At 62.7% G+C, this 230,686-nt stretch carries 198 protein-coding genes, 12 tRNA genes and 1 pseudogene (2 of these 211 only partly in view); 74 read left to right on the top strand and 137 right to left on the bottom strand.

Features of this window, described 5'->3' with window-relative positions:
- Positions 1-952 carry the 3' portion of an ATP-dependent DNA helicase gene (locus AC3IQ7_RS11485; RefSeq protein WP_489209626.1) on the top strand. The gene continues 1,310 nt to the left of window position 1, outside the view, so the window shows 952 of its 2,262 coding nt (coding positions 1,311-2,262); its start codon lies beyond the left edge, outside the window; its stop codon occupies positions 950-952.
- Here the strand turns inward: AC3IQ7_RS11485 and AC3IQ7_RS11480 are convergent.
- From AC3IQ7_RS11480 to pstS, 14 genes are all read right to left on the bottom strand, one after another.
- Positions 941-1,669, bottom strand: coding sequence for a LytR/AlgR family response regulator transcription factor (locus AC3IQ7_RS11480; RefSeq protein ID WP_099380126.1), 729 nt, complete (start codon positions 1,667-1,669; stop codon positions 941-943). The two genes, AC3IQ7_RS11485 and AC3IQ7_RS11480, sit on opposite strands and share 12 nt — an antisense overlap.
- Positions 1,670-1,680: 11 nt before the next feature.
- On the bottom strand, positions 1,681-2,757 hold the full coding sequence (locus AC3IQ7_RS11475; RefSeq protein WP_489209624.1) for a sensor histidine kinase: 1,077 nt from the start codon (positions 2,755-2,757) through the stop codon (positions 1,681-1,683).
- 6 nt (positions 2,758-2,763) lie between these two features.
- A complete protein-coding gene (locus AC3IQ7_RS11470) occupies positions 2,764-3,579 on the bottom strand; it encodes a LiaI-LiaF-like domain-containing protein (RefSeq protein WP_322428142.1) in 816 nt (271 codons plus the stop codon).
- Positions 3,569-3,952: a LiaF transmembrane domain-containing protein gene (locus AC3IQ7_RS11465; RefSeq protein ID WP_233516315.1), complete on the bottom strand. Its 384-nt coding sequence runs from the start codon at positions 3,950-3,952 to the stop codon at positions 3,569-3,571. Before AC3IQ7_RS11465 ends, AC3IQ7_RS11470 begins: the two co-directional genes overlap by 11 nt.
- 394 nt (positions 3,953-4,346) lie before the next feature.
- Positions 4,347-5,261 (bottom strand): NAD-dependent epimerase/dehydratase family protein, encoded by a 915-nt coding sequence (locus AC3IQ7_RS11460; RefSeq protein WP_489209621.1) that lies wholly within the window; start codon positions 5,259-5,261, stop codon positions 4,347-4,349.
- Between the two features lie 94 nt (positions 5,262-5,355).
- On the bottom strand, positions 5,356-7,302 hold the full coding sequence (locus AC3IQ7_RS11455; protein WP_489209619.1) for a UvrD-helicase domain-containing protein: 1,947 nt from the start codon (positions 7,300-7,302) through the stop codon (positions 5,356-5,358).
- A 33-nt stretch (positions 7,303-7,335) separates the two neighbouring features.
- On the bottom strand, positions 7,336-8,532 hold the full coding sequence (senA, locus tag AC3IQ7_RS11450; protein WP_235211637.1) for a selenoneine synthase SenA: 1,197 nt from the start codon (positions 8,530-8,532) through the stop codon (positions 7,336-7,338).
- A 73-nt stretch (positions 8,533-8,605) separates the two neighbouring features.
- Positions 8,606-9,922, bottom strand: coding sequence for a phosphate regulon sensor histidine kinase PhoR (gene phoR, locus AC3IQ7_RS11445; protein ID WP_035817357.1), 1,317 nt, complete (start codon positions 9,920-9,922; stop codon positions 8,606-8,608).
- Between the two features lie 11 nt (positions 9,923-9,933).
- Entirely contained in the window at positions 9,934-10,623 is a 690-nt protein-coding gene (locus tag AC3IQ7_RS11440; protein WP_034755074.1) for a response regulator, read from the bottom strand.
- A 5-nt stretch (positions 10,624-10,628) separates the two neighbouring features.
- Positions 10,629-11,339, bottom strand: coding sequence for a phosphate signaling complex protein PhoU (gene phoU / locus AC3IQ7_RS11435; RefSeq protein ID WP_034778131.1), 711 nt, complete (start codon positions 11,337-11,339; stop codon positions 10,629-10,631).
- A gap of 47 nt (positions 11,340-11,386) precedes the next feature.
- Positions 11,387-12,169 (bottom strand): phosphate ABC transporter ATP-binding protein PstB, encoded by a 783-nt coding sequence (pstB, locus tag AC3IQ7_RS11430; RefSeq protein WP_373631409.1) that lies wholly within the window; start codon positions 12,167-12,169, stop codon positions 11,387-11,389.
- A gap of 38 nt (positions 12,170-12,207) precedes the next feature.
- On the bottom strand, positions 12,208-13,104 hold the full coding sequence (pstA, locus tag AC3IQ7_RS11425; RefSeq protein WP_099380131.1) for a phosphate ABC transporter permease PstA: 897 nt from the start codon (positions 13,102-13,104) through the stop codon (positions 12,208-12,210).
- Positions 13,101-14,072: a phosphate ABC transporter permease subunit PstC gene (gene pstC, locus AC3IQ7_RS11420; RefSeq protein ID WP_233516317.1), complete on the bottom strand. Its 972-nt coding sequence runs from the start codon at positions 14,070-14,072 to the stop codon at positions 13,101-13,103. Before pstC ends, pstA begins: the two co-directional genes overlap by 4 nt.
- A gap of 293 nt (positions 14,073-14,365) precedes the next feature.
- Positions 14,366-15,400: a phosphate ABC transporter substrate-binding protein PstS gene (pstS, locus tag AC3IQ7_RS11415; protein WP_416208765.1), complete on the bottom strand. Its 1,035-nt coding sequence runs from the start codon at positions 15,398-15,400 to the stop codon at positions 14,366-14,368.
- A 286-nt stretch (positions 15,401-15,686) separates the two neighbouring features.
- Between pstS and ppk1 the strand changes: the two genes are divergently transcribed.
- From ppk1 to AC3IQ7_RS11400, 3 genes are all read left to right on the top strand, one after another.
- Positions 15,687-17,780, top strand: coding sequence for a polyphosphate kinase 1 (gene ppk1, locus AC3IQ7_RS11410; protein WP_099380134.1), 2,094 nt, complete (start codon positions 15,687-15,689; stop codon positions 17,778-17,780).
- A gap of 25 nt (positions 17,781-17,805) precedes the next feature.
- Positions 17,806-18,264, top strand: a complete 459-nt coding sequence (sixA, locus tag AC3IQ7_RS11405) for a phosphohistidine phosphatase SixA (protein WP_489209614.1) — start codon at positions 17,806-17,808, stop codon at positions 18,262-18,264.
- Positions 18,265-18,461: 197 nt separating this feature from the next.
- Complete coding sequence (locus AC3IQ7_RS11400) at positions 18,462-18,587, top strand: hypothetical protein (protein WP_254926692.1); 126 nt, start codon at positions 18,462-18,464, stop codon at positions 18,585-18,587.
- Between the two features lie 70 nt (positions 18,588-18,657).
- On the opposite strand, the gene AC3IQ7_RS11395 is transcribed toward AC3IQ7_RS11400, so the two are convergent.
- From AC3IQ7_RS11395 to AC3IQ7_RS11360, 8 genes are all read right to left on the bottom strand, one after another.
- Positions 18,658-19,779, bottom strand: a complete 1,122-nt coding sequence (locus AC3IQ7_RS11395) for a polyamine ABC transporter substrate-binding protein (protein WP_322428136.1) — start codon at positions 19,777-19,779, stop codon at positions 18,658-18,660.
- A 110-nt stretch (positions 19,780-19,889) separates the two neighbouring features.
- A complete protein-coding gene (gene clpB / locus AC3IQ7_RS11390) occupies positions 19,890-22,496 on the bottom strand; it encodes an ATP-dependent chaperone ClpB (RefSeq protein ID WP_489209612.1) in 2,607 nt (868 codons plus the stop codon).
- Between the two features lie 121 nt (positions 22,497-22,617).
- The gene (gene moaE, locus AC3IQ7_RS11385; protein WP_099380137.1) at positions 22,618-23,091 is read right to left on the bottom strand and encodes a molybdopterin synthase catalytic subunit MoaE; all 474 of its coding nucleotides are present in this window, start codon (positions 23,089-23,091) and stop codon (positions 22,618-22,620) included.
- On the bottom strand, positions 23,088-25,673 hold the full coding sequence (locus tag AC3IQ7_RS11380) for a DUF349 domain-containing protein (protein ID WP_489209609.1): 2,586 nt from the start codon (positions 25,671-25,673) through the stop codon (positions 23,088-23,090). Before AC3IQ7_RS11380 ends, moaE begins: the two co-directional genes overlap by 4 nt.
- Positions 25,674-25,866: 193 nt before the next feature.
- The gene (locus AC3IQ7_RS11375) at positions 25,867-26,535 is read right to left on the bottom strand and encodes a hypothetical protein (protein ID WP_489209608.1); all 669 of its coding nucleotides are present in this window, start codon (positions 26,533-26,535) and stop codon (positions 25,867-25,869) included.
- Positions 26,536-26,650: 115 nt separating this feature from the next.
- Positions 26,651-29,317 carry a bifunctional acetate--CoA ligase family protein/GNAT family N-acetyltransferase gene (locus AC3IQ7_RS11370; RefSeq protein ID WP_199534488.1) on the bottom strand — a complete coding sequence of 889 codons (2,667 nt, stop codon included), beginning with the start codon at positions 29,315-29,317 and terminating at the stop codon, positions 26,651-26,653.
- A gap of 101 nt (positions 29,318-29,418) precedes the next feature.
- The gene (locus AC3IQ7_RS11365) at positions 29,419-30,411 is read right to left on the bottom strand and encodes a DUF2804 domain-containing protein (RefSeq protein WP_099380139.1); all 993 of its coding nucleotides are present in this window, start codon (positions 30,409-30,411) and stop codon (positions 29,419-29,421) included.
- Complete coding sequence (locus tag AC3IQ7_RS11360) at positions 30,408-31,685, bottom strand: winged helix-turn-helix domain-containing protein (RefSeq protein WP_489209606.1); 1,278 nt, start codon at positions 31,683-31,685, stop codon at positions 30,408-30,410. The genes AC3IQ7_RS11365 and AC3IQ7_RS11360 overlap by 4 nt, the downstream gene beginning before the upstream one ends.
- A 406-nt stretch (positions 31,686-32,091) precedes the next feature.
- On the opposite strand from AC3IQ7_RS11360, the gene AC3IQ7_RS11355 reads away from it, so the two are divergent.
- Positions 32,092-35,313: a di-heme oxidoredictase family protein gene (locus AC3IQ7_RS11355; RefSeq protein ID WP_489209604.1), complete on the top strand. Its 3,222-nt coding sequence runs from the start codon at positions 32,092-32,094 to the stop codon at positions 35,311-35,313.
- A gap of 33 nt (positions 35,314-35,346) precedes the next feature.
- Here the strand turns inward: AC3IQ7_RS11355 and AC3IQ7_RS11350 are convergent, their stop codons facing one another.
- On the bottom strand, positions 35,347-36,693 hold the full coding sequence (locus tag AC3IQ7_RS11350) for a sensor histidine kinase (protein ID WP_489209602.1): 1,347 nt from the start codon (positions 36,691-36,693) through the stop codon (positions 35,347-35,349).
- 170 nt (positions 36,694-36,863) lie between these two features.
- Here AC3IQ7_RS11350 and AC3IQ7_RS11345 point away from each other — a divergent pair, with 170 nt between their 5' ends.
- The gene (locus AC3IQ7_RS11345) at positions 36,864-39,017 is read left to right on the top strand and encodes a TonB-dependent receptor domain-containing protein (protein ID WP_489209600.1); all 2,154 of its coding nucleotides are present in this window, start codon (positions 36,864-36,866) and stop codon (positions 39,015-39,017) included.
- A gap of 59 nt (positions 39,018-39,076) precedes the next feature.
- On the opposite strand, the gene AC3IQ7_RS11340 is transcribed toward AC3IQ7_RS11345, so the two are convergent.
- Together AC3IQ7_RS11340 and AC3IQ7_RS11335 are read right to left on the bottom strand one after the other, a co-directional pair.
- Positions 39,077-39,748 (bottom strand): response regulator, encoded by a 672-nt coding sequence (locus AC3IQ7_RS11340; RefSeq protein WP_489209598.1) that lies wholly within the window; start codon positions 39,746-39,748, stop codon positions 39,077-39,079.
- Positions 39,749-39,771: 23 nt separating this feature from the next.
- On the bottom strand, positions 39,772-40,143 hold the full coding sequence (locus tag AC3IQ7_RS11335) for a YajD family HNH nuclease (protein ID WP_099380144.1): 372 nt from the start codon (positions 40,141-40,143) through the stop codon (positions 39,772-39,774).
- A gap of 282 nt (positions 40,144-40,425) precedes the next feature.
- Between AC3IQ7_RS11335 and AC3IQ7_RS11330 the strand changes: the two genes are divergently transcribed.
- The 3 genes from AC3IQ7_RS11330 to AC3IQ7_RS11320 all read left to right on the top strand — a co-directional run bounded on the left by AC3IQ7_RS11330 (position 40,426) and on the right by AC3IQ7_RS11320 (position 48,530).
- The gene (locus AC3IQ7_RS11330; RefSeq protein ID WP_489209595.1) at positions 40,426-43,446 is read left to right on the top strand and encodes a PAS domain-containing protein; all 3,021 of its coding nucleotides are present in this window, start codon (positions 40,426-40,428) and stop codon (positions 43,444-43,446) included.
- A gap of 82 nt (positions 43,447-43,528) precedes the next feature.
- Positions 43,529-44,755: an exonuclease SbcCD subunit D C-terminal domain-containing protein gene (locus tag AC3IQ7_RS11325; RefSeq protein WP_489209593.1), complete on the top strand. Its 1,227-nt coding sequence runs from the start codon at positions 43,529-43,531 to the stop codon at positions 44,753-44,755.
- A gap of 16 nt (positions 44,756-44,771) precedes the next feature.
- On the top strand, positions 44,772-48,530 hold the full coding sequence (locus AC3IQ7_RS11320) for an AAA family ATPase (protein WP_489209591.1): 3,759 nt from the start codon (positions 44,772-44,774) through the stop codon (positions 48,528-48,530).
- Between the two features lie 4 nt (positions 48,531-48,534).
- On the opposite strand, the gene AC3IQ7_RS11315 is transcribed toward AC3IQ7_RS11320, so the two are convergent.
- Positions 48,535-48,702 carry a hypothetical protein gene (locus AC3IQ7_RS11315; RefSeq protein ID WP_168208539.1) on the bottom strand — a complete coding sequence of 56 codons (168 nt, stop codon included), beginning with the start codon at positions 48,700-48,702 and terminating at the stop codon, positions 48,535-48,537.
- A 178-nt stretch (positions 48,703-48,880) separates the two neighbouring features.
- Here AC3IQ7_RS11315 and AC3IQ7_RS11310 point away from each other — a divergent pair, with 178 nt between their 5' ends.
- The 5 genes from AC3IQ7_RS11310 (at position 48,881) to AC3IQ7_RS11290 (ending at position 51,544) form a co-directional block, all read left to right on the top strand.
- Complete coding sequence (locus AC3IQ7_RS11310; protein WP_034755039.1) at positions 48,881-49,090, top strand: hypothetical protein; 210 nt, start codon at positions 48,881-48,883, stop codon at positions 49,088-49,090.
- 61 nt (positions 49,091-49,151) lie between these two features.
- A complete protein-coding gene (locus tag AC3IQ7_RS11305) occupies positions 49,152-49,973 on the top strand; it encodes a hypothetical protein (protein ID WP_489209589.1) in 822 nt (273 codons plus the stop codon).
- Between the two features lie 59 nt (positions 49,974-50,032).
- The gene (locus AC3IQ7_RS11300; RefSeq protein ID WP_322428119.1) at positions 50,033-51,211 is read left to right on the top strand and encodes a class I SAM-dependent methyltransferase; all 1,179 of its coding nucleotides are present in this window, start codon (positions 50,033-50,035) and stop codon (positions 51,209-51,211) included.
- A 46-nt stretch (positions 51,212-51,257) separates the two neighbouring features.
- Positions 51,258-51,334: transfer RNA gene (locus AC3IQ7_RS11295), tRNA-Met, on the top strand.
- A gap of 133 nt (positions 51,335-51,467) precedes the next feature.
- Positions 51,468-51,544, top strand: a tRNA-Met gene (locus tag AC3IQ7_RS11290).
- 64 nt (positions 51,545-51,608) lie between these two features.
- Here the strand turns inward: AC3IQ7_RS11290 and AC3IQ7_RS11285 are convergent.
- The gene (locus tag AC3IQ7_RS11285) at positions 51,609-52,175 is read right to left on the bottom strand and encodes a hypothetical protein (RefSeq protein ID WP_489209586.1); all 567 of its coding nucleotides are present in this window, start codon (positions 52,173-52,175) and stop codon (positions 51,609-51,611) included.
- A 320-nt stretch (positions 52,176-52,495) separates the two neighbouring features.
- On the opposite strand from AC3IQ7_RS11285, the gene AC3IQ7_RS11280 reads away from it, so the two are divergent.
- The 6 genes from AC3IQ7_RS11280 (at position 52,496) to dbpA (ending at position 60,385) form a co-directional block, all read left to right on the top strand.
- The gene (locus AC3IQ7_RS11280) at positions 52,496-53,014 is read left to right on the top strand and encodes a sigma-70 family RNA polymerase sigma factor (RefSeq protein WP_099380151.1); all 519 of its coding nucleotides are present in this window, start codon (positions 52,496-52,498) and stop codon (positions 53,012-53,014) included.
- Position 53,015: 1 nt separating this feature from the next.
- Positions 53,016-54,026, top strand: a complete 1,011-nt coding sequence (locus AC3IQ7_RS11275; RefSeq protein ID WP_489209584.1) for a FecR domain-containing protein — start codon at positions 53,016-53,018, stop codon at positions 54,024-54,026.
- 101 nt (positions 54,027-54,127) lie between these two features.
- A complete protein-coding gene (locus tag AC3IQ7_RS11270; RefSeq protein WP_489209582.1) occupies positions 54,128-56,623 on the top strand; it encodes a TonB-dependent siderophore receptor in 2,496 nt (831 codons plus the stop codon).
- Positions 56,624-56,739: 116 nt separating this feature from the next.
- Positions 56,740-58,404 (top strand): acid phosphatase, encoded by a 1,665-nt coding sequence (locus tag AC3IQ7_RS11265; protein WP_278318414.1) that lies wholly within the window; start codon positions 56,740-56,742, stop codon positions 58,402-58,404.
- Between the two features lie 216 nt (positions 58,405-58,620).
- Positions 58,621-58,857 (top strand): hypothetical protein, encoded by a 237-nt coding sequence (locus tag AC3IQ7_RS11260; RefSeq protein WP_436542263.1) that lies wholly within the window; start codon positions 58,621-58,623, stop codon positions 58,855-58,857.
- Between the two features lie 109 nt (positions 58,858-58,966).
- On the top strand, positions 58,967-60,385 hold the full coding sequence (gene dbpA / locus AC3IQ7_RS11255) for an ATP-dependent RNA helicase DbpA (RefSeq protein ID WP_489209579.1): 1,419 nt from the start codon (positions 58,967-58,969) through the stop codon (positions 60,383-60,385).
- Here dbpA and AC3IQ7_RS11250 read toward each other — a convergent pair.
- The 4 genes from AC3IQ7_RS11250 to AC3IQ7_RS11235 form a co-directional block, all read right to left on the bottom strand.
- The gene (locus AC3IQ7_RS11250; RefSeq protein ID WP_489209577.1) at positions 60,372-60,914 is read right to left on the bottom strand and encodes a hypothetical protein; all 543 of its coding nucleotides are present in this window, start codon (positions 60,912-60,914) and stop codon (positions 60,372-60,374) included. The genes dbpA and AC3IQ7_RS11250 overlap by 14 nt on opposite strands.
- Complete coding sequence (locus tag AC3IQ7_RS11245; RefSeq protein ID WP_158301341.1) at positions 60,907-61,479, bottom strand: hypothetical protein; 573 nt, start codon at positions 61,477-61,479, stop codon at positions 60,907-60,909. Before AC3IQ7_RS11245 ends, AC3IQ7_RS11250 begins: the two co-directional genes overlap by 8 nt.
- A 60-nt stretch (positions 61,480-61,539) precedes the next feature.
- Positions 61,540-62,922, bottom strand: a complete 1,383-nt coding sequence (gene cysS / locus AC3IQ7_RS11240) for a cysteine--tRNA ligase (protein WP_489209574.1) — start codon at positions 62,920-62,922, stop codon at positions 61,540-61,542.
- Positions 62,923-63,160: 238 nt separating this feature from the next.
- Positions 63,161-64,402, bottom strand: coding sequence for an MFS transporter (locus AC3IQ7_RS11235; RefSeq protein ID WP_099380160.1), 1,242 nt, complete (start codon positions 64,400-64,402; stop codon positions 63,161-63,163).
- 127 nt (positions 64,403-64,529) lie between these two features.
- Between AC3IQ7_RS11235 and AC3IQ7_RS11230 the strand changes: the two genes are divergently transcribed.
- Entirely contained in the window at positions 64,530-65,360 is an 831-nt protein-coding gene (locus AC3IQ7_RS11230) for an AraC family transcriptional regulator (protein ID WP_489209572.1), read from the top strand.
- A 42-nt stretch (positions 65,361-65,402) separates the two neighbouring features.
- Here AC3IQ7_RS11230 and aqpZ read toward each other — a convergent pair whose 3' ends face one another.
- From aqpZ to AC3IQ7_RS11180, 10 genes are all read right to left on the bottom strand, one after another.
- Positions 65,403-66,092 (bottom strand): aquaporin Z, encoded by a 690-nt coding sequence (gene aqpZ, locus AC3IQ7_RS11225; protein ID WP_034778070.1) that lies wholly within the window; start codon positions 66,090-66,092, stop codon positions 65,403-65,405.
- Positions 66,093-66,319: 227 nt separating this feature from the next.
- Positions 66,320-66,730 (bottom strand): GNAT family N-acetyltransferase, encoded by a 411-nt coding sequence (locus AC3IQ7_RS11220; RefSeq protein WP_489209570.1) that lies wholly within the window; start codon positions 66,728-66,730, stop codon positions 66,320-66,322.
- Complete coding sequence (locus AC3IQ7_RS11215; protein WP_158301342.1) at positions 66,730-67,188, bottom strand: Ivy family c-type lysozyme inhibitor; 459 nt, start codon at positions 67,186-67,188, stop codon at positions 66,730-66,732. The genes AC3IQ7_RS11220 and AC3IQ7_RS11215 overlap by 1 nt, the downstream gene beginning before the upstream one ends.
- Before the next feature lie 65 nt (positions 67,189-67,253).
- Positions 67,254-67,664 carry a hypothetical protein gene (locus AC3IQ7_RS11210; protein ID WP_489209568.1) on the bottom strand — a complete coding sequence of 137 codons (411 nt, stop codon included), beginning with the start codon at positions 67,662-67,664 and terminating at the stop codon, positions 67,254-67,256.
- Between the two features lie 29 nt (positions 67,665-67,693).
- Positions 67,694-68,830 carry an amidase family protein gene (locus tag AC3IQ7_RS11205; RefSeq protein WP_322428107.1) on the bottom strand — a complete coding sequence of 379 codons (1,137 nt, stop codon included), beginning with the start codon at positions 68,828-68,830 and terminating at the stop codon, positions 67,694-67,696.
- 157 nt (positions 68,831-68,987) lie between these two features.
- Entirely contained in the window at positions 68,988-69,563 is a 576-nt protein-coding gene (locus AC3IQ7_RS11200) for an elongation factor P (RefSeq protein WP_034758247.1), read from the bottom strand.
- 135 nt (positions 69,564-69,698) lie between these two features.
- Positions 69,699-70,868, bottom strand: coding sequence for an elongation factor P maturation arginine rhamnosyltransferase EarP (gene earP / locus AC3IQ7_RS11195; RefSeq protein ID WP_489209565.1), 1,170 nt, complete (start codon positions 70,866-70,868; stop codon positions 69,699-69,701).
- A 95-nt stretch (positions 70,869-70,963) separates the two neighbouring features.
- Positions 70,964-71,039 (bottom strand) — tRNA-Glu (locus AC3IQ7_RS11190).
- Positions 71,040-71,096: 57 nt separating this feature from the next.
- Positions 71,097-71,172: transfer RNA gene (locus tag AC3IQ7_RS11185), tRNA-Glu, on the bottom strand.
- Positions 71,173-71,296: 124 nt separating this feature from the next.
- Positions 71,297-71,372, bottom strand: a tRNA-Glu gene (locus AC3IQ7_RS11180).
- 466 nt (positions 71,373-71,838) lie between these two features.
- On the opposite strand from AC3IQ7_RS11180, the gene AC3IQ7_RS11175 reads away from it, so the two are divergent.
- Positions 71,839-72,435 carry a hypothetical protein gene (locus AC3IQ7_RS11175; RefSeq protein ID WP_489209563.1) on the top strand — a complete coding sequence of 199 codons (597 nt, stop codon included), beginning with the start codon at positions 71,839-71,841 and terminating at the stop codon, positions 72,433-72,435.
- 275 nt (positions 72,436-72,710) lie between these two features.
- Here AC3IQ7_RS11175 and AC3IQ7_RS11170 read toward each other — a convergent pair.
- From AC3IQ7_RS11170 to AC3IQ7_RS11140, 7 genes are all read right to left on the bottom strand, one after another.
- A tRNA-Ala gene (locus AC3IQ7_RS11170) sits at positions 72,711-72,786 on the bottom strand.
- Between the two features lie 47 nt (positions 72,787-72,833).
- Positions 72,834-72,909: transfer RNA gene (locus tag AC3IQ7_RS11165), tRNA-Glu, on the bottom strand.
- A gap of 51 nt (positions 72,910-72,960) precedes the next feature.
- Positions 72,961-73,036, bottom strand: a tRNA-Ala gene (locus AC3IQ7_RS11160).
- 134 nt (positions 73,037-73,170) lie between these two features.
- Positions 73,171-73,246: transfer RNA gene (locus AC3IQ7_RS11155), tRNA-Glu, on the bottom strand.
- Between the two features lie 67 nt (positions 73,247-73,313).
- Positions 73,314-73,389: transfer RNA gene (locus tag AC3IQ7_RS11150), tRNA-Ala, on the bottom strand.
- Between the two features lie 124 nt (positions 73,390-73,513).
- The gene (gene gltX / locus AC3IQ7_RS11145; RefSeq protein ID WP_489209561.1) at positions 73,514-74,920 is read right to left on the bottom strand and encodes a glutamate--tRNA ligase; all 1,407 of its coding nucleotides are present in this window, start codon (positions 74,918-74,920) and stop codon (positions 73,514-73,516) included.
- 70 nt (positions 74,921-74,990) lie between these two features.
- A complete protein-coding gene (locus AC3IQ7_RS11140) occupies positions 74,991-75,902 on the bottom strand; it encodes a LysR family transcriptional regulator (RefSeq protein ID WP_489209559.1) in 912 nt (303 codons plus the stop codon).
- A gap of 101 nt (positions 75,903-76,003) precedes the next feature.
- Here AC3IQ7_RS11140 and lysA point away from each other — a divergent pair, with 101 nt between their 5' ends.
- Both lysA and AC3IQ7_RS11130 read left to right on the top strand, forming a co-directional pair.
- Positions 76,004-77,242, top strand: coding sequence for a diaminopimelate decarboxylase (gene lysA / locus AC3IQ7_RS11135; protein ID WP_489209557.1), 1,239 nt, complete (start codon positions 76,004-76,006; stop codon positions 77,240-77,242).
- Positions 77,243-77,305: 63 nt separating this feature from the next.
- Positions 77,306-78,877, top strand: coding sequence for a phospholipase D family protein (locus tag AC3IQ7_RS11130; RefSeq protein ID WP_489209556.1), 1,572 nt, complete (start codon positions 77,306-77,308; stop codon positions 78,875-78,877).
- 5 nt (positions 78,878-78,882) lie between these two features.
- Here AC3IQ7_RS11130 and AC3IQ7_RS11125 read toward each other — a convergent pair whose 3' ends face one another.
- From AC3IQ7_RS11125 to apbC, 3 genes are all read right to left on the bottom strand, one after another.
- On the bottom strand, positions 78,883-80,568 hold the full coding sequence (locus AC3IQ7_RS11125; protein WP_489209554.1) for an alkaline phosphatase family protein: 1,686 nt from the start codon (positions 80,566-80,568) through the stop codon (positions 78,883-78,885).
- Positions 80,569-80,706: 138 nt separating this feature from the next.
- Complete coding sequence (locus AC3IQ7_RS11120) at positions 80,707-81,114, bottom strand: DUF4399 domain-containing protein (RefSeq protein ID WP_489209552.1); 408 nt, start codon at positions 81,112-81,114, stop codon at positions 80,707-80,709.
- Between the two features lie 114 nt (positions 81,115-81,228).
- Entirely contained in the window at positions 81,229-82,317 is a 1,089-nt protein-coding gene (apbC, locus tag AC3IQ7_RS11115; protein WP_034758315.1) for an iron-sulfur cluster carrier protein ApbC, read from the bottom strand.
- 160 nt (positions 82,318-82,477) lie between these two features.
- On the opposite strand from apbC, the gene metG reads away from it, so the two are divergent.
- The 5 genes from metG to panC all read left to right on the top strand — a co-directional run bounded on the left by metG (position 82,478) and on the right by panC (position 87,294).
- Positions 82,478-84,634, top strand: coding sequence for a methionine--tRNA ligase (gene metG, locus AC3IQ7_RS11110; RefSeq protein WP_489209549.1), 2,157 nt, complete (start codon positions 82,478-82,480; stop codon positions 84,632-84,634).
- Between the two features lie 19 nt (positions 84,635-84,653).
- Positions 84,654-85,133, top strand: coding sequence for a GNAT family N-acetyltransferase (locus AC3IQ7_RS11105; RefSeq protein WP_034778216.1), 480 nt, complete (start codon positions 84,654-84,656; stop codon positions 85,131-85,133).
- A gap of 107 nt (positions 85,134-85,240) precedes the next feature.
- Positions 85,241-85,450, top strand: a complete 210-nt coding sequence (locus AC3IQ7_RS11100) for a DUF3460 family protein (RefSeq protein WP_034778041.1) — start codon at positions 85,241-85,243, stop codon at positions 85,448-85,450.
- A 17-nt stretch (positions 85,451-85,467) separates the two neighbouring features.
- On the top strand, positions 85,468-86,400 hold the full coding sequence (locus tag AC3IQ7_RS11095) for a segregation and condensation protein A (RefSeq protein WP_489209547.1): 933 nt from the start codon (positions 85,468-85,470) through the stop codon (positions 86,398-86,400).
- A 54-nt stretch (positions 86,401-86,454) separates the two neighbouring features.
- Positions 86,455-87,294, top strand: coding sequence for a pantoate--beta-alanine ligase (gene panC / locus AC3IQ7_RS11090; protein WP_099380687.1), 840 nt, complete (start codon positions 86,455-86,457; stop codon positions 87,292-87,294).
- Positions 87,295-87,335: 41 nt separating this feature from the next.
- On the opposite strand, the gene AC3IQ7_RS11085 is transcribed toward panC, so the two are convergent.
- From AC3IQ7_RS11085 to AC3IQ7_RS11075, 3 genes are all read right to left on the bottom strand, one after another.
- Positions 87,336-88,304 (bottom strand): IS1595 family transposase, encoded by a 969-nt coding sequence (locus AC3IQ7_RS11085; protein ID WP_489209545.1) that lies wholly within the window; start codon positions 88,302-88,304, stop codon positions 87,336-87,338.
- A 97-nt stretch (positions 88,305-88,401) separates the two neighbouring features.
- The gene (locus AC3IQ7_RS11080; protein WP_489209543.1) at positions 88,402-88,839 is read right to left on the bottom strand and encodes a hypothetical protein; all 438 of its coding nucleotides are present in this window, start codon (positions 88,837-88,839) and stop codon (positions 88,402-88,404) included.
- A gap of 124 nt (positions 88,840-88,963) precedes the next feature.
- Positions 88,964-89,488 carry a hypothetical protein gene (locus AC3IQ7_RS11075; RefSeq protein WP_322428094.1) on the bottom strand — a complete coding sequence of 175 codons (525 nt, stop codon included), beginning with the start codon at positions 89,486-89,488 and terminating at the stop codon, positions 88,964-88,966.
- Between the two features lie 214 nt (positions 89,489-89,702).
- On the opposite strand from AC3IQ7_RS11075, the gene AC3IQ7_RS11070 reads away from it, so the two are divergent.
- Complete coding sequence (locus AC3IQ7_RS11070; RefSeq protein WP_489209541.1) at positions 89,703-90,455, top strand: SDR family oxidoreductase; 753 nt, start codon at positions 89,703-89,705, stop codon at positions 90,453-90,455.
- 76 nt (positions 90,456-90,531) lie between these two features.
- A complete protein-coding gene (locus tag AC3IQ7_RS11065) occupies positions 90,532-91,425 on the top strand; it encodes an SDR family oxidoreductase (RefSeq protein WP_489209539.1) in 894 nt (297 codons plus the stop codon).
- 71 nt (positions 91,426-91,496) lie between these two features.
- Here the strand turns inward: AC3IQ7_RS11065 and cheY are convergent, their stop codons facing one another.
- From cheY to flhD, 14 genes are all read right to left on the bottom strand, one after another.
- Complete coding sequence (gene cheY / locus AC3IQ7_RS11060) at positions 91,497-91,895, bottom strand: chemotaxis response regulator CheY (RefSeq protein WP_010396677.1); 399 nt, start codon at positions 91,893-91,895, stop codon at positions 91,497-91,499.
- Between the two features lie 147 nt (positions 91,896-92,042).
- Entirely contained in the window at positions 92,043-93,113 is a 1,071-nt protein-coding gene (locus AC3IQ7_RS11055; RefSeq protein WP_034778028.1) for a protein-glutamate methylesterase/protein-glutamine glutaminase, read from the bottom strand.
- A 108-nt stretch (positions 93,114-93,221) separates the two neighbouring features.
- A complete protein-coding gene (gene cheD, locus AC3IQ7_RS11050) occupies positions 93,222-93,830 on the bottom strand; it encodes a chemoreceptor glutamine deamidase CheD (protein WP_034758343.1) in 609 nt (202 codons plus the stop codon).
- Between the two features lie 9 nt (positions 93,831-93,839).
- Positions 93,840-94,712, bottom strand: coding sequence for a CheR family methyltransferase (locus AC3IQ7_RS11045; RefSeq protein WP_034778025.1), 873 nt, complete (start codon positions 94,710-94,712; stop codon positions 93,840-93,842).
- Positions 94,713-94,783: 71 nt separating this feature from the next.
- Positions 94,784-96,505, bottom strand: a complete 1,722-nt coding sequence (locus AC3IQ7_RS11040) for a methyl-accepting chemotaxis protein (RefSeq protein ID WP_489209535.1) — start codon at positions 96,503-96,505, stop codon at positions 94,784-94,786.
- Positions 96,506-96,684: 179 nt separating this feature from the next.
- On the bottom strand, positions 96,685-97,191 hold the full coding sequence (locus AC3IQ7_RS11035; RefSeq protein WP_034758356.1) for a chemotaxis protein CheW: 507 nt from the start codon (positions 97,189-97,191) through the stop codon (positions 96,685-96,687).
- Positions 97,192-97,221: 30 nt separating this feature from the next.
- Positions 97,222-99,423, bottom strand: a complete 2,202-nt coding sequence (gene cheA, locus AC3IQ7_RS11030) for a chemotaxis protein CheA (RefSeq protein WP_099380616.1) — start codon at positions 99,421-99,423, stop codon at positions 97,222-97,224.
- A 43-nt stretch (positions 99,424-99,466) separates the two neighbouring features.
- Positions 99,467-99,832 carry a response regulator gene (locus AC3IQ7_RS11025; protein ID WP_034758362.1) on the bottom strand — a complete coding sequence of 122 codons (366 nt, stop codon included), beginning with the start codon at positions 99,830-99,832 and terminating at the stop codon, positions 99,467-99,469.
- Positions 99,833-99,915: 83 nt separating this feature from the next.
- Entirely contained in the window at positions 99,916-100,464 is a 549-nt protein-coding gene (locus AC3IQ7_RS11020) for a chemotaxis protein (protein ID WP_099380615.1), read from the bottom strand.
- Positions 100,465-100,510: 46 nt separating this feature from the next.
- Entirely contained in the window at positions 100,511-101,488 is a 978-nt protein-coding gene (motB, locus tag AC3IQ7_RS11015; protein ID WP_099380614.1) for a flagellar motor protein MotB, read from the bottom strand.
- A gap of 58 nt (positions 101,489-101,546) precedes the next feature.
- A complete protein-coding gene (gene motA / locus AC3IQ7_RS11010; protein ID WP_077401985.1) occupies positions 101,547-102,407 on the bottom strand; it encodes a flagellar motor stator protein MotA in 861 nt (286 codons plus the stop codon).
- A gap of 219 nt (positions 102,408-102,626) precedes the next feature.
- Complete coding sequence (locus tag AC3IQ7_RS11005) at positions 102,627-103,388, bottom strand: class I SAM-dependent methyltransferase (protein WP_489209530.1); 762 nt, start codon at positions 103,386-103,388, stop codon at positions 102,627-102,629.
- Positions 103,389-103,497: 109 nt separating this feature from the next.
- Entirely contained in the window at positions 103,498-104,061 is a 564-nt protein-coding gene (gene flhC, locus AC3IQ7_RS11000; RefSeq protein WP_077401979.1) for a flagellar transcriptional regulator FlhC, read from the bottom strand.
- Between the two features lie 39 nt (positions 104,062-104,100).
- Positions 104,101-104,418: a flagellar transcriptional regulator FlhD gene (gene flhD / locus AC3IQ7_RS10995; protein WP_034758381.1), complete on the bottom strand. Its 318-nt coding sequence runs from the start codon at positions 104,416-104,418 to the stop codon at positions 104,101-104,103.
- Between the two features lie 608 nt (positions 104,419-105,026).
- Between flhD and kynU the strand changes: the two genes are divergently transcribed.
- From kynU to AC3IQ7_RS10970, 5 genes are all read left to right on the top strand, one after another.
- Positions 105,027-106,277: a kynureninase gene (gene kynU / locus AC3IQ7_RS10990; RefSeq protein ID WP_489209527.1), complete on the top strand. Its 1,251-nt coding sequence runs from the start codon at positions 105,027-105,029 to the stop codon at positions 106,275-106,277.
- 8 nt (positions 106,278-106,285) lie between these two features.
- Positions 106,286-107,173: a tryptophan 2,3-dioxygenase gene (kynA, locus tag AC3IQ7_RS10985; protein ID WP_489209525.1), complete on the top strand. Its 888-nt coding sequence runs from the start codon at positions 106,286-106,288 to the stop codon at positions 107,171-107,173.
- A 15-nt stretch (positions 107,174-107,188) separates the two neighbouring features.
- Positions 107,189-107,734: an RBBP9/YdeN family alpha/beta hydrolase gene (locus AC3IQ7_RS10980; protein WP_099380611.1), complete on the top strand. Its 546-nt coding sequence runs from the start codon at positions 107,189-107,191 to the stop codon at positions 107,732-107,734.
- 107 nt (positions 107,735-107,841) lie between these two features.
- Positions 107,842-109,896, top strand: a complete 2,055-nt coding sequence (locus AC3IQ7_RS10975) for a hypothetical protein (RefSeq protein ID WP_489209522.1) — start codon at positions 107,842-107,844, stop codon at positions 109,894-109,896.
- Positions 109,897-109,898: 2 nt separating this feature from the next.
- Entirely contained in the window at positions 109,899-110,924 is a 1,026-nt protein-coding gene (locus tag AC3IQ7_RS10970) for a leucine-rich repeat domain-containing protein (RefSeq protein WP_489209521.1), read from the top strand.
- A 2-nt stretch (positions 110,925-110,926) separates the two neighbouring features.
- Here AC3IQ7_RS10970 and AC3IQ7_RS10965 read toward each other — a convergent pair whose 3' ends face one another.
- The gene (locus AC3IQ7_RS10965) at positions 110,927-111,964 is read right to left on the bottom strand and encodes a hypothetical protein (RefSeq protein WP_322428087.1); all 1,038 of its coding nucleotides are present in this window, start codon (positions 111,962-111,964) and stop codon (positions 110,927-110,929) included.
- A 134-nt stretch (positions 111,965-112,098) separates the two neighbouring features.
- On the opposite strand from AC3IQ7_RS10965, the gene AC3IQ7_RS10960 reads away from it, so the two are divergent.
- On the top strand, positions 112,099-112,839 hold the full coding sequence (locus AC3IQ7_RS10960; protein WP_489209519.1) for an alpha/beta fold hydrolase: 741 nt from the start codon (positions 112,099-112,101) through the stop codon (positions 112,837-112,839).
- On the opposite strand, the gene AC3IQ7_RS10955 is transcribed toward AC3IQ7_RS10960, so the two are convergent.
- Entirely contained in the window at positions 112,816-113,181 is a 366-nt protein-coding gene (locus tag AC3IQ7_RS10955) for a hypothetical protein (RefSeq protein ID WP_489209517.1), read from the bottom strand. The two genes, AC3IQ7_RS10960 and AC3IQ7_RS10955, sit on opposite strands and share 24 nt — an antisense overlap.
- 166 nt (positions 113,182-113,347) lie before the next feature.
- Between AC3IQ7_RS10955 and AC3IQ7_RS10950 the strand changes: the two are divergent.
- The 5 genes and pseudogenes from AC3IQ7_RS10950 to AC3IQ7_RS10930 form a co-directional block, all read left to right on the top strand.
- Positions 113,348-114,442 (top strand): annotated as a pseudogene (locus tag AC3IQ7_RS10950) (alkene reductase); the annotation flags it as partial.
- A gap of 21 nt (positions 114,443-114,463) precedes the next feature.
- Positions 114,464-115,009 (top strand): OsmC family protein, encoded by a 546-nt coding sequence (locus tag AC3IQ7_RS10945; protein WP_489210427.1) that lies wholly within the window; start codon positions 114,464-114,466, stop codon positions 115,007-115,009.
- Positions 115,010-115,071: 62 nt separating this feature from the next.
- The gene (locus AC3IQ7_RS10940) at positions 115,072-115,404 is read left to right on the top strand and encodes a carboxymuconolactone decarboxylase family protein (protein WP_489209515.1); all 333 of its coding nucleotides are present in this window, start codon (positions 115,072-115,074) and stop codon (positions 115,402-115,404) included.
- Between the two features lie 61 nt (positions 115,405-115,465).
- On the top strand, positions 115,466-116,167 hold the full coding sequence (locus AC3IQ7_RS10935; protein WP_489209513.1) for a DsbA family oxidoreductase: 702 nt from the start codon (positions 115,466-115,468) through the stop codon (positions 116,165-116,167).
- Between the two features lie 199 nt (positions 116,168-116,366).
- Complete coding sequence (locus tag AC3IQ7_RS10930; protein WP_489209511.1) at positions 116,367-116,768, top strand: hypothetical protein; 402 nt, start codon at positions 116,367-116,369, stop codon at positions 116,766-116,768.
- 15 nt (positions 116,769-116,783) lie between these two features.
- Here AC3IQ7_RS10930 and AC3IQ7_RS10925 read toward each other — a convergent pair whose 3' ends face one another.
- The 3 genes from AC3IQ7_RS10925 to AC3IQ7_RS10915 all read right to left on the bottom strand — a co-directional run bounded on the left by AC3IQ7_RS10925 (position 116,784) and on the right by AC3IQ7_RS10915 (position 120,990).
- Positions 116,784-117,347, bottom strand: a complete 564-nt coding sequence (locus AC3IQ7_RS10925) for a TetR/AcrR family transcriptional regulator (RefSeq protein WP_489209509.1) — start codon at positions 117,345-117,347, stop codon at positions 116,784-116,786.
- 201 nt (positions 117,348-117,548) lie between these two features.
- On the bottom strand, positions 117,549-119,468 hold the full coding sequence (gene htpG, locus AC3IQ7_RS10920; protein WP_034758403.1) for a molecular chaperone HtpG: 1,920 nt from the start codon (positions 119,466-119,468) through the stop codon (positions 117,549-117,551).
- Between the two features lie 88 nt (positions 119,469-119,556).
- The gene (locus AC3IQ7_RS10915) at positions 119,557-120,990 is read right to left on the bottom strand and encodes an aminotransferase-like domain-containing protein (protein ID WP_489209507.1); all 1,434 of its coding nucleotides are present in this window, start codon (positions 120,988-120,990) and stop codon (positions 119,557-119,559) included.
- A 136-nt stretch (positions 120,991-121,126) separates the two neighbouring features.
- On the opposite strand from AC3IQ7_RS10915, the gene AC3IQ7_RS10910 reads away from it, so the two are divergent.
- The 3 genes from AC3IQ7_RS10910 (at position 121,127) to AC3IQ7_RS10900 (ending at position 125,056) form a co-directional block, all read left to right on the top strand.
- The gene (locus AC3IQ7_RS10910; protein ID WP_489209505.1) at positions 121,127-122,038 is read left to right on the top strand and encodes a DMT family transporter; all 912 of its coding nucleotides are present in this window, start codon (positions 121,127-121,129) and stop codon (positions 122,036-122,038) included.
- A 176-nt stretch (positions 122,039-122,214) separates the two neighbouring features.
- Positions 122,215-123,408, top strand: a complete 1,194-nt coding sequence (locus AC3IQ7_RS10905) for an aminotransferase-like domain-containing protein (RefSeq protein WP_035826548.1) — start codon at positions 122,215-122,217, stop codon at positions 123,406-123,408.
- A gap of 289 nt (positions 123,409-123,697) precedes the next feature.
- The gene (locus tag AC3IQ7_RS10900; RefSeq protein WP_489209502.1) at positions 123,698-125,056 is read left to right on the top strand and encodes a diguanylate cyclase; all 1,359 of its coding nucleotides are present in this window, start codon (positions 123,698-123,700) and stop codon (positions 125,054-125,056) included.
- A 4-nt stretch (positions 125,057-125,060) separates the two neighbouring features.
- Here the strand turns inward: AC3IQ7_RS10900 and AC3IQ7_RS10895 are convergent, their stop codons facing one another.
- The 4 genes from AC3IQ7_RS10895 to AC3IQ7_RS10880 form a co-directional block, all read right to left on the bottom strand.
- Positions 125,061-126,641, bottom strand: a complete 1,581-nt coding sequence (locus AC3IQ7_RS10895; RefSeq protein WP_489209500.1) for an FGGY-family carbohydrate kinase — start codon at positions 126,639-126,641, stop codon at positions 125,061-125,063.
- A 3-nt stretch (positions 126,642-126,644) separates the two neighbouring features.
- A complete protein-coding gene (locus tag AC3IQ7_RS10890) occupies positions 126,645-126,872 on the bottom strand; it encodes a hypothetical protein (protein WP_489209498.1) in 228 nt (75 codons plus the stop codon).
- Between the two features lie 122 nt (positions 126,873-126,994).
- Positions 126,995-128,563 (bottom strand): glycerol-3-phosphate dehydrogenase/oxidase, encoded by a 1,569-nt coding sequence (locus tag AC3IQ7_RS10885; protein ID WP_489209496.1) that lies wholly within the window; start codon positions 128,561-128,563, stop codon positions 126,995-126,997.
- The gene (locus tag AC3IQ7_RS10880) at positions 128,560-130,170 is read right to left on the bottom strand and encodes an FAD-binding oxidoreductase (protein WP_322428078.1); all 1,611 of its coding nucleotides are present in this window, start codon (positions 130,168-130,170) and stop codon (positions 128,560-128,562) included. Before AC3IQ7_RS10880 ends, AC3IQ7_RS10885 begins: the two co-directional genes overlap by 4 nt.
- A 139-nt stretch (positions 130,171-130,309) precedes the next feature.
- Here AC3IQ7_RS10880 and AC3IQ7_RS10875 point away from each other — a divergent pair, with 139 nt between their 5' ends.
- The 3 genes from AC3IQ7_RS10875 to AC3IQ7_RS10865 all read left to right on the top strand — a co-directional run bounded on the left by AC3IQ7_RS10875 (position 130,310) and on the right by AC3IQ7_RS10865 (position 133,267).
- Positions 130,310-131,371: an AraC family transcriptional regulator gene (locus AC3IQ7_RS10875; RefSeq protein ID WP_489209494.1), complete on the top strand. Its 1,062-nt coding sequence runs from the start codon at positions 130,310-130,312 to the stop codon at positions 131,369-131,371.
- A gap of 92 nt (positions 131,372-131,463) precedes the next feature.
- Entirely contained in the window at positions 131,464-132,246 is a 783-nt protein-coding gene (locus tag AC3IQ7_RS10870) for a 3-hydroxybutyrate dehydrogenase (RefSeq protein WP_489209492.1), read from the top strand.
- A 172-nt stretch (positions 132,247-132,418) separates the two neighbouring features.
- The gene (locus AC3IQ7_RS10865; protein WP_489209490.1) at positions 132,419-133,267 is read left to right on the top strand and encodes a DUF2071 domain-containing protein; all 849 of its coding nucleotides are present in this window, start codon (positions 132,419-132,421) and stop codon (positions 133,265-133,267) included.
- Here the strand turns inward: AC3IQ7_RS10865 and AC3IQ7_RS10860 are convergent.
- From AC3IQ7_RS10860 to AC3IQ7_RS10850, 3 genes are all read right to left on the bottom strand, one after another.
- The gene (locus AC3IQ7_RS10860) at positions 133,239-134,891 is read right to left on the bottom strand and encodes a methyl-accepting chemotaxis protein (protein ID WP_489209488.1); all 1,653 of its coding nucleotides are present in this window, start codon (positions 134,889-134,891) and stop codon (positions 133,239-133,241) included. The two genes, AC3IQ7_RS10865 and AC3IQ7_RS10860, sit on opposite strands and share 29 nt — an antisense overlap.
- 264 nt (positions 134,892-135,155) lie before the next feature.
- Positions 135,156-135,752 (bottom strand): hypothetical protein, encoded by a 597-nt coding sequence (locus tag AC3IQ7_RS10855; protein ID WP_489209487.1) that lies wholly within the window; start codon positions 135,750-135,752, stop codon positions 135,156-135,158.
- Between the two features lie 61 nt (positions 135,753-135,813).
- Positions 135,814-136,179 (bottom strand): winged helix-turn-helix transcriptional regulator, encoded by a 366-nt coding sequence (locus AC3IQ7_RS10850; protein ID WP_489209485.1) that lies wholly within the window; start codon positions 136,177-136,179, stop codon positions 135,814-135,816.
- A gap of 115 nt (positions 136,180-136,294) precedes the next feature.
- Here AC3IQ7_RS10850 and AC3IQ7_RS10845 point away from each other — a divergent pair, with 115 nt between their 5' ends.
- The gene (locus tag AC3IQ7_RS10845; RefSeq protein ID WP_489209483.1) at positions 136,295-137,002 is read left to right on the top strand and encodes a glutathione S-transferase family protein; all 708 of its coding nucleotides are present in this window, start codon (positions 136,295-136,297) and stop codon (positions 137,000-137,002) included.
- Positions 137,003-137,119: 117 nt separating this feature from the next.
- Positions 137,120-139,216, top strand: a complete 2,097-nt coding sequence (locus AC3IQ7_RS10840) for a S9 family peptidase (protein ID WP_489209481.1) — start codon at positions 137,120-137,122, stop codon at positions 139,214-139,216.
- A 66-nt stretch (positions 139,217-139,282) separates the two neighbouring features.
- Here the strand turns inward: AC3IQ7_RS10840 and AC3IQ7_RS10835 are convergent, their stop codons facing one another.
- From AC3IQ7_RS10835 to AC3IQ7_RS10800, 8 genes are all read right to left on the bottom strand, one after another.
- Positions 139,283-141,337 carry an esterase-like activity of phytase family protein gene (locus tag AC3IQ7_RS10835; RefSeq protein ID WP_489209479.1) on the bottom strand — a complete coding sequence of 685 codons (2,055 nt, stop codon included), beginning with the start codon at positions 141,335-141,337 and terminating at the stop codon, positions 139,283-139,285.
- Between the two features lie 73 nt (positions 141,338-141,410).
- On the bottom strand, positions 141,411-142,337 hold the full coding sequence (locus AC3IQ7_RS10830; protein WP_099380587.1) for a helix-turn-helix domain-containing protein: 927 nt from the start codon (positions 142,335-142,337) through the stop codon (positions 141,411-141,413).
- 55 nt (positions 142,338-142,392) lie between these two features.
- The gene (locus AC3IQ7_RS10825; RefSeq protein WP_099380586.1) at positions 142,393-143,310 is read right to left on the bottom strand and encodes a helix-turn-helix domain-containing protein; all 918 of its coding nucleotides are present in this window, start codon (positions 143,308-143,310) and stop codon (positions 142,393-142,395) included.
- A gap of 15 nt (positions 143,311-143,325) precedes the next feature.
- Positions 143,326-144,801, bottom strand: a complete 1,476-nt coding sequence (locus AC3IQ7_RS10820; RefSeq protein ID WP_489209476.1) for a mannitol dehydrogenase family protein — start codon at positions 144,799-144,801, stop codon at positions 143,326-143,328.
- Positions 144,801-145,850, bottom strand: coding sequence for an ABC transporter ATP-binding protein (locus AC3IQ7_RS10815; RefSeq protein WP_099380585.1), 1,050 nt, complete (start codon positions 145,848-145,850; stop codon positions 144,801-144,803). Before AC3IQ7_RS10815 ends, AC3IQ7_RS10820 begins: the two co-directional genes overlap by 1 nt.
- 147 nt (positions 145,851-145,997) lie before the next feature.
- A complete protein-coding gene (locus AC3IQ7_RS10810) occupies positions 145,998-146,816 on the bottom strand; it encodes a carbohydrate ABC transporter permease (protein WP_099380584.1) in 819 nt (272 codons plus the stop codon).
- A 10-nt stretch (positions 146,817-146,826) separates the two neighbouring features.
- Positions 146,827-147,687 (bottom strand): carbohydrate ABC transporter permease, encoded by an 861-nt coding sequence (locus AC3IQ7_RS10805; protein WP_322428069.1) that lies wholly within the window; start codon positions 147,685-147,687, stop codon positions 146,827-146,829.
- 124 nt (positions 147,688-147,811) lie between these two features.
- Positions 147,812-149,122 carry an ABC transporter substrate-binding protein gene (locus tag AC3IQ7_RS10800; RefSeq protein ID WP_489209473.1) on the bottom strand — a complete coding sequence of 437 codons (1,311 nt, stop codon included), beginning with the start codon at positions 149,120-149,122 and terminating at the stop codon, positions 147,812-147,814.
- A 309-nt stretch (positions 149,123-149,431) separates the two neighbouring features.
- Between AC3IQ7_RS10800 and AC3IQ7_RS10795 the strand changes: the two genes are divergently transcribed.
- Positions 149,432-150,700: a maltoporin gene (locus AC3IQ7_RS10795; RefSeq protein ID WP_322428068.1), complete on the top strand. Its 1,269-nt coding sequence runs from the start codon at positions 149,432-149,434 to the stop codon at positions 150,698-150,700.
- A gap of 72 nt (positions 150,701-150,772) precedes the next feature.
- Here AC3IQ7_RS10795 and AC3IQ7_RS10790 read toward each other — a convergent pair whose 3' ends face one another.
- The 11 genes from AC3IQ7_RS10790 to xsc (AC3IQ7_RS10740) form a co-directional block, all read right to left on the bottom strand.
- Positions 150,773-153,166, bottom strand: a complete 2,394-nt coding sequence (locus AC3IQ7_RS10790) for a chitinase C-terminal domain-containing protein (RefSeq protein WP_489209471.1) — start codon at positions 153,164-153,166, stop codon at positions 150,773-150,775.
- 102 nt (positions 153,167-153,268) lie between these two features.
- Complete coding sequence (locus AC3IQ7_RS10785; RefSeq protein ID WP_489209469.1) at positions 153,269-154,708, bottom strand: glycoside hydrolase family 19 protein; 1,440 nt, start codon at positions 154,706-154,708, stop codon at positions 153,269-153,271.
- A gap of 299 nt (positions 154,709-155,007) precedes the next feature.
- The gene (gene sorB / locus AC3IQ7_RS10780) at positions 155,008-155,625 is read right to left on the bottom strand and encodes a SorB family sulfite dehydrogenase c-type cytochrome subunit (protein ID WP_099380814.1); all 618 of its coding nucleotides are present in this window, start codon (positions 155,623-155,625) and stop codon (positions 155,008-155,010) included.
- A 10-nt stretch (positions 155,626-155,635) separates the two neighbouring features.
- A complete protein-coding gene (gene sorA, locus AC3IQ7_RS10775; protein ID WP_322428064.1) occupies positions 155,636-156,856 on the bottom strand; it encodes a SorA family sulfite dehydrogenase catalytic subunit in 1,221 nt (406 codons plus the stop codon).
- The gene (locus tag AC3IQ7_RS10770; protein ID WP_099380816.1) at positions 156,849-158,276 is read right to left on the bottom strand and encodes an amino acid permease; all 1,428 of its coding nucleotides are present in this window, start codon (positions 158,274-158,276) and stop codon (positions 156,849-156,851) included. The genes sorA and AC3IQ7_RS10770 overlap by 8 nt, the downstream gene beginning before the upstream one ends.
- 279 nt (positions 158,277-158,555) lie before the next feature.
- Positions 158,556-159,350 (bottom strand): ABC transporter permease subunit, encoded by a 795-nt coding sequence (locus tag AC3IQ7_RS10765; protein ID WP_051959683.1) that lies wholly within the window; start codon positions 159,348-159,350, stop codon positions 158,556-158,558.
- A gap of 79 nt (positions 159,351-159,429) precedes the next feature.
- Positions 159,430-160,245: a taurine ABC transporter ATP-binding protein gene (locus tag AC3IQ7_RS10760; protein ID WP_034788398.1), complete on the bottom strand. Its 816-nt coding sequence runs from the start codon at positions 160,243-160,245 to the stop codon at positions 159,430-159,432.
- A gap of 84 nt (positions 160,246-160,329) precedes the next feature.
- Positions 160,330-161,379, bottom strand: a complete 1,050-nt coding sequence (gene tauA / locus AC3IQ7_RS10755) for a taurine ABC transporter substrate-binding protein (protein WP_416208761.1) — start codon at positions 161,377-161,379, stop codon at positions 160,330-160,332.
- A 119-nt stretch (positions 161,380-161,498) separates the two neighbouring features.
- Positions 161,499-162,938 (bottom strand): NAD(P)/FAD-dependent oxidoreductase, encoded by a 1,440-nt coding sequence (locus tag AC3IQ7_RS10750; RefSeq protein WP_099380832.1) that lies wholly within the window; start codon positions 162,936-162,938, stop codon positions 161,499-161,501.
- Between the two features lie 25 nt (positions 162,939-162,963).
- Entirely contained in the window at positions 162,964-163,383 is a 420-nt protein-coding gene (locus AC3IQ7_RS10745) for a nuclear transport factor 2 family protein (protein WP_489209465.1), read from the bottom strand.
- 195 nt (positions 163,384-163,578) lie between these two features.
- Positions 163,579-165,387, bottom strand: coding sequence for a sulfoacetaldehyde acetyltransferase (xsc, locus tag AC3IQ7_RS10740; RefSeq protein ID WP_099380833.1), 1,809 nt, complete (start codon positions 165,385-165,387; stop codon positions 163,579-163,581).
- A gap of 223 nt (positions 165,388-165,610) precedes the next feature.
- Here xsc (AC3IQ7_RS10740) and AC3IQ7_RS10735 point away from each other — a divergent pair, with 223 nt between their 5' ends.
- Genes AC3IQ7_RS10735 through AC3IQ7_RS10725 form a run of 3 tightly spaced genes read left to right on the top strand, consistent with a single transcriptional unit; the run spans position 165,611 to position 169,201 of the window.
- Complete coding sequence (locus AC3IQ7_RS10735) at positions 165,611-166,459, top strand: IclR family transcriptional regulator (protein WP_489209463.1); 849 nt, start codon at positions 165,611-165,613, stop codon at positions 166,457-166,459.
- A 40-nt stretch (positions 166,460-166,499) separates the two neighbouring features.
- The gene (locus tag AC3IQ7_RS10730) at positions 166,500-167,474 is read left to right on the top strand and encodes an AAA family ATPase (RefSeq protein ID WP_322428061.1); all 975 of its coding nucleotides are present in this window, start codon (positions 166,500-166,502) and stop codon (positions 167,472-167,474) included.
- A complete protein-coding gene (locus AC3IQ7_RS10725) occupies positions 167,471-169,201 on the top strand; it encodes a cobaltochelatase CobT-related protein (RefSeq protein ID WP_489209461.1) in 1,731 nt (576 codons plus the stop codon). The genes AC3IQ7_RS10730 and AC3IQ7_RS10725 overlap by 4 nt, the downstream gene beginning before the upstream one ends.
- A gap of 3 nt (positions 169,202-169,204) precedes the next feature.
- Here the strand turns inward: AC3IQ7_RS10725 and AC3IQ7_RS10720 are convergent, their stop codons facing one another.
- The 3 genes from AC3IQ7_RS10720 to AC3IQ7_RS10710 form a co-directional block, all read right to left on the bottom strand.
- Positions 169,205-170,092, bottom strand: coding sequence for an NAD(P)H-binding protein (locus AC3IQ7_RS10720; protein WP_489209459.1), 888 nt, complete (start codon positions 170,090-170,092; stop codon positions 169,205-169,207).
- 233 nt (positions 170,093-170,325) lie between these two features.
- Positions 170,326-171,465 carry an AAA family ATPase gene (locus tag AC3IQ7_RS10715; RefSeq protein ID WP_489209457.1) on the bottom strand — a complete coding sequence of 380 codons (1,140 nt, stop codon included), beginning with the start codon at positions 171,463-171,465 and terminating at the stop codon, positions 170,326-170,328.
- Positions 171,462-172,349: an RNA ligase family protein gene (locus AC3IQ7_RS10710; RefSeq protein ID WP_489209455.1), complete on the bottom strand. Its 888-nt coding sequence runs from the start codon at positions 172,347-172,349 to the stop codon at positions 171,462-171,464. The genes AC3IQ7_RS10715 and AC3IQ7_RS10710 overlap by 4 nt, the downstream gene beginning before the upstream one ends.
- 439 nt (positions 172,350-172,788) lie before the next feature.
- Here AC3IQ7_RS10710 and AC3IQ7_RS10705 point away from each other — a divergent pair, with 439 nt between their 5' ends.
- Positions 172,789-174,186 carry an RtcB family protein gene (locus tag AC3IQ7_RS10705; RefSeq protein WP_489209453.1) on the top strand — a complete coding sequence of 466 codons (1,398 nt, stop codon included), beginning with the start codon at positions 172,789-172,791 and terminating at the stop codon, positions 174,184-174,186.
- Here AC3IQ7_RS10705 and AC3IQ7_RS10700 read toward each other — a convergent pair.
- The 10 genes from AC3IQ7_RS10700 to hisC form a co-directional block, all read right to left on the bottom strand.
- Positions 174,183-174,956, bottom strand: coding sequence for a TSUP family transporter (locus AC3IQ7_RS10700; protein WP_489209451.1), 774 nt, complete (start codon positions 174,954-174,956; stop codon positions 174,183-174,185). The genes AC3IQ7_RS10705 and AC3IQ7_RS10700 overlap by 4 nt on opposite strands.
- Entirely contained in the window at positions 174,946-175,947 is a 1,002-nt protein-coding gene (gene pta, locus AC3IQ7_RS10695; protein ID WP_489209449.1) for a phosphate acetyltransferase, read from the bottom strand. The genes AC3IQ7_RS10700 and pta overlap by 11 nt, the downstream gene beginning before the upstream one ends.
- Positions 175,948-176,064: 117 nt before the next feature.
- Positions 176,065-177,879, bottom strand: coding sequence for a sulfoacetaldehyde acetyltransferase (xsc, locus tag AC3IQ7_RS10690; RefSeq protein ID WP_489209447.1), 1,815 nt, complete (start codon positions 177,877-177,879; stop codon positions 176,065-176,067).
- 225 nt (positions 177,880-178,104) lie between these two features.
- Positions 178,105-179,115, bottom strand: a complete 1,011-nt coding sequence (locus AC3IQ7_RS10685; RefSeq protein ID WP_099380826.1) for a porin — start codon at positions 179,113-179,115, stop codon at positions 178,105-178,107.
- A gap of 70 nt (positions 179,116-179,185) precedes the next feature.
- A complete protein-coding gene (locus AC3IQ7_RS10680) occupies positions 179,186-180,001 on the bottom strand; it encodes a thiazole synthase (protein ID WP_099380827.1) in 816 nt (271 codons plus the stop codon).
- Positions 179,998-181,302, bottom strand: coding sequence for a D-amino acid dehydrogenase (locus AC3IQ7_RS10675; protein ID WP_489209444.1), 1,305 nt, complete (start codon positions 181,300-181,302; stop codon positions 179,998-180,000). The genes AC3IQ7_RS10680 and AC3IQ7_RS10675 overlap by 4 nt, the downstream gene beginning before the upstream one ends.
- A gap of 16 nt (positions 181,303-181,318) precedes the next feature.
- Positions 181,319-182,383: a YeiH family protein gene (locus tag AC3IQ7_RS10670; RefSeq protein WP_081922749.1), complete on the bottom strand. Its 1,065-nt coding sequence runs from the start codon at positions 182,381-182,383 to the stop codon at positions 181,319-181,321.
- Between the two features lie 205 nt (positions 182,384-182,588).
- Positions 182,589-183,458, bottom strand: a complete 870-nt coding sequence (locus tag AC3IQ7_RS10665) for an NAD(P)-dependent oxidoreductase (RefSeq protein WP_099380829.1) — start codon at positions 183,456-183,458, stop codon at positions 182,589-182,591.
- 63 nt (positions 183,459-183,521) lie between these two features.
- Entirely contained in the window at positions 183,522-183,959 is a 438-nt protein-coding gene (locus tag AC3IQ7_RS10660) for a GNAT family N-acetyltransferase (protein ID WP_099380830.1), read from the bottom strand.
- A 4-nt stretch (positions 183,960-183,963) separates the two neighbouring features.
- A complete protein-coding gene (hisC, locus tag AC3IQ7_RS10655; protein WP_489209442.1) occupies positions 183,964-185,019 on the bottom strand; it encodes a histidinol-phosphate transaminase in 1,056 nt (351 codons plus the stop codon).
- Between the two features lie 135 nt (positions 185,020-185,154).
- Between hisC and AC3IQ7_RS10650 the strand changes: the two genes are divergently transcribed.
- Positions 185,155-185,682, top strand: coding sequence for a hypothetical protein (locus AC3IQ7_RS10650; RefSeq protein ID WP_489209440.1), 528 nt, complete (start codon positions 185,155-185,157; stop codon positions 185,680-185,682).
- Between the two features lie 165 nt (positions 185,683-185,847).
- On the opposite strand, the gene AC3IQ7_RS10645 is transcribed toward AC3IQ7_RS10650, so the two are convergent.
- The 5 genes from AC3IQ7_RS10645 to AC3IQ7_RS10625 all read right to left on the bottom strand — a co-directional run bounded on the left by AC3IQ7_RS10645 (position 185,848) and on the right by AC3IQ7_RS10625 (position 189,637).
- Positions 185,848-185,937 (bottom strand) — tRNA-Ser (locus AC3IQ7_RS10645).
- Between the two features lie 335 nt (positions 185,938-186,272).
- Positions 186,273-186,362: transfer RNA gene (locus AC3IQ7_RS10640), tRNA-Ser, on the bottom strand.
- A 76-nt stretch (positions 186,363-186,438) separates the two neighbouring features.
- Entirely contained in the window at positions 186,439-187,728 is a 1,290-nt protein-coding gene (serS, locus tag AC3IQ7_RS10635; protein ID WP_099380545.1) for a serine--tRNA ligase, read from the bottom strand.
- Positions 187,729-187,862: 134 nt separating this feature from the next.
- Positions 187,863-188,066: a hypothetical protein gene (locus AC3IQ7_RS10630; protein WP_099380546.1), complete on the bottom strand. Its 204-nt coding sequence runs from the start codon at positions 188,064-188,066 to the stop codon at positions 187,863-187,865.
- A 149-nt stretch (positions 188,067-188,215) separates the two neighbouring features.
- Positions 188,216-189,637, bottom strand: coding sequence for an aminotransferase-like domain-containing protein (locus tag AC3IQ7_RS10625; RefSeq protein WP_489209437.1), 1,422 nt, complete (start codon positions 189,635-189,637; stop codon positions 188,216-188,218).
- A 180-nt stretch (positions 189,638-189,817) separates the two neighbouring features.
- Between AC3IQ7_RS10625 and AC3IQ7_RS10620 the strand changes: the two genes are divergently transcribed.
- Together AC3IQ7_RS10620 and AC3IQ7_RS10615 are read left to right on the top strand one after the other, a co-directional pair.
- Positions 189,818-190,108 carry a DUF2917 domain-containing protein gene (locus tag AC3IQ7_RS10620; protein ID WP_489209435.1) on the top strand — a complete coding sequence of 97 codons (291 nt, stop codon included), beginning with the start codon at positions 189,818-189,820 and terminating at the stop codon, positions 190,106-190,108.
- Positions 190,105-190,842, top strand: coding sequence for an NAD-dependent epimerase/dehydratase family protein (locus AC3IQ7_RS10615; protein WP_489209434.1), 738 nt, complete (start codon positions 190,105-190,107; stop codon positions 190,840-190,842). The genes AC3IQ7_RS10620 and AC3IQ7_RS10615 overlap by 4 nt, the downstream gene beginning before the upstream one ends.
- 2 nt (positions 190,843-190,844) lie before the next feature.
- On the opposite strand, the gene AC3IQ7_RS10610 is transcribed toward AC3IQ7_RS10615, so the two are convergent.
- From AC3IQ7_RS10610 to AC3IQ7_RS10600, 3 genes are all read right to left on the bottom strand, one after another.
- A complete protein-coding gene (locus AC3IQ7_RS10610; RefSeq protein WP_070304040.1) occupies positions 190,845-192,152 on the bottom strand; it encodes a replication-associated recombination protein A in 1,308 nt (435 codons plus the stop codon).
- Between the two features lie 73 nt (positions 192,153-192,225).
- Positions 192,226-192,855, bottom strand: coding sequence for an outer membrane lipoprotein chaperone LolA (gene lolA, locus AC3IQ7_RS10605; protein ID WP_233516360.1), 630 nt, complete (start codon positions 192,853-192,855; stop codon positions 192,226-192,228).
- 30 nt (positions 192,856-192,885) lie between these two features.
- Positions 192,886-195,246, bottom strand: a complete 2,361-nt coding sequence (locus AC3IQ7_RS10600) for a DNA translocase FtsK (protein WP_099380551.1) — start codon at positions 195,244-195,246, stop codon at positions 192,886-192,888.
- 215 nt (positions 195,247-195,461) lie between these two features.
- Between AC3IQ7_RS10600 and trxB the strand changes: the two genes are divergently transcribed.
- The 3 genes from trxB (at position 195,462) to AC3IQ7_RS10585 (ending at position 197,848) form a co-directional block, all read left to right on the top strand.
- Positions 195,462-196,415: a thioredoxin-disulfide reductase gene (gene trxB, locus AC3IQ7_RS10595; protein ID WP_034786153.1), complete on the top strand. Its 954-nt coding sequence runs from the start codon at positions 195,462-195,464 to the stop codon at positions 196,413-196,415.
- Between the two features lie 7 nt (positions 196,416-196,422).
- Positions 196,423-197,097, top strand: a complete 675-nt coding sequence (locus AC3IQ7_RS10590) for a Smr/MutS family protein (RefSeq protein WP_099380552.1) — start codon at positions 196,423-196,425, stop codon at positions 197,095-197,097.
- Between the two features lie 121 nt (positions 197,098-197,218).
- Positions 197,219-197,848 (top strand): trimeric intracellular cation channel family protein, encoded by a 630-nt coding sequence (locus AC3IQ7_RS10585; RefSeq protein WP_034786156.1) that lies wholly within the window; start codon positions 197,219-197,221, stop codon positions 197,846-197,848.
- Positions 197,849-197,873: 25 nt separating this feature from the next.
- Here the strand turns inward: AC3IQ7_RS10585 and AC3IQ7_RS10580 are convergent, their stop codons facing one another.
- Positions 197,874-198,212: a P-II family nitrogen regulator gene (locus tag AC3IQ7_RS10580; protein ID WP_034758685.1), complete on the bottom strand. Its 339-nt coding sequence runs from the start codon at positions 198,210-198,212 to the stop codon at positions 197,874-197,876.
- Positions 198,213-198,253: 41 nt separating this feature from the next.
- On the bottom strand, positions 198,254-199,870 hold the full coding sequence (locus AC3IQ7_RS10575; protein ID WP_099380553.1) for an NAD+ synthase: 1,617 nt from the start codon (positions 199,868-199,870) through the stop codon (positions 198,254-198,256).
- A gap of 91 nt (positions 199,871-199,961) precedes the next feature.
- Here AC3IQ7_RS10575 and AC3IQ7_RS10570 point away from each other — a divergent pair, with 91 nt between their 5' ends.
- The gene (locus AC3IQ7_RS10570; protein WP_489210424.1) at positions 199,962-201,095 is read left to right on the top strand and encodes a GNAT family N-acetyltransferase; all 1,134 of its coding nucleotides are present in this window, start codon (positions 199,962-199,964) and stop codon (positions 201,093-201,095) included.
- 56 nt (positions 201,096-201,151) lie between these two features.
- Here the strand turns inward: AC3IQ7_RS10570 and ppa are convergent, their stop codons facing one another.
- Positions 201,152-201,694, bottom strand: a complete 543-nt coding sequence (ppa, locus tag AC3IQ7_RS10565; protein ID WP_322428042.1) for an inorganic diphosphatase — start codon at positions 201,692-201,694, stop codon at positions 201,152-201,154.
- A gap of 623 nt (positions 201,695-202,317) precedes the next feature.
- On the opposite strand from ppa, the gene AC3IQ7_RS10560 reads away from it, so the two are divergent.
- A complete protein-coding gene (locus AC3IQ7_RS10560; protein ID WP_489209430.1) occupies positions 202,318-204,753 on the top strand; it encodes a membrane-bound PQQ-dependent dehydrogenase, glucose/quinate/shikimate family in 2,436 nt (811 codons plus the stop codon).
- Positions 204,754-204,846: 93 nt separating this feature from the next.
- Here AC3IQ7_RS10560 and AC3IQ7_RS10555 read toward each other — a convergent pair whose 3' ends face one another.
- The 4 genes from AC3IQ7_RS10555 to hemC are packed head-to-tail and all read right to left on the bottom strand — an operon-like array spanning position 204,847 to position 208,984.
- Complete coding sequence (locus tag AC3IQ7_RS10555) at positions 204,847-206,043, bottom strand: heme biosynthesis protein HemY (RefSeq protein ID WP_071653290.1); 1,197 nt, start codon at positions 206,041-206,043, stop codon at positions 204,847-204,849.
- 4 nt (positions 206,044-206,047) lie between these two features.
- A complete protein-coding gene (locus AC3IQ7_RS10550) occupies positions 206,048-207,208 on the bottom strand; it encodes a uroporphyrinogen-III C-methyltransferase (protein ID WP_489209427.1) in 1,161 nt (386 codons plus the stop codon).
- On the bottom strand, positions 207,205-207,987 hold the full coding sequence (locus AC3IQ7_RS10545) for a uroporphyrinogen-III synthase (RefSeq protein WP_489209425.1): 783 nt from the start codon (positions 207,985-207,987) through the stop codon (positions 207,205-207,207). The genes AC3IQ7_RS10550 and AC3IQ7_RS10545 overlap by 4 nt, the downstream gene beginning before the upstream one ends.
- A complete protein-coding gene (gene hemC / locus AC3IQ7_RS10540; protein WP_489209423.1) occupies positions 207,980-208,984 on the bottom strand; it encodes a hydroxymethylbilane synthase in 1,005 nt (334 codons plus the stop codon). The genes AC3IQ7_RS10545 and hemC overlap by 8 nt, the downstream gene beginning before the upstream one ends.
- A 243-nt stretch (positions 208,985-209,227) precedes the next feature.
- Between hemC and ppc the strand changes: the two genes are divergently transcribed.
- Together ppc and AC3IQ7_RS10530 are read left to right on the top strand one after the other, a co-directional pair.
- Entirely contained in the window at positions 209,228-212,068 is a 2,841-nt protein-coding gene (gene ppc / locus AC3IQ7_RS10535) for a phosphoenolpyruvate carboxylase (RefSeq protein ID WP_489209421.1), read from the top strand.
- A gap of 176 nt (positions 212,069-212,244) precedes the next feature.
- Positions 212,245-214,002: a PAS domain-containing sensor histidine kinase gene (locus AC3IQ7_RS10530; RefSeq protein ID WP_158301374.1), complete on the top strand. Its 1,758-nt coding sequence runs from the start codon at positions 212,245-212,247 to the stop codon at positions 214,000-214,002.
- 191 nt (positions 214,003-214,193) lie between these two features.
- On the opposite strand, the gene rpoD is transcribed toward AC3IQ7_RS10530, so the two are convergent.
- Positions 214,194-216,752, bottom strand: coding sequence for an RNA polymerase sigma factor RpoD (gene rpoD, locus AC3IQ7_RS10525; protein WP_099380560.1), 2,559 nt, complete (start codon positions 216,750-216,752; stop codon positions 214,194-214,196).
- Between the two features lie 569 nt (positions 216,753-217,321).
- Between rpoD and AC3IQ7_RS10520 the strand changes: the two genes are divergently transcribed.
- From AC3IQ7_RS10520 to AC3IQ7_RS10510, 3 genes are read left to right on the top strand one after another with little or no spacing between them, the layout of a single operon-like run.
- Positions 217,322-217,831, top strand: coding sequence for a ProQ/FINO family protein (locus AC3IQ7_RS10520; RefSeq protein ID WP_034786166.1), 510 nt, complete (start codon positions 217,322-217,324; stop codon positions 217,829-217,831).
- A 9-nt stretch (positions 217,832-217,840) separates the two neighbouring features.
- Positions 217,841-218,500 carry a 3'-5' exonuclease gene (locus AC3IQ7_RS10515; protein ID WP_099380562.1) on the top strand — a complete coding sequence of 220 codons (660 nt, stop codon included), beginning with the start codon at positions 217,841-217,843 and terminating at the stop codon, positions 218,498-218,500.
- Positions 218,501-218,521: 21 nt separating this feature from the next.
- Positions 218,522-218,947 (top strand): SMI1/KNR4 family protein, encoded by a 426-nt coding sequence (locus AC3IQ7_RS10510; protein ID WP_489209418.1) that lies wholly within the window; start codon positions 218,522-218,524, stop codon positions 218,945-218,947.
- A gap of 21 nt (positions 218,948-218,968) precedes the next feature.
- Here AC3IQ7_RS10510 and AC3IQ7_RS10505 read toward each other — a convergent pair whose 3' ends face one another.
- Both AC3IQ7_RS10505 and AC3IQ7_RS10500 read right to left on the bottom strand, forming a co-directional pair.
- A complete protein-coding gene (locus AC3IQ7_RS10505) occupies positions 218,969-219,316 on the bottom strand; it encodes a DUF4870 domain-containing protein (protein ID WP_034786172.1) in 348 nt (115 codons plus the stop codon).
- Positions 219,317-219,415: 99 nt separating this feature from the next.
- Positions 219,416-220,828 (bottom strand): aminotransferase-like domain-containing protein, encoded by a 1,413-nt coding sequence (locus tag AC3IQ7_RS10500; RefSeq protein WP_099380564.1) that lies wholly within the window; start codon positions 220,826-220,828, stop codon positions 219,416-219,418.
- Positions 220,829-220,981: 153 nt separating this feature from the next.
- On the opposite strand from AC3IQ7_RS10500, the gene AC3IQ7_RS10495 reads away from it, so the two are divergent.
- Together AC3IQ7_RS10495 and AC3IQ7_RS10490 are read left to right on the top strand one after the other, a co-directional pair.
- Positions 220,982-221,707, top strand: a complete 726-nt coding sequence (locus AC3IQ7_RS10495) for a c-type cytochrome (RefSeq protein ID WP_489209415.1) — start codon at positions 220,982-220,984, stop codon at positions 221,705-221,707.
- Positions 221,704-222,978 carry a c-type cytochrome gene (locus tag AC3IQ7_RS10490; RefSeq protein ID WP_489209413.1) on the top strand — a complete coding sequence of 425 codons (1,275 nt, stop codon included), beginning with the start codon at positions 221,704-221,706 and terminating at the stop codon, positions 222,976-222,978. The genes AC3IQ7_RS10495 and AC3IQ7_RS10490 overlap by 4 nt, the downstream gene beginning before the upstream one ends.
- 52 nt (positions 222,979-223,030) lie before the next feature.
- Here AC3IQ7_RS10490 and AC3IQ7_RS10485 read toward each other — a convergent pair whose 3' ends face one another.
- A complete protein-coding gene (locus tag AC3IQ7_RS10485) occupies positions 223,031-223,666 on the bottom strand; it encodes a class I SAM-dependent rRNA methyltransferase (RefSeq protein ID WP_034758744.1) in 636 nt (211 codons plus the stop codon).
- 188 nt (positions 223,667-223,854) lie between these two features.
- On the opposite strand from AC3IQ7_RS10485, the gene AC3IQ7_RS10480 reads away from it, so the two are divergent.
- Entirely contained in the window at positions 223,855-224,640 is a 786-nt protein-coding gene (locus tag AC3IQ7_RS10480; RefSeq protein ID WP_489209410.1) for a head GIN domain-containing protein, read from the top strand.
- A 60-nt stretch (positions 224,641-224,700) separates the two neighbouring features.
- Here AC3IQ7_RS10480 and AC3IQ7_RS10475 read toward each other — a convergent pair whose 3' ends face one another.
- Both AC3IQ7_RS10475 and purU read right to left on the bottom strand, forming a co-directional pair.
- Positions 224,701-225,243, bottom strand: coding sequence for a YaeQ family protein (locus tag AC3IQ7_RS10475; RefSeq protein ID WP_034786185.1), 543 nt, complete (start codon positions 225,241-225,243; stop codon positions 224,701-224,703).
- A gap of 39 nt (positions 225,244-225,282) precedes the next feature.
- Positions 225,283-226,164, bottom strand: coding sequence for a formyltetrahydrofolate deformylase (gene purU / locus AC3IQ7_RS10470; protein WP_099380568.1), 882 nt, complete (start codon positions 226,162-226,164; stop codon positions 225,283-225,285).
- Positions 226,165-226,509: 345 nt separating this feature from the next.
- Between purU and AC3IQ7_RS10465 the strand changes: the two genes are divergently transcribed.
- The 3 genes from AC3IQ7_RS10465 (at position 226,510) to AC3IQ7_RS10455 (ending at position 228,125) form a co-directional block, all read left to right on the top strand.
- Complete coding sequence (locus AC3IQ7_RS10465) at positions 226,510-227,022, top strand: phasin family protein (protein WP_099380569.1); 513 nt, start codon at positions 226,510-226,512, stop codon at positions 227,020-227,022.
- A 48-nt stretch (positions 227,023-227,070) separates the two neighbouring features.
- Positions 227,071-227,454 (top strand): KGG domain-containing protein, encoded by a 384-nt coding sequence (locus AC3IQ7_RS10460; RefSeq protein ID WP_099380570.1) that lies wholly within the window; start codon positions 227,071-227,073, stop codon positions 227,452-227,454.
- Between the two features lie 158 nt (positions 227,455-227,612).
- Entirely contained in the window at positions 227,613-228,125 is a 513-nt protein-coding gene (locus AC3IQ7_RS10455; protein WP_034758768.1) for a YgjP-like metallopeptidase domain-containing protein, read from the top strand.
- A gap of 111 nt (positions 228,126-228,236) precedes the next feature.
- Here the strand turns inward: AC3IQ7_RS10455 and AC3IQ7_RS10450 are convergent, their stop codons facing one another.
- The 4 genes from AC3IQ7_RS10450 to AC3IQ7_RS10435 form a co-directional block, all read right to left on the bottom strand.
- On the bottom strand, positions 228,237-228,839 hold the full coding sequence (locus AC3IQ7_RS10450) for a PEP-CTERM sorting domain-containing protein (RefSeq protein WP_416208760.1): 603 nt from the start codon (positions 228,837-228,839) through the stop codon (positions 228,237-228,239).
- Positions 228,840-229,142: 303 nt separating this feature from the next.
- The gene (locus tag AC3IQ7_RS10445; protein WP_199534519.1) at positions 229,143-229,688 is read right to left on the bottom strand and encodes an LOG family protein; all 546 of its coding nucleotides are present in this window, start codon (positions 229,686-229,688) and stop codon (positions 229,143-229,145) included.
- Between the two features lie 11 nt (positions 229,689-229,699).
- Complete coding sequence (locus tag AC3IQ7_RS10440; protein WP_099380573.1) at positions 229,700-230,473, bottom strand: tetratricopeptide repeat protein; 774 nt, start codon at positions 230,471-230,473, stop codon at positions 229,700-229,702.
- Between the two features lie 41 nt (positions 230,474-230,514).
- Positions 230,515-230,686 carry the end of a TetR/AcrR family transcriptional regulator gene (locus AC3IQ7_RS10435; RefSeq protein ID WP_034758777.1) on the bottom strand. It continues 500 nt past the right edge of the window, so 172 of the gene's 672 nt are visible here — the last part of the coding sequence; its start codon lies off the right edge, out of view; it ends in the stop codon at positions 230,515-230,517.

Here is a 230,686-nt window from a genome sequence, read left to right as displayed (position 1 = left end):
CAAATTCTTTGGCGCCCTGCAAGGGGTGGCCACGGCCATCGGCGACTACATGGCCGAACACGCGACCACGCTCGATGACGACTTGCAGCGCTTCTATTTCGATGTGCTGCTGATCAACCGCCTGGCGGAAAGCTTCGGCGCGCATTCGCTGTTCGACGTCAGCAAAACGGAGACGGGTTCCACCGTCTGCATCCGCAACATCGTCCCGGCACCGTTTCTCAAGGAACGCTTCGCGGCCAGCCACAGCACGGCCCTGTTTTCCGCCACCCTGAGCCCGTGGAATTACTACAGCGACACCCTGGGCATGCCAGCCAACACGGCCTGGGTCGATGTGGAATCGCCGTTCCAGGCGGAACAATTGTCCGTGCGCGTGGCCGACACCATTTCCACGCGCTACCAGCACCGCGCGGCCTCGCTGCTGCCCATCGCCCAGCTGATGGCGAAGCAATACGCGGAAACGCCGGGCAACTACCTGGCCTTCTTCAGCAGCTTCGATTACATGGAAAAGACGGCCCACTTGTTTGCCCAGCATTACCCTGACGTGCCCATCTGGCAGCAGCCGCGCCGCATGGACGACACTGCCCGCGCGCAATTTTTGGGCCGCTTCGGCCTGGACACGCGCGGCATCGGCTTTGCCGTGCTCGGTGGCGCCTTCGGCGAAGGCATCGACTTGCCCGGCGCGCGCCTGATCGGCGCCTTCATCGCCACCCTCGGTTTGCCACAGATCAACCCCGTCAACGAGCAGATCCGCCAGCGCATGGGCGATATCTTCGGCGCCGGCTACGACTACACCTATTTATATCCGGGCATGCAAAAGGTGGTGCAGGCGGCCGGCAGGGTCATCCGCACGCAGTCGGACAAGGGTGTCGTCTACCTGATCGACGACCGCTTTTCGCGCCCTGAAATCCGTCAGCTGCTACCCACGTGGTGGGATGTGCAGCTAGCCAACTAATATCTTAAGCTTCTGGTAGCCCGCCTTGCTGACGGGTATCCTCGTGTCATCGCGCAGGATGGCCACGTGGCTGTCTTTCGTCGCCGCCTCGATGCGGCGGATACCGTCGATATTGAGCAGATACGACCTGTGCACGCGCAGGAACTTGGCGGGGTCGAGCTGGGTCTCCAGTTCCGCCAAGGTCTGGCTTTTCAGGTAGGACTTGCCCTCGGAACGGATGCTGATGTAGTCATCTTGCGCCTCGATGTAGTCGATGCGCGCGCTGGCGATCACGTGGACCTTGGCGCCGTCGCGTATCAGCACGCGGTCCAGCGGCGCGCTGCGCGTGGCCGCCTCGCGTGCCAGCGTCAGCACAGTCTCGGGCAAGCTGCGGTGGGCGCGCGCATGGGCCAACGCCTGGTCGAAGCGCTGTTCGCTGAACGGTTTCAGCAGATAGTCCAGGGCATGGCATTCGAACGCCTTCAAGGCGTACTGGTCGTAGGCCGTGACAAAGATCAAACGCGTCTTGGCGCCGATCAGCTCCGCCACTTCAAAACCATCGAGGCGCGGCATCTGGATGTCGAGAAACACCAGTTCCGGTTCCATATCCGCGATGGCCTTGACGGCTTCGAAGCCGTTGGCGCACTCGGCCACGATGTCGATATCGTCATGGCGCGCCAGGTATTCGCGCAACACGCTGCGCGCCAGCAATTCGTCATCGACGATGGCGACCCGCATTCTTGCCTGCATCATGCATCCTCCGTGTCGCCGGTCTGCGCCGGCATGGAAATCATCACTTCGAAATGGCCGTCGCGCTGGCCCCAGTGCACGCTGGCCTCGTGGCCATACGCGCCGGCCAGGCGCTGGCGCACGTTCTCCAGGCCGACGCCATTGCCGCGCTGTGGCCCTTGATCCGCATCAACCGGGTTGCGCACGGCGATCTGCAGCAGGCTGCCCACGCGCCGGGCCTCGATGGCGATCAGGCCGCCCTCCGTCAAACCGCAGATACCATGCTTGACGGCATTTTCCACCAGCGGCTGTATCAGCATGGGTGGCAGCAGACACGCCAGCGCGGCGGCGTCGATGGCTTCCGCCACTTGCAGGCGTTCGCCGAAACGCACTTGCTCGATGGCGAGAAAGTGGCGGATCAGCACCAGTTCCTGCTCCACGGTAATGTGCTTGTGCGCCTCCAGGCTCAGGCTCTGACGAAAGAAGCTGGCCAGCTGCACCGTCATCTGGCGCGCACCCGCCGCATTGATAGACGTCAAGGCGCTGATGGAGTTCAGGCTGTTGAACAGGAAATGCGGATCAATTTGCGTGCGCAGCATGCGCAATTGCGCTTCCTGCGCCGTCAGCTGCGCTTCCAGCCCCCGCTGCTCGGCCATCCTGGCGCGCACGAATTCCAGCAACAGATAATGCACGGCGGCAGCCAGGCAATACAGCAGCGCACCGAGACCGAAGAACAGGGCCAGCAGCGATTGCATCAGGTTCACGCCCAGCCAGCGCAGCTCCAGCAACAGGCTGACGCTGTTCAAAAATTGCAGCAGGGTGGCCCACAGCAAGCCCGCGAACAGGGCCGCCACGCCCATCACGCCGGCGATGGCGAGCGGATGGCGGACGTGCAAGGGGTAGGCGCGGCACAGGTAAAACGCGGAAAAGCCGGAACCGATCGCATACACGAGCGTGGCGGGCACCACCAGCACGACGGCATTGAGCCAGGGTGCGTGCGCCACCCTGGCCAGGATAAAGGCCAGGGCCAGGCCCAGCGCGATGCAGACCAGGAACACCACCACGGCGCTGCGCCGCTTCGACAAGGGCCCCGACATGCGCGCCTAGTTGCGGATTTCCAGGCCGCCCATGATGGCGTAGCCCGTCACGTACAGGCGCTTGGCCTGGTTCGGCGGCACGATGGTCTTTTCCTCGAAGCCGCCGAGGATGGGTGTGCCCTGCAGCACGACGCTCCAGTCGGGCGGAATCTTGATGGTGACGCCGCCGCACAGGGCAAAAACGTTGAGCACGGCTTCGCCTTCGATTGACGCCTGGCGCAAGTCGATTTCGCAGCCGGCCATGATGACATTGATATCGCCGCCCTTGAAGCGCTGCGACGACACGCGCCGCACGTAACCGCCGAGGATGGCCGTCACTTCGATGATGCTGTCATCGTCCGCCCGCCCGCTGGCGCCGGGCGCTGCCGTGGCAGCGGCGGCATCCTTGTCGAGCGACACGGCGCCATTCCTGGCCTGGCCGAACGAGTCAGGCGCTGCCGTGCCATCCTGCTGCGCGCCAAAGCGCCGGCGACGCTGGCGCTGCTGCGCGCCGGGCAGGGATTTCGACACCACGGCCACGCCCAGGCCGATGATCAGCAAGGGCCACAGCAAGTCCCAGTTCATGTAGAAGATGCCCATGTGCTTGAGGGTCCAGGCCACGCCCAGCAGCACCAGCATGCCGCCCAATAAATAACCGTTCGCGCTGCGGCTTTGCGACAGTTTCAGCAGACCGAACACGATCAGCGCCGTGGGCCAGAAGCGGAAGGTATAGCGCACATCGATGAAACCGAGGTTATCGAGCAGGAACAGCAGCCCCAGGCCGATGACGATGACGCCCAGCACGATCTGCGATGGCGAGTGCAGCGGCGGTTTATTTTTCATGCTCGGACTCCCGGTAGGCAATAAAATGTTTGTTCAGCAGCGGTTCCAGCACCAAACCCACGCCCCAGGCGATCAGCAAGGCGGGCCAGCTATTGTAGAAATGCAAGTTCCACAGTTCTTCATACGATACATACCACCAGGCGGCGAAAAAGATCAGCCACAGGCCGCTCAATACCTGCTTGGCGGACACGGGCGTGAGCAGCTTGTTCAGGCCGAAAACGACCAGTATCACCGGCCAATAATGCCATAGTGAATAGTAATCGTGGAGATAGATCACATCGAGCCGGTCCAGCAGGACGATGGCGCCGATGGCGATCAGCAGCACGCCCCACAGCAGCTGGGTACGGCGGCAATAGGCTGGTTCAGGTTTCACGGTCACCCCTTGAAGTTGGTTGATCGTAAAGATACGCGGATTTCGGGAAGGAGAAAACAACGCTTCGGCGAATGGCGGAAAGACAGCGGTGAATGGCGCAGCGGCGGAAATGACGGGCAAAAAACAGGCAAAAAAAAGACCGGCTAGGCCGGCCTTGAAGGGGTTCGCAGTCCACACCGCGACCTGGAGTTGCAGTGCACAGCCGCGTGGCGCAGGGCGCAAACGCGAACATAAATCTGGTGCCGATCCTTGAGGCGACCGGCTGACCTGCTGGAAGATCGAACATGCCGCCAACTTCACGGCAGTGCGTCTCAACCAAGCAAAGCCATCATACTCCCTATCGCCATACAGCACCGTTCGCTAGCGCACACTGATGGGGTTTTGCTGAGCTGCATCAAACGGCGACGGCATGCGGCGGGTTGAGCATGTCATTCTTGATCCAGGTCAGCACGGACGGCCCTTGCGGCTGCCAGCCCAGCAGCTTGCGCGCCCGTTCACCGCGCACGCGGCTGTTGGAGCCAAGGCCATACGACGCCATCTCATAACCCCATTCGGCAATCGCCTCGGGCAGCGGCCAGTCCTGCGCGGGGCCCAGGTCCAGTGCGGTGGCGATGGCGGCCGTCATGTCGCGGAAAGCCGCTTCGCCCGACTCGACAAAGTAAAAGGTGCCGGCCGGCGACTTTTCCAGCGCCAGCAAATACAGGCTGACGACATCGTCGATATGCACATTGGACCAGATATTGCGACCCGGCCCCACGTGGCGCACGATGCCGCTCTTGCGCGCCTGTTTCAGCAGGCGTGGCAACTGCACGCTGTCGCGCGGCAAGACGCCATGACCGTAGATCAGGGTATTGCACAGCACGCTCGCGCGCACGCCCTGGCTTGCGCTGGCCAGGACCAGGTCATCGATGGCCACGCGGGCTGCCTTGTCGGCCGTGGGTGCCGGCAACTTGTCTTCGTAATAGATCTGTTCCGTGCCCTCGCCGCCCGACGCGTCGCCCACGATGGACGAGCCGCTCGTATGCAGGAACGGCTTGTTCGTGCCGGCCAGCGCTTCGATGATGGCTTCGACGGCGCCCCGGTGGTCGCTGCTGGCCGCATTGATGACGGCATCGGCCGCCTTCGCCTGCTCGATGAGCAATTCGCGGTCGTTCAAGGTGCCGACGATACCATGTACGCCGATGGTGGCCAGCTCGGCCACCTGTTCCGGTTTGCGCACGAGGCCCGTCACCTGGTGGCCGGCCCGCACGAGGCCCGCCGCGATGGAACTGCCAATAAATCCTGCTGCGCCCGTCAAGAATACTTTCATGCTTTACTCCCTGTCTGGTTAGATTGCTGTCAATCACACCAACAAAGTATGCCCGCTTTCGTCTTTCGCAAAAAGCAGCTGCGCAGCAAAAGATCTATGACTTCGGCGCAACAGTCTTCTGTTTGAGCTGCAGGGCGGCGATGTAGTGGCTCCGGTAGGCGGGGTCTTGCGGCGTCAGCAAGGTGAGCCTGTCGCGCGCGCGGGTGGCGGCCACATAGAAACGGTTTTCTTCTTCCAGCGGGTCCGTCTTACTGCGAGGGAATTCATCGACGGCCAGGTAGGGCAAGATGACGTGGTTGTATTCAAGGCCCTTGATCTGGTCGATGCAGGCGATGACCAGCCTGGCCTTGCCAGTCGAGACCGTCACGGCTTCCTCCATCTCGCCCAGCCAGCCGGCAAAGCCGCCCAGCGCCACGCCCGCCTCGCGGCACACGGCAATAAAGCCGTGCAGGGAACGGGCAACGACCCGCGCCTGGGCCGGGTCGACATAGATGCGGCGCGCCGTCTGTTCCAGCTGCATCAGGCCAAAGATGTGCTGCAGCGCGTCGCCCGCCGGGGCGTCAGGAGGCAGCGCGCGCAGGTAATCGACGGCGGCCAGGGTCAGCGCCGCCTTGTCCTGGTTGTGCGACTTGGCCAGCTGGTTCGTCAAGAAGCCTTCCAGCAAGTCGGGATAGTTGGCCACGTCGGCCTTGGCTTGCTGCAACTCCGTGCGCGTAAAAGGGATTTCCGCGAACGCCACCAGCGCTTCGAGGATTTCGCCGCGGCGCGGGCCGCTCTTGATCGCATGTAAATCCTTGCGGGCGATGGCGACCATGCCGCGCAGCATCAGCACTTCCAGGCTCAGCAGATAGCTGTTCATGTCCACCAGGCCATACGCGATGCCGCTCTGGAACAGTGCCGTTTCCACGCGGATGGCCTGGTCGCGGTCGCGCAGCAAGATTGCCGTCGTGCCCGCATGCGCATGTTCGAGCGCCGCGATCAGCTGGGCGCTGCATGCCTGCGGTTGCGCATGGTCATACTCCAGCAGCTCGATGTGGGTGGCGCGCGACAGGGCCGACACGCTGGCCTTGTTTTTCAGCACGCCGACAGCCTGCGCCAGCTGCGGACCGTAGCGGTAGGAAGCCGTCAGCGGCAAGCGCTGCAAGGCGGGGAATTCCTGCTCGAAGCGCTGGCGCAGGAAGCGGTGGTCGGCGCCCGACCACGTGTAGATGACTTGATCCTTGTCGCCGGCGCCGCAGAAAAACGCGTTGCCGCGGCGTATCAGCATGGTCAGCAGGCGGAACGACGCTTCGTTCAAATCGTGCAATTCATCGGCGACGATGATCTGGAAGGCTGGCAATTGCTGGCGCAGCGGCTCGTCGCCGTCGAGCATGCGCACCAGGTCGTAAGTGGCGTCGAACGGTGCGCGGAACTGGATGTCGCCCGTGTCGGCGCCGCGCAAGCCTTCATATTCGCGCAGCCACAGATAATGCGTGCGCGACATGCCCAGCATTTCCAGATTGTCGTCCAGGGAATTGCTCTCGAAGTCAGGATTCTGAAAATCCAGGCGCGCCTTGGTGCGCAACTGCAATTTCAAGAATTCGGCAATCGCCCCGTTGGTCGTATTGATTTCCAGCGGGTAACGGTGCGCGTACTTCTCCGATACGACTTCCAGCGCTTCCCAGGCTACCGGGCGCAGCTCTTCATCGCTGCGCATGGATGCCACCTGCATATTTTCCAGCTGCAACAGCACCTTGGCGGCAAAGGCGTCGAAGGTATCGACGGTCAGGCGCTTGACGACACCGAGCGGCACGCCCACTTCCAGCAGGCGCTGGCGCAGGGCCACGCGCGCCGCTTCCGTGAAGACCAGGGCCAACATGCGCTCGGGCGCGCGGCCCCGGTGCAGCGCCTCGGCCAGGCGCAGGGCCAGGGTCGTCGTCTTGGCGGCGCCGGCATTGGCGTCGATCAAGACCACTTTCTTTTGCGCCGTCTGGATGGCGACCTGCTCCGGCGTGGGCGTGATGCGTTTGGGAATGAACTGCGGGGCGTTATCTGTACTCAAGGGTATCCTGAAATAATGTCTGTTCTCGGCGCGCTACCAGGCGCAAGTGCGCAGGCCGGCAAAGATGTCACCCCGTTCGGGCGCATGGAAGGCGCGCATGCGGGCCGAATGCAGGCGCGGCGGCGTGGCGAAGGCGGCGCCGCGCAGCACCTGGTGCTGCATGAAATATGGCGCGGAATATTCACGCCAGGCATCCACCGCAAAGCCCGGATACGGTTCGAACGGCGTCGCCGTCCACTCCCACACCTGGCCCCAGTGAAAGCGCGGATGGCCGGACAGCGCAGCATACTCCCATTCCGCCTCGGTCGCCAGGCGGCGCCCCACCCAGGCGCAGTACGCCTGCGCTTCATACAGGTTGATGTGACGCACGGCTTCGTTCGGCGGCAAGGTCGTGCGCTGGCCGAAACGCATGGTGCGCCACTGTGTTGCTTCGCGCAGCCAGTACAGGGGCGACGAGCGCTCCTGCTGCATCAGCCAGGCGCTGCCTGCCGCGCTCCAGAACTGGCGGTTCTGGTAGCCGCCGTCGGCGACAAAATCGGCAAACTGGGCGTTTGATACGGCGCAAGCATCGATGGAAAACGGCGGCACATAAACGGCATGGGGCGGTGATTCATTGTCGAAGGCAAACCCGGCCCCGCGCGGCGAGCCCAGTTCGATGCTGCCCCCAGGAAAAGCGATCTCGCCCGCGCCTGGCGGCAGGGCCGGGCTGGCTGCCAGGGATTCCGGCGCTTCCAGGCCCAGCCATTGCAAGCCTGCCAGCATTTCTTCGCCACACAAGTCTTCATGTGCCAAGGCCAGCCGGTATGGCGCCAGGGCGCTGTCGACATTGGCTTCGCGCGAGAGTTTATCGAGCACCCGGTCGAGTACTTCGCGGCAATACGTTTTCACGGCGCCCGGACTGGGCAGTTCCAGCTTCCAGCGCGCGCGGTGCTCGACCATGTTGGCGTCGAACAAGTCGTCGCCGCGCGTCAGCAGGGAGTTATAAATGGCGTCGGCCGGATGGCTGGTAGCGGCTTCGCGCAGGATGAACCACTCGGCAAACCAGGCGATCTGCGCGAGTTGCCACAAGGGCGGAACGAGGCGCGGATGGCGGGGCAAGCCGGCCACCACGTCCAGGCCGGCGCTGACATAACAGTCGAACAGGGAAAGCGTATCCTGGCGCGCGGCCTGCAGCGACTGGGCCAGTTGCTGCGCGCCGGCGTGGCGAAAAGAGGCGTTGATTAAAGTCATGGCCTGATTGTAACGACTTATGCCAACCTTGCACTAGTCGCACAGGAAACATTGGGGGGCCAAGCCCCCCAGCCTACTTGACCAGCAGCTCGCCCTGTAGCGGCGTGACGACGGATTTTGGCATGCTGACAATAAAGCTGCTGCCCTTGTCGGCCACGGACTGGATGGCCAGGGTGCCGCCGTGGCGCAGCAGCACGTGCTTGACGATGGCCAGGCCCAGGCCCGTGCCCTGGGTTTCGCGCGAACGGCTCTTGTCGACGCGGTAAAAACGTTCCGTCAGGCGCGAAATATGTTCCTGGCTGATGCCGATGCCCGTATCTTGCGCGATGAATTGCGGTCCGGCCGGGCCATCCTGCCAGCGCAAAGTGATGGTGCCGCCGGCCGGCGTGTAGCGCACGGCGTTCGATGCCAGGTTGCCAAAAGCGCTGTACAGCTCATCGTAGCTGCCCAATACGTCGGGACCGTTGCATTCCATGGTCACTTCATGCTTGCCGGCCGACAGCCCCTTGGCGTCGCGCAAGACTTGCTGCATGAGCTTTTTGGTATCCACGGGCTCGGGGCGCAGCGGGTAGTCGACCGATTCCAGGCGCGACAGGGTCAGCATGTCCTCGATCAGATGCTGCATGCGGTGGCCCTGCTCCGTCATCAGCTTGAGGTGGGCGGCGCGCGTGGCGGCGTCCAGGTCCAGCTCGGCGGAAGCAATTTCCAGGAAGCCGACGATGACCGTCAGCGGCGTGCGCAGTTCGTGCGAAGCGTTGGCGATGAAGTCGCGGCGCATCATTTCGATGCGTTCCGTCTCCGTCACATCGTGCGTGACGAGGATCTGGCGGCGGTTCTCGAACGGGATGATCTGCACGATCAGCTTGCGGTTGCGGAAAGTGATCGTCAGCGGCTGGTCGTAGCGGCCCAGGATGATGTAATCCATGAACTCGGGGCTGCGGATCAGGTTGGTCACGCGCATGCCCTTGTCGCGCTCGTGCGTGAGGCCCAGGTGTTTCTCGGCGGCCGGGTTGCACCATTCGAGGAACAGCACATCGTCCATGATGACGACGCCGTCCGGCAACAGGTGCATGGCCTGGCGGAATCGCGCCAGCCATTCAGTCAGCTCGGCCTGGTTTTTCTCGTCATCGCGGCGCATGCGGTACAGGCGCGCGAAAATGCTGGTCCAGGCCCCCCAGCCGTCGGGCAGCTTGGCGCTTTGCGGATTGTCCAGCCAATTACTCAGCTGGAACAGATACGACAGCTGCACGAACACCATCATGGCCATCAGCACGAAAGCGATGCCCAGCGCATACGTAGCGCCAAACAGATACCAGACGACGGCCACGCCCAGCAGCGCCAGCACCATGCGCAAGGCGGCCGGTACCCAGAACAGCAATTTCGGATTCATAGAGTCAAACTTTACTTTTCAGACAACATGTAGCCGACGCTGCGCACCGTCTTGATCAGGCTTTCCGCCTCTTTCAAGGCTTTGCGCAAGCGCAATACGTGGACATCGACCGTGCGTTCTTCGATCACCACATGGTCGCCCCACACCTTGTCGAGCAGCTGGCTGCGCGAAAATACGCGTTCCGGATGGGCCAGCAGGAATTTCAGCAGCTTGTATTCGGCGTGGCCGATATCGATCTTCTGTTCATCCATCATCACCGTGCAGCTGACGGGATCCAGGGCCACGTTGCCGGCGCGCATGGGTGCCTGCGCGTGTTCCGGGCTCTTGCGTCGCAGCAAGGCTTTGGCGCGGGCCAGCAGCTCGCGCGGCGAGAACGGCTTGGTGACGTAATCGTCGGCCCCGCTGTTCAGGCCGGCCAGCTTGTCTTCTTCCATGCTCTTGGCGGTGAGCATGATGACGGGGATGGCGGCGAAATTGCGGTCGGCGCGGATGCGCGACAGCAGGCGCAGGCCCGTCTGGTCCGGCAGCATCCAGTCCAGCAGGATCAGATGCGGCGTGCGGTGCTGGATGAACTCCCAGGCATCGGCAACGTTTTGTACGGAACAGCAATTCCAGCCGGATTCGCGCAACGAATAGGTGACCAGTTCAACGATGGCCGGCTCATCTTCAACAATCAATACCGTGGTTTTATCAGATGCCATAAAGCTTACTCAGGGAGCTCCTCGGAAATGGCGGGAGCAGCCACCTTGGTGTGGCGGATGTCCTTGCCTTCAACCACGTAAATCACGTATTCGGCGATGTTCTTCGCATGGTCGCCGATCCGTTCAATGGCCTTGGCCACCCACAGGGTATCGAGCGCCGCCGAAATCGTGCGCGGGTCTTCCATCATAAAGGTTATCAAGTTGCGCATGATAGACCGAAACTCATGGTCGATGATGGCATCTTGTGCAATTAATTGTAAGGCCTGCTTGCCATCGTTGCGCGCGAATGCGTCAAGCGCGTCGTGCAGCATGTCGGTGGCCGTGTTGGCAATGCCGCGCACCATCTCGTAATGGTTGACCACGCCGTTGCCGCGCTTGTGCAGATTCTTCGCCACGCGGGCGATTTTCGTCGCCTCGTCGCCTACGCGCTCGAGGTCGGTAATCACCTTGATGGTGGCCATGATGGTGCGCAAGTCGTTGGCGGCCGGCTGGCGGCGCACGATCAGATGGCTGCACGCGTCGTCCAGCGACACTTCGAGCTGGTTGACGACGTCGTCTTCGCGCATCACGCGGTCGGCGCGTTCCGGGTTGCCGATGCGAAAGCACGTCATCGCATCGAGGAACTGGGTTTCAACGATGCCGCCCATCAGGAGCACTTTCGAGCGGATCGCTTCGAGTTCGTTGTCGTATTGCTTGGATGAATGTTCGCCTATCATGCTGTCTCTCCGTATTCAGTTGTCTTGTAGTCGCTATGCGGGATGGATCAGCCGAAGCGGCCCGTGATGTAATCCTGCGTTTCCTTGCGGGCCGGATTCATGAATATCTGGTCCGTTTCGCCGAATTCCACCAGCTCGCCCAGGTACATATAGGCCGTGTAGTCGGAGCAGCGCGCCGCCTGTTGCATATTGTGCGTCACGATGGCGATCGTGTAATCCTGTTTCAGTTCGCTGATCAGCTCTTCCACTTTCGAGGTGGAGATCGGGTCCAGCGCCGAGGTCGGCTCATCGAGCAGCAAGACATCCGGTTTCACGGCCACGCCGCGCGCGATGCACAAACGCTGCTGCTGGCCGCCCGACAGCGACAGGCCGCTCTTGGTCAGCTTGTCCTTGACTTCACCCCACAGCGCAGCCTTTTTCAAGGCCCACTCGACGCGCTCGTCCATCTCGCCTTTCGACAGGTCTTCATACAGGCGCACGCCGAAGGCGATATTGTCGTAGACGGACATGGGGAACGGCGTCGGCTTCTGGAACACCATGCCGACCTTGGCGCGCAGCATGTTGACGTCCTGGTCCGCGTCAAGCACGTTGCGGCCGCGGTACAGGATCGAGCCTTCCGCGCGCTGGCCCGGATACAGGTCATACATGCGGTTCAGGGTGCGCAGCAGGGTTGACTTGCCGCAACCGGACGGGCCGATGAAGGCGGTAACCTTCTTCTCGTGAATGTCCAGGTTGACGTTATGCAAGCTTTGCGTTTTGCCGTAAAAAAAGTTCAGGCCCGAAATCTCGATGGTTTTTTTCTTTGGTGCCAGGTCTTGGGCTGGATTCATTTGCGTATTCATATGGGTTCGCTTCGCTCGGTATCTGTTTAATTAGGGACTTTTTGGCTGAACACGGTGCGCGACAGGATATTCAAGGCCAGCACGCTGAAGGTGATCAGCAGTGCGCCGCCCCAGGCCAGCGAGCGCCAGTTGTCGTACGGGCTCATCGCAAACGATGCGATGACGGACGGCAAGTTGGCCATCGGCGCATTCATGTTGAAGCTTTGGAACTGGTTATTCAGGGCCGTGAACAGCAGCGGTGCCGTTTCGCCGGCGATGCGGGCCAGGGCCAGCAGGACACCCGTGATGACGCCAGCCTTGACGGCACGCAAGCGCACGAGGGTGGCGACCTTCCAGCGTGGCGCGCCGAGAGCAAATGCGGCTTCCAGCAGGCTGTTCGGTACCAAACGCAGCATATTGTCCGTCGTGCGCACCACTACCGGCACGGCGATCAGCGACAGGGCGATGGCGCCCGCATAACCGGAAAAGTGTTTGACGTGCGCCACATACAGCGCATACACGAACAGGCCGATGACGATCGATGGCGCCGACAGCATGATGTCGGTCACAAAACGCGTCACTTGCGCCAGCTTGTTTTCTTCGCCGTATTCGGCGAGGTAGATGCCGGCCAGGATGCCGATCGGGGTGCTGACGACAGTCGCCAGGCCCACCATCAGGGCGCTGCCGACGATCGCATTGATCAAGCCGCCGCCTTCGCTGCCGGGAGCCGGCGTCGTTTGCGTGAACAGGTCGACGGACAAGGCGCCGAAACCCTTGATCACCAGGGTGAACAAAATCCACACGAGCACGGCAAGGCCCAGGGCCATGGCGGCCACCGACAGGGCGATGCCGACGCGGTGCATCAGCAGGCGCTTGCGGTAGACGGGATTCATGGCCGGCTTGGCCGGAGCGTCGTGGGTGCTAACTTGGCTGAGCTGGCTCATTTCGTGCCTTCCTTGCGTGACATGCCAGCCAGCATCAGCTTGGCGGCGGATAAGACGATAAAGGTGATGACAAACAGGATCAGTGCCAGCGAGAACAGCGACGCCACGTGCAACTCGGACTGCGCTTCGCCGAATTCATTGGCCAGCAAGGAAGTGATGCTGTTACCGGCGGCAAACAGCGACCACGACAGTTTATTCGCGTTGCCGATGACGAAGGTGACGGCCATGGTCTCGCCCAGCGCACGGCCCAGGCCCAGCATGACGCCGCCGACGACGCCGGTCTTGGTGTACGGCAAGACGATCTTGCGCACCACTTCCCAGCGCGTGCAGCCCAGGCCGTATGCGGATTCCTTCAGCACGGCAGGGACGATCTCGAACACGTCGCGCATCACGGAAGCGATGAAGGGGATGATCATGATGGCCAGCACCAGGCCGGCCGTCAGCAAGCCGATGCCCATCATGGGGCCGCTGAACAGCTGGCCGATGACGGGTACGTTACCCAGGGTGGCTTTCAGCAGGGGCTGGACATGGTCGGCAAACAGGGGCGCAAACACGAACAGGCCCCAGATGCCGTAGATGATCGATGGCACGCCGGCCAGCAGCTCGACAGCCGTGCCCAGCGGGCGGCGCAGCCAGGCCGGGCAGATTTCCGTGAGGAACAGGGCGATGCCGAAGCTGACGGGAAAGGCGATCAGCAAGGCGATAACGGAGGTCACCAGGGTGCCGATGATGGGGATCAGGGCGCCGTACTGGTCATTGACGGGATCCCATTCCGCGGACACGATGAAATGCAGGCCGAAGGTCTTGAAGGCCGGTATCGATTCCATGATCAGCGAAATGATGATGCCGACCAGGACGATCAGCACCGACAGGGCAAACAGCATCGTCACCTTGTGGAACATGAAATCCTGGAAGCGCTGCTTGCGCATGGTGGAAAGCATTTGCGCGTGACTGATGGAATCGGTCATGGTGCCGCCTGGCATGGGGATCGTGGAGGAGGTAGATTGTGCGCTCATAGTGTGCCATATGGGTGGTACTGCAGGTACTGCTATTTTTATCGTGCTCTTTTAGCCGGGAACGCCTGCAAGGGCTTGCGGGCGGTCCTGGCTAACTCCCTCCCCCGCCGTGCTGCTGGTGGGGACAAGGACATTCTTGCTTGAATAAACCGTAGCGAGCGGCAACTAGTTGTGGCTGAGAAGCGGAGCTGTGCTTTAGCACAGTGAGCATCGCAGGCCGCAAATAGCGCCGCGCAGTAGGTTTATTAGTAGATCGACTTGCCCGATGCATCTTTCAGGTTGGCTTTCCACGATTCTTGCACCAGTTTGATGACCGATGCCGGCATCGGCACGTAGTCCAGTTCAACGGCAGCGGCGCCACCGTTCTTGTAGGCCCAGTCGAAGAATTTCAGGACTTCTTTGGCCTTGGCTGCGTCAGCCTGGACTTTGTGCATCAGGATGAACGACACGCCGGTGATCGGCCAGCTGTTCTTGCCAGCCTGGTCGGTCAGGACCACGCCGAAGCCTGGGGTTTGCGTCCAAGGTGCCGAAGCGGCTGCTGCCTTGAAGTTTTCGTCGTCAGGTTGCAGGAAGTTGCCGTCCTTGTTTTGCAGCTGGGTGTGCGACATCTTGTTTTTCTTGGCGTAAGCCCACTCGACGTAGCCGATCGAACCCTTGATACGCTGAACGTTGGCGGCGACGCCTTCGTTACCCTTGCCACCCACGCCCACGGCCCATTTCACAGCCGAGCCAGCACCGATTTTCGATTTGAATTCCGGGTTGGTTTTCGACAGGAAGTCGGTGAACAGGAACGACGTGCCCGAACCGTCGGCACGGTGCACCACGGTGATTTCCGTATCCGGCAGCTTGACGCCACTGTTCAGTGCGGCGATTTCAGGCGCGCTCCACTTGGTGATCTTGCCCAGGTAGATGTCGCCAACGACTTTACCCGTCATTTTCAGCTGGCCTGGGGTTACGCCGTCCAGGTTGACGATGGTGACCACGCCGCCCATGATGGCCGGAAACTGCATCAGGCCCGCTTCTTCCAGCTCTTCTGCCTTCAAAGGCATGTCCGAGGCGCCGAATTCAACAGTCTTGGCCTTGATTTGCTTGATGCCAGCGCCGGAACCGACGGACTGGTAGTTCAGGCCGTTGCCGGTGTTGGCTTTGTACGTCTCAGCCCATTTGGCGTAGATCGGGTACGGGAAAGTTGCGCCAGCACCTGTCATATCTGCCGCCATGACGGAAGCGGAAGAAAATGCCATCGCTGCCGAAGCACCCACGACGATAAATTTGAACATTTGCTTCATTTGCATATCAAGTCCTCAGGGTTGTTAGGGCTCAAAGTCCCGGTTGAATGCTGCGCAGTCTAGCAAGCGAATATGACAGCTTTATGACATGGGTAAAAAATCTTGAAATAATTGGCTACGCCCCGAGGATGGCCATTTTCGGCGTGAAAAATGACAGGGCCGGCGACGCTTTATGACAGCTTATGTCACGCTTACGTCATATTTCATGATTACACTCACAACGCGTCATACATGATGAAATACGGCTAGAATTAACTATCTGCAAAGACAAAAGAATATGAAACCTGAACTGCACACGGAAGTGACCAAATCGGGCATCCTGCTTGACCGCGAGCTGTCGCAACTGACTTTCAACCGGCGCGTGATGGCCCAGGCGGAAGACCCGAACATTCCGCTGCTCGAGCGCCTGCGCTACCTGTGCATCGTCAGCAGTAACATGGATGAGTTTTTCGAGGTGCGCGTGGCCAGCCTCCTGGCGGCCGGCAGCATCGGCGGTTCGCTGGCGGGCCACCCTGCCCTGGCGGCCAACCTGGAGCGCATCGGCAAGGAGTGCCATGCGCTGGTGGAACGCCAGTACGAGATATTAAATAACGACGTCTTGCCGGCCCTGCGCGAAGCGGGCGTGCATTTGCTGCGCGACAGCGACCGCAACGAGGCGCAGCGCGCGTGGGTCAAGCAATACTTCGACCGCGAAGTGCGGCCCCTGCTGACGCCGATCGGCCTCGACCCGGCCCACCCGTTCCCGCAAGTGGTGAATAAAAGTCTCAATTTCATCGTCTCGCTGAGCGGCAAGGATGCGTTTGGCCGCGGCACGGCGATCGCCATCGTCAAGGCGCCCCGCGTCTTGCCGCGGGTTATCAAGCTGCCGGACGAGATTTCCGGCGACGGCGTGTCCTTCTGTTTATTGTCGTCCGTTATCCATGCGCACATTTCCGACCTGTTCGCCGGGCGCGAAGTCATCGCCTATTCGCAATTCCGGGTCACGCGCGACAGCGACCTGTGGGTGGACGAGGACGAAGTCAAGAATCTGCGCCAGGCCCTGAAGGGCGAGCTGGTCGGTCGCCAGTTCGGCACCTCCGTGCGCCTGGAAGTGGCGCGCAATTGCCCGCCAGAATTGTCGCAATTCCTGCTCGACCAGTTCAGCCTGGATCAAAGCCGCTTGTACCGCGTCAACGGCCCCGTCAATCTGGTGCGCCTGTCGGAAATGATCGACCACGTCAAGCAGCCTGAGCTGCGCTTCCCGCCCTTCTTCCCCGGCCTCGCGCATAAAGCCATCGGCAACGACATCTTTGCCGCACTGACCAGGCACGACATCCTGCTGCACCACCCGTATCAGTCGTTCCAGACGGTGATCGACTTCATCCGCAGCGCCGCCTACGATCCGTCCGTCGTGGCCATCAAGCAGACGATCTACCGCACGGGCATGAACTCGGACCTGATGGAGTCGCTGATCACGGCGGCGAAAATGGGCAAGGAAGTGACCGTCATCGTGGAATTGATGGCGCGTTTCGACGAAGAAGCCAATATCAACTGGGCCGACAAGCTGGAGCAAGCGGGCGCGCAAGTCGTGTACGGCGTCGTGGGATTGAAAACCCATGCCAAGGTGGCGCTCGTCATCCGCCGCGAAGAAGGCAGCTTGCGCTTCTACGCCCACTTGGGCACCGGCAATTACCACCCCACGACAACCAAGCTGTACACGGATTTTGGCTTGCTGACGGCCAACCAGGACCTGGCCGTGGAAGTCAATGAAGTCTTCATCCACCTGACCAGCCTGACCAAGCCGCACAACCTGAACCATTTGTGGCTGGCGCCATTCGGCCTGCAAAGCGAAATCATCAAGGCCATCCGCAACGAGGCGAAGATCGCCCGCTCGGGCCGGCGCGGGCGCATCATCGTGAAAGTCAACGCGCTGGTCGACGAATCCGTGATCCGCGCCCTGTATGCGGCCTCGACCGATGGCGTGAAGATCGACTTGATCGTGCGCGGCGCATGCACCCTGAAGCCGGGCGTGCCGGGATTATCGGAAAATATCAAGGTGCGCTCCGTGATCGGCCGTTTCCTCGAACACAGCCGCATCTACTACTTCCGCAACGACCTGGCGCACGATGTCTACCTGGCCAGCGCCGACTGGATGAGCCGCAACCTGTTCCGCCGGGTGGAAGTGGCCTTCCCCGTGCTGGACCGGGCGCTGAAACGGCGCGTGATCGCCGAGGGCCTGAATCCGTATTTGAAGGATAATACCAATGCATGGGAACTGGAGCCGACGGGCCACTACGCGCGCCGCAAGCCGCGCGGCAAGCAAACGCCGTTCAGCGCCCAGCAATATTTGATGCATACACTGGGCACGCCGGGCGCGGAGGTCGGCGAATAGGCAATTCTACACAGAGGAGTACAGCATGGATCTCATCTTGTGGCGACACGCAGAAGCGGAGCCGGGCGTTCCCGACCTCGAACGCGCCCTGACCGTCAAAGGCCAGAAACAGGCGCGCCGCATGGGCGAATGGCTGGCCTCGCAACTACCGGAAAATTGCCGTATCCTCGTCAGCCCCGCCCTGCGCACCCTGCAAACGGCGGAAGCGCTGGGGCGCAAGTTCAAGCTGATGCCGGAACTGGCGCCCGGCGCCGAGGCGGAAGACATCCTCAAGGCGGCCAACTGGCCCGGCGGCAAGGAAACCGTGCTCATCGTCGGCCACCAGCCCACGCTGGGCCAGGCGGCCGCCCTGCTGCTGACGGGAGAGGAGCAGGAATGGGAAATGCGCAAGGCCAGCGCATGGTGGTTTTCCCAACGTGACCCAGGCGACCCGATCAGCGTTTATTTAAAAGCCGTGATGGCGCATGATTTGGTTGTGAAATAAGGGTGGCGAAATCAGGCAGCGCAGCAGGAAATGCGCAAAAAGTGCGCTGGGACAAATACTAGCAGGAATTACAACACGGCAGCCTTGTAAAGCGCTGCCGATCTGCTAGAGTTTAATTGCATCAACTACGTGCTGGAGCGCCGCTCTGGTACATTGAGCAACCCAGCGGACAGCCGTCCAACGGCGGCTGAAAGACCATGTTAACCTTCCTCGTTTTTCTCTTCATCGCCATCTTCGCCGCCATCATCGGCTTCGTCGCCTTTGAACTGATCGAAGAAATGCGCGGCAGTCACCACAAGCTGATGGACCGCTACCACGAGTAGTGTTCACCTCGGCAATATCGAATGGCGCCAGCGACGGCCTACAGGCCCGTCCCTCGCGCCATCCTTGTTTTTACACTCCCGTTTTGAACTTCGTATAGATGCGCGTCATCAAGCGGCGAATATCGGCTGTGGTCGCTTCCGGCGCCGCCATGCGCTGCTTGTCCGCGTCCGACAGGAAGATGGCCTTGTTCTCGCCGATATCCTTGCGCACATATTTGATGCTGGCCGGATTCGGATTCGCATAGAACACCTTGTTGCTCAGGCTGGCATGCACTTGCGGGCGCAAAATGTAGTTGATGAACAGGTGCGCATTGGTCGGGTGCGGCGCGTCGGCCGGGATGGCCATGGTATCGAACATCAGGGCGGCCGTCTTCGGCACCAGCACCTGGATCACATTGCCGTTCTTCGCATCGATGGCGCGCTGGCGCGCGATATTGATGTCGCCCGACCAGCCCAGCGCTACGCAGACGGAACCGTTGGCCATGTCATTGATGTAGCCGGACGAACTGAACAGGGTCACGTAGGGGCGGATCGCCTGCAGCACCTTGCCTGCTTCCTGATAGTCGGCGGCCGCTTTCGAGTAGGCGGGCTTGCCCAGGTATTGCAGGGCGGCCGGCAGCACTTCCGACGGCGAGTCGAGGAAGGACACGCCGCACGATTTCAGCTTCGCCGCGTATTTCGGGTCGAAGATCAGGTCCCACGCATTGTCGGGCATGGCCATGCCGCCCAGCGCGGCCTTGACCTTGTTGACGTTGATGCCCACCGTCGTGTAGCCCCACAGCCAGTCGACCAGGTAATCGTTGTTCGGGTCGATCTTCGACAGCTTGGCCTGCAGGTTCTGGTCCAGGTTGCCCAAATTCGTCAGCTTGCTCTTGTCGAGTTTGCGCAGCAAGCCCGCATCGATCTGCAGGCGCGCCCACTGGGCCGTCGGCACGACGATGTCGTAGCCGGACTTGCCCGCCACCAGTTTCGCATTGAGGATTTCGTTATTGTCGAAAACGTCGTAGCGTACTTTGATGCCCGTTTCCTTCTCAAAATTCTTGATCGTATCGTCGCCGATATAGTCGGACCAGTTATAGATGTTCAGGACTTTCTCTTCCTGAGCCTGAGCTTGCGCAGACAAGGCCAGTGCGGCCGCCGCCAAGGCCAGTCCCACTCCAATGCGCCGCCCTGCTTGCCATGTGTTTGCCATCGTACCGCCTCCGGAATTAGTCAGAAAATAGTGACGATGATAGCAAGAAGGGCGCGATCAGGTCTACCCTGATCGCGCCCTTGCCTATCGCGCAGTATTACCGTGGCAGCTTACACCTTGTCCAGCCCCACCTGCGCGCCCGCAAACACCAGGTTGCCGTTCTGGGCGTCGATGCGGATTTCGTCTTTCGGGCCAAACTTGCCTTCCAGGATCAGCTTCGACAGCGGATTTTCGATCTGCTGCTGGATCGCCCGTTTCAAAGGACGGGCGCCATACACCGGGTCGTAGCCCGCTTCGGCGATTTGCTGCAGTGCCGCGTCCGTCAAGCTCAGCTGCATGTCCATGCGCGCCAGGCGTTCTTCGAGGATCTTCAGCTGGATCTTCGCGATCGCGCCGATGTTCTTCTCGTCGAGGCCGTGGAACACGACGATTTCGTCGATGCGGTTGACGAACTCGGGACGGAAGTGCGAGCGCACCTCGGCCATCACGGCCAGCTTCACGACACCGGGATCATCGCTTTCCATCGCCTGGATCTTGTGCGAACCCAGGTTCGAGGTCATGATGATGACGGTATTCTTGAAGTCCACCGTGCGGCCCTGGCCGTCCGTCATGCGTCCATCGTCGAGCACTTGCAGCAGCACGTTGAAGACGTCGGCATGCGCCTTTTCCACTTCATCGAGCAGGATCACGCTGTACGGCTTGCGGCGCACGGCTTCCGTCAGGTAGCCGCCCTCGTCGTAGCCCACGTAGCCCGGCGGCGCGCCGATCAATCGGGCCACGGAATGCTTCTCCATGAACTCGCTCATGTCGATGCGGATCATCGATTCTTCCGTATCGAACAGGAAGGTCGCCAGCGCCTTGCTCAATTCCGTCTTGCCGACGCCCGTTGGTCCCAGGAACATGAAGGAACCATATGGACGGTTCGGATCGCTCAAGCCGGCGCGCGAGCGGCGGATGGCGTCAGCCACGGCCGTGATCGCTTCATCCTGGCCCACGACGCGCTCATGCAGCTTCTCTTCGATGTGCAGCAGTTTGTCGCGCTCGCCCTGCATCATGCGCGACACGGGAATACCCGTCGCGCGCGACACCACTTCGGCGATCTCCTCGGCGCCCACTTCCGTGCGCAGCAGCTTCGGCTGATCCGGGTCGAGTTTCGGGATGCCGCTGTCAGCCTGCTTGAGCTGGGCTTCCAGCTGCGGCAGCTTGCCGTACTGCAGCTCCGACACCTTCTGCCAGTTACTCTCGCGCGTGGCCTGCTCCATCTGCAGCTTGACTTGCTCGATCTCTTCCTTGATGTGCGTACTGCCTTGCACCACGGCTTTTTCCGCCTTCAGGATTTCCTCGAAGTCATTGTATTCGCGCTGCAGCTTGACGATCTCTTCCTCGATCAAGGCCAGGCGGCGCAACGATGCTTCGTCCTTTTCCTTCTTGACGGCTTCGCGCTCGATTTTCAGCTGGATCAAACGGCGTTCCAGCTTGTCCATCACTTCCGGCTTGGAGTCGATCTCGATCTTGATCTTCGCCGCCGCTTCATCGATCAGGTCGATTGCCTTGTCGGGCAGGAAGCGGTCCGTGATATAGCGGTGCGACAGCTCGGCGGCGGCGATGATGGCCGCGTCCGTGATTTCCACCTTGTGGTGCAGCGCGTACTTGTCCTGCAAGCCGCGCAGGATGGCGATCGTCGCTTCCACGGTCGGCTCGTCGACGAGCACTTTCTGGAAGCGGCGCTCCAGCGCGGCATCCTTCTCGATGTACTTGCGATACTCGTCGAGCGTGGTGGCGCCCACGCAGTGCAGCTCGCCGCGCGCCAGCGCAGGTTTGAGCATATTGCCCGCGTCCATCGCGCCCTCGGCCTTGCCCGCGCCCACCATGGTGTGCATTTCGTCGATGAAGACGATGGTTTGGCCTTCATCCATGGCCAGTTCCTTCAGCACGGATTTCAGACGCTCCTCGAATTCGCCACGGAATTTCGCGCCGGCCAGCAAGGCGGCCATGTCCAACGAGAGTACGCGCTTGCCTTTCAAGGACTCGGGCACTTCGCCATTGACGATGCGCTGCGCCAGGCCTTCGACGATGGCCGTCTTGCCCACGCCCGGTTCGCCGATCAGCACGGGATTGTTCTTGCTGCGGCGCTGCAGGATCTGGATGGTGCGGCGGATTTCATCGTCGCGGCCGATGACAGGGTCGAGCTTGCCCTTGCGCGCCCGCTCCGTCAGGTCCAAGGTGTATTTTTTCAGGGCTTCGCGCTGGCCTTCGGCTTCTTGCGAATCGACCTTGTTGCCACCGCGCACAGCCTCGATGGCCGCTTCCAGGGCCTTGCGGGTCAGGCCGTTTTCGCGCGCCAGCTTGCCGCAATCGGACTTGTCGTCCGTCATGGCCAGCAAGACCATCTCGCTGGACACGAACTGGTCGCCCGCCTTTTGCGATTCCTTGTCGGCCAGGTTCAGCAGGGCCACGAATTCGCGGCTGACCTGCACGTCGCCGCCCGTGCCCGACACTTTCGGCAAGCGTTCGAGGGACGCGCCCAGGGCCTTCGACAGGCCGCCCACATTGACGCCGGCCCGCTGCAAGAGCGAGCGGGCGCCGCCGTCGTCCTGGTTCAACAGGGCCGTCAGCAGGTGGACTGGTTCGATATAGGGGTTGTCGTTGCCCACGGCCAAGCTTTGCGCATCGGCCAGGGCTTCCTGTAATTTGGTAGTGAGTTTGTCTTGTCGCATGAAAAGCGCTCCCGGTTAATTAGTTGTTAACCAAATTGGGGTGAGGCAGTACTTTTCAAGCATACACAAAGCAGAAATCCGCTGCACTTGGGCAAATGCTAGCGTGCGCGGCAACTACACTTCAGACGGGGCCGGCTTTCGACGCCCATTTGTCCAGCGCCGTCTCGTCGCTGTCGCGCGCATCGACCCAGCGCGCGCCTTCCGGCGTGTCTTCCTTCTTCCAGAACGGTGCTTCCGTCTTCAGGTAATCGATGATGAACTCGCAGGCGGCAAAGGCCTCGCCCCGGTGGGCGGACGAGACCGCCACCAGCACGATCTGCTCCTGCGGCAGCAAGGGTCCCACGCGGTGGATCACCAGTGCGCCAGACAGGGGCCAGCGGCCCCGCGCCTGCTCGACGATCGCTTCGATGGACTTTTCCGTCATGCCCGGATAGTGCTCGAGCTCCATGGCGGCCACGTCCAGCCCCTCGTTCATGTCGCGCACCGTGCCGACAAAGCCGACGATGGCGCCCACCTTGGGGTTGCCTGCACGCAATTGTGCGATTTCTTGACTCAAGTCAAAATCAGCTTGCTGGACGCGGACGCTGGTACTCATTTGGCATGCCCTCCGATACGGCGCAGCAAGGTTTCGATGCGGCTGGCCGTGCGCGCATCGGTGGCCGCGGCAATCGCGCACAGCTGCATCAGCTGCGACACTTGCGTAAGCGGCTTCTGGCCCGATTTCAGCGACGATTGCAGCACTTCCACCTGCATTTTCAGGCGGTCGCGGGCAAATTCGGCGCCGCTGTCGACACCGGCGACGATTTCCAGGCGCAAGACTTCCTCGAGCAAGCGTGCCTGGTTACCTTGCAATTGCTGCACGTAGGCGGCAGCGCCCTCGCCCAGCGCGGCCTGGGCGACGGCAAAGCGCTGCTGCAGGCTGCGTTCGTACTGGACGTCGAGCGGCGGCAAGGCGCTCCAGCGTTCGGACCAGGTGACCGCATCGGCGCTGGCGTCGCCCTCGGCCAGTGCGGCTTCCAGCGATTGCACCAGGCGCAGCTTGTCGCGCAGGGCGTTGGCCTGGGCCGCGCCGGCCCGTTCGGCGATGGCATCCGCTTGCGCTTGCACGCCGGCCACGGCCGCCTGGTAGCGCTGCTCGATCTTCGCTTCGCTGGCGCGCGGCACGGGACCGGTGGCGTTCCAGGCGGCGCGCGTGTCGCGCAGCAAGTGGTTGATGAAGGATGTGCGGGTTTTGTCGTCGCCCTCGGGCACGACGGCCGTTTCCAGCGCGGCGCACAGCGCTTCGCGCGCATGCAGGTGTTCGCGGCGCTCGTGGTCTGCCGCGTGGGCCGTTTCCTTGCGCCTGGCGAAGATATCGTCGCAGGCGGCGCGGAAACGCTGCCACAGCGCCTGTTCCGCGCGGCGCTCCAGCGGCAGGGCTTTCGCCAGTTCCTGCCATTTATCCTGCAAGGCTTTCAGCATGTCGACGGTGTTGCGCTCGGACGGCTTGAGCAAGCCCACTTCGACGATCAATTGTTCGCGGCGCGCCGTCTCGATCTGGCGCTGCGTGTCAAGCGGCTTCGACAGGGCGTCCAGCGCGGCGCCGAATTCCGCATCCAGGCGTTTCTTTTCCTTGCGGTCGATGGTGCCCAGGCGCGTCCACGCCTGGCGCAAGCGCTGCGAGCTTGACGCGACGTGTTTCCAGTCGGTGCTCTCTTCGGCCGCCAGGGCCGCCGTTTCCGCGATCAGTTCCTGGGCCTTGGCCGCATTGCCGTGGCGCTCTTCGGCCAATTGCTTGAAATGCTGGGCCGCTGGCGCATACGCCACGCTGCAGGCCGCATCAAAACGTTCCCACAGGGATTTCGGTGCCGGACCGGACAGGGTGTCGAGCGACTTCCAGCGCTCGCGCAGACTGCCCACTTTCTTGGCCAGCTCGGCCATTGGCAATTCTTGCGCCGGCAATTCCTCGCCCGCCTTGACCAGTTCCTCGCGCGACACGTTGCCGCCCCAGCGCGCCCAGTCGGCCAGACGCTTGAATTCTCCGCGCACATGGGCCAGGCGATCCGCTTGCGCAGGCGTCAATCGGCCGTGCTTGCTATCACGCAAGGTCTTGTCATGCTCGGAAGCCACGTGCAACAAGCCATCCTGCAGGGCCGCTTCCATGGCGTCAAGCACCTTGAAGAATTGCTCCGTCGCTTCTTTCGACACGGGCGCGTGCTCCTGGCGCGGCTTGCGCAGTACAGGTACAGGCTCGGCATGGGCCGCTGCGGCATCTGGCGCCGCCGACTGCACGGGCGCCGGCGCGCTGACCAGCAGGGCCGCAAATTGCTGCTGCAGGCTGTCGGACAACGGCGACTCGGGCAGGCGCGGCAGGGCTTGCCATGCGCGTTTCAAGGTATCCGCATCGAGGGTAGCGGCGTCCTGCGCCTGCCATTCCGCCAGCGCGGCCTGGCGCGCGTCGAACACGGCCTGGTGTTGCTGCAGCGCTTGCAGGGCGGACTGTGCCTGCTCGCGCGCCTGCGTAAAATCGCTTTCCAGGTGTTTCGGCAAGGAGCCGCGCTCGGGCGATTGCGCATGCTGCGCATGTTCCGCGTCCAGGCGGGCCAGCGCCTGCGCCAGCTCGCCGGCGGACTGGCCATTGCTGGCCAGCGCGCGCGCTGCGCCGACGGCGTCGATCACGGCGCGCTGCAGCACCACTTGCGCTTCCAGGCGGGCGGCCAGCGCAGCGCGTGCGGCGGCAAACGCCGTTGCCAGCTCGGGCGTGGCCTTGATGACTTGCCATTGGCGGTCCAATTCGGCTACCTGGTTGGGGCTCAGCTTGTCATCGCTCAACAGGCGCTCGGCCGTGGCGATGCTGGACTGGGCGCGTTGCGTCTCGGCAGCCTGGTGGCGGATCAGGTCGATGCGGCCCTGCACCAGCTTGGCAACGCGGCGGTCCGTGTTGCGCATGGCGTGGTGGACTTTTTCCAGCAGGGGCAAGGCATGGACGTGTTCAGCCGCGATCAGGCGGGCATCGGCAAATTCGCTGGACACGATGAATTCAAAGGCGGCGGCTTCGTCACCGGCCACGGCATGGGCACGCGCAACCTGTTCGGCGCGGCGCGATGCGCTCTGCGCCGAGGCGGCGGCCTGTTCTGCCACGACAGGATCGGGTACGGCAGTCTTGCTGGCAGAACGCTTGAAGAGAAATTCGAACATGACGGGTTTCGCGTGGATCAAAACCACCATCATAACAAAGCCCGGGGTATTGCATCGGACAGGGCTGAACAAGTTATCAAATGAATAAAGCCAATCTTTTCCCTATATTTTCCCCCTATGACGGCGCGCCAGTCAGCATCACAAAAACACCCCCGGCAGATACTGCCTGGCGGGGTGTGCGCTCGCTACCCGTTCAAGCCTGCGCGCGCAGCGGCTGCCGCGGCACGGGCGGCGCGGACGCGGCGCCATCCGCTGCCGTTTCAGCGCTGCCGTCGGCTGCCTGCAAGGGCGTTGACAAAGGCGCTGGCAAGGGTGCTGGCAAAACAAAGGGCAGCACTTGCGCCCTGCCACGACGCGCTTCCCGCGCGCGCGCATCGTGGGCGAGGAACTGGTAGGCGATGGCAAACCACGCTTCGCCCACGATGACCTTGCGCGCCAGCGCGAACAGCTCGCGCTCTTCTTTTTCCAGGCGCTGCAGCAAGACCGCGCAAAAGGCGTCGATGGCGGCGCACAGCTGTTCGGCCTGCAATTCGGAATGGTCGATGGCGGCACCGGCGCGCTGCTGCACGACATTGATGCTTTCCAGTGCTGCATGGTTCAAGCCATTGATTTCATTCAACAGACCATCGGCATCGGGCGCGGCCTGGCGGATGGCAGGAATCAGGTACATCTCCAGCTTGCGCCAGTAGCCCCCCTGGTACAGCCGGTTCAGCCAGTCGCCCGCGTACTGCAGTTGCGCCAGGCTGAGCTGGCTCTGGTGGCGCAGCTGCACATGCATGTATTTCTGAAAAGCTAACAAGCTCATGCGGATGCTGGCCTGCTCCACCGACAGGGAAACCAATATATATGTTGCCGTAAGCATGCACTCACTCCCGAAAACGCGCTGGATATGTCATCCTGGAAGTGAAAGTGTAAAGACTACCGACAGGGGGCGGTTTGATCCTGCACAAACCCGCGACGGGACCCCTGCGCTTTTTTCAGGACTCGCGCAGGCCGATATGCAGGTTGACGACGCCAGGCTCTTCCGACGGCGTGACTTCGCCGCCAAAGCTTTTCACCAGCCGCTGCATGCCCTTGTTGCGCGCCATCGCCTCGCCCACCAGCGCTTCCGTGCCGCGGCTACGGAAGTAATCGACCAGCTTCTCGAACAGGATGTGGCCCAGTCCCTTGCCCTTCAGGGCCGAGCGCACGGCGATGGCGAAATCGGCGTGGATATTGTCCGGATCGGCCACGGCGCGCACCACGCCCAGGGTTTCCGGCTTGCCGTCCGGCCCCGTGTGCGTGGCGATGAAGGCCATGGCGCGGTCGTAATCGATCTGCGTCAGGCGCGCCAGCTGCGACACGGGCAACTCGCGCATGGACGTGAAGAAGCGCAGGCGCACGTCGTCCGGGTCCAGCGCGTGAAACAGGTCCATGTGCTGCGGCGCGTCCTCGGGGCGGATGGGGCGCAGCAGGATCGACTGGTCCATCCACGTCACCTGCTCTTCCAGCTCCTGCGGGTACGGGCGGATGGCCAGGCGGTCGCGCTGCTGGCCCGGCTGCAGGCGGATGCGCGCGTCGAGGGCGATCACGCCGTCTGCGTCGGCCACCAGCGGGTTGATGTCGAGTTCGGCCAGTTCGCCGATATCAGCCACCAGTTCGGCCACCTGGATCAGGGTGTAGCAGATGGCGTCGATGTCGGCCGGCGGCTGGTTGCGGTAGCCGGCCAGCAGTTTCGACACGCGCGTGCGCGCCAGCATGTCGCGCGCCAGCACCATGTTCAGCGGCGGCAGGCCGATGGCGTGATCGGCCGTCACTTCCACGGCGATGCCGCCCTGCCCCACCAGGATGACGGGGCCGAAGGCGGCGTCCGTGGTGACGCCGACGATCAATTCATGCGATTGCGGCCGGCGCGCCATCTGCTGCACGGTAAAACCGTCGATCAGCGCGTCGGGACGCATGCGGCGCACGCGCTTGAGCATGGCGGCGGCGGCCGTGCGCAGGATGTCGGGCGTGTCGAGGTCGAGCGCGACGCCGCCCACGTCGGATTTGTGGGCGATGTCGGGCGAATGGATTTTCAGCGCCACCGGGTAGCCGATGTCCGCCGCCACGGCCAGCGCCTCTTCCACGTCGGCCGCCATGCGCGTGGTGGCGACGGGAATGCCGTAGGCGGCCAAAATCTCTTTCGAGCGACATTCGCCGAGCACCGTCTGGCCAGCGGCCAGCGCGGCGGCAACGATTTCGCGCACCCTGGCGCGGCGCGGCGTGGCCGACATGGGCAGCTGCGCCGGCACCTGCATCAGGGTTTCCTGGTTGCGCCGGTATTGCACGATTTGCATGAAGCCATGCACGGCCTTTTCCGGCGTGTCGTAGGTGGGAATCCCGGCCCGGTTGAAGACCTGGCGCGCGGGCGCCACGGTGGTCCCGCCCAAGAGGCACGACAGCACCGTGCGCGAGGTGGCCTTGATCAGCGGCGTGACGGCTTCGGCGATGTCGATCGACGAGACCATGGCCGTGGGCGCGTGCAGCAGCAGCAAGGCGTCCGCCTGCGGCTCGTCGAGCAGCGGCTTGATGGCATCGGCATAGCGCTGTACGGCCGCGTCGCCGGGCAAGCCCACGGGGTTGTCGTGCGACCAGCCCCGTGGCAGCGCCTTTTCCAGCGCAATGACGGTATCGGGCGAGAGTTCGGCCAGTTTGCCGCCGCTGCTCACCAGCGCATCGGTGGCCATCACGCCCAGGCCGCCGCCGTTGCACAGGATCGCCAGGCGCTCGCCGCGCTGCGAACGGATATGCGTGAGGGTTTCCACGGCATCGAACAGCTCCTCGGCCGAATACACGCGCAGCATGCCGGCGCGGCGGATGGCCGCGTCGTACACGGCGTCGGAACCGGCCAGCGCGCCCGTATGCCAGGCCGCCATGGCCGCGCCTTCCGCCTCGCGCCCCGCTTTCAGCACGATGACGGGTTTGCTGCGCGCGGCCGCCCGCGCCGCCGACATGAATTTGCGCGCCGCCTGGATGTCTTCCATGTACAGCAGGATGGCGGCCGTGTCGATGTCGCCGGCCAGGTAATCGAGCAAGTCGCCGAAATCGATATCGTAGCTGGCACCGAGCGAAATGAACTTGGAAAAGCCCACGCCATGCGCGTTGGCCCAATCGAGCACGCCCGACACCAGCGCCCCCGATTGCGAGACGAAGGCGATCTTTCCGCTGGTCGCACCGACATGGGCAAAGCTGGCGTTCAAGCCCAGTTTAGGCACCAGCAACCCCATGCTGTTGGGGCCGAGGATACGCAGCAAATGCGGTTTTGCCGCCTTCAGCATGGCCAGGCGCAGCGACTGCTCACGCACGGGGTCGAGGCCCGACGTCATGACGATGGCCGCGCGCGTGCCCAGCGCGCCCAGTTCGCGGATCATGGCCGCGATGGTGGCCGGCGGCGTGCAGATGATGGCCAGGTCCGGCGCCTTCGGCAAGTGCGCCAGCTTGCGGTAGCATTTCAGGCCCATCAGCTCGTCGTACTTGGGATTGACGGGCCAAATCTCTCCTTGGTAACCGCCGCCCAGCAGGTTGTACAGGGCGATGGCGCCCAGCTTGCGTTCGCGCGCCGTGGCGCCGATCAGGGCCACCGAGGCCGGCTTGAACAGCTTGTCGAGATTACGGATACTCATGTTCTGGCCTCATGGATTGCCGGAGCGGCTACGCGCCAGTGTAAAGGATGCATTGCCAAAAAAACTTGACCTTGTCACGCGTTTCGCAAAAAACAATGCGCCTACCAGCGCGAGCGGTGGCTTTCCGTTACCCCGGCCAGCTGCGCCACGATGCGCTTGGGCGACTCCGCGCTGGTGCGCACCCAGCCGCTGAAAGTGCCGATGGGCTGGATGTAGCGGCTGGCGGCGATCCACAGGTTTTTATCCTCGCGGCGCGCGCCTTCCGGCTTGAAGTGCAGGTCCAGCAGATCGTCGTCCGTCCACACATGCCACGGCGCCAGCGGGTTGTCGGGGTTGAAGTCGAAATGCGCGCGGCCAAGCGGATACAGCTGGCCATCGAGCCACAGCGCGTTTTCATGCGCGCCGAAATAGCCGGCCTGCAGATTGAAACCCAGGTCCAGGCTGTGCGCCGAGGCCCAGCGCCATTCCGTTTCGCGCGCCAGCAAGCCGTTCGAATAATCGAAGCTGGCCACGCCGTCGTCCAGGCTGTAGCCCATGGCGCCGCAGCGCACGGTGCCCCACAAGGGCAAGCCGCCCGACTTTTGCGTCGCATGCACGCTGCCGCCCTCGCCCACAGGACCCACGGCCAGCAAGGTGGGTGCCACGGGCGGGCCGAATTCCGCATCGATGCCGAAATGGCCGCAATCGAGCAGCAAACGGTAGCGCTGCTGGGGCTGGGCTTCGATGCTGATTTTTTGCGAGAAAAACCGGAAATGGCTGCAGCCAGCAGCATGCGGCGCCACGGTAGCGCTCAAGCCCGGCACGCCATCCTGCGAAAAACTGGCCACGATCTTGCCCTTGTGGCGGTCGAAGGCATACGCGAAGGCCGTGCTGGTCCAGCCCAGGTCGACGATGGCCACGCCGCAAAACAGGGTGGGCGTGGACAGGGCCACGTAGTGCCAGCGCTTGTGGTGAAACAGCCGCCAGAAGGCGCCGCGCGCGTGCGGTGGCGCCAGCGCGGCCCAGTCAAAGGCGTTCAATTGCCCCGTGTAGCGGCCAAAACGGGGCTGACCGTCAGCGTCGAGCAGCGCGGGCGGAGCCGGTGGCAGCATCATGCGGCCCGCCTTGCGGCAGCATCGCCGTCGTGCAGGGCCTCGGCCAGCTGCTGGCCAAATAGCGCCGGCTGCGCCTGCGCAATATCAATATCGGGACAGACATGCCAGAGCGCCAGCCGCTGCACGGCGCCTGCCACGTCCTGCACCAGGCGGGCACTGACGCGCACGCCCACTTCCAGCACCAGCGACTTGATCTCGAAACGCCCCTGCGCGCGGTGCGCCTTGGCGTCCAGCCGCCCCACGAGCGCGCCGCGCCGCAGGATCGGCAAGGTGAAATAACCATACCGGCGTTTTTCAGCGGGCGTGTAGCATTCGAGCCGGTAGTCAAAGCCGAACAATTCCAGCGCGCGGCGCCGGTCCCACACGACGGGATCGAACGGCGACAAAATCGTCGTCAGGGTGGGCGCCAGCTTGCCTGCGGCCGCGTCGCGCGCCAATTGCGCATGGTCCGCATGCACGTACACGGCGTCAATCCAGCCATCGACCGTGCAGCGCAGCAGCGCGCCCTCGTCCACCAGCGCCTGCAAGTCGTGCGCCAGGCTGACGCGCGACTGTTTCGTGCGAAAGTAGTCGCTGATCCAGCTGGCCCGCGCCAGCCCCAGCGCCTTCACGCTGGCCAGCAGCAGGCGCCGGCGCACCTGTTCTTCCGGCGGCAGCAAGCCGTCGTGCCAGCCTGGCAGCACCCTTTCGGCCAAGTCGTAATAGCGCTGGAACTGATGGCGCTTGGCGATCATCAGCACGCCCGAGGTAAACAGCACTTCGAGCGAGCGCTTTTCCGGCTTCCAGCTCCACCAGCCGCCCGCCTGGCCATCCGTGCGCTCGAAGTCGGCCGAGCGCACGGCGCCGTTGACGCGGATATGTTCCAGCACCGACGCGACGGCATCACCCTGCTCGGCCATCCATTTGACCGAGTATTTCCAGCCCATGGCGGCCGGGTCCAGCATGCGGTGGCGGTACAAGCCATAGTCTTCGATCGGCACGAAGCACGCTTCATGCGCCCAGTACTCGAACAGCACGCCCTCGGCCAGCAGCTGCTCCAGCCACGGCTGCGGATAGTCGCCCAGGCGGCTCCACAGCACCAGGTACGGGCTGCGCGCCACCACGTGGATGGTGTCGATCTGCAGCACGCCCATCTGCCGCACGGCGGCCAGCACGTCAGCCTTGACGGCCTTCTTGCGGCGCGCCTGCAGCAAGCCCTGCGCGGCCAGGTGCAAGGCGCGCGCGGCGGGCAGCGAAAGCGGCGGGAGTGTCGGTGTGGCGGGCGAAATCGGCAAGGTCAGTTCTTCCTCAAAAAAGGGGACGCGCAGTCGGCAGGCATTTCAGGAAGATACCGCATTCCCGTCGCGCGCCACGCATTTCTTCCTGAATTTTATTCATGCTATCACCCATTCTTATTCATCTTGCGCACCAGCATAGTGCAAAAAACCCGGACTACATGAACAGTTGACGACAAGTCCACGAGACCTCTTGACATGCCTCATGCGCTTCTATAACTTAAGAAAATTATTGCCATACGGCAATTAAAACTGCTCCCCCATCTTTGCCCGCCCTACCCCTCCTTGCCGCCCCTGGCCGCAAGGCGCTGCGGTGACGCTGCAGCATGCGCAACACCATCGGCGGGGATGCGGAGACGGCCAGCCTGACCAATCTTGCATAATCAATAAAAACAAGGAAGATAGCATGCACACATCCCTGCTTCGGCCCCGGCGGCACCAAGCCGGCTTTATCCACTTTTCCATGCGACGCTTGCCGCTGGCCCTGGCCCTGCTGCTGGCCGCATGCGGCGGTGGCGGTGGCGGCGGCGACAACCCGGCCACGCCCGCCATGGCGCAGCGCCTGCTGGCGCAAACGTCGGCGGAAACGGCGCTGACGCCCGTCGCCGCCACGGCCAGTTCGGCGGAACGGGGCGATCTGTCAGCCAGCGCCGCGATCGACCGCAACGACAGCACGCGCTGGGGCAGCGGCTTTAGCGACAACGAATATCTGACCCTCGATTTCGGCACTTCGCAGCGCATCACCCGCGTGCATATCGCCTGGGAAAACGCGCACGCCAGCGCCTACCTGCTGCAGGTATCGGATGACAATACGCACTGGAGCACCATCCAGAACGTCAGCGACAGCAAGGGCGGCATCGAGGACATCACGGGGTTCGACGCGCAAGGCCGCTACCTGCGCATGCAGGGCGTCAAACGCGCGGGCCAGTACGGTTACTCCATCTTTGAAATCCAGGCATTTTCGGGTACGCCCGTCCTGCCGCCCGTGACGCCGCCCGTCACCGAACCGCCTCCGGTCACCATCGATCCGGGCCAGCCCGGCGTGGATATCCGCCCCGTGGCCGCCACTTCCTCGCCCGTGGAAAACAACGGCATGTCGGCCGCCATGGCGATCGACGGCAAGACGGGCACGCGCTGGGCCAGCAAGTTCGAGGACGGCGCCTGGATCCAGTTCGACTTCGGCGCGAAGACGCCCGTCGGCTACATGAAGCTGCTGTGGGAAAACGCATACGGCAAGCAGTACGCGCTGCAAGTGTCCGACGACGGCCAGACATGGTCGCAAGTGCGCTATGTCAGCAATGGCCACGGCGGCACCGAGGAATTCTTCAACCTGGGCGTGAACGCCCGCTACATCCGCCTGCAGGGCGTGGCGCGCGCCACGCAGTATGGCTACTCGCTGCTGGAAGTGAGCTTCAAGACGCCGGGCAGCGACAACAGCCTGCCGTCGACTGCGACGTCGGCCTTGAAATTCCCCGCCAACGGCACCGGCTGGACACCGCTGCCGGCCGCCGCCCAGCCGCTGGAAAGCCTGCAATTCACCCTGGCCGACGGCACCCTGGTGACGCGCTTCGGCGCGCGCGGCCTGGCGCGCCATGGCCGCGAACGGGGCGAGGAGTGGAATGAAATCGGCTACGGCCCGAATGAAACGGTCGATCCCGTCACGGGCCTGCCGCAAGACAAGGGGCCGGGCAACTACCTGACTTTCGTGCCGCAGTACTTCAAGAACCGCACCTGGGGTGTGGAAATCATCGACAACAGCCGTGTACGCGGCGTCACCAAGCCCACCTTGATCGTCAACCAGTACACCACCGTCGACTTCCTGTCCGGCGGCGTGGCCTTCTTCCGCGGCTTCGACCGCCCTGGCGTAACGGGCTACGGCTGGATGTCGCCCGGCGAACTGGTGGACCGCAATGTCCCCGCCTGCAAGCCGATGGCCTACCCGGCCAATGATCGCCTGACGAACGCCAACGGCATCAACGGCGCCTGCACCCTGCTGATCAAGGAATACCCGGGCCATGGCGGCCTCGATGTGGGCGGCATGCCGAATGGCACGGACGTCAAGGCGCGCGCGCTGACGGCGGGCGACATCATCGAAGTGTCGCCATCGATGTTTTCCACCGCCGCCTCGATGGCATCGAAAGGCGATGATGGTGGCATCCGCTACTACTCGTACGAATGGACGTATGTGGTGGGCGCAGGATTGCGGCCGTGGTATGGCGTGCAGCCGCGCCTCAATTCCGTGCCGCTGCCGGAAGAAACGCTGTCGGGCGGCCTCGGTTCCGTGTCATATAACTACTCGGACAACGCCCTGTTCATGTTCCAGCAGCCGCACAACAATATCGGCATGCAGAACATGCAGCGCTTCGTCGAAGGCCGCCGCCTGGTGCACACGAACTTCACCACCGGCGAGCATAACGAAGGCGGCAACGACCGCTACGCGCCCGCCGTCGGCCTGCAGGGACAGCGCTACGGGCAGTCGGCGTGCATCGCCTGCCACGTCAACAATGGCCGCAGCCCCGCGCCGATGGCCCTGAACCAGCGCCTCGACACGATGGCCGTGCGCGTCGCCAGCATCAATGCGGCGGGCCAGCAGGTGCCGCACCCGCAATACGGCACGGCGATCCAGATGAATGCCGTCGCGCCATCCGGCGTGCCGCAAAACTGGGGCAACAGCGTCAGCGTGGGCGGCTTTACGGTACGCAAGACGGCCCTGGCCGATGGCACGCAGGTCGAACTGCGCAAACCAACCTTGGCCTTCGAAGGCCCCGTGCCGCAAGTCGTCTCGCTGCGCGCGGCGCCGCCGATGATCGGCACGGGCTTGCTGGAAGCCGTGCCGGAAGCCGATATCCTGGCGCGCGCCCGCAGCACGCCGGATGCCGACGGCGTCAAGGGCGTGCCCAACTATGTGTATGAACCAGAGACGGGCGCCGTGCGCCTGGGCCGCTTCGGCTGGAAGGCATCGAAAGCCACCTTGCGCCACCAGGCCGCCGACGCGCTGCTGCTGGACATGGCCGTCACTTCTCCCGTGTACCGCAACCGCGCCTGCATGGCCGGACCGGTGGCTTGCGCGGCGGGCGGCGCCCAGCCCGGCATCTCGGAAGCGGACCTGCAGTCGATCACGCAATACCTGGCCCTGGTGGCCGTGCCGGCGCAGCGCAGCATCGCCAGCGGTTTTCCGAAAGGCGTGGCACCGATCGAGGAACTCAAGGTCGACCCGCAGCAGGTTGCCGCCGGCTCGAAGCTGTTCCAGGGCATGCGCTGCGCTGCCTGCCACACGGTGGAAATGAAGACGGGCGCGGGCCACCTGTTTGCAGAGTTACGCAACCAGACCATCCGTCCCTACACCGACCTGCTGCTGCACGACATGGGCCCCGAACTGGCCGACACCTTCACGGAAGGCCAGGCGCAAGGCAGTATGTGGCGCACGGCGCCCCTGTGGGGTATCGGCTACACGGAAAAAGTCATGGGCAATGGCGGCAAGGCTGGCTACCTGCACGACGGCCGCGCGCGCAGCCTGACGGAAGCGATCCTGTGGCACGGCGGCGAAGGAACAAAAGCGCGCCAGCGTTTCGAGAACCTGTCGAAGACGGACCGCGATGCGCTGCTGGCTTTCCTGAAGTCGTTGTAAACTCGGTCTACACGCCTTGCGCTGGCGGGGCCGTCATGGAAACACGACCGTCACCGCCAGCCCCCGGTTTTGCACGCCGGCGCCGAGGATGATGTCGGCACCATGCCGCTCGGCGATGCGGCGCACGATGGACAGGCCCAGGCCGCTGCCAGGCAGCTGCCCGCCGCCCAGGCGCACAAAACGCTCGAACGCGCGCGCGTGCAGTTCCTCGGCGATGCCCGGACCGGAATCGGCCACGCGCAGGTAGCTGCGCCCCGCTTCCACGCCGCAACTGATCACGACACAGCCTGGCGCCGGCGTATAGCGCAGCGCATTGTCGACCAGGTTACGCAACAGCATCTGCAGGCTGTCTGCATGCAGCGCGCACGGCGCCGGCGCCATGATCACGCTCAGCGACAGCTGATACTGCCGGCTCGATTGCTGCCACTGCGCAGCCTGCCCGGCCAGCAGGTCGGCCAGGTCCCCCGCGCACAAGTCGGCCGCCGCGCCCGACTGCGGATCGAGCTGCGCCAGCGCCAGCAACTGGTTGACGAGGCGCGTGGCGCGCTCCACGCTGGCGCCCAGGGCGGCAATGAATTCCTCGCGTTCAGCCTCGCTGCGGGCCCGCTGCAGTACTTGCAGATTGGTCTTGATGGCGGCCAGCGGCGTGCGCAGCTCGTGCGCCGCATCGGCCGTGAAGCGCTGCTCATTGTCGCGGCTTTGCCGCACCCTGCCGAACAGACGGTTTATTTCCAGCAGCAGCGGATGCAGCTCGGTGGGCGCGCCAGCCAGCCTGACGTCGGCCAGTTCATCGGGCGTGCGCGCCGACACTTCCCCGGCGGACGCCTGCAGCACGCGAAACACGCGGTGGATGCTCCACCAGATGGCGATGGTGGCCAGCGCCACCAGCAGCAGGCCGAACACGGCGATGCGGTAAAAGAAGCCGCGGCTGATGTCGTCGCGGTGGCTGGTCGGCTCGGCCACCAGCAGTTGCAGGGTACGCTGCGGGTCCCACAACGAAAACAATCGCCAGCGCTGGCCGCCGATGCTGGTCCACGACAGGCCGTCCGGCGCGCTGCGCGACAGGGCGATGTCGGTCGCCGCGTCATTGCGGTACAGCACGCGCTGCTGCGCGTCGCGCACCTTGAACAGCAAATACTGGTGGGGATTCGGCTGGCCGCGCAGCGGCAGGTCGATGGGTCCCGTCAAGCCGTGTTGGCGCGCATCCTTTTCCACCAGCGACAGCAGCAGATGGCCCGTCTCGATCAGCGACTGGTCGAACAATTCCTGGCTTTCACGGCGCGCTTCCACGTACACGATGGCGGCGCTGCCCACCCACAGGGCCAGGGTCAGTCCCAGCAGCACGGCCAGCAAGGTGCGCCGCAGCGACCAGGTTTTCACGCCGCCGCCAGCCGTTAAGAATCTCTTAAGAACTTCTGCGCAAGATCCGGAGCGAAATATTTTTTGGGTAGCCATGGCCGCAATTGTAAATGATTCTTATTGCGTCAATGATTCCCATTAGCTTGCACCAGCAACATCAACCAATAACTCATCCACCATCAGGAGTTTGCATGTCCAACAGCACCCGCCGCGCGCGCCTGCCGCGTCCCACCACCCTGGCCCTGGCCTTGGCCGCCCTGTCCTGCCTGCCAGCGCACGCCCAGACGGGCACGCCGGCCAGCATGCCCGAAGTGGTGGTGTCCGCCTCCGGTTTCGAGCAGGATATCAAGCAGGCGCCGGCTTCTATCACCGTGCTGACGCGTGAAGAGCTGTCGAAGGAGCGCTTCGGCAACCTGACGCAGGCACTGGAAAGCGTGGAAGGCATCGACGTGGGTGCGGCGGGCGACAAGACGGGCGGCATGAACATCAGCATCCGCGGCATGCCCAGCGACTACACCCTGGTGCTGATCGACGGACGCCGCCAGAACGCGGCCGGCAATGTCACGCCGAACGGCTTCGGCGGCACGCAGACGAGCTTCATGCCGCCGCTGGCCGCCATCGAGCGCATCGAGATCATCCGCGGCCCCATGTCGACCCTGTACGGCTCGGACGCCATGGGCGGCGTGATCAACATCATCACGCGCAAGGTGGGCAAGCAGTGGATGGGCTCTATCTCGGCTGACTACACCGTGCAGGAAGAATCCGATTTCGGCGACGTGAAAAACGGCCGCTTCTACCTGAGCGGTCCCATCGCCACCGACCTGCTGGGCCTGTCCTTGCGCGGCAGCAAGCAGCGCCGCGATGCGGCCAACATCCGCTACAACGACGCGGCCGGTGGGGAAAATGTGCCGAGCATGGGCGCCAACCCCGTGCGCGCGGACATTGAAAACTTTGGCGCGCGCCTGGCCTTCACGCCAAACCGCTACCACACCGTCATCCTCGACGCCGACGCAGGCCGCCAGACCTACGACAATTCGAAGAAGCAGCTGGGCACCCTGGGCTTGCAAGGCGGCTACGGTCCCGAGCAGAAATACAACCGCGACCAGTGGACCCTGTCGCACACGGGCCGCTTCGGCTTCGGCACCCTGGACAGCAGCTACATGGTGAACAAGACGGAAACCCTGGGCCGCACGATTCCGCCAGGCACGCCGGGCGCCGTGGCCGGCAGTGCGCGCACCCTGGAAGTGGAAAGCCAGGTGTTCGACACCAAATTGGTCATGCCATTAGGTAAGCACATGGCGACCGTCGGCGCGCAATGGTGGAAAGCGGAAATGACGGATGGCGTGGCGCCGAAGAAATTCGAATTCACGCAAAAAGCCCTGTTCGTGGAAGACGAATGGCAGGTGCTGGAGAACGTCGCCCTGACCTTCGGCGCCCGTTATGACGATCACAGCATCTTCGGCGGCCAGACCAGCCCCCGCGCCTATGCCGTATGGAACGCGACGCCACGCTGGACCGTCAAGGGCGGCGTCAGCAAGGGCTACAAGACGCCGCGCGTCGAACAACTGTCGCCAGGCATCAACGGTTTCGGCGGCCAGGGCACGATTCCCCTCGTCGGCAGCCCGAACCTGAAGCCGGAAACGAGCACGACCACGGAAATCGGCGCCTACTTCGACAACCTTGCCGGCTGGACGGCCAGCGGTTCCCTGTTCAACAATGAGTTCAAGGACAAGATCACGACGGGCACCGGCCTCGTCAATTGCGACTATCGCCCTTCGCCGAACCGTCCCGGCTGCGTCAGCTTCGGCAACTGGCCCAACGTCGATGCGTTTGGCCAATCCGTCAACGTGGATGAGGCCGTCACACGCGGCGTCGAGCTGAACACGCGCTTCCCACTGGGCAAGACCTTGTCGGCCAGCGCCAACTATACGTACACGGAAAGCGAACAGAAGAGCGGCAGCAACGCCGGCAAGCCGCTGAGCGACACGCCCAAGCACGCCGTCAACGCGCGCCTGAGCTGGGATATTTCGCGCGAATGGAACGGCTGGCTGCGCGCCGAGTACCGCAGCGAGCGCTTCCGCGATCCGGGCACCTCGGCTTCCACGCGCGCCGCCAAGGCCGCGCTGGGCGACTACAAGGGCTACACCATGCTGCACCTGGGCAGCAGCTACCAGTTGAACAAGCGCGTCACCCTGAACGCGGCCGTGTACAACCTGCTCAACAAGGACTTCATCGACTACCAGCCATACCGTGGTTCATCGGCGCCGACCTTGACCTACGCCAACCGCTATGTCAACAGCCTGGACGGCCGCCGCCTGTGGCTGTCGGCGACTGTCGATTTCTGATGATATGACGCATCATTAGCGTTAACATCGAACGGGCTGCCTCAGGGCGGCCCGTTTTTTTATCCAGCCACTTTAGGCTTGTCGATGCAATAACCGATCGCGTGCACGGTGCGTATCAAGTCCCGCCCCAGCTTCTTGCGCAGGTGGTGGATGTGCACTTGCACGGCATTGCTTTCCACTTCGTCACCCCAGCTGTACAGGTTTTTCTCCAGCTGTTCCCGGCTCAGCACCCGGCCGCCGTGTTCCAGCAGCAGTTGCAGGATGCGAAATTCCTTCACCGTCAGCAGCACGGGCAATCCCCCTTGCGTCACCTGCCGGTCCGCAATATCGAGCACCAGGTCGCCGTGCACGAGGTTTTCGCGCAGGCGGCCCGCGGCGCGGCGGCAGGCGCTGCGGATGCGCGCGGCCAGTTCGTCGAGGTCGAACGGTTTCACGATGAAGTCGTCGGCGCCCGCGTCGAGCCCGGCGATGCGCTCGCCCACCTGGTCGCGCGCCGTGACAACCAGCACGGCGCCGCTGTAGCCATTGTCGCGCAGCACGCCAAGCGCCTGCATGCCATCCTGTCCCGGCAAGCCCAGGTCGAGCAAAATGCAGCCATAGTCGTGCAGGCGCACGGCCGTGTGCGCGTGTTCGGCGCTCGTAACCCAGTCGACGGCATAGCCGCCCTGTTCCAGGCCGATCTGCGTGGCGCGGCCCAGCTGCGGGTCGTCTTCGGTCAGCAAGATGCGCATGGGGTGAGAAGCGGACGGACCGCTCAGTCCTTTTTCTTGATCAGGCCAGCCAGCGCGGCGAACGGATTGTGCGTGGCGGGCGCCACCTCGGCCGACAGCAGGCCGGCGCCACGGTCCGCTTCCAGGTAGCGCGAGTGCTCATTGTCGTGGCAATACAGGCACAGCAGTTCCCAGTTGCTGCCATCGGGCGGATTATTGTCGTGGTTGTGGTCGCGGTGATGCACGGTCAGCTGCTGCACGTTGGCGCGCGTAAATTCGCGCATGCAACGACCGCAGATCCACGGGTACATCTTCAGCGAACGCTCGCGGTAGCCGCTCTCGCGCTGGTCGGCGGCGCGGCGTGCTTCGGCCACGATCTTGTCCAGTCTTGCCGCGTCGGGCTTTTTACTCTGCATGACAACTTTCGATATGGGAGGTAGAAGTGCTCATTTTAATGAGGATGGGGGCGCAATTGTACTTTTTCTGCCACGGCGCCAGCCCGTGTCGCCGCCGGCGTGTTTTTTTTAGCGTGCGCGGCACCACAATTACTTGATTTAACGCAGAATAAGCCCAGCGACAGACCGCGAACAGACGATGGGCGTGGCGGCGACGGGCTTATGCGCAAGGCAGCCGATTTCGGCTATCATGCGCGCCACGCCGCCCCTCCCCTTTTCCATGACCCTAGCCTGCAAGCGCCCGTGATAGCGATAACAAGACCTCTGCAACGCCTTGCCCGCCGCCTGTACCGTCTCAGCCTGGTGCCCCTGTTCGCGCTCATTCTGCTGCTGGCGCTGTGGGCGGCCGTCTTTTACCAAGTGGGCCAGGAGCGGACCAGCGCCGTGCGCGACGCCGTGGCCGTCAGCCAGTCGCTGGCGCGGACCCTGGCCGACCATACCAGTTTCACCCTGCGCCAGACGGACCACGCCACGCAATTGTTCAAACTCAAATACGAGGAAACGGACGGCGGCCTGCGCCTGAATGAATTCACGCGCCGCCAGGGCCTGCTCGACAGCGTGCTGCCGTCGAAGCTGGCGTTGCCGATCGCCCTCGTCGACGCGCACGGCAATGTGCTCGACAGCGCCAACGCCTACCTGCCGGAAAACCTGGCAGGCCAGGCGTTTTTCAGGGCGCTGGCCGCGAATGCGTCCGACACGGCCCTGGTCGACACGCCCATGCTCGACGCCGGCAGCAAGCGCTGGACCATCCGTTTGGCGCGCCGCCTGAACGATGCGCAAGGCCGCTTTGCCGGCGCCATCGTCATCCTCGTCGACCCCACGTATTTTGTCGACGACTACGACCGCCTGAACCTCGATGAACAGGGCGCGCTGATGCTGGTGGCGCGCGACAGCGGGCTGACGGTGGGGCGCATCGGCGAGCAATTGATCCTCAGCGACCGCATCGACTTCCGCATGCCGGGAGCGCCGCAGCACGCCGCCGAAGAATTGCTGATCGAGCCGCCCGTCGATGCGACCTCGCGCATCTATAGCTACCACGAGCTGCCGCGCTACCCGCTGCTGGCCGTGGTGGGTGTGAGCCGCACCGTCGCCCTGGCGCGCTTCGAGCACCGCCGCCTCGTGTATGTCGGCGCGCTGCTCGCCGCCAGCGTACTCATTGCCGGCTTTACGGCCCTGCTGATGCGCCAGAGCGCGCGCCTGCGCCGCAGCATCCGCCAGGCCACGGAAACGCAAGCCTTGCTGCGCGCGGCGCACCAGGGCAGCCTCGATGCCGTGCTGCTGCTGAAAGCCTGGCGCCCCGCGCCGGGCAAGCCGGTGGAAGACTTCACCTTTGCCGACATCAACGAGCGGGCCGCCGACATGCTGGGCAAGCCACGCTCCGAGCTGCTGGGCCAGCGCGTGCTGCCGCTGATGCCGCTGCTGCGCGGCGAGCGTTTCTTCAAGCGCTTCGTGCTGGTGATGGAAACGGGCCAGCCGCTGGAAGATGAATTCGAGCTGCCGCTGGCCTCGGGCGGCACGCGCTGGCTGCGCCACCAGGTGGTGCCGATCGCCGACGGCGTAGCCGTCACCTCGCGCGACATCAGCGCGCGCAAGCACGACGAACTGGCGCTGCAGGATAACCGCAGCTTCCTGCAGTCGCTGATCGACCATTTGCCCGTGCTGGTCTACGTGAAAAGCGCGCGCCCGGAAAATTTCGGCCAGATGGAAGTGTGGAACAAGGCGGCCGAGGACATCACCGGCCACCTGGCCGCCGACGTCATCGGCAAGACCGATTGCCTGGCATTCCCGCCCGACTTCGGCCTGCACGATGCCGAGGACGACCGCGCCATCCTGGCCGAGCGCGGCGTCATCGACCATACGGAAAAGCCGCTGCGCCTGTTCGATGGCAGCCTGCGCTACCTGCGCGCCGTCTCCGTGCCCGTATTCGACGAGCGCCAGCAGATCGAACATATCCTGTGCATCGCCGAAGACATCTCGCAGCGCCGCCAGCAGGAGCTGGATCTGCGCCAGAAACAGGCCGAGCTGGCCGCCGTCAACGACGCCTCGCCGCTCGGGCTGGTGCGCCTGGACCGCCAGCGCCGCTGCACCTATGTCAACCGCACCTTTGAATCGATCACGGGCTTGCCGCGCGCGGCCGCCCTGGGCGCCGGCTGGACCAGTGCCCTGCACCCGGACGACTATCCGCTGATGCACGTGGCGCTGGAACAGCTCACGCGCAGCCATGCGCCGTTCCAGTCCACCCTGCGCTGCCTGCAGCGCGACGGCAGGCTGGTGTGGGTTTCCGTCAAAATCGCCCCCATCCTCATCGACGGCCAGATCGAAGGCTACGTGGGAACGCTGGACGACATCACCACCTTGCGCGAATCGGAAGTGGCGCTGCTGGAAAGCGAAGCGCGCCTGCGCACCATCGCCGACACCTTGCCAGCCATGATCGCCTACATCGACGCCGACCAGGTCTACCGCTTCCTGAACATCGCCTACGAACGCGAATTCGGCCTGACGGGCCGGCTGGTGCTGGGCAAGAGCGTGCGCGACACGGTGGGAGAGGCGCGCTACGGCACTGTGGCGCCGTATATCGAGCGCGTGCTGGCCGGCGAAACGTTGAGCTTCGAGGAAGAAGACGACAAGGAAGGCATCGAGCGCTGCATGGAAGTGATCTACATTCCGCAGATCGGCGAAGACAAGCTGCAGGTGGTGGGTTTTCACGTGATGCGCCAGGATATCACCGTGCAAAAGCGCGAAAAACAGCGCCTGCTGAAGCTGGCCCAGGTCGATGCGCTGACAGGCTTGTCGAACCGCGCCGGCTTCCAGCAAAAACTCAGCGACGCCATGCACGCGAGCCGTCAGCAGCAGCACCTGATGGCCGTCATGTACATGGATATCGACCGCTTCAAGCCCGTCAACGACACGCACGGCCACGGCACCGGCGACGCGCTGCTGCGCGCCTTCGCCCAGCGCCTGACGCAGACCATGCGCGCCACCGACATCGTCGCCCGCCTGGGCGGCGACGAATTCACCATCATCATGGAACAGATCACCCGGCCCGACGACGCGGCAGTGCTGGCGGAAAAAATCGTCGCCGCCATGCAGCAGCCGTTCGAACTCGATGGCATCACCGTGCGCATTTCCGCCAGCATCGGCCTGGCCTTCTACCGCGACGAAGACATTTCCCCCGCCGTGCTGCTGCAGCGGGCCGACGTGCTGCTGTACAAGGCCAAGCAGGATGGGCGCAATACATACAGAGCCGGCGCCTTGACGGCTTGATTTAGCCGCTGGCGCCTGGCGCGAGTCTGACCCCTATCATTCCTGCTATATTGGCGCCTGTCTTCCCTACCCTTGGCCCACCATGCGCCTGCTGCACACTTCCGACTGGCATCTGGGCCAGACCCTGCACAATTTTGAAAGGGGCTACGAACACCAGCGCTTCCTCGACTGGCTGCTCGACACGCTCGTCGCCGAACAGGTCGACGTGCTGCTCGTCGCCGGCGACGTGTTCGACAATGCCAATCCTTCCGCCGCCTCGCAAAAGCAGTTGTATGTATTCCTGCAGCAGGCGCGCGCGCGCCTGCCCGCGCTGCAGCTGGTCGTCGTCGCCGGCAACCACGATTCGGCCGGCAGGCTGGAAGCGCCCGGCCCCCTGCTGGCCGCGCATGGCACGCACGTCATCGGCCATGTGCTGCGCAACGACGATGGCCAGATCGACCTGGAGCGCCTGCTGCTTCCGCTCACCGGCAGCGATGGGCAAGTGCAAGCCTGGTGCCTGGCCGTGCCCTTTTTGCGCCCCGGCGACGTGCCGAAACTGCCGGCCGGCGATACGCAGGATGCCTACCTGGGCGGCATCGCCCTGCTGTACCGCCAATTGACGGACCTGGCGCTGGCGCGCCGCCAGCCCGGACAAGCCATCATCGCCTTGGGCCACTGCCACATGGTGGGCGGCGAAATGTCGAACGATTCCGAGCGCCGCATCGTCATCGGCGGCACGGAGATGCTGCCCTCGGGGATTTTCGATACCGCCATCGCGTATGCAGCGCTGGGCCATTTGCACAAGGCGCAGGCCGTGGGCGGCCAGGAGCACATCCGCTACTGCGGCAGCCCGATTCCCCTGTCCTTCGCGGAAGTACACTACCGCCACCAGGTGCTGTGCCTCGATATCGACGGCGACACCTTGCAGTCCGTGCGCGCCATCGAGGTGCCGCGCGCCGTGCCCCTCTTGCGCGTGCCCGCCACGCCGGCGCCGATAGACGAAGTGCTGGCGCAGCTGGTCGCCCTCGACGTCGCCGATTCCCCCGCCGAAGCGCAACCCTTCCTGGAAGTGCGCGTGCGCCTCGATGCGCCGGAACCGGGCCTGCGCACGCGCATCGAAACGGCGCTCGACGGCAAGCCGGTGCGCCTGGCGAAGATCGAAACGTCGAGCGCCGCGCGCAGCAGCGCACCCGAGAACATGACGCTCGACCAATTGGGCCAGCTGCAGCCCGACGATATCTTCCGCCGCCTGTACCTGCAAAAATACGGCAAGGAAGCACCACCCGAACAACTGTCGGCCCTGGCCGAACTGCTGCTGCCCGGCGCGTGAGCGCAACTGAAGAACCATGAAAATCCTGAAAATCAGCGGTAAGAACCTGGCCTCGCTGGCCGGCGAATTTGAAGTCGACTTCCAGCAGGAACCGCTGGCGTCATCCGGCCTGTTCGCCATCAGCGGTCCCACGGGTGCGGGCAAGAGCACCTTGCTCGACGCCCTGTGCCTGGCCCTGTACGACGCTACGCCGCGTTTGCTGAAAGTGCTGGGACGGGGCAGTGCTCTGCCCGACGTGGGCAAGGAAACCGTCAACGCCCAGGATACGCGCACCCTGCTGCGCCGCGGCACGCCGGACGGTTACGCGCAAGTCGACTTCGTCGGCAACGACGGCGCAAGCTACCGCGCGCGCTGGAGCGTGCGCCGTTCGCGCACCAAGGCGGAAGGCGCGCTGCAGGCGACCGCCATGAGCTTGCACCAACTGCCCGCGCTGCAGCCCATCGGCGGCACCAAGACGGAAGTCAAGGAAGAAATCGAAAAGCGCATCGGCCTGTCGTTCGACCAGTTTACGCGCGCCGTGCTGCTGGCGCAGAACGAATTCTCAACATTCCTCAAGACGGAAGACAATGAGCGGGGAGAATTGCTGGAAACCCTGACGGGCAGCAGCATCTATACCGACATTTCCATGCGCGCCTTCGAACGGGCGAAAAAGGAAAAACAGGTTCTCGAACGCCTGGGCGAAAAACTGGCCGACCAGCGCCCCCTGTCGCCGGAAGAACGGGCAGAAACGGCAACCTTGGGCGAGGCGGCCGAAGCGGCCCTGCAACACATCGACTTGCGCAAGGCCGTACTGGAACTGCAGCAGCGCTGGCACCAGGAGACGCACAAGCTGCAAAGCCAGGCAGCGGCGGCGCAAGCGACGCTCGATGGCGCGGATGCCGACCGCGCCGCTGCCGAAGCGCGCCGCGCGGCGCTGGCGCAGTGGGAATTGCTGCAGCCGGCACGGCCCCTGATCGACGACGTAGAGCGCCTGGCCGGCGAGATCGCCAGCACCGGCGCCGCGCTGGAAGCGTCGCGCCTGCAGGCCGCGCAAGCCGTGGCCAGCGAAACGCAACTGGCGCAGGCCGTGCAGCTGGCGTCAGCGGCCTTGCTGGCCAGGGAAGCGGCGCAGCGCGACGCGGCCCCCCTGCTCGACCAGGCAAAGGCGCTCGATGCCGGCATTGCAGCCCACTTGCCGGCGCACCGCCAGGCCAGGGAAGCGGCCCTGACGGCCGACCAGGCCAACGAGGCGGCGCGCACCGCGCTGCACGATCTGCAGCAACGCCAGCAGGCCATGCAAGCGGAGCAGGAAACGGGCGGCCTGTGGCTGGCGTCGTACCAGCACTGGCAAGCGCTGGCCACGTCGTGGCAATTGTCGGACCAGTTGTTCGCCCAGGCCGGGCAAGCGGCCGCGCAAGCAGATGCGGCCGACGCCAGCATGGCAGCATCTGCGCGCCAGGTGCGCCTGGCCCTTGACGCCACCCAGGCGGCCCAGGCGGCGCAGGCCAGCGCCGCGGCCGTCCTGACGCTGCGCGATACCGAGCGACGCGAGGCGCTGGCGGCCATGCAAGCCATCGACGGCCAGGGGCTGCAGGAACAGCGCGGCCAGCTGGAGACGCACGCGCGCATGTTGAGCAGCGCGGAAAAAACCTGGAGCGAACTGGCGCGCCAGCAGCAGGCGCTGGCGCACTGGCAAGCGAGGGCAGCCCAGCTGACGCAGGCCGCGCAAACGGAAAGTACGGCACTGGCGGCGGAAGCGGCGCAAACGGCGCTGCTGGAAGCGCGCCTGGCGCAGGCGGAAAAATCCTTGAAGGGCGCCGAAGCGGCATGCGCGGTCAGCGTCGAGCAGCTGCGGGCCAATTTGCAGGACGAGCAGCCCTGCCCTGTCTGCGGTGCGCTGGAACACCCGTACAGCCACGCCGATCACGCCTTGCAGGCGATGCTGGCCAGCTTGCAGGATGAGGTGCTGGATTGCCGCACGCAGGCGCGCGGCAATCTGGAACGGCTGGCCACGCACAAGGCGGCACTGGCCGCCCATATGCACGAACAGGCGCAGACGGCGGAAGAACTATCTGCACTGCCGTCCATCATCGACAGCCTGAATGCACAGTGGCAGCCGCATGCCGACACCCTGCAACTGCCGCAGGAAGAGCAGCGCGCGGACTGGTTCACACAGCAGCTGGCGGCCAATGCGGCAGGCTTGCAGGCGCTGGCGCGGCAGGAAACGGCGCTGCGCCAGGCCAGTACACTGCGCGAGCAGGCGCAGGCCGCGCATGAACTGGCGTCCAGCGACCACGCGCGCTGCACAAGCACCGTCGCCGAGGCGCAAGCGCGGCTGGCCCACCTTCAGGCGCAGCAAGCGGGCAACGCCGACAAGGGCGAGACGGCGCGCGCCGCGCTCGATGCCTTGCTGGCGCAGCTCGATGCCGCGTTTGCCGATGTGGAAGGCGCCGAAGGGTGGAAAGACAACTGGCGCGCCGGTCCCGCCGCCTTCCGCGCGGCGCGCGAAACGGAAAGCCGGCAATGGCTGAAACAGCAGGCGGACCAGGACCAGCGCAGCCACGCGCTGGCGACCCTGGCCGCGCAGCTGGAAGCGGTGCTGCTGGCCGCCGGCAAAGCGCAACACACGGCGCAGGAGACCCACGCCGCCTTTGCCGCCGCCGACAAGCAGCGCACGGCACTGCAAGCGCAGCGCAACGCGCTATGGCAGGGTCAGGCCGTGGCCGAGGTGGAACGCAGCCTGGCAACGGCCGTCGCGCAGGCCAAAGAACAGCTGGCGCAGCAGCAAACGGCGGCGCAGTCGGCCAGCCAGCAACGCACGCGCCTCGACGAAGCGTGCGCGCAGCTGTCGCAGCGCCTTGCCACCCTGCGTGAACAGGAACACGGCGCCACCGGCGCCCTGCACGACTGGCTGCAGCAGTTCCGGCAGCTTCACTCCGGCCATGCGCCCGCCACGCTCGACGAGCTGCGCGCGCGCCTGGCTATCGCGCCGGAAGCCATGCGCGCCGAGCGCGACGCCCTGCAAGTGATCGCCGATCGCCACACGGCGGCCGTTTCCGTGCTGGCCGAGCGCCGGCAACAGTTGGCGGTGCACGTGCAGCAGCCGCCGCAGGCGCTGGAAATGGACGTGGCAGTCCTGCAGGCCGCACTCGACGCGCTGGTGCAGGAACGCCAGACAGCCAACCAGGAAGCGACGCGCTTGCGCCTGGCCATCGCGCAGGACGATGCGCGGCGCCACAGCGCGCAAGCGATGCTGGCGCAGATCGAGGCGCAAGCCGTCATCGAGCGGCGCTGGGCCAGCCTGAATGAATTGATCGGCTCGGCCGACGGCAAGAAATTCCGCAACTACGCGCAGCAATTCACCTTGGAAGTGCTGCTCGGTTATGCCAACGCGCACCTGAACCACCTGGCGCGCCGCTATCAACTGGAACGCATCGACAACCCGAACAATCCGTCGCTTGGCCTGATGGTGCGGGACCAGGACATGGGCGGCGAACTGCGCTCCGTGCATTCGCTGTCGGGCGGCGAATCGTTCCTCGTCTCGCTGGCCCTGGCGCTGGGCCTGGCCTCGCTGTCCTCGAACCGGGTGCGCGTGGAATCGCTGTTCATCGACGAGGGCTTCGGCAGCCTGGATACGGAAACCCTGCGCGTGGCCATGGATGCGCTCGACGGCTTGCAAGCCATGGGCCGCAAGGTGGGCGTCATCTCGCACGTACAGGAAATGACGGAGCGCATCGCCACCCGCATCCTCGTGCAGCCGGGCTCCGGCGGCAAGAGCGTGGTGACGGTGCGCTGAGTCGCTAGCGGCTGGCCGGCTCCCGGCACAACTTGAGCATATCCCAGCCCAGTTCACGGCGGATCTGCTCGGGGTCGGGCGGAGGCCGGCGTTGTGCCAGCTCGGCTTTCAGCCACTTCCTGACCAGCTCTTTGGCGGGCTGTACAGGCTTTTCCTTGTCATGCTTGTCCATGGTGCTACCTCTTCAATGGCGGTCAGACGACCTCCTATATACGCTCAACGTCACGGCGCGGATTCAGTTGACGCGCGCGTGGCGCAGATGCAACAACGTGTAACGATGGCCGGAGTGCGTTAAAATCGCCGCCTTCGCGTAGAGGAACTCTACGCCCCGCAACAGTTCAAGGAAACCCATGAAAGCCGCCCGCAGCCTCACCTTCAAGTGCGTAAAATGTCACAAATCCATGCAGGTCTACCTGCAAAAAGTCTCCGCCTGCTCGCATATCCAGCCGTACCAGGGCATTTGCGCATGCGGCGAACTCAAGCGCCACGCCACGGGCCAGGCAGATGCCGTCAAATCCTACCTGGAGTCGGCAGACGGTAGCTGGTCGCACCACCACTAATGGTTAAAGAATGGGCGTAGAACGCCGTTAATAACGGTACTTCGCTCATTGAGAAACCGCCATGTCCCAGCTTCCCGCACTTGCCAGCCGTCAACCCGCCTCGAATACGCTGGCTGGCCAGCAGCCGTCCCGCACGGGCAGCAGCGCCACGGGTCTCACCGCTTCGCCCCTGATGCAGCGCACGGCGCAAGACGTGGTGGCGCTGTCGAAGAATGGCCTGGACCTGTCGGCCAGGGGACTGTCGCAACGGACCGATGCGCTGGGCAACGCCACTGTCGACGTGGCGCAGGATTTTCTGAGCAACATGACGCGCCAGCTGTTCGGCGACGGCGCCAGCGTCGCCTTCGATTCGGTCGACCTGCAGGCCGGAGCCAGCTTCAGCAGCGGCAGCGCCAGCGTCTCGGGCGCGGGCGGCAACAGCCGCGCGGCCGCCTTCAGCCTCGATGAAAACGCGCATTTCATCGGCAAGGGCAAGATCACGACGGCCGATGGCCAGACCTTCGACTTCGAAGTGGAAGTGCAATATCAATCGAACATCAGCGCGGGCATGCTTGAGCAAAACCAGGACGTAACGCCGGAAGCCACAGCATCCGATGACGGCGCCCTGCCCGCCAAAGAATTGCCCGACACGCATTTCGCCGGCAATCTGTACGACCTGTTCAAGCTGCTGGGCCAGCAATTGCAAAGCAATCTCTATCAGGGCACGTCCGATGGCGCCAGCGGCAAGGATGGCGACCTGGCGGGCAGCCTGAGCTTGCGTTTGCTCAAGCTAGTGCAGCCGGACGCAGCGGTCGAAGCCCACAAGGAAGAGCAGGCGCGCGCCCGTGCGCTGGCACTCGCCTATGGCACCGACACCGCTAGCAGCACGGCCAGCAACGTATAATGGAAGACGGCCTGCGCAGGCGACCATGCCGCGCGCCCACCTTCTATCGATTGAATCCCATGTCCGACACTTCTTCACCTACCGTTCATCCGCAGATCCACTGGAGCGAAAACGGCGCCGAGCATTCGGCCCGCTGGCGCTCGGAAAGCGGCATGCCGCCGCCCAAGCGCGTCGTCATCGCCGATGACCGCACGACGGCCGACCAGGCTTACCGCCTGGCCTGCGAAGGCACGGCCATGCTGTGGCGCGGCGACTTCCAGAATGCGCGCCAGCTGCTGCAGGCGCTGGCGCGGCGCGCCGACCACAAGAACGACAAACCGAGCAAGAAGGCCAAGGCCGCCAAGCTCGTAAAACCGGAACCGTCCGCCACGGAAGCCTTCCATTTGCACCGCCAGGCGCAGTCGCAGCGCGCCCGTACCCTGGCCATGCTGCTGCTGCCTTTCGATGCCGATTACATGATCCCGTTGCGCCGCGCGCCGGACGTGAAACTGGCGTGCAATGAAGCGTATGGCCGCGGTGAAGAGCCGTTTATCGCATCGCTGCGCGAACTGCTGGGCCTGATCGGCGCGCACGAATGGCGCCGCACGGGCGTGGAACTGCCAGCCCTGGGCCAGCGCATCCACCCGCATTACGGCGTCTTCGCGCCCATCCGCGGCGAATACGTGGGCCTGGTAGCCGATGCGCCGCTGCCTGCGCGCGCCAAGCTGGCCTTCGATATCGGTACGGGCACGGGCGTGCTGGCCGCCGTGCTGGCGCAGCGCGGCATCCAACGCATCGTCGCCACCGACCAGGACCCGCGCGCCCTGTCCTGCGCACGCGAAAACCTGGCGCGCCTCGATTTGATCGACAAGGTCGACGTGGTGCAGGCCGACCTGTTCCCCGCCGGCCGCGCGCCGCTCGTCGTGTGCAATCCGCCATGGCTGCCGGCCCGCCCCAGTTCGCCGATCGAATACGCCGTCTACGATCCGGACAGCCGCATGCTGCGCGGCTTCCTCGCCGGCCTGGCCGACCACCTGGAGCCAGGCGGCGAAGGCTGGCTGATTTTGTCGGACCTGGCCGAGCACCTGGGCCTGCGCCCGCGCGCGCAATTGCTCGAATGGATACAACAGGCGGGCTTGAAGGTCATCGACCGCCTGGACGTGAAACCCACGCACCCGCGCGCGCAGGATGCGACGGACAGCCTGCACGCGGCCCGCTCGCAGGAAATCACGTCGCTGTGGCGCCTGGCGGCAGCGTAATCCAGCCAGCCATTGCGCATTGCAGCAAACCCCGCTATAATTCGCCTGCGGGGTGGAGCAGTCTGGCAGCTCGTCGGGCTCATAACCCGAAGGTCACAGGTTCAAATCCTGTCCCCGCAACCAATATATGAAAGCCGCTGATTCTTGCAAAGGGATCGGCGGCTTTTTCCATTGCGGCGCAGTATGTCCATGCCCCACATGCACACCAAATGCATTGCGCTCTTTCGCAATGCAACAAACTCGGTTATAATTCGCCTGCGGGGTGGAGCAGTCTGGCAGCTCGTCGGGCTCATAACCCGAAGGTCACAGGTTCAAATCCTGTCCCCGCAACCAATACATAAAAACCGCTGACTCCTGCAAAGGAATCAGCGGTTTTTTCATTCCAGGCCTGGTCCGCTCACGCGGTGATGGTAACGCTGGCCCTGATCTGCCTGGCCGCCGCATGCAGGCTGGCCGCCACCCGTTCCAGCTTGTCGGCGCCCGCCGTTTCGGCCAGCGCGGCAAAGGCGCTGATATGAAACGTGGCCACCATCGCCGGCGACACTTCGAGCTCCAGCGCCGTCTTGCTCAATTCCGTCGACGCCTCGAGGTAAGGCTCGCTGCCCGCCTCGAACGCCTGCTTCGTTTCCAGCAATTCCTGGCCGCCCTCCGCCTTGGCCAGACAAGCATCGACCTTTTGCTGGAAGGCCGGCAAGGTGTCGCGCACGGGGCCGGGTTCAGGCGCCGCTTCGGGTTCCGCTGGCGCAGGAGCGGCTGCGGCCGGCTTGTCCGCCACCGGTATGTCGCGCAAGGTCAGCCAGCGCTCGACGGCGAGGAAATCGGCAAACGGCTCGGCCACCTTGGGATTCATCAGCCAGACCTCGCCCGTGCGCCAGTCGATCCGGGCACCGCGCTCATTTCGCGCCAACAGGATATCCTTGCCGCCATCGGCATTCGACACGCGGCCGATGTCGAGCCAGTTCATCAGTTCCGCCTGGCGCGACATCGCGTTGACCCGGTGAAAAAAGGCCAACCATAAGAATCTGGCGACCAGGAGAACCAGGGCACCGCCAACCATCCACATCATTTTTCGCTCCGCACCACATCGACAAGCCGCATTTTCTCACATGAAAGCTTGCGCCAAGGAAACTTTTACATCTGCCGTGCGCGGACGCAAATCCGGCGCCGTGCGCAGCCTGGACACGCAGTCGCATTTCAGCAACGCCGCGTTTTCCTGATTGCCGGGTGCGCGCCGCTAGGCTATTATGAGAACAATTCTCATTTAGATTAAACCAGACTGTACGCATGCTGTCCGCCCCTTCCCCGCCATCCGATTTCCAGGCCCTGTATGCCGAGCACCACTCCTGGCTGCTGCACTGGCTGAAACGCCGCCTGCACGATGCGGGGCTGGCGGGCGACCTGGCGCAGGATACCTTCATCAAGATCTTCGTTGCGCGCAGCAGTGCCGGGATCGCGCAGCCGCGCCCCTTCCTCGCCACCATCGCCAAGCGCCTGCTGGCCAATCACTGCCGGCGCGAAGCGCTCGAACGGGCCTACCTCGACGCCCTGCTGCACCAGCCGCAAGCCTGCACGCCTTCGCCGGAAGCGATGTCCCTCCTGCTCGAATCGCTGCAACTGATCGACCGCGCGCTGGACCAGCTGTCCGCCAGGGCCAGGGCCGCCTTCCTTCTGGCCCACCTGGATGGCATGACCTATGCCGAGATCGCCGCCGAACTGGGCACCAGCACGCATTCCGTCAAAAAATACCTGAGCAAGGCCAACCTGCTGTGCTTTTTTGCCGTGCCCGATTTTGCCTCGCCCTGACATGCGCGGCGCCACCGTCTACGCCCAGGGCCAGCCCATCGACCTGGCCATCGCCATGCAGGCGGCCGAATGGCTGGCCACCCTGATGAGCGGCGCAACAACGCCGGCGGAAAAAGCGGCCTGGCACGAGTGGCGCCAGGCGCACCCCGACCATGAACGGGCATGGCAACACATCGAAAGCGTCAGCGGCGGCTTGCGCGAACTCGATGCGCAGGCCAGCCGCAAGGCGTTGACACAGCGCTCCCGTCCTGCCTCGACCATCTCGCGCCGCCGCAGCCTGCAATTGCTGGCGTGGACAGCCACCATCGGCCTCACGGGCTGGTTCGGCGCGCGCTCGGACTCTGCGCCCGTCCTTGCCCGCGCCGCGCTGGCCGACCTGTCCACGGGCGTGGGCGAACGCCGCGAGCTGGCCCTGCCCGACGGCAGCCGTCTGCACCTGAACAGCGGCAGCGCCGTGAACATCCGTTACACGGGCACGCAGCGCCTGCTGCAACTGGTGCAGGGCGAAGTGTTCATCGCCACGGCTCGCGAAACGGGCCGCCCTTACCGCCCCTTCCTCGTCGACACCGCGCAAGGCCAGGCGCAGGCGCTGGGCACGCGCTACTCGGTGCGCCAGGCGGATGGCAGCACCCTGGTCGCCGTCGAGGAAGGCGCCGTCCGGCTGATGCCGCGCCATGGCAACGCCAGCCCCGTGCTCCGCGCGGGCCAGGGCGGCGGCATGACGGCGCACGATGCCCTGCCCGCGCACGCCGTCTCGCCCGACATCTGGGCCTGGCGCCAGGGTTTGCTGCTGGCCGACGCCATGCCGCTGCGCGACTTCCTGCATGAACTGAGCCGCTACCGCCACGGCTTGCTGGGCTGCGACGACGCCGTCGCCGGCCTGCGCATCTCCGGCGTCTTCCCGCTGGACGACCTGGACGCCGTGCTGCTGTCGCTGCCCGATTCGTTGCCGGTGGACGTGCGCCTGCGCACGCGCTACTGGGTGCAGGTGGAAGCGCGCCCGCAGCGCTGAAAATATATTTTGACGCCGGCGCAAAAAAAAGTACCCGCTTTCGTTTCTCGCGTGACCTGTGTAGGCAACGTTCTTTTTGACGACTACACCACAAGGTAACCATGTCTCTTGCCATTCATTCCAAGCCGCGCATCAAGCGCATGGCGCATGCCATTCAACTCGTCTTCATCGGTTCGGCCCTGCTGCTGAACGCCCAGGCGCCGGCCCTGGCGCAGGAAAGCGCGGCCGCCGCTGCGGCCAGCCTCGACTTCCAGGTGCCGGCCGGCGACCTGGCCACGGCGCTGCGCCAGGTCGCCAGCCAGTCACGTGTCATCCTCAGCTTCACGCCGGAGCAGACGCGCGGCAAGACGTCGGCCGGCTTGAGCGGCCGCCACGACGTGCTGGCCGCTCTGAACGGCGTGCTGCGCGGCACGGGCCTGAAGGCCGAGCGCAGCGCCAACGGCAGCTATGTGCTGCGCCCGGCCGATGCTGCGGCGGGTGGCGAAGCGATGGCGATGATGCCGGAAGTGTCGGTCAAAGCGCAGCAGGATGCGACGGAAGGCTCGGGCGCGTATGTCTCCACCCTGCCGATCACCACGGCCACGCCGCTGGGCCTGTCGATCAGGGAAACGCCGCAGTCGGTCAGCGTCATCACGCAGCAACGCATGCAGGACCAGGGTTTGAACACGATCGCGCAAGTGATGGCGCAGACGCCGGGCATCACCCTGTTCTCGCTGGGCAGCGAACGCACGGGCTTTACTTCGCGCGGCTATTCGATCACCAATTACCAGCTCGATGGCGTCAGCACGCATTCGGAAAACCTGGGCCTCAATGCGATACCGTCGCAAAGCCTGGCCGACATGGCGCTGTACGACCGCATCGAAGTGCTGCGCGGCGCCTCGGGCCTGATGACGGGCGCTGGCGACGCCTCGGGCGCCATCAACATGGTGCGCAAGAAGCCGACGGCGCAGTTCCAGGCCTCGGTCGAGGGCGAGCTGGCTTCCCACGATGAGCGGCGCGCCATGGCCGACGTCTCGGGTCCGCTTAACGAGACTGGCACCGTGCGCGGCCGCCTGGTGACGGTGTACGAAGAAGGCGACAGCATCATCGACGGCTACAGCCGCGACAAGAAAGTGGTCTACGGCGTGGTCGAAGCGGACCTGTCACGCGACACGAAGCTGACGGCCGGCGTCACGCACCAGCGCAAGCGCTCGAACGGATCCTTGTCCTACCTGGGCTTCCCCCTGTTCTACAGCAATGGCGTCATGACGGACCTGCCGCGCTCTTTCAGCCCGGCCGCCAAGTCGAATAGCTTCGACACCAATTCGACCGACCTCTTCGCCACCGTGGAGCACGCGCTGGCCAACGACTGGAAGCTGAAGATCTCGGCCAACCGCGTGCAATCGTCGCAGGAAGAACGCGCCGTCTACCTGAGCGTCAGTGGCGGCTTTCCCGACCAGGCCACGGGCGATGGCCTGCGCTTGAACGCCGACTACCGCGACTACCAGCTTCAGGTCAACAGCGTGGACGTCAATGTGCGCGGGCCGTTCAGCGCGTTTGGCCGCCAGCACGAGCTGGTGCTGGGCATGGACTACAGCGAATTTCAAAGCACGACCGATGGCCGTTTCGACCGGGGGGTCGAAAACACGCCCGTCAACCTGTACCGCTGGAATCGCACGGCAACGCCCGTGTTTGGCGGCACCACCGTCATCTACGACAGCACGCGCCGCCAGGCCAGCGCCTACGCGGCCAGCCGCTTCAACCTCTCCGAACGCCTGAAACTGATCGCCGGCGCCAAGGTGCTGCGCTACAGCGAGAACTACATCTCGGACGCGCCGTCCGTGAATTTTTACAGCGCGTCCCCCGCCTCGGAGAGCCGTGTCTTCACGCCGTATGGCGGCCTCGTATTCGACATCGACGGCACGCACAGCGCTTACGCCAGCTACTCCACCATCTACCAGCCGCAAGCATCGCAAGACCGCTATGGCAAGCTGCTGGCGCCGCGCGAGGGCAAGACCCTGGAAGCGGGCGTCAAGAGCGGCTGGTTCGATGGCCGCCTGAACACCTCTGCCGCGCTGTACCAGATCCGCCAGAGCAATCTGTCCGAATCGGACCCCGGCTACACCGTGCCTGGCACGAACAATCCTGCCAACCGCGCCATCCAGGGCGCCAAGACCCAGGGCGTGGACCTGGAAGCGACGGGCGCCATCACGCCGGACTGGAATATTTCGGCATCGTGGTCGTACAGCCAGACGGAAAACAATGCTGGCAAGGCCATCCTGACCACCTTCCCGCGCCACCTGGTGAAACTGTGGACCACTTACCGCCTGCCCGGCGAGCTGCATCGCCTGACGGTGGGTGGCGGCATGAACTGGCAGAGCCGCGTGTATTCCGACATCGACGCATGGCAGATCAACAGCACCATGCACTGGGAACAGAAGGCATACTCGGTGGCCAGCCTGATGGTGCGCTACGACGTCAACGACAAGCTGTCGGCCACCGTCAACGTGGCCAACCTGTTCGACAAAAAATACACGGCTTCCGTGTCGGACTGGTGGTACTCGGGCATGTATGGCCCGGCGCGCAAGGTGGCGTTGAGCGTGCGCTATCAATTCTAGGCCGGGCTGAATATTTCACATTGGCGCAGGGCCGGTGATACAATTTTCCCGCTTCACGGGCGTTGCCGGCCATTGCCGTCAACGCCCGTGCCCATAGAGACACCCAAGGAGAATGTGTGAAGGACCTCGCCCCCGCCCTGCCAGCCGATCCGGCCGACCAACCCGCCAATCCCTCGCGCCGGCGCATTTTCCAGGCCGCTTCCGCAGTCGGCCTGGCCGCCAGCCTGCCGGCGCTGGCCGACGCCGCGCCAGCCAAAAAGACCATCGCCAAAGGTTCGCTCGACGCGAAACTCAAGGCGCACGTCAAGAACGTGGTCGTGATCTACCTGGAAAACCGCAGCTTCAACAACCTGTTCGCCAACTTCCCCGGCACCAGCGCGCCCCTGTCCGCCGTCACGGCGGAACAGGCGCAGCAACTGGACCGCGATGGCAAGCCGCTGGCCACCCTGCCGAAAATCTGGGGCGGCCTCGTGCCGAACCAGCAAAATATCGGCGGCATCGATTACCTGATCAAGGAAGAGCAGATTTCCGGCCTGCCGAACGCGCCCTACAAATTGAGCGACGCAGCCGGCAAGCCCCTGCCCGAGAGCATCATCACGCGCGACCTCGTGCACCGCTTCTATAACAACCAGATGCAGATCAACGGCGGCAAGAACGACGGCTTTGCCGCGTGGGCCGACAGCGGCGGCCTGGTGATGGGCCATTACGGCGAAACGTCGAAAAACCTGAACCTGTGGCAGATCGCCGAGCAGTACACCCTGTGCGACAACTTCTTCATGGCGGCCTTCGGCGGCTCCTACATGAACCACCAGTTCCTCGTCACGGGCCGCGCCAACGAATACTTCAATGCTTCCGAGACGGCGGCGAAGAAAAAGATCGCCGTGCTGTCCGACGGCCCGCAAGGCGTGCGCCTGGCGATCTCGCCCGACTGCCCCGCCTCGGCACTGGACGGCAAGCCGAAATACGTCAATGATGGCGCCCTCACGCCGGACGGCTATGCCGTCAACACCATGGCGCCGCCATATCAACCGAGCTATATCCGCCCCGCGTTTGACGGCGACCCGCTGCATGCCGATCCGGCCGACGCGAATACCCTGCCGCCGCAAACCTACGACACCATCGGCGACCTGCTGTCGCGCAAGGGCGTCAGCTGGGCGTGGTATGGCGGCGGCTGGCAAGCGGCGCTCGACCACAAGGGCGGCGGCAGCAAACCGAACTTCCAGTTCCACCACCAGCCGCTGAACTACTTCAAGCAGTTCGCGCCCGGCACTGCGGCGCGCGCCGAGCACCTGCGCGATGGCGGCACGGGCGACAGCCCGATCTCGAACAAATTCCTCGCCGCCGCCGTGGCGGGCAAGCTGCCGGCCGTGACCTTCTACAAGCCGCAGGGCAATCTGAACCTGCACGCCGGGTACTCGGATATCGAATCGGGCGACCAGCACGTGGCCAACGTCATCCAGCATCTGAAGGAATCGCCGCAGTGGAAAGACATGATCGTGGTGATCACGTTCGATGAAAACGGCGGCTGGTGGGATCACGTGGCGCCTCCAAAAGGCGACCGCTGGGGTCCGGGTACGCGCATTCCCGCCATCGTCATCTCGCCGTACGCGAAGAAAGGCGCCGTCGACCACAGTTTTTACGACACGACGTCGATCCTGCGCCTGATCACGCGCCTGCACGACCTGCCGCTGCTCGAAGGCCTGAAAGTGCGCAATGACGCCTTCGCGTCCCGTGGCGCGCTGCCGCCGGGCGACTTGACCGGTGCCCTGAGCTTCCGCTGATAGGCAACAGCGCATCCCACAATGCGGCACGCCTGTGATACACTGCGTGCCGCACTTAAATCCGCAGGACAAGTTTTCCTGCAGCTTGTCCCAACAATGAGCCCGACTCCAGTAGCCGGGCTTTTGTTTTGTGGATGAAGTTAAAGCGTATAGACATAGGCAGGCAGCACCTTGCCCGCCCCTTGGCTTTCGCAGGCCAGGGACTGAGGTTAGCAAATGAGAGACAAAAAAGACAACGCCACCATCGACTTGCCCGGCTTCGGCCCGCCGCCAGCGCACGAGGCGCCAGAGCCGGCGCCGGAGCCGCAGCGCCGCGCGCGCGCGCGCAAGGTGGCGCTGAAGCAGGTGCAGCTCGAATTGCTGGAGCCGACCGACGCCACGGGCTTGCCCGTCTGGACGCGCGACGCCGGCCTTGACCTGACCGGTTTGCCCATCTGGGCGCCCGACAATTAGTATCCATGCCGGCGGCCGTTTGCCGCCAGCTTCCACACCACCATCCGCACAAGGGCGTAGAACGCCTGTAGACTGTGCCCATCCACCCGCTTTTTACCGGTTCCCGCCCATGAATGCCACTACCACTTCCTTTTCCAGCCTGCCGCTGACGCCCGCCTTTTTGGCCAACCTCGATTCGCTCGGCTACCACGAGATGACCACCATCCAGGCGCAAAGCCTGCCGGCGGTACTCGATGGCCGCGACCTGATCGCCCAGGCGAAAACGGGCAGCGGCAAGACCGCCGCCTTCGGCATCGGCATCCTGCACAAGCTCAATCCGGCCTGGTTTGCCGTGCAAGGCCTGGTGCTGTGCCCCACGCGCGAACTGGCCGACCAGGTGGCCAATGAGCTGCGCCGCCTGGCCCGCGCGGCTGGCAACATCAAGATACTGACCCTGACGGGCGGCGCGCCGATGCGCCCGCAAATCGCCTCGCTGGAACATGGTGCCCACATCGTCGTCGGCACGCCGGGCCGCATGCGCGACCACCTGGGCCGCGGCACCATCAACCTGAATCACGTGCAAACCCTGGTACTCGATGAAGCCGACCGCATGACGGACATGGGCTTTTACGAGGAAATCGCCGGCATCGTCAGCGCCTGCCCGGCGCGCCGCCAGACCTTGCTGTTCTCGGCCACGTATCCGGAAGACATCCGCCGCGCCACGGCATCGTTCCTCGTCAATCCGCTGGAAGTGACGGTCGAGGCGCAGCACGACAACGAAAAGATCGAACAGCGCTTCTATGAAATCGGCTTCGACGAGCGCAATGGCGCCGTCGGCAAGCTGCTCAAGCACTTCAAGCCGGAATCGACCCTGGCCTTCTGCAACACCAAGGTGCATTGCCGCGAACTGGCCGAAGAACTGCGCCAGCAAGGCTTTTCCGCGCTGGCCCTGTACGGCGAGCTGGAACAGCGCGAGCGCGATGAAATCCTCGTGCTGTTCGCCAACCGCAGCTGCTCCGTGCTGGTGGCCACCGACGTGGCCGCGCGCGGCCTCGATATCTCCGACCTGGGCGCCGTGATCAACGTCGACGTGTCGAAGGACACGGAAGTGCACATCCACCGCATCGGCCGCACGGGCCGCGGCAGCAAGAAGGGCCTGGCCCTGTCGCTGTGTGCGCCGAACGAAAAAAAATGGGTCAAGCTGATCGAGCAATACCAGAACAGCGCCGCCGAATGGCACGACCTGAAGGAACTGGCCGAAGATGACGGCATGGAAGCGCTGCCGGCGCCAATGGTCACCCTGTGCATCATGGGCGGCAAGAAGGACAAGCTGCGTCCAGGCGACTTGCTGGGCGCGCTGACGGGCGACGCCGGTCTCACCAAGGAGCAAGTGGGCAAGATCAACGTGTTCGAGTTCATGACCTACGTGGCGCTGGACCGCAAGGTGGCAGAGGCTGCCTTCAAGCGCCTCAACGCAGGCAATACCCTGGGCCGCGACTTCGGCAACATCAAGGGCCGCAGCTTCAAGATGCGCTTTATCGAAGCGTAAGCACCGGCAAGGCACGCAGGGCCGCCATGGCCCTGCGTCCCGGATAATCTTCCCACACGGGATACTCCCGGCGGTAGTAGCAGTTCCAGTAGCTGATGGCGCGCCGCTCCAGGGTGGCCACATACGCGGGATTTTCCCGCAGGTAGCGCACCAGCGCCTGCGCATTCCAGGCCGGCAGCGCCGACCCGATTCTCTCGACAATCTCCAGCACGTACTCACCGCACAGGTGCACGACGAAGGGCACCGTCCATGCCCGCTCCTGCAGCAACAGCTGTTTTAAGCACGCTTCGCGCACGTGACCATCATGGTGGCGCGTGCCCAGGCACAGGGCGATCACGCCCGCGTCGCCGGGCAGCCGCGTGCAGGCCAGCAACCGCTCGCGGTCGTAATACGTGCGCGTCGGGATCAACAAGGCCTGTCCATCCTGGCGCACGGCAAATGGCGGGTGCGCGTGGCTGCTCCCCAGCGCGGGCAGCAGCTGCGCCACCGTGCCGGCCAATGCGGCCGGAAAGGCATCCGCTTCAGCCATCGCCAGCTTCCTTGCACACCTTGCGCACGCCCAGCGCGGGTTTATCCACCTTTTCAAAGATCACATTCGAATACCATTCGGCAGGATCGCCTTCGGTGGGCTTGCCCAACGAGATATAAAAGCCGCCGTGGGTGAACAGGGCCGTGGTTTCCTTGCCGGGCTTGGCCGCCTGCAGGAAGATCGGCCAGGCCGCCCTGTCGACTGGCGTAAACCGCGCGGCCAGCAGCGCCAGCAGGCGCGCATGCGTGGCCGGCGCATACGGGAACAGGTACAGGTACTCGACCAGTTCACCGCCGTCCGCCAGGCGCGTGACGGCCGATGTCGCCGTATCCACTTCACTGCCAAAACGACAGAGCACCCCGCCGCTGTAGGCGAAATCGATGACGGTCGCCGGCGCGCACGCCTGCCGTTCGCGATCGATGCCGACGGGCGGCAGCGCGCGCACTTGCGCCAGCAGCGCCTCGCCGGAGGTGGCCAGCGCGGGAAAGCCGGGGCAGGCGCTGGCCGCCTGGACGGAGTTCGACAAGGCAAGGCAAAAACTCAATAGCAGCAAACGACGCTTCACGGCATCTCCAGTTTCATCAGGCGGCCATTATGCATGGCCGCCACAGATACGGCCACACGCTCACAGGGGACGCGCCTGCTGCCCCTGCGGCGTATCGTCGATGTCATAGCCGGCCGCGCGCGCCAGTGCGCGCAAGCGGTCGGCCTCGGCCCACTGGCGCTGCGCGCGGGCGAGGGCCCGTTCCGCCATCCACGCCTGCACTGGCTGCGGCACTGCCACCTGCGCCGGCTGCCAGGCCAGCAGATCGAGCCCCAGGGCAGCATCGAAGCGCGCCATGGTGGTCTTTTTGACGGCGTCCGGCAGCTCGCTTTTCAACAGTTCCCAGGCCACGGCCAGCGCGCGCGGGAAGTTCAGGTCATCGTTGATCTGCGCCGCGAAACGCGCCAGCCATGCAGGATCAGGAGCGGCCTCCCCCTGCGCTTCGCCAAGGCCATGTACGCTGACCCGCAGGCGCGCCAGGCCGCTGCTGGCGGCACGCAGGGCGTCGTCCGTGAAATTGAGGCTGCTGCGGTAGTGGGCGCCCAGGCACAGGTAGCGGTAGGCCAGCGGATCGACGCCCTGCTCCACCAGGCTTTGCAAGCGTAAAAAGTCGCCCGAGGATTTCGACATCTTCGCGTCCTGTGTTTTCAGGAAGGCACCGTGCAGCCAGAAGTTGGCCAGGCGCGTGCCGTGGCGCGCTTCCGTTTGCGCGATCTCGTTGCTGTGGTGGACGGCCACGTGGTCTTCGCCGCCGCAATGGATGTCGAAATACGCACCCAGGTGCTTTTCCGCCATGGCCGAGCATTCGATATGCCAGCCCGGAAAACCCAGGCCCCACGGGCTGTCCCATTCCATCTGCCGCTGTCCCGGCACGCCGCTGAACTTCCACAGCGCAAAGTCGCAGATGTCGCGCTTCTCGCCCAGGTCCACGCGCTTGCCCGCCTGCAGGCCGTCGCGGTTCAGGCGCGCCAGTTTTCCGTAACTGTCCTGGCGCGTCGTGTCGAAATAGATGCCGTCGTCCGTGCGGTAAGTGTAGCCCTTCGCTTCCAGGTCGAGAATAAATTCAATCTGCTCCGCGATGTGGTCCGTGGCGCGGCACCAGACGGTGGGCGGCAGAATATTCAGCGCGCGCAGATCGCCCTCGAACGCGCGCGTGAATTCGACGGCGATATCCCAGGCCGACTTGCCGCTGCGGGCGCTGCGTGCCTCGATCTTGTCGTCGCCGCTGTCCGCATCCGATGTCAAATGGCCCACGTCCGTGATGTTCATCACGTGGCGCACCTGCAAGCCGTTGAACTCGAGCGCGCGGCGCAAGCCGTCGACGAACAGATAGGTGCGCAGGTTGCCGATGTGCGCATAGTCGTAGACGGTGGGGCCGCAGGCATACACGCCAGCCTTGCCGGGGGCGATGGTCTCGAAGGGCCGCAGGCTGCGGCTATACGTGTCGTACAAATGAAGTGTCATGCGGGGCTTTCATGCGCGTTGCGGAAAAAGAAAATGGCCACAGGTTTTTCAACACTGTGGCCATCGGAATGAGGAGTAAAAGTTTAACGGCGCCGGGCCGCATCCTCGCGAAGCCAGGTACACGGACACAGCGCAGCAGCGGCGCGGTATGCAAGGACTGGATGGAGGATGGAAGAGCTCATGGGGGAGAATATCGCATGTGTGCCGGCGGGCCGTCAAGCCCTCCCGCGACGCGGGCCTACTTTTTCGCCTGCTCGATATGCGGCAGCAGTACCGTCAGGATGCCCAACAGCGGCAGGTAGGAGCAGATTTTATACACATAGGCGATGCCCGACACGTCGGCCAGGTGGCCCATCGCGGCCGCCGCGATGCCCGAGACGCCGAACATCAGGCCAAAGAATATCCCCGCGATCATGCCCACCTTGCCCGGCACCAGTTCCTGCGCAAAGACGACGATAGCGGAAAAGGCGGACGAAATCACGAAACCGATGATCACCGTCAAGACGGCCGTCCAGAACAGGTCGACGTACGGCAGCAGCAGGGTAAATGGCGCGGCGCCTAGGATGGAAATCCAGATCACGCGCTTGCGGCCGATGCGGTCGCCGATGGGGCCGCCCATAAAGGTGCCGGCCGCCACCGCGGCGAGGAAGAGGAACAGATACAACTGGGCATCGCCGAGCGACAGGTGAAATTTGTCGATCAAATAAAACGTGTAATAGCTCGACAGGCTGGCCATGTAGATGTACTTCGAGAACACCAGCAGGGCCAGCACACCCAGCGCGCCAATCACCTTGTTGCGCGACAAGTTAGGGCCATGGCCGCCCGTCTTCGGCTTGAAGCTGGCCAGGTGGCCGCTATACCAGTGGCTGACCTTGTACAGCACCCCGATGGCCAGCACGGCCAGCAGGCTGAACCAGGCGACATTGCCGTGGCCACGGTTCACAATGACGGCCGCCGCCAGCAGGGGGCCCAGGGCGGAGCCGACATTGCCGCCCACCTGGAACAGCGACTGGGCAAAGCCGTAGCGTCCGCCGGACGCCATGCGCGCCACGCGCGACGCCTCCGGGTGGAAGGTCGACGAACCGACGCCGATCAGGCCAGCGGCGATCAGCAGGGTCGGGAAGGTCGAGACGATGGACAGCATCAGCACGCCGGCCAGGGTAAAGCACATGCCGACCGGCAACAGGAATGGCAGCGGACGGCGGTCCGTGTACAAGCCGATCCACGGCTGCAGCAACGATGCCGTGCACTGGAACGTCAGGGTAATGAGGCCGACCTGGGTAAAACTGAGTGAAAACTCGGCTTTCAGCATCGGATAAATCGACGGCAATAATGCCTGGATCAAGTCATTGAGCAAATGCACGAAGGCGACAGCGCCCAGGATGTGCATGGCCAGACCGGATTGTTGTTGGGAACTTTGAAGCGAGGGAGCCGCCGGCACGGGCGTGGCCAATGCTGGGGCAGGTGTAGTTGTGTGCATGTGTCATCCGCAATAATCGGGCACGGCGGGCGGCCCGGCAAAGAAGCCAGTATAGTATGGTCGCTGAACTGATAACTTCCAATAATCGTCGCCCAAGTGACAACCAAGAGACAAGCCAACGCCCCACATGTACACCCAGCAACCCGCCCAGACCCATCCCGATGGCGTGCCGTTCAGCCGCAGCACCAGCTCGCACGATTACCAGCACGTGCCGCGCCCCGTGACGGCCATGTCCAGGCAATATGCGGCGGGCGACTACACGGCGCCGCACAGCCATGTGCGGGCGCAACTGCTGTATGCGACGGAAGGCGTGATGCGCGTCTCCACCGGGCACGGCGTGTGGATCCTGCCGCCGCGGCGCGCCCTGCTGATCCCCGTGGGCGTCGTGCATGAAGTCCACATCTTGAGCGAACTGAGCATGCGCACCGTGTACATCGATGCGCAGGTGGCGGCCCAATATGGCCACGATTGCAAGGTGCTGGAAGTGAGCCGGCTATTGCGCGAGCTGATCCTGGCCTTGCTGGCCGAACCGATCGAATATGCGCTGGCGGGACGCGGCGACTGGCTGGCGCACCTGATCCTGTCGGAACTGGCGGCGGCCGATACCGTGCCCCTCGCCATCCCCTGGCCGCGCGACCGGCGCCTGGTGGCCGTCTGCTCTGCCATCATGGAAGCGCCCGGCAGCCGGCGCAGCATCGAGGAGTGGGCGCAGGATGCGGGTGCCAGCGCGCGCACCCTGATCCGTCTATTTCCCAAGGAAACGGGCTTGCACTACCGCCAATGGCTGCAGCAAGTCCACCTGGCCGAGGCCTTCTGCCGCCTGGACCGGGGCGAAGGCGTGGCGGCCATCGCCTATGCGCTGGGCTACGCCAGCCCCAGCGCCTTCAGCGCCATGTTCCGCCGCATCCTGGGCCGCACGCCGCAACACTACCTGAGCGAGTGGCGCGCCGCCGATTAAACGGAAAAAGCAGCCCGCAGGCTGCTTTTTACATATTAAAACTTACTCTTTTTCGCCCGCAATCAAGCGGTAGGCCAGCGCGCCCAGCAAGGCACCGATGATCGGTGCCAGCCAGAACAGCCACAACTGGCTCGTGGCCCAGTCGCCCACGTACAGGGCCACGCCCGTGCTTCGGGCCGGGTTGACGGAAGTATTCGTGACGGGAATGCTGATCAGGTGGATCAGGGTCAGCGCCAGGCCGATCGGCAGCGGGGCAAAGCCGGCCGGCGCGCGCTTGTCGGTGGCGCCCAGGATGACGATCAGGAAGAACATCGTCAGCACGATTTCAATGACCAGGGCCGACAGCATCGAATAACCGCCCGGCGAGTGGGCGCCGAAGCCGTTCGAGGCAAAGCCCTTGCTGACATCGAAACCGGCCTGGCCGCTGGCGATCACGTACAGCACGCCGCCGGCCACGATGGCGCCCAGCACTTGCGCGATGATGTATGGCAACAGTTGATTGGCGGGGAAGCGGCCGCCGGCCCACAGGCCGATCGACACAGCTGGGTTCAGGTGGCAGCCCGAGATGTGGCCGATGGCGTAGGCCATGGTCAGCACCGTCAGGCCAAATGCCAGCGCCACGCCGGCAAAGCCGATACCGAGGCCGGGAAAAGCGGCGGCCAGCACGGCGCTGCCGCAACCGCCCAGAACCAGCCAGAACGTGCCGAGAAACTCGGCGCCATATTGTTTCATGATGTATTCCTTTAAATAGTCGAGAAAACGTACCAGGGGACGACCAGTCAGACCGCTCATTGAGCTCGCCCTCACCGCATGGTGATGGCAAGGCAAACACCAGCAAAGTACGGCTACGCAATCGCAGCACAGCGCGCATAATGACATATTGTCATTATCAAGGCAACATTAATCTCATGCAACAATATTAATGGTTTTCTTGGAATCAACTATTATTTTATCAATCATTAAGGCGCAGGGCGGCGCATGTATTTGTGTGGCGCCTCCAATGGCGCAAAACCAAAGCCCGCATACAGGCCATGCGCATCATCGGTCCCCAGCATCCAGGTGACCTCGCGCAAGCGATCATCGCCGAGCACTGCGGCCACCATCTGCTTGCCATAGCCGCGTCCCTGGTATGGCGGCAGGACAAACACGTCGCGCAGGTAGGCAAAATCCGTGTAATCGGTGATGACCCTGGCGAACGCCACTTGCTTGCCATCGACATAGCCGCCGAAACACAGCGCGTTGGCAATCCCCTTGCGCACCGTTTCCAGCGCCACACCGCGCTTCCAGTACGACTGCTCGCTCAGGTAGCGGTGGATCAGGGGCAAGTCCAGCTCGTCGCGCACGCTGGAAATACGCAGTGGCGCGTGCATCAGTTCTTGAACAGCAGGTCGGCTTCGGCGATGCTGGGCTCGCCGAAGTACACGGTGCGCAAGCCGCCCTTGCCATCGCTGCCCATGTACACGCCCGTCATGCTGCGCTCGGCCGGATCGTACAAAATGGTGTAGTGGTGGCCGCAATTGTGCGGCTCGCAGACACTGCTCAGCAGGCGCGCCTTGCCGTCGATCTCGACGGGCTTGAGCGGGCTGGCCACGCCATCGGGCACCCAGCGCTGCCGCTTCAGGCCAGCCTTTTTCAGGCCGATATTGAAAGCCTTGCGAAAGGCATAGTCCGCCTTGTAGACGTCGGGGAAATACGGGCAGGTATGGCCGCCGTCGCAGCTTTGCGCCTGCTCGATCAGCGACAGTTTGGGCGTACGCGCTTGCGCCGGCATGGCGGCCAGCGCCACGGCGGCGCCCAGGAACAGGGGTAAGAGCAAACGTGCGGACATGCAATCTCCTAAAAGCATCCAATAATGGCTGCAGCATAGCAGAATGGCATGCTTGCGCAGCGGCCTCAGGGAGAGCAGCGGATGCCGACTACTCCGTTGACCTTGCCTTCCGGCCATCCCGTCTCGCGCCAGCGGTACACGCCGGGCGCGACGATGATCAATTGCCATTCCACCAGTTTGCCAGCGGCATTGAGGCGGGTTTCATTGTCATAGCGCAAAATCAGGCTACGCTCCGTTTCCGCCACCACGGTCGCGGCAAAGCGGTTGGTTTCACCCAGCTTGCTTTTCCACGTCCGGTCACTGAAGATCGCCAGCCGCTGATGATCGTCAGACAGCTGCATGCGCGTAAAGTGCCGCGCTTCTTCGCAAACACTATTCGTATTCACGCTGTCGGACCAGCTGCCAGACAATTGCGCGGCATCAAAAGGAGTCGGGATGGCGGTCAAGGCCACAGTCAGCAGCAAGGTTGCAAGCATAGTTTATCGAAAGAAAACGAAAAGAATCATCATGGCAGGCGCAGCGCCAGGGTAATGCTCGACGGCAGCGCGGGCGTGCGCCGGTGCAAGGTCGCCTGCTCATAGGCATACGCCATTGCAATAAGTTGCATGTCGCCGTGGGCCGGGCCGATGAAGGACAAGCCGACCGGCAAGCCCCCTGCCACGCCGGCCGGCACCGTGATATGCGGCAAGGCCGACGGCGCCTGCGCCCCGCCATGGCAGGTGGGTCCCACCAGCGCGTCGAGTCCGTGCGAGCCCAGCAACGCTTCGATACCGCCAGGTTCGGGTGCGGGCGGCATCTCGATCAATTCCGCGCCCTGTTCGCGCAACGCCAGCAACGCCTGCCCGATCACGGCGTCGGTGCCGGCGCACAGGCCGAACAGGCTGCGCGCCACGCCGATGCGGCGCCCATGCAAGCCGGCCGTATCGAGCACCACGCCATCGGCCAGGCGCTCGCCGCTCAAGGCTGCGAGCAGCCAGGCCGCCTCGCGCACGCTGGGCGCCATCGGTCCGGCCGTGGCTGGCTCACCGCCCTGCCCCGCGGCAGTCCTGCCCGTGGGCTTGATGGCGACCAGGCCGCAGTTTGAAGCAGGCGCGACGATGGAGCCGTCCGCCGCGCTGTCGACAGCCAGGATGGTCAGCCCGGCCCAGCTGGCACTGGCATGCGGCACGCTGACGGCGGCCCACTGGCGCAAATTGCTTTTGCCGATGATGACGGCGCCGGCCGCGCGCAGGCGCGCCGCCACAAAGGAATCGCAGCTGGCATGCGTGGCCAGCGGCGACTGCGTGCGCGTCTTCATGCGGTCGCCCGTGGCAATATTGTCGCGCAAGACGACGGGAATGCCGTGCAAGGGGCCGCGCACCTTGTGCACCTGGCGCTCGCGGTCCATCTCCAGGGCAATTTTCAACGCATCGGGATTGATTTCAATGCCAGGATAGGCGCGCGCGCCGATGCTGCACAGGGAGCGGATGCGCCCCAGGTACTGCGACGTCAGCGCATGGGAACTGAGTTTGCCTGCCTGCATCATCTGCTGTTGCGGCAAGACGCCCGCATCGAGCAGATGGGCCATGGGGCTGGCGGGCGCCGTGGCACGGGCCAATACGGGACGCGACGCGCCACCGCGTAACATCTGACTGCGCTGCATGGTATCTCCAGGAAACTTCAATGTTTCTGCCGCAATAATGTTCTAGCCATAGCATAGCAGTCCTTGCAACACAATTGTTGTTGAAGGGAATTATTTTTTAAGCAAAAAAAACGCTGCCCGAAGGCAGCGTTTTTTGATGATTCGGCACTGGGGCAAATCAGTTGCGTACGACACGCTTGTATTCGTTGGTACGGGTGTCGATTTCGATGACGTCGTCCTGTGCCACGAACAGCGGCACTTGCACGGTGTGGCGATGTGCGTCGATGGCGTTTTCGATCTTGGCTTCTTTCAGGACGTTGCCCGACGTGTTGCCCTTGACCGCTGGCTCCGAGTACACCACTTGACGGGCGATGGTCGTAGGCAGTTCAACGGAGATAGCTTTGCCGTCGTAGAAAATGGCTTCGCATTCCATGCCATCTTTCAGGTAGTTCAGCGCTTCGCCCAGGTTTTCTTCTTCGATTTCGTACTGGTTGTACTCGGTGTCCATGAACACGAACAGCGGGTCGGCGAAGTACGAGTACGTCACTGGCTTTTTATCCAGAACAACAACGTCGAACTTGTCGTCGCCGCGGAACACGTTTTCCATCGGGGTGTTCGTCAGAAGATTTTTCATCTTCCATTTGTAGGTGAAGCCCGTGCGGCTCGAACCGTTGACATCAGAACGCAACACGATCATTGGCTTGCTGTCGACCATGATGATATTGCCAACACGAATTTCTTTTGCGGGTTTCATAGGAATGTACGTAAAAAGTGGGTTGCATGAAGACCATCTGCCGCCTGTGCGCCATCGGCGCCGCAAGCTTGCGTTTGATCGGTTAAAAATACGTTAGAAATAACCGGGCATTTTACCTTAATTTTTGGCAAGCGCCTATCTCGTCGCGCCAGCGAACGCCAGCAGCTTACTTGCCAGATCGCCATTAGCCTGCATCTGCCGCTGCCAGACCTGCGCGCGCGCCCGGATGCGCGGCAGATCGGCCTGCAATGCGGGCCACAGCTGCGCCCACGGCGAGGCATCCGCGCTGGCGCCATTCCAGGCCAGCGCCGCTTGCACCAGGCTGTCGATGGCACCGTCGGCATCGGCCGCATAGCGCTGCAGGAAGGCGCGCAATTTCACGTGATGCAAGTTTTCATCCTGCACGTAGATATGCCAGAGAAACGGCTGGCCGGCCCATTGCGCGCGCACGAAGGAATCTTCGCCGCGCACGAGATTGACGTCGCAAGCCCACAGCAGACGGTCGTAATCGTCTTGCGGCACGAACGGCAGCACGCGCACGGTGAGCGCGCCGCGCGTGCGCGCCACACCGGCCAGCGCCGCATCATCGCCGATAAACGCCTGAACGGCATCGAACGCGACGCCTTCCGGCACCAGGCACGTCACGGGTTCGCTGCCAGCCTGCCAGGCCGCAAACAGCTCGGCGACGGGAGCGGACGGGTAGCAGAACAGCGAAACTTTCAAGGCGCACATTTCCGCCTCCGTCATGCCGAATCGGCCGAGGAATGCCGCCATGACATCCCCATCAGACTGAAACGCCAGCCTTTGCTCCTCCAGCGCCGCTTCGCGCAGCAGCCCGCCCGTTTTATCCGTAAAGCCAGGGAAGAAGAAATGCTTGATCATGCCGTGGCGCGGCGACGTCAGCGCATGGCAGCCCTCGACCCACTCTTCCGCCGTCAAGCCTTCCAGGTTCAGCCACACGGGATGCGGGGCGCACAGCGCCATGGCGCTGATATAGCCGGGCGGGATGTCGCAGGCGAAAAACTCGATGACGATGTCGGCGATATCGGCGGGCGCAAACACGCCATCCTGGCCGCGCCAATGGCGTACCGTGACGCCGGAGACGTGCTGCGCTTCGACCGCCACGTCGATTTCCGGGCAGATGCGCCGGAAACTCGGCAAATCATCGACCCACAGGGTGACGGCCACGGCATGCTCGCCGCTCAACTGCCGCGCAAGGCGCCAGCAAATGCCGATATCGCCGTAGTTGTCGACGACTTTGCAGAAGATGGCCAGAGATGCTGCACGATCGGTGGGTAATGGCATATGCAAGGGAAAGAGAAAAACGTTGGCATGGCGACCCATAACAAAAAAGCCGCGCTGTTACCAGGCGGCTTTTTTGTTGGCTGATTCAGCCGGTCTGGCGTCCCCAAGGGGATTCGAACCCCTGTACTCACCGTGAAAGGGTGATGTCCTAGGCCTCTAGACGATGGGGACAGAAAATCTGTCCAAGATGCATTATTCCGCACCCCGACCTGTTACTGCTTGCGAATCTGGCGTCCCCAAGGGGATTCGAACCCCTGTACTCACCGTGAAAGGGTGATGTCCTAGGCCTCTAGACGATGGGGACAGAAATCTGTCCTGAATGCACTACTTTGCATCCTGACCCGGTACTGCAGCAATATGGCAGAAACAAAAAAAGCCTGACTTGTCAGGCCCGTTCAGCGCTGCTCTCTTACTTTACAACTAAATCTTGGCGTCCCCAAGGGGATTCGAACCCCTGTACTCACCGTGAAAGGGTGATGTCCTAGGCCTCTAGACGATGGGGACCTGTGCTGGCTTTACTCTCAGCGGACTCTTCGTTGAAGGCTTTGCTTAGCCCCTCAAAAAAGCGTGCGCGAAGTTTAACACGAAGCGATTCACGAAATCAACTGCTGACCTTCTTATTTTCCACCTTATTTCAATCATTGCCACCACGACAAGGGGCAACGACAACAGAACAGAAATACTACCTGCAAAACCCACTCCCAATCAAAGATTCATTGCTTAAATATCAATCCTACCCTCCCTTTTTTACCAGACCAAGACACATATGGAGGACGAAGAGGAAGGGGCACTGCCTGCCGATGCGCCCGAAAAACGTTAAAACAGAATTCATAAGAATCAGAAAGCTCACAAAACTTGCCATCATCGCTGAAACACCATCCAACACAAAAGCTAGTACCATTAGGCACTACATATAAAATTTCAAATAAAGTTTTCTACTACACCGATCAGATAATCAGGAATCAGGGAAATGGCCAACGATCCGCTAAAACACCCTCGCGCGGAACTAGCCACCGCATCAAGAGCAATTGCCGCAATGCAGAACGCAAAGACGATGGATGAGTTCGAGTCGGACTGGCGCGGCTTTCTAAATTGCTTAGAGAAGGCATGGCAAAAGGTGGAGCGAAGCTGTCAACCGATGCGAAATTTGTTCGAACCGTGGCAGGGCACTTACCATGGCTTGCGGAAAAAAGATATGCTCCTCCGCTACCTGAAACAGGCACGCGACGCCGACAATCACTCCATCCAAGATGTCGCAAAAATTCAACCAGGCTCAAGGGGATATAGATTTGCAAACCCTAACGGAGGCTACATCAAGCACATGGAAATTAAGAATGGCCAAGTAGTTCGCTATGAAGGAGATCCGATGATTATTGAGGAAACACCGCCACATCCCGTTGCTATAGCAGTGAAAAATAATGGGGAATGGTTCAATCCACCAACATCCCACCTTGGCCAAGCAATCCCCAATCACCACCCAGTTACGCTAGCCGAATTAGGGCTAAAATTTTACGCAGCCTACATCGATGAGGTGGAGAGCAAATTCTATCGCCCTGCACCAGCCTGAACTAGTTCGCCCAAGTAGAAAAAGCAAACTATCCAAACATGCGAACTTGGTGGCAGTGCAAAATATGCGGTAATGCCCCCCAAAAAAAAGGGGGCACCCTCCCATAGCTCCATACCATTGGAGGCTTACGGGAGCTGAGCGCTACCTCTTGCATTCCATGCAAGCGCGCGAATAGCTTAGTCAAACTCAGCCGAAGGGCGTGTCGATTAATTCGCGGATGCAAAAAAAGCCGCTCGAGGCGACTTTGATTTATTCACTACCTGTTTCTGCGCTGTTGGTGGAGGTAAGCGGGATCGAACCGCTGACCTCTTGCATGCCATGCAAGCGCTCTCCCAGCTGAGCTATACCCCCCGGGCGCAGAAACACTGCTACTTCTTCACTACAACACCAGACTGAACTGGCGTCCCCAAGGGGATTCGAACCCCTGTACTCACCGTGAAAGGGTGATGTCCTAGGCCTCTAGACGATGGGGACCTCGGTACTACATTTTTACCTCTACAGTTTGCCGCTTTATCTCTGCGCTGTTGGTGGAGGTAAGCGGGATCGAACCGCTGACCTCTTGCATGCCATGCAAGCGCTCTCCCAGCTGAGCTATACCCCCCGGGCGCAGAAATAATAAAAGCCGCACTTGGCGACTTTGTTCCACTACTTGCTTTCCATCCAGATTCCGCTTTTTACGGCTCTGAACTTACAACAATCAGTACAAACAACTGCCACTACTATATCACAACTACCTGGCGTCCCCAAGGGGATTCGAACCCCTGTACTCACCGTGAAAGGGTGATGTCCTAGGCCTCTAGACGATGGGGACCGCGGAACTTCCAAACAACATCTGCACCACTTCAACGACTAACAAAACCTGACTGCGATTTTGCTGCTGGTGGAGGTAAGCGGGATCGAACCGCTGACCTCTTGCATGCCATGCAAGCGCTCTCCCAGCTGAGCTATACCCCCGTTGGTGCAGAAACAAGAGTATAGCAAAGAAGTTTCACTCTGCAAATACCCTTTTTCGTCTATGAGCAACTTTTCATAGGGGCGGTTTCCGCACCGTATTTTTACGCGTATTTCATCGCGGCGATTACAGCCACTTTGCCAGGCGCGCCAGCACGGTGTCGCGGCCGAAGATCACCACCACCTGGTCAATGGCCGGGGTCTGCAACTGGCCCGTCAAAATCAAACGCAAAGGCATGGCCAGCAACGGCATCTTGATGGTATTGGCGGCCAGCACTTCCTTGATCATGGCGGCGACGGCTTCCTTGCTCCACTCCACCGTGGCGATACGCTCGGCAAACTGCGCCAGCACGGGCTTGATGGCATCCGTGATGTGCTGCGCTGCCAGTTCCGCTTCCGGCTGCGGCTCGCGGAAGAACAGCATCGAGGCGGCAGCCAGTTCATTGATGGTATTGGCGCGCTCCTTCATCATGCCCAGCACTTGCGCCAGATCCGGCGCGCCTTCGAAGACGGCGCCGGCGGCGACCATTTGCGGACGCGCAAGATCGGCCAGGCGCGTATTGTCTGCCTGCTTGATATAGTGGTTATTCAGCCAGGCCAGTTTTTCATTGTTGAACTGGGCCGCCGATTTCGACAGGTGGTTCAGGTTGAACCATTCGCAGAATTGCTCGGTCGAGAACACTTCATCGTCGCCATGGCTCCAGCCCAGGCGCGCCAGGTAGTTCAGCATCGCTTCCGGCAGGAAGCCTTGCGCCGGGTAATCCATCACGCTGACGGCGCCATGGCGCTTCGACAGCTTCTCGCCATCCGCACCCAAAATCATCGGCAGGTGGCCGTACAGCGGCAGCGGAGCGCCGATGGCGCGCAGGATGTTGATCTGGCGCGGGGTGTTGTTGACATGGTCGTCGCCGCGGATCACGTGGGTGATCTGCATGTCCCAGTCATCGACGGCCACGCAGAAGTTGTACGTCGGCGTGCCATCCGGGCGCGCGATCACCAGGTCGTCCAGCTCGCGATTCGAGATCGTGATCGTGCCCTTGACCACATCGTCCCACGTCACGTCGCCATCGAGCGGGTTCTTGAAGCGCACGACGGGCTTGCGGTCGGCAGGGATGGCTGGCAGGGTCTTGCCCGGCTCCGGGCGCCAGGTACCGTCGTAACGCGGCTTTTCGCCGGCGGCGCGCATGCGCTCGCGCATCGCTTCGACTTCTTCCTGCGACGAGTAGCAGTGATATGCCGTGCCTTCAGCCAGCATCTGCGCCACCACTTCGCGGTAGCGGTCCATGCGCTGCATCTGGTAGAACGGGCCTTCGTCGTGATCCAGGCCCAGCCACTTCATGCCTTCGATGATGGCTTGCACGGCTTCCGGCGTGGAACGCTCCACGTCCGTGTCTTCGATGCGCAGCACGAAGGTGCCACCAAAGTGACGGGCATACGCCCAGCTATATAAAGCGGTGCGGGCGCCGCCCAGGTGCAGATAGCCGGTCGGGCTGGGAGCGAAACGGGTACGGACGGGAGTAGCGGTTGTGGTCATCGAAGTAGTCAGGCTTGAATAAGTAAAGCGCCATTTTACTCTGTTGACCGCCGCCGCTCCACAAGCGTCGTCACAGCTGCAGCAAGCGCCTTTTCACCTCGTCCGCCTGCGCATGCAGCGCCCGCTCAAACAGGGCGACCAGTTGCGACAGGGGCCGGTGCAGGGGCTTGACCAGATTCACCGTGAACGGCAAGGACACGGCAAAACGGCGAATCTGCAAGCCCTGCCCCGCATAATCGAGGGCCGTGAGCGGATTGACGATGGCCAGCCCCACGCCTTCGCGCACCATGGCGCAGACGGAAGCGGCGCTGTGTGTGTCGAGCGCCATGCGCCGCTCCACACTCGCCTGCGCGAAGATGGCGTCGATCTGCTGGCGGTAGGGGTCGACGGCGGCCAGGCTGATGAAAGGCTGGCCTGCGAAGTCCGCCGGCTGCAACACGGCCTTGCCGGCGAGCGCATGGCCATCGGGCAGCACGCACACTTCATCGACAGACATCAAGGTATCAAGCACTGTGCCCGGCGGCGCATTGCCCACTTCCGTCAGGCCGATATCGTGGCGCTGCGCCGACAGCCATTCTTCCAGCAGCGGCGACTCCTGCGGCGTGATGCTGATGCTCACCTTGGGAAAATCGGCGACGAAGCGCTTGCACGCCTGCGGCAACAAGGACTGGGAAAACACGGGCAGGCAGGCGATCGACAGCTGCCCCTGGTCAAACTGGCGCAGGGCCGCCGCCGTGCTGACGATGCGCTCCAGGCCGAAATACGCGCGCTGCACTTCCTCGAACAGCTGCAGCGCCTGGGCCGTCGGGCGCAGCCGCCCCCGCTCGCGCTCGAACAGGGTGAGGCCCGTCAAGTGCTCGAGGCGCGCCAGCTCGCGGCTGACGGTGGGCTGCGATGTGTGCAGCATGGCGGCGGCGGCCGTCACGCTGCCCGTCGTCATGATGGCTCGGAAGACCTCGATATGGCGCAAGGAGATAGTCATGGCCATATCATAAATGAATAAGGTAGCCCTAAATAGATATTTTATAGTCGAAGCACAATCGGCCATCATGCGCTATCTCCTCATTCCACCGAAAGCACACGATGAAGCCCGTCACCGACCAGACCCTTGTCCAACTCGCCCAGCAACACGGCACGCCATTGTGGGTGTATGACGCGGCCACCATCCGCGCGCGCGTGGCGCAGCTGGCGCAGTTCGACACCGTGCGCTTCGCGCAAAAGGCCAATTCGAACATCCACCTGCTCACCCTGATGCGCGAGGCGGGCGTGCACGTGGACGCCGTCTCGCTGGGCGAGATCGAGCGCGCGCTGCAGGCAGGCTTTACGCCGGCGCAAACGAACGGCGCCGCCGGCGTGGTGTTCACCTGCGACCTGTTCGACCGCCCTACCCTGGCGCGCGTGGCGGCAGCAAAGATCGAAGTCAATTGCGGCTCCGTCGACATGCTGCGCCAGCTGGGCCCTGTGTCGCCCGGCCACCGCGTCTGGCTGCGCATCAATCCCGGCTATGGCCATGGCCATAGCAACAAGACCAATACGGGCGGCGAAAACAGCAAGCACGGTATCTGGCATGAAGAGCTGCCAGAGGCGCTGGCCGTCATCCGCGCGCATGGCCTGCACCTGGTCGGCCTGCACATGCACATCGGCTCGGGCGTCGACTACAGCCACCTGGAAACCGTCTGCGGCACCATGGTCGACCTGGTCAAGAACATGGGCCACGACATCGAAGCCATTTCCACCGGCGGCGGCCTGTCCGTGCCTTACCGCGAAGGCGAGCAGCCCGTCGATACGGACCACTACTTCCAGCTGTGGGATGCGGCGCGCAAGCAGATCGAGGCGCACCTGGGCCATCGCGCGCACCTGGAAATCGAACCGGGCCGCTTCCTCGTGGCCGACGCGGGCCTGCTGGTGGCCGAAGTGCGCGCCACCAAGCAAATGGGCGGCAACCACTTCACCCTGCTCGACACGGGCTTCAATGAACTGATGCGCCCCGCCATGTACGGCAGCTACCATGAAATGTCGGTCATCGCGCATGACGGCCGGGCACTGGACACGCGGCACGCCACCGTGGTCGGCGGCCCCCTGTGCGAATCGGGCGACGTGTTTACCCAGCGCGATGGCGGCGTGGTGGAAACCCGTTTACTGCCAGCAGCGCAGGTGGGCGACTACGTCGTCTTCGAAGGCGCGGGCGCGTATGGCGCGTCGATGTCGTCGAACTACAACAGCCGTCCGCATGCGGCGGAATACCTGGTCGATGGGGAACAGTCCCGCTTGATCCGCCGCCGCCAGACGGTGGCCGAGCTGATCGCGCTGGAACAACTCTAAAACCGCGCCCGCGTGCGGGCATGCGCATCTGCTAACATCGGGGCAACTCGATGAAAGCCCGCCATGCCCGCCACCACCCTTGCCCGCCGCAGCGGCGTTTTTCTACTGCCTCTGCTGCCCCTGCTGCTGTCCGCCATCCTTGCCGGCTGCGCCGCCCTGCCCTCGCTGGACGGGCGCAGCCCCTCCAGCGTCATCACCGATACGGCCGACACCCGGCTGGCCACGGCCATTGCGCCCATGGTGGCGCAGCATCCCGGCGTGTCCGGCATTTATCCACTGGTCGACGGACGCGATGCGTTTGCCGCGCGCGCCCTGCTGGCCGCCGCCGCCCAACGCAGCCTCGATGTGCAGTACTACATCTGGCACAAGGACATCACCGGCACCCTGCTGTTTGACGCCCTGCGCCAGGCGGCCGAACGGGGCGTGCGCGTGCGCCTGCTGCTCGACGATAACAACACGGCGGGCCTGGACCAGACCCTGAGCATGCTGGGCAAGCAGGCGAATATCGAAATCCGCCTGTTCAATCCCTTCGTGCCCCGCTCTCCGCGCGCGCTGGCCTTTGCCACGGATTTTTCCCGCCTCAACCGGCGCATGCACAATAAATCGTTCACGGCCGATAACCAGGCCACCATCGTTGGCGGGCGCAACGTGGGCGATGAATATTTTGGCGCGGCCGGCGACGTGCTGTTCGCCGACCTGGACGTGCTGGCCGTCGGCCCCGTCGTCGACGACGTCTCGCAGGATTTCGACCGCTACTGGAACAGCGCCTCTGCCTACCCGGCCAGGCTGCTGCTGACCACCCCTGTCGAGGGTGACGCGACCACCATCGCCGCCGAGGCGGATCGCATCGACGATACCAAGGCGGCCGAGGAATACGTGCAGGCGCTGCGCACCTCGCCCTTCGTCAGGCAAATGATGGAGCGCACCCTGCCCTTCGAATGGGCCCAGACGCGCATGGTCAGCGACGACCCGGCCAAGGTGCTGGACAAGGCCCGACCAGGCACGGGCGTGGCGGACAAGCTGCAAAACCTGCTCGGCGTGCCGGAAAAGGAAGTGGACCTGGTGTCGCCGTATTTCGTCCCCGGCAAGTCGGGCACCCAGGCCTTTGCCGACCTGGCAAGAGAAGGCGTGGGCGTGCGCATCCTGACGAATGCGCTGGAGGCAACCGACGTGGCGGCCGTGCATGCCGGCTATGCGAAGTGGAGAAAGCCGCTGCTGGAAGCGGGCGTGCTGCTGTACGAGTCGCGCCGCTCGTGGGAAGCCGGCGACGCGCGCGAACAGCCGGGCCGCTTCGGCAGCTCCGCATCGAGCCTGCATGCCAAGACCTTTGCCGTCGATGACCGGCGCATCTTTGTCGGCTCGTTCAATTTCGATCCGCGCTCGATCGAATTGAACACGGAAATGGGCCTCGTCATCGACAGCCCCGCGCTGGCCAGCCAGCTGGGTCTAGCCATGCGCACCACGATCCCGCAGCGCGCCTACCAGGTGCTGCTTGGCGACGACGGCGCCCTGTACTGGCTCGCCCGCGACGCCAGCGGCGCCACCACGCGCTACGACACGGAACCGGGCACCAGCGTGTGGAAGCGCATGGGAGTGGCGATTCTGTCCGTGCTGCCGATCGACTGGCTGCTGTAAGCGCCCTAGCGCACCGCTTCCGTCAACACCCGCCCTTCCGACGCCGACGGGTGGCGTATGCGCAGCAAATGGGCCAGCGTAGGTGCGATATCGACCACTTCCGCATACTGGCCATAGGCGCCCGGCTTGATCCAGCGGGGGCCGAAGACCATCAGCGGCACGTTCGTGTCATACGTGTACGGCGTGCCGTGCGAGGTGCCGCCGCTGCCCTTGCCGAAGTACCAGGCCGGTTTTGTCACCAGCATCAGGTCGCCCGACAGCTGGCGGTTCCAGGCGCGGCGCATCAGGGTGTCCATGCGCGTGGCGACGGCCCCCGTTTCCATCTGCGTGCGCGTATAGACTTGCGCCAGGCCGTCCTGCTGCAGCAGGAAGCGGGCCGCCGCATCTTCCAGGGCAGCGCGATGGACGCCGCTCTTTTCAGCCAGCGCGTAATCGAGATAGATATTCGGCAGCGATGACGTCGTCACCAGCTTGTCGATGCCCAAGGTCGTCGCCAGATGCCGGTTCAAGGCATCGACCAGCTTGGCGCCGTCGATGCGCTTGGCCGAGAAACCGCGCGTTTCGGCAAATTCCGGCACGTTGGCAAAACCATGGTCGGCCGTCAGTACCACCAGCACGTTATCCATGCCGACTTTTTTATCGAGGTCGGCAAAGAAACCGGCCAGCATGCGGTCCAGGCGCTGCAGGTGGTCGTGCGACATCTTGCTTTCCGGGCCGTACGCATGGTTCACGTAGTCGTGCGCGGACAAGCTCACGCCGAGGATATCGGGCACGCCGGCCGGGTTGCGGCCCAAGTTTTCGCCATCGATGGCGGCACGGGCGAATTCCAGGGTCAGCTCGTCGAGGAAGGGGCCGGATTTCAGGCGGCTGTAGTACTCGCCATCGAGCTTGCCGCTGTCGCTGTAATAGGCGAACGGGAAGGTGTTGCGCGTGCCCGGCTTGGCCGCCACAAGATCATCGCGGGCGTCCCGCGCATAGGCCGAATCGGCCAGCAGCGGCGTCCAGCTCTTGCCATAGTAACGGTCCTGCGGTTTGGCGGCCTGGTAGCGCTGCACCCATTGCGGATGCTGCTGCATGTAATAGGTGCTGCTGGCGAAATTGCCCGTCTTTTCCATGTACATGTACGCCGTGCCCGTTTTCCCGGCCAGCAGGATGGCGCCCCGGTCCTTGCCCGATACCGTGACGACCTTGGCCTGGTTGCCCGTCGAGTAGCGCAGCTCGTCGCCCAGGGTGCTCACGCGCAGTTTCGTCGGCGCCGTGCCGTCGTCACTCTGCGTCTCTTCGCCGATGTAATGGAAATTGCCATCTTCGGTGCAATACACGGATTTTTTCGTGACGGGGTCGATCCAGTTATTCCCGATCACGCCATGCTGATAAGGATAGGCGCCCGACAGCACGGCCGAATGGCCGATGGCCGTGACCGTGATGCCATGCGCCTGGTGCGCATCGCTGAACCACGCGCCCTGCTCCAGCAGGCGGCGGAAACCGCCCTGGCCGAACTGGTCGCGGTAGCGCGTCACCTGCTCTTGCGGCAAGCCGTCCACCACCAGCACGACTACCAGCTTTGGTTGCGCCACTGCGGTGGAAGCGGCAGCAACGGCCTTGGCCGCATGCGCCTGGCACGCCGCCACGCCAGCCATCAGCAGCAGCGCCTGCGCCAGTTGCCGGGAAAGGGAGAAATGTTTCGTCATATCCGCTCATCAAAAGTTAGGCCACCGGCCAGCATACGCCGACTATATGACACAATAATGACAAGAGGCAACAATATAAAAAAGGCCAGGCTCCATCGCTGGAACCCGGCCTTTGCCGCAACAGACAATATATTTGACTTACTTGACCGTCACCTTGATGCTTTTGCTTAACTCCGGCCCATACGACTGGTGCGCGCCATTGGCGAACTGCATCGTCAAGGTGTACTGGCCAGGCGGCAAGGTGACGTCCGTTTCCGTTTGTCCTTTGCCGAAATGCAAATGCTTGTCATCCATGGGGATCATGTCGCCCGCCTTCATCGGCCCCATATTAATGAGCAAATGATGGTGGCCCGTCTTGACCGTCATGTCGCCGGCCGGCTTGACGTCCATGCCGCTGACGGCAAACTTGACCTTGAACGGGCTCGTCACTGTCGCGCCATCGACGGGCTCGACGAACGAGACGGATTGCGCAAACGCGCTGGCGGCCAGCAAGGTACCGGCAATCAGGACTGCGACCTGGCGCAGGAATACGGTGGTTAATTGCATGATGTCTCCTCTTGTTTAATAACAACACGGACTGCATGAAAGCATATTCCTGGCGACCATGGCGCAGGGGAGCTGCTGGGGTCAGACCCGGCGGGTCTGACCCATGGCCGATCATCAATCGTTCTTGATGACGATCGACGGGAATTTACTTGTCATATCCTTCGCCTTTTCCGCCACCTTGATGGCGATGGTGCGGGCGATCTGCTTGTAGATCACGGCAACGGGGCCTTCCGGCTCGGCCACGACGGTCGGCGTGCCCGAATCCGTCTGCTGGCGAATCGCCATGGTCAGCGGCAAGGCGCCGAGGAATTCCACGCCAAAGTCCGCGCACATCTTCGCGCCGCCGCCGGCGCCGAAGATTTCTTCCGCATGGCCGCAGTTCGAGCAGATGTGCGTGCTCATGTTTTCCACCACGCCCAGAATCGGGATGCCGACTTTCTCGAACATTTTCAAACCCTTGCGCGCGTCCAGCAGGGCGATGTCCTGCGGCGTGGTAACGATGACGGCGCCCGTGACGGGCACCTTCTGCGACAGGGTCAGCTGGATGTCGCCCGTGCCTGGCGGCATGTCGACGATCAGGTAATCGAGGTCGCGCCAGTTGGTCTGGTCCAGCAACTGCTGCAAGGCTTGCGTAACCATCGGGCCGCGCCACACCATCGGCTCGTCCGGATCGATCATGAAGCCGATCGACGACACTTGCAGGCCGTGGTTTTCCATCGGCTCCATGCTCTTGCCATCCAGCGTTTTTGGCTGGCCGCTGATGCCCAGCATCATCGGTTGCGACGGGCCATAGATGTCGGCGTCGAGCATGCCGACGGTGGCGCCTTCAGCCGCCAGGGCCAGGGCCAGGTTGACAGCCGTGGTCGATTTACCAACACCACCCTTGCCGGAAGCGACGGCGATGATGTTTTTCACGTTGCTCATCGGCTTCAAGCCGCGCTGTACCGTGTGCGAAATGATTTTCGACGACACGCCCACGCTGACATTGCCCACGCCCGGCAGCACGCGCAGGGCGGCCAGCACGGATTTGCGGATCAGGTCGATCTGGCTCTTGGCGGGATAACCGAGTTCGATGTCGAGCGAAATGTCATCGCCATCGACTTTCAGATTCTTGACGGTTTTGCTGGAAACGAAATCTTTATGTGTATTTGGATCAATAACCTGGGCCAGCGCGGCCTTGACGTCTTCTACTGTGATGCTCATGTAAATCTCCGTGTGTACTATATATGTGCAATACGCGCAGTCTAGCGCAAATTTGCATGGCGCGATGGCGGCAAAAGCATCACTTGCCGGCGCTGCATCTGCTCATATTGCCTTTCCGCTGTTAAAATGTCCTATTATCCATCCCAAAAGTGCATCAATCATGACTCGCAAGCTGTTCGTCACCACTGCCCTGCCTTACGCAAACGCCGCTTTTCACATTGGCCACATCATGGAATACATCCAGGCTGATATCTGGGTCCGGTTCCAGCGAATGCAACGCGATGGCGCAGCCGGCCGTGAAGTGCACTTTGTGGGCGCCGACGATACGCATGGCACGCCCATCATGATTGCCGCCGAAAAGGAAGGCATCACGCCGCAGCAATTCGTCGCCAACATCGCTGCCGGCCGCGCCCAGTACCTCGATGGCTTCCATATCGCCTTCGACAACTGGTATTCGACGGATTCGCCGGAAAACGTCGACCTGTCGCAATCGATCTACCGCAAGCTGCGTGATACGGGCCTGATCGTCACGAAAACCGTCGACCGCTTCTTCGACCCGGTCAAGGGCATGTTCCTGGCCGACCGCAACATCAAGGGCGAATGCCCGAAATGCGGCGCCAAGAACCAGTACGGCGACAATTGCGAAGTGTGCGGCGCGGCCTACCAGCCGACCGACCTGGTCAATCCGTTCTCCGTGTTTACCAACGCGACGCCCGTGATGAAGCCGTCGGAACAGTATTTCTTCAAGCTGTCCGACCCGCGCTGCTTCGAATTCCTGAAAAGCTGGCTGAACACGCCAGGCCGCTTGCAGCCGGAAATGGTCAACAAGGTCAGCGAATGGCTGGGCGAAACCGGTGAAAAGCTGGCCGACTGGGATATCTCGCGCGATGCGCCCTACTTCGGCATCCCGATTCCCGATGCACCAGGGAAATTCTTCTATGTGTGGATGGATGCGCCCGTCGGTTACCTGGCCAGCCTGAAAAACTATTGCGACAAGAAAGGCCTCGATTTCGACGCCCTGCTGAACGATCCTGCCACGGAACAAATCCACTTCATCGGCAAGGACATCGTCTCCTTCCATTTGCTGTTCTGGCCCGCCATGCTGAAATTTGCCGGCCACCCGGTGATCGACAAACTGAAAGTCAACGTTCACGGCTTCCTGACAGTCAACAACGAAAAGATGTCGAAGTCGCGCGGCACGGGCATTTCGCCGCTGCGCTACCTGGACCTGGGCATGAACCCGGAATGGCTGCGCTACTACATCGCCTTCAAGCTGAACTCGAAGGTGGAAGACCTGGACTTCAACGGCGAAGATTTTGTCGCCCGCGTGAACAGCGACCTGATCGGCAAGTACGTGAACATCGCCAGCCGCTGCGCCGGCTTCATCGCCAAGCGTTTCGACGGCAAGCTGGCGTCGACGCTGTCGGAAGGCGCGCAAAGCTGGATCAACCGCGCACTGACGGTGGACGTGAACGGCGTCATCGTCGAGCGCCAGGCCAGCATCGCTGCGCACTTTGAAAACCGCGAATTCGGCAAGGCCTTGCGCGAAATCATGGAAATCGCCGACATCACCAACCAGTATGTCGATGAAAACAAACCATGGATCCTGGCCAAGGATGCGGACAAGACGGCCGAGCTGCACGACGTGTGCACCACGGCCCTGATCCTGTTCCGCCAGTTGACGATTTTGCTGTCGCCGGTCCTGCCGGGCGTGGCCAAGAACGTTGCCTCGTTCCTCAACGACGCGGAATTTACCTGGGCCGACACGCAAGTGTTCGGCGACGCCGTCTCGAACAGCATGCTGGGCCGTACCATCGGCGCCTACAGCCACTTGATGACGCGCATGGATGCGAAGATGATCGAAGCGCTGTTTGACGCACCGCAAGCCGCCGCCATCGCGGCACCGGCTGCCGATGCCGCCAACGACGCCGCAGCGCCTGCAGCTGCCGCCGCTGCCGCCATCGAGGAACTGGCGCCCGAGATCAAGATCGACGACTTCCTCAAGGTCGACCTGCGCATCGCGAAAATCGTCAACTGCGAACTGGTCGAAGGCTCCGACAAGCTGCTGCGCCTGACGCTGGATGCGGGCGAAGGCCGTTTGCGCAACGTGTTCTCCGGCATCCGCTCGGCTTACCAGCCGGAAGAACTGGTCGGCAAGCTGACGGTGCTGGTGGCCAACCTGGCGCCGCGCAAGATGAAGTTCGGCATTTCGGAAGGCATGGTCATGGCGGCATCGAGCGCAGATGAGAAGGCCAATCCAGGCATCTACATCCTGAACCCGTGGCCGGGCGCCGAACCTGGCATGCGCATCCGTTAAGCCAGCACAAGGACCGATGATGAATATCGTGGTGCGCGAAGCAACGAATGCCGATGCACAACTGATGGCCGAGCTGACCCGCGCCGCGTGGGCCGGCAAGGTGGCAGCCTCGTCCAGTGGACACCACGAGACGGCGCAGCAGGTGGAAGAGCAATTGCGCCATGGTGGCGGTTTTCTGTTGCTGATCGACGACATTCCAGCCGGTTCGCTGCGCTGGATGCCGCTCGACAGCGACCCCGCCATCTGGAAGATTTCACGCATGGGCGTGCTGCCCGCCTACCGGGGCAGCCACGTTTCGCAACATTTGCTGGAAGCCATCATTCATCACGGCCTGTCGTGCCAGGCCGAGGAATTGCGCCTGGCCGTGCGGCGCGACCAGCGCAAGCTGATCGATTTTTATGCGGCCTTCGAATTCGACCTGGCCGAAGAACTGGAATATTCGCACGCCAACCCCGCCGAACCGGCGCCGATGGTGATGCGGCGTTTGCTGCGTTATTGATTTTTAGCAATTTCGCCCCGGACTTGCCGATACAACAACCCGCCAGGCCGCACGGCGCGGTAAAATACGGCCGGCTGACCTTACCCATAAGACACTCAGAAGAGAATATGAAACTGCCTGCAAAACACAACAACTACGTATCCGACCATACCTTGTTCATCGCCGAACTGAAGGCCAAGAATCCTGGCATGGAAGCGGGCCAGCAAGCGGGCCGCGCCCTGCTGTGGGACAAGCCGGCCGTCAGCATCGATGAGCAGGAACGCCAGCTGGCGTCGGCCGTCAAGCAACAGGCTTACGTTTACCAGAACAAGAACTAATATCTGGAACCGGCACGATGTTGCCTGAAGAGTCTGCAGTCACGCCGGAAGCCGATGCTTCCGGTGCCGGCGCAGTCATCGAGTCGCCCGAACCTGTCGCTGAAGGCGACGGCAGCGGCGACCCTGCAGCATCTTCAAGCAAGGTAACGGACGCGGCGCCCGCCGCCGACCCGCTGAGCATCGCCCGCCTGTATGGCGAGCCGATGATGCGCATGCCGACGGATTTGTACATTCCGCCGGACGCGCTGGAAATCTTCCTCGAAGCCTTCGAAGGCCCGCTCGACTTGCTGCTCTACCTGATCCGCAAGCAAAACTTCAACATTCTCGATATTCCGATGGCGCAGGTAACCCTGCAATATCTGAAATATGTCGACCAGATCCGCGTGCGCAACCTGGAACTGGCCGCAGAATACTTGTTGATGGCGGCCATGCTGATCGAGATCAAGTCGCGCATGCTCTTACCTTCGCGCAAGAGCGACGTCGAGGAAGATGGCGGCGACCCCCGTGCCGAACTGGTGCGCCGCCTGCTCGAGTACGAGCAGATCAAGCTGGCCGCCTACGACCTGAACGCCATCCCGCAGTTCGAGCGCGATTTCGTGCGCACGCAGATTTTCATCGAGCAAAGCCTGACGCCCACCTGGCCCGACGTGGAACCGGTGGACTTGCAGCAGGCGTGGCTCGACGTGCTGAAACGCGCCAAACTGACCCAGCATCACCGCATCAGCCGCCAGGAACTGTCCGTGCGCGAGCACATGTCGAGCATCCTGCGCCATTTGCAATCGTCGCGCTTCGTCGAGTTCAGCGAACTGTTCGACATTGCCGGCGGCGTGCCCGTAGTGGTGGTCAACTTCGTGGCCCTGCTGGAACTGGCCAAGGAAACCCTGATCGAAATCACGCAGGCAGAACCGTTTGCACCCATCTACGTCCGGCTGGCCTATTCGCCCGCCTGACCCCTTCCCTTTGTCACTGACCACCGTACAACGGGGTTTTAGCGAAAGCAATCCATGAAAATTATTTCCGACATCGAAGAATTGCGCGACCAGCTCAGCGGACAGCTGCGCACGGCGTTCGTCCCCACCATGGGCAACCTGCACGAAGGCCATCTGTCGCTGATGCGCCTGGCGCGCAAGCATGGCGACCCCGTCGTCGCCTCGATCTTCGTGAACCGCCTGCAATTCGGCCCGAACGAAGACTTCGAAAAATATCCGCGCACCATGGCGGCCGACATCGCCAAGCTGGAAAAGGAAGGCGTGTACGTGCTGTTCGCGCCGACGGAAAAGGAACTGTATCCGGAACCGCAGGAATACCGCGTGCGCCCGCCCGATGACCTGGGCAATACCCTGGAAGGCGAGTTCCGCCCCGGCTTCTTCGAAGGCGTGTGCACGGTCGTCACCAAGCTGTTCTCGTGCGTGGGTCCGCGGGTGGCCGTGTTCGGCAAGAAGGATTACCAGCAACTGATGATCATCCGCAACATGGCGCGCCAGTTCGCGCTGCCGACGGAAATCATTGCCGCGGAAACCTACCGCGCAGACGATGGCCTGGCCTTATCCTCGCGCAATATGTACCTGTCGGAAAGCGAACGCGCGGAAGCGCCGGAACTGTACAAGGGCCTCAACTTCGTCGCGGAGGAAGTGCGCAAGGGCAACCTGGCCGTCGGCGAACTGGAACAGGCGGCCATGCAATTGCTGGACAACCGCGGCTGGAAATCGGACTACATCGCCGTGCGCAAGCGCGCCAACCTGCAAGCGCCAAACGCTGCGGAACTGGCCGCCGGTGAACCGCTGGTGGTGCTGGCCGCCGCCAAGCTGGGGCAAACCAGACTCATCGACAACCTCGAAATATAAGCACTGTCACAACGGGGCCATTCGGCCCCGTTTCTTTTTGGCTATGTCACCATCAAATGTGGGAATGCTCCCAGCGTTGCTTTCAATAACGTTTCTGGTGAACGGATGCGTCCGGCGTCGAGTATCCAGCGCCAGCCCAGGTAATTTGGCAGGTAGCGCGTGGCCACGCCATGAAACGGACCGAGCCATTGTCTCAGGCGGCTGTGATACGCATTGACGTTCTGCACATGCGCGGCGCCCTGCACACGGATGCCGGCGCGCAAGTTGACGGCCTCGTGGCTGATACCCGCTTCCCTGGCAAATGCCCGGTAGGCCGCATGGCCATCCGTTACCAGCAGAACATCCTTGTCGATGACAGGCAACAAACATCGGTGCAGCTGCGCCTTCGTCAACGCGCCTTTGCCCGTGACGAAATCAAGGGTCTGGCCCGTGCGGTCGCGCGCCACCAGGATGCAGACTTGCTCATTCGAGATACCGCGTTTAAAGGCATGGCCGCCCCGGCGGCGAGCCGGCCGCGTCATCTGCCTCGATCCCTTTTCCGATTCCAGCACGTAGAGTTCATCGGCCTCGGCGATGCCATGCAGGCCATGCGGCCGGTCCGTCTTCGCCACGCTGAGAAAGCAGTGGCGCCAGCGAAACGTGGTATTGCGGTGTAATCCCAGCTGCTGAGCGGCCTGGCGCACCGAGGCGGAGTCGAGCAGGCAATCGGCATACGCGATCCATAGCGCTTTGTGACGCAAGCGGGCCAGCGGCGTGCCCGTCAAGGCATTGAAAGTGCGTCCGCAAGGCACACAGCGGTAGCGCTGCAAGCCGTGCGCATGGCCATGCCGGTGCAGGTGAGGCGAGCGGCAGGCGGGACAGGCCAATCGCGGCTGCGCCACGCTTTCCAGCAACGCGACGGTCGCGTCTTGCGGTGCGTTGCCACGCAGCAGGGCGATGCCTGTCTGCCGCTGGCGTCGGTTCAGGTGAGCAAACTGGGCGATAAAACGGATCCATTCGGCTGGCTGCATGATCTGCTCCCTGTGTGGTAACTATGCAGAGTCAGACAGCAATGCCAAGGGAAGATTCCGGCAGTTCCCCTATTTACCGATGACAGAGCCTTCTTTTTTACCTCTCCACCCCTACCAGCTTGAGTTCGGCAAACAGCGGTTTGCTGCTGCCGCGGGCCGCTTGCAACATGTCATAACTGGCCGCATCGAGCACGATTTCTTCTCCCGCCCACAGCTTGCGCTGGTTTGCAGGCAGCCTCAGGCTGCGCAGGATGGCCCGCACCTGGGCCGGATCGGCCGCCAGCAAACGGATGGCGTGCGCATGGCGCTGCGTGCCCGTGAGTATCGGCAAACCGCCCTCGGGGCCATTCTGGTTCAGGCTGACATAGTCATGGCCGCCCACGCGGTGCAGGTAGGCATGCCTGCCATCAGCATCGGCAGGCTCCTGCATCTCGACAGACGCGACAGGCGCAACGGCGGTTTGTTCAAGGCTCACGCCACAGGCCGTCAACAGGGCCGTGCTCAGGGCAAAAAATAATACGGGTGCTCGGCGCATCGTGCGCTCCTTCTTGTCGGGGTCGAGGACAAAGGTGGAATACTGCAGCGATCATGGGCCACTTTAGTTGAAGTGTAAAGTTAACTTATGGAAATATTTCATTCCTCTTCGTAACTAGTTGTAGTTAGTCGATATTGCGCAAAATCCCACCGTAAAACTGCTCGCCCTGGCGCACGTGGGCGCCGAAATCGAAGCCTTGTTCGCGCATGCGGGCAAAGTCACCTGCACTGATGTGCATCACATAACTGTGCTGGTTCACCACCAGCCGCGACGGCAAGGCTGCGCCCTGCACGGCTACGCCGCCATACCATTTGCCGGCCTCGTCATGCAGGGCAGGATAGACCTTGCCGCCCGCTTCCACCTGCCAGCCGCCATCGAGCAAGATCCAGATGGCGCCATCGCCGTCCTTGCTCGCGGCGATGGGCGTTCCCGCCTCGACTTCCCACTCCTGCGCATGGGCGATCACGTCACGCAACTGCGCCGTGTTCAATTGCGTGAAGAAAGGCGTCTTGCGCAGCAGGTGCAGATAGGTGACAGATGCTTGCATGGCAACTGGTGGATGCTTGGCGTTGAAGGAATAGGCGTAGCGGGCCAGCGGCAACAGCAGCGCGCCGGCGGCAAGCAGAACCAGGGACAATCGTTGAAACATAGTGGCCTCCAAGGGAAACCAGCACTGTAGGCGAGTCGGCAAGGCCGATAAAGGGGACATTCCTGCCTGCACTGTGCCATGCAGGCCAACAGTCATTGTTATTTCTGTTTGCACAGTAAAACCATATTAACCATCTTTATCCACAATCAAACAAAGATCACAATGACTGCACTGGCTCGGCATTTCGGGCCTCCCACGCGACAGGAGAAGCACCATGAACACAACACCCCATCCCGACAAAGTTGCCATCGTCACGGGCGCCTCGCGCGGCATTGGCGCCGCCATCGCCCGCCGCCTGGCACGCGATGGCATGCAGGTCGTCGTCAATTACGCCAGCGGCAAGGACGCGGCGGACGAACTGGTGGCGGCCATTCTTGCCGACGGCGGTGCCGCCATCGCGGTCAAGGCCAACGTGGCCGATGCGGACGACGTGCAAGCCCTGTTCGATGCGGCCGAAGCGGCCTTCGGCGGTGTCGACGTGCTGGTCAACAACGCCGGCATCATGCCGCCCGTGCTGCCCGCCCTGGCCGACACGGACAATGCCACCTTCGACAGCCTGTTCGCCATCAATGTCAAGGGCAGCTTCAACACCATGCGCCAGGCGGCGACGCGTTTGCGGCACGGCGGCAGCGTGGTCAATTTCTCCAGCAGCGTGATCGGCCTGGCGCTGCCCGGCTACTCCGTCTACGGCGCCACCAAGGCAGCCATCGAGGCGATGACGAATATCTTCGCCAAGGAATTGCGCGGCAAGAACATCACCGTCAATGCCGTCGCCCCCGGCCCCACGGCCACCGCCCTGTTCTTGAACGGCAAGACGGAGGAAATGATAGAACGCATGAGCAAGATGACACCCCTGCAACGCCTAGGCACGCCGGACGACATCGCCGCCGCTGTGGCCTTCCTGGCTGGCCCGGATGGCCGCTGGGTCAATGGACAGACATTGCGCGCCAATGGCGGCCTGGTATAACACCTGGCTAAACCTGCTGCGCGTCGGTTTTGCCAGGTGTCGTGAATATTCAATCAAATCCTTTACGAGCCATATCATGAAACAAGTCATTTTGATTACCGGCGCCTCGACCGGCATCGGCGCCCTCTCCGCCCGTGCCCTGGCCGCCGCCGGCCACACGGTCTACGCCAGCATGCGCGACACACAGGGCCGCAATGCGCCACGCGTGCAAGAGTTGCGCGATTTCGCCAAGGCCCACGGCACCGACCTGCGCGCACTGGAACTGGATGTGCTATCGCAAGTATCGGCCGATGCGGCCATCGCCACCATCCTGGCCGAACAGGGCCGGCTCGACGTCATCATTCACAATGCGGGCGGTCTCGTCACGGGTCCCATGGAAGCGTTTTCACCACAAGAAATCGAACACGTCTTCGACACCAACGTGATCGGCGCCCAGCGGGTCAACAAGGCCGTCCTGCCCGCCATGCGGGCGCACGGCAGCGGCTTGCTGCTGTGGGTCAGCAGTACCACCACGCGCGGCGGCTTTCCGCCGTTCATGGGGCCATACGCGGCCGCCAAGGCGGCCATGGATTCGATTGCCGTCACCATGTCGTATGAATTGACGCGCTTTGGCATCGAAACGTCCATCGTCACGCCCGGCGCCTTCACGCGCGGCACGGCGCACTTCCCGAACGCGGGCAAGCCGGCCGATCTCGCCACCAGCGCCGCGTACGCGCGCTATGACGGCTTGATGGACCAGGTGGGCGCGCGCCTGTCGGCGCTGACGCCAATCGGTGCCGACCCGCAGGCCGTGGCCGACGAAATCGTGCGCGTGGTGGGCCTGCCCGCCGGCCAGCGCCCATTTCGCACGGTGATCGATTTTATCGGCGACGGCGCGCGCGAAGTATCGGCAATCGCCGAACAGGTGCGCATCGACTTTGCACGGCGCATCGGCATCGACGATTTGCTGTTCATCCACGCCGCAGCCTGAAGCAAGGGGTGAAAAAAAACGCTGCCAGTTCGCACTGGCAGCGTTTTTTCTTGAACCGTCTCAAGCCGTGATCAGGCGCCGGCTTTTTCCAGCTTCTCGAAAATCTTGTTCAGCTTTTCATCGAGAGTCGCGGCCGTGAACGGCTTGACGACATAACCGCTGGCGCCAGCCTGGGCGGCGGCGATGATGTTTTCTTTTTTCGCTTCGGCGGTGACCATCAGCACAGGCAGCTTGGCCAGTGCGGGATCGGCGCGGATATGCTGCAGCATCGTCAGGCCATCCATGTTTGGCATGTTCCAGTCCGACACGACGAAATCATACGATTCCGCGCGCAGCTTGGCCAGGCCCATCACGCCGTCTTCCGCCTCATCGACGTTGGCATAACCCAGTTCCTTCAACAGATTCCGGACAATGCGGCGCATCGTCGAAAAATCGTCAACGACTAAAAATTTCATCTTTGGATCAGCCATGAATAACTCCGTTGTTTCTGTAGCGGTTTGTTAATAATATCGACATGAATGCCGACATTATGGTCGACACTACGGCAGCAAGTTGTAGGATAGCATTTTCGTTGCTTTTAGGCGAACAAACTTGCCTCAGATCATATAAAACGTGGCTTACACGCGCAAAGCACGCATGCCATGCGCGGCCAGGTGTCCCAGCACCATGCCAGGCAACGCCGTCAGAGCGCCAACCTCATGCGTGGCACCGACGGCGATCGCCTCGCGCGGCATGCCGAACACCACGCAACTGGCTTCATCCTGCGCAAAATTATACGCTCCTGCGGCCTTCATCTCCAACATGCCTTGCGCGCCATCCTTGCCCATGCCGGTCAGGATCACGCCGACGGCATTCTTACCGGCCGATTGCGCGGCCGAACGGAACAGCACATCGACGGACGGGCGGTGGCGGTTCACCGGCTCGCCCTGGTCGATCTTGGTCATGTAGTTGGCGCCGCTGCGCGTCAGGGTCAGGTGCGAATGGCCGGGCGCGATGTAGGCGTGACCGGGCAGCACCCGTTCGCCGCCCGCCGCTTCCTGCACCGAGATCTTGCACAGCGAATCGAGGCGTCGCGCGAACGAACGCGTAAAGCCTTCCGGCATGTGCTGCGTGATCAGGATACCGGGGCAATCGGACGGCATCTGCATGAGGAATTCGCGGATCGCTTCCGTGCCGCCCGTCGAGGCGCCCACGATGATCAGCTTTTCGCTCGACGTCAAAGGGCTGCGTAGCGCAGGCAGCGGCGCGGCCACCTTGTCGCTGGCCGACGGCAGGGTGCGCGCGCGGATGCGTGCCTTCGAAGCGGCGCGGATCTTGTCGGCGATCATGTCCGTGTACTCGCGCATGCCGCTCTGGATGGAAATCTTCGGCTTGGTGACGAAATCGACGGCGCCCAGTTCCAGCGCGCGCATGGTGATTTCCGAACCACGCTCGGTCAGCGACGACACCATCAATACCGGCATCGGGCGCAAGCGCATCAGTTTTTCCAGGAAATCGAGGCCATCCATCTTCGGCATCTCGACGTCGAGGGTCAGCACGTCGGGGTTGGTCTGCTTGATCATCTCGCGCGCCACCAGCGGATCGGGCGCCGCGCCCACCACTTCCATGTCGGGCTGGCTGTTCACGATTTCCGTCATGACGCTGCGGATCAACGCCGAGTCATCCACGATCAAAACCTTGATCTTCATATTCTTCCTTCCAGGCCTTGCGGCCCTTATTCTTTATTAAATTAGTACACCGGACAGACCCCCGCAAGCCGCACAGCACGACGCGCAGCAGGTTTGCTCTGGTGCTTATCAGAACAGCTCGACCTCGCCACCCACCGGCGCGACTTTCAAGCGGCTGGCGTAATCGAGTTCGCGGCGCACCAGCGTATCGTTATGCGTCTGCATCAGCTTTTTCACCAGCACCTTGCCGCTGCGGGGGAAGAAATACACTTTGCGCGGGTGGATGTCGTTCAGGTCTTCCGCCACCACGCGCATCTTTTCCGCCTTCAGGTAATTGATGACGAAAGCCGCATTGCGTTCGCCCACGTTGATCGCCGTGAAGCCGCGCAGCACGGCGCCGCCGCCGAACACTTTCGCTTCCATGTTCTCGCGCCGCGCACCCGCCTTCAGCAAATCGTTGATCAGGATTTCCATGGCGTAGGTGCCATAACGCATCGACGCGGAAATCGGGCTATTCGGGTCGCTGCCGCCATCGGGCAGCATGAAGTGGTTCATGCCGCCCAGGCCCGTGACGCGGTCGCGGATGCAGGCCGAGACACAGGAGCCGAGCACGGTGACGATCAGCATGTCCTTGTTGGTAAAGTAGTACTCACCAGGCAAGATCTTGGCGGCGTCACAATTGAACGTCCTGTCGTAATAGACGTTAGTGGCGAATTGCTCTTTGGATTCCAGGCTCATATTTCACTCTCATGTACGATGCGACGATGCCTTGGGCGCGGCGCCCCGAGGCTGATCGAGCTCATAGACTGTTTTACCGCGCAGCTTCAATGAATCCGACACGTACAGAAAATTCTCCGAATGGCCCGCAAACAGCAGGGCATCCGGCTTCATCAAGGGCACAAAGCGCGACAGGATCTTGCGCTGCGTCGCCTTGTCAAAATAAATCATCACGTTACGGCAAAAGATGACGTCGAACTGGCCCGTCAATGGCCAGCTGTCGGCCAGCAGGTTGAGCGGCTTGAAAGTGATCATCTGGCGCAGCTCCGGGCGCACCCGCACCTGTCCTTCGCGATCGCCCTTGCCGCGCAAGAAAAAGCGCCGCGCACGGTCGGCCGGCATCTTGTCGAGCCGGTCCAGGTTGTAGACGCCATTGGCGGCCGTGGCCAGCACGTTCGTGTCGATGTCCGTGGCAATGATGGTGACCGGCGGCGTGAGCGTATTGAACGCCTCGCACACCGTCATGGCGATCGAATACGGCTCCTCGCCGGTGGAACTGGCCGAACACCAGATGGTGATCGGCCCGCTCAGTTTTTTCACATGCTCGGCCAGCAGCGGGAAATGATGCGCCTCGCGGAAGAACGACGTCAGGTTGGTCGTCAGCGCATTCGTGAACGCTTCCCACTCGTCGCCCATGCGGCCCGCTTCCAGGTCGTCCAGGTAGCGGACGAACGAGGAGATGCCGGTCGCGCGCAGGCGCCGCGCCAGGCGGCTGTAGACCATCTCCTGCTTGCTGTCGGCCAGCGCGATGCCGGCCCGCTTGTAAATCATGGCGCGGACCCTTTCGAAGTCCTTGCCAGTGAAATCAAATTCCTTGACCGAATCCGTTTTAGTTTGCGGCATTTTGTTTTTACCTCTCTATGACAACTCTGACCAATGCCTTTGCAAGTATAACTAGCGGGACCGGGTTGGCGTCAGAACTCTTCCCAATCGTCGCCGCCGGCCGCCGCCAGCTTTTTCGCGGGCGGTGGCGTGCCGGCTTGCGCCGTCTTTACCAACCGCCGTGTAGTTGCCGCCACACTCGGCGCCGGCCGTGCCGCCGCCTTGACTACTGGCGCGGGTACGGGCATGGCCGCCGGCGCCGCGCTCTCGCCATCGAGCTTGAAGATGCTGACGGCATCGGCCAGTTTCTGCGCCTGGTCCTGCATGCTTTCGGCCGCCGCTGCCGCTTCCTCGACCAGCGCCGCGTTCTGCTGCGTCATCTGGTCCATCTGCGCGATGGCCTGGTTCACTTCCTCGATGCCATGGCTCTGTTCCTGCGTTGCCGCCGTGATTTCGCCCATGATGTCGGCCACCTGCCGGATCGACGTGACGATCAGGCCCATGGTCTGCCCCGCCTCATCCACCAGGCGGCTGCCGGCATCGACCTTGTCGACCGAGTCGCCGATCAGGCCCTTGATCTCTTTCGCTGCGCCAGCGGAGCGTTGCGCCAGATTGCGCACTTCCGACGCCACCACCGCAAAACCGCGTCCCTGCTCACCTGCGCGCGCCGCCTCGACGGCCGCATTCAAGGCCAGGATATTCGTCTGGAACGCGATGCCGTCGATGACGCCGATAATATCGACGATCTTGCGCGAACTGTCCTTGATGGAGCCCATGGTATCGACCACTTGCGCCACCACCTTGCCGCCCTGCTCCGCCACCGAGGACGCCGACACGGCCAACTGGTTGGCCTGACGCGCGTTGTCCGCGTTCTGCTTCACGGTCGACGTCAGTTCTTCCATCGACGATGCCGTCTCTTCGAGCGAACTGGCCTGCGTTTCCGTGCGCGCCGACAGGTCCGCATTGCCGCTGGCGATCTCGCGCGACGCCACGGTAATCGTGTCCGTCCCATTGCGCACGTCGCTGACCGTCTGCACCAGGCTCTCGTTCATGTCCTTGAGCGCCTGCTGCAAGGCGCTCGTTTCATCCTTGCCTTCGACTACCACGCGCGACGTCAGCTCGCCGGCCGCCACTTTCTGCGCCACGGCCAGGGCGCCCGACAGCGGCACCGTGATCGAGCGCGTGATGAAGATGGCGCACCAGGCGCCGATCGCCACCGCCGCGCCGCCCAGGATGAACAATACCGTCATCAGGCGCGCATCGGCCGCCAGCGAGTCGTCCATGAAGCTTTGCTGCGCCACATGCTGCAAGTCGAGCAGCTTGTTGATATCGGCCAGGGTCTTCTTGTTCAAGGGGTCGATGCGGGTGGCAATCACCTTCGCCGCACCCTCGCTGTTAAACGCCAGCACCTGCCCCATCGCTTCCTTGAAGGCCGCATCGACATCGCCGTCGACCTTGGCGATATTGGCCAGCAGCGCCTTCTCGCCCTCGGACAGGCCCAGGCTGGCCAGCTTGCCGCGCGCGCCGTCGTACAGCTTGCGCTGCTCGCGCACCTTGCCCTCCTCCACCTGCATCAGGCCCACATCGCCCTGCAGGCCGATATTGCGCATGGCGATACCGGTTTCCAGCATCGCGCTTTTCATCAGCGACGCCTGCGTATTCTTTTCGCTTGCCAGTTCCAGGCCCGTGAGCAACTGGGCCTTGTTACGGTAATTCAGTGCATTCGCCGAAACGATCACTACCACCAGGATGGCGAGGATGCTGCCAAAACCTATCCCCAGCCGGGTGCCTATCTTGAAATCGCGCAAACTCATTACAGTCTCCAATATTTATGTGAACGGCGCCCGTTCAACCGGACGGCGCCGTGTTGTGGCCTGGTCTCTGACGGACCTTGCAGCCTGCCGGCGCGCCTCTGCCCGCGCCGGTACATGCATATCTGTAGTGATTCTTGCGTGCCAAAACGGCGGCGCCCCGGGCGCCGCCTTGCTGCCGCTTACGCCGCCAGCTTGTCGATCAGGCCCATCTCGCTGCTCGACATCAGCTTGTCGATGTCGACCAGGATCAGCATGCGCTCGTCGATGGTGCCCAGGCCGATCATGTAGTCGGTCGAGAAGGCGGTGCCCATTTCCGGCGCCGGCTTGACCTGCTCCGGCGTCAGGGTGGTGACGTCGGAAACGCTGTCGACCACCATGCCGACGATGCGGCCGCCGATGTTCAGGATGATCACCACCGTGAACTGGTCGTACACGGGCGTGCCCAGGTTGAACTTGATGCGCATGTCGACCACGGGGATGATGATGCCGCGCAGGTTGATCACGCCCTTGATGAATTCAGGCGCATTGGCGATGCGGGTAACCGCTTCGTAACCGCGGATTTCCTGGACCTTCAGGATATCGATGCCGTACTCTTCGGAGCCCAGGGTGAAGGCCAGGAATTCACGGCCGGCGATGTCCTTGCCGTCGCCCGCATTGCTTCCGGATGTTTGTTGAGTATCTGACATGGTGCGTTTTCCTATCTTTATCTATCGGTATTACGAAAAAATGGACTCGTCGGCCAGCTGGCGAGAGGAACGGATCAGGGCGGCGACATCGAGAATCAGCGACACGCCGCCATCGCCCAGGATGGTGGCGCCGGAAATGCCCACCACCTTGCGGTAATTCGATTCGAGGTTTTTCACCACGACTTGCTGCTGTCCCACCAGGTCGTCGACAAACAGGGCCGCCTTGCGCCCTTCCGTCTCGAGGATCACGCAGATGCCTTCCGAGGGACTGGTAAAGCGCGGCGCGATGTCGAACATCTGGTACAGCGGGATCAAAGGCAGGTATTCGCCGCGCACTTTCACCACCTGCCCCTTGCCACTGATGTCCTTGATATCCTCAACGGCTGGCTGCAGGGATTCGATGACAAAGCCCAGCGGTAAAATATACACTTCGTCGCCGACGCGGATCGACATGCCATCGAGGATGGCCAGGGTCAGCGGCAGCGAGATCGAAATCGTCGTGCCGAAGCCCTTGGCCGAACGGATGTCGACGACGCCGCCCATGGCGCTGATATTGCGCTTGACGACATCCATGCCCACGCCGCGGCCCGACACGTCGGTGACCGCTTCGGCGGTGGAAAAACCGGGCGCGAAAATCAGCTGCCACACGTCGGCGTCGCTCATCGTCTCGGACACGTCCAGGCCCTGCTGCGCGGCCTTGGCCAGGATACGCTCGCGGTTCAATCCAGCGCCATCATCGGATACTTCGATGATGATGTTGCCGCCCTGGTGGCTGGCCGAGAGGAACAAGCGGCCAGCTTCGGTCTTGCCGGCGGCCACGCGGGCAGCCGGCATTTCCACGCCATGGTCGATGCTGTTGCGCACCAGGTGCGTAAGCGGATCGACAATGCGCTCGATGAGGCCCTTGTCCAGTTCCGTGGCGGCGCCATTCGTGATGAAGTCGACCTTCTTGCCCAGTTTCGTCGCCAGGTCGCGCACCATGCGCGGGAAGCGCGAAAAGACGAAATCCATCGGCATCATGCGGATCGACATCACCGCTTCCTGCAAGTCGCGCGTGTTGCGCGTCAGATGGCTGACGCTGTCGAGCAGTTTTTCATGCAGCATCGGGTCGAGCGCGCTGGCGCGCTGCTCGATCATCGCCTGCGTGATCACCAGTTCGCCCACCAGGTTGATCAGCTGGTCGACTTTTTCGATCGAGACGCGGATCGACGACGATTCGGCGCCGGCCTTGTCGCCCTCTTTCTTGGCCGGTTTCTTTTCCTGCTCCGCTTCGGCCACGGCGCTGGCCACGGCCGGCGCAGCGGCAGCGCTGGCGTTGCCCGCCCTGGCCGCGTCGGCGCGAATCTGTTCGAGCGGCTGGAAGAAGCCGTAGCCCTGTTCGGTATCGTTCTGCACGCCGGCGGCGGCGCGGATGTCCTCGAGCGGCTGGAAGAAGCCATAGCCGGGATCCGCCGCGCCCTGCGCGCCTGGCGTGCCTGGCAGCGGGTCAAAGAAACCGTAACCTTGCGCTTTTTCCTGCGCCGCGCGGGCCGCTTCGGCTTCGCCTGGCGCCAGTGGCGGCGCCTGCGTGATCACCATGTCGTCCGGATTGAGCACAAACGAGCAGATAGCCAGGATATCGTCCAGGCTTTCATGCGTCGTCACTTCCAGCACCTTGCGCGCGTCGGGCAAGGCGGACACGACGACGTCACCGAGCAAGCCCAGTTCAGCCGCCAGCGCCTCGACTTCGCGCGGCTCCATGGCCGGCAGCTCCAGGCGGATGCGATGGCCGCCGGCATGGCTGACGGCGGCCTTTTCCGCCGTATGGAAGGCTGGCGCGACGGGTGTAAGCGCGGCCACGGGCACGTCCTGCGAGAACGACTGCAGCATCATGCGCACATTGGCCACGGCATCCTGATCGACGGCGCTGCCCAGACGATGGCCGTCGAGCTGCATCTTGAGGATATCCTTGGCCGCCAAAAAGGCGTCGACATGTTCCGCCGTCAGGGCCATCTGGCCCTGGCGGATGCGGTCGAGCAGCGACTCGAGGATGTGCGTCACCTCGCTCATGTCGGAGAGGCCGAACGTCGATGCGCCGCCCTTGATCGAATGGGCGGTGCGGAAAATGGCATTCAGGTCTTCGGCGTCGGGCGCCGCAATATCAACGGCCAGCAGCAGCCGTTCTTTTTCAGCCAGCAGTTCTTCGGCCTCATCGAAAAAGACCTGAAAAAACTGGCTAATATCGATGGTCATAGGGTGACTCCGTCAATTGCATCGTTGTGCTGCGCGGCTGGCATCAGCCGATCACCTTCTTGACCACTTCGATCAGGCGTTGCGGATCGAACGGCTTGACCAGCCAGCCATTGGCGCCGGCGGCACGTCCCTTCGATTTCATCTCGTCCGACGACTCCGTCGTCAGCATCAGGATGGGCACCTTCTGGTAGGTCGGCAGCTCGCGCAGCAGCTTGATCAGCTCCAGGCCATCCATGCGCGGCATGTTCTGGTCCGTCAAGACCAGGTCCACGGTTTGCAGCTTGGCTTTTTCCAGTCCGTCCTGGCCGTCGACGGCCTCCACCACCTGGTAACCGGCGGCTTTCAGGCTGAACGCCACCATCTGGCGCAATGAGCTGGAATCGTCCACTGCAAGTATCGTTTTGGCCATCTTTGCTCCCACTTATTCCGGGCATCCTGCCCGAGTATTTGATTAATCAATCCATGCAACCACAAGCGTTCCACACTGGCATGCTAGAACAGCTCGATGTCGCCACTTTCCAAATGCTGTTGACTGACAGCCTTGCGCAGCACGCTGCGCAACTCCAGGCTTTGAATCGCCAGCGCCATGCTGACCCGCCCCAGCAAGGCGACAATCTCTTCATTGTCGCTCTCCGGCAACATCTCCGCGCCATGCTCGCCCAGGGTCCCGAGGAACTCGCGCAAGCCCGTCACGCGCTTCAAGGTGCGCTCGATCAGCTGGCTGGTCATGTCCTGGAACTGCAGGCTGGTGATGGCGGCATTCACGTAGCCCCCCACCTCCTCCTGCAACGCCAGCAGTTTTTCGCGCTGCTGCTCGGCCGGAATACCGCCGTCGAGCAGCAGGGCGATGGTGTCTTGCTGCGCAGCGACGGCTGCGTGTATCGCCATGAAATTGAAGGACAGCTTCTCGATCGCCTCTTCCAGCAAGATGCCGGTCTGCACCAGGTCGGTTTCCACCTCCGTCAAGTGCTTGCGGCCATGGTCCGACACGCCAGACAGCAGGCGCTTTACATGCGAGCCAAGTATTTTCTTTCTTGTCATAAAGGTCTCATTGTTTCAATACACCACGCGTCGACAGCCTTGCGTGTTATTTTTTCGCCGCTACCGGGCTGGGGGCTGGCGCCGCCGCGGGCGGCGCACCGGCCGCCAGCCCTGAAGCGACTGCGGCGGAAGCGGCATCGGTCACCGGCAGCTCGATCGCCGAACCATCGCGCAGGACATTTTCTTCCGTGCGTTTGTTCATGACGATGATGCTGATGCGCCGGTTGATCGGATTGAAGGGGTCGAGCTTGTCCAGGTGGGCGGCCGAACCCAGTCCCACCACGCGCAATACTTTCTCTTCCTTCATGCCGCCAATCACCAGTTCGCGCCGCGACGCATTCGCGCGGTCGGCCGAGAGTTCCCAGTTGCTGTAGCCGGCATCGCTCATGTAGGGCGTCGAATCCGTATGCCCGGACAGGCCGATGCGGTTCGGCACTTCATTGAGGACCGAGCCGATGGCGTGCAGGATTTCCTTGGTGTACGGTTGCAGATTCGCATTGGCCAGCGCAAACATCGGACGGTTCTGCTCGTCGACGATCTGGATGCGCAAGCCTTCACTGGTGATATCGAGCAGCAACTGGTTCTTGTATTTTTTCAGCAGGGGATTGGCGTCGATGGTCGCTTCGATGCGCGCCTTGAGCGCCTGCAGGCGCTTGCCTTCCTCGCGTTCGAGCGCGGCCTTGGCGGAATTGAGGTCGAACGACTTGCGCTGCTGCTCTTCCTGCGCCTTGCGCACTTGTCCATCCTGGCGCGACAAGTCCTGCCCGCCGCCCTGGATGACGGAATTGCTCTCGCCGCTGCCGGAACCGCCCGCCATCGCCACTTTCAAGGGTGTCTTGAAGAATTCAGAAATGCCGTTCAAGTCGCCCTTCGAGGTGGAACCCAGCAGCCACATCAGCAGGAAGAAGGCCATCATGGCCGTGACAAAGTCGGCGTAGGCGATTTTCCACGCCCCGCCATGGTGTCCGCCAGCCGTCTTCTTGATACGCTTGACGATAATCGGGCGCATGCCTTCATCGGCCATGGCGTCCCCCTTCCGTGTGCTGCAAATGACTCATGGTGTCCAGGCGTATATTCACTGCTTACTTCGTTTTCGATTTCTTGATGTGGTCTTCCAGCTCATTGAACGTCGGGCGCTCGGTCGAGAACAGCACCTTGCGGCCGAACTCCACGGCCAGCGCCGGCGCATAGCCGTTCAGGCTGGCCAGCAGGGTGACTTTCACGCATTGGAACATCTTGCTCGACTCTTCCAGCTTCTGTTCCAGCAGGCTGGCCAGCGGGCCGACGAAACCATACGCCAGCAAGATGCCGAGGAAGGTACCGACCAGCGCGTGCGCGATCAGCATGCCCAGCTCGGCCGGCGGAATGCCCACCGATTCCATCGTGTGCACCACGCCCATGACGGCGGCGACGATACCGAAAGCGGGCAAGCCATCGCCCACCTTGGCGATCACGTGGGCCGGCACGGCGCCTTCGTGATGGTGCGTCTCGATTTCGTTGTCCATCAGGTTTTCGATCTGGAACGCATCCATGTTGCCCGATACCATCAAGCGCAGGTAATCGGTCATGAATTCGACGATGTGGTGGTCGGCCAGCACGGCCGGATACTTGGAAAACAGCGGACTTTCCTCGGGCTTGTCGATATCGCCTTCGATCGACATCAAGCCTTCCTTGCGCACCTTGCTGAGCACTTCGAACAGCAGCGACATCAGTTCCATGTACAGCTCTTTGGTATAGCGCGAACCCTTGAACAGGCTGGGCAAGGCCGCGATCGTCGCCTTGATGGCCTTGTTATTGTTACCAACAAGGAAGGCGCCCAGGGCGGCGCCGCCGATCATCAGCAACTCCAGCGGCTGGAACAGCGCCGCCAGATGGCCGCCGGCCAGCGCGAAGCCGCCAAAGACCGAGGCGCAGACGATGATGTATCCGATTATGACTAACAAGTGCCCTGACTCCCAATAATGGCCGCGGCTGTGTGCCCGGCATGTTCAAACCTGTTCCTGTCTTCTGGCGGCTGCGCCGCCGGCAAAGACAGCGGCAAAAAAAGCAACCGGAAGTTAATTGAAATGCGCTGCTTTTCAATGCAAATCCGAGAAAATGCCGTGTGGAACTACAATAACGTGAGATTGCCCTACGGGCAAGCAAATAACGCAGACAATTGCTTAAAAGCACCATATGTAAAGTAAAGGGCCACCCTCTGTGGCGGCGATGGTCTTATCGGGCGCGCGTGCCGCGATCTGGAATTCGTAACTAAGAAGCATGCTACCGGGCAACATTTCCCTTTCCGCCTTGCGCCACAGGGCCGCCATCGCCGCCGGCGACAGGTAGGCAAAGACGGCATCGTAGCGGCCGAAATCGAGCGCCTCGTAATCGCCACGCAGGAAGCGCGCGCGGCTGCCCGCCAGCCCCGCGCGCACGCGGCTTGCCAGCCACGGCAGCGGCGCCAGCTCGATGCCGGAAAACTGCCCGTCGGGCCGGCGCCGCGCCAGGTCCAGCACCAGGCCGCCCAGGCCGCTGCCGATATCGACCAGCCGCACGCCGGGACGGTCCGCGATGAGCTCGGCCACCGCCTGCCATACCTTCGGCCCCGACGGATAAAACGGCACTTGCGTACGGAACGTCGACCAGTACAAACTCAGCAGGAAAACAAAGGCCGCCAGGAACACGGCCGGCGGCAGATCGAGCAGACTGGCTGCCAGCAAGGCAGGCGCGAACAGCAGGCCGATGGCGCACCACCACCGCGCCAGTCCCGCGCGCCACGTGATGAGCGCCGCCAGCACGCCCTGCACCAGCGCCACGGCCGGCAACGACATGGCCACGCCGGCACGCGCCAGGCCATATACCAATAGCAACATCAAGGGAAAGGCCAGCACCTGGATCAGGATGGCCTTGAGCGCGGGCGCGCGCAGGATTTGTTGCAGCATGGGACAGTCAACGGAAGAAAATGCCAGTGTAAGCGAAAGCACCATGAAAAAACCGGAGTCCGGTCTGGCGACCGCTCCGGTTTTCACTGAGGCTATTATTGGGACAATATCAGGCGGTGACGCTCGGCGGCGCGACAGCGGCCGCTTCATCGCGCGCCTTCTTGGTCTTGCCGGCACGCGAAGGCATGTGGCACAGGCCGCAGACATAATCGGCGTTCAGGTCGAGGCAGTTGACGACAAACTTGCCGCCGCACTTGCCGCAAGGGGCCATGTCCAGCATCTTGCTGCTGAAAAAGCGCACCAGGGTCCAGGCCCGCGTCAGCGACAGCAGGGGCTCTTCACCCGCTTCGGGTGGCATCTGTTCCAGATACAGCTTATACGCCTTCATTACGGCTTCGATGCCCGTGGCGCCGGCGTGGTCAACGAGGAATTTGTGGATATTGATGAACAGCGAGGAATGGATATTCGGTTGCCAGGTGATGAACCAGTCGGTGGAAAACGGCAGCATGCCCTTGGGCGGCGAGACGCCCTTCAATTCCTTGTACAGATTCAGCAGGCGTTCGCGCGACAGCGAGACTTCGGTCTCCAGCAGTTGCAAACGGGCGCCCAGCTGTATCAATTCGATGGCCAACTGGATTTCCTGCGCTTCCGATACGACACTTTTCTTGGCCATGCTGCTTGCTCCGCGACTGACGAGTACTAATTTAAAAGCTTAAGCGATTTCTTCGACGCCTTGGCCGGCCATCAGGATAGCCGCGTGCGATTGTGCCAGCGAGCGGTCTTTATTGTAGTTCGTCAACATGCCCAGGATGGCGCTGTCGTCGAAGCGGAAGCGGGCCAGCATCATGTTGCCGCCAGCCAGTTTCAGGATCTGCGCATTGCTCATGCCTTCGATCAATTCCGCGATTTCGGCGGCAATGCCCAAACGGAAGATGGCCGTTACCTTGTCCGCACGAATCATTTGCTGGGCCAGCATCAGGTAGCTCAGGTTAGCGTCGCGAATCTCAGCCATCATGTCGTTAGCAGTCATTTCCATCTCCTCAATCCGTTGAATTCAGCTGGCGTTGTGTGTTGCCAGTGAGATACATTCTGCAGGAGCAACATTAAACGCAACAGAGGCGTAGCGCTGTATTTTTGGTCGGGGAATAGCTGATGGGATCGTAGGTGTTTGTCTGACAAACACTGCTCGATCATGCTCGCACGCCAGCAATGGCGCGGATGTGGGAGGTTGGCTCTGTGTCGGATTTAGCCGACTTTTGGCCTGTAAAAAATATCACTTTTTTACAACAACTTGATAAGAATCAAGTCTATCTACCTAGATAACGGCTGCCCTGGCAGGAACTTTAGGGCTTTTTTGAAAAATATTTAAAAAGCCCGCATTCTTTTTCCGTCGGTTTGACACCGTTCATGTAATCGTTGACGGCGGCGTCTGGCAAAACTTTAGGGTTATTTGAAAATATTTTAAAAAAATCGTGATCTTTTTCGTTGACGCCCCACAAACGTGCATTTTTTCACTGCCTGCCCATGCCAGGAAACACGTTTTTGCGGCGGGAATTTGCTACACTGCCACTTCCGCGTGATACTTTAAGCCTCAAGCAATATCATGCCACCCAGACAAGTATCAATATGAAAGCCACCATGATTTCTCGACATGACTGCAGCGCGCGCGACCTCGATGACCCGCTGGCGCCCCTGCGCCAGCAATTCGACTTGCCGCAAGGCGTGATTTACCTCGACGGCAATTCCCTGGGCGCGCGGCCGAAAGCGGCGCTGGCCCGCGCGCAGCACGTCATCATGGCCGAATGGGGCACCGACCTGATCCGCAGCTGGAATACGGCGGGCTGGTTCGACCTGCCCAAGCGCCTGGGCGACCGCCTGGCCCCGTTGCTGGGCGCCGGCACGGGTGAAGTGGTGATCACCGACACCACCTCCGTCAACCTGTTCAAGGCCCTGGCCGCCGCCTTGCAGATGCAGGCCAGCGATCCCGCGCAGGCCGCGCGCAGAATCATCGTCAGCGAACGCAGCAACTTCCCCACCGACCTGTACATGGCGCAAGGCCTGGCCGCCTGGCTCGACCGCGGCTACCAGCTGCGCCTGGTCGACAGCCCGGACGAACTGGCGCAAGCCATCGACGCCGATTGCGCCGTCGCCATGCTCACGCACGTGAACTACCGCACCGGCTACCAGCACGACATGGCCGCCATCAGCAGCCATTGCCACGCGCAAGGCGCGCTGGCGCTGTGGGACCTGGCCCATTCGGCCGGCGCCGTGCCGTTGGACCTGAACGGCGCCGGCGCCGACCTGGCCGTCGGCTGCACCTATAAGTACCTGAACGGCGGCCCCGGCTCGCCCGCCTTCATCTGGGTGCCGGAAAAACACCAGGCGCGCTTCCGCCAGCCTTTGTCCGGCTGGTGGGGGCACGCCACGCCATTCGCCATGGAGCCCGGCTTCGCGCCAGCCGACGGCATCGCCCGCGCCCTGTGCGGCACGCAGCCGATACTCTCGCTGGCCCTGGTCGAATGCGGCCTCGATATCTTTGCGCAAACGAGCATGGAAGCCATCCGCCGCAAGTCGCTGGCCCTGACCGATCTGTTCATCGCGCTGGTGGAACAGCGTTGCGCCAGCCATCCGCTGGGCCTCGTCACGCCGCGCGAGCATGCACGGCGCGGCAGCCAGGTCAGCTTCACGCACCCGCACGGCTATGCCGTGATGCAGGCGCTGATCGCGCGCGGCGTGATCGGCGACTACCGCGAACCGGCCATCATGCGCTTCGGCTTCACGCCCCTGTACACGAGCTTTGCCGATGTGTGGGATGCCGTGGAAATCCTGCGCGACATCCTCGACACACTAGCCTACGACATCGCCGCCAAGCGCGATGCGGTCACCTGAACCATCCCATGAGCGACGACAAGAATATGAACAAGGAAAACACCAGCGGCTGCCCCATGCATGCGAGCGGCCAGGATGCGCAGTGGCATGGCGCGCAGATGGATTTCAGCGAATCCATGAGCTACGGCAATTACCTGGCGCTGGACCGCATTCTGACGGCCCAGCATCCGCTGTCGCCGAATCACAACGAAATGCTGTTCATCGTACAGCACCAGACGAGCGAATTGTGGATGAAGCTGATGCTGCACGAAATGCACGCCGTGCGCGCCAACCTGCAAAGCGGCGACCTCGCGCCCGCGTTTAAAATGCTGGCCCGCGTGGCGCGCATCATGGACCAGCTGGTGCATGCCTGGGACGTGCTGGCCACCATGACGCCGCCCGAATACACGGCCATCCGCCCTTACCTGGGCGCCTCCTCCGGCTTCCAGTCTTATCAGTACCGCGAGATCGAATTCATTTTGGGGAACAAGAACGCGGCCCTGCTCAACGTACATACGACAGCGCCCGATACCTACAAGGTGCTCGACGCCGCCCTGCGCGCGCCGTCCGTCTACGACGAGTCGATCAAGCTGCTGGCGCGCAGCGGCCTGCCCATCTCCCCCGAGCGCCTGAACGCCGACTGGACCCTGCCGACCAGCGCCGACGCCTCCGTCAAGGCGGCGTGGCTGGAAGTCTACCGCGACCCGTCGAAACACTGGGCCCTGTACGAACTGGCCGAAAAGCTGGTCGACCTGGAAACGGCCTTCCGCTTCTGGCGCTTCCGCCACGTGACGACGGTCGAACGCATCATCGGCTTCAAGACGGGCACGGGCGGCACGGCGGGCGTCAGCTATTTGCGCAAGATGCTCGACGTGGTATTGTTCCCGGAGCTCTTTGCCCTTCGCACGGAGTTATAACTTTAAGGAGCATCGATGTCGTCTCTCGTCCTGACCCTGGCCGGCCTGTGGAATTCCGGGCCGCAGCACTGGCAAACCCATTGGGAAACACGCCACCCGCAATGGTCGCGCGTGCCGCACCGGGAATGGCAGACGCCGGACAAGGACGAATGGGTGGCGGAACTCGACCGCGCCATCGCCGTCTGCGAGCGCCCGCCCGTGCTGGCGGCGCACAGCTTGGCCTGCACGCTGGTAGCCCATTGGGCGGCCAGCGGTTCGCCGCACAAGATCGCCGGCGCCTTCCTGGTCGCCCCCAGCGATGTGGAAGCGCCCTCCTACCCATCCGGCACGACGGGCTTTGCGCCGATGCCGCTGCAAGCCTTGCCGTTCCCCAGCCTGGTGGTCGCCAGTGGCGATGATCCCTACGTCAGCTTCTCGCGGGCACGCGCGTTTGCCACCGCCTGGGGCAGCGATTTCACCATGATCGGCGACGCCGGCCATATCAATGGCGACGCCGGCTACGGCCCCTGGCCGGACGGTGAACAGCTGCTGCTGGACTTCTGCGCCGCGCACCAGCCCTGAACGGGGCGCGCACGCGCACACGATAGAAGCACCGCTATTTGCCCACAAGGAAGAACGCAGGCAGAATCGTGGCCTTTCCATAGCGGCGCCCCGGCGCCAGCCACACGATGAAACGTCTGCTTCTGCCCTTGCTCCTCTGCTCCGCGCTGGCCCACGGCGCGCCCTTTTATGAAGGCAAGAGCCTCGCCCATCCCGCCATCAGCGCCTCGCAGGACAGCGGCCTCGATATCGCCTTCCTCAAGGAAAAAGAAGGCGTCAATGGCTATTACTGCGAGTGCAAGGGCAGCGGCTCGAAACCCATATTGCTCGACCAGTTCGGCAATGCCGTCATCCGCTCCGTCTTCTACGCCTCGCTGGACCAGGAGACGAACGACAGCGTGCAAACCATGCTGGTGCTGTTCCGTCAGGGCGACAAGAATGGCTTGCGCGCCTACCGCTACGACCGCAGTTCCGGCAAGTACCGGCGCCTGGACGGCTTGCAGCCGGCCCTGAACCGCATCGTGGCGCAAAGTGCCGCGCCCAACGCGGGCCAGGTCAAGGCGGCGCTGGCGAAGCTGGCGCCGATGGACTACAGCGTCGCGCGCGGCAAGAGCGGCAATGCGGACTTCGACGCCATCGACCATACGCAGGGCACCATCGTCGGCTACTACAGCGATGAGGGCAAGCCCGTGGCGGCTGGCAGCCAGGACGCCATCATCTACAAGAAAACCTTCCAGAAAAATGGCGATCGTTTTCTCACCGCCAGCTACACCCTGTACAGCGATGTCGGCGCCGGCATCCTGCGCAATTACCGCCTGTGGCAAGTGACGTGGGAAACGGCGCCGAAGCAGTTTACAGGCAGCCAGGAAGGCCCTTCCGTCATCTACAGCCTGGCCTGGGACGACGGTTCGGTGGTCGAGCGGGGCCAGTACGTGAAGGGCAAGCGCCAGGGCCTGTGGGTGCGCGACGGCATGCACGAAGGCAGCGAAAAAGGCCATTTCGTCAACGGCCTGCAGGAAGGCCTGTGGTCCTTCAACTATCCCAAGCAGAGCGAGAGCGGCATGTACCGGGCCGGCAAGCGCGAAGGCCGCTGGACGGTCGTCAACTATGCCGATGCAGAGGAAGTGACGGGCTTCGACACCTACGCGGGCGGCCAGCTGAACGGCCCGCACGAACGCAGCATGGGCGGCAAGCTGCAAACGCGCGGCAACTACGTCAACGGCGCGCGCCATGGCGCGTGGATCACGGAAGACGGCGACGGCAGCTTCATCGAAGGCTTGCGCGACGGGCCGTGGAAGCTCAAGCTCAAGGACAAGGCCACGCAAAGCGTCACTTACGTGCAAGGCAAAAAACAGGGCGAGGCCCTCGACACGGATGCGCAAGGCGCGCTGCGCGTGCGCGACCATTACCAGGCGGGCGTGCTCGAAGGCAGCCGTACGCGCTATCTGGGCCCGGCCGGCAAGGAATACGCGGTCTACACGGCCTCCTACCGCAGCGGCCAGCTCGATGGGCGCGAACAGGCGTTCGACGACAGCGGCAAGATCCTGCGTCTCGACACCTTGTGGGACATGGGCAAGAAGCAGGGCCTGGACGCGCGCTACTACCCGAACGGCAAGCCGGAGCGCCTGGCCGTCATCGACCAGGGCCGCCTGCTCACGCACCTGCGCGAGTACTATGAGGACGGCCAGCTGCTCAACGACATCCACCGCTGCACCTTCAAGGAGTCCGGCAGCACGCGCGACGACGTATGCGAGTACCACCACATGTACTACCCGGACGGCAAGCCGCAGTATTACTACGCCTTCCAGTTTGGCCAGCGCCAGGAAGGCTATTCGAACTACCCGAACGGCAAGCGCAAGGACGAACTGCTGGTAGACCGCGCCGCCGACACCTCCGTCCTCAACGTCTATTACGAAAGCGGCCAGCTCAAATGCACGGAGCCGCGCAGCGGCCACAGCACCCGCACGGTCAACGGCGAGACCATGATCAGCTACGCTTCGACCGACCGCGACGGCGACAATATCTGCTACCACCCGAACGGCAAGGTGGCCAGCATCTATACCTTCCGCAAACGCGTGCTCGTGGAGTGCGGCAAGCGCTACGACGACACGGGCAAGCAGACGTTTCCGGGGCCGGAAGGCTGTCCTCCCCCCAGGAAAGTCGACTATCCGATAGGACTATGATCATGACGCAAACAACACAGCCGCAGCGCATCCAGAATCCCGGGCGCATCGACGCCAGGGCGATCCGCGCCGCCATCGCGGGCGGCCAGCAGGTGCTGGTGCAGTTCGATACCCTGGGCGAGCCGGAGCCGCTGCTGGCCGACCTCGACGCCCTGGCCGCCAACTGCGGCACGGCGCTGACCATCCGCATCTACGGTTACGACCCGCGGGTGTTCGATGCCCGCATCCTGCGCGCGCTGCCGCATGTGGCCAGCCTGTCCATCGATTGCCACTGGCAAGCCATCCATCTGGAAACCTTGGGCGAGCTGCGCCACCTGAAGCGCCTGAGCCTGGGCGTGTACCAGCTGGCCGAGGCCGACATCCTGCAGCTGGACAATTTGCGCGGCCTCGAATTCCTGTATCTGGGCGAGTCGGCCAAAAACAATATCGACCTGGCGCCGCTGCGCCAGTATGCGCACCTGGCCAGCCTGGCCATCGAGGGCCACCACCAGCACATCGACACCCTGGCCAGCCTGCCGGCGCTGCACGAGCTGTCGCTGTACCGCATCAAGAACAAGGTGCCGCTGGATTTTATTTCAGAGATGGCCCGCCTGGACAGGCTGCTGTTGCAGCTGGGCGGCCGCGAATCGCTCGCGCACATCGAGGCGCCGCTGTTGCGGAAATTGGAAGTGATACGCGTGCGCGGCCTGGAAACACTGGGCGATATCGGCCGTTTCCCGCTGTTGCAGGCCCTATGGGTGGAAGACCAGATCAAGCTGCGGCAGATCGCGCTGGGACCCAATTCCGCGCTCGAACGCCTGAATCTGCACACCTGCAAGACGCTCGACAGCCTGCCCGGCCTGGCCACGTTGCCCGCCCTGCGCCAGCTGTCGGCATCCGAGACCATGCTCGACATCGACGCCTTGCTGGCGCATGGCTTGCCCGCATCCCTGACGCATGCGCGCCTGCGCACGGGCAGGAAAACACGCGACGACGCCATCGCCGCGCAGCTGGCGCAACTGGGCTACGAACAGGCGCGCCCTTGCTAATATCAGCGGCCGGCCGCCAGCTTGCGCTGCCATAGCGCCACGTCGATCATCACGCCATCCGCGCCCGTGTTGCGGATGTAGACGCGGTAACTGCCCTGCCCCATGTCGCCATCGAGGTAGGCCGTGCGCTCGTTGCGTTGCAGCCTGGCGCCCTTGGCCACCCGGCGATAGCGCTCCACCACCGTATCGAAACTGGCATAGCTGCGCAGCGCCACTTCCAGGTCGCGCGGCGGGCGGCCTTCCGCATGGTCCAGTACATTGTTCTGCTTCTTGCCCTTCAAGGTAAGCGGATAGGCAAACACGCCGGCGCCGGCCGACGTCAACACAGTAGACTTATCGAGCAGCAGCGGCAGCAGCGCCGGCGGATACGCGGGCGGCAGCTGGGCGCGATTCCAGCCCGGCAGGGCCGGTTGCGCCAGCACATATTCGACGCTGGCGATCCTCTGCCCATCGGCGCCCGCTTCCTTGTCGCCCGCGATCAACGCCAGCATGGGCGGCAATTGCCTGGCCCAGGCCAGCAAGGGCGCCGCATCCCCGACCAGCATGCCCTTGCGGTGGAATACCGTCAGCACGGCATTCGGATCGGGATTGCAGACTTTCGCCAGCGGCTGGCCCTCCAGGTGGCAATGCCCGTTGACCAGGCCAAAGGCGATGATGGCGCCGCGCTTGTCGAGCAACATGGCGCCCCGCTCACGGCCCTGCTTGCGGTCATTCATCGACGCCAGCAACTGGCGGCCATCGGCCAGCACGGTACGCGTGGCGTCGCGCTTTTCGCTGATCGCTTCGAGCGCCTGCGCCAGCAGCAGTTCATCGTCTTCCGTGTAGCTGCCGCGCGCGTAACCGAAGAAATCGAACAGGGCCGCGCGCACTTGCGGGTCTTCGCTCAGGCGCGGCAAGGGACCGCCGGCCAGCAGAGAAGACAGGCTTTTCCCGGCCGGCGCCGAAGGTGCCGCCGTGGCGCAGGCGGGCTGGGAAAGGACACAGGACGCTGCCAGCAAGGCGCCGCCCAGGGTACGGTAATTCGAAAAAATGATATGCATGATTCTGTCTGTCGGGGATTTGACCGCTCTTACGGCCACGCATGACGCGCTGGCGATTCTAGCATGGCGCCAGCGCCCATGCCGTGCCGCTGGCGGACAGTGCATATGCCGGCGCGGCTGCTATGATTGCCGCAATGACGACTCCCACCCACGCCTCGCCCCTGCTTGTCCTCCTGCCCGGCATGGATGGCACAGCCCGGCTATTCCACCGTTTTGACGCCGCCTTGCGCGCGCAGGCCGCCATCGACACCCTGGCCATCGCCTATCCGGCTGCACCGCTCGATTACGCGGCGCTGGAAGCATTCGTGCGCGAGCGCTTGCCGCAGGACCGCCCTTTCGTCGTGCTGGCCGAATCGTTTTCCGGACCGCTGGGGGCAGCCCTGCGCGCCGATCCGCCACCCGGCATGCGCGCCCTGATCCTGTGCTGTTCATTCGTGCGCAATCCGCGTCCGATGCTGGCGCCGCTGCGCCACCTGCTCGGCCTTGTGCCCTTTGGCGCCATGCCCGGCTTCGCCCTGCGCCAGGCGCTGCTGGCGCCCTGCTCCACGCCGGAATTGCAGGATGAACTGGCAGCGGCGCTGGCGCAAGTGCCGCCCAGCGTACTGCGCCAGCGCCTGCGCGCCGTGCTGGAAATAAGCGAAACAGACGCCTCGCGCAGCTTCGCGCGCGGCAGTCTGCCCGTGCTGTATCTGCGCGCGCGCCACGACCGCCTGGTGCCGCCGGCGAACGCCCTGCAGATACTGCTGCAGGCGCCCGGCGCGCAACTGGCCGACATCGCTGCGCCGCACATGCTGCTGCAGGCGGCGCCGGAAGCGGCAGCCAGCGCCGTCACCGCTTTTCTCGCTGGCCTGTCAGCCGCGCAGGTATCCGCTTAAACGCGCGCCGGCCAGCACGGCCAGCCAGCTCAAGCCGCCCGCCAGCGCGCTGAAGTAGATTGCCCGCAGCGGATGCTGAGGCAACAGATACGCGAGCACGGCCGCGCCCAGCAAGCCGCACAGCGCCGGCTTCCACCTGCCGGGCGGCAACAGCGCCAGCAGCAGATTCGTGCCCGCATACACATAAAACACGAGCAGCAAGGCCAGGCCGCCGGCCACACCACGCGAGCCAAGGCTGCCGAACTGCTGCGTGTACAGGTAAAAACCCAGCCAGCTCAACACAATAAACAGCAGGCAGCCCAGCGCGTGCGCGCCCAGGCCCGCCATCAGGCGGTTCTTCATGGCAATCATCCGTATCGTCCCGTGCAAAGCCGCATCATAGCGATTTTGTTGCCGATGTCATCGGTTGACTTGCCTACCTACTAGATGGTAGACTTATTTCAAACCCGGTATTTCAGCCGGCAATCCTTTCGCGCCACGGCGCATTCGACTCTTTGCGAGGCATCACATGCATCAACTGTTCACCCCTTATGACCTGCCCGGCATTTCACTGGCCAACCGCGTCGTCATGGCGCCGATGACGCGCACGCGCACCCTGGAAAACAATCCCGACGCGCTCACCGCGCTGTATTACGCCCAGCGCGCTTCGGCCGGCCTGATCGTCACCGAAGGCTTGCCCGTCTCCGATGAAGGCCGCGGCTATTTGTACACGCCCGGCATCTACAGCAGCACCCAGGGCCAGGGCTGGCGCCAGGTGACCGATGCCGTGCATGCCAAGGGCGGCAAGATCTTCGCCCAGCTGTGGCACGTGGGCCGCATGTCGCACGTATCGATCCAGCCTGGCAACGCGGCGCCCGTCGGCCCCAGCGACGTGGCGGCGGAAAACACCACCGTCTACGCCTGGATCGAAGCGGGCAAGGCGGGACCGGTGCTGCCCAGCGTGCCGCGCGCACTGACCGTCGACGAGATCGCGCGCGTCACCGCCGACTTCCTGCATGCGGCAAAAGTCGCTATCGACGCTGGCTTTGACGGGATCGAGATCATGGCCGCCAACGGCTTCCTGTTCGACCAGTTCCTCAGCAGCGCCGTCAATACGCGCACCGACCAGTACGGCGGCAGCATCGCCAACCGCCAGCGCTTTTTGCTCGAGACCATAGATGCCCTGTCGGCAGCCATCGGCAGCGGCAAGGTCGGCGTGCGCATCTCGCCATTCGGCCGCCTGTACGACATGCGCGCCTATGCCGATGAAGCGCAAGTGTGGAGCAGCGTGGCGCAGGCGCTCGATACGAGAAAGCTGGCCTATGTGCACCTGAACTACCAGCCAACCATCACGGCGGCGGAAGTGCCGCACGGCTTTGGCGCGCAATTCCGCCAGGACTACCATGGCACCCTGATCGGTGCGGGCGGCTTCACGCAGGAACTGGCGCGCAGCGAACTGGAAAAAGGCGACCTCGACCTGATCGCCTTCGGCATGCCATTCATCTCCAACCCGGATCTGGTGGAACGCATGCAAAACAACTGGCCGCTGGCCGACAGCGACCGCTCGACCTATTACGGCGCCAGCGGCGCCCCGTCCCACGGCTATACCGACTATCCGGCGTATAGCGCGGCGGCCGGCGCCAACATGCTCAATGGCATCAACGTGGCAGCATTGCAGCAATTCGCCCAGAGTGTGGCAAGCCATCCAGACAAAGGCGAAGCCCGTTTCAACGTCAAGACCCGATGGCAACACCAGACGCGCAGCGTGGCCACCGTCAGCCACTATGTCCTCGGCGGTGAAAAGCATGCGCGCCATTTCGAGATCGCCTCGGACGAACCGCATGAATTGCTGGGCCAAAACACGGCGCCCAATCCGCAAGAGCTGCTGATGGCCGCCCTCAACGCCTGCCTGTCGGTCGGTTACGCGGCCAATGCGGCGGCCATGGGCATCACCGTGCACAGCCTGGAAATCGAAACGGACGGCAAGCTGGACCTGCGCGGCTTCCTTGGCCTGGACGAGAGCGTCAATCCCGGCTACGACGAAGTCAGCTACGTCGTGCGGCTGCGCACGGATGCCTCGCGCGAGCGCGTCGAAGCGCTGCATCAGGCCGTGACCAAAACATCGGTCAACCTGGCCAATTTCTCGAAGGCCATCCGCATGCTGCCCACTCTGGAAATTATCGAGGCCTGATACACCTCCGGGAATCATCGAACCACCAACCCGCGCGCAAGCGCCTACATAGCGAGGAAATCATGGAAGACTGGAAACAAGCTCGGCAAGATATCAACACACGTGCGATGCAACTGAACGCATTGACGCCCGACACCATGAAAGGCATCGCCGCATTGGGCAGCGCCGGCGACAAGACCAACCATCTCGATGCGAAGACGCGCGAGCTGATCTCGCTGGCAGTGGCCGTCACCACGCGCTGCGACGGCTGCATCGCCTTCCACGCGGCCGCCGCCAAGAAGCTGGGCGTGACCGTGGAAGAAATTGGCGAAGCACTCGGCGTGGCGATCAACCTCAATGCCGGTGCCGCGCTTGTCTACAGCACCCACGTGCTGGACGCATTCGACAAGGCTTGATACCGCCGTACCAGCCGGCCTGGCATGCGTGCACGCTGGGCCGGCCATTCAAGGAGCAACAATGAAACACAACACACAAACGCTGGTCGTCGACAGCTGGTCCGATTTCGTCTGCCCCTGGTGCTGGATTGCCAAGCACCGTTTCGAGAAGGCCCTTGCCGCTTTCGAACACAAGGACGCCGTGCAGGTCAGGCTGCGCGCTTACCGCATCGCGCCGAACCATCAGGCCGAACCGATCAAGGCAGCCTTGCTGAAAAAATTTCGCGATCCGCTGGCCGCCGAGGGCATGTTGTACTCGGTGCAGTCGCACGGGGAGGCGGAAGGCTTGGCCTACCGCTTCGACACCATGCTGTTTGGGGACACCATGGATGCGCACATGCTCGTCAAGGCCGCCGGTGACGCGGCTTTGCAACAGCGCCTGGTCGAAGTACTGTATGAGCAAAGTATTTCGCACGGCAAGTCGCTGTTCGACCGCGATTCCCTCGCCTTGCTCGCGGCCCAGGCGGGCGTGCCTGCCGAAGTGGTGCAGCAGGCCTGGTCGACACCGCAATGGCGCCAACAGGTGCAGGACGATGAGTACCAGGCCTCGCGCATCGCTTCCGGCGTGCCGCTGTTCGTCTTTGGCAATGGGACGCATATTTCTGGCGCCCAGCCGCCAGAAGTTTTCAGGCAGGCGCTGGAGAACCTCCATGCGCAATCCCAAGAGAACCTGGCCGCATCGGCCGGGGAGGTCTGTGGCCTGGACGGCTGCATCCTCCCCTAAGCGCTGGCGGCAGCTTCCCTGGCAGGCCCCGCCGTGTCCAGATAGCCGTGGACCGCGCGTCCCAGGCGCCGCACAAGCGACGCCATATCCGTTTCTCCCCGCAACGCCGCGGCGTCGATGATGCCGCGGCACAGCGCAATCACGTCGGCGGCAGCAATATCTGGGTCCGCGACGTCATGACTACACAATCCTGCTGATATTGCACATCGTCCCTGCCATCGCCTTCATCGGCCCGATGATGCTGACTCCGCGCCTGCAGAACCTGATGCGCGAGCCTGCCGGTCGCGATACATTACATAAACTCCATCAGCAAATCGCCGTCGCAGGCTGGCTGCTGCTTGCCGGCGGGCTGGTCCTGCTGTACCAGCAAGAATGGGCGTGGCTGCACATGGGCTGGATGCGGCTGTCGCTCGCACTGTTTATCGGCGCGCAAGCCATCGACCATTTCTGGGCGGACAAGGTGGAAGCGAAGGTAGAAGCGAAGGTGGAACAGGGATACGCGCAGGCGGGCGCCAGGCTGGGAACCTGGCTGTGCATCAAGCTGGCCGTGTTTTTAAGCATCTGCGCGCTGATGATCGCCAAACCCGCCCTGTTAGCCTGAGCGGGCTGGCCAGCGCTACGCCAGATTGTCGAGCATGTAATGAAAAGCGGCTAGCGGATCGGTCGAAGACCCCAGAGCCCAGCCTATAAAGCTGGCGCCCTCCAAGGCACTGAGCAGCATGAAGGCATAGTCCTTCGGCGCTTTCCGCAAGGTCCAGCCGTGCAACTGCGCCGCCAGCGCGACATTGTTTTCCATCCAGTCCAGCTGCTGCGCCATCAGTTGCCTGCCCAGGGCCTGCAGCGATTCGGGCAGCGCCGCCATTTCAGCCGCCAGCGCGCCGCACAGCGGCAGCAAATGATCGTTGGCGCTGGCCAGGAACAGCCCGGCGAACTCACGCAGGCGTTCGACCGGATCGGCATGCGCCGCATCGATGGCTTGCAGCTTCACGGTAAACACCTCGATATATTGCGTGATCAAGGCCACGCCAAGGTTTTCCTTGGTAGGGAAATGATGGTGGATACTGGCCTTGCGTATGCCGATTTCTTCGGACAAATCGGCATAGCTGAAAGCGGCATAGCCTTTCGAACGCAGGTGGATCTCTGCGCTTTTCAAAAGGGCGTCGCGGGTACTCACTGACATGACAGACTCCTGCACCAACGGCCATGCCGGCCATTGACGGATTAAATTCAACAAGGGGCAATTATGCCTGAAGTCGCCGTGGCCAGGGCTTGTGGTATGCGCATGCGGCGCTGAACATCGCGCATGAAAAAAGCCGGCCCTTTCACGAGGAAAGGGCCGGCCTTGATGCATCAGCCGCCGTGTCGGATTACGGCAAAAGAATTACTTCGCCGAATTGAGCAGCAATTCGTTCAGGCGTTTCACGAAACTGGCAGGGTCGGCCAGCGAACCGCCTTCGGCCAGCATGGCCTGGTCGAACAGGATGTTGGCCCAGTCGCCGAACTTGCCGCCTTCCGCGTCTTCATACTTCAGACGCGTCACCAGCGGGTGGTTCGGGTTGATTTCCAAAATCGGCTTCGATTCCGGCGCGCTCTGGCCTGCCGCCTTGAGCATGCGCAGCAGGTTGCCCGACAATTCGTTTTCATCGGCCACCAGGCAGGCTGGCGAATCGGTCAGACGGAACGTGACGCGCACGTCCTTGGCCTTGTCGGCCAGCACAGTCTTCATCTTGCCTACCAGGTCGGCGTACGAGGTTTCCGTTTCTTCGTGCTCTTTCTTTTCCGCTTCGTCTTCCAGCGCGCCCAGATCCAGGCCGCCCTTGGCGACGGAGACCAGTTCCTTGCCTTCGAAGTCCTGGATAAACGACAGCATCCATTCATCGACGCGATCCGTCAACAGCAGCACTTCGACGCCCTTCTTGCGGAAGATTTCCAGGTGCGGGCTGTTCTTGGCGGCAGCGTAGTTGTCGGCCGTGACGTAATAGATCTTGTCCTGGCCTTCCTTCATGCGCGCCACGTAGTCGGCGAACGAGGTGATTTGTTCATCGCTGTCGTTGGCGGTCGACGCAAAGCGCAGCAGCTTGGCCAGACGTTCCTTGTTGGCCGCGTCTTCACCAATGCCTTCTTTCAGCACCTGGCCGAATTCCTTCCAGAAGACGGCGTACTTGTCCTTCTTGTCCTGCTCGTCCGCGTTCGCCAGCTCTTCCAGCATGCCCAGCACGCGCTTGGTCGAGCCTTCGCGAATGACTTTCACGTCGCGCGACTCCTGCAGGATTTCACGCGACACGTTCAGCGGCAGGTCGGCCGAGTCGATCACCCCGCGCACGAAACGCAGGTAGGTTGGCATCAGCTGCTCGGCATCGTCCATGATGAAGACGCGCTTGACGTACAGCTTGATGCCGCCGCGCTTGTTGCGGTCCCACATGTCGAACGGCGCCTTGGCCGGGATGTACAGCAGCTGCGTGTATTCGCTGCGCCCTTCCACGCGGTTGTGCGTATGCGTGAGCGGCGACTGGAAGTCGTGCGATACGTGCTTGTAGAATTCGTCGTACTGTTCCGGCGTGATATCGGCCTTGTTGCGGGCCCACAGGGCGCTGGCCTGATTGACGGTTTCGAATTCGTCTTTCAGGACGGTTTCCTTTTTCTCGTCGTCCCACTCTTCTTTCTGCATCACGATCGGCAGCGAGATATGGTCCGAGTATTTGCGGATGATGGACTTGATCTTCCAGCTCGACAGCAATTCGTCCTCGCCTTCGCGCAAGTGCAGGATGATGTCCGTGCCACGGCCCGTTTTTTCGATGGTCTCGATGCTGTAATCGCCTTCGCCGGCCGATTCCCAGCGCACGCCTTCAGAGGCGTCCGCGCCGGCGCGGCGCGTTTCGACGGTGATCTTGTCGGCGACGATGAAGCCCGAATAGAAGCCCACGCCGAACTGGCCGATCAGGGCTGCGTCCTGCTGCTGGTCGCCCGACAGCTTGCCGAAGAATTCCTTGGTGCCCGACTTGGCGATGGTGCCCAGGTGCGAGATCGCCTCGTCACGGGTCATGCCGATGCCGTTGTCGGAAATGGTGATGGTGCGCGCATCCTTGTCGAAGCTGACCTTGATCTTCAATTCGTGATCGTTGCCGTACAGGGCGTCGTTATCGATCGCCTCGAAGCGCAATTTGTCGGCCGCGTCGGACGCGTTCGAGATCAATTCGCGCAGGAAGATTTCCTTGTTCGAGTACAGGGAATGGATCATCAGGTGCAGCATTTGCTTCACTTCGGTCTGAAAACCCAGGGTTTGCTTTTCGGAGACAGCCATTTTTACCTCATAGTCTTGTGGATGGACGGATTCTACGGAGTTGGGGATGGTACAAGCGATTTCAAGAGCTCCCGAAAAATGTGCTGTTTTACCCCAGTGTGCGGCCGAAAAACGCCCAGATGCGCTCGTCCTGCACCGTGGCCAGGTTCAGGCGCATGCGGGTCGACGGTAGCTGGCGCGGGGAAAACAGGCTGCCCGGCGCCAGCACCAGGCCTTCGGCCAGCGCTTTTTCGGCCAGGACATTCGTGTCGCAGCCCGCATCGGCCCACACGAACATGCCCGCCGATGCCGGCTCGAAGCGCAAGCCCGCCTGTTCGACCTTGCGGTAGGTACCGTCGCGCACCTTGTCGAGCCGCGCGCGCAGGCGCTCCGCATGCTTGCGGTACAGCCCTTGCGAGAGGATTTTATACACGACCCTTTCGCCGATGTCGCTGGTGGTGAGGGTAGCCAGCATCTTGCGGTCGGCCAGGCGCTGCGCCCGTTCCGGGGACGTGGCGATGAAGCCCACGCGCAGATTCGCCGCCAGGCTCTTGGAAAAGCCGCCCAGGTAAATCACGCGGCGCAGCTGGTCCAGCGCGGCCAGGCGCGTGGCCGGCTGCACCGCGCCACCGGGATGCATGTCGCAATAAATATCGTCTTCGACGATGAGAAAATCATGCTGTTCGGCCAGACGCAGCACCTGAAACGCCTTGGCCGCCGACAGCGACGTCGAACTGGGGTTGTGCAGCACCGAGTTGATCACGTACAGCCTGGGGCGATGCAGGGCCGCCAGCTCGGCCAGCACGGCGATATCGGGACCGTCGCCGAGGCGCGGGATGCCGATGACGTGCATGCCCATGGCGGCAAAGGCGCCGAACATCAGCCAGTACGCGGGATCGTCGACGAAAATGGTCTCGCCGGGGCGGGCAAACTCGCGCGCCACCAGGTCCAGCGCCTGCATTACGCCCACCGTGGTGACGATCTGCTCGGGCGGGCAGGCGATTTCCAGCTCCGCCAGCTTCAGCTGCAACTGCTGGCGCAACGGCAGGAAACCCTGCGGCGCGCCATAGCCCAGCAGCAAACTGCCAGGCTGGCGGCTGACGTCGCGCAAGGCGCGCGCCACCAGGTCGCCATCGAGCCATTCGGCGGGCAGCATGCCGGAACCGGGCGCGGGGATGGACGGTGTCTGGCGAAACATGTTACGGATCAACCACACCACGTCCATCGGCTGCGCCACCGCATCCTGCGCGCCAGCGGGCGGCGCCGGCGTGTTCAGGGGCGAGCGCTCGCGCACGAAAAAGCCGGCGCCGCGCCGCGATTCCAGGTAGCCGCGCGCCACCAGCTTGTCGTAGCTGGCCACCACCGTGGCGCACGACACGTCCAGGCTGGCGGCGCACTGGCGGATCGACGGCATGCGCGCGCCGCCGCGCAGCAGCTTGTCGTCGATGCGCGCCGCCAGCGAGCGCGCGATCTGGTCGATCAGGGTTTCGCCCGAGGCGCGCGACAGCAAGGGCAGGGACGGAGAGGCGAGTGTATTGCTCATATGACCATCACAGTATGTGGAATTATGCGTAAAAGTGTATTTGTACTGTACTGCTATTGCGCCCTAGGATAGCAGTACCGGGCACATTCATCCACCTCTGCCCGCCTTTATCTCACACACCCGCACCAGGACAGCCATGCCATCGCACGCCACCACCACCCCCAGTTCCCTCCCGCGCCTCGGCGCCGACCGCACAGGCTTGTTGCTGGGCTTGATCGCCGTCGCCCTCTTCAGCCTGACCCTGCCCTTTACGCGCATGGCCGTGGCCGAACTCGATCCCACCTTTGTCGCCCTGGGCCGCGCTCTGGTGGCGGCCATGCTGGCCGGCCTGTGGCTGTGGCAGCAGCGCGCGCCCATGCCGCGGCGCGAGCAATGGTTGCCGCTGGCGCTCGTGTCGCTGGGCTGCGTGCTGGGCTTTCCCTGGCTGACATCGATCGCCATGCGCAGCCTGCCTGCCTCGCACGGCGCCGTGCTGGTGGGCATCCTGCCGCTGGCCACGGCCGTGTTTGCCGTGCTGCGCGGCAAGGAACGTCCATCACCGGGTTTCTGGCTGATGGCCCTGCTCGGCACGGCGCTGGTGGTGGCGTTCGCGCTGCGCCAGGGCGGCGGCAGCTTCCACCTGGCCGACTGGCTGATCTTTGCCGCTGTGCTGCTAGCTGCACTCGGCTATGCGGAAGGGGGACGCCTGGCGCAAGCCATGCCGGGCCAGCACGTGATTTCCTGGGCGCTGCTGCTGGCCGTGCCGTTTGTCTTGCCCGTGGTGCTGTGGAACGCCTGGCCGCAGCGCGCGCTGATGGCGCAGGCCAGCGGCGCAGCCTGGCTGGGCTTTGCCTATATTTCCGTGTTTTCCATGTTTATCGGGTTCTTTTTCTGGTACCGGGGCATGGCGCTGGGCGGCGTGGCGCGCGTGGGACAGACGCAGTTGCTGCAGCCTTTCCTCACCCTGGTGGGCGCGGCCGTGCTGCTGAACGAGCCCCTGACGGGTGAAAGCCTGCTGTTTGCCGGCGCCGTGATCGCCGTGGTGGGGATCGGGCGCAAGCTGAAGTAACGCTCCCTGACGCCCATTTGCAACGCCCTTGCGCGTGCGGATGGGCAGAGCGGCGTGCAAGCCGTACAATACCGCAGCACCATGGCGACGCCTATCCGGCGCCGCTTGCGCACGCACCGCCACAAGCGGGCCAACAAATCCAGCCGGCGCAGCTCGGCATCTTCTGTGAGACTCGTATGAAAATTGAAAATCCGAATCCGATCCAATGGCGCTTTGCCGAACGCGCGGAACAGCTGCAAAGCTCGTTCATCCGCGAAATCCTGAAGATCACGCAGCGTCCCGAGATCATCTCGTTTGCCGGCGGCCTGCCCTCGCCCGCCACCTTCCCCGTGGAAGAAATGAAGACCGCCTTCGACAAGGTCCTGTCGAACAATGGCAAGGTCGCCCTGCAATACGGCCCGACCGACGGTTACCTGCCGCTGCGCCAGTGGATCGCCGATTCGCTCTCGGGCAATGGCGGCACCATCATGCCGGAACAAGTGCTGATGACGTCCGGCTCGCAACAGGCGCTGGACTTGCTGGGCAAAGTTTTGATCGACGAAGGCAGCAAGGTATTGGTGGAAACCCCCAGCTACCTGGGCGCCCTGCAGGCGTTTTCGGTCTACCGTCCCGAATTCGTTTCCGTCGACACCGATGACGAAGGCCTGGTGCCGTCGTCGATCAATCCCGTCGCCGATGGCGCGCGCCTGCTGTACGCGCTGCCGAACTTCCAGAACCCGACGGGCCGCAGCCTGTCCGTGGCGCGCCGCGTGGAACTGGTGGAAACCTGCGCCCGCCACGGCCTGCCGCTGATCGAGGATGATCCGTACGGCGCCCTGAGCTACAGCGGCGAGCCGTATCCGAAGATGATCAACATGAATCCCGATGGCGTGATCTATATGGGCTCGTTCTCGAAAGTGCTCACGCCCGGCATCCGCCTCGGCTACGTGGTGGCGCCGATGCCGCTCGTGCGTCGCCTGGAGCTGGCCAAGCAGGCAGCCGACCTGCACACCTCGCAGCTGACGCAGATGGTCGTGCATGAAGTGATCAAGGATGGCTTCCTGGACCGGCATATCCCCAGCATCCGCAGCCTGTACGGCAACCAGTGCCAGGCCATGCTGTCGGCGCTGGAAGAGCACTTCCCGGCCGGCGTCACGTGGACCAAGCCGGAAGGCGGCATGTTCATCTGGGTCACCCTGCCGAAGCACATCGACGCGATGAAACTGCTCGATGAAGCCATCGCCAATAAAGTGGCATTCGTGCCGGGCGCGCCGTTCTACGCGAACACGCCGGAAACGCACACCTTGCGCCTGTCATTCGTGACGGTGCCGCCGGAACGCATCCGTGTAGGCATCGCCATCCTCGGCAAACTGATCGCCGCAAAAATGTAACTCGCCTCTTCACGCCCCGCCCGCCGCGGGGCGTGTCCCAGCTGCCCCCTGCGCCAGGGGGCACGCGTCTTTTCCGCCTAAAAACCGCCTTCACGATAGCAACTGCGTGTATTTATTCTTAAAAATAGTATAAAAATAATATTTTAACACGTCGCACAACGTCGATTTTTTCACCCAAAAAATTAGCAAAGCGGTATGATTTGACCGCTGTATCCGATTTGAATCCGGTCAGCATCACCGACAGCGGCAAACGCTGGCAGCGCAGAGTACATCGAGAAGGCCGGAAGCAATGAGTTCAGGCAGTGTGGATTATTCCCAGCGGCGCGACGCCGCCATTTTGATTGTCGACGATGCGCCGGCCAACCTTGAGGTGCTGCGCAAGCTGATGAGCGAACAAGGTTATCAAACCTATGTCGCCACGTCCGGCGAACGGGCGCTGGCGATCGCCCAGCGCGCGCGCCCCGACCTGATCCTGCTCGACGTGCTGATGCCGGACATGGACGGCATCGAAACGTGCCGCCGCCTCAAGCAGCACCCGCTGACGCAGGGTATCCCCGTCATCTTCATGAGCGCCAGGACGGAAACGGAAGACGTGGTGGCCGGCTTCGACTGCGGCGCCGTCGATTACATCAGCAAGCCGCTGCGCATGGCAGAAGTATGCGCGCGCGTGCGCGCCCAGCTGCAAATCCGCAGCAACAATGAAACCCAGCAGGAACAGGCCGAGCGCCTGCGCACCATCGTCAACAACATGGCCGAGGGCTTGCTGATCATCGAGGCGGACGGCCGCATCCAGTATACCAATCCGGCCTGCGACCAGTACCTGGGCTACCGCGAAAACGAACTGGCCGGGCGCTCCATCGGCGAGCTGCTCAGCCCCCTGGTGACGCAGGAATACCTCGATTACTTCGCCATGCACGCGGCCAATCCGGAAAAAGCGCACAACCACGGCACGCGCGAAGTGGCGATCCGCCACCGCAACGGCGAGGCGCTGAGCATGGACCTGACGCTGACGCCCATGTACCTGCGCCAGCCCCTGTATATCGGCCTGCTGCACGACATCACGCACCACAAGCAGTCGGAAGACGCCTTGCAGCGCGCCGCCTACCTCGACCCGCTAACGCAGATCGCCAACCGCCGGCATTTCGACAGCTTCCTGGAAAAGGAATGGCAGCGCGCCGTGCGCGGCGGCGGCGTCCTGTCGCTGGTGGTGCTCGACGTCGACCACTTCAAGCTGTACAACGACAGCCTGGGCCATCCGGCCGGCGACAGCTGCCTGCAGCAGGTGGCGCAAGCCATCGTCTCGCACGCCGCACGCCCGGGCGACCTGGCGGCCCGCTACGGCGGCGAGGAATTCGTCCTGCTGTTCGCCGACACGGATGCCGAAGGCGCCCTGCACCTGGCCGCAGCCATCCGCACGCACATCGAGGCACTGCAACTGCCGCACCCGCGATCGGTCACCTCGCCGTGGATCACCGTCAGCATCGGCGTGGCGACGATCCGCCCGCACCAGCTGGACAACCGCGAAGCGCTGTTCGTCGCCGCCGACCGCGCCCTGTACGTGGCCAAGGAAGGGGGCCGCAACCAGGTGCGCGTCACGCAATCGGGCAGCGCGGCGTGGGAAACGGTCAAGGCGCTCGTTCAGCGCTAGCCGGTCACTTTTCAGGATAGCCGGTGATGTCGGCGATTTCACGGTACAGGGGCTGCAGCCGCGCATACATCTTCTGGTACACGCGCCGGTACAGTTTTTCATAGACCTTGCTGTGCCCGGGATGCGGCTGGAATACCTTGCCCTTGCGCGTCATCGCCTGCACGGCGGCGGGAAAATCCGCATGCCAGCCCAGGCCCACAGCGGCGGCGATGGCCGCGCCCAGGCCCGAACTTTCATACACGTGGGCGCGCGCGGCCGGCAAGCCGAAGATGTCGGCCGTCAGCTGCATGGCAGAGTCGCTTTGCGAACCGCCGCCCGCGATGCGCAGCTCCGTGATGGCGATGCCGCTGCGCTGCTCGATGCGCTCCTTGCCTTCGCGCAGCGCATACGCGAGGCCTTCGAGGATGGCGCGGTAGATGTGCGCGCGCGTGTGCACGTCGCCAAAGCCGATCATGGCGCCCTTCGCTTCCGGCCCCGGCACCTTGATGCCGGGACTCCAGTACGGCTGCAGCATCAGGCCCATGGAGCCGGGCGGCACGGCCTCGACCAGGCGGTCGAACAGCGCTTCGGCGGACAGGCCGGTGCCGTCTTCGGCCGCGGCCGCCCGTTCGCGGTCGCCGAACTGCTCCTTGAACCAGTTGACCATCCAGTAGCCGCGGAAGATCTGCACTTCCGTGCTGTAGGCGCCCGGCATGGCGGCCGGATACGGCGGAATGAAGCGCGTCACTTCCACGTATTTGCGGTTGGTCGTGTTGATGGTGGCCGTGGTGCCGTAGCTCAGGCACGCCACGTGCGGTTCGACACAGCCGGCGCCCAGCACTTCGCACGCCTTGTCGGCCGCCGCCGCCAGCAGCGGCGTGCCCTCAGGAATGCCCGTCGCCGCGGCGGCGGTTGCCGTGATGGCGCCCATGCGCGTGCCGGGCGTTACCAACTCGGGCAGCATCGAGGGCTTGACAGCAAGGGCCTGCCATTTCCAGTCGAAACGCCCGGCCCACGCATGGCGCTTGTAGTCGAAGGGAATATACGCCACTTGCGACCCGGTCGAATCGACGTAGCGCCCGCAGAGGCGGTGGTTCAGAAAGCCCGACAGCAGCAGGAATTTGTGCGTGCGGCGCCAGATATCGGGCTGGTGCGCGCTGATCCAGTTGATCTCGGCCTCGCGGCGAAAGTACGTAATCGTGCCATCGAGGCGCGTGGCACGGAAGGCGGCGCGCCACCATGGCGCCAACTGGGGGATATCGCGCGTGCTGCGCTGGTCCAGCCAGGTGATGGCAGGCCGCAACGGTGCGCCATGTTCATCCACGTTGACCACCGTGCCGCGCTGCGTGGTGACGGCCACGCCTGCGACCGACGATTTATTGATGTCCGTGCTGCGCCACAGCTGCAGGCACGCTTCGCACACGGCTTGCCAGTAGCCGTCGGCGTCGTGCTCCGCCCAGCCGGGATGCTCCGAGTAATACGCTTCCAGGAACACTTGCGCCTTCGCCGCCAGCTTGCCGTCCCGGTCGAACAGCAGCGCGCGCACGCTTTGCGTGCCATTGTCGATAGAGAGGATATACGGGCCAGCGCCCGCTAAGGAGGCCATGGCTTACGCCACACTGGCCAGCGCGGCGCGCAGCGCCTGCAGCAGCGCCTGCGGATCTTTTTCCGGCTGCGCGCTGAAGACAGGCGCTTCCCAATCCTGCCCCCGCACGGCCACCACGCGCAAGCGTCCCTGTGCATTCCAGGCCGGATACCAGCCCACGTCGACGATGTCGCCATTCGCGCACGTGATTTGCAGCAGGTCTTCGCCCAAGTCGTCGACTAGGACGTCCACGCTCTGGCGCAAGTCCAGCGGCGACAGGCTGTCGTAGGTGATGCGGGCGTCGCCCAGCGCCAGGGGCTGGCCAAACAGGGTGGTCTCGATGATGCTCTCCTTTTTATATTTTTATCGTTTCTTCACTCGCCTTGCGGCACGCTGTAGTGGCGGCGCCACAGGGCCAGGTAGCGCGCCTGCTCCGCATCCCAGCGTACATCATCCCAGCCCAGTTCATGCTGGCAGATGGCGCGCAGGCGCGGCATGATAGCAAGCGCGCCGCCAGCCAGCTGCAAACCGAGGCGCGTACGCCGCAGCAGCAAGTCGTCCAGGTGCCGCACGTCCTCCATGCGCGCGCCCCAGCGTAGCTGCGCCCACAGGGTCTGCGTGCCGGGAATCGGCTCAAGTTCACCGTCCTGCGCCGCATCGCACAGCGCCTGCGCGGCTGCGCCATGACGGCCCAGCAGGCGTTCGCGCTGTTCCCCATCGAGCACCAGGGCCTTGCCCGACAAGGGCGGCGTTGCGGCGAAAATCGGCAAGGGACGCAAATCTGTCTGCCAGCCCGGCAGCAGCGGCGCGGCGCGGCGCAAGGCATCGAGGGCGATCACGCGAAACGTCGTCAATTTGCCACCCGCCACCGTCAGCAAGCCGTTTTCCAGCCATAGCGCATGTTCGCGCGCTTCCTTCGACGGGTCAAGCTGGCCGCTGTCGATCACGGGGCGCACGCCGGCAAACGTGGCCAGCACGTCGTCTTCGCCCAGCGCCAGTTGCGGGAACTGCCAGCGCAGCGCCGCCAGCAGGTAATCGAGTTCCGCGCGCGTGATGGCCGGCTCCATATCCAGGCTGGCGCCGTGATCGACATCGGTGGTGCCCACCAGGGTTGCGCCCTCCCAGGGATAGGCAAACACGGGACGGCCATCGTGCGGATGCATCAGGCTGACGGCTTGCGCCAGCGGCAAACGCCAGGCAGGCAGCAGCAGGTGGCTGCCGCGCAGGGGCCGCAGTTTCGGCTTTTCTCCCACCTGGCCGCGCAAGCCATCGGCCCAGGCGCCCGTGGCGCTGATCACCAGGCACGCGCGCACGGTGCATACCGTGCCATCGAGCGCATCGTTCAAGGTGGCGCCAGCGACCTTGTCACCTTCACGCAGCAGCGCTGCCACGCCCAGGTAATTGACGGCCACGCCGCCATGGCGGCGCGCCTCCTGCAGCACGCGCAGCACCAGGCGCGCATCGTCCGTCTTGGCGTCCTGGTACAGCATGCCGCCCCGCAGATCGTCGCGCCGGATGTGCGGTGCCAGCATGGCAAAATCCGCCGCATCGACATAGCGGCGCGCGCGCCGGCCCGCCATCACGTCGTAGATGGCCAGTCCCAGCATGAACTGGCGCCGACCCGGCTTCCTGCCCCTGTAGTCGCCAAAGGCAAAGCCCTGCGGCTCGACCAGCCCCGCCGCATCCTTCAGCAAGGCTTGCCGCTCATGCACCGATTCGCGCGTCATGCCGAACTGGCCCTGCTTCAGGTAGCGCAAGCCGCCGTGCACCAGCTTCGAGGAGCGGCTCGACGTGCCCCAGGCGAAATCGCGCTGCTCCACCAGCAAGGCCTTCAAGCCGCGCCGCGATGCTTCCAGCAAGATGCCGGCACCCGTGATGCCGCCGCCGACGATCAAGATATCCCACTCGCGCGCCAGGATGCCAGGCAACTCCGCCCTGTTCACAAGCCGCCTCCCGCTTCGGGAAGCAGTTTGCCGGGGTTCATCATGCCCTGCGGGTCGAACTGGCGCAGCAGCGCGCGCATGGCAGCGATGCCCAGCTCGCCCTTCTCCGCCGCCAGCCATGGCGCGTGATCCGTGCCCACCCCATGCTGGTGGCTGATGGTGCCGCCGTTGGCGACGATGGCGGCGCTGGCAGCGTCCTTCAGACTGCGCCAGCGCGCCATGTTTTCTTCAAATGTCGGCGCCAGCCGGTACACATACGTGGTGTAGACGCTGGCACCCTGCGCGTACACGTGCGACAAATGCGTGTACGCATGCACCTGTTCGCCGTGCTGCGCCAACGCGCCGGCGCCCGCCTGCTCCAGCGCCGCCATCATCGCCGTGACGCGCGGCCAGTCGACGGCCGTTTCCACCGTGTCGATGACATAGCCGTGTTCCCAGGCCCCGTTGCGCAGGTAGACGTTGCGAAAGCGCCCCTGCTTCCATTTATCGCCCATATGCCGTCCCACGTGCACGCCCCCGTGCCGCCGCGCCAGCGCCAGGGCGCCGCGCAGGGCCGCGCGCGCCGTTTTTTCTTCTCCGCTGACGCCCAGCATCAGCATGCATTTGCCTTCGCCGCAGCCGCGCAGCGACAAATAGCGTTCCAGCAGTCCCACCAGTTTTTTATGCCCGGCCAGGGTCAGCATGGTTTGCGTTTCCAGCGCATTCGACAGGCGCAGCATGCACAGCGGCAGGCGCGACTGGGCCAGTACCCGCACGGCTGCCTGCGCCTGGCCCCAGTCGGCGAAAAACACGGCGTGGAATGCTTCATAAGGCGGCAGCGGCGAAACGCGCACCGTCGCCTGCGTCAGGATGCCCAGCCGCCCTTCGGAACCGAGCACCATTTCGCGCAGGTCGATGCCGGCCGCCGAAGCGGGAAACGTGGGGATGCTCAAGGTGCCGGCCGGCGTTTCCACTTCGCCGCCCGCGAACAGCTGCTCGATGCGGCCATAGCGCAACGATTGCTGGCCCGACGAGCGCGTGGCGATCCAGCCGCCCAGGGTCGAATACTCGAACGACTGCGGATAATGACCGAGGGTGTAGCCCTGCGCGCGCAGCTGCGCTTCCAGGTCGGGGCCATACACGCCCGCGCCGAACGTGGCCAGCTGCGCTTCGCGGTCCAGGTGGCCCAGCGCGCACAGGCGCGCGAGGCTGATCGCCAGCACGGGACGCGGCCCCGCCGCCACCGTCAAATGCCCGGCCACGCTGGTGCCGCCACCATGCGGAATGACGGCCACGCACGCCTGGCGCGCATACGCGAGCAGCTGGCGCACCTGCAGCGCGCTGTCGGGAAAGGCCACGCCGTCGGGCACGGCACCGATGCGGCCATGGCGCAGCTTGAACCAGTCGGGCAGGCTTTGACCGAGCGCATGGCGCACGCGCGTGGCAGGCTTAGTGTCGATCAGCGGATGCGGCGCCAGGCGCGAAGCGGGCACCCGCGCGCAAGCGTCGTCGAAAGTGGCATCGACAATGCCGCTGCCAGGCCCCAGGCGCTCGCCCAGGAAGGCCAGCGCGTCCTCGCTCAGCGCATACGTGATGCTCTCGTCTCCCCAGCCATTCCAGCGTTGCATCGATATCCCCTGTGTTCGGCCAGTTGCGTGCCACGGCGGCTTGCTATACTGTTCTTGCCTGATTTTCTTGCTAGATCAATAGCATATGCCGCCACAGACGAAGGGTATTGGTTTTTCATGACAATCGCATTGTTCCATCATGACAAGTACTGACGGCCGGGTCGCCGGCGCCTATCTGCTGCCGCTGCTGGAAGCGGCCGGCGCGCACGGCATCGATAGCGCCAGCCTGGCGCAGGCGGCCGGCGTGGCGCCACACGGCCTGGAAGCGTCCGCGCCTGGCCTGGCCGCGCGCGACTACGTGCGCCTGCTCGATGCGGGCGCGCAGTTGGCCGGCGATGCGCATTTCGGCCTGCACGTGGGCCAGCGCGTGCGCATGGGCACGTACAGCGCGTATGGCTTGATTTTGCTCAGTTGCAGCAACGTGGGCCAGGCGCTGGAACAGACGGCTCGCTACGAGCGGCTGGCGCACGACCTGGGCCGTTCTACCCTGCAGCGCGATGGCGGCGTCGCGCATTACCGCTGGGCCAGCAATTATCCGGGCGCCAGCCGGCACCTGGTCGACAGCGTCTTTGCCGGTGTCAAAGTCTGCGGCGACTGGCTGGCCGGCATGCCGCTGCCGCCGGCCCAACTGGCCTTCACCCACGATGGCGGCGGCGACTTGCTGCGCCATGCGGCGCACCGCGACGAATACGTGCGCGTGCTGGGCAGCCTGCCCGCCTTCAACGCCCCCGCCAACACGGCCACCTTCGACGCGCAATTGCTGGACTGGCCCGTGCCGAACGCCGACGTCAGCCTGTACCCCGTGCTGTGCCAGCATGCGGAACAATTGCTGGCACAGCGCCAGGCAGAAGCGGACACCGGCGGCGCCATCGACGCGCAAGTCCACGCGGCCATCGTGGCGGGCTTGCGCCAGGGTTCGGCGCGGCTGTCCACCGTTGCCGCCACCCTGGCCATGACGCCGCGCACCTTGCAGCGCAAGCTGGCCGACGCGGGCACCAGCTTCCAGGCCCTGCTGGACCAGGCCAGGTACGGCCTGGCGCGCGATTATCTGCGCGAGCCGGATTTGTCGCTGGTCGACATCGCCTTCCTGCTCGGTTATCAGGAACAAAGCGCGTTCAATCACGCGTTTCGCACCTGGGCGGGCACCAATCCCGGCGCCTGGCGGCTACAGGAAATCCTTGACAGGCAGCAAGCCGTTTAGCCGTGCGCGGGGCATGCGCGGCCCGTTTTCTGGCTATACTGGCATAGTCAGGTTTTCCACGATCACTCCAACCCGCAATGCAAAGGATTAATATGCAACTCAAAGACAAAGTCGCACTGATTACCGGCGCCGCCAGTGGTATCGGCAAGGAAATGGCCATTGAATACGCGAAGCAAGGCGCCAAGGTCGTCATCGCCGACCTGGCCCTGGAAGCGGCCAGCAAGACGGCCGAGGAAATCAAGCAGTCGGGCGGCCAGGCGTTTGCCGTCGCCATGGATGTCTCGAGCGAAGAGCAAGTCGACAAGGGCGTGGCCGATGCGGCGGCCCACTTCGGCAGCATCGATATCCTGATCAGCAATGCGGGCATCCAGATCATCAGCCCCGTCGTCGACTATCCGTTCGACCAATGGAAAAAGATGCTGGCCATTCACATGGACGGCGCCTTCCTCACCACCCGCGCCTGCATGCGCGAAATGATCAAGGCCGGCCGCGGCGGCGCCATCATCTACATGGGTTCCGTGCACTCGCACGAAGGCTCGCCGTTCAAGAGCGCCTATGTTGCCGCCAAGCACGGCTTGCTGGGCCTGGCCAAGGTGGTGGCCAAGGAAGGCGCCAAGGATGGCATCCGCGCCAACGTCATCTGCCCCGGCTTCGTGCGCACGCCGCTGGTCGACAAGCAAATCCCTGAACAGGCGGCCCAGCTGAACATCAGCGAAGAGGACGTGATCAAGAAAGTGATGTTGAAAGACACCATCGACGGTGAATTCACCACCACGCAAGACGTGGCGCAAACGGCCGTGTTCCTGGCGGCGTTCCCGTCGAACGCCCTGAGCGGCCAATCGATCGTCGTCAGCCACGGCTGGCACATGCAGTAGTGGTGACACCCGCCCACATCGGCTGCGCGGCGCCCTGTGCGGCCTGCGATGCTCGCTGTGCTCCAGCACAGCTGCGCGTCTCGGCCACACATCGCTGCCGCTCGCGATGATGTGGGCGGACGTTGCAGCGTTAGCGTATCAACCTTCCTGCGCCTTTCCCGAAAGCTCCCAATTGCAAGACAACACTTACCGTCACCCGCGCGCGGGCTGGCCGGGGCGATTGTTTGCCGCGCTCGCCAATAGCACGCGCTTCGCCAACCTACGCCAGGCTGTCATGTCGCGCCTGCCCTTCCTGACCCTGCACAGCGACGTGCGCGATGTCATCTACGTGAGCTGGCTGGTCGACGCCGCTGCCGCGCAGCAATTGCTGCCGGCCGGCGCAACCCTGTGGCAGCGCGACGGCAAGACGCCATTTACCGTGCTGACCTACCGCCACGGGCATTTCGGCCCGGCCCCACTCGGTCCCTTGCGCCGCCTGCTCCCGTCTCCCCTGCAAAGCAACTGGCGCCTGTACCTGGATCACACGCCTGCGGGCGCGCCGGACGTGCCTTGCGTGTATTTCTTGAAAAACATCATGGCCAGCTTGCCGCACGCGCTGGGCACGCGGCTGTTCAGCGATATCTTGCCGACCCACCTGGCCGCCGGCATGGCGCATGACGTGACGGCCACGCAGGTCCGCTGCAGCATTGCCAGCGGCGCCGGCAGCGCGCCGTCGCTGGACGTGCAGGCGGACATCGTCGCGGAGCATGGCCTCGATGCCGACTGGCAAGCGCTGTTCGGCAACTGGCGCGATGCCGTCACCTTCCTCGCCTGCCAGGATGCGGCCATCGCGCATGTGCCGCGCAACGGCAAGCTGGTCTTCGGCGAAATCGACTTGCCCGTTGATGTGGATCAAGTGCAAGCGCTGACGGCCTTGCGCGCCGACTGCGGCTTGCTGGCGCAATTGCCACCCGTGTCAACGCCGTTTGCCTTTCTCGTGCCCAAGGTGCCCTTCAAGGCGTTGTCAGAGCGCCTGCTGTAGCACGGCGGCGCTCGGGCGCGCGCAGGGACGTGGTCGGACCTGCCGGGCCGCCGCGCCGCCGTTCCAGCTTGAACAAGGCCATCGCCTGTTCCAGCTGCAAGGTCTGGTCTTGCAGCGAGGCCGAGGCGGCCGCCGATTCCTCCACCAGCGCCGCGTTCTGCTGCGTGACTTCATCCATCTGCGTGACGGCCATGTTGACCTGGCCGATGCCGTGGCTTTGCTCGCGCGACGCCGAGGCGATCTCTTCCATGATGCCGTGCACGCCCTGCACGGCGCCCAGCATCTCGGCGCTGCTGGCGCCCGCCTGCTGCGCCAGCTTCGCGCCCGCCTGCACCTGCGCCAGCGATGCCGTGATCAATTGCTTGATTTCCGTGGCGGCCGCCGCACTGCGGTGGGCCAGGCTGCGCACTTCGCCCGCCACGACGGCGAATCCCCGCCCCTGGTCGCCCGCGCGCGCCGCTTCCACGGCCGCGTTCAAGGCGAGGATATTGGTCTGGAAGGCAATGCCTTCGATGATGCCCGTAATGTCGCCGATCTTCTTCGATGAAGCGTTAATGTCCGCCATCATCGTCACCATCTGGTCGACGAGCTCGCCGCCGCGCCCGGCCAGGCCGTGCACCTTGCCCGCCATGTCGCTGGCCTGCACGGCATTGCCGCTGTTTTGCTGCACCGTGGCGGCCAGTTGCTCCATGCTCGACGCCGTCTGCTGCAGGGCCGACGCCTGCGCTTCCGTGCGGCCCGACAAGTCCATATTGCCGGCGGCGATTTCCTGGCTGGCCATGCTGATGCGCAGAAAATTGCCGCGCACGTCGCCGACGATGGAATGCAAGTTCACGCGCAACTGGCGCAAGGAACGCAGCAGCTGCCCCATCTCGTCGCGCCGCGTGGTGTCGAGCTCGCCCGTCAGGTCGCCGCCCGCCATCACATCGCAGGCCTGGCGCGCCTGCTGCAAGGGTTGCAGCACGGCGCGGTGCAAGCTGTGCCAGAAATACAGGGTCGCGCACACTGCCACCAAGGACAGGCCCGTCAGCCAGCCATGGATCGCAGCCGGCAACACGCCCGCATTCCACGCCAGTTGCAGCAGCAGAACGACCGTCAGCAAACCCAGATTCCAGCCGATGCGCTTGCCCAGCGGCAAGTCGCGCAGGCTCGCGAACTTGGCCAGCCAACCCGTGCGAACGGCCGCGCCCTGACTGATCACGATGCCATCGGCCTGCCCCGCCTTGATGCGTGCGTACAGGGCGGACGCCTGCGCCACCTGCTGGCGCGTGGGCTTGGTACGCACGGACATGTAGCCGACGGCCACGCCGTCCTCCACCACCGGCGTCACGTTCGCCAGCACCCAGTAGTAATCGCCATTCTTGCAACGGTTTTTCACCATGCCGCTCCACGAGCGCCCCGAGCGGATGGTGGCCCAGAAATCGGCGAACGCATCGACCGGCATGTCCGGATGGCGCAGGATGTTTTGCGGCGCCCCGATCAACTCTTCCGCACTGTAGCCGCTGACGGCGATGAAATACGGGTTGGCATACGTGATATTGCCTTGCAAGTCGGTAGTCGAGACGATGGTCTCGGTATCGCTCAGCTTGATTTCGGTATTGGTGACGGGAAGGTTGAGTCGCATGGTCGTATCCTTGGCTGTAGCCCGTGCGGGAGCGGGAGGAAAGTGGGAAATAGGCAAAACGCCGGACAGCGCCGCACCGGCGGCAGTCCGCATCGACACATTAATTTTAATATTAAATTATTAATTTAAAGCGGCAATTTTCAAGGATGAGATTGCCTTGCAAATCTGCAAATATTGCGGAGGGCGGTGTGGCCGCCGGGGGATGGCGAGAGCGAGGGCAATACCGGAACAGCGTGACTGTTCCGGCGGCAAACGGCGAGGCGTTTAACGGGGCACGTAGCGCCAGCTGGCGTTTTCCAGCATGAAGGTCAGTTCCGTCTTGATGCCTTCCGGACGGCTCGGTACGCTCAATTCCGTATCGCACACCAGGTAGCCCGTCTTGCGCTTGACGTCGCACTCGTTGACGGCCTTGACCTGCATGGTGCTCTGCGCTTCCTGCATCTGCACGTCCTTGGCCGCTTCCGGATTGCGCGCCACTTCTTCCTTGGCCCAGGCGCGTATCATCGCTTGCGCCTCGGCCGGCGATGGCCCCGCGAACTTGGCATTCTTGCGTTCGATGCCCACCCAGGTGCCGCCCTCGTTACGCAGGGGCAGTACATTAAAAGCATCGCGCATGCCGGCGCTCATGCCTACCAGGCACACCACTTCGCCCGGCACTTCCTGCGACTCCTGGCAGCCCTGCAGGCTGGTCACCTTGACGGCGATCGGTACCGGCATAGCCGATTGCATCTTGGCTTGGGTCTTGGCCACGCCCGCCTGCACGGCGGCATGGATTTGTTCGAGTGTCGGCATGGTGGCCGCCTGGGCCGGCAAGGCGGCGAACAGGGCGGCGGCGGTCAGGGCGAAGGAAGTCAGGCGCATGGGTGTCGAGAGTAGTGATAAAAGGCCGGCAGTCTAGCACTTTGCATCAAATCAGCTGTTTCTATAGGGAATGATCCACGGCATCGGGTGCGAGAAAGGCGCCGCCCGCGTCCGCCTGCCCGCGCAAGCGCAGGCCGATGCCGCGCAGCATCTCGACCAGCTCGCGCAGACGCAAACCCTCGTCCGTCAGCCGGTATTCCACCTTCACGGGCACTTCCGCGTAAATCGTGCGCGTCAGCAAACCGGCCTCTTCCAGCGCGCGCAAGTCCAGGGTCAGCATGCGCTGCGAGATATTCGGCACGGCGCGGCGGATTTCGCTGAAGCGCTTCGGCCCCGCCATCAGATAGCTGAGCAGCACGGTTCTCCAGCGCCCGCCCAGCAAGCGCATGGCTTCTTCCACGGCGCAGCCGGAGACATTGTCTTTCATGCTTTGCTTCCCATCTGGTATAAAAAATGTACCTATACCACATTATTCTGCCTTCTTCCAAATAGTAACCATTGCCCTTAGACTGCCCTTCCCCCACCCAACTTGGAGTTTCGACTTGGAAACCACCCTGATCTACAGCGTGCCCTTCGGCTGCTCGTTTGCCGCCATCACCGCCCTCGAATGGAGCGGCTTGCCGTATTGCCTGGCCCGCGTGGAAGCGCGTGATCCTGCCAGCAAGCAGCATCCCGCCTTTCTCGCCATCAATCCGCTGGGCCAGACGCCGGCCCTGCTCACGCACGCAGGCGCACCACTGCTGGAAAGCATGGCGATCCTGCTGCACCTCGCCGCCCGCGCGCCACAGAGCGGCCTGGGTTTTGCGCAAGGCACGCCACAATACGACCGCCTGAACAGCGTGCTGTCCTTTTTGCACACGACGTTTCACGCGGCCTTCATGCCCGCCTTCGAGCTGTCACGCGCCGCCGCCGGCGATGCGCGCGCGGCCGTCTGGCGCGGGATGGCCATCGAGAAGGTGAACAAAAGCCTGGCGCACCTGGAGCGCCTGCTCGCTGACCGCGCCTGGCTGGCATCGGACACGGCGCCGACCATCGCCGACGCCTACCTGGCCGCCACGGCGCGCTGGGCCGAACCGCTGCAACTGGCCAGCCTGGCCGATTATCCGAACACGGCGCGCGTGCTGGCCGCGCTGGAACAGGATCCCGGCATCCGCTTCGCCCACGCCATCGAAGCTGGCTTGCCAACCGTCAGCCAGGGCGGTTTCCTGGGCCATGTGGCGCTCGACCAACTGGCAATGGCAGCCGGCTAACCGGCGGTCAACTCCCGCAGCAGGCGCGTCTTTATTGCTATGATGTCGGCCTGCCGGCGGTACAGCCGGCCACGTTCATATCACATCAACAACGTCGCAATAACATTGGGAGTTTGAATGAGTTTACGTCTGCTGCTCTTGGGAGCATTCAGTGCCGCCATGGCCACTACCGCCGCCGCAGTTGCTGCAGAGCCGGCGCTGGCCGCGCCGCGCGGTTTCACCGTGGAAGACATGGTTGCCATGGAACGCGTGGGCAGCCCCGTGCTGTCGCCGGACGCCACGCGCGTCGTCTACACGGTGCGCACTACCAACCTGGATAAAAACCGCGGCAACACGCAGCTGTGGATGATCGACCTGCGCGCGCCAAATGCGGCGCCGCGCCAGCTCACGCGCGGCGATGCCAGCGCCAGCGACCCGCAATGGTCGCCGAACGGCGACGCCATCTACTTCCTGTCTGGCCGCTCCGGCTCCTCGCAAGTGTGGCAGCTGCCCCTGACCGGCGGCGAAGCAGCCAAGGTCACCGATCTGGCGCTGGACGTCGACACCTACCGTTTGTCGCCGCAGGGCGACCGCCTGGCCTTCAGCATGGGCGTCTTCCTCGATTGCGCGGACCTCGCCTGCACGAAAAAGCGCCTCGATGAAAAAGCCAAAAACAAGGCGAGCGGCATGGTCTACGACCAGATGTTCGTGCGCCACTGGGATACCTGGGCCGATGGCCGCCGCAACGCGCTGTACTCGGCACCGATCGACGCCACCGGCAAGGTCAGCGCCGCGCCCGTGAGCCTGAGCGGCACCCTCGATGGCGACGCGCCGTCGAAGCCATTCGGCGACAACAGCGAATACCACTTCAGCCCGGACGGCAAGACGGTAGCCTTCTCCGTGCGCGTGGCCGGCCGCACGGAATCGTGGTCGACCAACTTCGACGTCTACACGATTCCTGCCGCTGGCGGCCAGGCGCCGCGCAACCTCACGGCCGACAATCCGGCCTGGGATGCCAAGGCCACCTATTCACCCGATGGCCGCACCCTGGCCTATGTCGCCATGACCAAGCCAGGCTTCGAAGCGGACCGCTTCCACCTGGTGCTGATGGATGTCGCCACCGGCAAGAAGCGCACCGTGGCCGACGACTGGGACCGTTCCGTGGCCGACTTCCGCTGGACGCCGGACAGCAAGGCTTTCCTCGTCGCCGCCGATGACGTGGGCCAGCACCGCCTGTTCCACATCGACGCGGCCAGCGGCAAGGTCAATGCATTGACGGGCAAGGGCGCCGTGGGCGACTTCGACGTGCGCGGCAATACCATCGTGCTGGCGCAAGCCAACCTGGCCTCGGGCGCGCAGTTGTATATGCGCAAGCTCGATGCAAAGTCGGAAAGCGCACCGATGGTCCAGCTGACGAAGCAGAATGCGGCAGCCCTGGCCGACGTGCGCTTCGGCGAATATGAGCAGTTCTCGTTCGCCGGCGCGAATGGCGAAACCGTCTACGGTCACGTCATGAAGCCGTGGAATGCCAAGGCGGGCGAAAAGTATCCGGTCGCTTTCCTCGTCCACGGCGGCCCGCAAGGCAGCTTTGGCAACAGCTGGAGCTACCGCTGGAATCCGCAAGTGTATGCGGGCGCCGGCTACGCCACCGTCTTCATCGACTTCCACGGTTCCACCGGCTATGGCCAGAAATTCACGGACTCCATCAGCGGCGACTGGGGCGGCAAGCCGCTGGTCGACCTGCAAAAGGGCCTGGAAGCGGCCACCAAGAAGTTCGCCTGGCTGGACCGCGAGCGCAGCTGCGCGCTGGGCGCATCGTATGGCGGCTACATGATGAACTGGATCGCCGGTAACTGGCCGGACGGCTTCAAATGCCTGGTCAACCACGACGGCGTGTTCGACAACCGCGGCATGGCGTACGCGACGGAAGAACTGTGGTTCACGGAATGGGAAAACGGCGGCCCGTACTACGACGCACCGGCCAAGCACGAACAGTTCAACCCCGTCAACTTCGTGAAGAACTGGAAGACGCCAATGCTGGTGGTACAGGGCGACCTGGACTTCCGCATCCCCACCGCGCAAGGCCTGGGTACCTTCACGGCGCTGCAGCGCCAGGGCATCCCGAGCAAGCTGCTGGTCTTCCCGGACGAAAACCACTGGGTGCTGAAACCGGCGAACTCGCTGCTGTGGCATCACACGGTGCTCGATTGGCTCAATACCTACACTAAAAAGTAAGCCTGTTCCAAAGTAAAAAGCCGCACAGTTCGCACTGTGCGGCTTTTTTACGTCCGTCAAACTGCATCAATACGCAGTGAGCGCCTTGGCGAACTTCACGATCCACAAGCGGCTTGGACGCTCGCGGTCGTCGCCGCGCGCCACGCGGATGGTGTTGGCCGCGTTGCAGCCGGCAGCGCTGCTCGTGACGATGGCGCCGTTCGCGTCGACCGTGCACTTGGTCACGTCGGCATCCGCCACTTCCACGCCATTTGCGTCAAAGATCTTGGTTTTCAGGCCAAAGTCGTTGTCATTGGCCAGCGCGATCGTGGAGTCGTCGATCAGGGTCAGGCCTTCCGCCTTTTCCGCCGCCCAGCCGATGGCGTTCAAATCCAGCAGCAGCGTTTTCTTCAGCGGCGTGACGGCGGCCCAGTCGGCGCCATTGACGGCCACGCCGCCCATGCTGCTTTTTTCCAGGTCCGACGTCGTCGCGTTGAAGGCGGCGGCCGCGATGTCCGTGGCGCCCTTCAGTTCCACCAGCATCAGCTTGTTGAAGACCTTGCCCGACGGCGCTGCGCCCTGCTCGATGACGAGGAATTTGCCCCCGCCCAGCGCCACCATGTCGCCCAACTTGGCGTTGCCCGTGCGGCCGTCCTGGTAGTCGGCGGCATTGAGCGGATACGCATACATCTTGCCGCTGGTACCCGTCGTCGGGTCGAATTCGATCCAGCGCGTGAAGCGGGCGAAGCGCTCGACCTGTTCATTCTTCTTCGTCACCGAATAGGGTGCCGTGCCGTCAGACAGGGGGCTTTGCAGGAAGGCGTACAGCTTGTCGTTGCTCGCATCTAAAGTCATGCCTTCCATGCCGCGGTTCGCGCGGCGCTTGGCGAACAGCGCAGGCAAGCCCTTGCCCGGCTCGTACTTGGCCTGGATGATGCCCGTGGCGGCATCAATCTTGACAATGAAAGGGCCGTATTCGTCGGACACCCACAGCGCATTGCGCTTCGCATCGACGACGATGGCTTCCGAATCGAGGCCGCCCGCATTGAAGACGGCCTTGCCGGCTGCATCGAACTTCATCGCATCCATGACGGGAATCTCGGCCGAATTGCCGACGGCGCCCACTGGCACGGGCAAGCCTGAGCTGTTGACGGTGGCCGATACCTTGATCGGTGTCGACGAACTCAGGACGGCGCCGTTCTTACCCACCGTGAGCACGCCGAACGATGGGGTAAAACTGGGCGACGGGAAGATCTTGCTGCCGATGGTGCCCTTGCCCGAGGGATCGGGCACCAGCGGGCCGTCGCCGTTCGGGCCGCGATCCGTCAAGCCATAGAATTCCAGGTCGCCTGCCGCATTCTTGCCCTTGTAAGCCAGGCCGGAGCCGTACGACGGCAGGAAGCCGTTCGGGAATTCGCCCTTGATCTTGGCGTTCGCGCCTTCGTACGGCACGTAGAATTTATCGGCCGCCTGGATCTGGTAGCGCGTCACCGTCACTTTCACTTCGCCCACGGGATTGGCTTGCGTCAGCGCTTCATTGACGGGCGCACCCGCCTTGGAGGCCAGCGTATCTTCGAAATGCTCGCGCACGAGGGCGCGGCGCTCCGCATCGACCGTGCGGCCGGCGAATTTCGCGCCCACCGCAGTCAAATGTGCGGCCAGGGCCGTGTTGAAGGCGGCCGGGGCGGCGGTAAAGTCCAGGGTCTTGCCGGCCAGCGCCGCCTTCACTTCGGCCGTCAGCCTGATACCGTTCGACGGATCGCTGTCGTCGTCGAGCAGTTGCAGCGCCAGCAGGCGGTTGATGACCTTGTCATCCGCCACGTTCGTGCTAGCGGCCAGCGCCAGCGGCGTGACGATGGCGCCGCATGGCGCCGAGCCCAGGGCCAGGCCGCCCACGCTGAAGGCCACCGTGTCGCCCGGGTTGCAAAGGAATTCGCCCTTGGCATTGGTACTGGCCTTGGCGGCGCTGCCTGCCACGTAATCGAGCCCTTCCACCGCGCCGTCGAGGAACACGCCCGTTTGCGCCACGGGCTTGGAAGGCTCCGCCGGCGTATTGTCGCTGCCGCCGCAAGCGGCCAGGGTCAGGCCGGCGGCGATGGCCAACAGGGTCAGTTTCGGGATCGACGTTACGGCAGTATTCATGCATTCCTCGGCTAAGGTGGGTGGATTTAGCCGTGGAGCATAACCAGTCAACGTGACAAGCCCATGACAGTCCTCAAGCCTGTGGCATATCCGCCACGGGTCCGCCGATGCCGCCAAAGCGGCCATCGGCCTGGCGCCGGAATTCCTTGGGCGTGACGCCCTTCACCTGCAGGAAGCGGCGGTTGAAATTGGCCACGTTCTGGAAGCCCACGTCGTAGCAGACGTTCGACACGTATTGATCCGTGTCCATCAGCAGCTGGCACGCCTTGTTGATGCGCAAACGGCTGATGAAATCAGTAAAACTGTTACCCGTCGCCTTGCGGAAGAAGCGCGAGAATTTACTCAGCGACATGCCCACCTGCTCGGCCAGCATTTCCGCCGAAATCGGCTCGCGGTAATTGTCCGTGATGTAGTTGAGGACGGAATTGACCTTGGCCAGGGTGGCGTCATCGTCGTACGAACGCAGGGAAGCACTCGACAGCAAGCGATAATTGGCCGTGCGCGCCAGTTTGCTCATCAGTTGCACGAATTCGGCGAAGCGCTCGGCGCCATGCGTGGCGCGGATGCGCGCCAGGTGCTGCTCGGCCTCGTGGCCCATGTCGAAAAACTCCACGCCATAGCTGGAGCGTTCCAGCAGCGGCAGCAGTTCGCGCAATTCGGGGATGACGCGCGCGGCGCCCGTCAACGGCGCGTGGGCGAATTGCACGATCATGTCGCGCAGGGCCACGCCGCCTTCCGGCATCACGTTGGAAATCCAGTTGTGCGGCAGGCGCGGGCCCGTCAGCACCAGGTGGCCGGGCGAGAATTCGCCGATATAGTCGCCCACGAACAATCGTCCACTGGTGGCGACGATCAGGTGCAGCTCATATTCTTCATGGCAGTGCCAACGCACGCGCGAGCTGGGATAGCCGTGTTCCAGGTAATTGATGATGCCATCGTAGCTTTCGCGTTCCAGTTCGGGCGCTTTGCGCTCGCTGTCCTTCTGCCATAGGTGTTCCATGCTCGTCTCTCTCAGGCTGTCCCCGCCTGTGCCATCCAATGTACCTCAAAAAGCCTCACTCGCCAAAACGGCCCAGCGCCTGCTGGCGAAACTCCTTCGGCGTCATGCCCTTCAGTTCCAGGAAGCGCCGGTTGAAATTGGCCACATTGTTAAAACCCGCCTCGTAGCAGATGTTGCTGACGTAGCGCTCCGTTTCCATCAGCAACTGGCACGCCTTGTTGATGCGCAGGCGATTGACGAAGTCCGTGAAGCTGTTGCCCGTGGCGCTGCGAAAGAAGCGTGAAAACGTCCGCTCGGGCATCTCCACCTGTTCGGCCAGCTGTTTCAGCGAAAACTGGCTGCTGTAATTGTGCACGATGAAGTTGATGGCGGAACTGATGCGCGCCAGGGCCACGTCGTCGTCGCTCGACTGCATGGGCACCGTCGACAACAGCTGGTAATCGCTGGTCTGCGCCAGTTCGCCCAGCAGGCTCAAAAATTCGATCAGGCGCGGCAGGCCGCTGCTGTCGCGGATGCGCTGGAAGCGCCGCAGCGACTGTTCGCTGACGCCAAAGAATTCCACGCCGTGCAAGGCGCGCTGCAGCAGCGGGAAAATATCCTTCAATTCGGGAATGGCGGCAGCCATCGAGGCCAGCGGCGCATGTGAAAACTGGATCACCATGTCGCGCAGGGCCACGCCTTCCGGCGGCGTGCCAAGCGAGACCCAGTTGTGCGGCACGCGCGGTCCCGTCAGCACCAGGTGGCCAGGCGCGAACTGGCCGATGTAGTCGCCAACGAAGACCTTGCCGCTGCTCTCGACGATCAGGTGCAGTTCGTACTCGTCGTGGTAATGCCAGCGCACCAGCGCATTCGGAAAGCCGTGCTCAAGGTAGCGGATGAAACCGAAACTGCCTTTCGGCTCGAAGCCGGGCGTGGCGTCGCGCTGCTGTTCCAGCTCCATCTGCGGCAGCGAGACATCGGCTTTGCGTGGCATGGCGCGCTCTCTCCGTCAGGCGACGATCTGTTCCAGCGCCGCGCGCGCGCCCAGCCCATACAGGCTGGCCAGCGCATCGCTCACCGCCTGCGTGAACGCTGGTGTGTCGGAGAGGTCGCCGAACAGCTCGCGCAGGGACAGCAGCGCTGAAGCGTCCGGCCCGCCCTGCAGCGCCAGCGCGCGCAGGCGCGCCGCATACGGATCGTTCAGGGGCATCTCGCGCCCCGCTTCGTCATGGCCTTCCAGGTAGCGGAACCAGCACGCCACGGTAAACGCCAGCAACTGGATGGCGCCACCCCGGGCCAGCGCTTCGCGCACGGAAGGCAGCACGAATTTCGGGATGCGCGCCGAGCCTTCCGTGCCGATGCGCGCCAGCTGGTCGCGCACGGCCGGATTCGAGAAGCGCTCGATCAGGGTGTCTTTGTAGCTGTCCAGGGCTATGCCCTCCACTTCGTCCAGCAAGGGCGTCACTTCATCATCCATCATGCGCCGCACGAGCAGACGGATGCCAGGATCTTCCATCGCTTCATGCGCAAACGTATAACCGAGCTGCATGCCGATGTAGCACAGGGCCTGGTGGCTGGCATTGAGCAAGCGCAGCTTCATCTTTTCATACGGCAGCACGTCGTGCGTCATCTGCGCACCCACCTTTTCCCAGGCTGGCCGTCCCTGAGGAAATTCGTCTTCGATGACCCACTGGCGAAACGGCTCGCACACGACGGGCCAGGCGTCGATGATGCCAAAGCTGTCGCGCACCAGCGCCCGGTGTTCATCCGTGGTGGCCGGCGTGATGCGGTCGACCATGCTGTTGGGAAAGCTGCCATGCGTGGCCAGCCAGCGCGCCAGTTCTGCGTCGCGCAGGGCGACAAAAGCCAGCAGCATCTTGCGCGTCACGTCGCCATTGTTTTGCAGGTTATCGCAGGACATGATGGTGAACGGTGCCAAACCCCGCCGATGGCGCAGGGCCAGGGCGGCAGCCAGGTAGCCGAACGAACAGCGCGGCGCATCTGGATGCGCAAGTTCATGCACGATGTCGGGGTGAGTCGCGTCAAACTCGCCCGTGCCCTGGTTCACATAATAGCCCCCCTCGGTGATGGTCAGCGCGACGATGCGCGTGCCAGGGTCGGCCAGCTTATCCAGCACGGCTTGCGGGTCGTCGGGCGCATATAGATATTCGCCGATGCAGCCGATGATGCGCGCCGTATCGCCGGCCGCGCTGCGCTCGACCACCGTGTACAAGCCATCCTGCGCCCGCATGGCGTCGCGCATGGCCGCGTCATGCGCCAGCAGGCCCACGCCGCAGTATCCCCATTCTGCGTTGCCGGGCAAGGCCAGCAAATCGTCGAGGTACACGGCCTGGTGGGCGCGGAAAAAGCCGCCCACGCCGATATGCACGATGCTGGGCACGAGCACGCCGCGCGCATACGCGGGCACGGCCACCTGGGCTGGCAGCTGCGCCAGATTCGCCTGGTTCAATGCGATCGCTTCCATTACAGCGCTCCTTTCGCCGCCGCGTAGGTCTTGCCGGCGCGGTCAAAATAATGGACGAAACCCGGCTCGAACGTCAAATGCGTCTGCTGGCCCGGCTGCAGGCTGCTGCGCTCCGCGCCGCGCGAGACTACCTGCACATTGTTCGGCAAGCGCACATAGGTCAGGGTCTCCACGCCCAGCGATTCCACCAGGTCGACGGTGACGGGCACGCTGCCCGGCTGCGCCGCGCCCAGGTGCACGTGTTCGGGGCGGATGCCGACAAAGCCGTCCGCCTGCGCCGCGCTGCCCGCCTGCGCCAGCAGTTGCGGCGCCGCGTCGGCCGGTACCACGTTCATGCTGGGCGTGCCGATGAATTGCGCGACGAAACGGTTGGCGGGACGGTCATACAGTTCCAATGGCGAGCCATGCTGCTCGATCTGCCCGTCGCGCAGCACCACGACGCGATCGGCCAGGGTCATCGCTTCGACCTGGTCGTGGGTCACATAAATCGTGGTGGCGCCCAGTTCGCGGTGCAGCTTGGCGATCTCGATGCGCGTCTGCACGCGCAGTGCCGCATCGAGGTTCGACAGCGGTTCATCGAACAGGAATACTTTCGGGTCGCGCACGATGGCGCGGCCGATGGCCACGCGCTGGCGCTGCCCGCCCGACAATTCTTTGGGCGTGCGTTCCAGGTAACGCCCAAGGTCGAGGATGGCGGCCGCCTTGTCGACTTTCTCGCGGATGATGGCCGGATCGACGCCCGCCAGTTTCAAGGCGAACGACATGTTCTGGAACACCGTCATGTGCGGGTACAGCGCATATGACTGGAACACCATCGCCAGGTCGCGCTTCGATGACGGCACGCTGGTGATGTCGCGCCCGTCGAGAGACAGCTTGCCGCCGTCGATAGGCTCCAGGCCCGCGATCAGGCGCAGCAAGGTGGATTTGCCGCAGCCGGACGGCCCCACGAAGACGACGAACTCGCCCTGTTTGATCTCCAGGTCGATGCCCTTGATGGCGCGGTGCTCGCCAAAGAATTTCTCGATATTGCTCAGTTGAAGGTAAGCCATGATTGTCTCATTTCTGATTTGTTTTCGATGCTTTCAGAAACCGTAGCGAGCGGTTCAAGTTCGGTTTGAGTAGCGGAGCTGTGCGGATGCACAGTGAGCAACGGAGAGCCGAAATTGGGCCGCGCAGTAGGTTTATGGAGGCATCATTTACTTGACTGCGCCGAAAGTCATCCCCTGCACTAACTGCTTCTGGCAGAACCAGCCCAGCGCCATGATGGGCGCGATGGCCATCAGGGAAGCGGCCGACAATTTGGCCCAGAACAGGCCTTCCGGGCTGGAATACGAGGCGATGAGCCAGGCCAGGGTGCCCGCGTTGGAGGCGCCCAGGTTCAGCGACCAGAACGATTCATTCCACGACCACACCATGCACACGAGAGCCGTGGAAGCGATGCCGCCCACGGACAGGGGCAGCACGACGTGGCGGAATTCATCCCACACGGTGGCGCCATCCATGCGCGACGCCTCGAGGATTTCGCGCGGCAACTCCTTCATGCTCGTGTACAGCAGCCAGATCATGATGGGCAGGTTCATCAGCATGAACATGATGGTCAGGCCGATGCGCGTGTCGAGCAGGCCGAAGTACTGGTAACAGATATAGATCGGCATCAGGGCGCCCACGCCGGGCATGTAGCGCGAGCTGAGCATGAATTTCAGCAAGCCGATGGTGCCTCCCGTGGGAAAGAAGGCCATCGAATACGCGGCCGGGATGGCGATCAACAGGCCGATGGCCGTCGAGAGCACGCTGGTAAACAGCGAATTCCACGCGTAGCCGAAGTAATTGTCGCGCGCCAGCACTTCGCGGAAGCTGTCGAGCGTGGGCGTGAAAAACAGCAGCGGCGGCGTGGAAATGGCTTGCCCTTCCGTCTTGAAGGCCATCAGACCGAGCCAGAAGATGGGAAAGAACAGCAGCAGCGCGAACAGCCAGGCGGCGGTCGTGCGGCCATACAAATTGAGTTTGCTATGCATCAAGGTCTCCTTATTTCGACAGATTCTTGCCGATGACGCGCATCAGGAAGAAGGCGGCGATGTTGGCGATGAGCACGGCGAACAGGGCACCGGCCGAGGCCGCTCCCACGTCATAGGACAGCAGTGCCTGCTGATAAATCATGAAGGTGATGGTGGTCGTGTCGAAACCTGGCCCCCCTCCCGTGGTGGTAAAAATTTCCGCAAAGATCGACAGCAAAAAGATCATCTCGATCATCAGCACCACCGAGACGGCGCGGCCCAGGTGGGGAATGTAGAGGTAGCGCAACTGCTGCAGATACGTGGCGCCATCCATGCGCGCCGCTTCCAGCTGTTCCCGGTCCATCGATTGCAGGGCCGTCATGAAGATCAGGCAGGCGAACGGCAGCCATTGCCACGAGACCATCATGATGATGGAAAACAGCGGGTGGGCCGACAGCCAGTCGACGGGCGTGGCGCCAAAGAAGATGCTGATCTGCGCGAACAGGCCGTAGATCGGGTTGAGCAGCATGTTCTTCCACATCAGGGCATTCACGGCCGGCATGACGAGGAAGGGCGAGATCAAGAGCACGCGCACGATGGCGCGTCCCGGAAACGCTTCATTGATCAGCAAGCCCAGTGCCGTGCCCAGCACCACCGTGATCAGCATGACGGAAAACAGCAGGGTAAACGTGTTCTGCAAGGCCGGCAGGAAAGAGGCGTCCGTAAAGAAAAAGTGAAAATTGGCCAGGCCATGGAAAGGATGGCCGCTCGGATCGAGCATGGAATAGCGCACGAACGAGTAATACAGGGTAATCAGCAGCGGGATGATGGAAATGACGGAGACGGCGACCACGGCCGGCGTCAGCAAAGTCCGGGGGATAATGCGTTTCATAATGTTCTCTTGGGGCAAGGGGAAACAATCGCCGGCAGAAATCTGGGGTCAGACCCGGCGGGTCAGACCCCGGCTTTTCAGCTAGTGGATTAATAGCAATGCCAGTTATTAACCGGCATACGTGCTATTTGTAATACCCGCCTTTACGCATCTCCCTCTCCGCCGTCTGCTGCGACAACTCCAGCGCCTGGTCCACCGTCACCTTGCCCAGCAGCGCTGCCGCCATCTGCTGGCCGGCGGCCACGCCGATCACCTGGAATTCGGGGATGGACGCGAATTGCACGCCCACGTACGGCGATGGCGGCAAGGTGCTTTGCACGGCGCGCGTGGTGGCCAGGGCCTTGCCTTCCGCGGCGGCAAATTTCGCCACTTTCTGGAACTCGGGGCTGGCATACGTCGACTTGCGCGTGCCGGTCGGCACGTTGGCCCAGCTGGTTTCCTTGGCAACCAGTTTCACGTAGTCGGGCGAGGTGGCCCAGTTGATGAAGCGTTGCGCTTCATTCGGGTGCTTCGAGCTTGCTGGAATGGCCAGCGACCAGATCCACAACCAGTTGGCGCCCCGCTCCGTCACGCCCACGGGCGACTGGGCGAACGCCACCTTGTCGGCCACCTTGCTTTGCTTGGGATCGGTGATGAAGGAAGCGGCGATCGTCGCGTCGATCCAGATGCCGCACTTGCCCTGGTTGAACAATGCCAGGTTTTCATTGAAGCTGTTGGCAGCCGCGCCCGGCGGGCCGTATTTCTTCATCAGGTCGACATACATGTTGACCGCGTCTTTCCACGGCTTGCTGATAAATTGCGGCTTCCATTTCATGTCGAACAACTGGCCGCCATAGGAATTGGCCATGGTGGTGATGAGCGCCATGTTGTCGCCCCAGCCCGGCTTGCCGCGCAGGCAGATGCCGTACACGCCGTTGGCAGGATCGTGCAGCTTGGCCGCCACGTCGCGCAACTGGTTCCAGGATGGACGGTCCTCGATCGTCACGCCCGCCTTTTTCACCAGGTCGCTGCGGTACATGATCATCGAGCTTTCGCCATAGAACGGTGACGCGTACAGCTTACCGTCGCCGGACAGCCCCTCGCGGATGGCGGGCAGCAAGTCGTCGATATCATATTTGGCGTCCGGCTTGATGGGAATCAACCAGTTTTTCTTGCCCCAGATGGGCGTTTCATACAGGCCGATGGTCATCACGTCGAACTGGCCGCCCTTGGTGGCGATGTCCGTGGTCATGCGCTGGCGCAAGACGCCCTCTTCCAGGGTCACCCATTTGAGCTTGATGTCGGGATTGGCTTGCTCGAAGAACTTGCTGAGCTTTTGCATTTCGATCATGTGGCCGTTGTTGACGGTGGCGATGACGAGGTCGGTTGCGGCGAAGGCGGACGAGGCGAAGCAGAAGGCGCCGGCGCACAGCGCGGCAATGGCGGAACGTTTCATTGTGTGTCTCCAGTGTTTTTGTCGTTGGCAATGCCCGGTTACTTGGCACCACGACCACAATGTAGCACCGGACTTTGATACTTTCTGATACTCCAAAACCGCAATTCGATACTCTTTTGCAAGTTTGCTATGCGCGAGAGTATCGATATGCAGCAAAAACAACACTCTGAAAGAAAGTATCAGCACTTGCACGTTTTGTATCAGGGTGGTTAAAAAAGCGCTGCTAGACTTGGTTTTCGGCATTAGACCGTGTGCGGTGACCGTCCCCCGGGGCGCCACCGCTACCACCTACATTCTTCTGGAGACCGCATGAACCGCACTGCATTGAAAACCTTACCTGCCCTGCTCCTGGCCATCGCCAGCGCTTCCGCCCTTGCCGACCCCATGTACCCATCCGACGCCGAAGGCTTCCACGGCTACCTGCGCGCTGGCGCCGGCAGCAATACGTCGGGCGGTGGCGGTTCGCAAGGCTGCTTCGGCCTGGGTGGCAACACCATGAAATACCGTCTGGGCAATGAGTGCGACGCCTACACGGAATTCGGCTACACCAAGTCCGTCGCCAAGTCCGGCGGCGTGAACTACCTGGCCACCATCTGGGTCAACGCCTACGCGCCAAACTCGGATTTCGGCGACAACAAACTGGGCATCGTCAAGGCCTATGTGGAAGCGCAGGGACTCGATTTCCTGAACGGCGGCACGGCCTGGATCGGTAAGCGCTTCTACTACCGTCCTGACATCCACATGCTGGACTTGCAGTACATCAACATGAACGGCACGGGCGCCGGCCTGGACCGCATTCCAGCAGGACCGGGTAAATTCTCGTACGCCTTCTTCAAGGACAGCGACGTCAAGGTCCCGTTGCCGAACGGCGGCGTCAACACCAAATCGGCCGTGCGCCAGAACTTCATCTACGGCGAGATTCCCGTCAATGAAAACGGCACGCTGGACCTGGCCGCGACCTACATCATCGGCGAAGGTAAGGATGACGTCATCACTGGCAAGCGCAATAATGGCTGGCAGTTGTCGGCCTTCCACCGTCAAGGTAAAGTGTTTGGCGGCGGCAATACCTTCGGCGTGCAGTACGGCGTCGGTCCTGGTACGGGCAAGGGCGCGCAGTTCGGCGCCTCGGGCGACACCGGTTTGGGTTCGGACGTGAAACGCACGCGTATCTTCAATGACATGGCGATCCAGCCGATGGCCAACTTCGGCATGGAATTCGTCGCCCTGTGGCAAAAAGACGAGTCGAACGCCAACGGTTCCTCGACCTGGACCTCGGTCGGCGTGCGTCCCGTGTATGCATTCACCGACAACTTCAAGCTGGTGGGCGAACTGGGCACGGACCGCGTGACGCAAGCGGGCGGCCTGCCGGCCAAGCGCTTGACCAAGCTGACCATCGCCCCGACGATCTCGGCCGGCCCTGGCCTGTGGTCGCGTCCTGAACTGCGCGCTTTCGTCACCTACGGCAAATGGAACGATGCGGCCACCGCCTCGGTCAATGCGTCGAACAACGGCGGCCCGATCTACAACAACAATACCAGCGGCACCTCGTATGGTTTCCAGGTAGAAACCTGGTTCTAAACGGAATCAGCGGTAAAAACTAAAAAAGGGCGGAACCTCGGTTCCGCCCTTTTACTTTACGGCATCACCAATTTACGGCAGCGCCACCGGCAGTTCCGGATACTCCTGCGTCAACGCATACTTGGTGCCGCCCACGGTGACCGTGTAGTTGGCCGGTCCCGAGATCGGCAAGCGGTAGTTCAGGGTCAGCGCCACGGAGCCGCCCGGCGCCAGCGATTGCCAGGCGGGAATCGCAAAGCGGGCACGGTTGTAGTTCTTCGTAAAGCCGCCGATATTGTTCGGCCCCGTGTAGCCGGCATTGATCACCGTCAAGCCGAAGCCGGACTGGTCGCTCATGTCCGACGGTGCCGACACGGGATAGTCGAACTCCACCACGGTGCCGCCCGGCAGGGTCGACGTGGTGTTGTTCTTCACCGTCATCACGGGATTGATGGGGAAGTTGTTGTCGCCCAGCTTCCATCCGCCCAGGGTGATGCTGACGTTGGCCGCCGTGCCCGGCATGGCGATTTCGGCGCGCTTGTTGCCATACACGCCAGCCGTGCGGAAAGCCTGGTACAGCACGTCCGTCAGGGTGGTACCCATGAAGTACTCGCCCTTGCCGCTGTTGCGCGTGGCATCCCAGGCATAGTCGCCCGCCATTTCCCAGATCATCACGCCGCCGATATTGTTGTTGACGATGTACTGGGCCTTGGCCGCGATCGATTGCGTGGTTTCCGTGGAAATGAACACTTTCTTGGTCGCATTCCACAGCCACGGCGCCACCATGGTACTGCTGTAATACGGCACATAGCTGCCCACCAGCGCCTTGTCCGTGACTTTATACGCATCGAGGTAGCTTGGAACGATGCCGTTCTGCAAGTTCAGCGCATGCCAGATGGGGTTGCCACCGCCCGGCGTGGGTTTGCCCTGCGAGTCCAGGTCATACCAGACGTTGTCGATGCCAGTGGCGCCCGTGCCGCAGGTCTTGGTGCCGGCGCAGGTGACAGTGGAACTGATCAGTGGCGTCGTGCCCCACAGGCCGTTCGTGCCGCCCGTCACATCCTTCCAGCCCCGCGTGTAGAACGGCACGCCGATATTGATGCGTCCCGCCTGCATGGCGCCACGGTAGTAGCGGTAGGCCCAGTCCGTGTTCAGGTAGCCGATGTTCTGGAACTGGTAGGCGTTACCGGCGCGCAATTCGCCATCATTGCCATCGTCAAACAGCGCCGCGTTCGGTCCCACATACTGGTTCCAAGCGCCATGCAAGTCATAGCTCATCAGGCTGGCGTAATCGAGATATTTCAATCCCGACATGTTTTCTTCGCCACGCAAGACCCAGCCCGAGGCGGAACCGGCGATGGTCAGCAGATAGTATTTATTGTCCTGCACGGCCGCTTCGTCGAGCTTCTGGCGTAGCACTTTCAGCAGCACGTTGTAGCTCGTCATCAGGCCGGCCAGGCGCGGCTTCGAGACGGCGAAATCGTTCGGATTGCCCGCTTCATTGTTGGTGGTCGGATGTTCGTAATCGACATCGACACCATCGAAGAAGTTGTACTGGCGCACGAAGGCCACCATGGAATCGGCCAGGGTGTTGATGCCGGCCGTGTTGATGCTGCCATCCGCGTTCGTCGTGGCCGTATAGAAGCCGCCGCTGCCGGCCCAGCCGCCCACGGAAATCATCAGTTTCACGCCCGGATACTTCTTCTTGTATTGCGACAGCAAGTTGAAGTGGCCCTTGTACGGCAGCGACGGGTCCATGGCGGCGGCCGGCACGTTCGGCCATGTGAGGCCCGTATCGGGATTGGCCGCGCCGCTGCCGATGGCGATTTTCGACGTGGCGGGATCGACGGAGGCGAACGCATAGTTCAGGTGGGTAATCTTGTCCCACGGCAGGTTATTCACGAGGTAAGTCGGGCTGCCGTCGACGCCCGTGCGCCAGCTGGCGAAATAGCCGACGATGCGCCGGTTCAAGCCATTGCTCAGCACTTCGCGGCCATTCGTATCGTACACCTTGCAGTACGGCACATTCGGCACGGCCGAGATCAAGCCGTCCGGGCGGCAAGCCGTGGGGGTCGGGGTTGGGGTTGGCGTTGGGGTTGGCGTTGGTGTTGGTGTCGGCGTCGGCGTCGGCGTCGGCGTCGGGGTTGGGGTTGGGGTTGGCGTTGGCGTCGGCGTTGGTGTCGGCGTCGGTGTCGGCGTTGGCGTTGGCGTTGGTGTCGGCGTCGGGGTATCCGTCACGGCCCATGGGCCCCACTGGTCGGTGGCGCTGGGGACATTGCCCTGCGTCCACCACTTGGCCTTGTAGGTGACGCCCTGGTACAGCACGCACTGGCCGCCCGTGTAGACGGTGGCGGCATCCCATACGGCGCACGCTTCGACGGCGGCGAGCAAGGTGTTTGGCGTGGCGGTCGTGCCTTCCTGGCCGCCGCCTCCGCAAGCGACGAGCACGCCGCTGAGCAGGGCCATCAATAATGCATTCGATTTCATGTTGTATTGGTCTCCGTTATGGTTTTACATCGAGAGCTGTTGCAGGCCCCTCGAGGGGCTCTTGTCAACTGTTATCCCTGGCCGGCTTTCCTGCTTTTGCTGCTACTGCAACTTCACATTCCAGTTGGCTTCCACGCATTTCACGTAGTTCCCGGCCAGCAAGGCGCTGTACGGGGTTTGATAGCTGACCAGCTGGCATTGGTTGTCGCCACCGGCGCTCCAGTTCTTTTCCCAATAGATGTTGTAGGAAGCGGAACTGGCCGGGGTGAAGCGTTGCATGTTGGCGCAAGACAATTGTTCGCCGGAATAATCCCAGCCCATGTCGGCGGCAAATTGTTTGTAGTAATCGATGCGGTTTTGCGCGGCCTGCTTTTCCGTGCCCTGCCCGCATTCGGCGTTGATGATCATGATGGTGGTGGCGAAGTTATTGCCCGCACCCGCCGTCGTATCGGCCGCGTTCGGCACCCACGTGCCGTCGAGCACATGCAGCATCGACGGCTTCGGCGGTTGCGGATAGACAAAGAAGAACGTGGCCGAGGCCAGGTTCAGCCAGGTCGACGCCACCAGGTCCGGATTTTTCAGCAGCACGGATTGATCGCCGTCATGCATGGCTTGGGAAAACGGCCCATAGTTGTAGTTGTACGACAGCTGCTTGGCGCCGCGTCCAAAATACTTTTTGAAGCTGCCGTCGGCATTCTTGCCGCAGGTCCACACCTTGTTGAAGACGGGATCGGCGCACTCGACGTTGTAGCCGCAACCGGCGCCCGTCTCGTCGCAGCCCAGCTCGCGCAAATACTTCAAGCCCTGGCGCCATTGCGGCAGCGGACTGCTGGCGTTGTGGTCGCCCGTTTCCTGCACAAAATGGGCGAACATGGTGGACAGGCTGTGGCGGCAGATGGCGTCCGCATTGCGTCCGTCGCTGTAATCGTCGCACACGGCGGGGAACTTGGCCACGGCTTGCAGGAAGCGCTGATACGTGTAGCTGGCGTCGCGCGCGGCAAAATAGTAATCCCACTTCGCCGCCGGCAGCAGGCGCTCGACCCGTTTGACGTTGAGCGGATTGCTGGCCAGTCCAGGCTGCACCGCCTCGACGGCCGTATTGCCCAGGGTGCGGATCGAGGCCTTGACCTTGCGGAAGAAATCGTTGTTCGTCAGCGCCGCCTCGTTCGCCTCGGCCTGGGCCTTGGTGGGCACGCCTGGCGTCGGAGTGGGCGTTGGAGTCGGGGTGGGTGTTGGAGTCGGGGTGGGAGTCGGAGTTGGAGTGGTCGTATCAAGGCTCCACGGCCCCCACTGGTCGTTGTTCGGCGCCGTGCCCTGCACCCACCATTTGGCCCGGTACACCTTGCCGTCGTAGACGGCGCACTGGCCCGCCGTGTAGACGGCAGCGGCGCTCCAGGCCGCGCAACTGTCGCTGGCGACCATGCCGGCCAGCAGGGTTGATGGGGATTCGGTGGTGGAATTGCCGCCGCAAGCGAGCAGCGCGCTGCCCAGCAGGCCAGCCATCAAAGGCGAGGCCAGCCGGCTAATTTGCCGTGTCTTCACAATGTCTCCTGAACGTTATACGAAAACTATCGAAGTAGCTTTTTATGTTGTACGTAAAGAAAGCACAGCGAAGCGTCGGCTTTCTGCACAGAGAATGCGACGCCCTAAATTGGTAGTCAAGTGGTTTTATATAACGGTGTTTTTTACAATACCAGTGGTAGCGATCGCTGCGCTGGCAAGCGATGCAATGGCGAATGGCGGACGTAAAAAAAAGCCCGCTGCGTAATGGCAGCGGGCAATACCGCGCAAGATGGGTGGCGGCAAGTGGTATTAAGGGTTGCCGCGCAACAAGGACGAACTTATCTGTTCAGCACGTACTTCGCCAGGCTCGCCGCATCCGCTGCACTGAGCTGGCTGAACGGCGGCATGGGCACGGGTCCCCATTTGCCGGCGCCGCCGCTGCGGATGTTGGCCGCCACGGCAGCAACACTGTCCTTGCCCTTGTATCTGGCTGCCACTTCCGCAAAGCCGGGGCCGACCACCTTCTGGTCGAGCGCATGGCAAGCCATGCAGCCGTTCGCCGCCAGCAAGGTTTTCACGTCCTTGCCGCTGGCGGCCGGGACAGCGGCTGCGGCTACGACGGGTTTGGCAACGGCGGCAGGTACGATGGCGCCCCGTTCCGCACCATAGGTTTTCACCAGGTAATCGACCATGGCCGGCATGTCCGCATCATCAAACTGCGCGCCAAACGGTTTTTTCATCTTCTTGACGGTCGCTTCCCAGTAGGCGCGCGGCGAGGCGGGCGGCTGGCTCGATGCATACTGGGCCGCGTGGCACGTCATGCAGTTGCGCTGCACCAGCTGGTAGCCGGGCAATTCGCTGGGTTTATAAGTCGCCGTTTCCGGTGGCAAATGGATTTCCAGCGCGCACGCGCCGCCCGCCGCCGACAGTGCCAGCGCGGCAAGTAATATCTTCATATGGTTCTCCTCAGACTGCCTGGATGCGCGTGGTTTCCACCACGTTGCGCATATAACCCATGGGATTCCACAGGGCTTTCATGGGCTGGCTCTGGCCGATGCGGTTGACGGCGCGCACCATCAGCACATGCTTGCCCTTGCGCGGCGCCTTCAACATCAGCGTCCACTCGCGGAACGAAAAGCGCCCCAGATCCTTGCCCAGCTTCGCTTCCTGCCACGTCTGGCCGCCGTCCACCGACACGGTCACTTCGCTGATGCCCTGGCCGCCATCAAAAGCGATGCCGCGCAGTGCCAGGTCGCGCCCCGCTTTCACTTGCGCACCATCTTGCACGCTGGTAATGAACGAGCGCACGTTGAGGCGGCTGATCGGCGTCGTCTTGCCCACAGGCGTGCCCGGTTCGATGAAGCCGGAGCCGTTGTCGGGAATGCGGTAGCCCGTGCTCATCCAGAAGCCGTCGAAGGGCTTGTCGAGCACGGTGATGTCGCTCAGGTGCTTGACCCAGTAGGTGCCATAGAAGCCGGGCACGATCAGGCGCAGCGGATAGCCGTTCAGGAAAGGAATGTCTTCGCCATTCATGGCCCAAGCCAGCATGACGTCGCCGGCCATGATGTGCTCGACCGACAAGGCTTTCTGAAAATCGGGGCCATCACCCACGGGCGGCGTTTCCAGGCCATTAAAGGCGACCTGCACGGCGCTGGCCGCGATGCCGGCCTTTTCCAGCACGGTTTTCAGGGGGATGCCCGTCCAGCGGGCATTGCCCATGGCGCCATTACCCAGCTGCCCGCCATTCGCGCGCGGCGCGAAAAAGCCGCGGCTATTGCCCGAACATTGCGTCACGGCCACCACCTCGACGGGCGCGGCCAGCTGTTTCAGTTCCGCCAGCGACAATTCCAAAGGCGTTTTGACAAGGCCGCCGATGCGCAGCCGGTAGCTGCCACCATCGATGCTGGTGGGCAAGCCACTCCAGTGGTAGCGCACGAAAAACGCGTCGTTGGGCGTGATCGCGCCTTCATTGAACACGCTGAACGGCGTTTCCAGCTGGGGCGGACGGCTGGTCAGCAGGATCAGCGGACGCTTTTGCGGGAAGGCCACCAGCTCGCGCTCGCCGTTTTCAAACGGCAAAGTGACGGACTCCGCCAAGGCTGGGCCGGCCACGACGGCGGCGCCCAGGGCGGCCGTCGTGCGCAGGAAGCGGCGCCGGCCTGCGGGCAACAAGGTCGTATCAGACATGTTTGAGCTCCACCTTGGCTTCGTTGCCGCCGTTGCGGTCGTCGTTGACCAGTTTCTTGATGTAGTACATGACGCTCATGATGACCACGCTCAACAGGCCGAACCAGAACGACACGCGCTGCTCCGTATCGGACGACACGCTCATGGCGCCCAGGATCACCAGCATGGCGATGATGGTGAAATACGTCAGGTAGGGAAACAGCCACATGCGCACCTTGATGCGTTCCGGGCATTCGCGTTCCAGCCGGCGACGGAGGCGCAATTGAGATATCGCAATGAGCAGGTAGACGAACAGGATCAGGATACCGTAGGAGTTGACGATGAAGGGGAACACCAGGTCGGCTGACACATACGAGACGGCGATGGCGAAATAGGCGAACAAGGTGCTGAACAAAATGGCGCGAATCGGCACGCCGTTCTTGCTCAGCTTGACCAGGCCCGTGGGGGCGTCGCCGCGGCGCGTCAGCGCAAAGATCATGCGCGACGAAGCGTACAGGCTGGAATTCAGGGCAGACAGCACGGCCGTCAAAATGATGGCGTTCATGATGTGGGCCGCGTACGGGATGTTCATGACGGTCAGGGCGCTGACGAAAGGCGTGGCGATGGCCGGCGAATCCCAGGGCACGATGCAGACGACAACAAACATGGATCCCACATAAAACATCAGCACGCGCGTGATGACGGAATTGGTGGCGCGGGCGATGGCCTTGGCCGGGTCCGACGTTTCGGCGGCGGCGATGGTGACGATCTCGGCGCCCGAATAAAAGGCCGTGGCGGCGACGGCGCCACTCAATACAGGCCCCCAGCCATGCGGCATGAAGCCGCCGTTGCTGGTCAAAAAGCCCAGGGTCGGAATGCTGTTGGGCAAGCTGCCCGTGATGAACAGGGCGCCGACAAACAGGAAGACGATGATGGCGACCACCTTGATCGAGGCGAACCAGAACTCGAATTCACCGAACGCTTTCACGGAGAACAGATTGAGCACGGTCATCGAGACAAGCAGCACCAGGCTGATCGACCACGACGGCACGTCTGGCAACCAGAAGTTGACCAGTTTCGCGCCGGCGATGGCTTCCAGCGCCACGACGACGACCCAGAAATACCAGTACATCCAGCCGCTCATGAAGCCGAGGAATTTCGAGACCTTCGGCTTGTCGTCGAAAGCCAGGCGCGCATATTCGTAAAAGGAGCCGACCACGGGCAGGGACGAGGCCAGTTCGCCCAGCATACGCATGATCAGGACGACGAGGCCGCCCGTGAGCAGGAAGGAAAGGATGGCGGCCGGGCCGGCGGCCTTGGCGATGACGCCGCTGCCGACAAAGAGGCCGGCGCCGATCACGCCGCCGATGGCGATCATGCTCATGTGGCGTTGCTTGAGCGAGTGCTGCAAGCCGGTACTGTTATGCGATTCGCTAATCATGTTTTGTCTCCTGAAAATCTCTGAAGCCCGGTGCGCCCTGCCTGCTGCGGCTTGTTCTTGCCGCGCGGCTTTGTTTTATTTAGGCAACACCGTCAAGCAGCATCGATACATCGTGTGAATCAGTCTGGTTGGCCGCATTCCATAAGTCAATCTGGAAATGCAGCGGCCCGGCGCGGCAGCCAAGGGGCAAGCGCGCTGGAGGTTACGTACAGTTAGGGTTGCTAAAAAAAAGGGAGCGGCGGCAACACTTGTGGCGTGCGCGCCACTCCCGGGAACGTCTTACACCTTGCCCTTCCATGGCACGAGGGTACGTTCGAGGTAACGCATCATCAAATCAAACAGGAAAGCAAAGAAGCCGATCACGATGATGCCCATGATCACCACGTCGCTGGCCAGAAACTCGGAAGCGCTCAGCACCATGTAGCCGAGGCCACGCGTGGCCGCCACCATTTCGCCCGCCACCAGGGTGGTCCAGCCCACGCCGATGCCGATGCGCATGCCGGTGAGGATTTCCGGAATCGCGGCGCGCAAAATCACGTGCACGATCACCTGGAAACGGGTGGCGCCCATCGAATACGCCGCGTGGATTTGCTCCAGCGACACGGAACTGACGCCGGCGCGGGCCGCAATCGCCATCGGCGCGAAGATGGCCAGGAAGATCAGGTAGACCTTCGAAAACTCGCCGATGCCGAACCAGATGATGACCAGTGGCAAGTAGGCGAGCGGCGGCAGCGGACGGTAGAACTCGATCAAGGGATCGAAGATGCCGCGTGCCACGCGATTGACGCCCATCATCACGCCGATGGGAATGGCGAACAGGCAGGCCAGGCCAAAGGCACCGAACACGCGCACCAGACTGGCGACCGTGTGTTCCCACAGCGTGGCGCCGCCGAAACCGGTGGTGGCCGCCATGATGAATTTTTCATACACGGCTTGCGGCGACGGTAAAAACAGCGGTTTGACCATGCCGCTGGCCGTCACGCCAAACCACAACAGCAGCACGGCGATGACGGTGACGGTAGCGATGCGGCTGGAATTGCCCTGCCCCGGCGCGCCGAACGCTTCACCGGGCATGGCGCAGCGGGGAGCGAACAGGCGGCCAAAGAAACCGGCGCGCTTGGCGGTGGTGGGAGGAAATCCCACGACGGATGGGCTATGCATGGGACACCTCCAACTCTTTATTGACGGCGCGTTCGTCGCCATAAATGATGTTGAGCACCGTTTCGCGCATCTTGATGAAGTCCGGACTCGATTTCACGGCGCGCGCATCGCGGCATTCGAGGAAGCGCTTGTTGAAATCGAGTTCATACGTGTGCGTGATGCGGCCCGGACGGGGCGACATGACGATCAGCCGGTTCGCCAGGAACAGCGCCTCGTCGACGCTGTGGGTAATGAAGAAGAACATGGTGCTGGACTTGGCCCAGATATCGAGCAGCAACTCCTGGATGGTTTCGCGCGTCAGCGCGTCGAGCGCCGCCATCGGTTCATCCATCAGCAGCATGGCGGGATTGCTGGTCAGGGCGCGGGCGATGCCCACCCTTTGCTGCATGCCGCCCGACAATTGATAAATCATATTGTCGTGAAAGTCCTTCAAGCCGACCAGCGCCAGGTTCTTCGCCGCCTGTTCGCGCCGCACGGCCTTAGCCACGCCTTGCAGTTTCAAGCCGAACTCCACGTTTTCCATCACGTTCAGCCATGGCAGCAAGGCATGCTTCTGGAATACGACGCCACGGTCGGCGCCCGGCCCTTCCACTTTATTGTCTCCGAGCATAATCTCGCCCTTGGACGGGGCGATAAAGCCCGCCATCAGACTGAGCAAGGTTGTCTTGCCGCAACCCGAGGCGCCCAGCGCGACGACGAAGTCGCCGCTATTGATGGTGAGATTGATATTATTTAAGGCATGTACGCGTTCACCGGCCGTCTTGCCCGGATAAATCACGCTGACATCCTTGACGTAGAGATTTTCCATCATGTGCCCCGCATAGGTGTAGTCACTTCAGTTCAACGCATTCTGTTCAGTCAGCGCGCCCGCAGGCGCGCCATCGCACAACGTTTACTTCAGCAGGCCGGCGGCCTGTGCATACTTGGGTGTCACATACTTGGCGTAATCTGTTGCCAGGGTGTCGATCTTGCCTTCGCCCTTCAGGAATTGCGCCGTGGCCAGCAAGGCTTGCGCCACGCCGCCCTTCGCGCCACCGCCGAGCCAGGCCGGCGACGCTTGCTCCTGCAACGATGGATAGGCGTACAGCGCCACTGAAGCGGCCACGTCCTTGGCGGCCGCGCCCGAATGCTTGACGTTGGCTTTCACTTGCGGGGAATCAATGGTCCACGCTTTCGGATTGGCGCGGTAGTCGGCGTCGGCAGCGGCCATCACCTTGACGAACTTGGCCATGAAGTCGGCATTCGCCTCGCCCCAGGCGCGCTCGACGGCCATGCCGTCAAACGTGGCCTTGCCCTTCTTGCTCAGTTCGCCAGAGGTGACGAGCACCTTGCCGTTTTGCTTGAGCTTGCTCAAGGCCGGATCCCACACGAAGGCGGCATCGATATCGCCCCGTTCCCAGGCCGCGGCGATCTGGTTCGGCTGCATGTTCAGCAATTTCACTTCCGTGGGCTTGATGCCCCACGTTTCCAACGCGAACATGGTGTGGAAGTGCGTGGTGGAAACGAAAGGCACGGCGATTTTCTTGCCGCGCAAGTCGGTCGGCTTGGTGATGCCGGCGCCATTGCGGGCCACCATCGCTTCGGCTTCGTTGATGTCGTCGATGATCCAGAACAGCTGCAGGTCGACACCGCGGCTGACGGCCGCCGTCAGAGGGCTGGAACCGATGACGCCGATCTGCACGTCGCCGGACGCCATGCCGGTGGCTACCTTGGCGCCCGAATCGAACTTGCGCCAGTTGATTTTATAGCCGGTGGTTTTTTCCACTTCGCCGCTGGCGATGGCCACCAGGAAGGGACCGTTGATTTCCTGGTAGGCAATCGTCACTTCCTTGCCTTGCGCAAAGGCGGTACCGCTGGAGGCCGCCACTACGCCCAGCACCAGGGTGCCGAGGACGGCGCGGCGCATCGTTGAAAAAACCGTTTTGCTCGTATTTGTGTTCATGTCTCACTCCAAGATTTATTGTTATGTGTGAACGTTCGGGCAATATCTGCTCCTTGCGGAACAGGCGCCGCTGGTTGCTCTTTGTCAACCATACGGCGGCTTGGTACGGCTACTGCTATTTAAAACACTTCATCCTTCAAGTGATACCAGCGGTACAGGAAGCGCTGGCCCAGGCGGCGGAACGGGGCGAAGGCTTGCGATTCGACCAGTTCCATCATGTTGGGATATGGCAATTTGGAATTGAAGATCGGCAAGCCCGTGTCGCTGGCCTTGCCCGCGATGCGCTCGGCCATGCGCCGGCCCGCCTGCGCCGAGTACATGACGCCGTTGCCGCCGTAACCGAGCGAATAGAAGATCGATTGCTTCGGGTCCGGTTGCACGATGCGCGGCATCATGTCGTGGCTGACGTCGACCCAGCCCCACCACGAATAATCGATGCCGATCCCGGTCAGCGCGGGGAACTTGCGGTGCAGATCGTTGATCAAAAACTGTTTGTATTTCTCGTCCGGCGCGTCGGCGCCCGTGATGGCACTGCGGCTGCCGATCTGCACGCGGTTGTCCGGCATCAAGCGGTAGTAGTGGCGCAGGATGCGCGTATCCGTGATCACCTGGTGGGTGCGGAAATTGCACGCCGCGATTTCCGCCGGGGTCAACGGGCGCGTGACGAGCGAGTTCGACAGAATCGGCAGCAAGCGGTTTTTCACTTGCGGGTGCAGGTGCGGCGAGGTGTAGCCGCCCGTGGCCACGGCCACGGCACGGGCACGCACCACGCCGCCTGGCGTTTGCAGATAATGCACGCCATTGCGCGTTTCCCAGCCCATCACCGGGCTGGACGGGTGCACTTTGGCGCCCAGCGCGCGCGCCTTGCGCAGGTAGCCGAACGCCAGCTTGCCCGCGTGGATGCCGATGCCTTCCGGCTCGTGCAGCGCGCCGGCCGCTTCCTTGTCGTCGACGAATTCGCGCTTGACGGTATCGGCGTCGAGGATGCGCGCGTCATACTTGAAGATCTCGCGCATGATCTTGGCTTCTTTTTCCAGCGCGGGCATGGCTTTCGCCTTGTGGGCGATGTACAGGTGGCCGCCCGGCTGCGGGTCGCAATCGATATCGGCCGTGATCTTCTTGAACGTTTCCATCGCGTCGCACACTTCCGTGTGCAGTTTCAGGGCCGTGTCCAGCCCATAGCGGTCTATCCACTGCGAGCGCTTCAGGCGGCCCGTCGTGCATTGCGCCTGGCCGCCATTGCGCGTGCTGCAGCCCCAGCTGACGCGGTTCGCTTCCAGCACGGTGGCCTTGATGCCGTGTTCCTGGGCCAGGAAGATGGCGCAGGAGAGGCCGGTAAAACCCGAGCCGATGATGGCCACGTCGACGTCGATGTCATGCGTGATGGGGCCGTCATCGGCGGGCGGTTCGCCGGCCGTGCCGATCCAGTAGGTGGGCGCGTAGGCATTGCCGTGGCCGGGGCGCTGGGCCACCAGCGGATCGAAGGCGGGATCGTAGGGCGTGCGGGCAGCGGTGCTGTTGCCCAGTACGTCAGATGGGGTGTCGACAGGTTTGTTCATGATCATTCCCGGTGAACGTGCTGGCTCAGGCGGCTTTGTTGCCGGTAGCGACGGGTGGGCGATCCTTGCGGAAAGCGTTCTTCACGGCGATCTTGCCGTCGCGGAAAGTAAAAATGTCGACCATGCGCGCTTCGATGCGCGTGCCGTCCGCCTTGGTGCCGGCAAACGTCGATTCCGTCACGCCGCGCTCGCCGCAGACGAAGTGTTCTGGATTAAGCCAGGCGGCGTCGGGGAAGGTTTGCCAGGCCAGCTCGAAGCCGGCGCGCACGGCGTCGCGGCCAATAAAACTCTTGCCCAGCAAGTCAGGGCCGGCCACGGCGTGGAATTCGCAGTCATCGGCCATGGCCGCCATCAGGGCGTCGATATCGTGGCGGTTCCAGGCATCGCCGAACGCTTGCAGAAAGTCGGTGGTGACGGCGTCGGTGTGCGGTACAGGGTGGTTCATGGCTATCTCCGTAAATCGTTTTTGATACGCTACGTTCCGTTTTTTGTCTTTTATTGAATTTAAGCCTTAAGCATGGCCTTGTCAAATCAAATAATCCAAAAAAACGGGACGCCTTGTATTCTTTAATGAAATTATGATGTATTCGTGACAATCTGTGAGAATTTGGTCACAGCCCATCCTCACAGGCTGGCTTACTTAAACATAGTCTTTATATTTGTCCAGGTGACGGATCGGCTTGCTCAGCGCATCGCGGCGGAACGGGTCGCCCAGTTCGCGCGTGCACATGATTTCGATGATGGTGGTCTTGCCTTCATTCATCTGCATGTCGATCGCTTTCTTCAGGGCCGGACCCACGTCTTCCAGCTTGTCGACCGTGATGCCTTCGGCGCCCATGGCCCGCGCAATCTCGGCGAAGCTCTGGTTGTCGAGTTCACCGGCGACGAAGCGGCGGTTGTAGAAATCGACCTGGTTTTTCTTTTCCGCCCCCCACTGGCGGTTGTGGAACACCACGGCCGTCACGGGAATGTTGTGGCGCACGCAAGTCATCGTTTCCATCAAGCTCATGCCCCAGGCGCCGTCGCCCGCGTACGACACGGCAGGACGGTGCGGCGCAGCCACTTTCGCGCCGATGATGGTCGGGAAGGCATAGCCGCAGTTGCCAAAGCTCATCGCCGCAAAGAAGCTGCGCGGCTTTTCAAAGCGCAGATAGCTGTTCGCCACCGAGTTGATGTTGCCGATGTCGGTCGACACCATCACGTCTTCCGGCATGGCTTTTTCCAGCTCGCGCAAGACCTGGCGCGGGTGCAGATAGCTGCCCGGCTCTTTCTTTTGCTCTTCGATCATGTCCAGGCTGTACGCATCTTTCTCGTGCGTCCAGTTGGTCAACTCCTCTTCCCATGCGGCTTTTTCCGCTTGCACGGCGGCATAGCGCTCGTCGCGCGTGGCGTCGCAGTCGAGGGTCTTGCCATCCAGGCGGGACAGGATGGCTTTCGCGGCCGCCTTGGCGTCGCCGCAGATGCCCACCGAAATCTTTTTGACCAAACCCAGCATCTTGTTGTCGGCATCGATCTGGATGATCTTGGCGTTCTTCGGCCAGTAATCCATGCCATGCTGCGGCAAGGTGCCGAACGGCCCCAGGCGCGAACCGAGGGCGACGACGACGTCGGCCTTGGCGATCAGTTTCATGGCCGCCTTGGAACCCTGGTAGCCGAGCGGACCGCACCACAGCGGATGGCTGGCGGGGAACGAGTCGTTATGCAGGTAGCTGTTGACGACGGGAGCGCCGAGGCGTTCGGCCAGCGCCTTGCATTCCTCGATCGCTTCGCCCATGACGACGCCGCCGCCCGAGATGATCACGGGGAACTTGGCTTTCGCCAGCAATTCCGCTGCGTCATTGAGGCTTTGCTCGCCGCCGGCGCCACGGTCGAGGCGGTTCGGTTTCGGGATTTCCGCCTTGATTTCGCCATAGAAATAGTCGCGCGGGATGTTCAGTTGCGTCGGGCCCATTTCGGACATGGCGCGGTCAAAACAACGGCCCGTGTATTCGGCCATGCGGGCCGGATGGGTGACGTGGCCTTGATATTTCGTAAATTCCTCGAACATCGGCAGCTGATTCGCTTCCTGGAAACCGCCCAGGCCCATGCTCATCGTGCCCGTTTCCGGCGTGATGATCACGACGGGGGTGTGCGCCCAGTAGGCGGCGGCAATGGCGGTGACGCAATTGCTGATGCCGGGGCCGTTCTGGCCGATAACGACGCCATGGCGGCCCGAGACGCGGGCATAGCCGTCAGCCATGTGGCCGGCGCCCTGCTCGTGCACGACGGGAATCAAACGGATGCCGGCTGGGGCAAAAATATCCATCGGGTCCATGAAGGCCGAGCCCATGATGCCGAACATGTCGGTCACGCCATTGGCGGCCAGGGTTTCCACGAACGCTTCGGAAGGCGTCATCTTTTGCGGGCCGGTAGGGGTAGCCGCTGCGGCGGCGGCTTTTTGCTCGGTCATGTCATTCATGGGTGTCTCCTGGTCTGTTGTAATGAACTGCAGTGAAATGATCAACTTATTTATCAAAAATCGGTATATTTTGTTCCGAAATTTGATATACAATTCAATTTAAGCGTTCGACGTGCAAAAGTCAAACAGATTTTCAAGGAAACGGTACAATTTGAGTTCGAAAATGAAATAAGCTGATGTAACACTCAGATACCCAACCGAGGCCACCATGGACATGATTTCATCCCCAAAACTTGAGCCGGAAAAACTGGAAGGCGACACGCCCACGATGCGTTTGTTTGCCTTGCTGGAAGTGATTGCCGAGAAAGACCAGTTGCTGTCGCTGCAAGCGCTGGTGGAAGAAACGGGCTTGCCCAAGCCCACCCTGCACCGCATGCTGCAACAGCTGGAAAGCGTGGGCGTGCTGCAGCGCGAAAGCGATGGCCGCCACTACAGCACGGGCGTTCGCCTGCGCCGGCTGGCGTCGAACCTCTTGATTAACAACACCTTCCATGGCGCCCGCCGCATGGTCTTGCGCCAGCTGGTCGAGGAAGTGGGCGAAAGCTGCAACTTGACGGCCTTCAGCGGCAGCGAAGTGGTGTACCTGGACAGGGTGGAAACGGCGGCGCCGCTGCGCTTCTACCTGCATCCCGGTTCGCGGGTGCCGGCCCACTGCTCATCGAGCGGCAAGCTGTTCCTGGCGCAAATGACGCCAGTGCAACGGCGCCGCCTGCTGGGCCACATGGAATTGACGCGCTTTACGGACAAGACGGAAACGGACCCCGTCAAGCTGGAACGCGAACTGGAACTGGTGCGCCGCAACGGCTATGCGCTGGACGACGAGGAATTCCTGCCCGGCCTGCTGTGCGTGGCCGTGCTGGTGCCGAACGCGAACGGCCGCTCGAACCTGGCCGTGGCCATCCAGGCGCCCATTATCCGTTTGACGCACGACAAGGCTTTACATTTCTTGCCTGCATTGCAGCGCGCCGCGCAAGCCCTGGCCGCCATCGAATCGGAAACTATGCCGACGACGGGCGGGGACGACGACGCATTGCAAACCGGTAATTCCGCAACTCACACATAACCGCTGCGGCACCCATGCTGCGGCTTCACAGGAGAACAAGGTGCCAGATTCACGCCAACATCCCCCCGCCGCCGCAGCGCAAACCTTGCAGTCCGTGCGCAGCCTGTTCAGTATTGACAGCGACCTGCTCGTGCCCGTGTTTACCGAGCGCGACCCGCACGTGCCCGACATCGATCCCGCCTACCGCTTCAACAAGGATGTCACCTTGGCGATACTGGCCGGCTTCACGCATAACCGCCGCGTGATGGTGCAGGGCTTGCACGGCACGGGCAAGTCCACGCATATCGAGCAGGTGGCGGCGCGCCTGAACTGGCCTTGCGTGCGGGTCAACCTGGACGGCCACATCAGCCGCCTGGACCTGGTCGGCAAGGACGCCATCGTGCTGCGCGAGCAGCAGCAGGTGACGGAATTCCAGGAAGGCATCGTGCCCTGGTCGCTGCAAAGGCCCGTGGCCCTGATCTTCGACGAGTACGACGCGGGCCGCCCCGACGTGATGTTCGTCATCCAGCGCATTCTGGAACGCGACGGCAAGTTCACCCTGCTCGACCAGAACCGGGTCATCACGCCCCACCCCCACTTCCGTTTGTTCGCCACCTCGAATACGGTGGGCCTGGGCAACCTGAACGGCATGTACCACGGCACCCAAGTGCTGAACCACGCGCAGATCGACCGCTGGAACATTGTTGCCACCCTAAACTATTTGCCGCAGGACGAGGAAACGCAGATCGTCCTGGCCAGAGTCCCCGCCATGAACGACGAGGCGGGCCGCCAGTTGGCGAGCAGCATGGTGGCCGTGGCCAGCCTCACGCGCCACGGCTATGCGGCGGGCGACCTGGCCTGCCTGATGTCGCCGCGCACGGTGATTACCTGGGCGGAGAATTGCCAGATCTTCCGCGACCCGGCCCTGGCCTTCCGCCTGTCCTTCCTCAACAAATGCGACGAGGCCGAGCGCCCCATGGTGGCCGAGTATTACCAGCGCTGTTTCAATGAGGAATTGCTGGCGAGCCAGGCATGAGCACTGAAGCCATCATTCCTGCCGCCTACACGCGCGAGCAGCAGGAAACGGATGAACTGTGCGCGGGCGCCATCCGCGCCCTCAGCGGTTCTCCCTCGATACGCTACCGGGGCCGGCGCCTGCACGACGGCCACCGCCCGCTGCCCATCCACTCGGCCCATCTGCAGTCCGATGCGGCGCTGCAGGATTTGCCGTCGCTGCGCGGCGCGGCCGACAGCGTGGCCCTGCGCCTACTGCACACGGATGCGGCCCTGCACAAGTCCCTGTGTCCAGCCGAGCCCGTGGCGCGCCTCGTCTTCGAGTTGCTGGAGCAGTTACGAGTGGAAACGCTTGCGCCCGAGCACCACGCTGGTGTCATCCACAACCTGCGCCACCGTTTTACTGCCTGGTCGCACGCGTTCTACGATTCCGGCCTGGCGGAAGGCGCATCGGGCTTGCTCTTGTATACAGTGTTCCAGATGTGCTGGTCACGCCTGACGGCCAGGCCCGTGCTGGAAAAGACGGAAGATTTTATCGAGGCGACGCGCTGGTCCCTGTCGTCGCAGCTGAGCGGCGACCTGGCCGGCTTGCGCCGCCACCGTGCCGACCAGGCGGCCTTTGCCCGCCACGCACTGGCCATCGCCCACGCCGTCCATGCCATGCTGAAAGAGGCGCAAGCGGCGCAGGATGGCCAGCAGGACGATGCCGGCGACGCCAAGGCGCAGGCAGCCTTCAAGCTGCTGCTCGATTTCGACAGCGATAACGACAATATTCCAGACGCCGCCCCACTGGGCGACAGCCGCGCCTTCAGCGATGGCGATGGCGGCTACAAGACTTACTCCACGGCATATGACCGCGAGGAAAAAGCGGGCGAGCTCGTGCGCCGCGCCCTGCTGCTCGACTACCGCGAACGCATGGATGGTCGCATCGCCAGCCTGGGCATCAACACGGCCCGCCTGGCGCGGCGTTTCACGCAACTGCTGGCCGTGCCCCAGCGCGATGGCTGGTCGTTTGGCGAGGAAGAAGGTTATATCGATGGCCGCCGCCTGGCGCAGCTGATCAGTTCACCGTCCGAGCGCAGGCTGTTCCGCAAGGAACAATTCCTGCCGCAGGCCGATTGCCTCGTCACCTTTCTTGTCGACTGCTCCGGCTCCATGAAAACGCATGCGGAATCCGTGGCCGTGCTGCTCGACATTCTGCTGCGCGCGCTGGACCAGGCGGGCATCGCCACGGAGTTGCTGGGCTTTACGACGGGTGCGTGGAACGGGGGACGAATCAAGCGCGACTGGATGCGCGCCCGCTCTCCGGCGAATCCGGGCCGCTTGAATGAACTCGTACACATGGTTTTCAAGGATGGCGATACGAGCTGGCGCCGCGCGCGGCCCGACATCGCGGCGCTGCTGAAGGCGGACCTGTACCGCGAAGGCGTCGATGGCGAAGCCGTGGACTGGGCGTGCAGCCGCATGCTGGCGCGCCCGGAACGGCGGCGCATCCTGCTCGTCGTCTCCGACGGTTGCCCGATGGATACAGCCACGAACCTGGCCAACGACGAGTTTTACCTGGCGCAACATCTGAAACAGGTGGTGGCGCGCCGCGAAACGCAGGGTGCCATCGAGATATGCGGCCTGGGACTGGGACTGGACCTGGGCGCCTACTACAGCCGCAGCCTGGCCACCACCCTGCCCGCCTCGCTGAACAATGAACTGTTCAACGAGATTGCGCAGTTGCTCGGTGGGCGGAAAAAATAATCGTTATGCCGGCGGAAGTGCCTGCAGGAAGGCTTGCACGGATGATGCCTGCCTGCCCGTCAACGCGCCATAGTCGTCACTGACGATGTGCATCGCATCGGTGGCCAGCCAGCGCTCGATGCCCGCCAGCATCTGCGCCATCGGCGCCGGCATGCCACCGGCAATGAAATGGCGCACGCGCTCTTCCGCATCGAGAGGCACGACCTTGACGGACCTGCCGAATACCTGGGCGGCGATGGCGGCCAGCGCCTGCGCATCGAGGGCGGCAGGACCGGTAATGTCCAGGATACGGCTGCCAAGGTAGCCATCCGATAGCGCCACGGCAGCCGCATGCGCACAATCCTCGCGCGCCACGTACGACACATGGCCTTGTCCCATGGCCGTGCGCAGCTGGCCATCCACGGCCGCGGTGCCGAGCACTACCAGCAGCAAATCCTGGTAAAACGCATTGCGCAAGATCGTGTGGCCGATGCCGCTATCCGCCAGCAGCGCTTCCGTGGCCCGGTGGTCGTCGTTCAGCAGCGAGCGCTTGCCCTCTTCCGGCTGCAGGAACGAGGTGTAGACGATATGCCCGACACCAGCCTGGCGCGCCGCTTCGATGGCATGGCGGTGCTGTTTCAGCCGCCGATCCGTGCCGTCGATGGTATTCGTGCTGATCAGCAACAGGCGCTCGACGCCGTGAAAGGCTGCCGCCAGGCCCTGCGGCTGCTCAAAGTCGCCAAAGCGCACGCCGATGCCCTGTTCCTGCCACGCTGCGTGGCGTTCCGGCGCGCGGGTGATGGCCGTGAGCGCCATATCGGGCCGGCTGGCCCTTAGTTGGATGAGTTCATTGACGACGAGGGAACCCAATTGGCCGGAGGCGCCGGCGACGGCGAGGTGCATTGTTTTCATGTTCTTTTCCTTGTGGCGAGCGCAGGCGCGCCCCATGCCGGGGCGGCACCGCTCGCAGATGATGTGATGAGATCAAAGATGGCCATGCGGCGGCCCGCCCCCTGCGGGGCGGATCTGCGGCTGGCTTACAGGAAAGAAGGGAAAACAAGTGTCATGCGCCCAGCATGGCGCGTAGCGCCCGCCCGGTCAAGCGCTTTCGACGGCGCTTGAGCGTTGCATGGCCCTGGCATGGTCTAGTCGACGCAGTAACGCACGGCATGCGCTTCCATCGGCAGCGGGATTTCCCAGTTCCACAGCATCGCTTGCAGTTTCTTGTTGCTGAGCGATGTGTCGCGCTGGCCGTTGCGCCGCAGTAATTCCTTGCGCGGCTGTTCCAGGTACACGAGCTCCACCTGCGCTTGGTATTTATACAGCAGGTTGAGCGTCTTTTCGCGCATCAGCTTGGACAGATGCGTGGCGTTCCACACGAACGGTTCGCCCTTGCGCAACAGTTCGCGCGCCCGCTCTTCCGCATAGTCGCCCACCTGCCCTTCGTTTTTACCGTGCTTCAAGCCCAGGGCCGTCCGCGCATCGTCAAACGACACGACGGGCAGGCGCGGATGATGCTTCTCCACCCACGTGTTCTTGCCCGACGCGGGCAAGCCCGACATGACGATCACGTGCGAACCCGCTTCCTGGAACAGGGGATAGTCGGGATGCGCCTCGGCACCGCGAAAATATTTCACGCGCGTATGGTCGTCGACAAAGGCGCGCCGCTGGCCATAGCAGCCCTCCTCGTGCGCCAGTTCGCGGAACAGCTCGATGGCATCCAAAATGCGCTGCGGATCGGGACAGATGCGGCCGCGGATATCGGCTTCGGCCAGCATGGCCAGCAGGCGGATATCAACTTGCCACGACAGCTCGCGCACGGTAAATTCCGGCGTGACGCCGCGCCGCGACGACTCCAGCGCAAAGAACGGCACCTGGTGCACATTGATCAGGCGGCAGATTTCCTCGCGCGCGGCAAACGGCACGTCGCAATCCCACAGGGCGATGCGCGCATCGAGGGCGCCCTTGCGCGAGTGGCCCGGCTGGCCGATGGCGCCCGTCACCGGATCGATCACCGTGGTGCTGCACTTGGCCACGTCGTGCAGCAAGGCGGCCAGGAACACGATTTCCTGTTCCGCCCGCGTGGCTTGCTGATATTCAAGCATGCCCAGCAGGGATTCGACCACCATCATCGTATGCGTCCACACATCGCCTTCCGCGTGATACACGGGGTTTTGCGGCGTCGTCTTGGCCAGTTCCAGCTGGGGAAAGGCAGCCAGGCAGGCATCGAAATCGGGCGACTGGCCCGCCGACGGCACCAGTTGTTGTAACTGTTTCCAGTTCATCTTGTACTCCTTGAAAAGGTTGCCAGTTCGTCCAGCGACCGGCAGGTGTGCAAGCCCAGGCTCTCCCAGGTCACCAGCGGCTGCGGCGCGTACAGGTCGACGCCCTCGGCCAGCTGGTTCGGGATCAATGGCCGCGTGCTGTGGTGCGAACCGCTGTCGAGGATGGTTTGCGTAAAGTCATGCCGCACCAGCTTGTAGCGGGCCAGCACTTGCTCGTCGTCTTCCACTTTCAGGTACAGGCCCTCCGCGTGGTCGGACTTGTCCGTCTGCTTCCAGCACAGGTCCAGCGGCAGGCGTTCGCGCGCCACCGCGTGTTCAAATGTGTCGCGCCAAAGACGGGACTTGGCCAGCGAATGACGCAGCAGCTGCCACAGCTGTTTCGGCGAAGTCGGCATCAATCCCGCATACAACACGGGAACCGATAACACGGGTGAGCCGGCCAGCATGGCGTGGCGGCGCGCCGTCGACAAGAACATCTGGCTGCGGCGGCAGTACACGTCGAACTCGTTGAAGTAATGGGGCAGCCGGTCGTAAAACACGGAATGCTTGCTGTACGACCATTCGCCAAACAGCACAAACTGGTCTTCCAGCAGATGCAACAAGGCGTGTTCGTGCGCATGCGCCCACGGTTTGAGCAGGTTGAACTGGCGTTCGCTGCCGCCGCCCGCCAGGTAATGGCCGCGCGACTGCAGCAGCACCTCGCCCGCATCGCTGAACGACACGGCGGAGTTGGCGCCATCGATTTTTTCCTCGATGACGACGTACTGGCCGGCCAGCTTTTTCAGGGGCATCTGGTCGGAACCGTCGTCGCCGTCCTGCAGGCGCGAGCCTTCCAGGTGCGGCGTGCGCGGGTATTTGAATAAGGGCAAAGATTGTAAAAACATAGCGTCCCACGCCGCGTTCACCGGGGCGTGTCCATACAGGGTCAGAGGTGCTGACGACGTGTTCGGGCGTGGACGATCAAGAGCAGAGTCTTGGATACGTGTGCGGATGGAACAAAAACAGTGCCGCAGCAATCGGGGGCGTCAACGCGCCGAACGATGCTGCAAAGAGCATTTCGTCAGCGTTAGCAGGTGATGGCGAAGTAGCGAGGCACTTTTGGCTCCAATAAGGAAGAGGTTCTAGAAAGAACCGCGAATATAAAGGCTGTTTGATTATTTTGCAAGTGGCTACGCGTATTGTGCGCCCCCTTGCGCCCCCCCCCCCCGCTTTGCAATCCGCACGAAGTTTGCTAAGCTGGCGGCACTTCCTGTCGCTGCTGCGTGGAAAACAAACATGGCCCTTGCAAAAGGGCCGTGCATTCGTTATTTCCGGAGCAGAATCGTGTTTCCCATATCCAGATTACAAAAAGCCCTGCGCCGCCAGGGCATCGCCGTCGCCTATGCCGACGGCATTTATACACTCAGCAATCCACACGCGCAGGCGTCCGTGCTGCTGCCCCACAACTTTCCCCTCGAGGAAAAAGCCGTGCGCCAGTTGATGGCGTTTGCCGCCGTCGCCGTACCGGGCCAGGATGGCCATGTGTGCAAGGCCTGTGCCACGCCCGACTTTCACCCTGGCAGCATTGCGCCCGTGGGCAGCATCGTCGCCACCAGTCCCGACATGGTGATCCCCGCCATTCCCGGCACGGACATCGCCTGCGGCATGCGCCTGATCACGACCGGCTTGACCCAGGCCCAGTTCGAAGCGCGCAAGCCGCAGCTATTGAGCAAGCTCAAACATGTGCTGCTGGAAGATGGCCGCAACGTGCCGCTGCGCTCGAGGGCGTTTGCCGCCCTGTTCGACGTGGGGCCGGAAGCGTTCATCGACAGCTTGCACAATGAGGGCTTGTGGCCCCGCGTCAACAAGGAACGCCTGTTGCGCGAGCTCGACGATTGCATCGCCCTGCGCGAACTGGGCGGCGGCTTGCGCCATGCGCCCGAAGCGCTGGTGGGCACGCGCGAAGTGATACGCGACCCCAGCCTGGGCACCACAGGATCGGGCAACCATTTCGTGGAAATCCAGCTGGTCGACTCCGTCATGGACCGTCACGCCGCGTACCGGCACGGGCTGGTGCCGGGCGAAGTGGTCGTCATGATCCACAGCGGCAGCCGCGACGTGGGCTTTTTCGTCGGCAGCCGCTGGATGGACCGCGCCAGGGAAGCATGGCCGAAAGGCGTGCGCCACCCGCAGTCGGGCCTGTACGGCTTGACGGGCGAACTGGCCGGCGAATACATGGACGCCATGGGCGTGGCGTCGCGCTACGCCTGGGTCAACCGCATGGTATTGGCCGAACTGGTGCGCGACAGCCTGTCGCAGGTGTTTGCGCAGGATCAATCCCGCCTGGTGGTGGACGTGCCGCACAACGTCATCCTGCGCGAGCACGGCATGAACATCCACCGCAAGGGCGCCACGCCCGCGCGCGCAGGCGACTTGGCGCTGATCCCCGGTTCCATGGGCGACTATTCCTACGTGGCAACGGGGATGGGCAATCCCGACTGGCTGTGGTCATGCTCGCATGGCGCGGGGCGCAGCATCCGCCGCCAAGCCATGCGCGCCATGCGGCCCACGGTGGGCGGCGACGAGATGGCATTCGAGTGCGTGACCCTGCGCGAAGAGCGTCGCGTCGAGGAAGCGCCGATGGCGTATAAAAAGATCGGTCCCGTCATCGCCGCGCAGGAGGAAGCGGGCTTGCTGCAATCGGTGGCGCGCTTGAAACCTTTATTGACGTTCAAGGCTTAGCGCAGCAATTGCGGCACGGCCGCCGCCATCAGCGAGAGGCCGATCACAGTCAGCACGGCAAACGCGATGCGGCGCATGCCGCGCTGGGCGATGGGCGGCGGGTAGCGCTTGCCGGCCATCGTGGCCAGCACGCCCACAGGCAGGGCCAGCATGCATAAAAGTAGCACTTTCGCATCGAGCTGGCCCTGGCTGCCCGCCATCAGCGAGCGCCCGCCCGCGCTGATGGCGAACAGGAAAATCAGGCTGTAACGGATGGTCTTTAAACTCATTTCCTGGCGGTAGAACTGGTAAACGAGCGGTGGCCCGGCCAGCGAAAACAGGCCCGAGAACAGGCCGCCGCACACGCCACTGATGAAGAAACTGCGCTTGTCCGCCGCGCCCGGTCCCGGCGGCGCCTGCAGCAGGATGCTGACGCCGCCATACACGATGGCCGCGCCCAATAACAGTTTCAGGACAGGCGCATACGCCTGGTCCAGGTATCCCAACAGCAAGACGCCGGCCGCCATGGCTGGCAGCAAGCCGATGCTGGCCGCGCGGATGGCGCGCCAGTCCAGGTGGTGCAAGGCGCCCGGCAAGGCCACGAGGCAATTGGCCAAGGACAACAAACTGACGAGGGCCGCCAGCGCGGGCACGGGCGCCAGGCCCAGGCCGCTTGCCACTCCCATGACGATCATGCCCAGGCCAAAGCCCGTGACGGTCTGGAAATACGTGCCCGCCGCCACCACGCCCAGCAGCGCCAGCACGGGCAGGCTGAACAATTCAGCGGCCACCCTGGGCCTGCACGGACGTGACCGCAATCACGTTATACACATCAATCGCGCTGCAGCCGCGCGACAAATCGTTGGCGGGCTTGTTCAAGCCTTGCAGCAAGGGGCCGATGGCCACGGCGCCGCCCATGCGCTCGGCCAGTTTATAGCCGATATTGCCCGCGTCCAGGTTCGGGAACACCAGCACATTCGCGCGGCCATTGACGACGGAATCCTTGACTTTTCTCTGCGAAATCTCGGCCACGATGGCCGCGTCGAGCTGCACGTCGCCATCGATGGCCAGCAACGGACGCTGGGCCTTGACCCGGTCTGTTGCCGCATGCACCTTGTCGACGGCCGCGTGGTGGGCGCTGCCGCTGGTGGAAAACGACAGCATGGCCACGCGCGGCTCTTCCATCAGCAAGGCTTGCGCGCTGTCGGCGGCGGCCATGGCGATGTCGGCCAGTTCCTCGGCTTTCGGGTCGACCACGAGGGCGCAGTCGGAAAAGATGAAGCCGCCCTTGAGGCTATGAAAAGGCTCGCACAGCATCATCAGGAAAAAGCTGGACACGAGCTTGAAGGCCGGATCGACGCCGATGATCTGGATGGCGCTGCGCACCACGTCGGCCGTCGTGTGCACGGCCCCCGCCACGCAGCCGTCCGCATCGCCCAGGCGCACCATCAGGTTGGCATAGCACAGCGGGTCTTGCACGGCGATTCTGGCCTGCTCCACCGTCATGCCCTTGGCTTGACGCAGCACAAACAATTGCTGGGCGTAGTGTTCCGACTCGTCGGAAATTTCCGGGTCAACCAGGCGCACGGCGTCCAGGTCCAGCACGTGCTCGCGCGCCAGCGCCAGGATGGCGGCCGGCTTGCCGACGATGGTGACGTGCGCCAGGCCTTCGCTTGCCGCCCGCGCGGCCGCCTGCAGCACGCGCACGTCGTCGCCCTCGCACAAGACGATGTTTTTCGGCACGGCGCGGGCTTGCGCGATGATGCGGTGCAGGGCTTTCATGGCGACTCCAATTCGGTAAAAAAATGCCGGAACCACGGAAGCATGAAGATGGTTCCGGCACATAAAACCCGGCGCGATTGCCGGGGTCATACAAGGATCGGGCAGACTGCTGACTGATTACACGTAGTCTTTGTACTTGTCCAGGTGACGGATCGGCTTGCTCAGCGCATCGCGGCGGAACGGGTCGCCCAGTTCGCGCGTGCACATGATTTCGATGATGGTGGTCTTGCCTTCATTCATCTGCATGTCGATCGCTTTCTTCAGGGCCGGGCCCACGTCTTCCAGCTTGTCGACCGTGATGCCTTCGGCGCCCATGGCCCGCGCAATCTCGGCAAAGCTCTGGTTGTCCAGCTCACCGGCCACAAAACGGCGGTTGTAGAAATCGACCTGGTTTTTCTTTTCCGCGCCCCACTGGCGGTTGTGGAACACCACGGCCGTCACGGGAATGTTGTGGCGCACGCAGGTCATCGTTTCCATCAGGCTCATGCCCCAGGCGCCGTCGCCCGCATACGACACTGCCGGACGGTGCGGCGCGGCCACTTTCGCGCCGATGATGGTCGGGAAGGCATAGCCGCAGTTGCCAAAGCTCATCGCCGCAAAGAAGCTGCGCGGCTTTTCAAAGCGCAGGTAACTATTGGCCACCGAGTTGATGTTGCCGATGTCGGTCGACACCATCACGTCTTCCGGCATGGCTTTTTCCAGCTCGCGCAGCACTTGGCGCGGATGCAGATAGTTGCCCGGCTCTTTCTTCTGTTCCTCAATCATGTCCAGGCTGTACGCATCTTTCTCGTGCGTCCAGTTGGTCAACTCCTCTTCCCATGCGGCTTTTTCCGCTTGCACGGTGGCGTAGCGCTCGTCGCGCGTGGCGTCGCAGTCGAGCGTCTTGCCATCCAGGCGGGACAGGATGGCTTTCGCGGCCGCCTTGGCGTCGCCGCAAATGCCCACCGAAATCTTTTTCACCAGACCGAGCATCTTGTTGTCGGCATCGATCTGGATGATCTTGGCATTCTTCGGCCAGTAATCCATGCCATGCTGCGGCAAGGTGCCGAACGGCCCCAGGCGCGAACCGAGGGCGACGACGACATCGGCCTTGGCGATCAGTTTCATGGCCGCCTTGGAACCCTGGTAGCCGAGCGGACCACACCACAGCGGATGGCTGGCGGGGAACGAGTCGTTATGCAGGTAGCTGTTGACGACGGGAGCGCCGAGGCGCTCGGCCAGCGCCTTGCATTCCTCGATCGCTTCACCCATGACGACGCCGCCGCCCGAGATGATCACGGGGAACTTGGCCTTGGCCAGCAATTCGGCCGCATCGTTGAGGCTTTGCTCGCCGCCGGCGCCGCGGTCCAGACGGTTCGGCTTTGGAATCTCGGCCTTGATTTCGCCATAGAAATAGTCGCGCGGGATATTCAGTTGCGTCGGGCCCATTTCGGACATGGCGCGGTCAAAACAGCGGCCCGTGTATTCGGCCATGCGGGCCGGATGGGTGACGTGGCCTTGATATTTCGTAAATTCTTCGAACATCGGCAGCTGGTTCGCTTCCTGGAAACCGCCCAGGCCCATGCTCATCGTGCCCGTTTCCGGCGTGATGATCACGACGGGCGTGTGCGCCCAGTAGGCGGCGGCAATGGCGGTGACGCAATTGCTGATGCCGGGGCCGTTCTGGCCGATGACGACGCCATGGCGGCCCGAGACGCGGGCATAGCCGTCAGCCATGTGGCCGGCGCCCTGCTCGTGCACGACGGGAATCAAACGGATGCCGGCCGGCGCAAAGATATCCATCGGGTCCATGAAGGCCGAGCCCATGATGCCGAACATGTCGGTCACGCCATTGGCGGCCAGGGTTTCCACGAACGCTTCGGAAGGCGTCATCTTTTGCGGGCCCACAGGTATTGCTGCGGCGGCGGCTTTTTGGTCGGACAAATCGGTCATGGCTCAGTCTCCTTACAGTTTTATGAAAAATCGGTATATTTTGTTCCGATATTTGAAATACGTGTTCAATTTAACGGTTGCGAAATGCGCTGTCAATGAAAATTCGTGAAAAATCGGACTGTTTCATTCCTGAATCCGGAATCCGTGACTTAGGTCCGCTCCTGAAACAACAATGGCGGCTTATCCGCAACAGACAAGCCGCCATCTCTTTCTGCGCCGCCGTGCTTAGAACTTCAAGCGCATGCCGGCCGTAAAGGCGCTCGAGTTATGCCCAGGCAAGGGCACGCTGCCGCCGCTCGATGCGTCGCCAACAAAATTGCTGCCCGCGCCATCGTTGTTGATGCGGCCGTACGAGGTGTACAGATTCGTGCGCTTGGACAAGGCATAGGTGTAGCCGATGGCGAGCTGGCGCCCGCCGCGGCGCGCATTCGTGCGGTCATCCTTCTTGATGTAGGACGCCATCACGCTGCCCGCCGCGCCCACGGGGGCCGAGGCGCCCAGCATATAGTTGCGGAAATCCGTGCCCGCATCATCCTTGTCCGTTTCATATGCGGCGTGCAGCTTGGCGGGGCCGAAGTCGTAGGTGCCACCCAGCAAGGTGACCTTGGCCGTGTTCAGCGGCGTATCCTTGCGGTTATCGTGCGCCAGGGTCAGCACCAGCGGGCCATTGGCGTAATCGATGGAAAAGTCGATGGTGCGGCCCAGGGTGTTGCTGTCCGGCTTTTCGCCGAGGCCGTACATCACGGCGGCCGACAAGCCGTTTACCTTCGGCGTCTCGTACATGATAGAGTTTTTCGTGCGCAGGCTGGCCACGCTCATCAGGTTGATCGAGGCGCCCGTCATGCCCGTCTCGAAGGGGTCGATATTGTCCAGCGCGGTGAACAGCGGGTTGTGCTGCAAACCCAGGTTCACGGCGCCGAAACCGCCCGACAGGCCCACGTAAGCCTTGCGTCCGAACAAGGCGCCTTGGCGGTTGGCGCCCGTATCCACGTCGAGACCATTTTCCAGCAAGAAATTGGCTTTCAAATTATTGCCCAGGTCTTCCGTGCCCTTGAAGCCGATACGGCTGCCCGATTGCACGCCGGTGGCCAGCTTGGTGACGGAACCGTCCGCGCCGCCGTGTTCAGACGTCAGGCCCGCGTCAAGCAAGCCGTACACGGTGACGGACGATTGGGCGCTGGCGTTGCCGGCAAAGAAGGAGGCCAGGACGGCTGCCGCTACGAGTGTGTGTTTCATGTCATCTCCAGGTATTGTGGTTTTTATAAACGCTTGAAACAATCATCAACTGCCTTGCTACAAATCGGACTCAGGCGATCAGCCCGGCCATCGGCGACGACGGCGTAGCGCTCATGACGCCTGCCCTCCGGGGCATGCGTCCGGCCAGATAGGCCTCGCGTCCGCCCTGCACTGCCAGTTTCATGGCGCGCGCCATGCGTATCGGTTCGCGCGCCGCCGCGATGGCGGTATTCATCAGGATGCCGTCGCAACCGAGTTCCATGGCGATGGCCGCGTCCGACGCCGTGCCGACACCGGCGTCGACCAGCACGGGCACACGGGCTTGCTCGATGATCAGCGACAGATTCCACGGATTCAGAATGCCCATGCCCGAACCGATCAATGACGCCAGCGGCATGACGGCGATGCAGCCGAGGTCTTCCAGCATGCGTGCCTGGATGGGGTCGTCGCTGCAATACACCATCACCTGGAAGCCGTCGCGTACCAGCTCCCCGGCCGCCTTTAACGTTTCCGGCATGTTCGGGAACAAAGTCTTTTCATCGCCGAGCACTTCCAGCTTGCACAGCTGGTGCCCGCCCAGCAGCTCGCGCGCCAGTTGCAGGGTGTAGACGGCGTCGCGCGCGTTGTAGCAGCCGCCCGTGTTGGGCAGGATCGTGTATTTCGACGGCGGAATGAAGTCGAGCAAGTTTGGCTCGCCCTTCTCCTGGCCAATGTTGACCCTGCGGATCGTGACGGTGACGATCTCGGCGCCGCTCTCTTCGATGGCCAGGCGCGTTTCCTCGAAATCCTTGTATTTACCGGTGCCCACCAGCAGGCGCGACTGGTAAGTGGTGCCTGCCAGGGTCAGGCCGGTCGGTGGTTGGCTGGGGGTGGCGTCGTCTCTCATCGTGGTGCTCTCCTAAGTTGAACCAAAGCGGCCTCATGCCGGGGGGCTTCGCCGCAAAACGCAAAATCGACTTCAGGCCGCCGCCCGGATACCAGGTCGGCGATCGCCTTGCCCGCGCCGCAGCCCATGGTCCAGCCCAGGGTGCCATGGCCCGTGTTGAGGAAGAGCTGGCGGTAGCGCGTGGCGCCGATGTAGGGCACGTTCGACGGCGTCAGGGGGCGCAGGCCGGCCCAGTAGACGGGATCGCTGTAATCGCAGGCGTAGGGAAACAGCGCTTGCACTCTGCGCGTGATGGCGGCGCAGCGCACGGGGTTCAGCTCCCGCGTATAGCCGTTCAACTCGCACGTGCCCGCCACGCGCAGGCGCTCGCCCAGGCGCGAAAACACCAGTTTGTGGCCGTCGTCCGTCAGTGAGACGGTCGGTGCGGCGGATGGGTCAAGTATCGGATAGGTGGCCGAATAACCCTTGCCCGGATACAGCATCAGGCGGATGCCCAGCGGCTGCAGCAGGGGCGCGGAAAAGCTGCCCATGGCCACCACCACGGCGTCCGCATGCTCGATGCGGTGGCGGCCATGCGCATCGATGCATTCCACGCCCGTGATGCGCGCGCCATCTGCCAGCAGCCGCGTCACCGTCGTGCCGTACTGAAAATCCACGCCAGCCCTGGCGGCGCGGGCGGCCAGCGCCGTGGTAAACAAATGCACGTCGCCGGACTCGTCGCTGGCCGTGAAATCGCCGCCGACGATGTGCTGGCGGGCATGGGCCAGGGCTGGCTCGATGCGGATCACTTCGTCGGCGCTGACGGTGTTGCGCGGACAGCCCAGTTCGCGCAAGAGCGCGGCACCCGCTTGCGATTTATCAAACTCCTGCTGGTCCGTATAGAAATGCAAAATGCCCCGCTCAAGGTGGTCATAGGCTATGCCCGTCTCGCGCCGCAGTGCCTGCAAACTCTGCCGGCTGTACTCGGCCAGGGCGACGATCTGGCGCATATTGCGCGACACTCTGGAGGGCAAACATTCGCGCAAATAATGCAGCGCCCATTGCCATTGCAGCAGGTCCAGGCGGGGCCGGAACAGCAGCGGCGCATCGTCCTTGCCCAGCCAGCGCACGACCTTGCGCAGGCTGGCGGGATTGGCCCACGGTTCCGCATGCGAGACGGAAATCTGCCCGCCGTTGGCAAAACTGGTTTCCTGCGCCGCGCCCGCCTGACGTTCAAGCACGCGCACATCGTGGCCCGCCTGGCGCAAATACCAGGCCGATGCCGTGCCGACCACGCCGGCGCCGAGGACAAGGATCTTCATGGCGGGCCCGGCTCGCTTAGCGCGTCAGCAGGACGGCGATGGCGACAAAGGCGGCGATCCACACGGTTTCCATCACCAGCATGATCACGGGACGCCAGCCCAGCGAGGCCAGCGACTGGAACGATGTTTTCACGCCCAGGGCGGCAATGGCGATGACGAGGCAGGCGCGCGAGGCATTGTTGATCCAGCCATTCACTTCCTGCGGAATCAGGCCCAGGCTGTTCGTGATGACGAGCCAGACAAAGCCGATCAGGAAGAACGGCACCAACGGCGGCGCATCGACTTCGCTCTTGCCATCCTTGCGCTTGAACATGATCGACAGGCCCAGCACGACGGGCACGAGGCAAGCGACGCGCGTCAGTTTCACGAAGGTGGCCACGTCACCCGTATGGTTGCTGACCAGGTAGCCGGCACCCACCACTTGCGCCACGTCATGGATGGTGCCGCCGATGAACACGCCCGCTTCCGTCGGATCAAAGCCCAGCAGCTTGACCAGCAGCGGATAGACGATCATGGCCAGGGTCGACAGCGACGTCACGCCCACCACCGTCAGCAGGGTGAACTTTTCGTTTTCCTTGGTTTGCGGCAGCACGGCCGAAATGGCCAGCGCGGCCGACGCGCCGCAGATGGCGACGGAACCGCCCGACAAAATGCCTTCCGTAATGGGACGCTTGAGCCACCTGGCCAGCAGGTAGCCGAAGCCCAAGGTCGCCACCAGGCCGCCGACGACGATCAATAACGGCGTCACGCCCACGGAAGCGATCTGGTTGAAAGTGATGCGCGCGCCCAGCAGGGCCACACCCGTGCGCAACAACACCTTGCTGCAAAACTCGATGCCGGGCTTGCAGGTGGGATCGGACGCGAGGAAGTGGAAAGCCAGGCCGAAGAACAGCGCGTACAGCAGTTGGGGGCCGCCATAATTGCTGGAAATAAAGGTGGCCGACAGGGCGATCACCAGCGCTATGGCCACGCCGGGCCAGCTGCGCAGCACGGCGCGGGGGCGCCAGATGGCAACGGCGGAAGACAGATAGGGAATGTTCTTGTCGACAACGCGTGTTATCGCTGAGGAGTTGGTTTTCATGCGGGTCCGCTCATAATGTTTTAAAAATTGGGACATTTCATCTCGTTTTTTAATAATACACGATGAGCTAGCGAAGTCCATGCTTTTCCATGAAAATCGAAACCGGATGTTCCGGAAACTGACGTTTTTTACCTTTCACTCCCGTAAACGACGAGCGGCGCACCCCTTTGCAGGGACGCGCCGCTCGCTAATGACGAGTTAAAATTTACTTTTTGTTCAAACGGGTGATCAGGCTGGACGTATCAAAACGGTTGCCGCCCGCTTGCTGCACTTCGCCATAGAACTGGTCCGTCAAGGTCGTCACGGGCAGGTCGCTGCCGTTGCGTTTGGCTTCCGCGAGGCAGATACCGAGGTCTTTGCGCATCAGGTCGACGGCGAAACCGAAGTCGAACTTGCGCTCTATCATCGTCTTGCCGCGGTTTTCCAACTGCCACGACTGCGCCGCGCCCTTCGAGATCACGTCGACCACCAGGGCCGCGTCGAGGCCAGCGTTTTCCGCAAAGGCGATGCCTTCGCTCAAGGCTTGCACGAGGCCCGCGATGCAGATCTGGTTGACCATTTTTGTGAGCTGGCCGGAACCGGAGGCGCCCATGTAGGTGACGGCGCGCGAGAACAGCGCGATGACGGGCTCGGCGCGCGCATACGCTTCCGCATCGCCACCCACCATCACGGTCAGCTTGCCGTTTTCCGCGCCCGCCTGGCCGCCGGACACGGGCGCGTCGAGGAAGAACACGCCCTTTTCTTTTGCCGCCGCGTGGATGGTGCGCGCCGCTTCGGCCGAAGCCGTCGTATGGTCGATCAGGATGCTGCCTGGCGCCATGGCGGACAGCAAGCCGCCCTCTTCCAGGATGACTTGATACAGATCATTATCGTTGCCGATGCAGGTGAAGACGAACTCGGCGCCGGCTGCTGCTGCGGCCGGCGTGGCGGCGCTGCGGCCCTTGTGCTGCTCCAGCCAGGCGGCCGCGCGGGCCGGGTTGCGGTTGTACACGGTGACGTCGTGCCCGCCCGCCGCCAGGTGACCTGCCATGGGGAAACCCATGACGCCCAAACCGATGAATGCCACTTTTGCCATATTGTCCGTCCTGTCGATGAATGAATCCGATTATTGTTGCACAAAGAGTCGCCGCTGGCAGCATCAAGGTTCGGGGGCGCGCCGATAATACAGGTCGAACTCTTCCTCGCCATCGGGCACGAAGCCGTGACGCACATAGAAGTGGTTCGCCTCGCTGCCGCGCAAGGCGCCCACGCGCACGCTCTTGCGGGCCGCATCGGCCTCGGCAAACACGCGCGCCAGTACGGCCGCACCCAAGCCTTGCCGCTGGCACCCTGGCGCCAGGTAGAGGTGATCGAGCAGCAAATAGTCCGCTTGCGGGCGCAACACATAGAAGCCGGCCAGCGCGTTGCCATGGCGCAACTGCCAGGTGCAATCGGGATCGTACGTGGCCAGGAAACGCTGACGCGCCCGCTGCGGGTCATAGCGGCCGATACGCTCCAGGCTTTCACGCATGGCAGCCACGCGCAGGCTGGCCAGCGCCTCGCCATCGGTCGGGCTGGCAGGAACGAAGGTCAGCATGGCGTCACAGCACTTCGCGCAAGGCTGCCATCAGGGCTGCACACTCGGCCGGGGTGCCGATGCTGATGCGCAAATACTGGCTGATGCGGGGGGCATTGAAATGGCGCACGATCACGGAACGGGCGCGCAAGCCGGCCGCCAGTTGCGCCGCATCATGCTGCGGGTGGCGGGCAAAGACGAAATTGGCCACCGACGGCAGCACCTCGAAACCCAGCGCCGCCAGGTCCGCCGTCAGCTGTTCGCGGCTGGCGATGACGGCCTGGCGCGTCTGCTGGAAATACGCTTCGTCGTGCAGCGAGGCCACGGCGCCGGCCAGCGCCAGCCGGTCCAGCGGATACGAATTGAAACTGTTCTTCACTCTTTCCAGCGCCTCGATCAGGTCAGGATGCCCGAAGGCACAGCCCACGCGCAAACCGGCCAGCGAGCGCGATTTCGAGAACGTCTGCACCACCAGCAAGTTCGGATAGCGCTCGACCAGGGCCACGGCGCTTTCTCCGCCGAAATCCACATACGCTTCATCGACCACCACCACGGCGTCGGGATGGGCGCGCAGCAAGGTTTCCACGCCGGCCAGCGGCAAATCCACGCCTGTCGGCGCATTGGGATTGGGGAAGATGATGGCGCCGCACGGGCCCTGGTAGTCTTGCGGACGGATGCGCATGGTGTCATCGAGCGCTACCGTGCGGTAATCGATGCCGTACAGCTTGCAATACACGGGGTAGAAACTGTAGCTGATATCCGGAAACAGCAGCGGCGCATCGTGCTTGAGCAAGGCCATGAAAGCCAGCGCCAGCACTTCGTCGGAGCCGTTGCCGACGAACACTTGCCCGCTGCTCAGCCCGTGGTAGGTGGCCAGGGTTTGCTTCAGTTCGCTGGCAGACGGGTCCGGATAGAGGCGCAGGTTGTCGTTGGTGGCGTCGCGCAGCGCGGCCAGCACTTGGGGCGATGGACCGTAGGGGTTTTCGTTGGTGTTGAGTTTGACCAGGTCGGGCAGTTTCGGTTGCTCGCCCGGGATGTAGGGGGTCAGCTCGCTGACGATGTTGCTCCAGAATCGGCTCATTGCTTTGCTTTGGTATGGGGGCAGGATGGGGGATACGGTAGATTACCATAGGCTGAGCGGGGTCAAGATGGGCGGCAGCAGCGAAGGGTAGCGTGGACAGCATCGGCGCCACCCAAAAGTTGAAAAGGACGCAGCATGAACAAGCTGAACGATACACAGGCGCGGCCTGATGCGCCGCAGCGACAGGCACGCCAACGCAAGATCGATGCATGGCTGCAGGTTGCGGCCAGCCTCAGCGAACAGATCGCTGCCGAATTACAGACTGCCACGGACCAGCTTCAGGGCAAAGGAATGGCAGACCTGCAGCGCGCGACGGTACTGGCGCAACGCTTGGCAAGGAATAGCAGGGCCATGCACGATACTCTCGGGACACTGTTTGACAGGGGTGAAAAAAGCGAGGAGCATGGAATCAAAAGCACGGAGGATTGCACCATGGACGAGCAGCTCAACGCACTCGCAAAAGACATGGCTGGTGTAAAAGCGGATATTGCCGTTCTCAAGACGGATGTCGGCAACTTGAAACTGGACTTGGCAGTGGTGCGCTCCAATTATGCGACCAAATCCGATGTGGCTGAGGCGAAGTCGGCTGTCATTCTGTCGTGTGTGGGAACGATAATTGCTATGTCGGGCGTGGCGTTTGCTGTGGCTAGGCTGGTGCACTAGCTTGTTGCGTTAGTGGCGGCGCTAGTTATTAGAACTTGAATGGAGGAAAAAACGCCTTGCGCTGCGCGCTTTGGGCGATTTTTTCTACCTGGACTTTGAGCTGGTGGCTTTTTGACCTTGCGGGAATAAAAAAAGCTCCCTTGCAGGAGCTTCTCTTATGTATTCTGGCGGAGAGGGTGGGATTCGAACCCACGGTACGATTTAACGTACGCTTGATTTCGAGTCAAGTACATTCGACCACTCTGCCACCTCTCCGTTTACTGCGGTCTATTCATTCAAACTGGCGTGCCGGTTTGAACGAGGCGCTATTTTAGCATGGGTGTTGTTGGGTTGGGTAGGGGGTTTATTGCTAATCTTGCTTTTGAAAAGCAAAAACCATATGGGCGATTCGGGGAGGCTCGCGCGCGTGGATTCCCGTCTTTGAATTTGCTGCCTTGGCGCACGCGTAAAAACCAATTTGGCGATTCGGAGAGCCCCGCGCAAATATGCGCGGGGCTTCGAATCCCACGCGTACGCCCCGCAGGGGGCGTACTCCTTTCCGCCGCCACAAATAAAAAAAGCTCCCTTGCGGGAGCTTTCTCTATTTGTTCTGGCGGAGAGGGTGGGATTCGAACCCACGGTACGATTTAACGTACGCTTGATTTCGAGTCAAGTACATTCGACCACTCTGCCACCTCTCCATTTGCTGCGGTCTCTCCCGCATTGCTGCGAGAAGGCAAGATTATAGCAGCCCGCAGCGAAAAGAAAAGGACTATTTTAAGCCGTCAGATGCGTCAGGCCACCCATGTACGGGCGCAGCACTGGCGGGATCTCGACGCTGCCGTCTGCCTGCTGGTAGTTTTCCAGCACGGCGACCAAGGTGCGGCCCACTGCCAGGCCGGAGCCGTTCAGGGTGTGCGCCAGTTCCGGCTTGCCGGCGGCGTTGCGGAAACGCGCCTGCATGCGGCGGGCCTGGAAGGCTTCGCAGTTCGACAGGGACGAGATTTCGCGGTAAGTATTTTGCGCCGGCAACCACACTTCCAGGTCGAAGGTCTTGGTGGCGCCGAAACCCATGTCGCCCGTGCACAGCGACATCACGCGGTATGGCAGGCCCAGGCGTTGCAGGATGGCTTCCGCATGGCCGACCATGTCATCGAGCACCTGGTACGACGTGTCCGGATGCACCACTTGCACCATTTCCACCTTGTCGAACTGGTGCTGGCGGATCATGCCGCGCGTGTCGCGGCCATAGCTGCCCGCTTCCGAACGGAAGCATGGCGTGTGGGCCGTCATCTTCAGGGGCAATTGGTCGAGCGCCAGGATTTCGTCGCGCGCGATATTCGTCAGCGACACTTCCGAGGTCGGGATCAGGTAGAAGGTCTCGCCCTCGCCTTCCGCACCGCCTTTTTTCACCGAGAACAGGTCGGCTTCGAATTTCGGCAGCTGGCCCGTGCCGCGCAACGAATCGGCATTGACCATGTACGGCGTATAGCATTCCGTGTAGCCGTGCTCGTCCACATGGGTGTTGAGCATGAATTGCGCCAGTGCGCGGTGCAGGCGGGCGATGCCGCCCTTCATGACGGAGAAGCGCGAACCGGTCAGCTTGGTGGCCACTTCGAAATCGAGGCCCAGCGGGGCGCCCACGTCGACGTGATCCTTGACTTCAAAGTCAAACGTGCGTGGCGTGCCGACCTTGCGCACTTCCACGTTGCCCGACTCGTCCGTACCCAGGGGCGACGATTCATGCGGCAAGTTCGGCACGGCCATGATGAAATCGCTCAGCTTGGCTTGCACGACGCTCAGGGCCGCTTCATCGGCTTTCAGCTCATCGCCCAGGCCGGCGACTTGTGCCATCACGGCCGAGGTGTCTTCCCCCTTGCCTTTCAACATGCCGATTTGCTTGGACAGCGCATTGCGCTTGCCCTGCAGCTCTTCGGTGCGCGTCTGGATCGCCTTGCGTTCGGCTTCGAGGGCGGTAAAACCTGCCACGTCGAGCTGGAATTTGCGCGTCGCCAGGCGTTCTGCGACGTTGGCGATGTCTTTACGGAGAAGTTGGATATCTATCATGGGTGGATGGCGGTGCCGATGTATCGAAAGCACTCATTGTACCAAGACCCTGTTCACTTCGATGAGTTTTGCGCAAGGTCAACCATCGTCATGGCAGCCTGGCTGGGCACTCGCGCCCGCTTTACAACCAGTGTTCAGATAAAGGCGGCTTTTTCGGCAGCGGTCAGGCGGCGGGCGCTGACGGTAACGACAGGCATCGTGCTGTCGGCAGCCTGGGCGACGACGGTGCTGCTGGCGCTCACTTCCACGGTATTCGCGCCGGCGGTGGCGAAGCTGGCGCCGATGGCGATGATGGCGGCGGCGACAAAGGTGATTTCCATGTTTTTCAGTGCGTTCATGATGTTACTCCTGGTTAGTTTGTTTCGTTGACTGCTGCTGGTATGGTGGTACTTTAGCCAACGGCCGCGAACAACGCCACCGGCTTGCGACCAGCGGCGAAAAACAGGGAGCGAACGGTGAAAAACGGGGACTGAAGCGCAAAGAATAGTTACAAGGCGTCCTTGACGAGACGACCGAGGCGGCCAATCGCCTGCTCGATGCGCGGCGTCCACGCATTGCCGCAATTGAGGCGCAGATAATTGCTGAACTTGCCCGAGGCCGAGAACAGCTGGCCCGGCATGTACGCCACGCCGTCCGCGATGGCCTTGCCATGCAGGGCCAGCGCATCGACTTGCGGCGGCATCTGCACCCACAGCACGAAACCGCCCTGCGGCTCGGACAGCATGCACTCAAGCGGAAAACTGGCCGCCACGGCATCGGACATGCGCGCGATGCGCTGCACCAGGGTGCGCCGCATCTTGCGCAATTGCTGGTCGTAGCTGCTGCCTTCCAGAAAATCGGCCAGCACGGCCTGGAAGAAATGGCTGGTGGCGCCGCTCGACACGGTTTTCAGCAAGGCCACTTCCTGCGCGAAACGCCCGGCCAGCACGTAGCCGACGCGCGAGGCGGGCGTGATGGCCTTGGAAAACGAGGAGCACAACAGCACATTGCCGCTCGTGTCGTAGGCCTTCACGGGCCACGGCCGCTGCGGCGCAAAGCACAGGTCGCCATATACATCGTCTTCCACCAGCGGGATATTGAATTCCGACAGCAGCCCCGCCAGCCTCTTCTTGTTTTCTTCCGGCATGACGCAACCGAGCGGGTTGTTGGCGTTCGGCACAAACAGACACGCCTGCACGAGACCGGCGCGCAAGGCCAGTTCCAGCGCGTCGAGCGACGGCCCCGTCTTCGGGTCGGTGGGGATTTCCAGCGCCTTCATGCCCAGGCTTTCGATCATCTGCAGCAGCACGAAATACGTGGCCGACTCGATGGCGATGGTGTCGCCCGGCTTGGCCACGGCGCGCAAACACAGGCTGATCGCTTCCGTGCAGGAATTCGTCACGACGATCTCGTGCGGGTCCAGCTTGCCCCAGTCCAGCGCGCGGCGCGTGACCTGGCGCAGAAAATTGCCTTCGCTGACGTCGTAGCAGCTGACCTTGCTCAGTAACGCGGGCTCGCGCCGCGCCACGGCGCTGATGGTGCGCTGCATGCGCTTGATCGGCAGGATCTCGTCGGGCGGCCAGGCCGTGCCCAGCTGCACGATATTCGCCGTCTCGTTGTCCTTCAGCACGCGCATCAGCAAATTGTTGATGCCGACAAAGGCCGGCTCCTTCAAGTGCTGGGCGTCCGCGCTGCACGGGCGGCGCGGCGCGCGGTGGCGCACGAAATAGCCGGACTGGGGCCGCGCATCGACTTGCCCCCGGTCTTCCATCAGGCGCAAGGCTTGCATCACGGTGCTGATCGAGATGCGCTTTTGCTGCGCCAGGTGACGAATCGACGGCAAGCGGTCGCCGGGCGCAAACACGCGCGAGTCGATCAGGGCGCCCAGCTCGTTGGCCAGATGCTCGTACAGATTCAAATGCGCGCTCATGTTCATCCCTTCAGTATGCGGCTGCCGCGCGCGGCACGCACAGATACAGTTGCCGAGTTTTTTGATAAGCACAGTCTACGACGAAATGTACTGTATTCATCACAATTTCGTTTTCCTGCATCTGTCATGGTTCGTCGCAAGCGCCTAAGCTGTTCCTGTCAGCACAACAGGAGCGATGCCATGCATACCGACCACGAATTACGCAGCGAACGGCCCTTGCGCCTGGAAAAAGCGCACGCCAGGGTCATCGAATGCCTGTCCGGCACGGCGTGGATCACGGCCTACGCCCAGTTCGAGGATTGCGTGCTGCGCAGCGGCGAACGCTACACGATACCGAATGACGGCCTGGTCCTGGTCGAAGCCGTGGGCAGCGGACACATCCGCGTGCATGGCACAGCCACACCCCGGCCCGCCCTGCTGCGCTGGCTGCACCTGGCACTGCCTCACCCACTGAATACAAGGAATACATGATTCAAGAACCACTGCGCGTCCTCGTCACGGGCGCCGCCGGCGTTATCGGCACCGCTTTCTGGAAGCGCCGGCACGGGGAATTTTCCCTGCGCCTGGCCGACCTGCACATAGGCAAGCTGACCGAAGCGCCCTGCCCGTCCATTCAACTCGACGTGGCCGACTATGCGGCCTGCCTGGCCGCCTGCGCCGATATCGATGTGGTGCTGCACCTGGCCGGCGTGCCACACGCCAGCGCCGATTTCGATACGCAATTGCTGCAGCCGAATATCCTCGGCACGCACAATATCTTCCGTGCGGCACAGGCGCAAGGCGTGAAAAGAGTCGTGTTTGCCAGCAGCGCGCAAGCCGTCGAAGGCTATCCGCTGGACGTGCAAGTGCAGGAAAACATGCCGGCCCGCCCCGCCAATATGTATGGTGCCAGCAAGGCTTTCGGCGAAGGCGTGGCGTCGGCTTTCGCCCACCAGCATGGCATGACGGCAATCGCCGTGCGCATCGCCAATGTGGCCAACTTTGCGCCAGGCCAGCAGCACAGCGCGCGCGACGTGGCCGCCTTCATCAGCGAACGGGACGTGGTGCAATTGCTGGCCCGCTGCGTGGCGGCGGACGTGCCGCCCGGCTACCACGTCGTGCATGGCGTGTCGGACAACCGCTACAAGCGGCTGTCCATCGCGGCGACGCGCCAGCTGGTGGGCTACGCGCCGCAGGATGACGGTTTTAGCTTGCTGGGACTGTAGCCTCAGCCCTTCCCTGCTTTCCTGTCCAGCTCGCGCAGCCAGGCCAGCTTGTCGGCAATTTTACTTTCCAGGCCGCGCGGCACGGGCTGGTACCAGCCTGGTTCGGCCATGCCGTCCGGAAAATACGTTTCACCGGCCGCATACGCATCGGGTTCGTCGTGCGCGTAGCGATAGGCGTGGCCGTAGCCCAGTTCCTTCATCAGCTTCGTCGGCGCATTGCGCAAGTGCACGGGCACTTCCTTCGACTTGTCCTTCTTGACAAACGCCATGGCCGTATTGAAGGCGTTATAGCCGGCATTGCTTTTCGCGGCAATCGCCAGGTAGATGACGGCCTGGCCCAGCGCCAGCTCGCCTTCGGGCGAACCGAGCCGCTCATACGTTTCCGCAGCGTCGTTGACCATGGTCAAGGCACGGGGGTCGGCCAGGCCGATGTCTTCCCAGGCCATGCGCACGATGCGCCGCGACAAATAACGGGGGTCGGCGCCGCCGTCGATCATGCGGCAAAACCAGTACAGGGCCGCGTCCGGGTTCGAGCCGCGCACGGACTTATGCAGCGCGGAAATCTGGTCATAGAAATTGTCGCCGCCCTTGTCGAAGCGGCGCGAATTCAAGGTGAGCGCATTGTCGACGAAGGCCGCGTCGATTTTGGTCGTGCCCGTCGAGCTGGCGGCCGTCTCGGCCTGTTCCAGCAAATTCAGGAAACGGCGCGCATCGCCGTCCGCGTAGCCGATCAGGGTATCGGCAGCCGCCTCGTCAAAGGTCAGGTGCGTCAGGGCCGTGGACTGCGCCTTGGCCAGCAACTGCTTCATCTCGTCTTCGTTGAGCGACTTTAATACATACACTTGCGCGCGCGACAGCAGCGCCGAGTTCACTTCGAAACTGGGGTTTTCCGTCGTCGCGCCGATGAAGGTCACCAGGCCCGATTCGACGAAGGGCAGCAAGGCGTCCTGCTGCGATTTATTAAACCTGTGGATCTCGTCGACAAATAATAAAGTGTGCTTGCCGAACTGGTCCAGGCTGTGGCGGGCCTGGTCCATGGCTGCGCGGATATCTTTTACACCCGCAAACACGGCGGACAAGGCGATGAATTCGCTGTCGAACGCGTTCGCCATCAGCCGTGCCAGAGTCGTCTTGCCCACGCCGGGCGGCCCCCACAAGATCATCGAGTGTGCCTTGCCCGCCTCGAACGCGAGGCGCAGCGGCTTGCCCACGCCCAGCAGATGCGTTTGGCCGATGACTTCGTTGAGGGTGGCTGGCCGCAAGGCTTCGGCCAGCGGCTGGCGTGGTGCGGTGGAAAAGAGATCCGCCATAATGAGTTACCTAATAAGAATGCAAAAGCCCCGCATTGCTGCGAGGCCGGCTCATACGCAAGGCGCGACAGTCTTAATTATTAATGACGTCGGCACCCTTGGGCATGACAAATTTAAAATGATTAGCCGAAAGCGCCGGATTTTTCTGGAAATTCTTGAACGCCAGCACCGAGGTCTGCCCGAACGAATCGCGCAATTCCATCGCTTCCGGCACGCCATTGCGCAGGCCGATGGTGATTTCGTCAAACGTTGTGTCCTTGGCTTTCGGCGTCGCTTTCAGCCATTCCAGGCCATCGCGCGTGCCCGCTTCAGCCAGGGTGAAATTCTTTTCCAGGTCGTTGCTGCCGAACAAGATGGCCGCTGGCGAGGAACCGAGCGCGTCGCCCAGTTTCTTGACCGTTACCTGGCTCAAGTCCTTGTCATAGATATACAGCTTGTCGCCATCGGCTTGCAGCAGCTGCTCGTACGGTTTCAGATACGTCCAGATGAACTTGCCTGGACGGGCAAACTCGAACGTGCCACTGGCCGGTGTCGACACTTTCGACTTGCCGCTGGCGTCTGCCTTCTTGACCTGGCGCTGCACGAACTCGCCCTTGGCCGACTTGGTGCCAGCCGCAAAGCTCTTGAACTGTTCCAGTGCGCTGGCCGAGGCACTGGCCGCGAACAGCAGGCCGCAGGCAACGCTGGCCGCGCCGATCATCATTTTTGCTGCGAAAGTATTGCTTTTCATTCTTTACCCTTGTTCGGCACTTGCCGCCGGCACCAGGATTTCCCGGTTGCCATTGGATTGCATGGTTGATACCACCCCGCTCTGCTCCATCTGCTCGAGCAGACGGGCGGCGCGGTTGTAGCCGATGCGCAAATGGCGCTGCACCAGCGAAATCGAGGCGCGGCGGTTTTTCAGCACCACCGCCACCGCCTGGTCATACAGGGCATCGGCCTCGCCGCCGCCCTCGCCCGGCGCGCCGCCTTCGGCGCCGTCGCCTTCCAGGGTGCCGCCTTCGAGGATGCCCTCGATGTAATTCGGTTCGCCCTGCAGCTTCAGATGGCTGACAACGCGGTGGACTTCTTCATCGGACACAAACGCGCCGTGCACGCGCATCGGCAAACCGGTGCCGGGCGGCATGTACAGCATGTCGCCCATGCCCAGCAGGGTTTCCGCGCCCATCTGGTCGAGAATGGTGCGCGAGTCGATCTTCGACGATACCTGGAAAGCGATACGCGTCGGGATGTTCGCCTTGATCAAGCCCGTGATCACGTCTACAGATGGGCGCTGCGTGGCCAGAATCAAGTGCAAGCCGGCGGCGCGCGCCTTTTGCGCGATACGCGCGATCAATTCCTCGACTTTTTTGCCCACTACCATCATCAAATCGGCCAGTTCGTCGATGATGATGACGATGGTCGGCAGTTTTTCCAGCGGCTCCGGCGAGTCCGGTGTCAGGCTGAACGGATTCGGGATGTGTTCTTCGCGCTTTTTCGCGTCGGCAATCTTCGCGTTGTAGCCGGCCAGGTTACGCACGCCCATCTTGCTCATCAGCTTGTAGCGGCGTTCCATCTCGTTCACGGCCCAGTTCAGCGCATGGCCGGCCTGGCGCATGTCGGTCACAACGGGCGCCAGCAAGTGCGGAATGCCTTCATAGACGGACATTTCCAGCATCTTCGGATCGATCAGGATCAAACGCACATCGAGCGGGTCGGATTTGTACAGCAGCGACAGAATCGTCGCATTGATGCCGACCGATTTACCGGAACCGGTGGTACCGGCCACCAGCAAATGGGGCATCTTGGCCAGGTCGGCCACGACGGGCTTGCCAGCGATATCCTTGCCCAGCGCAATCGTCAGGCTGGACACGCCATCGTTGTAGACCTTGGAGCCGAGGATTTCCGTCAGGCGCACGATCTGGCGCTTGCTGTTTGGCAGCTCCAGCGCCATGTAGTTCTTGCCGGGAATGGTTTCCACTACACGGATGGAAGTCAGCGACAGCGAACGGGCCAGGTCGCGCGCCAGGCCGACGATCTGGCTGCCCTTGACGCCCGTGGCCGGCTCGATTTCATAGCGCGTCACCACGGGGCCGGGGTAAGCGGCCACTACCTTGGCATCCACGCCAAAGTCGGACAATTTCTTTTCGATCAGGCGGCTCGTGAATTCCAGGGTTTCCACGGAAACCGTTTCCACCACGGGTGGCGCTTCATCGAGCAAGGACAGCGGCGGCAGCTTGCCGTCGCCGGGGGTTTCAAACAGATGCGCCTGGCGTTCCTTCTCCACGCGCTCCGATTTCACCACGGTAACGACTTGCGGCTCGATCTTCACGGGCGGCGCGGCCACATGTTTCTCCACGTGCTTGGCCCGTTCGATGACCACCACTTCGTCGCGGCGCACGGCAGCCACTTCGCCCTGGCGGCGGTCTTCGCGGTCCTGGTAGCGCAGCACGAACCAGTTGAAGGCATCTTCGATGGCGCCGCCAATGCGTTCGGCCACTTGCAGCCACGATACGTGGAAGAACAGGGAAAAGCCCAGGCCGAACAGCAGCAACAGCAGCAAGGTCGCGCCAGTGAAACCAAAGGCCACGTGGGCCGAGTGCCCCACCAGCTGGCCCAGCACGCCACCGGGATCGCGCGGCAGCTGCACGTGCAGGCTCTTCGCCATGCGCAGGTATTCGAGTCCCATGCTGCCGATCAGCATGATGGAGAAGCCGACGATGCGGATCAGCATCTCGACGTGGTGCTCGCGCTCCACCTCTTCCTCTTCCAGCAGGAAGCGCTTGCTCAGGCGGCGATAGCCATGCCACACCGTGCGCAGCAGCCACACGCACCACCACCAGGCGGAAAAGCCGAAGATATACAGCAACAGATCGGAAAAAGTCGCACCGAGCTTGCCGCCCAGGTTGGCGACCTTGTCGACGTTGGTGGCATGCGACCAGCCCGGGTCGAGCTTGTTGAAGCTGGCCAGTATCAGCACGAAATACAAGGCAAACGCGGCCAGCGCGAACCAGCGCGCCTCGGACAGCAGCCGCACCAGCCGGTTGGGCAGGGGCCGGCGTTCGACCGGTTTTCGGGTGTAGCTATTTTGATTGGCCTGGGCTGGTTTAGTCATTCTGGGAAGCGCTGCAAGGTGAAAAATGTTTCTGAAAGGGAATTTCCCATAATAAGGAAGTATTCTAAGCCATATATGCCCCGGACGGCCCCACGATTCGTCGCTACAGGCGGCTTGGTCTATAATCGTGGATTGCTTGCGCAAGCGCAATACGCCCTTGTTCTTCGCGCGTATGCCCCCAATTCGGATAGACCCCACTCATAGAGAAGCTTCCCATGACCACTACCAAACACGCCCGCGTTTTGATCCTCGGCTCCGGCCCAGCCGGCTACAGCGCCGCCGTCTACGCCGCCCGCGCCAACCTGAACCCGATGCTGGTCACCGGCGTGGAACAAGGCGGCCAGTTGATGACCACCACCGACGTGGAAAACTGGCCTGGCGACCCGATGGGCGTGCAAGGCCCGGACCTGATGCAGCGCTTGCTGCAGCACGCCGAGCGTTTCAATACGGAAATCGTGTTTGACCACATCCACACCACTTTCCTCAATGAAAAGCCGATCCGCCTGAAGGGCGACAGCCACGAATACACGTGCGACACCTTGATCATCGCCACGGGCGCGTCCGCGCAATACCTGGGTCTGCCATCGGAAGCGGAATTCATGGGCAAGGGCGTATCCGCCTGCGCCACCTGCGATGGCTTCTTCTACCGCAACCAGGAAGTGGCCGTTGTCGGCGGCGGCAACACGGCCGTCGAAGAAGCGCTGTACCTGTCGAACATCGCCAATAAAGTCACGCTGATCCACCGCCGCGACAAGTTCCGCGCGGAAGCGATCCTGATCGACCGCCTGAACGCCAAGGTTGCCGAGGGCAAGATTGTGTTGAAATATAACCACACTCTGGATGAAGTGACAGGCAACGAAGGCGGCGTGACGGGTCTGAACATCAAGTCCACCATCGACGGCAAGGTCGAAGCGCTCTCCGTGCACGGCGTGTTCATCGCCATCGGCCACAAGCCGAACACGGGCATCTTCGAAGGCCAGCTGGAAATGCACAACGGCTACATCAAGACCAAAACTGGCCTGGAAGGCATGGCCACGGCCACCAGCGCACCGGGCGTGTTTGCCGCCGGCGACGTGCAAGACCATATCTACCGCCAGGCCATCACCAGCGCCGGCACGGGTTGCATGGCAGCACTGGACGCCCAGCGCTACCTGGAAGGCCAGGAGTAAGCGTCGCATGGCGTCGATGAAAGACTTTGCCGACCTGAAAGCGGTCAGCAAGCAGCTCAAGGAGCAGGCGGATGCGCGCGCGCAAGCCGCGGCTGAGCGCGCCCAGCAGGTCAAGGTGCAAGCCGTGGAGAGCAATCTGTTCAAGGCCAGCATCGGCGGCGTCAAGCGCCTGCCCGAGTCGGACCGCTACGTGCCCAGCTTGCCCAAGGCGGGCGCCATGGCGGCCCAGCAGCCGGCGCGCAAGTTGTCTCCGGAAGAGGACGATGCTGCCGTGTTGCGCGAATCGCTGTCGGACTTGTTCGAGGTCGACCATTACCTGGAAAACGATCCGGCCCTGAACTACGCCCGTCCCGGCGTGGGACCGGACGTGGTCAAGAAGATGCGCAAGGGCCACTGGCCCATCCAGGATGAGCTGGACTTGCACGGCTTGCGCCGTGACGAGGCGCGCGACGGTATCGGCGCCTTTTTAAACCAGGCGACGCGGCGCAAGCTGCGCTGCGTGCGCGTGATCCACGGCAAGGGTTTTGGCTCGAAAGGCCAGGAACCGGTCTTGAAATCGATGGTGCACAGCTGGCTCGTGCAAAAGGATGAAGTCATCGCCTTTTGCCAGGCGCGCCGCTCCGAAGGAGGCGATGGCGCCCTCGTCGTTTTACTTTCCGCAGCGCTGCAGCCCATCCGTTAGCCTTGACAGCAAGATCACAATTCAATAACAAGTTCCGCACTGCACACGGCCCCGTTTGTCACCATTCGGGGCCGTGTCATGTTAACCTGTGACAATTATTTCCTGCTCAAGCGCTCCGCCCATGATGCCACCCCAATTGCCGCCTGGCTCGCTGATCAAGATCATTGAGGTCATCGCCATCCTGGTGGGCGCGTTTTCCGGCTTCATCGAAGCGCGCCGCAAGCGCATGGACCTGGTCGGCGTGTTCGTCGTGGCGTTCATCACGGCATTCGGCGGCGGCACCCTGCGCGACATCCTGCTCGACAAGCGCCCCCTGTTCTGGGTTTCGCACCAGGAATACGCGATCCTCATCTTCGTGCTGGCCCTGACGGCCGCGCCCTTGATCCAGCATTTGCGGCAAATCGTCTCGGAACGCCTGATCGTCATCGCGGACGCCATCGGCCTGGGCATGTTCGCCATCGCGGGCGTGGCTGAAGCCATGCGCGCCGGCATGCCGATCTTCATCGCCTCGATGATGGGGGTGATTACGGGGATTTTTGGCGGCGTGATGCGCGACATCGTCTGCAACGAAGTGCCGATGGTGTTTCGCGACGGCAAACCATATGCGATCTGCGCCTTCTTCGGCTGCTGGGCTTATTTATTGCAGATGCACTTCGGCGCCGAGCACGACTTCGCGCTGTGGACCAGCGCCAGCGGCATCACGATTCTGCGCCTGATCTGCTGGAAATTCGACATGCGCCTGGGACGCTGAAGGTCAGCGGCCCAAGCTGAAACACTTACACGGCGTCGGGGCCAGTCTCGCCCGTACGGATGCGGATGACTTGCTCCACATCGCGCACGAAGATCTTGCCGTCGCCGATCTTGCCCGTGCGGGCCGCCTTGATGATGGCGTCGACCACCAGTTCCGACACGCTGTCGTCCACCACCACTTCGACTTTGACTTTCGGCAAGAAGTCGACCACGTACTCGGCGCCACGGTACAGCTCGGTATGGCCCTTCTGGCGGCCAAAGCCCTTCACTTCCGTCACGGTCAAGCCCGTCACGTTCACGTCGGCCAGGGCTTCGCGTACTTCGTCGAGCTTGAATGGTTTGATGATGGCGGTAATCTGTTTCATGGCTACTCCTTAAAATTGTTGGATTGTGGACAGATGGCTGCTTATTCGTAGAACTTCGACGTAATCGGGTAGCGCCAGTCGCGGCCGAAGCCACGGTGTGTGACGCGGATGCCCACCGGCGACTGACGCCGCTTGTATTCATTGATCTTGATCAGGCGCGTGACCCGGGCCACATCGGCCGGCGGGTAGCCAGCCTCGATAATCTCGGCGATCGGCCGGTTTTCTTCCATGTACAGCTGCATGATGCCGTCGAGTACGTCATATGGCGGCAAGGAATCCTGATCCAGCTGGTCGGCGCGCAATTCGGCCGACGGTCCGCGCGTCAGGATGCGCTCGGGAATCACGTCCGACACGCTGTTGCGCCATGTGCACAAGCGGTACACGAGGGTCTTGGCGATATCCTTGATCACGGCAAAGCCACCCGCCATGTCGCCGTACAGGGTGCAATAGCCGACCGCCATCTCGCTCTTGTTGCCCGTCGTCAAGACGATACTGCCATGCTTGTTCGACAGGGCCATCAGCAGAGTGCCGCGGATGCGCGCCTGGATATTCTCTTCCGTCGCGTCTTCCGCCAGTCCGGCGAACTCGTCAGCCAAGGTGGCACGGAAAGCGTCAAAGGTTTGCTTGATCGGAATTTCATCGTAGCGCACATTGAGGCGTTTTACCATGTCGCGTGAATCGATCCATGAGATATCTGCCGTAAATTGCGATGGCATCATCACGGCGCGCACTTTGTCGGCGCCCAGCGCATCGACGGCGATGGCCAGGGTCAGGGCGGAATCGACGCCGCCGGACATGCCGATCAGCACGCCAGGAAAGCCATTCTTGCCGATATAGTCGCGCACGCCCAGCACCAGCGCCTGATACACCTGCGCTTCGGTGGTCAATGGCGTAGCCAGCGGCTGCGGCACGGGCGAGGCGCCGTCGAAGTCGACCAGTTGCAAGTCTTCCTCGAAATGGCGCAGCTGGGCGCAGATGGTGCCGGCCGCATCCATGACGAAGGAGTCGCCATCGAAAATCAGTTCATCCTGGCCGCCGACCAAGTTGGCGTAGACCAGGGCCATGCCTTGCGCGCTGACATTCTTGCGCATGGTTTCATAGCGCAGATGCTGCTTGTTCATGTGGTACGGCGAGCCGTTCGGCACCAGCAGCACTTGCGCGCCGGCCGCGCGGGCGCGCATCGGTGCGTGCTCGAACCACGTGTCTTCGCAGATATTGATGCCGAAGCGCACGCCTTTTACGCCGAAGACGAAAGCCTGGTCCGACGACGTGAAATAACGCTTTTCATCGAACACGGTCGTGTTCGGCAAGTCGTGCTTGCGGTAGGTGCCCAGCACTTCACCGTTGAGCAGCACGGAGGCGGCGTTGTGGCGCACGCCCTTCTCGTCTTGCAGGGGCAAGCCCACCACCACGTGCAAATCCTTGAACTGGGCCAGGTCGGCAGCCAGTCCCGCAAACGCTTCCTGCGTTTTTGCGTAGAATGCATTGCGCAGCAATAAGTCCTCGGGTGGATAGCCGACCAGCGACAGTTCCGGCGTAAGCACGATATCGGCGCCCGCCTCGAACGCGCGGCGGGAAAGGTCGAAGATCTTGGCACGGTTGCCGGCCAGATCGCCGACCGTACTATTCATTTGAGCAATTGCGACTTTGACTGTCATGATGATGATGGATATTTTCGTTCTATTAAACAAGACAGGGGCGCACAGGCCGATGGTGGCGCCCCGAGAGTGATGAATGCACACTACAACAATGAATTATCGCACGGCTATCGTCACTACCCTGGCTGAAATTGGCGAAGCGGCCTGGTCTGAACTGCTGGCAAGCCAGGCGGACGCCACTCCCTTCCTTTCCTACGCCTTTTTGCACGCGCTGCACGAGTCCGGCTGCGCCAGCGCGGACACGGGCTGGCAGCCGAATTACCTGGTGCTGTGGCAAGGCGAGGTGCTGGCCGCCGCCCTGCCCCTGTACCTGAAAATGCACTCGTATGGCGAGTACGTGTTCGACTGGGCCTGGGCCGATGCATATCAGCAACATGGTCTCGAATATTACCCGAAACTGCTGTCCGCGATACCGTTTACGCCTGTGAGCGGCACGCGCTTGCTGGCCCGCGATGGCGAGGCGCGCGCCGCCCTGCTGGCCTTCCTGCAGGCCCAGCAACAAGCCAGCGACGTATCCTCCTGCCACATCCTGTTCCCACCGGAAAGCGAAGCGCACCAGCTGGCGCAAGCCGGCTACCTGATGCGTAGTGGCGTGCAGTTTCACTGGCTCAATCCCGGCTACACGGATTTCGAGCAATTCCTCGCCACCCTGGAACACAAGAAGCGCAAGAATATCCGCGCCGAGCGGCGCAAAGTGCGGGAAGCAGGCATAACCCTGCGCCAGGTACGCGGCATCGACGCCCTGGACGCCGACTGGCAGCTGTTCCACCGCTGCTACAGCAATACCTATGCGGAACACCGCTCCTCGCCCTATCTGTCGCTGGACTTCTTCCGGCGCATCGGCGCCAGCATGCCTGAAAACATTCTCCTGGTGATCGCCGAGCGCGAAGGCCGGGCCATTGCCGCCTCGCTGGTGATCCACACGGCAGACACTTTATATGGCCGCTACTGGGGCGCGCTCGAGCACGTGCCCTGCCTGCATTTCGAGACGGCCTACTACCAGCCGCTGGAATTCTGCATCGCCAACGGCATCGCCACCTTCGAGGGCGGCGCCCAAGGCGAACACAAGATGGCGCGCGGCTTCCTGCCGCAAAAGACGTGGTCGGCCCACTGGCTGGCGCACCCGGCCTTTGCCGACGCCGTGCAGCGCTTCCTCGAGCGCGAACGGGGCGGCATCGATGCCTACCTCGATGAATTGAACGAGCACAGCCCGTTTCGCGCATAAAAAAACGCTCCCGACCATGACTGGCAGGGGAGCGTTTTCTATTTTACTGCGTGTACTTAGGCTTTGGCGGCATCGGCCTTGAACGCGGCGACGCCGCTCAGGATTTCTTCCTTGGCGATTTCCGGACCATACCAGCCGTCGATCTTGACCCATTTGCCTTTTTCCAGATCCTTGTAGTGCTCAAAGAAATGCTGGATTTGGCGCAAACGCAGTTCGTTCAGATCTTCCGGCTTTTGCCAGTGGCTGTAGATCGACAGGACCTTGTCGACTGGCACGGCCAGCACTTTCGCGTCTTCGCCCGACTCGTCGGTCATTTTCAGCACGCCGATAGGACGGCAGCGCACGACCACGCCAGGGATCAGCGGGAACGGGGTGATGACCAGCACGTCAACCGGGTCGCCGTCCGGCGATAGGGTGTTCGGCACGTAGCCGTAGTTGCACGGGTAATGCATGGCGGTACCCATGAAGCGATCAACGAAGATCGCGCCGCTTTCCTTGTCGACTTCGTACTTGATCGGATCGGCATTCATCGGGATTTCGATGACGACGTTGAAATCGTTCGGCAGGTCGCGGCCGGAAGAGACGTTATTCAAACTCATGGGGTTCCTCATTAGCGGATGGTGTTTTAACCGCGCAATTATAGCGAAGTACAGGCAGCTTGTGCGATGCAGCAGCGGCCCGCCGGTGTTTTGCGCGTCCTGCCAGCAACAGTGCCATGCACGGCCCGCGGGCACGCGCAGCCTGCCCGCGAAAGAATAAACAGACCACTCAAAATAATAAGTAAAAACACTTAAGTAATACTACGCTTACGCCTGAATTAATACCTGGAATATCTTCGTATTTTCATTTCAATATCACCATGCGGCAGGCATGGTTATTATAAGCGGCATTGCATTTATTGCAGCCACTTATAACAACAATTCGACCATCATTCATCCGGTGATACCTGCACATAATGACGCTGGCGTTTCAACATGCTGCGCCGAACGCCTGCCAGCCCGGCAATCTCCGCTTCCAGCATAATATTTGCTCTTATCTGAAGAGTTTATTTGATTCAAATGGCGACCTCGCCAAAAAATGGCACGACCAGAAGACAATCATCAATTCTGATAAACTATAACATTCTGGTGATTCCAAACTTTGTATATTCTGCAATCGACGCCTTCCCTGAATTCAATATGGCGCATCCACGCGCCACCGATAAATCCTTGCAAAAAGGAATATGATGATTCCCTCTTTCCGGCCCGGTCCTTTATTAAAGGTCACCGGCGTTATTTTCATTCTGTTTGGCCTCGCCCTGCTGGGCGGCGGCATCTGGCTGGCCAGTCTCGGCGGCTCCTGGTACTACCTGCTGGCCGGCATCGGCATGCTGGTCGCAGGCGTGCTCGTCTTCAAAGGCAAGCGCAGCGCGCAACCGTTCATGGCCTTCCTGCTGCTCGCCACCCTCATCTGGTCCGTCATTGAAGTGAAATTTGACTGGTGGCAATTGCTGCCGCGCCTCGACATCTGGTTTGCCGCCGCCGTCTGGCTGCTGCTGCCCTTCGTCAGCCGCCGCCTGGCCCCGCCCGCCGCTGGCGCAGCGAAACAGCCGCAAGCGGGCAAGAGGGCCCTCTCTGCCGCCGTCGCGCTGACCGTCATTGCCGGCGTCATCGCCCTGTTCCAGGACTACCATGACTTGCATGGCGACGTGCCGGCCGAAAACATGGCCGCCACCGCCACCGGCGATTTCGCGCCTGGCGTCGAACACAACGACTGGTCCGCGTATGGCCGCTCCGGCTATGGCGACCGCTATGCGCCGGCCGCGCAGATCACGCCGGCCAATATTTCCGGTCTGAAAGAAGCCTGGACCTACCACACGGGTGACTTCAAGGGTCCGAACGACCCGGGCGAGATCGCCAACGAAGTCACGCCGCTGAAGGTCAATGACATGCTGTATTTGTGCACGCCACACAATATCGTCATCGCCCTGAACCCGGACACGGGCAAGGAAATCTGGCGCCACGATCCGAAGATCAACCGCGATGCGGCCAGCTACCAGCACATGATCTGCCGTGGCGTGGCGTACTGGGACGTGAACGCGGGCCGCGCCAAAAATAATCCTGCCCCTGAAGCTGCCAGCATGGAATGCCCGCGCCGCATCCTGGCGCCAACCATGGACGGCACCATGATCGCCGTCAATGCCGATACAGGCGAGTCGTGCAAGAGTTTTGGCAACAATGGCGTCGTCAACCTGTACAAGAACATGGCCATGATCAAGCGCGGTTTCCTGATGCCGACCTCGCCGCCAGCCGTGTCGCAGAAAATGGCCGTGATCGCCGCCAGCGTGACGGACAACCATTCGACGGAAGAGCCGTCGGGCGTGATCCGCGGCTACGACCCCGTCACCGGCAAGCTGATGTGGAACTGGGACCCGGCCACGCCGGAAGATACGCAGCCTTTCCCTGAAGGCAAGAACTACACCAACAACTCGCCCAATTCCTGGGGCGTGGCCAGCATCGATGAAAAGCTGGGCATGGTCTACATTCCGATGGGTAATGAAACCCCCGATACCTGGGGCGGCAACCGCAACAAGAACGGCGAGAAATTCAACAGCGCCATCGTCGCGCTGGACCTGGCGACGGGTAAAGTGCGCTGGGTCTACCAGACCGTGCACCACGACATCTGGGACATGGATATCGGCGGCCAGCCATCGCTGGTCGACATCGACACGCCGAAAGGCAAAGTGCCATCCGTGGTGGCCACGACGAAACGCGGTGACATCTATGTGATCGACCGCCGCGACGGCAGCCTGGTCGTGCCGGCGCCGGAAAAACCCGTACCAACGAGCAATCCTGCCGCTGGCGACACCCTGTCGCCCACGCAGCCGTTCTCGGCCCTGACCTTCTTGCCTGAGCGCAATATCAGCGAAGCGGACATGTGGGGCACGACGCCGTTCGACCAGCTCGCTTGCCGCATCATCTTCAAGGAGCGCCGCTATGAAGGCCCGTTCACGCCGCAAACGGCCGGCAAGGGCGCCGTCATCTCCCCTGGCCCGCTGGGCATCTTCGAATGGGGTGGCGCGGCCATCGATCCCGTGCGCCAGTTGTTGATCGTCAACCCTGACTACATGGGCTTCCTGGAAAAACTCGTGCCGCGCGCGGAAACGACGGCCAAGGGCGGCACGGGCGGCGAAATGGGCTTGCAGCCGCAGACGGGCGTCCCGTTCGCCGTGGAAATCAAGGCCTTCCTCTCGCCGCTGGGCTTCCCATGCCAGGCACCGCCGTGGGGCTATGTGGCCGCCGTCGACCTGCGCACCATGAAAAAAGTGTGGATGCACAAGAACGGCACCACGCGCGACAGCGGTCCCGTGCCGATTCCATTGCCACTGGGCGTGCCCAGCCTGGGCGGCATGGTGACCACCGGCGGTGGCGTGACCTTCCTCAGCAGCACGCTCGACTACTACATCCGCGGCTACGACGTCAGCAATGGTAAAGTCATCTGGAAAGCCCGCCTGCCAGCCGGCGGCCAGGCTACGCCGATGAGCTATGTGTCGAACAAGTCGGGACGCCAGTTCGTCGTCGTCATGGCCGGCGGCCACGGTTCGCTGGGCACGAAGATGAGCGACACCCTGGTCGCATATGCCTTGCCGGAAGGCACTGCAGCAGTACCGAAGAAGTAAAGCGCGAAGAAGTAAAGTAGCAAAGTAGCAGCGCAAAAAAAAGCCGTTCAGTCTGCACTGAACGGCTTTTTTACGTCTGAAGAAACAAGTGGCTTACAGGATGGTAGCCAGTGCGCACTGCCGGTAATGCGCGGCAGCCTGTTCCGTCTGCTGCAAGGCGTCGTGCATCTGCGCCAGCTTCAGGTGGGCGTCGCGCACCATCTGCGGCTCGTTCGCGTCCGACAAAGCCTGCTCCAGGTGGCGCTGGGCCTTGCCCCACAGTTTTTGCTTGAGGCACAGGGTACCCAGGGTCAGCGCCAGTTCCGCGTCCAGCGGACGCTGCTTCATCCATTGCTCGCAATGCTCGATCTGCAGCAGCAGGGCCGGCGTGCCGCTCGGGGCCGCCGCTTCGCGGTAGGCGCGCACGACGCGCTCGTCCCAGTCGGCGGCCAGCGACTCTTCGCACACGAGGCGCGCTTCGTCATGCAGGCCGCGCGCATTCAGGGCCGTGGCGGCGCGGCAGGCGATGTACGGCTTGACCCGGTCCGCGCTTGGCACGGTCGACCACACGCGCATCAGGGATTCCGCGTCATGCGATGGGTCGGACAGCAAATGGTCGTACGCCAGTTCGCGCAGGCGCGACGACAGGGCCGGATGCAGGGCGCGGTGCTTGTCGAGCGAACGCACGAGGCGCAGCACTTCCGGCCAGTTCTTCGCCTGCTGCTCGGCTTTCAGCGACCATTGCAGCGCGTGGATGTGGCGCGTGCCGCTGGCATTGAGTTCGCGCACGGCGGCCAAGGCAGCTTCCGGCTGGTGGTCGTCGACCAGCAATTCCGTCACCGTCATCAAACGGGCCGTCTTCAGGCTGGCATCGCCTTCGACGCGGGACAGCCAGCTGTCGCGGCGTTCGGACTGGCGCATGCGGTGCGCGGCGCGCGCGCCGATCAGCGCTGCCAGGCCGGCGTTTTCTTCCAGCTCGGCGGCGCGCAAGGCAGCCTTCTCGGCATGGCCGAAACGGCCTTCGAACAGGGCTTTCAAGGCTTCACGCAAGCCCTTGTTGCCGTCGCGCTCACGCTTGCGCTGGCGGTAGGCCGCCACTTGCGCCGGCATGCGTACGGTGGCGCGCACGGCGCGCACCAGCAGATACAGCAGCACGAACAGCACGACCTGCAGCAGCAGGAAGAAGTTCAGCGACAAATCGATGCGGTACGGCGGGTAGAACAGCACCACATTGCCGGGGTTGAAACGGGCCGTCACGGCGATACCGATCGCCGCGGCCATCAGGGCGAGTAACCAGAGAAATAGACGCATGGGCTCAGGACTTCGCTTTGTAGTTGCGCACAGCCGTCAGGCTGTCGGACAAGGTTGGCATTTCGATGGCCAGGTTGCTGCCCTGCACCTGACGCAGCAGGGCTTGCGCCGTCTGCGTGCTCTTGGCGCGGGTGTCGAAATACTTGGCCAGCGCATCCTGGGCGGCGATCAAGTCGTTGCGGAATGCCGTTTCATTGCGCGACAACAAGGCCATGCGGGCATTGAGCAGGCGCAACTTGACGTTTTCACGCAAGAAATACGCTTGCGTCGGCGACAGCATCAGCGCTTCCGGCGTATCGACGCGGCGGATGCGGATCAATTGGCGCACGTCGGCCCACATGTCGCCGCTCCAGGTATTGAAGCCGTCGCGCACTTTTTGCAGCAGCGGTTCCGGCGCGGGCGGTCCCACCAGCTTGCCGCTGGCATCGCGCACGGGCTTGGCCCCGGCCTTGGCCTTGCCCGGCTTTTCCGGCGCGGCCGGCAAGGCAGGCGTTTCATCGGACAGCATCGGCAGCGAGTCGATCTGGGCGATCACGGCATCGAGGCGCAGGGCCACGCCCGTCGAATCGACGCTGGGCAGGGCCTTGAGTTTTTCCATGTCGCGGCCGATGGCGCGGCGGATGGTGATGAATTGCGGCTTGTCGGAGCGCGACAGGCTGCGGTCCGCGTTTTGCAGGGCGATCAGCGCGCCTGGCACGTTGCCGGCCAGTTGCAGCTGCTGGCTGGCCGTCGACAGCACTTGCTCGATTTCCGTCAGCGCCCACTCGTCGCGGTTCTTCGACAAGTCGTTATACAGTTGTTCCAGCGCAAGCTGCTGGCTTTGCGTTTCGCTCTGGCGGTTTTCCAGCGCGCCCACCTTGATTTGCAGCTCTTTCGTGCCTTCTTGCACGTTGCGCGCCAGCACGCCCGTTTCGGCATTGCTGACATCGCCTTTTTGCAGGCGCTTGGCCACTTCTTCGCGCAGGTTGCGGATCTGCTTGCTGGTCGACCAGCTTTGCGCAGCCAGCAGCACGGCCAGCACGATGACGGCGACGCTCATGGGCTTTTGCAGCTGTTCGAGCAGGCTCGGCGCGCGGCCAGCGGGTTGGTCGGCCGCCTGCGGCGCCGTCTTCACGGCGCTGCCAGGCGTTGCATTCGGTTCGGAGAGTGTAGGCATTTCGTTCATGGTCGTGATTGTAACGCGGCGAGCACTCCTGCGTCGCCTGATCCTGTCAGGGTGACACGGGCAAAACCCAGGGCCGCCGCCGTTTGTGCAATGCGGGCGTGCGGCACGATCAGATGCTGCTGTTGCATTTTCACAACAGCCGCCTTTTTACCATCCATTTCGTCCAGCAGCGCCAGCAAGCCGCGCAGCGCTTCCGAGCTGGTGATGATCCAGTCATTATTATGCTGCAACAGGTTTTCCAGGGTCGCCCGCAAGGCCGGCGTCAGCGTCGGCACCTTGCGGCGGTAAGCCGTGACGAACTCGACTTCGGCGCCGGCCGCGCGCAAGCCGTCGGCCAGGTAATCGCGTCCGCCATCGCCGCGCACGATCAGCACGCGCTTGCCGTGCAGGGCCGGCAAGTCCAGCGCCAGCAATAAATGTTCGGAATCGCTGCGCGCCGTATCGAGCGGACTGGTAATGCTGGCGTTGGCATCCGTGACGCCATGCGCGGCCAAGGCCGTCTTGCTGCCCTCGCCCACCACGGCCAGCGGCAGGCCGGATGGCCAGGCGGGCAAGTGCGCAAAGACGCAATCGATGGCGTTGGGCGAGACGAACGCCACCAGGTCGTATTCCATCAGGCGCGCCAGCACGGCTTGCAGCTGCGCGCATTCCTGCTCGCCGTCAAGCGCGTGGATTTCCAGCAGCGGCAGCAGTTGCACGGGCAGCCCCAGCGCCGCGATGCGGGCGGCCAGCGGCCCCGCTTGTTGCGCGGGCCGCGTGATCACCACGGTGTCAGGCATGCGGCGCCAGGCCTTCATGGTTGTCGGGGGTAACGGCGCACGAGGCGAGGATGCCGGCGGCATCTTGCCCGCGCAGCAGTTCGGCCACCTGTTCGCCCAGCAGTTCCGGCGCGCTGGCCGGGCCTTCAAGCTCGGCGCTGGCCATGCGCGCGCCGTCCGGCGTGGCGACCATGGCGCGCAAACGCATCTGTTCGCCCTCGACGGTGGCGAACGCGGCCAGCGGAATCTGACAGCTGCCGCCGAAAATCTTCGATACCTTGCGCTCGGCCGTGACTGCTTGCGCCGTATCAATATGGTTCAGCGGCGCCAGCAAGCGCACCAGGTCGGCGCCGTCAGCACGGCCGCTGCGGATTTCGATCGCCATGGCGCCCTGACCTGCCGCTGGCAGGCTGTCTTCCGGCGCCAGCACGGCGCGGATGCGCGATTCGAGTCCCAGGCGTTTCAGGCCGGCGGCGGCCAGGATGATTGCGGCGTAATCGCCACGGTCCAGCTTGCCCAAACGCGTATCGAGGTTGCCGCGCAGAGGCAGAATCGTCAGATGAGGATAGCGCGCAGCGATCAGCGACTGGCGGCGCAGGCTGCTGGTGCCGACGACGGCGCCGTGCGGCAGCTCGGCCAGGCTGGCGTAGTCGTTCGACACGAACGCGTCGCGCGGGTCTTCGCGCTCGAGGATGGCGGCCAGGCTGTAGCCCTCCGGCAACTCCATCGGCACGTCTTTCAGCGAATGCACGGCCAGGTCGGCGCGGCCTTCTTCCATCGCCACTTCCAGCTCCTTGACGAACAGGCCCTTGCCGCCTACCTTGGACAAGGCGCGGTCCAGAATCTGGTCGCCGCGTGTGGTCATGCCGAGAATTTCAACGCTACACTGCGGATACAGGGCGGCCAGGCGTGCGCGCACGTGTTCAGCTTGCCACATGGCAAGACGACTCTCGCGCGTGGCGATCACCAGGCGGGCAGGAATATTCAATTCGTTCGGGGTCAATTCGGATGCTTTCAAAACAAGTTCTTTCGCTGTGGCTGTCGTTGTCATTATCGTTGCCAATTCGCCCGTCCGATATCAATTTGTATCGGAATGGCGCCCGGCGTCGCTATAATCGTTATCCCTTGGCCTAGAAGGCCAAGTCAGGCTAGCGTCCATGTTGAAGACCACAAATTTTATCATGCGCCCCCTCCCCTCTGCGGCCAAACGCCCGGTGCGATCCACATTCCCTTGCTTTTACACTTACTTTGGTTCTTTATTATGCTCAATGACGCAGTAGCACCAGAAATAGTTCCAGCGGCCGGCTCCGACAAGGACGCGCCGCTGAAAGAAGACATCCGCCTGCTGGGCCGCCTGTTGGGCGACGTGCTGCGGGAACAGGAAGGCGACGCCGTCTTCAATGTGGTGGAAACCATACGCCAGACCTCCGTGCGCTTCCGCCGCGAAGCGGACGCGGGCGCCGCGCTGGAGCTCGACGCCATGCTGAAGGAACTGAGCCGCGAACAGACGATTTCCGTCGTGCGCGCCTTTTCCTATTTTTCGCACCTGGCCAACATTGCGGAAGATCAGCACCACATCCGCCGCCGCCGCGCCCACCTGCTGGCCGGCTCGCCAGCGCAAAAGGGCAGCGTCAGCTTCGCGCTGAAAAAACTGCGCGCCGCCGGCGTGCCGCGCAAGACGGTCGACACTTTCTTCCAGGACGCCCTGATCGCCCCCGTGCTGACGGCCCACCCGACGGAAGTGCAGCGCAAGAGCATCCTCGACGCCGAGCACGACATCGCCCGCCTGCTGGCCGAGCGCGACCTGCCGCAGACACCAAAAGAGCGACACGCCAACATGCAGCTGCTGCGCTCGCGCGTCGCCACCCTGTGGCAGACGCGCATGCTGCGCTACTCGAAGCTGACGGTGGCCGACGAGATCGAAAACGCCCTGTCCTACTACCGTATCACCTTCCTGCGCGAACTGCCGGGCCTGTATGACGACATCGAGGACGATATCGCCGCCGAGTACCCGAACGGCGATGGCACGATCGAACCGATCAACGCCGCTTACGTGCAGATGGGCAGCTGGATCGGCGGCGACCGCGACGGCAACCCGAACGTCAACGCGGGCACCATGCAGCACGCGCTGGCGCGCCACGCCACCACCATCCTCGACTTTTACCTCGACGAAGCGCATGCGCTGGGCGCGGAATTGTCCGTCTCGACCCTGATGGTGGGCGTGAGCGCCGAACTGCAGGCGCTGGCCGACCAGTCGCCGGACGCTTCGCCGCACCGCAGCGACGAGCCGTACCGCCGCGCCCTGATCGGCATCTACGCGCGCCTGGCCGCCACGGCCCGCGCGCTGGGCGCCACCAACATCCTGCGCAAGGAAGTGGGCGCGGCCGCCGCCTATCCGGACGCGGCCGCCTTTGTCGCCGACCTGCGCACCATCGTCGCCTCGCTCGAATCGCACCACGGCGCGGCCCTCGTGCGCCCGCGCCTGGCCACCCTGGCGCGCGCGGCCGACATCTTCGGCTTCCACCTGGCCTCGCTCGACATGCGCCAGACCTCGGACGTGCACGAGCGCGTGCTGGCCGACCTGTTCGCGCAAAGCGGCGTGGCCGACGACTACTCGGCCCTGTCCGAGGAAGACAAGCAAGCGCTGCTGCTGAATGAACTGGCCCAACCGCGCCTGCTGTACTCGCCCTACATCAGCTATGCCACGGAAACGGATTCCGAGCTGGCGATTTTGCGCGCGGCGCGCGACATCCGCCAGCGCTACGGCGCGCGGGCGATTCGCAACTACATCATTTCGCACACGGAAACCGTGTCCGACTTGCTGGAAGTGTTGCTGCTGCAAAAGGAAACGGGCTTGCTGCGCACCGACTGGCAAACTGGCGACAGCAGCTGCGAGCTGATGGTCATCCCCCTGTTCGAAACGATCCCCGACCTGCAGCGCGCGGCCGGCATCATGAGCCAGGTCATGGCCTTGCCTTTGGTCAAGCAATTGATCGCCAAGCAGGGCCAGTTGCAGGAAGTCATGCTCGGCTATTCCGATTCGAACAAGGACGGCGGTTTCCTCACGTCCAACTGGGAACTGTACAAGGCGGAACTGGCGCTCGTCTCCGACTTCCAGAAGGCCGGCGTCAAGCTGCGCCTGTTCCATGGCCGCGGCGGCACGGTGGGCCGTGGCGGCGGACCCAGCTACGAAGCCATCCTGGCCCAGCCGCCGGGCACCGTCAATGGCCAGATCCGCCTGACGGAGCAAGGCGAGATCATCGCCTCGAAATTCTCCAACGCGGAAATCGGCCGGCGCAACCTGGAATTGCTGGTGGCCGCCACCCTGGAAGCGAGCCTGGCGCCGCAGGAAGCCAATCCGGCCCGCAACGGCCAGCTGGCGCAGTTCGAAGCCGTGATGGCGCAACTGTCGGACCTCGCCTATCACGCCTACCGCCACCTCGTGTATGAAACGCCGGGTTTTACGGAGTATTTCTTCTCGGCTACGCCGATTGCGGAAATCGCCGAACTGAACCTCGGTTCGCGCCCCGCCTCGCGCAAGGCCAACCAGCGCATCGAAGACTTGCGCGCCATTCCCTGGGGCTTTTCCTGGGGCCAGTGCCGCTTGCTGCTGCCGGGCTGGTTCGGCTTCGGCAGCGCCATCGAAGCGTGGATCAAGCAGGCCGACGGCGCCGCGCAGGATGACAGGATCGCTACCCTGCGCGCCATGTATGCAGAATGGCCATTCTTTGCCACCCTGCTGTCGAACATGGACATGGTGCTGGCCAAGACGGACCTGGCGATTGCCTCGCGCTATGCCGAACTGGTGGCGGACCAGGGCTTGCGCGAACGCATCTACAAGCGCATCACGGACGAGCATGGCAACACCTTGCGCTGCCTGGAGCTGATCACCGGCAATACCGAACGCCTGGCGGGCAATCCATTGCTGGCCCGTTCGATCCAGAACCGCTTCGCCTACCTCGACCCGCTGAATCACTTGCAGGTGGAATTGATCAAGCGCAACCGCGCCCTGTCCAGCGCCAGCAAAGTCGACGAACGGGTGCATCGCGGCATCCAGCTGTCGATCAATGGCGTGGCGGCGGGCTTGCGCAACACGGGCTGATCGCGTCACCTTGCCATCGGCAAACAGGGCCGGCACCGCAAGGGCCGGCCCTTTTGCTTGCCCAATGGAAAAATATTCTCAAGAAAACAACAATTGGTATTACACTAGCGTCGGATACTTTTCCCTCTTCGGCGCCAGGCGCACCGCAGCGGCCAACCATGACGCCAGGAACGCGGATGAGCAAATGGTCGATTGAAACGCTGAGTTCGGCATGCGCCGCCCTCATCCTGATCATGCTGGGCTGGCTGGCGGGCGCCGCCTGGCAGCAGCTCGACTTCTGGGAACACATCTGGCTGTCGCTGCTGCTGACGGGCGCCGCCGGCACAGCCATGTGGCTGATGCGCAGGCTGCGCGCCCGCCTCGCCAGCACGCGCCAGCAGCTCGACGCCAGCGCCATGCGCTACCGCGACCTGAGCGAGGCGGCACAGGACGGCATGTGGCAAACGGATGCGCAGGGCACGATCTTGCATCTCAACCAGCGCCTGTGCGACATGCTGGGCATCCCGGCGGAAAAGCTGCTGGGCCACAAGATGAGCGAATTCCACGACGAGGCGACCTTGTTGCGCCTGTGTCCGCTGCGCCAGACAGCCACGGATAGCTGCATGGGAGAATTGCAGTACCGTCACAGCGACGGCTCGGAACGCTGGGCCATGATCAGCGGCCGCTGCCTGTACGACCCGCAAGGCAGCCTGACGGGCGCCCTCGTGCTGGCCAGCGACATCACGGAACACAAGCGGGCCGAACACGCCTTGACCGTCGCCCATGCGGAGCTGGAAAGCCGCGTGGCCCTGCGCACGGCCCAGCTGCTCGATGTCAATCTGCAGCTCTCCGCGGAAATCGCCATGCGCGCGCAAACGGAAGCGGCCCTGGCGCGCAGCGAAGAGCGGCTGCAAGACATCATTTCCATGATGCCCCTGTCACTGTTCCTGAAGGATGCCGATTCGCGCATGCTGCTGATGAACCAGGCTTGCGAGCAGCAATGGGGCGTGCGATTCCAGGATATCGCCGAAGGACGCGACGTGCAGCACTTTCCCTCGGACCAGACCCAGGGGTTCCACGCGGCGGACCAGGAAGCGTTTGCCAGCCGCCAGGTGGTGATCCGCGAAGAACTGGTGTGGAACGCGCGGCTGCAGGAAAACCGCCTGCTGCAGACGCATAAAAAACCCATCTTCGATGCCCAGGGCCGGCCGCAGATGATCATCGCCATGGGCATCGACATCACGGAAAGCAAGCGCAACGAGGAGAATCTGCAGCGCACGCTGGCCCAGTTGCGCGAACTGACCGACCACCAGCAGACCATCAAGGAAGAAGAAAGGCGCCGCATCGCGCTCGACATCCATGACGACCTGGGCCAGAACCTGATGGTGCTGCGCATCGACGTGTCGCTGCTGCATGCGCGCACGGCCAGGACCCATCCGCGCCTGCACCGCCATGCCCAGCGCGTGCTCGACACCATCGACGCCACCATCCGCTCCGTGCGCACCATCATCAATGACTTGCATCCCAGCACCCTGGAGCTGGGCCTTGGCCCGGCAGCCGAATGGCTGATACGCCAGATGGAAAGCCGTGGCGCCATCCGCTACCAGCTCTCGCTCGACAGCGAGGCGCCCGACCTGGGCCTGGACCAGCGCCAGACGTCGGCCATCTTCCGCGTGCTGCAGGAATCGCTGTCGAACATCGTGCGCCACGCCCAGGCCAGCGAAGTGGAAGTGGCGCTGGCGCAAGATACGGACGCCATCATGCTGCGCATCAGCGACAACGGCATCGGCATGCAGCCGGACGCCCACGGCAAAAAGGCCGCCTTCGGCCTGAAAAGCATACGCGAACGCGTCCACGCCCTGGGTGGCGAACTGCGCATCGACAGCCAGCAGGGCCAGGGCACGGCGCTGGCCATCCGCTTGCCGATCGCCAAAAGCCAGCCCATCGAAGCCTAGGACAATTCCAAGGCGAAAAAAAAAGAGGCTTGCGCCTCTTCTTATTGAATCTAATTACAACTGCAATCACGACGCCTGACAGAACCGTCGCGAGCGGAAGTGAATTGTGGCCGAGACGCGGAACCGTACTTGAGTACGGTGAGCATCGCAGGCCGCAAGTCACGACGCGCAGCAGGTTCTGACAGGTGTCTCTAGTTTTGAGTGAGGAAGGTTTTGAGTTTGTCCGAGCGCGAAGGCTGGCGCAGCTTGCTCATGGCTTTCGCTTCGATCTGACGGATACGCTCGCGCGTCACGTCGAACTGCTTGCCCACTTCTTCCAGGGTGTGGTCGTTCGACATTTCCACGCCGTAACGCATGCGCAGCACTTTCGCTTCGCGCGGCGTCAGGGAATCGAGCACTTCCTTGATCACGTTGCGCATCGATGCGTGCAGCGCGGCGTCCAGCGGCGCCAGGGTCGTGTTGTCTTCGATGAAGTCGCCCAGTTGCGAATCGCCATCTTCACCCATCGGCGTTTCCATGGAAATCGGCTCTTTCGCGATCTTCATGATCTCGCGCACCTTGTTTTCCGGCATTTCCATCTTGACGGCCAGGGTCGCCAGGTCCGGCTCGCTGCCCGTTTCCTGCATGATCTGGCGCGAGATGCGGTTCATCTTGTTGATCGTTTCGATCATGTGCACCGGCACGCGGATGGTGCGGGCCATGTCGGCGATCGAACGCGTGATCGCCTGGCGGATCCACCAGGTGGCGTAGGTCGAGAACTTGTAGCCGCGGCGGTATTCGAACTTGTCGACAGCCTTCAGCAAGCCGATGTTGCCTTCCTGGATCAGGTCGAGGAATTGCAAGCCGCGGTTGATGTATTTCTTGGCGATCGAAATGACCAGGCGCAAGTTGGCGACCGTCATTTCGCGTTTCGCGTGACGGGCACGCTTTTCGCCGGCAGCCATCTGCTTGTTGATCTTGCGCAAGTCCGCCAGCGGCAAGGCCACGCGGGCTTGCAAGTCGATCATCTTCTTTTGCAGTTCCTTGACGGCAGGCACGTTGCGGCTGAGGATGGCGCTGTACGGATACTTGCAATCGACTTCGCGGTCGACCCATTCCAGGTCGCACTCATTGCCCGGGAACACCTTGATGAAGTGGGCGCGCGGCATGCCGCATTTGTTCACGCACAGTTCCAGCACGGCGCGCTCGATGTGGCGCACTTCTTCCATCTGGCCGCGCAAGGTGTCGCACAGCTTTTCCACGACCTTGGCCGTGAAGCGGATGCCCAGCAATTCCTGCGAAATGGCTTCCTGCGCCTTGATGTAGGCTTTCGAGTTGTAACCCTCGGGCGCCTTGCGCATCTTGTCGTACTGCGTCGAAATGACGTTGAATTTCTCCAACGCATTCTTTTTCAGCTGGGCCAATTGCTCGCTGGAGAAACCGGCCGCGCCGCCATTGGCGTCGCCGTCTTCTTCCTCGGCTTCTTCTTCCTCTTCCTCGTCGTCACCGCTGGCGGCGGCAGGCGCGGCGGCAGCGGCTGGCGCCGGGGCATTGCTTTCGTTCAGATCGACAAAACCGTCGACCACTTCATCGACCTTGATTTCGTCGCGCGCGATTTTTTGCGACAGCGCAACGATTTCGCCGATGGTGGTCGGGCAGGCGGAAATCGCCTGGATCATGTCCTTCAGGCCGCCTTCGATGCGCTTGGCGATCTCGATCTCGCCTTCGCGCGTCAGCAGCGCCACGGCGCCCATTTCACGCATGTACATGCGCACGGGGTCGGTGGTGCGGCCGAAGTCGGAATCGACCGTCGACAAGGCGGTCGCGGCAGCCGCTTCCACTTCATCGTCGCTGGTGACGGTGGCGACGTTGTCAGTCAACAACAGGCTTTCCGCGTCAGGAGCGCGCTCGTAGACGGCGATGCCCATGTCATTGAAGGTGGCGATGATGCCTTCGATGGCTTCCGGATCGATGATGTTTTCTGGCAATTGGTCATTGATCTCGGCATAGGTGAGGAAACCGCGTTCCTTGCCCATGTTGATCAAGCCCGTGATCTGCTTGCGGCGGCGTTCCAGGTCCGCTGCCGATGCTTCCGGATCGCCCAGTGCGTCCGCCAGGCCGCCCTTGGCCTTGCGGTCGCGCGCTTTCGAGACGGCCTTCAGTTCGGCGCGCTCGACGGCGTTGAGTGCTGCCACTTCATCGTTTTCCGGCGTGAATTCGCTTGGCTTGCGGCCACGGCGGCCAGGTACCTTGACGGTCGGCAGGAAGTAATTCGAGGTATCGATGGCGGCCAGAGCATCGGCGTCCGTGGTCTTGCTGACCACTTGCGCGCCAGTGATGATGGTCACGGGCGCCGCTTCAGGCTTGGCGCGCACGACTTTCGAACGGGCTGCCGTCACCACTTTGTTCGTGGCGGCGCTTTCGCTGACCTTGCGCGGCGCGGCCGGAGCCTTGGCGCCAGGGGCGATCTTCACGCTCGGCGTCTTGGCCGGTGCCGCTTCAGCGGCCTCGGCCACGTCGGCAACAGCCTCGGCGGCCGGGGCGCTGACGGCCGCTTCCGCAGCCGTTTCGGCCGCTGGCACGGCAGCCAGGCGCGAGCGGCTTTTCTTCACCACGGTGACGACGGTCGGCGCCGTCGTGACGGTGGCTTCCGGATTCGCTTGCGCATTATCGATGAAGTAAGATAAAGTCGTTTTGGGTACGGCAAGTGGCGCCGCGGCTGGGCGTGGCGCCTTGGCGGACAACGTTAAAGTTTTTGGCGTATTCTTCATGAGATATCTCTTAATGCGAGACCAGATGGTGTCGGCGCGAAGTGAATGATTCCACCTAAGCCTGCGAAACCGGACTCGATGGAGCGTATTGTTGCGGCTGCCGTGTTAACGGCAGCGGCGCCTGTCTATCGGGACGTTCAAAGCCCGCGCATCCGTCATGGGGAGCGGCGGGGCCGAAGCCGGGTCAGATAAATAAGCGATGTACATTGCGGAATGAAAAAAAGCCCGTACCAGAACGGGCTTGAATCTATTGTTGTTCAGTGAAGACACAGCGGAGAGCAAGATTATGCACGACGGCCAGTTATCTGGATAATTGATAAACAAAATATCTGATATCAAAAATACTAATAATTGGGGGCCTGCACCGCACTGCTCCTATCCCCTGCACACCTGAGCCAGACCATCAAATACGGGGTCCAGTCATCAGCGCAAGCCGACATTATACACATTTCCCGCATTTCGCGCTTGGTACGGCCAGCCACGCGCAGGCAGATCGCAGCGCAAGTTGCCAAAAAAGACAATGCACTTGCCTGTGGCGCGTGCTATGCTCCCCTTTTATAGCCCAACCAATGATGTCGATGACCAGCTCCACGCCAGACCAGCAAGCCACCACTCCTGACACGCCAGTCGATGCAGCCCCAGCGGCGGCACCGGCCGCAGCGACCACGCCGGCGCCTGCCGGCCTGACCGCGCGCGCCCTGCTGAAGCAGTTCCAGGAGCAATTCCCGCCATTCCGCGATTGCCTGCCCTTGTCGATCGGTATCGACAAGCAGATCCTGGCGCGCCTGCCGGACCTGGACCGCAAGCTGATGCGCACGGCGCTGGGCATCCACACGGGTTCGCTGCGCTACCTGCGCGTGATGGAAAAAGCCAAGGTACGCTACGACCTCGACGGCACCGCCGGCGCGGAAGTGACGCAAACCCACCGCGACCACGCCACGCAAGTATTGCAACAGCGCTTCAAGAAAGAAGCCGAGCGCAAGAAAGCCGAACGCGACGCTGCTGCCGCCGAAGAAGCGAGCCGTTTGCGCCTGGAAAAACTGAATCAGCTGACCGCGAAATTCTCGCGCAAAGGCTGATCCGGTTTCATGGACACAGCTGCCGCACCGCCACTGCCCCCGTATCAAGGCATTGCACTCGACCACGTCAAGCTGGTACGCACCAGCGATGATGCACAGGCGGCCATGGCCGCCCTGCTGGCAGCGGACGCCATCGGCTTCGATACGGAATCGAAGCCGACGTTCGTCAAGGGCGAGTCCTCCACGGGACCGCATCTGATCCAGCTGGCCACCGACGACATCGCCTACCTGTTCCAGGTGGGCAGCACGCCGGCCCCGGCCCTGGCCGAACTCAAAGCCATCCTCGAATCGACCACCACCCTGAAAGTGGGTTTTGGCCTGTCCGACGACGTCAAGCGCCTGCGCAACAAGCTGGGCATCGCGCCGGCCCAGGTGCTCGACCTGTCCGTCGCCCTGCGCGGCGGCCAGCGCAATGACCTGGGCGCAAAGACGGCCGTGGCCAAGTTCTTCGGCCTGCACTTGCAGAAATCGAAAAAGATTTCCACCACCAACTGGGCTACCTCGCGCCTGACGGAAAAGCAGATTCTGTACGCAGCCGACGATGCGCAAGTGGCCCTGCGCGTGTACCGCCGCTGGATCGCCGACGGCGGTAAGGTGGCGCCGCAAAAAGCCCCGCGCGCCAGCACGCCGCCGGCGACGCCGACCGCCCCGCCGCCTGTCTCCGCCTGAGCCGGCGCGCCTTCCTGCAACATGAGCAAGAGCAAGTCCATCGGCACCACGCCTGACGCGATCGCCGCCGCCGAACAGGCGCTGGGACGCCAGTTGCCGGCGTCCTACGTGCAATGGTTATTGGCGAACAATGGCCGCGCGCTGGGTGCCTTGAGCGTGTTTCCCGTGTACGACGCGGCCAATGCGCGCAAGACGTGGGAATCGATAGCACGCCATTACCGCACGAGCTGGCAGGAATGGCTGGAGAATGTGGACGGCGGCAACGCGGCCAGTGCCCTGCTGCCCTTCGCCCAGTTCGGCACGGGCGATTACTACTGTTTTGACTATGCGCAAACGGGGCCATCGGGCGAGCCCGTGGTCGTGCTGTGGTCGCACGAAACAGGCGCCACCGCCACGGTGGCGCCCGACTTTGCGTCGTTCCTGACACTGCCCGGCCGCCCGGGCTGACACCCTGCGGCCGGCCCAGCCTTATTTGACGAGACGCAAGGTCAGGGGATAGCGGTAAGTGACGCCATTGCTGGCCTTGACCGCCGCGACGATCGAGCACACCAGATTGGCCAATGCCACGATCCAGAACAGGAACAGGCCGATCAGCACGAACGACAGGATGAAGCAGGCGAAATACCAGATGATCAGGGTGATCTGGAAATTCAGCGCTTCGCGAGCGTTCTCTGCCGAGAATTTATCCGCGTCATCTTTCTTGATCAAATAAATGATCAGCGGCGCCACCCAGCTGGTGAACAGGCCGCCAACGTGGGACAGAATGGCGATCGTCGTATCTTGCGTACGACCCACTTCCGGCTGCGTGTTATCCATTATCATTCCCATCATTAGTTATAGATACACCAATATAACAGCAATATTTCCTTTTGGAATGAAACACTTGCTGACGCAAGGGACTTTTTTTGTTCGCCGCTACACCGCCGCCAGCGCCAGCCGCCCCAGGGTGGCGATGGCCTCTTCCAGCTGCGGACTCCACGGGTGGCCGTAATTGAGACGGATGCAGTGGCGAAACGCGCGCGTGGCGGAAAAGATGGGGCCGGGCGCGATGCTGATGCCGGCCGCCAGCGCGCTGCGGTGCAAGGCCAGCGCATCGATACCGGCAGGCATCTCCACCCAGACGAAATAACCGCCCTGCGGCCGCGTGACCCGCGTGCCTGGCGGAAAATGTACGGCAATGGCTTGCAGCATGGTATTTTGCTGCGCCGCCAGGGTCAACCGCAGCTGGCGCAAATGGCGGTCATAGCCGCCCTGCGCCAGGTAATCGGCCAGCGCCATCTGCAGCGGTATCGGCGCCGACAGGCTGGTCGTCAGCTTCAGGCGCTCGACCTGGCGCGCGTAGCGGCCCGCCACGGCCCAGCCCAGGCGAAAGCCGGGCGCCAGGGTCTTGGAAAACGAACTGCAATGCATGACGAGACCCGCGCTGTCGTGGCTTTTCGTCAGGCCGGGGCGCTGCTTGCCAAAATACAACTCGCCATACACGTCATCCTCGATCAGCGGCACGCCATGGCGCGCCAGCAGCTCGACCAGTGCGCGCTTCTTTTCCGGCGACATCAGGCTGCCCAGGGGATTCTGGAAATTCGTCATCAGCCAGCACGCCTTGGGCTGGTGGCGCTGCAACAGCTCTTCCAGCGCGGCCAGGTCGACGCCATCGCGGGGGCTGGTAGCGATCTCGACTGCCTTGAGTTCCAGCCGTTCCAGCGCCTGCAGACACGCATAGAAGCTGGGCGACTCGATCAGCACCGTGTCGCCGGGCCGCGTGACGGCTTGCAGGCACAGGTTCAGCGCTTCCAGCGCGCCATTCGTGATGACGATGTCATCGCTGGAAACGAGCACGCCGTCGAGCTGGTAGCGCAAGGCGATCTGGCGGCGCAGCTCCGCATTGCCCAGCGATAAATCCGTGACGGTGCTCCAGGGGTCGAGCCGGCGCATGCTGGCCGACACGGCCCGCGCCAGCTTTTCCATCGGGAACAGGTGCGGACTGGGAAACGCCGAGCCGAAAGGCACGATATCGCGCGCGCCCACGGCGCCCAGCACTTCGAACACGAGGTCGCTGACATCGACCGTGGTGCTGGCGTCGAGCGGGCGCGAACTGTCCGGCTCGGGGGCCAGCGCGGCGCGCTGCGGCGCCACGTAATAGCCGGAGCGGGGCCGCGAGACGATCATGCCGCGCGCTTCGAGCAAATAGTAGGCCTGGAACACCGTCGACGGGCTCACGCCCCTGCGCGCATGCTGCTGGCGCACGGAGGGCAACTTATCACCAGGCAACAACAGCTGCGTGCTGATCATGGCGGCCACTTCTTCCGCCAATTCCTCATATCGTTTCAACCCTGCTCCTCAAACTGATCCGTAGTTTTATTGCACAACTGATCCTGTCACAGTGACAGCACCCGGTATATGCTAGGGTAACAATATCCGGGCAACAACACCGGCACGCCATTCCCACCGACGAGACAGGTGATTTTTCCCATGCGACTTCCCATGCTACCGCATTCCCCCCTCGTGCTGCTGCTGGCCCTGGCCGCCTTGCCCTGCATGGCGCTGGCCGCGCCCGCCACCATCTCCGCCAGCCACGACAGCCTGGAGCAGCGCATCAAGGCGTGCACGGCCTGTCATGCGCAGCAGGAAAAGCACGACGCCTTCTTTCCCCGCATCGCCGGCAAACCTTCAGGCTACCTGTACAACCAGCTGCTGAACTTTCGCGAGGGACGGCGCCAGTATCCGCTGATGAACTATATGGTGGAACACTTGCCTGACGATTACCTGCGCGAAATTGCAGACTATTTTGCGGCACAGCACCCGGCTCCGCCGCCGGCACAGCCCAGCAGCGCCGGCACGACGGCCCTGACGCGGGGTAAACAATTGGTGCTGCACGGCGATGCCGGCAAAAAAATCCCCGCCTGTATCGGCTGCCACGGCCAGCAGCTGGCCGGCGTGGCGCCCGCCATCCCCGGCTTGCTGGGCTTGCCGCGCGACTATATCAACGCCCAGCTGGGCGCCTGGAAAAACGGCATCCGCCGCGCCCACGCTCCCGACTGCATGGCGCAAGTGGCGCAGCGCCTGTCGGACGCGGACGTGGGCGCCGTCTCGGCCTGGCTGGGCACGCAGGTGGCCAGCGCCGACGCGCGCCCCGCCAGCAGCATCGCCCTGCCCTTGCCGCTGCATTGCGGTGGCGTGCCGGGCTCCAGTGCGCAGGTGGCGCCATGAAAAAGTGGATGATCGCGGCCGGCCTGGTACTGATCGCCGGCGGCAGCGCCAAATTCCTGCTGTACCCGAGCGACGACCTGGGCCCGCCTGCCGTGGCCAGCACCCTGAGCCAGGAACAGCTGGTCGCGCGCGGCGCCTACCTGGCCAAGGCGGGCGACTGCATGGCGTGCCACACGACGCGCGGCGGCGTGGCGTATGCGGGTGGCCGCGCCCTGCAGACGCCGTTCGGCAAGGTGCTCTCGCCCAACATCACGGCCGACAAGGAAACGGGCATCGGCAGCTGGACGGCCGACGATTTCTGGCGCGCCATCCACAACGGCAAGTCGAAGGATGGCCGGCTGCTGTATCCGGCCTTTCCGTACACCAGCTACACCAAGGTGCAGCGCGAAGACAGCGACGCCCTGTACGCGTATTTCCAGAGCGTGCCGCCGCACAAACAGGCGAACGCGCCGCACGCGCTGCGCTTCCCCTACAACCAGCAGGTCGCGCTGGCCGCCTGGCGCACCCTGTACTTCAAGCCGGGCGTGTACCAGCCGCTGACGGGCAAAAGCATGGAATGGAACCGCGGCGCCTACCTGGTGCAGGGCCTGGGCCACTGCAGCGCCTGCCATAGCAGCCGCACCACCCTGGGCGGCAGCGACGACGGCCTGTCGGGCGGCCTGATTCCCGTGCTGGGCTGGTACGCGCCCTCGCTGACGTCGGATGCGGAAGCGGGCCTGGGCGACTGGGACACGGCGCATATCGTGGAATTGCTGCAAACGGGCGTGTCGCCGCGCGCCACCGTCTTCGGCCCCATGGCGGAAGTCGTGCGGCAAAGCTTGCAGCACATGAGCAACGCCGACGTGCAGGCGATGGCCGTCTACCTGAAAAGCCTGCCCGGTCCCGCGCAGCCCGCACAACGCTCGCCGCGCGACACGTCGGAGCAAGCCAGACAGCAACTGGCGCTGGGCGCGAAACTGTATGAGGCGCAATGCGCGAGCTGCCACCGCGATGATGGCAAGGGAGTGCCGCCCGGCTACCCGCCGCTGGCCGGCAACCGCGCGCTGACAACGGAGTCGGCCGTGAACGCCATCCGACTCGTGCTCAACGGCGGCTTCGCGCCCGGCACCCGCGGCAACCCCCGCCCCTACGGCATGCCGCCGTTCGGCCCCGTCATGGATGACGCGGAAGTGGCGGCCGTGGTCACGTATCTGCGCGCGTCGTGGGGCAATGATGCGCCGGCCGTGTCGGCCCTGGAAGTCAACAAATACCGCAGCGTGCCCTTGGAGTAACAGGCATGAAAAAACCGGCCAGCGCCGGTTTTTTCATCTTCAACAGCAGTCCTCAGCGGAACTTGCTCTTGTGTCCTGTCTTCAAATCCAGCGCATAACGCACGCCGTTGTCCGTCAGCATGACTTCATCGGGCGGTTCCTCGCCGGCCAGGGCGCCATCGATCAGGGGCAAGCCTTCGCCCTTGCGCATCAGGTCGTCGCAGCGCTCGTACACGTTGGCGCAACCCGTGGACGCCATCAGCGATTGCACGATGGCCACTTTCCACGCGTCGACGCCGCCGGCGTTGAATTCGCAGATCAGGTAGCCTTGCACGCCGCCGAACAGCTGCACCACCAGGCCCGGCAAGCCTTCGTCTTCGCCCTTGATCAGGGTCAACAGCTGGTTTTCGCCCGCCTTCTTGATGGCCGGCAGTTTTTTCTCGATGGCGGCCTTGACCCGGCGCTTGATCAGCGCGTGGTCGACCGGTTCGTCTTCCTTGAAGCTCCAGATGCGCGCGCGGATCTGCGACTTTGAATTGTAGGCGGCGCGGGCGATGAATTGCTTGGACGAGCTTTGCACGATGGCCGTCGAGCCAGGCTTCATTTTTTCCTGCGGCTTGCCTTCGACTTTTTCAATCGCGGACGCGTAAATCCACGATTGGCCCAGCAAGCTCTTTTCCTTGCCCTGTTTGATGGTGATGATCAGCATGTAATTCCAGTAGTGTGACCGGCGCGTACCGGTCGTCGTATGTCCAATACCGGCATGATACCTCATGCCATCCTGTCGCATCCTCCTGCATTCCATGCCACCGCTGGCGCAGTCTGTCGCAGCGCGGTACGCAGGCGCGGCCGGCTGGCATACCATGCATGTATACCAATTCCAAACAGGGAGCAAGAATGACACCGACACTTTTCCACCCACGCCATGCCCGCGCCGCCACCGCCCTGCTGCTGGCCGCCTGCGCGCTGGCCATCCCGGCCGCGCCGGCGCTGGCTTCGCCGCTCGACTGGATTTCCGGCAATAGTATCCAGGGCAGCGGCAAGCTGCAAAAGCAGACGCGCGAAGTGGGAAATTTCCATGCCGTGGCGCTGAACGTGCCGGGCACGGTCGAGCTGCGTATCGGCAACACGGACAGCGTCACCATCGAAGCCGACGACAATATCCTGCCGCTGATCGAGACGGCCGTGGAAAACGGCACCTTGCGCATCCGCCCCGCCAAGCGCAACGCCAACTTCCGCCAGAGCAGCCTGACCATCGTCATCCAGGCGCGCCAGGTCGAGCGCATCAGCGTGGGCGGCTCGGGCAACATCACGGCAACGGGCTTGCGCGCCGAGAATCTGCGCTTCGACGTGGGCGGCTCCGGCTCCATCAACGCGCGCGACCTCGACAGCCGCCAGGTCTCCATCGCCATCGGCGGCAGCGGCAACTTCAAGGCCAGCGGCAAGACGGAGCAACTGACGGCCTCCATCGGCGGCTCGGGCAATATCCAGGCGGGCCGCCTGGCCGCGCGCGAAGTGCAGGTGAGCATCGGCGGCTCGGGCGAGGCGCAAGTGTGGGCCAAGGACGACTTGACCATCAGCATCGGCGGCTCGGGCGAAGTGAGCTACTACGGCGACCCGCGCATCAGCCGCAGCATGCAGCGCTCCAGCAGCATCCGCCGCCTGGGCGCAACGCCGAATTAATCATTCGCAATAACAAAAGCCCGGAGCGATCCGGGCTTTTTTGCATTTCAAACTGTCAAATCAGCGGGCCGGCTTCACCGGTTCGCGGTCGATCAGGACCGTGTTGACGCTGTCCGTCAGCCAGATCTGTCCATCCTGGATCGTGCATTGCAGCTGCATGCTGCGCTGCGCCAGCTTGCTCATGTCTTGCGCCGCCTCGGAGGGCAAGTTGATCACGGTCAAGTTCTTCGCCCGTTCCAATTTGTTCGCGATCTGCTTCCACCAGATGTGGCTGGTTGCGCCATAGCTGTAGACGATGACCTGTTCCGAACGGCCGCACGCTTTCAGGATGCGCTTTTCGTCGGGCTGGCCCACTTCGATCCACAGCTGGATGGCGCCCGTCAAGTCTTTCTGCCACAGGTCCGGCTCTTCCGTATCGAACAGACCCTTGGTAAACGTCAGCGCCTCGTCGGCGTGGATGGCGAACGCCAGCAGGCGCACCATCATGCGCTCGTCCGTTTCAGACGGGTGGCGCGCCAGGGTCAGCGCGTGATCCTGGTAGTAATTACGGTCCATGTCGGCGATCTGCAGATCGGCTTTGAAAATTGTTGCTTTGAGGGCCATCGTGTTTCTGTCTCGGTAAAGTGAATAGTGAAGTCGGTATCAGCGGAAAACCACGGTCTTGTCGCCATTTTTCAGGATGCGGTGCTCGACGAACCATTTCACGGCGCGCGCCAGCACCACGCACTCGACGTCGCGGCCGATGGCCGTCAGAGTTTCCGCATCCATCGCATGGTCGACGCGCTCGACGTCCTGCTCGATGATCGGGCCTTCATCGAGGTCGCCCGTGACGAAATGGGCCGTCGCGCCGATCAGCTTTACCCCGCGGTGATGCGCCTGCGCATACGGCTTGGCGCCCTTGAAGCTGGGCAGGAAGGAATGGTGGATATTGATGGCGCGGCCATCGAGCGCCTGGCACAGGCCGGGCGACAGGATCTGCATGTAGCGCGCCAGCACCACCAGGTCGATCTTGTGCGTGTCCATCAAGTCGATGATCTTCGCTTCCTGCGCCAGCTTGGCCGCTTCCGGCGCGCCGGCCGCCAGCGGCAGGTGGTGGAAGGGAATATTGTAGCTGGCCGCCAGCTGGTAGAACTCCATGTGGTTCGACACGATGGCGGGAATTTCCACGTTCAGCAAGCCGCTCTTGTAGCGGAACAGCAAATCGTTCAGGCAATGGCCGATCTTCGACACCATCAGCATCACGCGCGGCTTCACGCGCGCATCGTGCAACTGACCGTGGAAGGGGCCATTCAACTGCATGGCTTGCGACAGGTCGGCGAAGTCGCTGCGCAACTGGGTGTCGCTGACGGCGCCGTCTTCCAGCGCGAAATGCACGCGCATGAAGAACAGCTGGGATTCCTGGTCGCCGAACTGGGCGGAATCGAGGATGTTGCAGCCGCGTTCGGCCAGGAAGCCGGACACGCGGTGCACGATGCCGCGCTGGTCCAGGCAGGACAGGGTCAGGATGTATTCGGGATGCGTCATGGTCGCGGAATAAGGCAAAAAAGGTGGGCTATGCTCGGCTCAGCCACGCGCGCCGGCCATCGGCTGCGCTGCCGCGAGCCGGCTATTGTCGCACGGCCGGGCCTGTAAACCTGCATTTTCCACACAAGCAGCATGGCTGCCAGCGGCGGCAAGCCGATTGACGTTCATTTGATCTGGCACAAAGTCATCGCATTTTTCCACCTGCCAGGCCCCATTCTCACGCCAAACGGGTATCTGGCGTGGAACCTGGCACGCCATCCGGCGTCTATCCCTTTGCTTGTTTCAGCATACGTCGCATCCGGTGCACCGGATGTTTCCTGGATCCGTTTTTCATTGAGGTAGAACATGTTCACAAACAGTATTTCCCCCAGTTTCAGCCCCGCCCTGAAGTCCCATCTGGAGGCCCAGTGCAATTTCGCCACGGAACTATCGCGCAAGATGTTCGATACGGTGCAGCACCTGAGCGAGCTGCATCTGCGGCTGGCGCAAGACTTGCTGCAAGAGTGGAGCAGCGCCAGCCAGCAACTGCTGTGCGCGCGCGACACTGGCGAGTTCATGTCGCTGGCCGCGGCCCAGTTGCAGCCGAGCAGCAACAAGCTGCAGCAATACCAGCAGCAACTCGGCAACCTCGTCGCCAACGCCAATGTCGAGATGAACCGCACGGCAGAGAACCACCTGCCCGAAACGAGCCGCACGGCCGTGGCCTTCGCCGACGAAGTGGTGCGCAAGACGGCCGAGGAAACGGAAAAAGCCACGCAGCGCCAGCGTGAAATGATCGAAAAAATGCACGCCACGGGCCACCGCAATGGCGCCGGCCACAGCCGCGATACCGGCAGGCAATCGGACCAGGCGCATTGAGCACTGGAATGTACCACTTGACCCCCACTCGACAGCAAGGAGAGCGACATGGCTAGCAATCAAGGTAATGAACAGGGCAAAGGCGCTGGCAGCAGCCAGAAAGCCGGCGAAGCGGGCAGCGGCAAAGGCACGGGCAAGCGCGGTTTCGCCGCCATGAATGAAGAACAGCAACGCGAGATCGCCAGCAAGGGCGGCCAGGCAGCCCATCAAAAGGGCACGGCGCATGAATTCGACTCGGAAGAGGCACGCCGGGCCGGGCAGAAAGGGGGCGAAGCCGTCAGCCGCAACCGCGAACACATGGCGGAAATCGGCCGCAAGGGCGGCGAAAGCCGGCAATCGGCCCAGCGCGCCAATGAAAACCGCAGCAGCACGGCGGCGCGCAGCGACAGCACTGGCCGGCAAGGCGGCAAGGACGAAGACGACAAGGGCTGACCAGGCTGAGCGGGTTACCCCGGCAGCGCGCAGCTTGACGTAGACAGGCACGACCAGCCCTAACCGCCCCGTGCCAGGGCTGGCGCAGCGCGGGGCGCGGCGGTATGGTACATTCTCGCCTTACCGACACCTCCGCGCCCCGTCCCGCCCTTCCCCGCATGCAGCCATCCCTGAAATACCTGAGCGCCTATTCCGAACAAACGCAAGCGCAAGTACAGCAACTGATCGCGCAAGACAAGCTGGGCGACGTCCTGTTGAAACGCTATCCGAACGCGCACGATGTACGCAACGACAAGGCTTTGTACCAGTATGTGCAGGACTTGAAGAATGAATTCCTGCGCAATGCCGAACCCATCAACAAGGTGGCGTTCGACAGCAAGATCCATGTGATCCAGCATGCGCTGGGCTTGCATACCTCGATCTCGCGCGTGCAGGGTGGCAAGCTCAAGGCCAAGCATGAAATCCGCGTGGCCACCATGTTCAAGGAAGTGCCGCTGGAATTCCTGCGCATGATCGCCGTGCACGAACTGGCGCATGTGAAAGAAAAACAGCATGACAAGGCGTTCTACAAGCTGTGCACGTATATGGAACCGCAATACCACCAGTACGAATTCGACGTGCGCCTGTACCTGACCCAACTCGACCTGTCCGGCCAGCGCCTGTGGTCATGAAGTCCTGGCCATAACGTCCCGATCCTGACGTCCACGAAACAATGCCGCCCGGGGTATCCACTGGGCGGCATTGTTTCGTATGCGCCGGCGGGGCCGGCAGCAAGTTCAGATTCAGGCGGCGTTCTTGCGGCGGCGCAGGAAGGCCAGCAGGCCCAGTCCGCCCAGCATCATGCCGTAGGTGGCAGGCTCCGGCACGGCGCTCACGCTGGCGGCGATATTGTCGACCTGGAAGGTGTGCAAGGCGCCTTCCTTCCACGATGCCGACAGCAGGTTGTTGAAGCCCGTGAACGTGTAATCGCTGAAGTTATGGCTGCCATCGAGGCTGAAGGTCTGCGTCACCGTGCCGCCGCCCACCTGGTGGCCGACGAAGGTCACGTCGTAGGGGCCAGGCAGGCTCACGAAGTCAGCCAGACTGATCGAGCTCAGCGAGAAAGCAGCACCATCGGTACGGCTCAAGGTTGTCGTCGTCAGCAAGGTGGCGCCAAGGCCGGCCGAGCCTGCATAGGCAAAGTTGCTTTGATGTGCGGAGCTCAACAGGCCCAGGAAGCTGCTGTCGAAATCGTAGCCGCTTTCGGAGTAGGAGTTGAAGACGGAACCGAGGATGCCGGGATGTTCCAGCGCATCGAAGCCGATGGTGGTGGTTTGTGCGTGGGCGCCGCCAGCGGCGAGAATGGCGGCGACAGCGGTCGCGCGCAAGAGAGTCATTGGTTTCACAATAGCATCCTTTCAAGATGATGAAGTAGCGAGGTTGTGGCAACTTGCAATACCTAGGCGTCGTAGCGGGAAATGGGAGGCGCCTCGCTGGGTGTCCGACATGCCTGTCTTTTGAACAAGTGCAGTAGAACACATTCATGCATAAAAAGCATCTTGATTTTCAAAAAAACATGCTATTAGAGAAATATTCTGGCCATATTTATATTAATTAGTTTGTTGAGCTTGATCAATTTTCCCGTGCAGAAATAAAAAAACCATGCACTTCACAATGCATGGTTCTGGATGAGATTCCACAAAGAAAATTTACGGCACACAATCCTTCAGTCGCTGTACCAGGGTCGCCGGATCGGCGTCGGCATTCAGAAACGCCGCGTGCTGCGGGCGGATGAAGCCCTGTTCCTTGCCGTTTTGCACGAAAGCGATCAAACCGTCATAAAAACGGTCGACATTGAGCAAGCCGATGGGCTTGGCGTGCAAGCCCAGCTGGGCCCACGTGAGCATCTCGAACAGCTCTTCCAGGGTGCCATAGCCGCCAGGCATGGCGATGAAGGCGTCGGACAGGCTGGCCATCATCGCCTTGCGCTCATGCATGTCCTTCACGATGAACTGGCGCGTCAAGCCCGTGTGGCCCACTTCGCGCTCGACCAGCTGGGTAGGAATCACGCCCGTCACCTCGCCGCCCAGGCGCAGCACTTCATCGGCGATCACACCCATCAGGCCCACCTTGCCGCCGCCATACACGAGCGAAATATTTTCCGCCACCAGCACGCGCGCCAGTTCGCGCGCCGCTACGGCATAGTCCGGCGAGACGCCCGCGTTGGCGCCGCAATACACACATAAAGCCTTGATCACAGTAATCCCTACCCTTTCAATTCATCGATCGCCGCCTCGACCTCGAGGCGCTCCTTGGCGTCCAGTGCCTCGCACTCGGCCGCCTTTTCATACAGGGCCAGCGCTTCCGCCAGCTTTTTCTTTCCATCGAGCATGTTCAAGGCGCGCGCATATTCGCTGTGGGCCAGCGCCGAATACGGCGTCAGGGCCAGCGCCGTCTTGAAATGCTGATAGCCATCTTCTTTGTTGGCGCCATAGGTCAAGCCGCCTATCATGGCGCCGACCTTGTCGATAATTTCCGTATGATAAATCCCAAACGCGATATGCGCTTCCGCATGCATGGGCGCCACCGTCATCGTGCGGTCCAGGCTATTGCGCACGCGCGCGCCCATGCCCTGCGCCAGGGCCTTGACGACGGACGTGCCCAGCGCGTAGCGGCCCAGGCTATAGGCATGCCAGTAGTAGCCGGCCGGATTGTCCGGCTGCTCGCTCTGCTGGCGCTCGCAGCGCTCGGCCACTTCCTCGTACATGTCGAGTTTCCGGCTGTCGTCCACTTCCAGGTGTGTGGCATAGATGCAAGTCGCCTTGTGCGCCACCGCATAGCCGGGCACGCCGACGGCCAGACCCAGCTTCACGGCGCGCTCGAAGTCGCCCGCATGGAAGGCCAGCCAGGCTTGCACCAGCGCAGGGTGGGTGGGAAACGGCTCCACGTCGCCCGCATGCAGGCGCGCCCAGGCCGCTTCCAGGGTCTGCGGCGTGTAGACATATGCTTCGTCCGGATAAGGAAATTGTTTCCAAGCCATATATCTCTCCTGTAAATGACGACGTGGCGCCAGCAGCCGCGTCAGTCGTTCTTGAGTTTGGTCACATACTCTTCCGACAGTTTGCGAAACAGCAAATGCGTTTCATTGCGCAAATACGGCCCGATCAGGGACAGCACCTGGTAGCAGCCGCGCGCCAGCGCATCGGACATCGATTGCTGCTCGCTGTACTTGCGCGGGTTGCGCACATACTCG

The sequence above is a fragment of the Janthinobacterium sp. GL_088 genome (assembly GCF_057837845.1).
The sequence above is the reverse complement of the archived record's forward strand: the minus strand, read 5'-3'. Positions and strand labels throughout refer to the sequence as shown.

Bases quoted from the DNA above. Each gene is read 5' to 3' on its own strand.
- AC3IQ7_RS11480 (WP_099380126.1), bottom strand. From the start codon at position 1,669: ATGCGGGTCGCCATCGTCGATGACGAATTGCTGGCGCGCAGCGTGTTG.
- AC3IQ7_RS11475 (WP_489209624.1), bottom strand. From the start codon at position 2,757: ATGTCGGGGCCCTTGTCGAAGCGGCGCAGCGCCGTGGTGGTGTTCCTG.
- AC3IQ7_RS11470 (WP_322428142.1), bottom strand. From the start codon at position 3,579: ATGAAAAATAAACCGCCGCTGCACTCGCCATCGCAGATCGTGCTGGGC.
- AC3IQ7_RS11460 (WP_489209621.1), bottom strand. From the start codon at position 5,261: ATGAAAGTATTCTTGACGGGCGCAGCAGGATTTATTGGCAGTTCCATC.
- senA (WP_235211637.1), bottom strand. From the start codon at position 8,532: ATGACTTTAATCAACGCCTCTTTTCGCCACGCCGGCGCGCAGCAACTG.
- phoR (WP_035817357.1), bottom strand. From the start codon at position 9,922: ATGAATCCGAAATTGCTGTTCTGGGTACCGGCCGCCTTGCGCATGGTG.
- AC3IQ7_RS11440 (WP_034755074.1), bottom strand. From the start codon at position 10,623: ATGGCATCTGATAAAACCACGGTATTGATTGTTGAAGATGAGCCGGCC.
- phoU (WP_034778131.1), bottom strand. From the start codon at position 11,339: ATGATAGGCGAACATTCATCCAAGCAATACGACAACGAACTCGAAGCG.
- pstB (WP_373631409.1), bottom strand. From the start codon at position 12,169: ATGAATCCAGCCCAAGACCTGGCACCAAAGAAAAAAACCATCGAGATT.
- pstA (WP_099380131.1), bottom strand. From the start codon at position 13,104: ATGAGCCAGCTCAGCCAAGTTAGCACCCACGACGCTCCGGCCAAGCCG.
- pstC (WP_233516317.1), bottom strand. From the start codon at position 14,072: ATGACCGATTCCATCAGTCACGCGCAAATGCTTTCCACCATGCGCAAG.
- pstS (WP_416208765.1), bottom strand. From the start codon at position 15,400: ATGTTCAAATTTATCGTCGTGGGTGCTTCGGCAGCGATGGCATTTTCT.
- ppk1 (WP_099380134.1), top strand. From the start codon at position 15,687: ATGAAACCTGAACTGCACACGGAAGTGACCAAATCGGGCATCCTGCTT.
- sixA (WP_489209614.1), top strand. From the start codon at position 17,806: ATGGATCTCATCTTGTGGCGACACGCAGAAGCGGAGCCGGGCGTTCCC.
- AC3IQ7_RS11400 (WP_254926692.1), top strand. From the start codon at position 18,462: ATGTTAACCTTCCTCGTTTTTCTCTTCATCGCCATCTTCGCCGCCATC.
- AC3IQ7_RS11395 (WP_322428136.1), bottom strand. From the start codon at position 19,779: ATGGCAAACACATGGCAAGCAGGGCGGCGCATTGGAGTGGGACTGGCC.
- clpB (WP_489209612.1), bottom strand. From the start codon at position 22,496: ATGCGACAAGACAAACTCACTACCAAATTACAGGAAGCCCTGGCCGAT.
- moaE (WP_099380137.1), bottom strand. From the start codon at position 23,091: ATGAGTACCAGCGTCCGCGTCCAGCAAGCTGATTTTGACTTGAGTCAA.
- AC3IQ7_RS11380 (WP_489209609.1), bottom strand. From the start codon at position 25,673: ATGTTCGAATTTCTCTTCAAGCGTTCTGCCAGCAAGACTGCCGTACCC.
- AC3IQ7_RS11375 (WP_489209608.1), bottom strand. From the start codon at position 26,535: ATGCTTACGGCAACATATATATTGGTTTCCCTGTCGGTGGAGCAGGCC.
- AC3IQ7_RS11370 (WP_199534488.1), bottom strand. From the start codon at position 29,317: ATGAGTATCCGTAATCTCGACAAGCTGTTCAAGCCGGCCTCGGTGGCC.
- AC3IQ7_RS11365 (WP_099380139.1), bottom strand. From the start codon at position 30,411: ATGATGCTGCCACCGGCTCCGCCCGCGCTGCTCGACGCTGACGGTCAG.
- AC3IQ7_RS11355 (WP_489209604.1), top strand. From the start codon at position 32,092: ATGCACACATCCCTGCTTCGGCCCCGGCGGCACCAAGCCGGCTTTATC.
- AC3IQ7_RS11345 (WP_489209600.1), top strand. From the start codon at position 36,864: ATGTCCAACAGCACCCGCCGCGCGCGCCTGCCGCGTCCCACCACCCTG.
- AC3IQ7_RS11340 (WP_489209598.1), bottom strand. From the start codon at position 39,748: ATGCGCATCTTGCTGACCGAAGACGACCCGCAGCTGGGCCGCGCCACG.
- AC3IQ7_RS11335 (WP_099380144.1), bottom strand. From the start codon at position 40,143: ATGCAGAGTAAAAAGCCCGACGCGGCAAGACTGGACAAGATCGTGGCC.
- AC3IQ7_RS11325 (WP_489209593.1), top strand. From the start codon at position 43,529: ATGCGCCTGCTGCACACTTCCGACTGGCATCTGGGCCAGACCCTGCAC.
- AC3IQ7_RS11320 (WP_489209591.1), top strand. From the start codon at position 44,772: ATGAAAATCCTGAAAATCAGCGGTAAGAACCTGGCCTCGCTGGCCGGC.
- AC3IQ7_RS11315 (WP_168208539.1), bottom strand. From the start codon at position 48,702: ATGGACAAGCATGACAAGGAAAAGCCTGTACAGCCCGCCAAAGAGCTG.
- AC3IQ7_RS11310 (WP_034755039.1), top strand. From the start codon at position 48,881: ATGAAAGCCGCCCGCAGCCTCACCTTCAAGTGCGTAAAATGTCACAAA.
- AC3IQ7_RS11305 (WP_489209589.1), top strand. From the start codon at position 49,152: ATGTCCCAGCTTCCCGCACTTGCCAGCCGTCAACCCGCCTCGAATACG.
- AC3IQ7_RS11300 (WP_322428119.1), top strand. From the start codon at position 50,033: ATGTCCGACACTTCTTCACCTACCGTTCATCCGCAGATCCACTGGAGC.
- AC3IQ7_RS11285 (WP_489209586.1), bottom strand. From the start codon at position 52,175: ATGAACTGGCTCGACATCGGCCGCGTGTCGAATGCCGATGGCGGCAAG.
- AC3IQ7_RS11280 (WP_099380151.1), top strand. From the start codon at position 52,496: ATGCTGTCCGCCCCTTCCCCGCCATCCGATTTCCAGGCCCTGTATGCC.
- AC3IQ7_RS11275 (WP_489209584.1), top strand. From the start codon at position 53,016: ATGCGCGGCGCCACCGTCTACGCCCAGGGCCAGCCCATCGACCTGGCC.
- AC3IQ7_RS11270 (WP_489209582.1), top strand. From the start codon at position 54,128: ATGTCTCTTGCCATTCATTCCAAGCCGCGCATCAAGCGCATGGCGCAT.
- AC3IQ7_RS11260 (WP_436542263.1), top strand. From the start codon at position 58,621: ATGAGAGACAAAAAAGACAACGCCACCATCGACTTGCCCGGCTTCGGC.
- dbpA (WP_489209579.1), top strand. From the start codon at position 58,967: ATGAATGCCACTACCACTTCCTTTTCCAGCCTGCCGCTGACGCCCGCC.
- AC3IQ7_RS11250 (WP_489209577.1), bottom strand. From the start codon at position 60,914: ATGGCTGAAGCGGATGCCTTTCCGGCCGCATTGGCCGGCACGGTGGCG.
- cysS (WP_489209574.1), bottom strand. From the start codon at position 62,922: ATGACACTTCATTTGTACGACACGTATAGCCGCAGCCTGCGGCCCTTC.
- AC3IQ7_RS11235 (WP_099380160.1), bottom strand. From the start codon at position 64,402: ATGCACACAACTACACCTGCCCCAGCATTGGCCACGCCCGTGCCGGCG.
- AC3IQ7_RS11230 (WP_489209572.1), top strand. From the start codon at position 64,530: ATGTACACCCAGCAACCCGCCCAGACCCATCCCGATGGCGTGCCGTTC.
- aqpZ (WP_034778070.1), bottom strand. From the start codon at position 66,092: ATGAAACAATATGGCGCCGAGTTTCTCGGCACGTTCTGGCTGGTTCTG.
- AC3IQ7_RS11220 (WP_489209570.1), bottom strand. From the start codon at position 66,730: ATGCACGCGCCACTGCGTATTTCCAGCGTGCGCGACGAGCTGGACTTG.
- AC3IQ7_RS11215 (WP_158301342.1), bottom strand. From the start codon at position 67,188: ATGTCCGCACGTTTGCTCTTACCCCTGTTCCTGGGCGCCGCCGTGGCG.
- AC3IQ7_RS11210 (WP_489209568.1), bottom strand. From the start codon at position 67,664: ATGCTTGCAACCTTGCTGCTGACTGTGGCCTTGACCGCCATCCCGACT.
- AC3IQ7_RS11205 (WP_322428107.1), bottom strand. From the start codon at position 68,830: ATGCAGCGCAGTCAGATGTTACGCGGTGGCGCGTCGCGTCCCGTATTG.
- AC3IQ7_RS11200 (WP_034758247.1), bottom strand. From the start codon at position 69,563: ATGAAACCCGCAAAAGAAATTCGTGTTGGCAATATCATCATGGTCGAC.
- earP (WP_489209565.1), bottom strand. From the start codon at position 70,868: ATGCCATTACCCACCGATCGTGCAGCATCTCTGGCCATCTTCTGCAAA.
- AC3IQ7_RS11175 (WP_489209563.1), top strand. From the start codon at position 71,839: ATGGCCAACGATCCGCTAAAACACCCTCGCGCGGAACTAGCCACCGCA.
- gltX (WP_489209561.1), bottom strand. From the start codon at position 74,920: ATGACCACAACCGCTACTCCCGTCCGTACCCGTTTCGCTCCCAGCCCG.
- AC3IQ7_RS11140 (WP_489209559.1), bottom strand. From the start codon at position 75,902: ATGACTATCTCCTTGCGCCATATCGAGGTCTTCCGAGCCATCATGACG.
- lysA (WP_489209557.1), top strand. From the start codon at position 76,004: ATGAAGCCCGTCACCGACCAGACCCTTGTCCAACTCGCCCAGCAACAC.
- AC3IQ7_RS11130 (WP_489209556.1), top strand. From the start codon at position 77,306: ATGCCCGCCACCACCCTTGCCCGCCGCAGCGGCGTTTTTCTACTGCCT.
- AC3IQ7_RS11125 (WP_489209554.1), bottom strand. From the start codon at position 80,568: ATGACGAAACATTTCTCCCTTTCCCGGCAACTGGCGCAGGCGCTGCTG.
- AC3IQ7_RS11120 (WP_489209552.1), bottom strand. From the start codon at position 81,114: ATGCAATTAACCACCGTATTCCTGCGCCAGGTCGCAGTCCTGATTGCC.
- apbC (WP_034758315.1), bottom strand. From the start codon at position 82,317: ATGAGCATCACAGTAGAAGACGTCAAGGCCGCGCTGGCCCAGGTTATT.
- metG (WP_489209549.1), top strand. From the start codon at position 82,478: ATGACTCGCAAGCTGTTCGTCACCACTGCCCTGCCTTACGCAAACGCC.
- AC3IQ7_RS11105 (WP_034778216.1), top strand. From the start codon at position 84,654: ATGAATATCGTGGTGCGCGAAGCAACGAATGCCGATGCACAACTGATG.
- AC3IQ7_RS11100 (WP_034778041.1), top strand. From the start codon at position 85,241: ATGAAACTGCCTGCAAAACACAACAACTACGTATCCGACCATACCTTG.
- AC3IQ7_RS11095 (WP_489209547.1), top strand. From the start codon at position 85,468: ATGTTGCCTGAAGAGTCTGCAGTCACGCCGGAAGCCGATGCTTCCGGT.
- panC (WP_099380687.1), top strand. From the start codon at position 86,455: ATGAAAATTATTTCCGACATCGAAGAATTGCGCGACCAGCTCAGCGGA.
- AC3IQ7_RS11085 (WP_489209545.1), bottom strand. From the start codon at position 88,304: ATGCAGCCAGCCGAATGGATCCGTTTTATCGCCCAGTTTGCTCACCTG.
- AC3IQ7_RS11080 (WP_489209543.1), bottom strand. From the start codon at position 88,839: ATGCGCCGAGCACCCGTATTATTTTTTGCCCTGAGCACGGCCCTGTTG.
- AC3IQ7_RS11075 (WP_322428094.1), bottom strand. From the start codon at position 89,488: ATGTTTCAACGATTGTCCCTGGTTCTGCTTGCCGCCGGCGCGCTGCTG.
- AC3IQ7_RS11070 (WP_489209541.1), top strand. From the start codon at position 89,703: ATGAACACAACACCCCATCCCGACAAAGTTGCCATCGTCACGGGCGCC.
- AC3IQ7_RS11065 (WP_489209539.1), top strand. From the start codon at position 90,532: ATGAAACAAGTCATTTTGATTACCGGCGCCTCGACCGGCATCGGCGCC.
- cheY (WP_010396677.1), bottom strand. From the start codon at position 91,895: ATGGCTGATCCAAAGATGAAATTTTTAGTCGTTGACGATTTTTCGACG.
- AC3IQ7_RS11055 (WP_034778028.1), bottom strand. From the start codon at position 93,113: ATGAAGATCAAGGTTTTGATCGTGGATGACTCGGCGTTGATCCGCAGC.
- cheD (WP_034758343.1), bottom strand. From the start codon at position 93,830: ATGAGCCTGGAATCCAAAGAGCAATTCGCCACTAACGTCTATTACGAC.
- AC3IQ7_RS11045 (WP_034778025.1), bottom strand. From the start codon at position 94,712: ATGCCGCAAACTAAAACGGATTCGGTCAAGGAATTTGATTTCACTGGC.
- AC3IQ7_RS11040 (WP_489209535.1), bottom strand. From the start codon at position 96,505: ATGAGTTTGCGCGATTTCAAGATAGGCACCCGGCTGGGGATAGGTTTT.
- AC3IQ7_RS11035 (WP_034758356.1), bottom strand. From the start codon at position 97,191: ATGTCAGATACTCAACAAACATCCGGAAGCAATGCGGGCGACGGCAAG.
- cheA (WP_099380616.1), bottom strand. From the start codon at position 99,423: ATGACCATCGATATTAGCCAGTTTTTTCAGGTCTTTTTCGATGAGGCC.
- AC3IQ7_RS11025 (WP_034758362.1), bottom strand. From the start codon at position 99,832: ATGGCCAAAACGATACTTGCAGTGGACGATTCCAGCTCATTGCGCCAG.
- AC3IQ7_RS11020 (WP_099380615.1), bottom strand. From the start codon at position 100,464: ATGACAAGAAAGAAAATACTTGGCTCGCATGTAAAGCGCCTGCTGTCT.
- motB (WP_099380614.1), bottom strand. From the start codon at position 101,488: ATGGCCGATGAAGGCATGCGCCCGATTATCGTCAAGCGTATCAAGAAG.
- AC3IQ7_RS11005 (WP_489209530.1), bottom strand. From the start codon at position 103,388: ATGCTGCAACAAATCCTGCGCGCGCCCGCGCTCAAGGCCATCCTGATC.
- flhC (WP_077401979.1), bottom strand. From the start codon at position 104,061: ATGGCCAAGAAAAGTGTCGTATCGGAAGCGCAGGAAATCCAGTTGGCC.
- flhD (WP_034758381.1), bottom strand. From the start codon at position 104,418: ATGACTGCTAACGACATGATGGCTGAGATTCGCGACGCTAACCTGAGC.
- kynU (WP_489209527.1), top strand. From the start codon at position 105,027: ATGATTTCTCGACATGACTGCAGCGCGCGCGACCTCGATGACCCGCTG.
- kynA (WP_489209525.1), top strand. From the start codon at position 106,286: ATGAGCGACGACAAGAATATGAACAAGGAAAACACCAGCGGCTGCCCC.
- AC3IQ7_RS10980 (WP_099380611.1), top strand. From the start codon at position 107,189: ATGTCGTCTCTCGTCCTGACCCTGGCCGGCCTGTGGAATTCCGGGCCG.
- AC3IQ7_RS10975 (WP_489209522.1), top strand. From the start codon at position 107,842: ATGAAACGTCTGCTTCTGCCCTTGCTCCTCTGCTCCGCGCTGGCCCAC.
- AC3IQ7_RS10970 (WP_489209521.1), top strand. From the start codon at position 109,899: ATGACGCAAACAACACAGCCGCAGCGCATCCAGAATCCCGGGCGCATC.
- AC3IQ7_RS10965 (WP_322428087.1), bottom strand. From the start codon at position 111,964: ATGCATATCATTTTTTCGAATTACCGTACCCTGGGCGGCGCCTTGCTG.
- AC3IQ7_RS10960 (WP_489209519.1), top strand. From the start codon at position 112,099: ATGACGACTCCCACCCACGCCTCGCCCCTGCTTGTCCTCCTGCCCGGC.
- AC3IQ7_RS10955 (WP_489209517.1), bottom strand. From the start codon at position 113,181: ATGAAGAACCGCCTGATGGCGGGCCTGGGCGCGCACGCGCTGGGCTGC.
- AC3IQ7_RS10945 (WP_489210427.1), top strand. From the start codon at position 114,464: ATGCTCAATGGCATCAACGTGGCAGCATTGCAGCAATTCGCCCAGAGT.
- AC3IQ7_RS10940 (WP_489209515.1), top strand. From the start codon at position 115,072: ATGGAAGACTGGAAACAAGCTCGGCAAGATATCAACACACGTGCGATG.
- AC3IQ7_RS10935 (WP_489209513.1), top strand. From the start codon at position 115,466: ATGAAACACAACACACAAACGCTGGTCGTCGACAGCTGGTCCGATTTC.
- AC3IQ7_RS10925 (WP_489209509.1), bottom strand. From the start codon at position 117,347: ATGTCAGTGAGTACCCGCGACGCCCTTTTGAAAAGCGCAGAGATCCAC.
- htpG (WP_034758403.1), bottom strand. From the start codon at position 119,468: ATGGCTGTCTCCGAAAAGCAAACCCTGGGTTTTCAGACCGAAGTGAAG.
- AC3IQ7_RS10915 (WP_489209507.1), bottom strand. From the start codon at position 120,990: ATGAGCAATACACTCGCCTCTCCGTCCCTGCCCTTGCTGTCGCGCGCC.
- AC3IQ7_RS10910 (WP_489209505.1), top strand. From the start codon at position 121,127: ATGCCATCGCACGCCACCACCACCCCCAGTTCCCTCCCGCGCCTCGGC.
- AC3IQ7_RS10905 (WP_035826548.1), top strand. From the start codon at position 122,215: ATGAAAATTGAAAATCCGAATCCGATCCAATGGCGCTTTGCCGAACGC.
- AC3IQ7_RS10900 (WP_489209502.1), top strand. From the start codon at position 123,698: ATGAGTTCAGGCAGTGTGGATTATTCCCAGCGGCGCGACGCCGCCATT.
- AC3IQ7_RS10895 (WP_489209500.1), bottom strand. From the start codon at position 126,641: ATGGCCTCCTTAGCGGGCGCTGGCCCGTATATCCTCTCTATCGACAAT.
- AC3IQ7_RS10880 (WP_322428078.1), bottom strand. From the start codon at position 130,170: ATGCAACGCTGGAATGGCTGGGGAGACGAGAGCATCACGTATGCGCTG.
- AC3IQ7_RS10875 (WP_489209494.1), top strand. From the start codon at position 130,310: ATGACAAGTACTGACGGCCGGGTCGCCGGCGCCTATCTGCTGCCGCTG.
- AC3IQ7_RS10870 (WP_489209492.1), top strand. From the start codon at position 131,464: ATGCAACTCAAAGACAAAGTCGCACTGATTACCGGCGCCGCCAGTGGT.
- AC3IQ7_RS10860 (WP_489209488.1), bottom strand. From the start codon at position 134,891: ATGCGACTCAACCTTCCCGTCACCAATACCGAAATCAAGCTGAGCGAT.
- AC3IQ7_RS10855 (WP_489209487.1), bottom strand. From the start codon at position 135,752: ATGCGCCTGACTTCCTTCGCCCTGACCGCCGCCGCCCTGTTCGCCGCC.
- AC3IQ7_RS10850 (WP_489209485.1), bottom strand. From the start codon at position 136,179: ATGAAAGACAATGTCTCCGGCTGCGCCGTGGAAGAAGCCATGCGCTTG.
- AC3IQ7_RS10840 (WP_489209481.1), top strand. From the start codon at position 137,120: ATGAGTTTACGTCTGCTGCTCTTGGGAGCATTCAGTGCCGCCATGGCC.
- AC3IQ7_RS10835 (WP_489209479.1), bottom strand. From the start codon at position 141,337: ATGAATACTGCCGTAACGTCGATCCCGAAACTGACCCTGTTGGCCATC.
- AC3IQ7_RS10830 (WP_099380587.1), bottom strand. From the start codon at position 142,337: ATGGAACACCTATGGCAGAAGGACAGCGAGCGCAAAGCGCCCGAACTG.
- AC3IQ7_RS10825 (WP_099380586.1), bottom strand. From the start codon at position 143,310: ATGCCACGCAAAGCCGATGTCTCGCTGCCGCAGATGGAGCTGGAACAG.
- AC3IQ7_RS10820 (WP_489209476.1), bottom strand. From the start codon at position 144,801: ATGGAAGCGATCGCATTGAACCAGGCGAATCTGGCGCAGCTGCCAGCC.
- AC3IQ7_RS10815 (WP_099380585.1), bottom strand. From the start codon at position 145,850: ATGGCTTACCTTCAACTGAGCAATATCGAGAAATTCTTTGGCGAGCAC.
- AC3IQ7_RS10810 (WP_099380584.1), bottom strand. From the start codon at position 146,816: ATGCATAGCAAACTCAATTTGTATGGCCGCACGACCGCCGCCTGGCTG.
- AC3IQ7_RS10805 (WP_322428069.1), bottom strand. From the start codon at position 147,687: ATGAAACGCATTATCCCCCGGACTTTGCTGACGCCGGCCGTGGTCGCC.
- AC3IQ7_RS10800 (WP_489209473.1), bottom strand. From the start codon at position 149,122: ATGAAACGTTCCGCCATTGCCGCGCTGTGCGCCGGCGCCTTCTGCTTC.
- AC3IQ7_RS10795 (WP_322428068.1), top strand. From the start codon at position 149,432: ATGAACCGCACTGCATTGAAAACCTTACCTGCCCTGCTCCTGGCCATC.
- AC3IQ7_RS10790 (WP_489209471.1), bottom strand. From the start codon at position 153,166: ATGAAATCGAATGCATTATTGATGGCCCTGCTCAGCGGCGTGCTCGTC.
- sorB (WP_099380814.1), bottom strand. From the start codon at position 155,625: ATGAAGATATTACTTGCCGCGCTGGCACTGTCGGCGGCGGGCGGCGCG.
- sorA (WP_322428064.1), bottom strand. From the start codon at position 156,856: ATGTCTGATACGACCTTGTTGCCCGCAGGCCGGCGCCGCTTCCTGCGC.
- AC3IQ7_RS10770 (WP_099380816.1), bottom strand. From the start codon at position 158,276: ATGATTAGCGAATCGCATAACAGTACCGGCTTGCAGCACTCGCTCAAG.
- AC3IQ7_RS10765 (WP_051959683.1), bottom strand. From the start codon at position 159,350: ATGCCCGGTGAAGCGTTCGGCGCGCCGGGGCAGGGCAATTCCAGCCGC.
- AC3IQ7_RS10760 (WP_034788398.1), bottom strand. From the start codon at position 160,245: ATGGAAAATCTCTACGTCAAGGATGTCAGCGTGATTTATCCGGGCAAG.
- tauA (WP_416208761.1), bottom strand. From the start codon at position 161,379: ATGAACACAAATACGAGCAAAACGGTTTTTTCAACGATGCGCCGCGCC.
- AC3IQ7_RS10750 (WP_099380832.1), bottom strand. From the start codon at position 162,938: ATGAACAAACCTGTCGACACCCCATCTGACGTACTGGGCAACAGCACC.
- AC3IQ7_RS10745 (WP_489209465.1), bottom strand. From the start codon at position 163,383: ATGAACCACCCTGTACCGCACACCGACGCCGTCACCACCGACTTTCTG.
- xsc (WP_099380833.1), bottom strand. From the start codon at position 165,387: ATGACCGAGCAAAAAGCCGCCGCCGCAGCGGCTACCCCTACCGGCCCG.
- AC3IQ7_RS10735 (WP_489209463.1), top strand. From the start codon at position 165,611: ATGATTTCATCCCCAAAACTTGAGCCGGAAAAACTGGAAGGCGACACG.
- AC3IQ7_RS10725 (WP_489209461.1), top strand. From the start codon at position 167,471: ATGAGCACTGAAGCCATCATTCCTGCCGCCTACACGCGCGAGCAGCAG.
- AC3IQ7_RS10720 (WP_489209459.1), bottom strand. From the start codon at position 170,092: ATGAAAACAATGCACCTCGCCGTCGCCGGCGCCTCCGGCCAATTGGGT.
- AC3IQ7_RS10715 (WP_489209457.1), bottom strand. From the start codon at position 171,465: ATGAACTGGAAACAGTTACAACAACTGGTGCCGTCGGCGGGCCAGTCG.
- AC3IQ7_RS10710 (WP_489209455.1), bottom strand. From the start codon at position 172,349: ATGTTTTTACAATCTTTGCCCTTATTCAAATACCCGCGCACGCCGCAC.
- pta (WP_489209449.1), bottom strand. From the start codon at position 175,947: ATGAAAGCCCTGCACCGCATCATCGCGCAAGCCCGCGCCGTGCCGAAA.
- xsc (WP_489209447.1), bottom strand. From the start codon at position 177,879: ATGACCGATTTGTCCGACCAAAAAGCCGCCGCCGCAGCAATACCTGTG.
- AC3IQ7_RS10685 (WP_099380826.1), bottom strand. From the start codon at position 179,115: ATGAAACACACACTCGTAGCGGCAGCCGTCCTGGCCTCCTTCTTTGCC.
- AC3IQ7_RS10680 (WP_099380827.1), bottom strand. From the start codon at position 180,001: ATGAGAGACGACGCCACCCCCAGCCAACCACCGACCGGCCTGACCCTG.
- AC3IQ7_RS10675 (WP_489209444.1), bottom strand. From the start codon at position 181,302: ATGAAGATCCTTGTCCTCGGCGCCGGCGTGGTCGGCACGGCATCGGCC.
- AC3IQ7_RS10670 (WP_081922749.1), bottom strand. From the start codon at position 182,383: ATGAAAACCAACTCCTCAGCGATAACACGCGTTGTCGACAAGAACATT.
- AC3IQ7_RS10665 (WP_099380829.1), bottom strand. From the start codon at position 183,458: ATGGCAAAAGTGGCATTCATCGGTTTGGGCGTCATGGGTTTCCCCATG.
- AC3IQ7_RS10660 (WP_099380830.1), bottom strand. From the start codon at position 183,959: ATGCTGACCTTCGTTCCTGCCAGCCCGACCGATGGCGAGGCGCTGGCC.
- hisC (WP_489209442.1), bottom strand. From the start codon at position 185,019: ATGAGCCGATTCTGGAGCAACATCGTCAGCGAGCTGACCCCCTACATC.
- AC3IQ7_RS10650 (WP_489209440.1), top strand. From the start codon at position 185,155: ATGAACAAGCTGAACGATACACAGGCGCGGCCTGATGCGCCGCAGCGA.
- serS (WP_099380545.1), bottom strand. From the start codon at position 187,728: ATGATAGATATCCAACTTCTCCGTAAAGACATCGCCAACGTCGCAGAA.
- AC3IQ7_RS10630 (WP_099380546.1), bottom strand. From the start codon at position 188,066: ATGAACGCACTGAAAAACATGGAAATCACCTTTGTCGCCGCCGCCATC.
- AC3IQ7_RS10625 (WP_489209437.1), bottom strand. From the start codon at position 189,637: ATGAGCGCGCATTTGAATCTGTACGAGCATCTGGCCAACGAGCTGGGC.
- AC3IQ7_RS10620 (WP_489209435.1), top strand. From the start codon at position 189,818: ATGCATACCGACCACGAATTACGCAGCGAACGGCCCTTGCGCCTGGAA.
- AC3IQ7_RS10615 (WP_489209434.1), top strand. From the start codon at position 190,105: ATGATTCAAGAACCACTGCGCGTCCTCGTCACGGGCGCCGCCGGCGTT.
- AC3IQ7_RS10610 (WP_070304040.1), bottom strand. From the start codon at position 192,152: ATGGCGGATCTCTTTTCCACCGCACCACGCCAGCCGCTGGCCGAAGCC.
- lolA (WP_233516360.1), bottom strand. From the start codon at position 192,855: ATGATGATCGGCGCGGCCAGCGTTGCCTGCGGCCTGCTGTTCGCGGCC.
- AC3IQ7_RS10600 (WP_099380551.1), bottom strand. From the start codon at position 195,246: ATGACTAAACCAGCCCAGGCCAATCAAAATAGCTACACCCGAAAACCG.
- trxB (WP_034786153.1), top strand. From the start codon at position 195,462: ATGACCACTACCAAACACGCCCGCGTTTTGATCCTCGGCTCCGGCCCA.
- AC3IQ7_RS10590 (WP_099380552.1), top strand. From the start codon at position 196,423: ATGGCGTCGATGAAAGACTTTGCCGACCTGAAAGCGGTCAGCAAGCAG.
- AC3IQ7_RS10585 (WP_034786156.1), top strand. From the start codon at position 197,219: ATGATGCCACCCCAATTGCCGCCTGGCTCGCTGATCAAGATCATTGAG.
- AC3IQ7_RS10580 (WP_034758685.1), bottom strand. From the start codon at position 198,212: ATGAAACAGATTACCGCCATCATCAAACCATTCAAGCTCGACGAAGTA.
- AC3IQ7_RS10575 (WP_099380553.1), bottom strand. From the start codon at position 199,870: ATGACAGTCAAAGTCGCAATTGCTCAAATGAATAGTACGGTCGGCGAT.
- AC3IQ7_RS10570 (WP_489210424.1), top strand. From the start codon at position 199,962: ATGAATTATCGCACGGCTATCGTCACTACCCTGGCTGAAATTGGCGAA.
- ppa (WP_322428042.1), bottom strand. From the start codon at position 201,694: ATGAGTTTGAATAACGTCTCTTCCGGCCGCGACCTGCCGAACGATTTC.
- AC3IQ7_RS10560 (WP_489209430.1), top strand. From the start codon at position 202,318: ATGATGATTCCCTCTTTCCGGCCCGGTCCTTTATTAAAGGTCACCGGC.
- AC3IQ7_RS10555 (WP_071653290.1), bottom strand. From the start codon at position 206,043: ATGCGTCTATTTCTCTGGTTACTCGCCCTGATGGCCGCGGCGATCGGT.
- AC3IQ7_RS10550 (WP_489209427.1), bottom strand. From the start codon at position 207,208: ATGAACGAAATGCCTACACTCTCCGAACCGAATGCAACGCCTGGCAGC.
- AC3IQ7_RS10545 (WP_489209425.1), bottom strand. From the start codon at position 207,987: ATGCCTGACACCGTGGTGATCACGCGGCCCGCGCAACAAGCGGGGCCG.
- ppc (WP_489209421.1), top strand. From the start codon at position 209,228: ATGCTCAATGACGCAGTAGCACCAGAAATAGTTCCAGCGGCCGGCTCC.
- AC3IQ7_RS10530 (WP_158301374.1), top strand. From the start codon at position 212,245: ATGAGCAAATGGTCGATTGAAACGCTGAGTTCGGCATGCGCCGCCCTC.
- rpoD (WP_099380560.1), bottom strand. From the start codon at position 216,752: ATGAAGAATACGCCAAAAACTTTAACGTTGTCCGCCAAGGCGCCACGC.
- AC3IQ7_RS10520 (WP_034786166.1), top strand. From the start codon at position 217,322: ATGATGTCGATGACCAGCTCCACGCCAGACCAGCAAGCCACCACTCCT.
- AC3IQ7_RS10515 (WP_099380562.1), top strand. From the start codon at position 217,841: ATGGACACAGCTGCCGCACCGCCACTGCCCCCGTATCAAGGCATTGCA.
- AC3IQ7_RS10510 (WP_489209418.1), top strand. From the start codon at position 218,522: ATGAGCAAGAGCAAGTCCATCGGCACCACGCCTGACGCGATCGCCGCC.
- AC3IQ7_RS10505 (WP_034786172.1), bottom strand. From the start codon at position 219,316: ATGGATAACACGCAGCCGGAAGTGGGTCGTACGCAAGATACGACGATC.
- AC3IQ7_RS10495 (WP_489209415.1), top strand. From the start codon at position 220,982: ATGCTACCGCATTCCCCCCTCGTGCTGCTGCTGGCCCTGGCCGCCTTG.
- AC3IQ7_RS10490 (WP_489209413.1), top strand. From the start codon at position 221,704: ATGAAAAAGTGGATGATCGCGGCCGGCCTGGTACTGATCGCCGGCGGC.
- AC3IQ7_RS10485 (WP_034758744.1), bottom strand. From the start codon at position 223,666: ATGCTGATCATCACCATCAAACAGGGCAAGGAAAAGAGCTTGCTGGGC.
- AC3IQ7_RS10480 (WP_489209410.1), top strand. From the start codon at position 223,855: ATGACACCGACACTTTTCCACCCACGCCATGCCCGCGCCGCCACCGCC.
- AC3IQ7_RS10475 (WP_034786185.1), bottom strand. From the start codon at position 225,243: ATGGCCCTCAAAGCAACAATTTTCAAAGCCGATCTGCAGATCGCCGAC.
- purU (WP_099380568.1), bottom strand. From the start codon at position 226,164: ATGACGCATCCCGAATACATCCTGACCCTGTCCTGCCTGGACCAGCGC.
- AC3IQ7_RS10465 (WP_099380569.1), top strand. From the start codon at position 226,510: ATGTTCACAAACAGTATTTCCCCCAGTTTCAGCCCCGCCCTGAAGTCC.
- AC3IQ7_RS10460 (WP_099380570.1), top strand. From the start codon at position 227,071: ATGGCTAGCAATCAAGGTAATGAACAGGGCAAAGGCGCTGGCAGCAGC.
- AC3IQ7_RS10455 (WP_034758768.1), top strand. From the start codon at position 227,613: ATGCAGCCATCCCTGAAATACCTGAGCGCCTATTCCGAACAAACGCAA.
- AC3IQ7_RS10440 (WP_099380573.1), bottom strand. From the start codon at position 230,473: ATGGCTTGGAAACAATTTCCTTATCCGGACGAAGCATATGTCTACACG.